The organism is Acidovorax sp. Leaf191 (assembly GCF_001424425.1).
GTDB lineage: Bacteria > Pseudomonadota > Gammaproteobacteria > Burkholderiales > Burkholderiaceae_C > Acidovorax.
Genome location: NZ_LMPT01000001.1, coordinates 1 through 227783 on the forward strand (window position 1 = coordinate 1; position 227783 = coordinate 227783).

The 227783-nt window shown below is 65.5% G+C and carries 208 protein-coding genes and 4 pseudogenes (1 of these 212 running past the window's edge); 96 read left to right on the forward strand and 116 right to left on the reverse strand.

Annotation, left to right across the window (positions count from 1 at the left end; translation table 11 throughout):
* Positions 1 to 4: 4 nt before the first annotated feature.
* The 10 genes and pseudogenes from tuf to ASG27_RS00045 all read right to left on the reverse strand — a co-directional run bounded on the left by tuf (position 5) and on the right by ASG27_RS00045 (position 9309).
* On the reverse strand, positions 5 to 1195 hold the full coding sequence (gene tuf / locus ASG27_RS00005) for an elongation factor Tu (protein ID WP_056410091.1): 1191 nt from the start codon (positions 1193 to 1195) through the stop codon (positions 5 to 7).
* A 4-nt stretch (positions 1196 to 1199) separates the two neighbouring features.
* Positions 1200 to 1295: pseudogene (locus ASG27_RS25595) on the reverse strand (GTP-binding protein); the annotation flags it as partial.
* A gap of 225 nt (positions 1296 to 1520) precedes the next feature.
* Positions 1521 to 3623 carry an elongation factor G gene (gene fusA, locus ASG27_RS00010; RefSeq protein ID WP_056410094.1) on the reverse strand — a complete coding sequence of 701 codons (2103 nt, stop codon included), beginning with the start codon at positions 3621 to 3623 and terminating at the stop codon, positions 1521 to 1523.
* Between the two features lie 154 nt (positions 3624 to 3777).
* A complete protein-coding gene (gene rpsG / locus ASG27_RS00015) occupies positions 3778 to 4251 on the reverse strand; it encodes a 30S ribosomal protein S7 (RefSeq protein WP_005798541.1) in 474 nt (157 codons plus the stop codon).
* 170 nt (positions 4252 to 4421) lie between these two features.
* Positions 4422 to 4799, reverse strand: a complete 378-nt coding sequence (rpsL, locus tag ASG27_RS00020) for a 30S ribosomal protein S12 (RefSeq protein WP_015012185.1) — start codon at positions 4797 to 4799, stop codon at positions 4422 to 4424.
* Positions 4800 to 5165: 366 nt separating this feature from the next.
* On the reverse strand, positions 5166 to 6335 hold the full coding sequence (locus tag ASG27_RS00025; RefSeq protein WP_056410096.1) for a D-alanyl-D-alanine carboxypeptidase family protein: 1170 nt from the start codon (positions 6333 to 6335) through the stop codon (positions 5166 to 5168).
* Between the two features lie 129 nt (positions 6336 to 6464).
* Positions 6465 to 7118 carry an alpha/beta hydrolase gene (locus tag ASG27_RS00030; protein ID WP_056410097.1) on the reverse strand — a complete coding sequence of 218 codons (654 nt, stop codon included), beginning with the start codon at positions 7116 to 7118 and terminating at the stop codon, positions 6465 to 6467.
* 90 nt (positions 7119 to 7208) lie between these two features.
* Complete coding sequence (locus tag ASG27_RS00035; protein WP_056410099.1) at positions 7209 to 7556, reverse strand: (2Fe-2S) ferredoxin domain-containing protein; 348 nt, start codon at positions 7554 to 7556, stop codon at positions 7209 to 7211.
* Positions 7557 to 7752: 196 nt separating this feature from the next.
* Entirely contained in the window at positions 7753 to 8850 is a 1098-nt protein-coding gene (locus ASG27_RS00040; RefSeq protein WP_056410100.1) for a VanZ family protein, read from the reverse strand.
* Between the two features lie 21 nt (positions 8851 to 8871).
* Positions 8872 to 9309 (reverse strand): CopD family protein, encoded by a 438-nt coding sequence (locus ASG27_RS00045; RefSeq protein WP_056410102.1) that lies wholly within the window; start codon positions 9307 to 9309, stop codon positions 8872 to 8874.
* Between the two features lie 435 nt (positions 9310 to 9744).
* Here ASG27_RS00045 and hemB point away from each other — a divergent pair, with 435 nt between their 5' ends.
* Positions 9745 to 10752, forward strand: coding sequence for a porphobilinogen synthase (gene hemB / locus ASG27_RS00050; protein WP_056410104.1), 1008 nt, complete (start codon positions 9745 to 9747; stop codon positions 10750 to 10752).
* A gap of 66 nt (positions 10753 to 10818) precedes the next feature.
* Positions 10819 to 11970, forward strand: a complete 1152-nt coding sequence (locus ASG27_RS00055) for a magnesium transporter CorA family protein (RefSeq protein WP_056410106.1) — start codon at positions 10819 to 10821, stop codon at positions 11968 to 11970.
* A 196-nt stretch (positions 11971 to 12166) separates the two neighbouring features.
* On the opposite strand, the gene ASG27_RS00060 is transcribed toward ASG27_RS00055, so the two are convergent.
* On the reverse strand, positions 12167 to 12454 hold the full coding sequence (locus tag ASG27_RS00060; RefSeq protein WP_056410108.1) for a hypothetical protein: 288 nt from the start codon (positions 12452 to 12454) through the stop codon (positions 12167 to 12169).
* A gap of 456 nt (positions 12455 to 12910) precedes the next feature.
* On the opposite strand from ASG27_RS00060, the gene ASG27_RS00065 reads away from it, so the two are divergent.
* Positions 12911 to 13696: a DUF72 domain-containing protein gene (locus ASG27_RS00065; RefSeq protein ID WP_056410110.1), complete on the forward strand. Its 786-nt coding sequence runs from the start codon at positions 12911 to 12913 to the stop codon at positions 13694 to 13696.
* 90 nt (positions 13697 to 13786) lie between these two features.
* Here ASG27_RS00065 and ASG27_RS00070 read toward each other — a convergent pair whose 3' ends face one another.
* A complete protein-coding gene (locus ASG27_RS00070) occupies positions 13787 to 14650 on the reverse strand; it encodes an amidohydrolase family protein (protein WP_056410112.1) in 864 nt (287 codons plus the stop codon).
* Between the two features lie 237 nt (positions 14651 to 14887).
* Positions 14888 to 15580, reverse strand: a complete 693-nt coding sequence (locus ASG27_RS00075; protein WP_056410113.1) for a dienelactone hydrolase family protein — start codon at positions 15578 to 15580, stop codon at positions 14888 to 14890.
* 197 nt (positions 15581 to 15777) lie between these two features.
* Between ASG27_RS00075 and ASG27_RS00080 the strand changes: the two genes are divergently transcribed.
* The 4 genes from ASG27_RS00080 to creC all read left to right on the forward strand — a co-directional run bounded on the left by ASG27_RS00080 (position 15778) and on the right by creC (position 19706).
* Positions 15778 to 16533: an SDR family oxidoreductase gene (locus tag ASG27_RS00080; protein ID WP_056410115.1), complete on the forward strand. Its 756-nt coding sequence runs from the start codon at positions 15778 to 15780 to the stop codon at positions 16531 to 16533.
* A 173-nt stretch (positions 16534 to 16706) separates the two neighbouring features.
* On the forward strand, positions 16707 to 17342 hold the full coding sequence (locus ASG27_RS00085) for a MarC family protein (RefSeq protein WP_056164801.1): 636 nt from the start codon (positions 16707 to 16709) through the stop codon (positions 17340 to 17342).
* A 3-nt stretch (positions 17343 to 17345) separates the two neighbouring features.
* Positions 17346 to 18068 (forward strand): winged helix-turn-helix domain-containing protein, encoded by a 723-nt coding sequence (locus ASG27_RS00090; protein ID WP_056410117.1) that lies wholly within the window; start codon positions 17346 to 17348, stop codon positions 18066 to 18068.
* 159 nt (positions 18069 to 18227) lie between these two features.
* On the forward strand, positions 18228 to 19706 hold the full coding sequence (creC, locus tag ASG27_RS00095; RefSeq protein WP_056410119.1) for a two-component system sensor histidine kinase CreC: 1479 nt from the start codon (positions 18228 to 18230) through the stop codon (positions 19704 to 19706).
* On the opposite strand, the gene ASG27_RS00100 is transcribed toward creC, so the two are convergent.
* On the reverse strand, positions 19703 to 20107 hold the full coding sequence (locus tag ASG27_RS00100) for a hypothetical protein (protein WP_082516787.1): 405 nt from the start codon (positions 20105 to 20107) through the stop codon (positions 19703 to 19705). The two genes, creC and ASG27_RS00100, sit on opposite strands and share 4 nt — an antisense overlap.
* Before the next feature lie 225 nt (positions 20108 to 20332).
* On the opposite strand from ASG27_RS00100, the gene creD reads away from it, so the two are divergent.
* Positions 20333 to 21769, forward strand: a complete 1437-nt coding sequence (gene creD / locus ASG27_RS00105) for a cell envelope integrity protein CreD (protein ID WP_056410120.1) — start codon at positions 20333 to 20335, stop codon at positions 21767 to 21769.
* Entirely contained in the window at positions 21766 to 22170 is a 405-nt protein-coding gene (locus tag ASG27_RS27380; RefSeq protein WP_235503846.1) for a hypothetical protein, read from the forward strand. The genes creD and ASG27_RS27380 overlap by 4 nt, the downstream gene beginning before the upstream one ends.
* 89 nt (positions 22171 to 22259) lie before the next feature.
* On the opposite strand, the gene ASG27_RS00115 is transcribed toward ASG27_RS27380, so the two are convergent.
* The 4 genes from ASG27_RS00115 to ASG27_RS00130 all read right to left on the reverse strand — a co-directional run bounded on the left by ASG27_RS00115 (position 22260) and on the right by ASG27_RS00130 (position 25107).
* Positions 22260 to 23306: a GGDEF domain-containing protein gene (locus ASG27_RS00115; RefSeq protein WP_056410122.1), complete on the reverse strand. Its 1047-nt coding sequence runs from the start codon at positions 23304 to 23306 to the stop codon at positions 22260 to 22262.
* A gap of 176 nt (positions 23307 to 23482) precedes the next feature.
* Positions 23483 to 24001, reverse strand: coding sequence for a hemerythrin domain-containing protein (locus ASG27_RS00120; RefSeq protein WP_056410124.1), 519 nt, complete (start codon positions 23999 to 24001; stop codon positions 23483 to 23485).
* Positions 24002 to 24232: 231 nt separating this feature from the next.
* Entirely contained in the window at positions 24233 to 24814 is a 582-nt protein-coding gene (locus ASG27_RS00125) for a hypothetical protein (RefSeq protein ID WP_056410125.1), read from the reverse strand.
* A 74-nt stretch (positions 24815 to 24888) separates the two neighbouring features.
* Entirely contained in the window at positions 24889 to 25107 is a 219-nt protein-coding gene (locus tag ASG27_RS00130; protein ID WP_056410127.1) for a CsbD family protein, read from the reverse strand.
* Positions 25108 to 25527: 420 nt separating this feature from the next.
* Here ASG27_RS00130 and ASG27_RS00135 point away from each other — a divergent pair, with 420 nt between their 5' ends.
* The 5 genes from ASG27_RS00135 (at position 25528) to ASG27_RS00145 (ending at position 32046) form a co-directional block, all read left to right on the forward strand.
* The gene (locus tag ASG27_RS00135; protein ID WP_056411520.1) at positions 25528 to 27522 is read left to right on the forward strand and encodes a DUF1800 domain-containing protein; all 1995 of its coding nucleotides are present in this window, start codon (positions 25528 to 25530) and stop codon (positions 27520 to 27522) included.
* An 11-nt stretch (positions 27523 to 27533) separates the two neighbouring features.
* A complete protein-coding gene (locus tag ASG27_RS00140; protein ID WP_056410129.1) occupies positions 27534 to 28979 on the forward strand; it encodes a DUF1501 domain-containing protein in 1446 nt (481 codons plus the stop codon).
* Between the two features lie 714 nt (positions 28980 to 29693).
* Positions 29694 to 29984, forward strand: a complete 291-nt coding sequence (locus ASG27_RS25600; protein ID WP_235503847.1) for a hypothetical protein — start codon at positions 29694 to 29696, stop codon at positions 29982 to 29984.
* Positions 29923 to 30456: a hypothetical protein gene (locus ASG27_RS26370; RefSeq protein ID WP_156370376.1), complete on the forward strand. Its 534-nt coding sequence runs from the start codon at positions 29923 to 29925 to the stop codon at positions 30454 to 30456. The genes ASG27_RS25600 and ASG27_RS26370 overlap by 62 nt, the downstream gene beginning before the upstream one ends.
* A 180-nt stretch (positions 30457 to 30636) precedes the next feature.
* Positions 30637 to 32046, forward strand: coding sequence for an NAD(P)/FAD-dependent oxidoreductase (locus ASG27_RS00145; protein WP_056410131.1), 1410 nt, complete (start codon positions 30637 to 30639; stop codon positions 32044 to 32046).
* A 76-nt stretch (positions 32047 to 32122) separates the two neighbouring features.
* Here ASG27_RS00145 and ASG27_RS00150 read toward each other — a convergent pair whose 3' ends face one another.
* The 5 genes from ASG27_RS00150 to ASG27_RS00170 form a co-directional block, all read right to left on the reverse strand.
* Positions 32123 to 32905 (reverse strand): hypothetical protein, encoded by a 783-nt coding sequence (locus ASG27_RS00150; RefSeq protein WP_056410132.1) that lies wholly within the window; start codon positions 32903 to 32905, stop codon positions 32123 to 32125.
* A 236-nt stretch (positions 32906 to 33141) separates the two neighbouring features.
* Complete coding sequence (locus ASG27_RS00155; RefSeq protein ID WP_056410133.1) at positions 33142 to 33828, reverse strand: ABC-type transport auxiliary lipoprotein family protein; 687 nt, start codon at positions 33826 to 33828, stop codon at positions 33142 to 33144.
* A gap of 143 nt (positions 33829 to 33971) precedes the next feature.
* Positions 33972 to 34937, reverse strand: a complete 966-nt coding sequence (locus tag ASG27_RS00160; RefSeq protein ID WP_056410134.1) for an MlaD family protein — start codon at positions 34935 to 34937, stop codon at positions 33972 to 33974.
* Complete coding sequence (locus ASG27_RS00165) at positions 34937 to 35863, reverse strand: ABC transporter ATP-binding protein (RefSeq protein ID WP_056164907.1); 927 nt, start codon at positions 35861 to 35863, stop codon at positions 34937 to 34939. Before ASG27_RS00165 ends, ASG27_RS00160 begins: the two co-directional genes overlap by 1 nt.
* A gap of 147 nt (positions 35864 to 36010) precedes the next feature.
* Positions 36011 to 37138, reverse strand: a complete 1128-nt coding sequence (locus ASG27_RS00170) for an MlaE family ABC transporter permease (RefSeq protein ID WP_056410135.1) — start codon at positions 37136 to 37138, stop codon at positions 36011 to 36013.
* A gap of 281 nt (positions 37139 to 37419) precedes the next feature.
* Between ASG27_RS00170 and ASG27_RS00175 the strand changes: the two genes are divergently transcribed.
* Both ASG27_RS00175 and ASG27_RS00180 read left to right on the forward strand, forming a co-directional pair.
* Entirely contained in the window at positions 37420 to 39132 is a 1713-nt protein-coding gene (locus tag ASG27_RS00175) for a GMC family oxidoreductase (protein ID WP_056410137.1), read from the forward strand.
* 314 nt (positions 39133 to 39446) lie between these two features.
* The gene (locus tag ASG27_RS00180; RefSeq protein ID WP_056410139.1) at positions 39447 to 39800 is read left to right on the forward strand and encodes an antibiotic biosynthesis monooxygenase family protein; all 354 of its coding nucleotides are present in this window, start codon (positions 39447 to 39449) and stop codon (positions 39798 to 39800) included.
* Positions 39801 to 39824: 24 nt separating this feature from the next.
* On the opposite strand, the gene ASG27_RS00185 is transcribed toward ASG27_RS00180, so the two are convergent.
* On the reverse strand, positions 39825 to 40157 hold the full coding sequence (locus ASG27_RS00185) for a hypothetical protein (protein ID WP_056410140.1): 333 nt from the start codon (positions 40155 to 40157) through the stop codon (positions 39825 to 39827).
* Between the two features lie 182 nt (positions 40158 to 40339).
* Positions 40340 to 41686, reverse strand: coding sequence for an ammonium transporter (locus ASG27_RS00190; protein ID WP_156371475.1), 1347 nt, complete (start codon positions 41684 to 41686; stop codon positions 40340 to 40342).
* 365 nt (positions 41687 to 42051) lie between these two features.
* Here ASG27_RS00190 and ASG27_RS00195 point away from each other — a divergent pair, with 365 nt between their 5' ends.
* The 6 genes from ASG27_RS00195 (at position 42052) to ASG27_RS00220 (ending at position 47949) form a co-directional block, all read left to right on the forward strand.
* A complete protein-coding gene (locus ASG27_RS00195; protein WP_056410142.1) occupies positions 42052 to 42810 on the forward strand; it encodes a sulfite exporter TauE/SafE family protein in 759 nt (252 codons plus the stop codon).
* Between the two features lie 364 nt (positions 42811 to 43174).
* Positions 43175 to 43939, forward strand: a complete 765-nt coding sequence (locus ASG27_RS00200; RefSeq protein WP_056410145.1) for an ABC transporter substrate-binding protein — start codon at positions 43175 to 43177, stop codon at positions 43937 to 43939.
* Positions 43940 to 43974: 35 nt separating this feature from the next.
* On the forward strand, positions 43975 to 44757 hold the full coding sequence (locus tag ASG27_RS00205) for an amino acid ABC transporter permease (protein WP_056410148.1): 783 nt from the start codon (positions 43975 to 43977) through the stop codon (positions 44755 to 44757).
* Complete coding sequence (locus ASG27_RS00210; RefSeq protein ID WP_056410149.1) at positions 44754 to 45500, forward strand: amino acid ABC transporter ATP-binding protein; 747 nt, start codon at positions 44754 to 44756, stop codon at positions 45498 to 45500. Before ASG27_RS00205 ends, ASG27_RS00210 begins: the two co-directional genes overlap by 4 nt.
* 48 nt (positions 45501 to 45548) lie before the next feature.
* On the forward strand, positions 45549 to 46850 hold the full coding sequence (locus ASG27_RS00215; RefSeq protein ID WP_056410152.1) for a DcaP family trimeric outer membrane transporter: 1302 nt from the start codon (positions 45549 to 45551) through the stop codon (positions 46848 to 46850).
* Between the two features lie 199 nt (positions 46851 to 47049).
* Positions 47050 to 47949: a DMT family transporter gene (locus tag ASG27_RS00220; protein WP_056410153.1), complete on the forward strand. Its 900-nt coding sequence runs from the start codon at positions 47050 to 47052 to the stop codon at positions 47947 to 47949.
* A 296-nt stretch (positions 47950 to 48245) separates the two neighbouring features.
* Here the strand turns inward: ASG27_RS00220 and mrdA are convergent, their stop codons facing one another.
* From mrdA to ASG27_RS00240, 4 genes are all read right to left on the reverse strand, one after another.
* Positions 48246 to 50186: a penicillin-binding protein 2 gene (gene mrdA / locus ASG27_RS00225; protein WP_056410155.1), complete on the reverse strand. Its 1941-nt coding sequence runs from the start codon at positions 50184 to 50186 to the stop codon at positions 48246 to 48248.
* 151 nt (positions 50187 to 50337) lie between these two features.
* Positions 50338 to 50856: a rod shape-determining protein MreD gene (gene mreD, locus ASG27_RS00230; protein WP_056410157.1), complete on the reverse strand. Its 519-nt coding sequence runs from the start codon at positions 50854 to 50856 to the stop codon at positions 50338 to 50340.
* An 85-nt stretch (positions 50857 to 50941) separates the two neighbouring features.
* Positions 50942 to 51865: a rod shape-determining protein MreC gene (gene mreC / locus ASG27_RS00235; RefSeq protein WP_056410159.1), complete on the reverse strand. Its 924-nt coding sequence runs from the start codon at positions 51863 to 51865 to the stop codon at positions 50942 to 50944.
* 172 nt (positions 51866 to 52037) lie between these two features.
* On the reverse strand, positions 52038 to 53081 hold the full coding sequence (locus ASG27_RS00240) for a rod shape-determining protein (protein ID WP_005798130.1): 1044 nt from the start codon (positions 53079 to 53081) through the stop codon (positions 52038 to 52040).
* A gap of 204 nt (positions 53082 to 53285) precedes the next feature.
* Here ASG27_RS00240 and gatC point away from each other — a divergent pair, with 204 nt between their 5' ends.
* From gatC to gatB, 3 genes are read left to right on the forward strand one after another with little or no spacing between them, the layout of a single operon-like run.
* A complete protein-coding gene (gene gatC / locus ASG27_RS00245) occupies positions 53286 to 53585 on the forward strand; it encodes an Asp-tRNA(Asn)/Glu-tRNA(Gln) amidotransferase subunit GatC (protein ID WP_056164851.1) in 300 nt (99 codons plus the stop codon).
* A gap of 11 nt (positions 53586 to 53596) precedes the next feature.
* Entirely contained in the window at positions 53597 to 55099 is a 1503-nt protein-coding gene (gene gatA / locus ASG27_RS00250) for an Asp-tRNA(Asn)/Glu-tRNA(Gln) amidotransferase subunit GatA (protein ID WP_056410161.1), read from the forward strand.
* A gap of 1 nt (position 55100) precedes the next feature.
* Positions 55101 to 56567 (forward strand): Asp-tRNA(Asn)/Glu-tRNA(Gln) amidotransferase subunit GatB, encoded by a 1467-nt coding sequence (gene gatB, locus ASG27_RS00255; RefSeq protein ID WP_056410163.1) that lies wholly within the window; start codon positions 55101 to 55103, stop codon positions 56565 to 56567.
* A 124-nt stretch (positions 56568 to 56691) separates the two neighbouring features.
* On the opposite strand, the gene ASG27_RS00260 is transcribed toward gatB, so the two are convergent.
* The gene (locus ASG27_RS00260) at positions 56692 to 57393 is read right to left on the reverse strand and encodes a DUF4124 domain-containing protein (RefSeq protein WP_156371476.1); all 702 of its coding nucleotides are present in this window, start codon (positions 57391 to 57393) and stop codon (positions 56692 to 56694) included.
* A gap of 5 nt (positions 57394 to 57398) precedes the next feature.
* A complete protein-coding gene (pyrE, locus tag ASG27_RS00265) occupies positions 57399 to 58097 on the reverse strand; it encodes an orotate phosphoribosyltransferase (RefSeq protein ID WP_056411525.1) in 699 nt (232 codons plus the stop codon).
* A 10-nt stretch (positions 58098 to 58107) separates the two neighbouring features.
* Between pyrE and ASG27_RS00270 the strand changes: the two genes are divergently transcribed.
* Positions 58108 to 58911, forward strand: a complete 804-nt coding sequence (locus ASG27_RS00270; RefSeq protein ID WP_056410166.1) for an exodeoxyribonuclease III — start codon at positions 58108 to 58110, stop codon at positions 58909 to 58911.
* A 15-nt stretch (positions 58912 to 58926) separates the two neighbouring features.
* On the opposite strand, the gene ASG27_RS00275 is transcribed toward ASG27_RS00270, so the two are convergent.
* The 4 genes from ASG27_RS00275 to ASG27_RS26375 all read right to left on the reverse strand — a co-directional run bounded on the left by ASG27_RS00275 (position 58927) and on the right by ASG27_RS26375 (position 60982).
* Entirely contained in the window at positions 58927 to 59787 is an 861-nt protein-coding gene (locus ASG27_RS00275; RefSeq protein ID WP_056410167.1) for a YihY/virulence factor BrkB family protein, read from the reverse strand.
* Entirely contained in the window at positions 59784 to 60320 is a 537-nt protein-coding gene (locus ASG27_RS00280; RefSeq protein WP_056410169.1) for a pyridoxamine 5'-phosphate oxidase family protein, read from the reverse strand. The genes ASG27_RS00275 and ASG27_RS00280 overlap by 4 nt, the downstream gene beginning before the upstream one ends.
* Positions 60321 to 60429: 109 nt before the next feature.
* Positions 60430 to 60705, reverse strand: a complete 276-nt coding sequence (locus ASG27_RS00285) for an H-NS histone family protein (RefSeq protein WP_056410171.1) — start codon at positions 60703 to 60705, stop codon at positions 60430 to 60432.
* A gap of 70 nt (positions 60706 to 60775) precedes the next feature.
* Positions 60776 to 60982, reverse strand: a complete 207-nt coding sequence (locus ASG27_RS26375; protein ID WP_156370379.1) for a hypothetical protein — start codon at positions 60980 to 60982, stop codon at positions 60776 to 60778.
* A 324-nt stretch (positions 60983 to 61306) separates the two neighbouring features.
* On the opposite strand from ASG27_RS26375, the gene ASG27_RS00290 reads away from it, so the two are divergent.
* The 3 genes from ASG27_RS00290 (at position 61307) to ASG27_RS27385 (ending at position 62224) form a co-directional block, all read left to right on the forward strand.
* The gene (locus ASG27_RS00290) at positions 61307 to 61594 is read left to right on the forward strand and encodes a hypothetical protein (protein ID WP_056410173.1); all 288 of its coding nucleotides are present in this window, start codon (positions 61307 to 61309) and stop codon (positions 61592 to 61594) included.
* A gap of 77 nt (positions 61595 to 61671) precedes the next feature.
* A complete protein-coding gene (locus ASG27_RS00295; RefSeq protein ID WP_056434566.1) occupies positions 61672 to 61863 on the forward strand; it encodes a hypothetical protein in 192 nt (63 codons plus the stop codon).
* Between the two features lie 43 nt (positions 61864 to 61906).
* Positions 61907 to 62224, forward strand: coding sequence for a hypothetical protein (locus tag ASG27_RS27385; RefSeq protein WP_056434568.1), 318 nt, complete (start codon positions 61907 to 61909; stop codon positions 62222 to 62224).
* Between the two features lie 996 nt (positions 62225 to 63220).
* Here ASG27_RS27385 and ASG27_RS25615 read toward each other — a convergent pair.
* The 6 genes from ASG27_RS25615 to ASG27_RS25630 form a co-directional block, all read right to left on the reverse strand.
* Positions 63221 to 64657 carry a TniQ family protein gene (locus ASG27_RS25615; RefSeq protein WP_082493036.1) on the reverse strand — a complete coding sequence of 479 codons (1437 nt, stop codon included), beginning with the start codon at positions 64655 to 64657 and terminating at the stop codon, positions 63221 to 63223.
* Positions 64654 to 65772: a TniQ family protein gene (locus tag ASG27_RS25620; protein ID WP_082493039.1), complete on the reverse strand. Its 1119-nt coding sequence runs from the start codon at positions 65770 to 65772 to the stop codon at positions 64654 to 64656. Before ASG27_RS25620 ends, ASG27_RS25615 begins: the two co-directional genes overlap by 4 nt.
* Positions 65756 to 67018 carry an ATP-binding protein gene (locus ASG27_RS25625; protein ID WP_162240408.1) on the reverse strand — a complete coding sequence of 421 codons (1263 nt, stop codon included), beginning with the start codon at positions 67016 to 67018 and terminating at the stop codon, positions 65756 to 65758. Before ASG27_RS25625 ends, ASG27_RS25620 begins: the two co-directional genes overlap by 17 nt.
* Positions 67019 to 67020: 2 nt before the next feature.
* Positions 67021 to 69405, reverse strand: a complete 2385-nt coding sequence (locus ASG27_RS26380; RefSeq protein ID WP_156371477.1) for a hypothetical protein — start codon at positions 69403 to 69405, stop codon at positions 67021 to 67023.
* Positions 69390 to 70295 (reverse strand): hypothetical protein, encoded by a 906-nt coding sequence (locus ASG27_RS26385; protein WP_156370381.1) that lies wholly within the window; start codon positions 70293 to 70295, stop codon positions 69390 to 69392. Before ASG27_RS26385 ends, ASG27_RS26380 begins: the two co-directional genes overlap by 16 nt.
* 341 nt (positions 70296 to 70636) lie before the next feature.
* The gene (locus tag ASG27_RS25630; protein WP_082485679.1) at positions 70637 to 71074 is read right to left on the reverse strand and encodes a helix-turn-helix domain-containing protein; all 438 of its coding nucleotides are present in this window, start codon (positions 71072 to 71074) and stop codon (positions 70637 to 70639) included.
* Between the two features lie 389 nt (positions 71075 to 71463).
* Here ASG27_RS25630 and ASG27_RS26390 point away from each other — a divergent pair, with 389 nt between their 5' ends.
* From ASG27_RS26390 to ASG27_RS27205, 6 genes and pseudogenes are all read left to right on the forward strand, one after another.
* Positions 71464 to 72321, forward strand: a complete 858-nt coding sequence (locus ASG27_RS26390; RefSeq protein ID WP_156371478.1) for a hypothetical protein — start codon at positions 71464 to 71466, stop codon at positions 72319 to 72321.
* A gap of 261 nt (positions 72322 to 72582) precedes the next feature.
* Positions 72583 to 73164 (forward strand): HAD domain-containing protein, encoded by a 582-nt coding sequence (locus ASG27_RS27105; RefSeq protein WP_056410177.1) that lies wholly within the window; start codon positions 72583 to 72585, stop codon positions 73162 to 73164.
* Between the two features lie 397 nt (positions 73165 to 73561).
* Positions 73562 to 73679 (forward strand): annotated as a pseudogene (locus ASG27_RS27950) (DNA polymerase III subunit beta); the annotation flags it as partial.
* A gap of 203 nt (positions 73680 to 73882) precedes the next feature.
* Entirely contained in the window at positions 73883 to 74359 is a 477-nt protein-coding gene (locus ASG27_RS25640; protein WP_082493041.1) for a hypothetical protein, read from the forward strand.
* A 14-nt stretch (positions 74360 to 74373) separates the two neighbouring features.
* A complete protein-coding gene (locus ASG27_RS25645; protein WP_082493044.1) occupies positions 74374 to 74961 on the forward strand; it encodes an RES family NAD+ phosphorylase in 588 nt (195 codons plus the stop codon).
* Positions 74962 to 75090: 129 nt separating this feature from the next.
* Positions 75091 to 75531 (forward strand): AbrB/MazE/SpoVT family DNA-binding domain-containing protein, encoded by a 441-nt coding sequence (locus ASG27_RS27205; RefSeq protein WP_200912356.1) that lies wholly within the window; start codon positions 75091 to 75093, stop codon positions 75529 to 75531.
* Between the two features lie 858 nt (positions 75532 to 76389).
* Here the strand turns inward: ASG27_RS27205 and ASG27_RS00320 are convergent.
* Together ASG27_RS00320 and ASG27_RS00325 are read right to left on the reverse strand one after the other, a co-directional pair.
* Complete coding sequence (locus ASG27_RS00320) at positions 76390 to 76917, reverse strand: diguanylate cyclase (RefSeq protein WP_156371479.1); 528 nt, start codon at positions 76915 to 76917, stop codon at positions 76390 to 76392.
* 234 nt (positions 76918 to 77151) lie between these two features.
* Positions 77152 to 79179, reverse strand: a complete 2028-nt coding sequence (locus tag ASG27_RS00325; protein WP_162242307.1) for a S9 family peptidase — start codon at positions 79177 to 79179, stop codon at positions 77152 to 77154.
* Positions 79180 to 79435: 256 nt separating this feature from the next.
* Here ASG27_RS00325 and ASG27_RS00330 point away from each other — a divergent pair, with 256 nt between their 5' ends.
* The 5 genes from ASG27_RS00330 to ASG27_RS00350 all read left to right on the forward strand — a co-directional run bounded on the left by ASG27_RS00330 (position 79436) and on the right by ASG27_RS00350 (position 83265).
* Positions 79436 to 79672, forward strand: a complete 237-nt coding sequence (locus ASG27_RS00330; RefSeq protein ID WP_056410185.1) for a hypothetical protein — start codon at positions 79436 to 79438, stop codon at positions 79670 to 79672.
* Positions 79673 to 79783: 111 nt separating this feature from the next.
* Positions 79784 to 80557 (forward strand): ferritin-like domain-containing protein, encoded by a 774-nt coding sequence (locus ASG27_RS00335; protein ID WP_056410187.1) that lies wholly within the window; start codon positions 79784 to 79786, stop codon positions 80555 to 80557.
* Between the two features lie 17 nt (positions 80558 to 80574).
* Positions 80575 to 81756: a hypothetical protein gene (locus ASG27_RS00340; protein ID WP_056410189.1), complete on the forward strand. Its 1182-nt coding sequence runs from the start codon at positions 80575 to 80577 to the stop codon at positions 81754 to 81756.
* Positions 81757 to 82029: 273 nt separating this feature from the next.
* Positions 82030 to 82614: a cysteine hydrolase family protein gene (locus ASG27_RS00345; protein WP_056410190.1), complete on the forward strand. Its 585-nt coding sequence runs from the start codon at positions 82030 to 82032 to the stop codon at positions 82612 to 82614.
* A gap of 147 nt (positions 82615 to 82761) precedes the next feature.
* Entirely contained in the window at positions 82762 to 83265 is a 504-nt protein-coding gene (locus ASG27_RS00350; protein WP_056410192.1) for a YciE/YciF ferroxidase family protein, read from the forward strand.
* A 78-nt stretch (positions 83266 to 83343) separates the two neighbouring features.
* Here the strand turns inward: ASG27_RS00350 and ASG27_RS00355 are convergent, their stop codons facing one another.
* On the reverse strand, positions 83344 to 83823 hold the full coding sequence (locus ASG27_RS00355; protein ID WP_056434571.1) for a DUF421 domain-containing protein: 480 nt from the start codon (positions 83821 to 83823) through the stop codon (positions 83344 to 83346).
* 37 nt (positions 83824 to 83860) lie between these two features.
* Positions 83861 to 85024 carry a zinc-dependent alcohol dehydrogenase gene (locus ASG27_RS00360; RefSeq protein ID WP_056410194.1) on the reverse strand — a complete coding sequence of 388 codons (1164 nt, stop codon included), beginning with the start codon at positions 85022 to 85024 and terminating at the stop codon, positions 83861 to 83863.
* Between the two features lie 162 nt (positions 85025 to 85186).
* Here ASG27_RS00360 and ASG27_RS00365 point away from each other — a divergent pair, with 162 nt between their 5' ends.
* Positions 85187 to 85978 (forward strand): SDR family NAD(P)-dependent oxidoreductase, encoded by a 792-nt coding sequence (locus ASG27_RS00365; RefSeq protein WP_056410197.1) that lies wholly within the window; start codon positions 85187 to 85189, stop codon positions 85976 to 85978.
* A gap of 12 nt (positions 85979 to 85990) precedes the next feature.
* The gene (locus ASG27_RS00370; RefSeq protein ID WP_056410198.1) at positions 85991 to 86545 is read left to right on the forward strand and encodes a low affinity iron permease family protein; all 555 of its coding nucleotides are present in this window, start codon (positions 85991 to 85993) and stop codon (positions 86543 to 86545) included.
* A gap of 110 nt (positions 86546 to 86655) precedes the next feature.
* On the opposite strand, the gene ASG27_RS00375 is transcribed toward ASG27_RS00370, so the two are convergent.
* On the reverse strand, positions 86656 to 88854 hold the full coding sequence (locus ASG27_RS00375) for an ATP-binding protein (protein ID WP_082493049.1): 2199 nt from the start codon (positions 88852 to 88854) through the stop codon (positions 86656 to 86658).
* A gap of 318 nt (positions 88855 to 89172) precedes the next feature.
* Here ASG27_RS00375 and ASG27_RS26400 point away from each other — a divergent pair, with 318 nt between their 5' ends.
* Positions 89173 to 89337 carry a hypothetical protein gene (locus ASG27_RS26400; protein WP_156371480.1) on the forward strand — a complete coding sequence of 55 codons (165 nt, stop codon included), beginning with the start codon at positions 89173 to 89175 and terminating at the stop codon, positions 89335 to 89337.
* Between the two features lie 199 nt (positions 89338 to 89536).
* Here ASG27_RS26400 and ASG27_RS25655 read toward each other — a convergent pair whose 3' ends face one another.
* Positions 89537 to 89908, reverse strand: coding sequence for a MerR family DNA-binding protein (locus ASG27_RS25655; protein ID WP_268753242.1), 372 nt, complete (start codon positions 89906 to 89908; stop codon positions 89537 to 89539).
* Between the two features lie 582 nt (positions 89909 to 90490).
* Positions 90491 to 91114: a tyrosine-type recombinase/integrase gene (locus ASG27_RS00380; protein ID WP_056410202.1), complete on the reverse strand. Its 624-nt coding sequence runs from the start codon at positions 91112 to 91114 to the stop codon at positions 90491 to 90493.
* A 291-nt stretch (positions 91115 to 91405) separates the two neighbouring features.
* Here ASG27_RS00380 and ASG27_RS00385 point away from each other — a divergent pair, with 291 nt between their 5' ends.
* Entirely contained in the window at positions 91406 to 92599 is a 1194-nt protein-coding gene (locus ASG27_RS00385) for a hypothetical protein (RefSeq protein WP_235503849.1), read from the forward strand.
* A 34-nt stretch (positions 92600 to 92633) separates the two neighbouring features.
* Here the strand turns inward: ASG27_RS00385 and ASG27_RS00390 are convergent, their stop codons facing one another.
* From ASG27_RS00390 to ASG27_RS00405, 6 genes are all read right to left on the reverse strand, one after another.
* Complete coding sequence (locus ASG27_RS00390; protein ID WP_056410204.1) at positions 92634 to 93086, reverse strand: helix-turn-helix domain-containing protein; 453 nt, start codon at positions 93084 to 93086, stop codon at positions 92634 to 92636.
* A 148-nt stretch (positions 93087 to 93234) separates the two neighbouring features.
* Positions 93235 to 93546, reverse strand: a complete 312-nt coding sequence (locus ASG27_RS00395; RefSeq protein ID WP_056410206.1) for an HU family DNA-binding protein — start codon at positions 93544 to 93546, stop codon at positions 93235 to 93237.
* A 70-nt stretch (positions 93547 to 93616) separates the two neighbouring features.
* Positions 93617 to 94420: a DNA/RNA non-specific endonuclease gene (locus tag ASG27_RS00400; RefSeq protein WP_235503850.1), complete on the reverse strand. Its 804-nt coding sequence runs from the start codon at positions 94418 to 94420 to the stop codon at positions 93617 to 93619.
* Positions 94421 to 94582: 162 nt separating this feature from the next.
* Positions 94583 to 95785: an HNH endonuclease signature motif containing protein gene (locus tag ASG27_RS25660; RefSeq protein WP_082485685.1), complete on the reverse strand. Its 1203-nt coding sequence runs from the start codon at positions 95783 to 95785 to the stop codon at positions 94583 to 94585.
* 10 nt (positions 95786 to 95795) lie between these two features.
* Positions 95796 to 96323: a hypothetical protein gene (locus ASG27_RS26405; protein WP_156370385.1), complete on the reverse strand. Its 528-nt coding sequence runs from the start codon at positions 96321 to 96323 to the stop codon at positions 95796 to 95798.
* 127 nt (positions 96324 to 96450) lie between these two features.
* A complete protein-coding gene (locus tag ASG27_RS00405; RefSeq protein WP_056410210.1) occupies positions 96451 to 97374 on the reverse strand; it encodes a DUF72 domain-containing protein in 924 nt (307 codons plus the stop codon).
* Between the two features lie 89 nt (positions 97375 to 97463).
* Here ASG27_RS00405 and ASG27_RS00410 point away from each other — a divergent pair, with 89 nt between their 5' ends.
* The 4 genes from ASG27_RS00410 to ASG27_RS00420 all read left to right on the forward strand — a co-directional run bounded on the left by ASG27_RS00410 (position 97464) and on the right by ASG27_RS00420 (position 98900).
* Positions 97464 to 97772 (forward strand): hypothetical protein, encoded by a 309-nt coding sequence (locus ASG27_RS00410; RefSeq protein ID WP_056058069.1) that lies wholly within the window; start codon positions 97464 to 97466, stop codon positions 97770 to 97772.
* A 26-nt stretch (positions 97773 to 97798) separates the two neighbouring features.
* Positions 97799 to 98020: a hypothetical protein gene (locus ASG27_RS26410; RefSeq protein ID WP_156371481.1), complete on the forward strand. Its 222-nt coding sequence runs from the start codon at positions 97799 to 97801 to the stop codon at positions 98018 to 98020.
* 228 nt (positions 98021 to 98248) lie between these two features.
* Complete coding sequence (locus ASG27_RS00415; RefSeq protein ID WP_235503851.1) at positions 98249 to 98449, forward strand: hypothetical protein; 201 nt, start codon at positions 98249 to 98251, stop codon at positions 98447 to 98449.
* 121 nt (positions 98450 to 98570) lie between these two features.
* Complete coding sequence (locus ASG27_RS00420) at positions 98571 to 98900, forward strand: helix-turn-helix domain-containing protein (protein WP_056410211.1); 330 nt, start codon at positions 98571 to 98573, stop codon at positions 98898 to 98900.
* A gap of 75 nt (positions 98901 to 98975) precedes the next feature.
* Here ASG27_RS00420 and ASG27_RS00425 read toward each other — a convergent pair whose 3' ends face one another.
* The 5 genes from ASG27_RS00425 to ASG27_RS00445 all read right to left on the reverse strand — a co-directional run bounded on the left by ASG27_RS00425 (position 98976) and on the right by ASG27_RS00445 (position 106463).
* Positions 98976 to 99725: a M48 family metallopeptidase gene (locus ASG27_RS00425; RefSeq protein WP_056410213.1), complete on the reverse strand. Its 750-nt coding sequence runs from the start codon at positions 99723 to 99725 to the stop codon at positions 98976 to 98978.
* A 2-nt stretch (positions 99726 to 99727) separates the two neighbouring features.
* Complete coding sequence (locus tag ASG27_RS00430) at positions 99728 to 103039, reverse strand: type I restriction endonuclease subunit R (protein WP_056410215.1); 3312 nt, start codon at positions 103037 to 103039, stop codon at positions 99728 to 99730.
* Positions 103036 to 104265 carry a restriction endonuclease subunit S gene (locus tag ASG27_RS00435; RefSeq protein WP_056410217.1) on the reverse strand — a complete coding sequence of 410 codons (1230 nt, stop codon included), beginning with the start codon at positions 104263 to 104265 and terminating at the stop codon, positions 103036 to 103038. Before ASG27_RS00435 ends, ASG27_RS00430 begins: the two co-directional genes overlap by 4 nt.
* A 66-nt stretch (positions 104266 to 104331) precedes the next feature.
* Entirely contained in the window at positions 104332 to 105846 is a 1515-nt protein-coding gene (locus ASG27_RS00440) for a type I restriction-modification system subunit M (protein WP_056410218.1), read from the reverse strand.
* An 8-nt stretch (positions 105847 to 105854) separates the two neighbouring features.
* Positions 105855 to 106463, reverse strand: a complete 609-nt coding sequence (locus ASG27_RS00445; protein WP_056411530.1) for a restriction endonuclease subunit S — start codon at positions 106461 to 106463, stop codon at positions 105855 to 105857.
* 187 nt (positions 106464 to 106650) lie between these two features.
* Between ASG27_RS00445 and ASG27_RS00450 the strand changes: the two genes are divergently transcribed.
* The 7 genes from ASG27_RS00450 to ASG27_RS00480 all read left to right on the forward strand — a co-directional run bounded on the left by ASG27_RS00450 (position 106651) and on the right by ASG27_RS00480 (position 113790).
* The gene (locus ASG27_RS00450; protein WP_056410220.1) at positions 106651 to 106941 is read left to right on the forward strand and encodes a type II toxin-antitoxin system HigB family toxin; all 291 of its coding nucleotides are present in this window, start codon (positions 106651 to 106653) and stop codon (positions 106939 to 106941) included.
* A 32-nt stretch (positions 106942 to 106973) separates the two neighbouring features.
* Positions 106974 to 108200, forward strand: a complete 1227-nt coding sequence (locus tag ASG27_RS00455) for an ImmA/IrrE family metallo-endopeptidase (RefSeq protein ID WP_056411533.1) — start codon at positions 106974 to 106976, stop codon at positions 108198 to 108200.
* A gap of 218 nt (positions 108201 to 108418) precedes the next feature.
* Positions 108419 to 109525 (forward strand): multiubiquitin domain-containing protein, encoded by a 1107-nt coding sequence (locus ASG27_RS00460; protein ID WP_056410221.1) that lies wholly within the window; start codon positions 108419 to 108421, stop codon positions 109523 to 109525.
* The gene (locus tag ASG27_RS00465; protein WP_056410223.1) at positions 109522 to 110913 is read left to right on the forward strand and encodes a ThiF family adenylyltransferase; all 1392 of its coding nucleotides are present in this window, start codon (positions 109522 to 109524) and stop codon (positions 110911 to 110913) included. Before ASG27_RS00460 ends, ASG27_RS00465 begins: the two co-directional genes overlap by 4 nt.
* A gap of 146 nt (positions 110914 to 111059) precedes the next feature.
* Positions 111060 to 111242, forward strand: coding sequence for a DUF6527 family protein (locus ASG27_RS27825; protein WP_235503888.1), 183 nt, complete (start codon positions 111060 to 111062; stop codon positions 111240 to 111242).
* Positions 111243 to 111725: 483 nt separating this feature from the next.
* Positions 111726 to 112364: an MBL fold metallo-hydrolase gene (locus ASG27_RS00475; RefSeq protein ID WP_056410228.1), complete on the forward strand. Its 639-nt coding sequence runs from the start codon at positions 111726 to 111728 to the stop codon at positions 112362 to 112364.
* 319 nt (positions 112365 to 112683) lie between these two features.
* Positions 112684 to 113790 (forward strand): GGDEF domain-containing protein, encoded by a 1107-nt coding sequence (locus ASG27_RS00480; RefSeq protein ID WP_056410230.1) that lies wholly within the window; start codon positions 112684 to 112686, stop codon positions 113788 to 113790.
* Here ASG27_RS00480 and ASG27_RS00485 read toward each other — a convergent pair.
* Positions 113766 to 114614, reverse strand: a complete 849-nt coding sequence (locus ASG27_RS00485; RefSeq protein WP_056410232.1) for a M48 family metallopeptidase — start codon at positions 114612 to 114614, stop codon at positions 113766 to 113768. The two genes, ASG27_RS00480 and ASG27_RS00485, sit on opposite strands and share 25 nt — an antisense overlap.
* 171 nt (positions 114615 to 114785) lie before the next feature.
* Between ASG27_RS00485 and ASG27_RS00490 the strand changes: the two genes are divergently transcribed.
* Complete coding sequence (locus tag ASG27_RS00490; RefSeq protein ID WP_056410234.1) at positions 114786 to 116225, forward strand: AmpG family muropeptide MFS transporter; 1440 nt, start codon at positions 114786 to 114788, stop codon at positions 116223 to 116225.
* 10 nt (positions 116226 to 116235) lie between these two features.
* On the opposite strand, the pseudogene ASG27_RS27830 reads toward ASG27_RS00490, so the two are convergent.
* The 3 genes and pseudogenes from ASG27_RS27830 to ASG27_RS00505 form a co-directional block, all read right to left on the reverse strand.
* Positions 116236 to 118155, reverse strand: a pseudogene (locus tag ASG27_RS27830) (sensor histidine kinase); the annotation flags it as partial.
* A complete protein-coding gene (locus ASG27_RS00500; RefSeq protein ID WP_056411535.1) occupies positions 118073 to 118741 on the reverse strand; it encodes a response regulator in 669 nt (222 codons plus the stop codon). The pseudogene ASG27_RS27830 and the gene ASG27_RS00500, both read right to left, overlap by 83 nt.
* A 60-nt stretch (positions 118742 to 118801) precedes the next feature.
* Positions 118802 to 120949, reverse strand: a complete 2148-nt coding sequence (locus ASG27_RS00505; protein WP_156370389.1) for an alkaline phosphatase D family protein — start codon at positions 120947 to 120949, stop codon at positions 118802 to 118804.
* A 171-nt stretch (positions 120950 to 121120) separates the two neighbouring features.
* Between ASG27_RS00505 and ASG27_RS00510 the strand changes: the two genes are divergently transcribed.
* The 3 genes from ASG27_RS00510 to ASG27_RS00520 all read left to right on the forward strand — a co-directional run bounded on the left by ASG27_RS00510 (position 121121) and on the right by ASG27_RS00520 (position 124944).
* Entirely contained in the window at positions 121121 to 122776 is a 1656-nt protein-coding gene (locus tag ASG27_RS00510) for a hypothetical protein (RefSeq protein WP_056410239.1), read from the forward strand.
* A gap of 205 nt (positions 122777 to 122981) precedes the next feature.
* Positions 122982 to 123701 carry a response regulator transcription factor gene (locus ASG27_RS00515; RefSeq protein WP_056410241.1) on the forward strand — a complete coding sequence of 240 codons (720 nt, stop codon included), beginning with the start codon at positions 122982 to 122984 and terminating at the stop codon, positions 123699 to 123701.
* A 4-nt stretch (positions 123702 to 123705) separates the two neighbouring features.
* Positions 123706 to 124944 (forward strand): HAMP domain-containing sensor histidine kinase, encoded by a 1239-nt coding sequence (locus ASG27_RS00520; RefSeq protein WP_056410242.1) that lies wholly within the window; start codon positions 123706 to 123708, stop codon positions 124942 to 124944.
* A 66-nt stretch (positions 124945 to 125010) separates the two neighbouring features.
* On the opposite strand, the gene ASG27_RS00525 is transcribed toward ASG27_RS00520, so the two are convergent.
* Entirely contained in the window at positions 125011 to 126333 is a 1323-nt protein-coding gene (locus tag ASG27_RS00525; protein ID WP_082485686.1) for a YbfB/YjiJ family MFS transporter, read from the reverse strand.
* Positions 126334 to 126375: 42 nt separating this feature from the next.
* Here ASG27_RS00525 and ASG27_RS00530 point away from each other — a divergent pair, with 42 nt between their 5' ends.
* Complete coding sequence (locus ASG27_RS00530; RefSeq protein ID WP_200912357.1) at positions 126376 to 127245, forward strand: LysR family transcriptional regulator; 870 nt, start codon at positions 126376 to 126378, stop codon at positions 127243 to 127245.
* Positions 127246 to 127323: 78 nt separating this feature from the next.
* Positions 127324 to 128502 carry an NAD(P)H-dependent flavin oxidoreductase gene (locus tag ASG27_RS00535; protein WP_056410245.1) on the forward strand — a complete coding sequence of 393 codons (1179 nt, stop codon included), beginning with the start codon at positions 127324 to 127326 and terminating at the stop codon, positions 128500 to 128502.
* A 357-nt stretch (positions 128503 to 128859) separates the two neighbouring features.
* Here ASG27_RS00535 and ASG27_RS00540 read toward each other — a convergent pair whose 3' ends face one another.
* The 6 genes from ASG27_RS00540 to ASG27_RS00565 form a co-directional block, all read right to left on the reverse strand.
* Complete coding sequence (locus ASG27_RS00540; RefSeq protein ID WP_056410247.1) at positions 128860 to 129834, reverse strand: glycosyltransferase; 975 nt, start codon at positions 129832 to 129834, stop codon at positions 128860 to 128862.
* A 187-nt stretch (positions 129835 to 130021) separates the two neighbouring features.
* Positions 130022 to 131275 carry an O-antigen ligase family protein gene (locus ASG27_RS00545; protein ID WP_056410249.1) on the reverse strand — a complete coding sequence of 418 codons (1254 nt, stop codon included), beginning with the start codon at positions 131273 to 131275 and terminating at the stop codon, positions 130022 to 130024.
* The gene (locus ASG27_RS00550) at positions 131275 to 132090 is read right to left on the reverse strand and encodes a glycosyltransferase family 2 protein (RefSeq protein WP_056410251.1); all 816 of its coding nucleotides are present in this window, start codon (positions 132088 to 132090) and stop codon (positions 131275 to 131277) included. The genes ASG27_RS00545 and ASG27_RS00550 overlap by 1 nt, the downstream gene beginning before the upstream one ends.
* 3 nt (positions 132091 to 132093) lie before the next feature.
* On the reverse strand, positions 132094 to 132300 hold the full coding sequence (locus ASG27_RS00555; protein ID WP_056163376.1) for a zinc-finger domain-containing protein: 207 nt from the start codon (positions 132298 to 132300) through the stop codon (positions 132094 to 132096).
* Positions 132301 to 132438: 138 nt separating this feature from the next.
* Positions 132439 to 133389: a branched-chain amino acid transaminase gene (locus ASG27_RS00560; protein ID WP_056410253.1), complete on the reverse strand. Its 951-nt coding sequence runs from the start codon at positions 133387 to 133389 to the stop codon at positions 132439 to 132441.
* Between the two features lie 146 nt (positions 133390 to 133535).
* Positions 133536 to 133958 carry a hypothetical protein gene (locus ASG27_RS00565; protein ID WP_056410254.1) on the reverse strand — a complete coding sequence of 141 codons (423 nt, stop codon included), beginning with the start codon at positions 133956 to 133958 and terminating at the stop codon, positions 133536 to 133538.
* 227 nt (positions 133959 to 134185) lie between these two features.
* On the opposite strand from ASG27_RS00565, the gene ASG27_RS00570 reads away from it, so the two are divergent.
* Positions 134186 to 135970 (forward strand): methyl-accepting chemotaxis protein, encoded by a 1785-nt coding sequence (locus ASG27_RS00570; RefSeq protein ID WP_056410256.1) that lies wholly within the window; start codon positions 134186 to 134188, stop codon positions 135968 to 135970.
* A gap of 101 nt (positions 135971 to 136071) precedes the next feature.
* Complete coding sequence (locus tag ASG27_RS00575) at positions 136072 to 136767, forward strand: hypothetical protein (protein ID WP_056410258.1); 696 nt, start codon at positions 136072 to 136074, stop codon at positions 136765 to 136767.
* Positions 136768 to 136785: 18 nt separating this feature from the next.
* On the opposite strand, the gene radA is transcribed toward ASG27_RS00575, so the two are convergent.
* Complete coding sequence (gene radA, locus ASG27_RS00580; protein WP_056410260.1) at positions 136786 to 138165, reverse strand: DNA repair protein RadA; 1380 nt, start codon at positions 138163 to 138165, stop codon at positions 136786 to 136788.
* Positions 138166 to 138272: 107 nt separating this feature from the next.
* Between radA and ASG27_RS00585 the strand changes: the two genes are divergently transcribed.
* The 3 genes from ASG27_RS00585 (at position 138273) to ASG27_RS00595 (ending at position 140795) form a co-directional block, all read left to right on the forward strand.
* Entirely contained in the window at positions 138273 to 139100 is an 828-nt protein-coding gene (locus ASG27_RS00585) for an aldolase/citrate lyase family protein (protein WP_056410262.1), read from the forward strand.
* A 64-nt stretch (positions 139101 to 139164) separates the two neighbouring features.
* Positions 139165 to 140142: a 2-dehydropantoate 2-reductase gene (locus tag ASG27_RS00590; RefSeq protein ID WP_056410264.1), complete on the forward strand. Its 978-nt coding sequence runs from the start codon at positions 139165 to 139167 to the stop codon at positions 140140 to 140142.
* Positions 140143 to 140186: 44 nt separating this feature from the next.
* On the forward strand, positions 140187 to 140795 hold the full coding sequence (locus ASG27_RS00595; RefSeq protein ID WP_056410266.1) for a glutathione S-transferase family protein: 609 nt from the start codon (positions 140187 to 140189) through the stop codon (positions 140793 to 140795).
* Positions 140796 to 140949: 154 nt separating this feature from the next.
* On the opposite strand, the gene ASG27_RS00600 is transcribed toward ASG27_RS00595, so the two are convergent.
* Complete coding sequence (locus ASG27_RS00600; protein WP_056410267.1) at positions 140950 to 142530, reverse strand: ABC transporter substrate-binding protein; 1581 nt, start codon at positions 142528 to 142530, stop codon at positions 140950 to 140952.
* 102 nt (positions 142531 to 142632) lie between these two features.
* Positions 142633 to 143241, reverse strand: coding sequence for a LysE/ArgO family amino acid transporter (locus ASG27_RS00605; RefSeq protein WP_056410269.1), 609 nt, complete (start codon positions 143239 to 143241; stop codon positions 142633 to 142635).
* A 91-nt stretch (positions 143242 to 143332) separates the two neighbouring features.
* Here ASG27_RS00605 and ASG27_RS00610 point away from each other — a divergent pair, with 91 nt between their 5' ends.
* Positions 143333 to 144226: a LysR family transcriptional regulator ArgP gene (locus ASG27_RS00610; protein ID WP_056410271.1), complete on the forward strand. Its 894-nt coding sequence runs from the start codon at positions 143333 to 143335 to the stop codon at positions 144224 to 144226.
* 92 nt (positions 144227 to 144318) lie between these two features.
* Here the strand turns inward: ASG27_RS00610 and ASG27_RS00615 are convergent, their stop codons facing one another.
* On the reverse strand, positions 144319 to 145122 hold the full coding sequence (locus tag ASG27_RS00615) for a siderophore-interacting protein (protein WP_056410274.1): 804 nt from the start codon (positions 145120 to 145122) through the stop codon (positions 144319 to 144321).
* A 69-nt stretch (positions 145123 to 145191) separates the two neighbouring features.
* Here ASG27_RS00615 and ASG27_RS00620 point away from each other — a divergent pair, with 69 nt between their 5' ends.
* Positions 145192 to 145683 (forward strand): MarR family winged helix-turn-helix transcriptional regulator, encoded by a 492-nt coding sequence (locus tag ASG27_RS00620; RefSeq protein WP_056410275.1) that lies wholly within the window; start codon positions 145192 to 145194, stop codon positions 145681 to 145683.
* Positions 145684 to 145806: 123 nt separating this feature from the next.
* On the opposite strand, the gene ASG27_RS00625 is transcribed toward ASG27_RS00620, so the two are convergent.
* Positions 145807 to 146688 carry a hypothetical protein gene (locus tag ASG27_RS00625; RefSeq protein ID WP_442854063.1) on the reverse strand — a complete coding sequence of 294 codons (882 nt, stop codon included), beginning with the start codon at positions 146686 to 146688 and terminating at the stop codon, positions 145807 to 145809.
* 260 nt (positions 146689 to 146948) lie between these two features.
* On the reverse strand, positions 146949 to 148064 hold the full coding sequence (gene alr, locus ASG27_RS00630; RefSeq protein WP_056410277.1) for an alanine racemase: 1116 nt from the start codon (positions 148062 to 148064) through the stop codon (positions 146949 to 146951).
* A gap of 156 nt (positions 148065 to 148220) precedes the next feature.
* Here alr and lplT point away from each other — a divergent pair, with 156 nt between their 5' ends.
* The 6 genes from lplT (at position 148221) to ASG27_RS00660 (ending at position 153143) form a co-directional block, all read left to right on the forward strand.
* Positions 148221 to 149525 (forward strand): lysophospholipid transporter LplT, encoded by a 1305-nt coding sequence (lplT, locus tag ASG27_RS00635; protein WP_056410278.1) that lies wholly within the window; start codon positions 148221 to 148223, stop codon positions 149523 to 149525.
* 182 nt (positions 149526 to 149707) lie between these two features.
* Positions 149708 to 150604 (forward strand): DMT family transporter, encoded by an 897-nt coding sequence (locus tag ASG27_RS00640; RefSeq protein ID WP_056410280.1) that lies wholly within the window; start codon positions 149708 to 149710, stop codon positions 150602 to 150604.
* A 46-nt stretch (positions 150605 to 150650) separates the two neighbouring features.
* Positions 150651 to 151139: a glutathione peroxidase gene (locus tag ASG27_RS00645; RefSeq protein ID WP_056410282.1), complete on the forward strand. Its 489-nt coding sequence runs from the start codon at positions 150651 to 150653 to the stop codon at positions 151137 to 151139.
* A gap of 255 nt (positions 151140 to 151394) precedes the next feature.
* A complete protein-coding gene (locus ASG27_RS00650; protein WP_156370390.1) occupies positions 151395 to 151946 on the forward strand; it encodes a hypothetical protein in 552 nt (183 codons plus the stop codon).
* On the forward strand, positions 151931 to 152431 hold the full coding sequence (locus ASG27_RS00655; RefSeq protein ID WP_056410286.1) for a hypothetical protein: 501 nt from the start codon (positions 151931 to 151933) through the stop codon (positions 152429 to 152431). The genes ASG27_RS00650 and ASG27_RS00655 overlap by 16 nt, the downstream gene beginning before the upstream one ends.
* Positions 152432 to 152666: 235 nt before the next feature.
* Positions 152667 to 153143: an OmpA family protein gene (locus tag ASG27_RS00660; RefSeq protein WP_056410288.1), complete on the forward strand. Its 477-nt coding sequence runs from the start codon at positions 152667 to 152669 to the stop codon at positions 153141 to 153143.
* 182 nt (positions 153144 to 153325) lie between these two features.
* Here the strand turns inward: ASG27_RS00660 and ASG27_RS00665 are convergent, their stop codons facing one another.
* The 17 genes and pseudogenes from ASG27_RS00665 to ASG27_RS00740 all read right to left on the reverse strand — a co-directional run.
* Entirely contained in the window at positions 153326 to 153874 is a 549-nt protein-coding gene (locus ASG27_RS00665; protein WP_056410291.1) for a hypothetical protein, read from the reverse strand.
* 213 nt (positions 153875 to 154087) lie between these two features.
* Entirely contained in the window at positions 154088 to 155104 is a 1017-nt protein-coding gene (locus ASG27_RS26420) for a hypothetical protein (RefSeq protein ID WP_156370391.1), read from the reverse strand.
* A complete protein-coding gene (locus ASG27_RS00670) occupies positions 155101 to 160011 on the reverse strand; it encodes an RHS repeat-associated core domain-containing protein (RefSeq protein WP_162240413.1) in 4911 nt (1636 codons plus the stop codon). Before ASG27_RS00670 ends, ASG27_RS26420 begins: the two co-directional genes overlap by 4 nt.
* A gap of 97 nt (positions 160012 to 160108) precedes the next feature.
* A complete protein-coding gene (locus ASG27_RS00675) occupies positions 160109 to 160543 on the reverse strand; it encodes a DcrB-related protein (protein WP_056410295.1) in 435 nt (144 codons plus the stop codon).
* Between the two features lie 63 nt (positions 160544 to 160606).
* Positions 160607 to 163156: a type VI secretion system tip protein TssI/VgrG gene (gene tssI, locus ASG27_RS00680; protein ID WP_056410297.1), complete on the reverse strand. Its 2550-nt coding sequence runs from the start codon at positions 163154 to 163156 to the stop codon at positions 160607 to 160609.
* A gap of 205 nt (positions 163157 to 163361) precedes the next feature.
* The gene (locus ASG27_RS00685; protein ID WP_056410298.1) at positions 163362 to 163850 is read right to left on the reverse strand and encodes a GNAT family N-acetyltransferase; all 489 of its coding nucleotides are present in this window, start codon (positions 163848 to 163850) and stop codon (positions 163362 to 163364) included.
* 60 nt (positions 163851 to 163910) lie between these two features.
* Positions 163911 to 164645 (reverse strand): helix-turn-helix transcriptional regulator, encoded by a 735-nt coding sequence (locus ASG27_RS00690; RefSeq protein ID WP_056410300.1) that lies wholly within the window; start codon positions 164643 to 164645, stop codon positions 163911 to 163913.
* Between the two features lie 155 nt (positions 164646 to 164800).
* On the reverse strand, positions 164801 to 165286 hold the full coding sequence (locus tag ASG27_RS00695; protein WP_056410302.1) for a GyrI-like domain-containing protein: 486 nt from the start codon (positions 165284 to 165286) through the stop codon (positions 164801 to 164803).
* A gap of 197 nt (positions 165287 to 165483) precedes the next feature.
* Complete coding sequence (locus tag ASG27_RS25665; RefSeq protein ID WP_082485687.1) at positions 165484 to 165873, reverse strand: DUF2798 domain-containing protein; 390 nt, start codon at positions 165871 to 165873, stop codon at positions 165484 to 165486.
* 155 nt (positions 165874 to 166028) lie between these two features.
* The gene (locus ASG27_RS00705; RefSeq protein WP_056410306.1) at positions 166029 to 166721 is read right to left on the reverse strand and encodes an alpha/beta fold hydrolase; all 693 of its coding nucleotides are present in this window, start codon (positions 166719 to 166721) and stop codon (positions 166029 to 166031) included.
* Positions 166722 to 166742: 21 nt separating this feature from the next.
* On the reverse strand, positions 166743 to 167798 hold the full coding sequence (locus ASG27_RS00710) for a ProQ/FINO family protein (protein WP_082485688.1): 1056 nt from the start codon (positions 167796 to 167798) through the stop codon (positions 166743 to 166745).
* A 91-nt stretch (positions 167799 to 167889) separates the two neighbouring features.
* Positions 167890 to 169140, reverse strand: coding sequence for a glycolate oxidase subunit GlcF (gene glcF, locus ASG27_RS00715; RefSeq protein WP_056410308.1), 1251 nt, complete (start codon positions 169138 to 169140; stop codon positions 167890 to 167892).
* A 57-nt stretch (positions 169141 to 169197) separates the two neighbouring features.
* Positions 169198 to 169986 carry a YoaK family protein gene (locus tag ASG27_RS00720; protein WP_056410310.1) on the reverse strand — a complete coding sequence of 263 codons (789 nt, stop codon included), beginning with the start codon at positions 169984 to 169986 and terminating at the stop codon, positions 169198 to 169200.
* A 27-nt stretch (positions 169987 to 170013) separates the two neighbouring features.
* Entirely contained in the window at positions 170014 to 171138 is a 1125-nt protein-coding gene (gene glcE / locus ASG27_RS00725) for a glycolate oxidase subunit GlcE (RefSeq protein ID WP_056410311.1), read from the reverse strand.
* 333 nt (positions 171139 to 171471) lie between these two features.
* A complete protein-coding gene (locus ASG27_RS00730; protein ID WP_056410313.1) occupies positions 171472 to 172908 on the reverse strand; it encodes an ammonium transporter in 1437 nt (478 codons plus the stop codon).
* 34 nt (positions 172909 to 172942) lie between these two features.
* Positions 172943 to 173281, reverse strand: a complete 339-nt coding sequence (gene glnK, locus ASG27_RS00735) for a P-II family nitrogen regulator (protein WP_015012094.1) — start codon at positions 173279 to 173281, stop codon at positions 172943 to 172945.
* 189 nt (positions 173282 to 173470) lie between these two features.
* Positions 173471 to 174105, reverse strand: a pseudogene (locus ASG27_RS00740) (TorF family putative porin); the annotation flags it as partial.
* Positions 174106 to 174499: 394 nt separating this feature from the next.
* On the opposite strand from ASG27_RS00740, the gene ASG27_RS00745 reads away from it, so the two are divergent.
* Positions 174500 to 176044: a YifB family Mg chelatase-like AAA ATPase gene (locus ASG27_RS00745; protein ID WP_056410317.1), complete on the forward strand. Its 1545-nt coding sequence runs from the start codon at positions 174500 to 174502 to the stop codon at positions 176042 to 176044.
* A 163-nt stretch (positions 176045 to 176207) separates the two neighbouring features.
* Positions 176208 to 176720 carry a MarR family winged helix-turn-helix transcriptional regulator gene (locus tag ASG27_RS00750; protein ID WP_056410319.1) on the forward strand — a complete coding sequence of 171 codons (513 nt, stop codon included), beginning with the start codon at positions 176208 to 176210 and terminating at the stop codon, positions 176718 to 176720.
* Positions 176721 to 176895: 175 nt separating this feature from the next.
* On the opposite strand, the gene ASG27_RS00755 is transcribed toward ASG27_RS00750, so the two are convergent.
* Genes ASG27_RS00755 through ASG27_RS00765 form a run of 3 tightly spaced genes read right to left on the reverse strand, consistent with a single transcriptional unit; the run spans position 176896 to position 180975 of the window.
* Positions 176896 to 178467: an acyl CoA:acetate/3-ketoacid CoA transferase gene (locus ASG27_RS00755; protein WP_056410321.1), complete on the reverse strand. Its 1572-nt coding sequence runs from the start codon at positions 178465 to 178467 to the stop codon at positions 176896 to 176898.
* Between the two features lie 37 nt (positions 178468 to 178504).
* Positions 178505 to 179758, reverse strand: a complete 1254-nt coding sequence (locus tag ASG27_RS00760) for a thiolase family protein (RefSeq protein WP_056410323.1) — start codon at positions 179756 to 179758, stop codon at positions 178505 to 178507.
* Between the two features lie 2 nt (positions 179759 to 179760).
* The gene (locus ASG27_RS00765; RefSeq protein ID WP_056410325.1) at positions 179761 to 180975 is read right to left on the reverse strand and encodes a thiolase family protein; all 1215 of its coding nucleotides are present in this window, start codon (positions 180973 to 180975) and stop codon (positions 179761 to 179763) included.
* A 157-nt stretch (positions 180976 to 181132) separates the two neighbouring features.
* Here ASG27_RS00765 and ASG27_RS00770 point away from each other — a divergent pair, with 157 nt between their 5' ends.
* The 7 genes from ASG27_RS00770 (at position 181133) to ASG27_RS00800 (ending at position 190453) form a co-directional block, all read left to right on the forward strand.
* Positions 181133 to 181918, forward strand: coding sequence for a crotonase/enoyl-CoA hydratase family protein (locus tag ASG27_RS00770; protein ID WP_056410327.1), 786 nt, complete (start codon positions 181133 to 181135; stop codon positions 181916 to 181918).
* Positions 181919 to 181971: 53 nt separating this feature from the next.
* Positions 181972 to 183840, forward strand: a complete 1869-nt coding sequence (locus ASG27_RS00775; protein WP_056410329.1) for a feruloyl-CoA synthase — start codon at positions 181972 to 181974, stop codon at positions 183838 to 183840.
* Positions 183841 to 183882: 42 nt separating this feature from the next.
* Complete coding sequence (locus tag ASG27_RS00780) at positions 183883 to 184668, forward strand: SDR family NAD(P)-dependent oxidoreductase (protein ID WP_056410331.1); 786 nt, start codon at positions 183883 to 183885, stop codon at positions 184666 to 184668.
* 203 nt (positions 184669 to 184871) lie between these two features.
* Positions 184872 to 185861 carry a Bug family tripartite tricarboxylate transporter substrate binding protein gene (locus ASG27_RS00785; protein WP_056410335.1) on the forward strand — a complete coding sequence of 330 codons (990 nt, stop codon included), beginning with the start codon at positions 184872 to 184874 and terminating at the stop codon, positions 185859 to 185861.
* Between the two features lie 310 nt (positions 185862 to 186171).
* Positions 186172 to 187926: an acyl-CoA dehydrogenase family protein gene (locus tag ASG27_RS00790; protein ID WP_082493052.1), complete on the forward strand. Its 1755-nt coding sequence runs from the start codon at positions 186172 to 186174 to the stop codon at positions 187924 to 187926.
* Positions 187927 to 188029: 103 nt separating this feature from the next.
* Positions 188030 to 189772, forward strand: coding sequence for a tannase/feruloyl esterase family alpha/beta hydrolase (locus tag ASG27_RS00795; RefSeq protein ID WP_056410336.1), 1743 nt, complete (start codon positions 188030 to 188032; stop codon positions 189770 to 189772).
* A 252-nt stretch (positions 189773 to 190024) separates the two neighbouring features.
* Positions 190025 to 190453: a VOC family protein gene (locus tag ASG27_RS00800; protein ID WP_056410337.1), complete on the forward strand. Its 429-nt coding sequence runs from the start codon at positions 190025 to 190027 to the stop codon at positions 190451 to 190453.
* On the opposite strand, the gene ASG27_RS00805 is transcribed toward ASG27_RS00800, so the two are convergent.
* Positions 190454 to 191773, reverse strand: a complete 1320-nt coding sequence (locus ASG27_RS00805) for a flavin-dependent oxidoreductase (RefSeq protein WP_056410339.1) — start codon at positions 191771 to 191773, stop codon at positions 190454 to 190456.
* A 156-nt stretch (positions 191774 to 191929) separates the two neighbouring features.
* Here ASG27_RS00805 and ASG27_RS00810 point away from each other — a divergent pair, with 156 nt between their 5' ends.
* Together ASG27_RS00810 and ASG27_RS00815 are read left to right on the forward strand one after the other, a co-directional pair.
* Positions 191930 to 192307: a VOC family protein gene (locus ASG27_RS00810; protein ID WP_056410341.1), complete on the forward strand. Its 378-nt coding sequence runs from the start codon at positions 191930 to 191932 to the stop codon at positions 192305 to 192307.
* A 186-nt stretch (positions 192308 to 192493) separates the two neighbouring features.
* Positions 192494 to 193033, forward strand: coding sequence for an EVE domain-containing protein (locus tag ASG27_RS00815; RefSeq protein ID WP_082485690.1), 540 nt, complete (start codon positions 192494 to 192496; stop codon positions 193031 to 193033).
* A gap of 138 nt (positions 193034 to 193171) precedes the next feature.
* Here ASG27_RS00815 and ASG27_RS00820 read toward each other — a convergent pair whose 3' ends face one another.
* The 13 genes from ASG27_RS00820 to ASG27_RS00880 form a co-directional block, all read right to left on the reverse strand.
* A complete protein-coding gene (locus ASG27_RS00820) occupies positions 193172 to 193900 on the reverse strand; it encodes a hypothetical protein (protein WP_235504147.1) in 729 nt (242 codons plus the stop codon).
* Between the two features lie 119 nt (positions 193901 to 194019).
* On the reverse strand, positions 194020 to 197787 hold the full coding sequence (locus ASG27_RS00825) for a molybdopterin cofactor-binding domain-containing protein (protein WP_056410343.1): 3768 nt from the start codon (positions 197785 to 197787) through the stop codon (positions 194020 to 194022).
* Entirely contained in the window at positions 197784 to 198275 is a 492-nt protein-coding gene (locus tag ASG27_RS00830; RefSeq protein ID WP_056410345.1) for a (2Fe-2S)-binding protein, read from the reverse strand. Before ASG27_RS00830 ends, ASG27_RS00825 begins: the two co-directional genes overlap by 4 nt.
* A gap of 195 nt (positions 198276 to 198470) precedes the next feature.
* Positions 198471 to 199643, reverse strand: coding sequence for an ABC transporter substrate-binding protein (locus ASG27_RS00835; RefSeq protein ID WP_200912358.1), 1173 nt, complete (start codon positions 199641 to 199643; stop codon positions 198471 to 198473).
* A 121-nt stretch (positions 199644 to 199764) separates the two neighbouring features.
* Positions 199765 to 200490, reverse strand: a complete 726-nt coding sequence (gene pncA, locus ASG27_RS00840; RefSeq protein WP_056411548.1) for a bifunctional nicotinamidase/pyrazinamidase — start codon at positions 200488 to 200490, stop codon at positions 199765 to 199767.
* Between the two features lie 72 nt (positions 200491 to 200562).
* Positions 200563 to 201312, reverse strand: a complete 750-nt coding sequence (locus tag ASG27_RS00845) for an ABC transporter ATP-binding protein (protein WP_056410346.1) — start codon at positions 201310 to 201312, stop codon at positions 200563 to 200565.
* Positions 201309 to 202109, reverse strand: coding sequence for an ABC transporter ATP-binding protein (locus ASG27_RS00850; RefSeq protein ID WP_056410348.1), 801 nt, complete (start codon positions 202107 to 202109; stop codon positions 201309 to 201311). The genes ASG27_RS00845 and ASG27_RS00850 overlap by 4 nt, the downstream gene beginning before the upstream one ends.
* Complete coding sequence (locus tag ASG27_RS00855) at positions 202106 to 204013, reverse strand: ABC transporter permease (protein ID WP_056163228.1); 1908 nt, start codon at positions 204011 to 204013, stop codon at positions 202106 to 202108. Before ASG27_RS00855 ends, ASG27_RS00850 begins: the two co-directional genes overlap by 4 nt.
* A gap of 229 nt (positions 204014 to 204242) precedes the next feature.
* Positions 204243 to 205448 (reverse strand): ABC transporter substrate-binding protein, encoded by a 1206-nt coding sequence (locus ASG27_RS00860; RefSeq protein WP_056410350.1) that lies wholly within the window; start codon positions 205446 to 205448, stop codon positions 204243 to 204245.
* A 78-nt stretch (positions 205449 to 205526) separates the two neighbouring features.
* Entirely contained in the window at positions 205527 to 206111 is a 585-nt protein-coding gene (locus ASG27_RS00865; RefSeq protein WP_056410352.1) for an amino acid synthesis family protein, read from the reverse strand.
* Positions 206112 to 206164: 53 nt separating this feature from the next.
* Entirely contained in the window at positions 206165 to 206806 is a 642-nt protein-coding gene (locus tag ASG27_RS00870; protein WP_056163220.1) for an amino acid synthesis family protein, read from the reverse strand.
* A 27-nt stretch (positions 206807 to 206833) separates the two neighbouring features.
* Positions 206834 to 207784 (reverse strand): UPF0280 family protein, encoded by a 951-nt coding sequence (locus tag ASG27_RS00875; protein WP_056410354.1) that lies wholly within the window; start codon positions 207782 to 207784, stop codon positions 206834 to 206836.
* Positions 207785 to 207797: 13 nt separating this feature from the next.
* Positions 207798 to 209444 (reverse strand): hypothetical protein, encoded by a 1647-nt coding sequence (locus ASG27_RS00880; protein WP_056410356.1) that lies wholly within the window; start codon positions 209442 to 209444, stop codon positions 207798 to 207800.
* 174 nt (positions 209445 to 209618) lie between these two features.
* Here ASG27_RS00880 and fdxA point away from each other — a divergent pair, with 174 nt between their 5' ends.
* The 4 genes from fdxA to ASG27_RS00900 all read left to right on the forward strand — a co-directional run bounded on the left by fdxA (position 209619) and on the right by ASG27_RS00900 (position 212894).
* Positions 209619 to 209948, forward strand: coding sequence for a ferredoxin FdxA (fdxA, locus tag ASG27_RS00885; RefSeq protein ID WP_056163211.1), 330 nt, complete (start codon positions 209619 to 209621; stop codon positions 209946 to 209948).
* Positions 209949 to 210024: 76 nt separating this feature from the next.
* Complete coding sequence (locus ASG27_RS00890) at positions 210025 to 210801, forward strand: ferredoxin--NADP reductase (RefSeq protein WP_056410358.1); 777 nt, start codon at positions 210025 to 210027, stop codon at positions 210799 to 210801.
* Between the two features lie 67 nt (positions 210802 to 210868).
* Positions 210869 to 211576: a TetR/AcrR family transcriptional regulator gene (locus ASG27_RS00895; protein WP_056410360.1), complete on the forward strand. Its 708-nt coding sequence runs from the start codon at positions 210869 to 210871 to the stop codon at positions 211574 to 211576.
* Between the two features lie 130 nt (positions 211577 to 211706).
* Positions 211707 to 212894, forward strand: a complete 1188-nt coding sequence (locus ASG27_RS00900; RefSeq protein WP_056410362.1) for an amidohydrolase family protein — start codon at positions 211707 to 211709, stop codon at positions 212892 to 212894.
* A 77-nt stretch (positions 212895 to 212971) separates the two neighbouring features.
* Here ASG27_RS00900 and ASG27_RS00905 read toward each other — a convergent pair whose 3' ends face one another.
* A complete protein-coding gene (locus tag ASG27_RS00905) occupies positions 212972 to 213805 on the reverse strand; it encodes a glycine zipper 2TM domain-containing protein (RefSeq protein WP_056410364.1) in 834 nt (277 codons plus the stop codon).
* 176 nt (positions 213806 to 213981) lie between these two features.
* Positions 213982 to 214920, reverse strand: coding sequence for a YihY/virulence factor BrkB family protein (locus ASG27_RS00910; protein ID WP_056410366.1), 939 nt, complete (start codon positions 214918 to 214920; stop codon positions 213982 to 213984).
* 186 nt (positions 214921 to 215106) lie between these two features.
* On the opposite strand from ASG27_RS00910, the gene ASG27_RS00915 reads away from it, so the two are divergent.
* Positions 215107 to 216252: a serine hydrolase domain-containing protein gene (locus tag ASG27_RS00915; protein ID WP_056410367.1), complete on the forward strand. Its 1146-nt coding sequence runs from the start codon at positions 215107 to 215109 to the stop codon at positions 216250 to 216252.
* A 92-nt stretch (positions 216253 to 216344) separates the two neighbouring features.
* Positions 216345 to 216911, forward strand: a complete 567-nt coding sequence (locus ASG27_RS00920; RefSeq protein ID WP_056410369.1) for a shikimate kinase — start codon at positions 216345 to 216347, stop codon at positions 216909 to 216911.
* Between the two features lie 101 nt (positions 216912 to 217012).
* On the opposite strand, the gene ASG27_RS00925 is transcribed toward ASG27_RS00920, so the two are convergent.
* A complete protein-coding gene (locus tag ASG27_RS00925) occupies positions 217013 to 217393 on the reverse strand; it encodes a hypothetical protein (RefSeq protein WP_156370393.1) in 381 nt (126 codons plus the stop codon).
* Between the two features lie 22 nt (positions 217394 to 217415).
* Entirely contained in the window at positions 217416 to 220154 is a 2739-nt protein-coding gene (gene metH, locus ASG27_RS00930) for a methionine synthase (RefSeq protein ID WP_082493054.1), read from the reverse strand.
* Between the two features lie 229 nt (positions 220155 to 220383).
* Between metH and ASG27_RS00935 the strand changes: the two genes are divergently transcribed.
* Positions 220384 to 220770, forward strand: a complete 387-nt coding sequence (locus ASG27_RS00935) for a hypothetical protein (RefSeq protein WP_056410373.1) — start codon at positions 220384 to 220386, stop codon at positions 220768 to 220770.
* A gap of 45 nt (positions 220771 to 220815) precedes the next feature.
* On the opposite strand, the gene ASG27_RS00940 is transcribed toward ASG27_RS00935, so the two are convergent.
* A complete protein-coding gene (locus tag ASG27_RS00940; protein ID WP_056410375.1) occupies positions 220816 to 221298 on the reverse strand; it encodes a PACE efflux transporter in 483 nt (160 codons plus the stop codon).
* A gap of 72 nt (positions 221299 to 221370) precedes the next feature.
* Between ASG27_RS00940 and ASG27_RS00945 the strand changes: the two genes are divergently transcribed.
* A complete protein-coding gene (locus ASG27_RS00945; RefSeq protein WP_056410377.1) occupies positions 221371 to 222306 on the forward strand; it encodes a LysR family transcriptional regulator in 936 nt (311 codons plus the stop codon).
* A 277-nt stretch (positions 222307 to 222583) separates the two neighbouring features.
* Entirely contained in the window at positions 222584 to 224740 is a 2157-nt protein-coding gene (locus tag ASG27_RS00950) for a TonB-dependent siderophore receptor (protein ID WP_056411550.1), read from the forward strand.
* 49 nt (positions 224741 to 224789) lie between these two features.
* Here ASG27_RS00950 and ASG27_RS00955 read toward each other — a convergent pair whose 3' ends face one another.
* Complete coding sequence (locus tag ASG27_RS00955; protein WP_056410379.1) at positions 224790 to 225602, reverse strand: MBL fold metallo-hydrolase; 813 nt, start codon at positions 225600 to 225602, stop codon at positions 224790 to 224792.
* Positions 225603 to 225728: 126 nt separating this feature from the next.
* Between ASG27_RS00955 and ASG27_RS00960 the strand changes: the two genes are divergently transcribed.
* Both ASG27_RS00960 and ASG27_RS00965 read left to right on the forward strand, forming a co-directional pair.
* Positions 225729 to 226739, forward strand: a complete 1011-nt coding sequence (locus ASG27_RS00960; RefSeq protein WP_082485693.1) for a GlxA family transcriptional regulator — start codon at positions 225729 to 225731, stop codon at positions 226737 to 226739.
* Positions 226740 to 226933: 194 nt separating this feature from the next.
* Positions 226934 to 227783 carry the 5' portion of a PPK2 family polyphosphate kinase gene (locus tag ASG27_RS00965; protein ID WP_056410380.1) on the forward strand. 44 nt of this gene lie beyond the right edge of the window, so 850 of the gene's 894 nt are visible here — the first part of the coding sequence; the start codon lies at positions 226934 to 226936; its stop codon lies beyond the right edge, outside the window.

Below are 227783 nucleotides of genomic sequence, written 5' to 3' on the forward strand. Positions count from 1 at the left end.
TGAATTAAGCAATGATCTTGGCCACGACGCCAGCGCCCACGGTGCGGCCGCCTTCGCGGATAGCGAAGCGCAGACCTTCTTCCATGGCGATGGGGTTGATCAGCTTGACGGTGATCGACACGTTATCGCCAGGCATGACCATTTCCTTGTCGGCTGGCAGCTCGATGGCGCCRGTCACGTCGGTCGTGCGGAAGTAGAACTGAGGACGGTAGTTGTTGAAGAACGGGGTGTGGCGGCCGCCTTCGTCCTTGCTCARCACATACACTTCGGCGGTGAAGTGGGTGTGTGGCTTGATGGAGTTGGGCTTGCACAGCACTTGGCCGCGTTCCACGTCTTCACGCTTGGTGCCGCGCAGCAGCAGGCCGACGTTGTCGCCAGCCTGGCCTTGGTCCAGCAGCTTGCGGAACATTTCCACGCCSGTGCAGGTGGTCTTTTGCGTGTCGCGGATACCGACGATTTCGATTTCTTCGCCGACCTTGATGATGCCGCGCTCGATACGGCCGGTCACCACGGTGCCGCGGCCGGAGATGGAGAACACGTCTTCCACGGGCATCAGGAAGGCACCGTCCACAGCGCGCTCAGGCGTGGGGATGTAGGTGTCCAGGGCTTCGGCCAGCTTGTCGATGGCTTGCTCGCCCAGAGGACCCTTGTCGCCTTCCAGGGCGAGCTTGGCGGAACCGCGGATGATCGGGGTGTCGTCGCCTGGGAAGTTGTACTTGTCCAGGAGTTCGCGCACTTCCATTTCGACCAGCTCGAGCAGCTCTTCGTCGTCGACCATGTCGCACTTGTTCAGGAACACGATGATGTAAGGCACGCCCACTTGGCGGGCCAGCAGGATGTGCTCGCGGGTCTGGGGCATCGGGCCGTCAGCGGCCGAGCACACCAGGATGGCGCCGTCCATCTGGGCAGCGCCGGTGATCATGTTCTTCACATAGTCGGCGTGGCCAGGGCAGTCCACGTGGGCGTAGTGGCGGTTGGCCGTTTCGTATTCCACGTGGGCGGTGTTGATCGTGATGCCGCGGGCCTTTTCTTCAGGTGCCGCGTCGATTTCGTCGTACTTCTTGGCTTCGCCGCCGAACTTGGCGGACAGCACCGTGGCGATCGCTGCCGTCAGCGTCGTCTTGCCATGGTCCACGTGGCCGATCGTGCCCACGTTGACGTGGGGCTTGGTACGTTCGAACTTACCTTTTGCCATTTTNGATCGCTGCCGTCAGCGTCGTCTTGCCATGGTCCACGTGGCCGATCGTGCCCACGTTGACGTGGGGCTTGGTACGTTCGAACTTACCTTTTGCCATTTTGAATCTCCAAAGAGCATTGCCTGTGTTGGGGTTTAACGTCTGCACCCGATTGCTGATTCGTCCCGCACAGGGCAACAGGACGGCACCGGGTCGCAGATTGCAAGAATCTTGCTACTTTTTGTATAGCTGCCTGCGCCCGCCAGGCGGGCGATAGCAGCTGTATGGATCAGAAAACCAATGGGGAAAGGCCTGCGCAGGCAGACCTTTCACCCAGCGCACCAATTACTTGGCGCGTGCAGCCATGATGGCTTCGGACACGTTGCGAGGCGCTTCGCTGTAGTGCTTGAATTCCATCGTGTAGGTGGCGCGGCCCTGCGTTGCGGAGCGCAGCGAGGTCGAGTAGCCGAACATTTCCGACAGGGGCACTTCAGCGCGGATGGCCTTGCCACCGCCCGGGATGTCGTCCATGCCCTGGACCATGCCACGGCGGGAAGACAGGTCACCCATCACGGTACCGGCGTAGTCTTCAGGCGTTTCCACTTCCACGGCCATCATGGGCTCCAGGATCACGGGGTTGGCCTTGCGGCAACCTTCCTTGAAACCGAAGATCGCGGCCATCTTGAACGCCAGTTCGTTCGAGTCCACATCGTGGTACGAACCGAAGTGCAGCGTGACCTTGACGTCCACCACGGGGTAGCCGGCCAGCACGCCTTGCGTGACGGCTTCGTGGAAGCCCTTTTCCACTGCGGGGATGAATTCGCGAGGAACCACACCGCCCTTGATGGCGTCGACGAATTCGTTGCCCTTGCCGGCTTCGTTCGGCTCGATCTTGAGCACGACGTGGCCGTACTGGCCCTTACCGCCGGACTGGCGCACGAACTTGCCTTCGGCTTCTTCCACCGTCTTGCGGATGGTTTCGCGGTATGCCACCTGGGGCTTGCCCACGTTGGCTTCCACGCCGAATTCGCGCTTCATGCGGTCCACGATGATTTCCAGGTGGAGCTCACCCATGCCGGCGATCAGCGTCTGCCCGGACTCTTCGTCGGTCTTCACGCGGAACGAAGGATCTTCGGCAGCCAGGCGTTGCAGGGCGATGCCCATCTTTTCCTGGTCGGTCTTCGTCTTGGGTTCCACGGCCTGTGTGATCACGGGCTCTGGGAACACCATGCGCTCCAGAATGATCTGGGAGTCCATGTCGCTCAGCGTTTCGCCGGTGGTGACGTCCTTCAGGCCCACGCAGGCAGCGATGTCGCCGGCGCGGATTTCTTCGACTTCCAGGCGCTCGTTGGCGTGCATCTGCACGATACGGCCGATACGTTCCTTCTTGCCCTTGATCGGGTTGTAGACGGTGTCGCCCTTGGTCAGCACGCCGGAGTAGACGCGCACGAAGGTCAGCTGGCCCACGAACGGGTCGGTCATCAGCTTGAATGCCAGGGCCGAGAACTTCTCGCTGTCATCCGCCTTGCGGGTGACCGGGTTTTCGTCTTCGTCGGTACCCGTCACATCATCGATGTCGGTAGGTGCCGGCAGATAGTCGATCACGGCGTCCAGCATGCGCTGCACACCCTTGTTCTTGAACGCCGTACCGCACAGCATGGGCTGGATTTCGGTGGCGATCGTGCGCGTGCGCAGGCCGAGCTTGATCTCTTCCTCGGAGAGGTCGCCCTCTTCCAGGTACTTGTTCATCAGCTCTTCGGAGGCTTCGGCAGCAGCCTCGACCATCTTTTCGCGCCATTCCTTGGCGGATTCCACCAGGTCGGCAGGGATCTCTTCGAAGGTGAACTTCATGCCTTGCGACGCTTCGTCCCAGATGATGGCCTTCATCTTGAGCAGGTCGACCACGCCGGTGAAGTTGTCTTCAGCGCCGATCGGGATCACGACGGGCACGGGGTTGGCCTTCAGGCGCAGGCGCATCTGGTCGTAGACCTTGAAGAAGTTGGCGCCGGTACGGTCCATCTTGTTGACGAACGCGAGGCGGGGCACCTTGTACTTGTTGGCCTGGCGCCAGACGGTTTCCGACTGGGGCTGCACGCCACCCACGGCGCAGTACACCATGCAGGCGCCGTCCAGCACGCGCATGGAACGCTCCACTTCGATCGTGAAGTCCACGTGGCCGGGGGTGTCGATGATGTTGAAGCGGTGCTCTGGGTAGGACATGTCCATGCCCTTCCAGAAGCAGGTCGTGGCAGCCGAGGTGATCGTGATGCCGCGCTCTTGTTCCTGCTCCATCCAGTCCATGGTGGCAGCGCCATCGTGCACTTCACCGATCTTGTGGTTCACACCGGTGTAGAACAGGATACGTTCGGTCGTCGTGGTCTTGCCAGCGTCGATGTGGGCCGAGATACCGATATTGCGGTAGCGCTCGATGGGGGTCTTGCGAGCCATGGTGAGTCCTTGGATGGGTCGTGTTATTCAGGGGACGGGGCAGCCATTGTGGGGCGGCGATCCGTCAATTTTGTGACCGCCTCAACCGCCACAAGGCTGCAGGCAGAAATGCCGGCAGCCTTGCGCTTGGCGACGAGAACGGTCGTCGATTCGCTTAGAAGCGGAAGTGGCTGAATGCCTTGTTGGCTTCGGCCATGCGGTGAACTTCGTCACGCTTCTTCATGGCACCGCCACGGCCTTCGGTGGCTTCCAGCAGTTCGTTGGCCAGACGCTGGGCCATCGACTTTTCGCCACGCTTGCGGGCGGCTTCCTTGATCCAGCGCATCGACAGGGCCAGGCGGCGCACAGGGCGCACTTCCACTGGCACTTGGTAGTTGGCACCGCCCACGCGGCGGGACTTCACTTCCACCATGGGCTTCACGTTGTTGATGGCAACGGTGAAGGCCTCCAGGGGGTCCTTGTCGGGGTGCTTCTTCTCGATCAGTTCCAGGGCGCCATAAATGATGCGCTCTGCAACTGCCTTCTTGCCGCCTTCCATGATCACGTTCATGAATTTGGACAGCTCTACATTGCCGAACTTGGGATCCGGCAGGATTTCACGTTTGGGGACTTCGCGACGACGTGGCATTTTTTACCTCTATCTTTGCTTCAGTTGGCATCTTTTCAGACACCGCGAGAGCCAATGAAGGACTCCCACTTACTCGACCCGCGCAGAACACCTGCGTTTGGGGCCACTACGCTGCACCACCGCGCCACGCGGGAGACAGCACCGAAAATTCTTGGCAGCAAGCGCAGGGCTTACTTGGCCTTGGGCTTCTTCGCGCCGTACTTGGAGCGAGCTTGCTTACGGTCCTTGACACCTTGCAGGTCGAGCGAGCCGCGCACGATGTGGTAACGCACACCAGGCAAGTCCTTGACACGACCGCCGCGAACCAGCACCACGCTGTGTTCCTGCAGGTTGTGGCCTTCACCGCCGATGTAGGAGATCACCTCGAAACCGTTGGTCAGGCGCACCTTGGCGACCTTACGCAGAGCGGAGTTAGGCTTCTTGGGCGTCGTGGTGTACACACGGGTGCACACGCCACGGCGCTGTGGAGAGTTTTCCATCGCGGGGCTTTTCGACTTGGTCTTTTCGACCTCGCGCCCCTGACGGACCAGTTGATTGATGGTTGGCATGAATACGTCCCTAAACGTGAATTTGCTTCGTGAAAGCGAAAACGTGAATCCCTTCGGAAATTCCGAAAAGCCTTCTAATGTAGCAGCAAGACCCAAAACGGGCAAGCGCTCGGCTTCTCTTCTCTGTTGAAGGCCCATGCACCACACGCGGCACGCCCTGTGAAAGCGCGCTGCCCATGCCAGGACCGCCGCGCAAGGGCCGCCCCGCCGCGCTGGCGGTGTCCACCTTCCCGAATGGCGCAGCCATTCGAGAGCAGGGGCTGAGGGCCGCGGCTCCAAGCCTGCCTGCGCAGGCTTGGACGTGCCCGAAGAGCCGCCGCCTCCGGCGGTGGCACCGAGGCCAAGCGCCTCAGGCAGATGTACCTGCTACTTAATCCAGAGGCGGATCGCATCCCACGCGCGACCCAGGAAGCCGGCCTGCGGGACTTCTTCCAGCGCCACGAGCGGCACCTCGGTGAGCGTCTGCTCACTCAGGGCGACCTTGAGCGTGCCGATGGACTGGCCCTTGGTGAAGGGCGCCACCAGCGGGTCGGGCCGCACGATCTGGGTGGTGATCTTGCCTGCGCTGCCCGAAGGCACCGCCACGACGATGGCCTCCTCGCGGCCGATCTTGAGCATGCTTTCGGTGCCCTTCCAGACGGCAGGCGTCGCCACGGGCTTGCCGGCGTCGAACAGCTTGACGGCCTCGAATGCGGTGTAGCCCCAGTTCAGCAGCTTCTGGCTTTCATTGGCGCGTGCATTTTCGCTGGCGGCTCCCAGCACGATGGACAGCAGGCGGCGCTGGCCCACACCGGGGAATTCACGCTTGGACGTGGCCACCAGGCAGTAGCCGGCCGCGGCGGTGTGGCCGGTCTTGAGGCCGTCCACGGTGGGGTCGCGAAACAGCAGCGAGTTGCGGTTGGTGCCGTTCGACGCCGGGGTGCCCGGGTAGCTGTACTGCTTGGTGGAGTAGTAGTGCATGTACTCCGGGAAGTCCTTCATCAGGCGCATGGCCAGCACGGACAGGTCGCGTGCCGTGGTGGTGTGGCCGGGCTCGGTCAGGCCTTCGGGGTTCTTGTAGCTCGTGCCCTTCATGCCCAGTGCCTGCGCCTGGTCGTTCATGAGCTTGACGAAATTTTCGGCCGTGCCGCCCACGCCTTCCGCCAGGGCCATCGTGGCGTCGTTGCCGGACTGCACGATCATGCCCTTGATCAGGTCTTCGACCGGCACCTGCATCTTGGGGTCGATGAACATGCGCGAGCCGGGCATCTTCCAGGCGCGCACGCTCACGGGGAGCTTCTGCTCCAGCGAGATCTTCTTGGCGCGCAGCGCGTCGAACACCAGGTAGCCCGTCATGAGCTTGGTGAGCGAGGCCTGCTCGACCGGCGCGTCGATGTCCTTGGCGGCCAGCACCTGGTTGGCGGTCACATCCACCAGCAGGTAGGTGCGCGCGGCGATTTCAGGGGGCTGGGGCGCCTGGGCCAAAGCGCCGAAGGCGGCCGGGGCCACCGCAGCAAAGACGGCGAGGGATCGCAGCGCGGACAGGATTCGTTTCATGGGCGGGAGGCTGGGGCTGGGATGGGTGGGATGAAGGGAGAAAGGAAACGGAGTGCACGCACGGGGCGTGCAGGGTACAGGTGCCGGGCTCGCCAGGGCGGGCGGCAATGCCCGCCGTGGGCGCAACCCTCAGGCCGTGGCCTGCAGGTGGCGCACCACCAGATTTTTCAGAAGCGGCAATTGTCCGTGAAAGAAATGCCCCCCCGCGGGAATGACTGTGACAGGCAGTATCTGGGGACGGGCCCAGTCCATCACGGCGGACAGCGGCACGGTGTCGTCCGCCTCTCCGTGCATGACCAGGGTGCGCTCGTGGGCGTCGGGCGGCACGGGGGCCACGGTGAAGCGGCTGGCGGCCGTGCCCACGAGCACGGCGGTATCGACCCGGCCCGCGGGCCACAGCGCGGCCAGCGCATGGCTGGTGACGAAGGCACCGAACGAGAAGCCCGCCAGTGCAATGCGCTGGCCCTCGGCCGCGGGCGCCACCTGCTCGACCACGGCCAGCAGGTCCTGCAGCTCGCCCTGGCCGTCGTCATGCACGCCGGCCGTGGCCCCCACGCCGCGGAAGTTGAAGCGCACCGCGGTCCAGCCGCAGTGCACAAAGGCGCGCGCAAGCGTCTGCACCACCTTGTTGTCCATGGTGCCGCCAAACAGCGGATGCGGGTGGGCGATGATGGCCACGCCGCGCGGGGCGGCCACGCCGTCGGCCAGCACGGCGCTGTCGCGCACGGCCTCGATGGCGCCGGCAGGGCCGGACAGGGTCAGGCGTTCGGTGTGTGCGTTCACGGTGATTTGCTACTCAATTCATAGCTGCCGGCGCTTGACCATCAAGCGGTGGCAGCCCAAAACATTCAAGACCCAGGGACAGACGCGGTTTCAGCGCCCAAGTTCCGCCGGCGTGACCAGGCGCTCCACCACCTGGCCGTTCTTGAGGTGCGACTCGACGATCTCGTCGATGTCGGCCGTGTCCACGTAGGTGTACCAGGTGCCTTCGGGGTAGACCACGGCGATGGGCCCGCCCGCGCAGCGGTCCAGGCAGCCGGCCTTGTTCACGCGGACCTGGCCAGCGCCTGCCAGCCCGGCAGCCTTGACCTGCGCCTTGCAGCGGTCAAAACCCGCCTGGGCGTTGTGGTGGGCACAGCTGTCTTCGCCGTTGGCGCGGTCGTTCAGACAGAAGAAGATGTGGCGCTGGTAGTAGCCAGGCGCAGTGGATGTGTCGCTCATCGCCCCATTTTACGAACCCTGCACGCCGAACCTGGCGCGCACAACGCCAGTGCACGCGTGGAACCGGCTTTGCCAAGGCCACCGGGTGCATCCCGCGCCCGCGCGGTGAGAAGGGGGCTGAGTGCCGCGGCTCCAGGCCTGGACGGCAACGAAGAGCGGCCGCCCCTGGCGAACGCACCGAGACGCCGCAGGCGGCTCAGGAGGCGCTTTCTCTCCTCGACACCCGCACCAGCACGTACAAAAGCGCCGCATACGGCCACAGCCAGCCCAGCCACTGGCCCAGGCCATAAAAGCGGATGAACCGCCCCTGCTCCCAGATCTGCAGGGTCTGCGCAAAGTAGGCGCTGGTGGGCGCCTGGTTGAGCAGCGCCAGGTGCCAGGCCAGCGCCAGCAGCAGCACTGCGGCGCAGGCGCGGCGGGGCAAGCCCAGCGTCACCACAGCCAGCCCCAGCGCGCCCCACACGCCCACGCGCGTGGGCATGCCCATCCATTCCCAGGCATGAACCGGGCCCCAGCTCAGCGCCGCCGACAGGGCGGTCAGCGTGACACCGATGGCCACCACGCCCAGCGCGAACAGCGCCCGGCGCCCCATCTGGCGGATCACGCAATAGCCCAGCAGGCACGGTATGAGCAGACCCAGCGTGACGCACAGCAGCTCGCCGCCCGGCGACAGCGGCTCGAACGGCGCATCGCGCAGCGGCACCCACTCCAGGAAGGGTGTGTCGGCCAGGATTTCGATCAGCGATCCTTCGAGCCGCTCCAGCACCTGGCCCAGCCCGAAGGGCACGGCCGCGGGGAACAGCAGCGCCAGCGGCCACAGCGCCAGCAGCACGATGGCGCCACTGGCGTCGCTCACGAACCAGCGCCCCCGAAAATCGCTCCAGCGGTCGATGGCGCCCAGGCGCTCGAGCAGCGCGGCGATCAGGCCCCCCGCCAAGGTGCCGCCGATGTTGAGCAGCAGGTCCAGGTTGGACGGCACGCGCCGCGGCAGGTAGATCTGCAGAAACTCCATGGAGAGCGACAGCAGGCCGCCCGCCAGCGTGGCCAGCCACACCGCGCCGCGCGGCCAGCCCGAGCGCAGCATGCCCAGCACCAGCAAGAAGCCCAGCGGCGCGTAGCCCACCACGTTGGTGGCCACGTCAAAGCCCGTCCAGTACGGCGGCGGCAGGCGGGCCAGCAGGAAGACCAGCGGGTCGATGCCCTGGGCGCGCCAGCCGTCGAACGGGAACAGGCTGGCAAAAACGATCAGCGCCGCATAGGTCAGCGCCAGGGGCCAGGCGGAGGTCTTGTGCACCGTCGTCGCCCCTTCCCGGCGTTAGAAAGGCTTGACGACGACCAGCACCACCGCGCACAGCAGCAGGGCCACCGGTACCTCGTTGAACCAGCGGAACCACGCGTGGCTGCGGCGGCTGCTGCCGTCCGCCAGCTTGCGCAGCAGCACGCTGCAGGCATGGTGGTAGCCGATCACCAGCACCACCAACGCCAGCTTGGCGTGCATCCAGCCATTACCCTGTGACGCGGGGCCGCGCCCTATGCCGTAGCCCAGCCACAGCCACGCGCCCAGCGCCAGGGCCGGCACCGCCAGCAGCGTCGTGAAGCGCAAGAGCTTGCGGGCCATCAGCAGCAGGCGGTCGCGCTCAGCCACCGACCCCGGGGCCACCATGGCCAGGTTCACGAAGATGCGCGGCAGGTAGAAAAGACCAGCAAACCAGCTGGCCACGAAGACGATGTGGAAGGCTTTGACCCAGAGCATGCGGGCAGTTTAAGGGCCACCCGATGCCCTTCGCCTCCAAAAGCCCGCTGCAGGCTTCAGAAAGGCGTTTTGTGCCGAACGGCCGCATCCGCACACCACCACAAAAAAAGCCCGGCGATCCGCCGGGCCGGGAAGCCCCTCTCGCATCGCTGCAAGACAAGGCCCCGCTCAGGGAGGAAAAGCGGGGGGCAGCAGGCTGCCCGGCGCCAATTTAGCACCGGACACACCGTGTTACAAGCGGCATTTCCAGGCATACAGCAACCGCATCTGCACGGCATCAAAACCTGGACGGGGCGAGCGGTTCACGTGGGTGCAGCCCTGCCCAAACCGGCAATCCCCCAGCCAGCGCACCCGTGGATCTGGCATCACCGGTCCACCGGGCGCGTCCCCGGGTGGGAAAGGCACGCAGCGCCACAGGGGATAGATAATCTTCGGATGCACCTCCACAGCCCCGCCCCCTTCCCCCAGAACCGCCCCCGCCGCCTGCGCCGCGACGCATTCACCCGCCGCCTGGTGCGCGAGAACGCCGTGAGCGTGGACGACCTGATCTACCCTGTGTTCGTGCACGAGGGCACGAACCAGCGCGAGGCCGTGGCCTCGATGCCCGGCGTGGACCGCCTGAGCCTGGACCTGCTGCTGCCCGTGGCCGAAGACTGCGTGAAGCTGGGCATCCCGGTGATGGCGCTCTTTCCCGCCATCGACCCGGCCCTGAAGACGCCGGACGGCAAGGAGGCCCTGAACCCCGACGGCCTGATCCCGCGCGTGGTGCGGGCACTGAAGAAGGAATTCCCCGGCCTGGGCGTGATGACCGATGTGGCGCTCGACCCCTACACCAGCCACGGGCAGGATGGCATGCTGGACGAGACTGGCTACATCCTCAACGACGAGACGGTGGAGATCCTCACCGGCCAGGCACTGACCCATGCCGAGGCGGGCGTGGACATCGTCGCGCCCAGCGACATGATGGACGGGCGCATCGGCGCCATCCGCGACGCGCTGGAGGTGCAGGGCCACATCCACACCCGCATCATGGCCTACAGCGCCAAGTACGCCAGCGCCTTCTACGGCCCCTTCCGCGACGCGGTGGGCACGCGCGGCGCCTTGGGCAAGGCCGACAAGAACGTCTACCAGATGGACCCCGGCAACAGCGACGAGGCCCTGCGCGAGGTGGCCCTCGATATCGCCGAAGGCGCGGACATGGTGATGGTCAAGCCCGGCATGCCGTACCTCGACATCGTGCGCCGCGTGAAGGACGAGTTCAAGGTGCCGACCTTCGCCTACCAGGTGAGCGGCGAGTACGCCATGATCAAGGCGGCAGCGGCCAACGGCTGGCTGGACCACGACGCGGTGATGATGGAAAGCCTGCTGGCCTTCAAGCGCGCGGGTGCCGACGGCGTCCTGACCTATTTCGCACGCGACGCAGCCCGGCTGCTGACCCGGTAGCCGCCGACGGTGACCGGCACTCCCGCGCCAGCGGCGCCTTTCTCCTCCACACCCCAACCGGCCTCGATGCGCATCTTTCACATCCACGGCGGCGGCGTCCAGGAGCTGGACAGCCTGCCCGCGCACATGCCCGCACAGGGTTTCGTCTGGATCGCCTGCTCGCGCTCCGCGTTCCAGGCCCGGCTGACCGAGATCCAGGGCCGTCTGCAGGCGCTGGTGGGTCTGCAGTTGGTGGACCTGCACGTGTCCGACCTGCTCAACGCGCAACTGCCGTCGCACTACGACTACACCTCGCAGTACGACCTGCTGGTGTTCCGCCGCCTGGCTACGGCGCACGGCGATGCAGCGCAGCCCCCGGTGCCGCCGGACGATGCCCACGCTGCCGCCGCCAGCCCGCTGCGGCGCGGCGGCCCACCCGTGCTGCGGCGCATCGACACCAGCCCGGTGGGATTTGCGGTGTTCGACCAGTTGCTGCTCACGGTGCACCCCACCGACTGCTCGGTGCGCGACGCCTACGCCACGCGCCTGCTGGCAGCGCTGCCCGCCCTGCCCACCGGCCCCGCCGAAGGCCGCAGCAGCCCGGTGCCCGGGGCCCGAGTACCCACCAGCCCGGCCGACCTGATGCTGCGCGTGGTGAACCTCATGGTGGACGGCTACCTGGACCTGCGCCGCGAGCTCACCCGCCAGCTCGACCACTGGCAAAACGAGCTGCTCAAGCCCCGCGCGCGCTACGTGAACTGGAGCTCGCTGCTGGAGGCACGGCTGTCGCTGCACCAGCTTGACGAAATCTGCGAAGACCAGCGCACCGCCGTGCAGGACTGGATCGACGCGCTGGAGACCTGGGCCCTGCCCGACACGCCCACCGGCCTGCGCGAGCTGGACTTGCTCAAGGTGCGCAGCCGCGACGTGCTGGAGCACATCGAACGCGTGGTGCACCACGTGCGCCGGCTGGAGCAGAGCACCGAAACCGCCGTGCAGATGCATTTTTCGGTGCAGAGCAACCGCACCAACGACATCATGCGCACGCTGACCGCGCTGACCGCCGTGTTCCTGCCGCTGAACCTGATCGCCGGCATCTTCGGCATGAATTTCGAATTCATCCCGCTCATCCACAAAGCCGACGGCTTCTGGTGGGCCATGGGCTCGATGATCACGATCGCGGTGGCGCTGGTGGCGCTGTTCTGGCGCAAGCGGTATCTCGCGCGCACGGGTGCCTGAGCGCCATCGGGCACATTCCAGACACTGCTTGCGTCGTCAAAGCAGTGGATATGCACTGGCGATTGATGCGATATCGGGCAGGTGCGTCCGCTCGCGCGAGCGCTGAGGGGCATGAATCGGAGCGGTGGCGTGCGGGGCCAGCTTGTTCGCGCAACTGGCGACTGGTCACACTGGTGACCATTTACGCAAACCTTCCTTAAAGACCGATCAATTTCACTACGGCCACAGAAAATATACACACCGCCGCAATACCCATCAAAAGCATCAGCAATAAGTACCGAATAAAATCTTTCAATGTCAACTGAAAGAATTTCTTGAAGATCCAGCTCGCATACATGAACGCCAGCAAAATCAATCCAAGAAGCTTTACCCACAAATAATCAGATTCCTGATTTTGCTCGCCAACAATAATTACCAGACCCATTGCTATTGAAATAGCAAACAAGATGCCTGTATTCAGCCAAAAATTCAAGACCCTCGGCATTTTGCTTATCCTGTGAATTTTCCTGGAAGTGTAGGCAACTCCCAAACCAAATTTTAGACATTTTTGCTCGACCCTATGGGCCCGCATAACGCCATCCTAGCCGCAGGCGCTCCGGAGCGAGCGCCGTTGTGCAGCGCCCAAACTATGCGAATCGGTTGAACAACGTCAACCGCACGACATTTCAATCACGCCTGACACCGTTTCAGCTCATGGTCAGTCAGTTCGCATCCAATGCCGTATCGCCAACAGTGCGCCAAAGTGCGGTTAGGTGAGGCGATCAGAGGATTAACTGCGCGTGGCTTTCGGGCCGGTTGCCGCCCGTGGCCCGCAGCCCTCATTCCATCGGTCGTTGTTCTGGCGCAAGCAATAACTGTCATGCACGCGGCGGTTATTTCCTACCCGGGCGTGGCCGCGTCGGGGCCAGCATGGGGCCTGCACAACCCCAGGAGTTCGCAGATGAATGCACCAGCCGCCGGCCCCGTTGCTGCGCCAGTGCCAGCACCCGTGCGCATCGGCACCGCCAGCTGGGGCCTGCCGCGCGAGGGCCAGCACCGCTTTCCCGCCGCGGACCCGGCGGAGTCGCACCTCATGCGCTACGCCCGGCAATTGACGGCCGTGGAAATCAACTCTTCGTTCTACCGGCGCCACCAGCGCAGCACCTACGAGCGCTGGGCTGCGGCCACACCACCCACGTTCCGGTTCAGCGTGAAGCTGCCGCGCAGCATCACGCACGACGCGCGGCTGAAGGACACCGAAGAACTGCAGCGGGTTTTTATGGACCAGGCCCGCGGCCTGGGCGAGCGCCTGGCCTGCCTGCTGGTGCAACTGCCGCCCAGCCTCACATTCGACGCGCCGGTGGCCGAGGCGTTCTTTCGCAGCCTGCGGCGGCTGGACAGCGAGATCGGCATCGCCGTGGAGCCGCGCCACGCCAGCTGGTTCACCGCCGAAGGCGACGCAATGCTGGCCCACTGGCAGGCCGCACGCGTGCTGGCCGACCCGGTGCTGCACGGTGCGGGCAGGATGCCGGGCGGCTGGCACGGGCTGGTGTACTGCCGGCTGCATGGCTCGCCGCGCACTTATTACTCCGCCTACGCGCCCGCGCTGATCGGAGCGCTGGCCCGGCGCATCCAGGCCGCCACGCACGAAGCGCGCAGTGTGTGGTGCATCTTCGACAACACGGCCAGCGGCGCTGCGACCGGGAACGCGCTGGACCTGCAGCAGCACCCTGCGCTGCGGGGCTGAGGGCGCCCGGGCCTCCCTACAGCCCCAGGCCCAGGCCCAGGCCCAGGCCCAGGCCCAGGCCCAGGCCCATCGCCCATCGCCCATCGCGGGTCAGCGCGCCGCCCCCGGCGCCGGTGCCGGCGTGCCGAACAGCCCCGCCGCGTTGTCCCACGCCACCTTGCGCGCCACGTCGGCGGGCAGGCCGCCCAGCCAGGTGCGGTAGCCCGCCATCAGGCTCTCGTAGTGCTGCCAGCGCTGGTTGACCCAGGTGTCCGAGCCGATCACGAAGCGCGTGGGGTACTTGAGCAGCAGCGCGCGCCAGGCAGGGCACAGCTGGTTGTCGTCGCACACCAGGCCCGGGCGGTACGACAGCTCGCCCACCAGGCCGGGGTAGCGCGCGAACAGCGCGTCCACGCGGTCCACCGGCGCGCCGCCGATGCCGGTGTGCGCCCAGATGAGGCGCAGCTTGCGGCCCTTGGACGGCGTGTTGGCCATCAGCAAATCGATGGCCGCGTCGTCCACGTGGGCCAGCACCACCAGGTCGCGCTCTTCGGACAGCGCCATGAGCTTCTTGGCCACCGGTCCGTCCGCGTTGGCGCTGTCGTACAGGTGGAACTCGCCGATGCCGCGGTAGGGCCCGGCGGGCGTGCCGCGCGCCAACTCGGTCTGCACCATGGTGTAGATGCTTTCGTCGGCAAACCAGCCGGAGTAGTCCGCCCGGTTGCGGTACAGCCGCACGAACGGCACCACGGCCACGCCCGCCTCGCGCGTTTGCGGCAGGCCCGCCAGCGTGAGCGAGCCGGTGTTGGGCCGCGAGTTGGCGACGATGGCGCGCACGCCGCTTTTGTGCATGCGCCCCAGCACATCGGCGGGCGGGTGCGGGCCGGTCTTGCCGTCCCACGCCTCCTCGTTGTAGTGCAGGTGGGCGTCGAACAGCGGGCCGCTGTAGTCGGCGGCATGGGCCTGCAGCCCCATTGCTATTAAAGCTATAGCTGATAGCGCTTTACAGGCAAGCGGTAGCGGCCAAAAATGCCTCAAAACCTGGATACGCGTCGTATTCGCCATGCCAACCTCCAAACATTGAGCAGTCATCGCGACACCCGGCGCCCGCGGAGGGCGCGGTCGGGCGAGTGACGCCAAGCAAGGCCGCCCCGCAGCGAGGGCGTCGTCCCCCGGGGGGAGAAGGCGCCGCAGGCGACTCAGGGGGGGGGGTCAAGCCATCAGATGCTTGTCGAAGAACGCCAGCGTGCGGTCGCGCGCCAGCATGGCCGAGGCCTCGTCGTAGCTGCCGCGCTGGTCGCAGTTGAAGCCGTGGTCGGCCTCGTACAAATGCACCTCGACCTCGGGGTGGGCACGGGCGAAGGCCTGCACGCTGTCCACCGGGATGTAGTGGTCGCGCTGGCCAAAATGCGCCAGCACCGGCACCTTCGGCACGCGGGCCGCTTCGTCGGCCGATGTCATGCCGCCGCCGTAGTACGGCACGGCGGCCGACAGGCCGGTCAGCGTGCAGGCGGCGCGCCAGGTCAGCAGGCCGCCCCAGCAAAAGCCGACGATGCCGACCTTGCGACCGCTCTGCGCGGCGGCGTAGTCGATGGCGGCCTGGATGTCGGGCATCACGCCCGGGGCGGGCAACGCCTCGACCGCCGCCTTGAGGCCCATGCCGGCCTGCATGTCGTCGCCGGTGTAGCCCAGTTCGACATCTGGCTGCACACGGTGGAAGGTGGCCGGGGCCACCGCCAGGTAGCCGCGCGCGGCAAAGCGGTCGGCCACGGTGCGGATGTGCGAATTCACGCCGAAGATTTCCTGCAGCACCACCACGGCACCGCGCGGCGCGGCATCGGGCTGCGCGACCCAGGCGGGCACCACGACCCCATCGCTGGACGTGAGATTGACGAATTGACCCATGGTATGGACTCCTTGTAGCGTTGATTGGCGGGATAAGGCGCACGGACGGAGGCTGACAACGGCGCCAGGGCTGCGGCACGGCGACCACAGCCTGCCAGCCCTTGTGCAAGCACCCCGTGTGCCTGGCGAAAGCGACATTCTGGACGGAGCGCGGTCCTCTGTTCAAATGCGGGCCATTTTCTTCAGGAGGCCCCGCCGTGAACGACACCCACCAAGTAGCACTCATCACCGGAGGTTCGCGGGGCATCGGCGCGGCCACCGCACGCCTGGCCGCCCGCCAGGGCTGGGCCGTGGCCGTCAACTACACCCGCGATGCGCAGGCTGCCCAGTCGGTGGTCGCCTCCATCACGGCAGCGGGCGGCGCCGCCATCGCCGTGCAGGCCGACGTGGCCGACGAAGCGCAGGTGCTGGCGATGTTCCGCACCGTGGACGCGCAGCTCGGGCGCCTGTCAGCGCTGGTGAACAACGCCGGCGTGGTGGACGTGCCGTCGCGCGTGGAGGCGATGAGCGTGGCGCGCTGGAGGCGCATGTTCGACATCAACGTGATCGGCAGCTTCATCTGCGCGCGCGAGGCCGTGCTGCGCATGGGCACGAAGCACGGCGGCGCCGGCGGCAGCATCGTCAACGTGTCGAGCGCCGCATCGCGCCTGGGCGCGGCCGGCCAGTACGTGGACTACGCCGCGGCAAAGGGCGCCATCGACAGCATGACCCTGGGCCTGGCGCGTGAGGTGGCCGCCGACGGCATCCGCGTGAATGCCGTGCGCCCCGGCCTGATCGAGACCGACATCCACGCCAGCGGCGGCCTGCCCGACCGGGTGCGCGACCTGTCGCACCAGGTGCCCATGCAGCGCGGCGGCACCGCCGACGAGGTGGCCGAGGCCATCGTGTGGCTGATGTCGCCGGGGGCCAGCTACACCACGGCCACGCTGATGGATGTGTCGGGCGGGCGCTGACCGCTGCCTGGGCCCGGCGCGGGTCCGCCGCAGCGCAGCATGCGCGCGGGGCAAATCCGCCCGAAAACACCGCATACTCGCGCACAGCCGGGGGCCCGCAACGCCGTTGTGCCGCCCGCGCCGGCCCCCGACGAACCGCCCAGCCCTTTTCCTTTGCCCTTCGGAGCGCCCTGATGGACCTCAAGCCCCTCATCACCCTGCTGGCCATCGTGAACCCGCTGGCCATCGTCCCCTTCTTCATCCACTACACGCAGGGGTTTTCGTACCCGCAGCGGCGGCGCACCATCCAGGTGGCCAGCTTCAGCGTGTTCTGCGTGATCGCCGCCTGCGCGCTGCTGGGCCTGCAGATCCTCGATTTTTTCAACATCTCGCTGCAGAGCTTTCAGGTGGGCGGGGGCATGCTGCTGCTCATCAGCGCGATGAACATGCTCAACGCCCAGCCGGCCGAGGCCAAGCCCACCACCAACGAATATGAAGAAGGCGCCGAGAAGGCCGCGGCGGGCAGCTCCATTGCCGTGGTGCCGCTCACCATCCCGCTGCTGACCGGCCCGGCCAGCATGTCCACGGTGGTGATCTACGCCGACCGCGCCCAGGGTGTCTGGCAAACCCTGGCGCTGGTGGGCTACGGCGTCGTCATCGCCCTGGCCACCGCCGTGTGCTTTGCCCTGGCGGACCCCATCGCCCGGGTGCTGGGCAAGACGGGCATCAACGTGATGACCCGGCTCATGGGCTTGATCCTGGCGGCGCTGGCCGTGGAAGTGATGGCCGACGGTCTGGGCAAGATCTTTCCGGTGTTGATCGCCCGCTGAGCCATGTCCGCCCGCCTGCTGCTGCTCGAAGACGACCCCGCCATCGCCCGCACCGTGGCCTATGCGCTGGAGCGTGACGGCCTGGCCGTGACGCACAGCCTGCTGGTGGACGATGCCCGCCGCCAGATCCGCGCGACGCACTTCGACCTGCTGGTGCTGGACGTGGGCCTGCCTGACGGCAGCGGGCTCGACCTGCTGCGCGAGCTGCGCAACGCCAGCCCCACGGCCACGTTGCCCGTGCTGATGCTCAGTGCCCACGGCGAAGAGATCGACCGCGTGCTCGGCCTGGAGCTGGGCGCGGACGACTACCTGGCCAAGCCCTTCAGCCCCCGCGAGCTCGCGGCCCGCGTGAAGGCGCTGCTGCGCCGCGCGGGCGCCCGCAGCAGCGCTGGTGGTGCAACCGGTGCAGTCCATTCGCCGCCGGCCCCTGGCAGCGCCCGCAGCCTCTTCCAGGACGATGAGGCCGGCCAGCGCATCAGCCTGCGCGGCCAGCCGCTGCCGCTGACCCGGCGCGAGTACCGCCTGCTGTCCCACCTGCTGCGCGGCGCAGGCCGCATCCATTCGCGCGAAGCCCTGCTGGCCGCCGCCTGGGGCGACGACAGCGACAGCACCGATCGCACGGTGGACACGCACATCAAGACCCTGCGCGCCAAGCTGCGCGAGGTGGATGCAGCGACCGAGTACATCAGCACGCACCGGGGCATGGGGTACTGCCTGGATGTGTGAAGCCGATGTTTGAAGCCGATGTCTGAAGCCCCCCTGAGTCGCTGCGCGCCTTCCCCCGGAGGGCGACGCCACCCGTGGCCCGGCGGAGCCGGTTCCACGGTGGCGCTGGCTTGCGCCGCGCCTGTTTCGGCGCGTGTGCGCGTGGCGGGGGGCTAGCCGATGCGCCTGGGCATCCGCCTTCTCTTCGCCTTCTTCCTCATCAACGGCATCGCGGCGTTTTTCGTGCTGCGCGTGTTCATGGCCGAGATCAAGCCCAGCGTGCGCGAGGTGATGGAGGACATGATGGTGGACACGGCCAACATCCTCGCCGAGCTGGCCAGTGAAGACCTGGCCGCAGGGCGGCTGGCCGGCGGCAGCGGGCAGGCCAGCCCGTTTGCGCAGAACGTGCGCCGTTACGCGAGCCGGCCGGTGGATGCGGCGATCTGGGGGTTTGCCAAGCAGTCGCTCGACTACCGCATCTACGTGACCGACCGGGACGGCCGCGTGCTGTTCGACTCGGAGAACCGGGCGGTGGGCGCGGACTACTCGCAGTGGCGCGATGTGGCGCGCACGCTGCGGGGCGAGTACGGCGCGCGCTCCACGCGCGAGGTGGACAGCGATGACACGACGGGCGTGATGCATGTGGCGGCACCGATCTACGTGAAGGGCGAGATCGCCGGGGTGCTCACGGTGGCCAAGCCCACGCGCACCGTGCAACGCTTCATCGACCGCGCGGAGCGCAAGGTGTTCATGGGCGGTCTGCTGCTGCTCGCGCTGTCGGCCGCCGTGGGCGTGGCGGTGACGCTGTGGATGGTGTGGAACGTGCGCCGCCTGCGCGACTATGCATTGAGCGTGCAGGGCCCCGCCGATGGCGAGCACCACGACGCCGATGCGCCGCCCACCGCGGCCCTGGCCGTGCCGCAGGTGCCCGGAGAGCTGGGCGACCTGGCCCGTGCGATGGACCGCATGCGCGCCCGGCTGGAGGGGCGCGACTACATCGAGGGCTACGTGCGCGCCCTGACGCACGAGCTCAAGAGCCCCGTGGCCGCCATCCGTGGCGCGGGCGAGCTGCTGCAGGACGAGCTGCCCGCCGCCGACCGGGCCGAATTTGCCACCCAGGTGGTGCAGCAAAGCGAGCGCCTGCAGCGCATCATCGACCGGCTGCTGGAGCTGTCCAAGCTGGAGCAGCGCCACCATGCCGAAGGCCGCGCCCCCGTGGCGCTGCAGGCCTGCGCCGAAGCCGCCATCGGCCAGACTCGCGGCCGCGCGGCGCAGCGCGGCATCACCCTGGCCCTCGCAGGCACAGGCGGCAGCGGCCCGTGGGAGGCCGAGCTGGTCACCCTGGCGCTGACCAACCTGCTGGACAACGCCATCGATTTCGCGCCCGAGGGCAGCACGGTGCAGGTGGCGCTGCAGGGCAGCACCGTGGCCGTGCAGGACACGGGCCCCGGCGTGCCCGACTACGCGCTGCCGCGCCTGGGCGAGCGCTTCTTCACCACGGCACGGCCCGGCGGCGAGCGCAGCGGCTCGGGCCTGGGCCTGGCCATCGTGCGGCGCGTGATGGCGCTGCATGGCGGGCAGATGGTGGTGGGCAACACGGCGCCGGGCTTGCGGGTGGCGCTGGAGTTTGCGCCCCGCGCACCGCACGGCCTGGGCTAGGGCGCGGCTGCAGCGCCTGCCCTGAGGTGTGCCACCGCGCCCACCACCAGCAGCGCCAGCGCCACCCCATCGACCAGCGCCACCCTGGCCAGCGCCGCGTTGGTGGTGCCCGTCGACCACCACAGCCACAGAAACGACACCACGCTCACCAGGCCCGCGACCAGCGCGGCGCGGTGCAGCGGCGGGTGCAAGGCCGCATAGCCCAGCAGCGCGGCCAGCAGGCCGAAGAGCACCGCACGGTGCCGCAGCAGCAGTTCCAGGCCCGGGTCCTGCACCGGCACGCCGTACAGCTGCAACAGCTTGCCGGCCCCCAGCACCCCGGCCAGCGGCAGGGCATGGACCACGGCCACCAGCATGAGAACCCCCGAGACGATCCAGCGCATGCGCTTGCCTTTCTTCATGGATGGAAGGCCTGTTTGTAGCCCTGCGCGCGCCGGCCGTCGATGACCTCGCAGGTAACGGGCGCCGCGCCGCCGCCCAGGTCAGCCTGCGACCCGCGACCCGCGACCCGCGACCTGCGACCTGCGGAGTGCGTGGCGCTCGTCACTTCACACCGGCTTCACAAACTTCATCGACACCTCACGCCCGCGGCCAACACTGCCTGCACATCACTTGCGGAGGACTCCTTGAAACACCCACTCTTTACCAAACTGGCAGCGCTGGCGGCCATCACCGTGCTGCTGCTGTTTGGCCTTTCCATGATCGAAGACGTGGTGCGCGACCGCCAGCGCTACCGCAGCCTGACCGCGCAGAGCGTGGCCGAAAGCCTGGCCGGGCCGCAGACGCTGATGGGTCCCATGATCCACAGCGCCTGCGTGGAGAGCTGGGACGTGGAGACCGGCAAGGGCGACGAGCGCCGCGTGGTCGAGCAGCGCCGCGAGTTCCTGCTGACCGCCATGCCCGAGCAGCTCAAGCTGCGTTCGGGCGCCGCCATGGAAGAGCGGGCGCGCGGCCTGCACAAGGTGAACACCTTCAACCTGAAGGCGCACCTCACTGCGCAATGGGGCTCGCTGGCCGGCCTGCAGCCGCAGACCACCCAGAAGAACTCGCGCATGCACTGCGGCGCGCCGATCATCATGATGGCCGTCGGCGATGCCCGCGGCATCCGCACGGCGCAGCTCACGCTGGGCGAACAGACGCTGGCGCTCAAGCCCGGCACCTTCCACCCCACCTACAGCCGCGGCCTGCATGCGGTGCTGCCCGAGACGGTGCGCGGCCAGGCCCCGGGCCTGTCGGTCAGCATGGACCTGGAACTGGTGGGCACCGAGCGCATCGCCATCGTGCCGCTGGGGGGCAACACCGAGGTGCAGATGACCAGCAGCTGGCCGCACCCCTCCTTCGGCGGGCGATTTTTGCCGTCGGAGCGCGAGGTCCGAAAGGATGGCTTCTCGGCCCAGTGGCGTCTGTCGTCGCTGGCCACCACGGCGCAGGCGGACATCGAAAAAGGCAGTCGCATCTGCATCGGCGGCTACGACGACAGCCCGGGCGACTATGCCCCCGGCGGCGCCACGCCGCGCGACTGCGCCGACAGCTTCAACGTGGCGTTCGTCGACCCGGTGAACCCCTACTCGCTGAGCGACCGCGCCACCAAATACGGCGTGCTGTTCATTGCGCTGACCTTCGTGGCCGTGGGCCTGTTCGAGCTGATGAAGAAGCTGCGCGTGCACCCGGTGCAATACCTGCTGGTGGGCAGCGCGCTGTGCAGCTTCTTCCTGCTGCTGGTGAGCCTGTCGGAGCATCTGCCGTTTGGCGTGTCGTATGCGGCGGCCGCCAGCGCCTGCGTGCTGCTGCTCGCCTACTACGCCAGCCACATGCTGGGCGGCCTGGCGCGCGGGATTCCGCTGGGCGCGGGCATTGCGCTGCTGTACGGGCTGCTCTACGCGCTGCTGCAGCTGGAGCAGACCGCTCTGGCCGTGGGCGCGATCGCGCTGTTCCTGGTGCTGGCGGCGGTGATGGTGCTCACGCGCAAGGTCAACTGGTACGGCCTGTCGCAAGGCACGCCGCCCCAGCGCCCGGCGCCAGCGGCGGCTCGCCCCGCGCCTGTGCGCCCGGAGGCTTCATGAACGCCGCACCTGCAACCCCCACGCCGGCCGCCAACGCCTGGGCGCAGCATCTGGCCGGCACGGCCTGCCACGAGCCCGGCGCGCACGGCGAGCACGGCGAGCACGGCGCACGGGGCGTGCGCGAAGGCTTGCCGCAGGACACGGCGGCGCAGCCGGGCACCGCGTTGTCGATGGCAGAGGCGCAGCGCGTGCAGCGCTACCGCGACCGGCTCATGGCCGCCGTGCGGTCGCAGGACCGCAGCGCGCTGCGCAGCGCCAAGCAGGAGGTTCTGCAAGCCGCGTTTCGCGGGGCCGCCGACACCGACCGGGCCAGTGCCGGGTCCCCCGCGATGCGCCGGGCGCTGCGCGACCTGTGCTGGCGGATGGCGATCCTGATGCTGCCGCGCCAGCGCGAGGGATGAGGCGTGCCATACCGTCCCCAAGGCCTTCTACCGCTCTCTGCAACAGCGCTATCAGCTATGAAAAACATAGCAAATTGCAACGCGCGGCGTCAGGCCACGACCGTGCGGTTGCGCCCCTCGCGCTTGGCGGTGTACATCGCTGCGTCCACGTGGCGCAGCGTGATGTCCAGCGGGCGCTGCGGATCGAACGGCGACAGCCCCATGCTGGCCGTCAGCACCAGGGTGGGCTCGATGCCCGGCACAGGCCGGGCCGCCAGCGCAGCGTGCAGGCGCTGGGCCACGGCCTGGGCCTGCTCCACCTGCGTGGCCGGCAGCAGCGCCAGAAACTCCTCGCCGCCCCAGCGGCTCACCACGTCGGCAGCGCGGAAGACTTCGCGGCACAGCGTGGCCACGTGCTGCAGTGCCATGTCGCCGGCATGGTGGCCATGCACATCGTTCACGCGCTTGAAGTGGTCCACATCCAGCATCAGCAGGCAGGCGGGCTCGCCACCCCGCTGCAGCAGGGCCAGCTCCTGGCGCAGCCGGTCGGTGAACGAGCGGCGGTTGGCCAGCCCGGTGAGCACGTCGGTGTGGGCGAGCACAGCCATCTGGCGGCGGGCTTCTTCCAGCTCCACCAGCATGTGGCCCTGGCGCTCGTTGGCGCGCTTGAGCTCCAGCAGCCGGATCACCTGGCGCGCGATGGCCAGCAGCAGCTCCTGCAGGCGCGGCGCCAGCAGGCGGGGCACGTAGTCCAGCACACACACCGTGCCCAGCACATAGCCGTCGGCGGTGACCAGGGGCGCGCCCGCATAGAACCGCATGGGGGGCTCCTGCGTCACGATGTCGAAGTGCGCGAAGCGCGCATCCTGCGCCAGGTCGGGCACGACGAACACGCCGGTCTGGCGTGCGGCGTAGCGGCAGATGGACTGGTCCAGCGGTGTCTCGCGCACTTCCAGGCCCACCGCGGCCTTGAACCACTGGCGCTCGCGGTCCAGGAAGCTCACCAGCGCGACCGGAGCGGCGCAGACATGGCCCGCCATGTCGGCCAGCTCATCGTAGGCCGGCTCCATGGGCGTATCCAGGATGGCGTAGCGCTGCAGGGCCAGCAGACGCTGCACGTCGTCGATGAGGGGGTCCGGGAAGGCGAGGGTGTCCATGGCAGGGGGCGGTGGCACAACACCCCGCCAGCATGCCATACGCCGCCGGCGCGACCCAGCGCAAGAACCCGCGGGGCGGCCTGGGTGCGCACCTTCACGGATGACGCCATCGCTACCGTGGCCGCCACGCAGCAAAGCACCACACAGCGCTGCCAAGCCCCACGTCGCCGCAGGTGTCAGGCCAACGCGGCCTGCACCGACTGCACTGCGCCCAGGCTGGAGGCGTCCGAACAGGTGGCGCCGCCGCAGCCGTGGACGAGTTCACCTGGCAAGGCCTGCGGTGCATGGACCACGCCCGTGGCAGGGTCGAACCCCACCCGGCGCAGGTGCAGGGCCAGCGCCGCGTCCATGCTCTGGGCATGCTGCGGGAACCACAACGCCAGCTCGCTCGCCATCACGCGCAACACCTTCTCGTCGCCCTGCCGCGCGAGCGCGGCGCCTTCGCGCATCACCTGCAGCACCACGCGGTGCTGCATGCTGTGGCAGTTGCCCGAGGCAAACCGTGTCGATGCCATCCAGGCGTCTTCCTGGCCAAAGTGCTGCTCGGTGTGCTCCACGAGCCGCTCCCAGGCAGGGAGCAACTGCGCATCGTCGGCGTGGTCGACCACGGCCAGCAGGTCGACGAATTCCCGGTGCGTGTCGTCCATCAGGTCGAGGTCCAGGGCGAGAGCGTCCGACCATTCGAGTTGAGCCATGGAGTGTTCCCTTGCTGCGCCGCGCGCACTGTGTGAAAGACAAGGAAACGAGCTTAGTTTCAAGGGGCCCGCCGCATGTTGATGCAGGTCAGATGCAACGCAGCGACCCTATGCGCTGCGCCCAAGACAAATGCCCCGCGGAGGCGGGGCATTTGTCTTGGGCAACCATCAGGCCATGGGCGCAATGGCCACCCGATCAGCAGCGCAGGGCTGCGTGATCAGGCTGCATGATCAGCTCTTGCCGTACATGCGCTTCATGTCGTCCACGCACTTGGACTTGGCGTCGCCCGACAGCGCATCGCAGCGCTCCTTGGCAGCCTTGTAGTTGGCTTCGTTCTTCTCGGCGTTGGCGTCCTTCTTGGCTTCGGCCACGGCTGCGCCCTTTTCAGCTGCGCTGTCGGCAGGCTTGGCCTGGGTTTCGGCAACCTTGGCGTCTTCCTTGGCCTTCACGTGGGCTGCCTTGGCATCCTTCACGCACACATCCTTCTCGTTGCCCTTCAGGTCATCGCACTTTTCCTTGGCGACGTTGTAGGCAGCGTCACCGCGTGCTTCAGCCACTTTGCGGGTGGCCTTGGGGCTGGGCTTGTGCTGCGCGTCGAGCTCAGCCTTGGCAACGTCTTCCGCGCCCTTGGCTTCCTTCACGCAGATGTCCTTGGCGTTGGCCTTCAGCGTGTCGCATTGGGCCTTGGCGGCCTTGTAGTCGGCAGAGATGCGTTCCTTGCCGGTCTTGTATTCGGCATCTGTCAGCGCGAAGGCGGAAGTGGCCAGCAGGCCAGCGGCGACAGAGGCAATCAGGGTACGTGCGAATTTCATGGGTTTTTCTCCTCGATCAGCGTTGCTGTGATTTGGTATGGGTCAGGGGAATCAGGGTCGGCAGAGCCGGTGCTTCAGTCGTTGAAGCGGAAATCGGGGTGGCGCGACTGCCAGTCCTTGAGCTGCTTTTCAGCCTCGTCGCGGGCGATGCCCTGGCGCTCTTGGACCTTGCCCAGGAACTGTTCGCGCTTGCCATCGATGACATCGAAATCGTCGTTGGTGAGCTTGCCCCACTGCTCAACCATCTTTCCCTTGAATTGCTTCCAGTTGCCCTTGATGGTGTCTTCGTTCATGGTCTTCCTCCTAGAGGGTTGATTCGCCGTGGCCTTCCGCCGATATGGCGGTTCACGGTGCCTTGCAGCGATGGAGTCACTGTAAAAACATGGCGCACCGCGGCGCGTAGGCATTGGGGGGAAGCCGGCGTCGGCTGGTGGACTACAGCCATGCCGGACAAGGGGCCACGCAGCACGATGGGCGTGTGGGACTCGACGCTGGGAGCTAGTCGAAACCGGAGCCCCTGTGGAAACAGTTTCATTTGGTGACTGTTTGTAGTCACTGATAACGATTTAGCGCTGGAGGCTCCCAGTTGCAAATCCATACACTTGGCTACAGGGCCGTGGCATCCTCAGCAGACGTGCAGCATTTCACCGATTCAGGCGTGCTGCGTGTGCTCCATGGGAAGGTGCTTCGCGAAAAACAACCAGCACAACACCATGACACAGATGAAAGAAGCGCCTCACGCCGCAGCGGACGCCGAGGTTGCACGGGAATCCCACAGCGCTGCCATAGCCGCACCCGCCCCACGCCCGGCCGCGCCCCTGCCCCGGGACGCCACACTCGCTGCACTGATGGCCAGCGTCGCACTGGCGGCCTGCGGCGGCGGTGGCGATGCCGCCAACGAGAACGCGGCCCCCCCGGCCACGCCCGCGCCCGGCGCCCCCCCGGCACCTGCGCCCACCGGTCCCGCGCCGGCACCCGCTCCCACACCCGCGCCCGGATCTGCGCCTGCGCCCTCACCGGCGCCCACGCCATCGTCGCCCCCACCGCCCGCGCCGGCCACCTCGGCCTACCCCACGGCACGCACCGACCAGGAGGCCGCGCGTTTTCTGCTGCAGGCGCAGTTCTCCGCCTCCACCACCGACATCGCCAGCCTGCGGGCCAGCAGCTACGACGCGTGGATCAACGACCAGTTCGGCCAGCCCGTGGGCACCAAGGGCTGGGATTGGCTGAACCAGCGCGGCTACAACGCCGTGGACAACGCCACCGCGTACTACGACAACACCTACCCCGGCGACGCGATGATCTGGCAGCAGCTCATGACATCGACCGACGGCCTGCGCAAGCGGGTGGCGCTCGCGCTGTCGGAGATCTGCGTGGTGTCGCTCTCGGGCCTGGACTTCAACTGGCGCAGCCACGCCATGGCCCACTACTGGGACCAGCTCGTGGCCAATGCGTTCGGCAACTTCCGCCAGTTGCTCGAAGACGTGACGCTGAACCCCGCCATGGGCTACTACCTCAACACCCGTGGCAACCAGAAGGAAAACGCGGCCTCGGGACGCCAGCCCGACGAGAACTACGCCCGCGAAATCCTGCAGTTGATGTCCATCGGCCTCGTGGAGCTGAACCAAGACGGCACCGCCAAGCGCAACGGCTCGGGCCAGGTGGTCGAGAGCTACACGCAAAGCGACGTCACCAACCTGGCGCGCGTGTTCACCGGCTACGACTACAACCAGTCGCAAAACAGTCCGGTCACCGTGCCCGGCACCACGCGCACCGTGCCCAGCACGGACTTCACGCGGCTGCCCATGTCGCTCAATGCGTCGCTGCATTCCACGCTGGCGGCCACCTTCCTGGGCACCACGGTGGCCGCCGGTACGCCCGGCGCCGCGGCGCTCAAGACGGCGCTCGACACCATCTTCAACCACCCCAACGTCGGGCCGTTCATCGGCAAGCAGCTGATCCAGCGGCTGGTCACCAGCAACCCCTCGCCCGGCTATGTGAGCCGCGTGTCGGCCGCCTTCAACAACAATGGTGCCGGCGTGCGGGGCGACATGCGCGCGGTCATCAAGGCCGTGCTGCTGGACGACGATGCGCGCAGCCCCGCGGGCCTTGCCGACCCCATGTTCGGACGACTGCGCGAACCCATGCTGCGCTTCGTGCAATGGGGCCGTACCTTCGGCATCTCGTCGCAGTACGGCAGCTGGAAGATCGGCGACCTGAGCTCGGCCGGCACGCGCCTGGCGCAAAGCCCGCTGCGCTCGCCCTCGGTGTTCAACTTCTTTCGGCCCGGCTACGTGCCCCCCTCCACCGCGCTGGCCACGGCCGGTGCCGTCGCGCCCGAGTTCCAGCTGGTCAACGAGAGCAGCGTGGGCGGCTACCTCAACTACATGCAGGGCGTGATCCGCAACGGCATCTTCGTCAATGCGCCAGACCTGCCCAACGGCGGCAGCAACGCCACCAACGGCTACGACATCAAGGCGGCCTACACCACCGAGCTGGCCATGGTGGCCGATGCCGATGCGCTGGTCGCGCGGGTCAACCTGCTGATGACGGGCGGCCAGCTGTCCGCCGGCACCGTGAAGCTGATTGCGGACGCCCTCAAGGCCACGGCGGTGACCGCGGCCAGCACGGACAACGCCAAGCGCGACCGCGTGGCCGCCGCGATTTTCCTCGTCATGGCCTCGGCCGAATACCTGATCCAGAAGTAAGGCGCGCCGCCATGCAATTCATCCAGCCCGAACTCCATTCCCGCCGCGCCTTCCTGCGCCGCTCGGCCCAGCTGGGCATCGCAGGCACCGCGCTGCCGTTTGCGCTCAACCTCGCCGCGGTCGGCGAGGCCGCGGCCTTCACCGCCACCGACTACAAGGCGCTGGTCTGCGTCTTCCTGTACGGCGGCAACGACTACGCCAACACCGTCATCACCTACGACGACGACAGCTACAACAAATACAGCACCATCCGCGGCGGCGCAGGCGGGCAGGCGGCGGGCGGCATCGCCCTGGCCAAGTCCGCGCTCACCCCCACGCTGCTCGCGCCCACAACGCCGCTGGCCGGTGGGCGCCAGTACGCACTGCACCCGGCGATGACGGGCCTGACCAACCTGTTCAACACCGGCAAGGCCGCCGTGCAGCTGAACGTGGGGCCGCTGGTGGTGCCGCTCACACGCGCGCAGTACAACAACAGCAATCGCGCGCTGTACCCGCTGCCGCCCAAGCTGTTCTCGCACAACGACCAGCAATCGGTGTGGCAGTCGTCCTCGCCCGAAGGCTCCACCGTGGGCTGGGGCGGCAACCTGGGCGACCTGGCGCTGTCGTCCAACGGCACCTCGTTGTTCACCTGCATCTCCGTCACCGGCAATGCGGTGTTCCTGTCGGGCGACTCGGCGCTGCAATACCAGGTCAGCACGGGCGGCGCCATTCCGATCAATGGCGTGAAGAACAACGTGTATGGCTCCACCGCCGTGCGCTCGGCGCTGACCTCGCTGATCCAGCAGAACAGCGGCCAGGCGCTGGAGAACGAATACAACCGCATCACCGCCCGGGCCGTGGGGGCCGAAGCCACCATCACCTCCGGACTGGCCGGGGTCAACCTGACCACCGCGTTCCCCACCAACAACCCGCTCGCAGACCAGCTCAAGATGGTGGCCCGCCTGATCGGCGCGCGCACCGCGCTGGGCAGCAAACGGCAGGTGTTCATGGTGTCGCTGGGAGGCTTCGACCTGCACGACAACCTGATATCGCAGCAGCCCGTGCTGATGCAGCGCGTGAGCGAAGCCATGACCGCGTTCTACAACGCCACGGCAGAGCTGGGCCTGGCCGACAAGGTGACCGCGTTCACCGCGTCGGACTTCGGCCGCACGCTCAGCTCCAACGGCGACGGCTCGGACCACGGCTGGGGCAGCCACCACCTGATGGTCGGCGGTGCGGTCAAGGGCAAGGCCTTCTACGGCAAGGCGCCGCCGGTCAGCATCACCAACACGACAGACGCCAACGACCAATGGCACGTGGGCCAGGGCCGCCTGCTGCCCAGCACCTCGGTCGACCAGTACGCGGCCACGCTGGCCAGTTGGTTCGGCGTGAGCAACACGGAGCTGCCGGGCGTGCTGCCCAACCTCAGCCACTTTGGCGGGGCGGACTACCCGACGAATCTGGGATTCATGGTGTGAAGATTGGTGGGCCTGACTGCCCTGTGTCAGGTTCAAGCCATTTCACGAACTGCCGATCCATCTAATTGATAGATATATTCGGCAAAGCCCGGTATTCGAATTTCAATCGCATATTGGGCCATTCGCGCTCAAGGGGCGTTCAATGGGTGACCCCCACAGCAATGCCCAATAGCATTTGCACCCCGCCCTAGCACTACAACGCCGAGCAGCATATTTAGTCGAATAGTTAATATTTTATTAAATTGCAGTCGATCGGCAACTGAGCATTCGAGACATGCTACGAACAAAAATAAACCATGCAGATATATTTGCATGGTTTATTTTTTGCAACTAGCCGCTTCACTCCGATCGTCTTTCAATCGATTCCTCAGCCCACTGCTAAATCAGCGGTGTGCCTGAGCGACGACAGTCATATCCAGAATTTTGCTACAGCCAATTGTGCGACCCAATTTATCAACTGCGCGTCAAACGCCTTCAGCATGGACTATCAAAGTTGGACAAAAATAGACCAACTAATATCATGACTGCGAAGGTATTATTTCATACGAAATCATGGCCCTAATGATTCGCGTCGCGCAAGCACACCTAACAACACGATTACATATATTCTTAATTCGCATGACTCATGACCACCTGCATACGCACCGGCCTCTAAAGACGGCACGACACAAGTGGAAAGCGAAATCCCCTAGCATTGTGTCGCTACATGTGCAAATGGCACTGAAAGAAGCCATGGAGAAAGAAAATATAGCAGTAACGGATTTCGATGATTTGCTATGGATCATGGCGCAAGAATCGGGAGGTGTTGTTGGAGTGCGCAATGGATCATCGACAGCGAGAGGACTTTTTCAACTCCTGATGGCACAATATCCGTTAAACCCCAACGGAGAAAAATCTTTTGGCAACGCAGTGGAAGAATGCCAAGGGGGCATCCACTATATATATGGACGCTATCATTCATCACAGAAGGCAAAAGCGTTTTGGGAAAAGCACCATTGGTACTAAAATGAAAACAAATCCGCAATCTCTTTGCATTGCATTAATCATTTTTTCAACCTCTGCTTCTGCTGCCGACCACTCTCACCCCATCAGCTTCGACACATACAAGGTAGGCGTTGCAACTAAAAAAAGCACAGTACTGCCGAAATTAACTTCCGCTGACGCTACTCAGTACATCTCTCAACTTAAATCCGCAGCAAGACAACCCATCAATTTTGCAGGGCACTATATCTTGGCTACGTGGGGCTGCGGTTCTGGTTGTGTGATGGGCGGTGCAATCGACACCGTGACGGGGCGTGTGGTGATGCTGCCGTTCACTGTATCCAATTGGCCGCTCCAAGTCGTGGAACCCCTCGCTTTTCGGAAAGGCAGTGCTCTTCTCATTGTTCAAGGGAGCAGGAATGAGCAAGGGTCTGGCACCCACTATTATCAGTTTGATGGTTCTAAATTCAATTTATTGAAGACCGTTAACCATTAACGCTATCTAGCCTCGCGCAGCGCTTCCGCTACATCAGCGGGCTGCGGCCATCAACGCGCCAACGATGGGTTGCAGCTCCGAACTTGAACAATTCGGCCCAGAAGCTGCGCCATGGTCGTGCTGCCATGCTTGTCAGGGCCAAGAAGCGCCACCGCCATGCTGAGCGCTAATAATGGCCGGATGACCTCATCATCCTCTTCGCCTCAGCCACCCCGCCCCCGCATCGTCATCATCGGCTGCGGCTTCGGCGGCCTGGAAGCCGCCCGCGCGCTGCGCGGTGCCGCGGTGGATGTGACCCTGATCGACAAGACCAACCACCACCTTTTCCAGCCCCTGCTGTACCAGGTGGCCACGGCCGGGCTGTCGGCACCGGCCATTGCGGCGCCCATCCGACATCTGTTTCGGCAGCAGCCCAATGTCACCACCTTGCTCGGCGAGGTCACGCGCATCGATGTGGCGGCGCGCGCGGTGCACCTGAAGGAAGGCGGGCACCCGTCGGAGCCTTTGCACTACGACCACCTCATCGTGGCTGCTGGCGCCACGCACAGCTACTTTGGCCAGGACGCGTGGGCCACGCATGCGCCGGGGCTCAAGACGCTGGACGATGCCTTCGAGATTCGCCGCCGCATCCTGCTGGCGTTCGAAGCCGCCGAGAAGGAGCCCGACCCCGCGCGCCGCGCCGACTGGCTCAACTTCGTGGTGGTGGGCGCCGGGCCCACCGGTGTGGAGATGGCGGGCACGCTGGCCGAGATCGCCAACCACACGCTGCCCGGCGAGTTTCGCCATATCGACCCCGCCAGCGCCAGGATCATCCTGCTCGAAGGCGGCGCCCGGGTGCTGCAGGCCATGCCCGAGGCGCTGAGTCAACGCGCGAAGGAGCAACTGGAGAAGCTGGGCGTGGAGGTGCGGCTGCAGGCCCGTGTCACGGCCATTGATGCTGAAGGTTTGATGGTGGAATCGCCTGCTACCGCTGGTTCAGCAGGCGCCAACAGCTATCAAATCAAGAGCAAATGCATTGTTTGGGCTGCGGGGGTGGCGGCCTCGCCGCTGGGGCGGCACCTGGCCGAAGCCACCGGCTGCACCACCGACCGCGCAGGCCGCGTGGTGGTGGCGCCCGACCTGTCGCTGCCCGGCCACCCGGAGATCAGCGTGATCGGCGACCTGGCCTCGGCCCAAAGCCATGCGCCCGGGCACGAGCCGAAGCCGGTGCCCGGCGTGTCGCCCGGGGCCAAGCAGATGGGCCGCGCCGCGGCGGCCAACATCCTGCGGCGGCTCGGTGGCCACCCCACGCAGCCGTTTTGCTACAGCGACTACGGCAACCTGGCGACCATCGGCCGCAACTCGGCGGTGGTGGACCTCACCTCGCCCGCGGGGCCGGTGCGGTTTTCGGGCTACTTCGCGTGGCTGTTCTGGCTGTTTGCGCACGTGTACTTTTTGATCGGCTTTCGCAACCGGCTGGTCGTGCTGATGGACTGGGCCTGGGCGTACTGGAGCTTCGCGCGCTATGCGCGGGTGGTGACGGGGATCGAGGGGCAACCGTCCGTGGCCGCAGCGCCGGTATCCAAAACCCCCGACAAGGCCCAACCGTAGGGCACGGACGCCGCAGTACCGCAGCGGGGCGGCGTCTTCCCGCCCCGCCTGCACGCCGGCGTTCCCAGAACCGGCTTCAGCCGCGCGCCCCGGCAGCGCCCTGCGGGCCCCGCAGGTGCGCGATCAGGTCCTCCAGCCGGAGCTTGCTGGCCATCTTGTGCCGCAGGGTCTTGAGCTCTGCCATCACGGCTTGCAACTCACCGGGTGTCGGCTGCAGCGGCCTGAGGCATTGGGCCAGCACCGGCACCACCTCGCGCCGCATGAACCGCCCGCCCGCCAGCACCATCTGCACGATCACGAGCAGCACGCCCAGGGCCATGAACACCAGCACGGCCAGGTCGGACGAGTCGGGAGACACCTTGTGCACAAGGGCGGGCCCGGCGATCATCAAGCCCAGCGCGACCAGCGCCGAGATACCGACCTCCTTGTCGAAATGGGTGGAGGCAAAACGCTTTTCGACCTTGGGCGACAGCAGCAAAAACGGGCTGCGGATCAGCGCCTTGCGGTCATCGGCATGCAGGGCGCGGGGGTCTTCGCGCAGCTGCCGCTCCAGGTCCAGCCGTTCTTTCCAGGCCTGCTCCAGGTTCGGGAAGGTCTGCCGCGCCAGCTCGGGCAAAGACGCCGGTTGGGACGCCACCGCCGCGTAGTGGGTGGGCTCGGCGTTGAACGCGGTGCCGCACCGCGCACAGGTGCGCTCGTAGCCCACCAGTTCGCCCTGGCTCACGGTGATGTAGTAGACGTGCCCCGCCGAGCCCAGGCGCCGCAGCACGAAGGGCCGCGGCTTGCGGCAGATAGGGCAGAAATCGGCCACATGGCCGAGTTTTCGGTAGACGAGCTTCTTCCCCCAGACGATGAACATGGGAACCCCTCTCGGTGTGTTGTGTGATTTTTGGGAAACGGGAAGCCGCATGGTACGCACTGCGGCTGCCAAGGCACCGGGGGATGCGCCTGGGAATGCGTCCCTGTTTCCATCACGCAACGCAGTGCCGTGCTCGCCCGCCTGGAATCCTCTCGAACGAAAGGCGGTGTACACACAGACCACCATGGCCCGCACAGCAGGGTGGCCCCACGGGGCCGCGCCTCACGGCGGCGGCATCAGGGCCGGACGTCGGCCACCTGCTCCAGCCATTGGGACAGCTCTTGCGCCACTTGCGTCGATGCATCCGACAGCGCGGCCACGCCGCCTGCGGCGTCGGCGCTGCGGGCGGGGGTGCGCACGATGAACACGCGCTGGCCACGCAGCACCTCGCCCGCCAAGGCGAGGTCCACCACCGTGGCGCGCAGGCGCACCACGCCGGCACTGTCGGTGGCGCTGGTGAACACGTGGCTGAACTCCTCCAGCTCCACACGCAGCACCGACGGCAGGCGGCTGCCCTGGGCCGGGTCGCGCGCCTGGGCGGCGGCGTCGTCGGCCTTGAGGATGGCGCGGCGCTGGCCCAGCTGCTCGCGCAGGCGCTGCTGCACCAACTGCGCGGGCGGCTGACTCCAGCGGGCCTGGCTGTAGGGGCGCAGCTGCTGTGTGTCGGCGTACATCAGGCGGTAGAGCACGGCGTTGCTGCCTTCGGGCAGGCCGGGCGCGTCCACGTCGGCCAGGGCCAGTGGCGGCAGTGGCGCGCGCCGGTCGGTGGGCACCGGGGCCAGCGCGCCGGGGCCGAAGTCGTACAGCACGGGCCGTGCGGGCGGCGTGGGCAGGGCCGAGCAGCCAGCCAGCAGGATCAGGCCCAGAACGGCGCTCGCACCGGACAGATAAGCGCGGCCAGCTATGCTTTTGATAGTCTTCATTTGCATTCCTCAGAGATCCATTTCGGCGGCATCGCCACACGCTTCACGACCGGCGCTGCCGGGATACCAGCGCACCCGTGGCACCGGCTTCCCCAGGCCACCGGCTGCGCCCCCCTTCGGGGGGAAAGCGCCGCAGGCGAGGCTCAGGGGGGGCTGAACCCCGCTTCACCCGGGCCGGGCGGTACGCGCCCCGAGCCGTAGATGAAGAGTTGCGGGTTGTCCGACACGCCGCCGGCAGTGCGGCTCAGCTGCCGTGCAGCGCGCGAGGTGTCGTCGGCCGCGCGGTTCAGGCGTGGCAGCGTGGTGGTGCTGAACTGGTCGGCCGCGCGCGCCAGCGATTGCGTGCCGATCGTGATCTGGTCGATGGGCCCGCCGTCCGCGCCCAGGCGCTGGGTGGTCTTGCTCACGTCGGCCGCCAGCGACGACACGCTGGCACCGGCCTGCTGCAGCGACTGCAGGGCCTTGCGCGCGTCGTTGGCCAGGGGCGGTATGGACGCCAGGGCGGGGTCCAGGCGCTGGGCCACGGTGGCATCGAGCCGCTGGGTCAGCGTGTTGACGCTGCCGGCGGCCAGCGCGATGTTGCCGATGGCCTCGGAGAGCTTTTGCTGGTTGCTGTCCGACAGGATCTGGTTCACGCGGCGCGTGGCTTCTTCGACCTGGCTCAGGATGGCGGGGGCTTGTTCGGCCAGCTTGCCGAACGGTGACGCCTTGATGGGCAGGCGCGGCAGGCCGCTCGGGCCCGGGGGCAACTCGGGGTAGGGCTTTTCAGCGTCGTCCAGCAGGATGTGGGCCAGGCCCGTGACGCCCTGGTAGCCCAGCACGGCAAAGGTGGTGGGGCTGATGGGCGCCTGCTCGTTGACGGCGATGCGGATGAGCACGTTGCCGCTCACCTGCGGGTCGAACCCGATGCGGGTGACCTTGCCGACGGCCACGCCCTTGTAGCGCACTGCGGCCTGGGGCTGCAGGCCGCCCACGCCGTCCTTGGTGGACAGCTCGAATTGCTCGTAGTTGGCGCTGTCGCGCGTGAGCCAGATGGCCAGGCCCGCCAGCATGGCGGCCACCACCAGCACGAAGATGCCTGCGGCAAGCGCGTGGGATTTGTTTTCCATCAGGTGTGTTCCTTGTCTGGCTGGGGTGCGGCCGGCTGCGCGGGGCCCTGCGCCAATGCAGGTGGAGGTGCGGGTTCAGTGAGGGGGGCGGATGCGGATTCGGGTGCGGGGGCCTGCACCGGCGCCATGGCGCGCTGGCCGCGTTCGCCCATGAAGAACTGCTCGATGAACGGGTGCTTGAAATGCGCCACCTCGTGCGGTGGCCCGGTGACGATGACCTTCTTGTCGGCCAGCACGGCCACGCGGGTGCTGAGGGCGAACAGGGTGTCCAGGTCGTGCGTGACCATCACCACCGTGAGCCCCAGCGCCGCGCGCAGCTCGCGCAGCAGCGCGCAGAATTCGTCGGAGCTGTTCGGGTCGAGCCCCGCAGTGGGCTCGTCGAGCAGCAGCAGCGGCGGGTCCATGATGAGCGCACGCGCCAGCGCCACGCGCTTGACCATGCCGCCGGACAGATCGGACGGCATGCGGCTCGCGTGCTCTGGCTTGAGGCCCACCATCTGCAGCTTGACCAGCGCCGCGTCGCGCACCAGATCGTGGGGCAGCGTGCCCTGCTCGCGCAGCGCGAAGGCCACGTTGTCGAGCACGTTGAAGGCCGAGAACAGCGCGCCGTGCTGGAACAGCATGCCCACGCGGCTGGCCGCGCCCTCGCGCCCCATCTCCGACGCGGGCCGCCCCAGCACCGTCACCGTGCCGCGCGCCGGCTTGGCCAGGCCCAGTATCTGGCGCAGCAACACCGTCTTGCCCGTGCCCGAGCCGCCTACCAGCGACAGCATCTCGCCGCGCTGCACGCTGAAGTTCAGGTCCTGGTGCACGGTGAACGCTTCGGTGCCCTTGCCGAAAATGCTCCACAGCCCGCGCACGTCCACCACCGGCGGCTCGTCCGGCGCCACGGCGATGTGCTCGGGCTTGGCGATGCGTTCAGTCATGGCGCCACTCCCCAGATGCGTATGTACCGCCACCCAACGCAGCAACTGGCGCGCCCCCATGCCAGTGCCACCGTGGAACTGGCTTCGCCAGGCCACGGGTGGCGTCCCCTTTGAGGGGGGATGGAGCGAAACGACACAGGGGGGACTTCATATACCGATGTTCTTGAAACCGATGGCGAACAGGGCATCCACGATGATCACCATGGTGATCGACGTCACCACGGATGCCGTCGTGCCTTCGCCCAGGCTCTGGGTGTTGGGCTTGACGCGCAGGCCCCAGTGGCAGCCGATGAGCGCGATGAAGGCGCCGAAGACCACCGACTTGGCCATGGCCAGCCCCAGGTTGCCCACCTTGACGGCCGCCGGCAGCGCCTGCACGAAGTACGCGGGCGAAATGTCCATGGCCAGGTCGGCCGCCAGCATGCCCCCGGCCAGCGCGGCCAGCGTGGTCCACAGGCTGATCAGCGGCATGGCGATGGCCAGCGCGATGGTGCGCGGCATCACCAGCCGAAAGCCGTGCGGGATGCCCATCACGCGCATGGCGTCGAGTTCTTCGGTCACGCGCATCACGCCGATCTGCGCGGTGATGGCCGAGCCCGAGCGGCCCGCCACCAGGATTGCGGCCAGCATGGGCCCCAGCTCGCGGATCAGCGAGATGCCCAGGATGTTCACGATGAACGACTCGGCCCCGAACTGGCGCAGTTGCAGGCTCATGAGGTAGGCCAGCACCACGCCGATCAGAAAGCCCACCAGCGCCGTGATGGGCAGCGCGGTGGCCCCCATGCGGTACAGGTGGCCCGACACATCGCGCCAGGGCCCGCGGCGCGGGTTGCGCGCCAGGCGGCCCATGTCCAGCACCAGCTGGCCCACCATTTCCAGCATGTGGCGCGCGTGGTTCACGCCATGCAGCACCAGCACGCCCAGCCGGTCCACCTCTTCGGCCAGCCGCCACGGCTCGCGCGGCGGCTCGGTGCCGGTGGTGAGCTCCGCCACGCGCTCGAGCATGTCGCGCTGGGCGTCGGTGCAGTCCAGCCGCTCGGGCCAGGCCCGCTGCCAGTGGTTCCACACCAGCTGCGCGCCCACGTGGTCCAGCCATTGCAGCGGCGTCAGGTCCCAGCCCAGGTCAGGCGCGGCGGGGTTGGATTGCAGTTGCCCCGAGACGGCCGCCCACTGCCTGCGGGTGCCCAGCTCGGCAGCACCCCAGCGCCCGTGCAGTTGCGCACACGCGCCCTGGGGCGTGTCTGCGCGAACGATGCGGGGTGCTGGGTCGGTCATGGACTGGGCGGCGCGGCCGCCATGGGATGAGAGAGGCTGCATGGTAGCGGAGGCGCGCCACCGCAGCGCGTAGGATTTACGCCCGCCGAAGGCAGGGCTGCAGGCCTTCCGCGCGTGAAATTAATATCAAACAGCCCCCTACCGCTGGACCTTAAAGCGCCACCAGCTATTAAAACAATAGCAATAGGCAGGACCCCTATCGACAGGGCATGTGCGATCCGCACAATGGCGCACCGACCCACCCTGCCAGCACCGCTGCCCCGATCCGATCTGCCCTGCCCATGAGCGACACCACGTTTGACACCATCATCATCGGCGGCGGCACCGCCGGCGCCCTGCTCGCCAACCGCCTGAGCGCCGACGGCCGCTACCGCGTGCTGCTGATCGAAGCCGGCCGCAAGGACGACTACCACTGGATCCACATCCCCGTGGGCTACCTGTACTGCATCGGCAACCCGCGCACCGACTGGCTCTACCACACCGAACCCGACGCGGGCCTGAACGGCCGCACCCTGCGCTACCCGCGCGGCAAGACGCTGGGCGGGTGCAGCAGCATCAACGGCATGATCTACATGCGCGGCCAGGCCCGCGACTACGACCAGTGGGCCGAGCTGACCGGCGACGCCAGCTGGCGCTGGGAGAACACCCTGCCCCACTTTCGCCGCCACGAGGACCACTGGCGGCTGGACCAGCCCGGCGGCGTGAATGAAAACTTCAAGCGCCTGCACGGCAACAAGTCCACCGGCAGCACCGGCGAGTGGCGGGTCGAAAAGCAGCGCCTGCGCTGGGACGTGCTGGACGCCTTCGCCCAGGCCGCGCAGCAGGCGGGCATTCCGGCCACCGACGACTTCAACGGCGGCGACAACGAAGGCGTGGGCTACTTCGAGGTCAACCAGAAGAGCGGCTGGCGCTGGAACACGGCCAAGGCCTTCCTGCGCCCCACCTGCTACGGCCGCCCCAACTTCGAGATGTGGACCAGCGCGCAGGCCGCCAAGCTCGTCATCGAGACCCAGCCCGACGGCAGCCGGCGCTGCACCGGCGTGCAGGTGTGGGACGGCCACGAGATGGTCACCGCCCTGGCGACGGATGAAGTGATCCTCAGCGCCGGCGCCGTCAACTCGCCGCAGCTGCTGCAGCTGTCGGGCATCGGCCCCGCCGCGCTGCTGCGCCAGCACGGCATCGACGTGGCCGTCGACCTGCCGGGCGTGGGGGCCAACCTGCAGGACCACCTGCAGATCCGCGCGGTGTTCAAGGTCAATGGCGTGCCCACGCTCAATGCGATGGCCGGCTCGCTCTGGGGCAAGGCCAAGATCGGCCTGGAATACGCGATGAAGCGCAGCGGCCCCATGAGCATGGCGCCGTCCCAGCTGGGCGCGTTCACGCGCAGCAGCGCGAGCCAGCCCTACCCCAACATCGAATACCACGTGCAGCCGCTGTCGCTCGATGCCTTCGGCGAGCCGCTGCACAGCTTTCCGGCGTTCACGGCCAGTGTGTGCAACCTGAACCCCACGAGCCGCGGCACGGTGAACATCAAGGCGCCCGACTTCAAGGCCGCACCGGCCATCGCGCCCAACTACCTCTCCACGCCCGAAGACCGCCAGGTGGCCGCCGACAGCCTGCGTGTCACGCGCCGCATCGTGGCCCAGCCCGCGCTGGCCGCGTACCAGCCCGAGGAATGGAAGCCCGGCGTGCAGTTCGAGAGCGACGAAGACCTGGCCCGCCTGGCCGGCGACATCGCCACCACCATCTTCCACCCCGTGGGCACCACCAAGATGGGCCGCGACGGCGACCCGATGGCCGTGCTGGACTCGCAGATGCGCGTGCGCGACCCGCGCGGAGGCCCCGGGGCCGTGGTGGCCGGCCTGCGCGTGGTGGACGCGGGCGCCATGCCCACCATCACCAGCGGCAACACCAACTCGCCCACGCTGATGCTGGCCGAGAAGGCGGCGGAGTGGATCGTGAAGGCGCGTCAGGCAGCGCGCCAAGCGGCCTGACGGGGGCGTGATGGAGTTTGATAGGGAGCGGATAGGGAGCGATGAGGGCTTGATGGCGGCATCGCAGGCGGCGGGCTCCAGCACTCCCACCCACCGTTCGGGCTGAGCTTGTCGAAGCCTGCGCCGCGCTTCGACGGGCTCGGCGCGGACGGTGGTGGGTTGCTGGAAGCCACCGGGCACGACCCCGGAACAACCGCAACGATCCTCGGCACCACCACCCATGCCCGCAGGCGGGCAGGCAGACAGGCAGGCCAGCGGGAACTGGCGTGGATGAAGCGAGGCGACCGCCTGCGATGTGACTACCATCGCGCCCCATGTACTCCTCCACCTTCATCTTTGCCACCCGGCAATTCGACGACACCTTCCACCGCCTGGACCAGGCGATTGCCACCGCCGCCCGCTCCATCGACGGCTACCTGGGTGAAGAGGCGTGGGAGGACACGGCGCGGGGCCTCGTCTCCAACGTGTACTACTGGCAGTCGCTCGAGGCACTGCAGGCGCTCATGAGCCACCCCGCCCACCTCGAGGCCAAGGCCGCGCAGGCGCAGTGGCTGAACGGCTACCAGGTGGTGGTGTCGCAGGTGCTGCGCACCTATGGCGACGACAAGCTCACAGGCCTGCTGCCCACTGCCGCCCTGTTTGCCGGCGGCAGCGCTCCCGCGCACTGAGCCATACCGGCGGCGGGACATCCGCTAGCGGATACCGCCCACATAGCGCGGCACCTCGGGGGCGGGCTCGGGCGCGGCAGGTGCACCGCGCTGGCGCATGGCCTGGGTCGCCACGTCCAGCAGCGGGCGCCGCGCGGCAGGCGGTGGCGCAGCGTGCATGGCGTGGTCCAGCCGATCGGCCCAGTCGGCGAGTTCGGGCACGCCGTCCTCCTGGGCGCGCTGGCGCGCAAAACGCACCACCTCGGCCGCATAGTCCACGTTCACGGCCATCCACTCGGTATCCGTCACGCGCCCCGTCTTGCGGCGCAGCAGCACGTGCAGGTGGGCGGCAATGGCCAGCTTGTCGGAATCAGGCATGGTCGCTCCTTGAGACATAGGGGTCACAGTTCAGTGGAGGTAACGTCTGAAGGGTGGCCCTGCCCACGGCCTTCGAGCCTGCGCCCCCCAGGCGAGGGCCGCCGTGGAACTGGCTTCGCCAGGCCACCGGTGGCGTCCCCCCCCAGGGGGAAGGCGCCGAAGGCGACTCAGGGGGAACACCGCTACCCCCCCAACCGCTCACGGTGCTGGGCGATGTCCAGCCCCGTCTGCTCGCTCTGCTCGTCCACCCGCAGGCCCACCACGAAGTTGGTGATCCACAGCAGCACCCCGGTCACCACCAGGCTGTAGGCCATCACGGCGCCCACGCCGATGGCCTGGGTGAGCAGGCTGCCCGAGGCGCCGCCCACCGTGGGGCTGGCCAGCACGCCGGTGAGCAGCGAGCCCACGATCCCGCCGATGCCATGCACGCCGAACACATCCAGCGAATCATCGGCACGCAGCAGGCGCTTGAGCCCCGTGGCGCCCCAGTAGCACGCCAGGCCCTCCACCAGCCCGATGATCACCGCCGAGCGCAGCGTGACAAAACCCGCGGCCGGCGTGATGGCCACCAGGCCCGCGATGAGGCCCGAGCACAGCCCCAGCAGCGACGGGCGGCCGCGCACGATCCACTCGCCCACCATCCACGACAGGGCGCCCGCGGCCGCCGCCAGGTGCGTGACCGCCATCGCCAGGCCCGCACGGCCATCGGCCGCCACGGCCGAACCGGCGTTGAAGCCGAACCAGCCCACCCACAGCATGCCGGCGCCCGCCATGGTGAGCCCCAGGTTGTAGGGCTCGAAGGGCTCGCGCCCGTACCCCGTGCGCCGCCCCAGGAACCACGCGCAGACGAGCCCCGCGACGCCCGCGTTGACGTGCACCACCGAGCCACCCGCAAAGTCGAGCGCGCCCATCTTCGCGAGCCAGCCGCCGGGCTCCCACACCCAGTGCGCCACCGGCGCATAGACCACCAGGGTCCACAGGCTGGTGAAGATGAGCAGCGCAGAAAACCGCATGCGCTCGACCAGCGCCCCCACCAGCAGCGCGGCGGTGATGATGGCGAAGGTGAGCTGGAACATCGCGTACACCGACTCGGGGATGTGCGGCGCCACATGGCTCACCGCGAGCTTGCCGCCCGCGAGATCGAAGTCCAGCCCGGTAAAGCCCGCCCGGTCCCACCCGCCCAGCCACGGGCTGCCGGGCGTGAAGGCCAGCGAGTAGCCTGCCGCGAACCACCACAGGCTGACCAGCGCCGCCACCGCCACCACGCTGGCCATGGTGTTGAGCACGTTCTTCTTGCGCACCATGCCCGCATAGAACAGCGCCACGCCCGGCAGCGTCATCAGCAGGACCAGCGCGGTCGAGGTCATCATCCAGCCGGTGTGCGCAGCGCTGATCGTGTCCTGGGCCACCAGCATGGGCCGCACGGGCGCAGGCACTGCGTCCGGCGGCGTGCCCTGCGCGAGCGCAGCCGCACACAGCCCCAAGGTCAAGACCACCCACGCCACAACCCGGTGCACAGTTCCCCGCATGAAGGCTCCTTATCGCAAATTGTTACAAGCAGGTTGCACGAGCCATGCCAGCAGAAAATGCCAGGGAGATGCAGGGGGTGCCCCAGCCCCATGCCCCGGAAAGGGGTCGGGAAACCCCCAATGCACCACAGGGGTGCGGCCGTTACAGTTGCGGCACTCGAGAGCGCGCTTCGGTGTGCCAAGCGAGGGGCCCGAGGAGACACTTTCTACCAATAAACATATTCAAAGCACCCAACGAGGTGCAGACCCTTTCCAGGCGCTGGCGATCCCAGCGCCTTTTTCTTGCCTGCTCGCAGCGTGTGCGGCCTCTCCGGGCGCACCGATGGCTCCTGAATTGATAGCGCACCGGGTGCGACAATCCAGCGATGGAATGGATTTTTATCACCCTGGCCTCGCTGCTGGCAGGGTTTGTGGACGCGATCGTGGGCGGAGGGGGGCTGGTGATGGTGCCGGCGCTGTTCGCGGCTTTTCCGGCGGCGCCGCCGGCCACGCTGCTGGGCACCAACAAGGCCGCGTCGGTGTGGGGCACGGCCATGGCCACCTGGCAGTACAGCCGGCGCGTGCAGGTGCGGTGGCACGCCATGCTGCCCGCGGCCGCCGCGGGGTTCGCGGGCTCTTTTGCCGGCGCGTGGGCCGTGACGGTGATGTCGGCGGACTTTCTGCGCAAGCTGCTGCCGCTGGTGCTGCTGGGTGTGCTGGCCTACACCCTGGCCAAGAAGGAGCTGGGGCGGCACCACACGCCGCGCTACAGCGGCCGCACGGAGGTGGTGGCCGCCAGCCTGATCGGCGTGCTGATCGGTTTCTACGACGGGTTCTTCGGCCCCGGCACCGGCAGCTTCTTCGTCTTTTTGTTCGTGCGGCTGCTGGGGTATGACTTCCTCAACGCATCGGCGTCGGCCAAACTGCTCAACTGCGCGACCAACTTTGCCGCCATCGCACTGTTCGCGGCCAAGGGCCACGTGTGGTGGCACTTCGCGGTGACGCTGGCGGTGGCCAACGTGGTGGGCAGCCTGCTGGGCACGCACCTGGCACTCAAGCACGGCACGGGCTTTGTGCGCGGCATCTTCATCATGGTGGTGAGCACGCTGATCCTCAAGACCGGCTACGACGCATTTCTTCGGTAACCCCCTGAGTCGCCTTCGGCGCCGCCCCCTGGAGGGGGACGCCCCCAGCGCGGCGGGGCGGCCCTTGCGCGGGGGCACTGGGCTGGGGCGCGCCGGTAGTGCAGACCGCGCCCTGCAACCGCGGGCCCAGCCCCTGCGTCCGGTTGGGGACACCGCTCTAAACCTGTTGTGAATTGGCACACAACGGGGCTTTGAGGGTTGTCCGCAGGCCCAAGGAAAAAATTCGCATATTTATAATCATTACCACTTGATGACGGCAGGCTTCGCGTTTTGCGATGCCTGCGCGTTCGAACCACCAGCCTCCGGCCTGCTACCCGCATGCCGGATTTTTTGTACCTGAAATACCCCTGACAGGACCCCTCCCATGAAATTGTTCAAGGCTGTAGCCACCGCCCTCGCGCTTTGTGCCGCTTTCACTTCTGCCCAGGCCCGCACGCTGGACGAGGTTAAGAAGGACGGCAAGATCCTGATTGCGACCGAGGGGCAGTTCGCTCCGTTCAATTTCTTCAACGGCACCACGCTGACGGGCTTCGAAGTGGAGACGGCCGAACTGGTGGCCAAGAAGATGGGTGTGACCATCCAGTGGAAGACCCTGGGCTTCGACGCCCTGCTGACCGGACTGCGCCAGGACCGCTGGGACCTGGTGATCGCCTCGCACGGCATCACCGACGAGCGCGCCAAGGCCGTCACCTTCACCGACCCGCACTACTGCTCGGGCGGCATGATCATCGCCATGGACCCCGCTATCAAGAGCGCCAAGGACCTGGCCGGCAAGGTGGTGGCCGTGCAGACCGGCACCAGCTACCTCGAGAACGTGCAGAAGGTCTCCTCCATCAAGGAAATGAAGAACTTCCCCACCGACGTGGACGCCCGCAGCGCCCTGAACTCGCGCCGCGTGGACGCCTGGGTGACCGACCGCTTCGTGGCCAAGGCCGTGGCCGAGAAGAACCCCGGCGCCGGCTTCAAGCTGGGCGACATGCTGTTCATCGAGCGCATCGCTGCGGCCGTGGCCAAGGGCAACACCTCGCTGGCCGGCGGCTGGAACAAGGCCCTGGCCGAAGTCATGGCCGACGGCAGCTATGCCGCGCTGTCCAAGAAGTATTTCAACGAAGACGTCCGCTGCCAGTAAGCACGACCCGCTCGTAGTCACCCGGGTCTTTTTTCATGCTCACTGCCTTTTGGCCGCAGCGCTGGAGCCGCCAGCAGCGCAGCAACGCCACGCTCGTCTCGGCCGTCATCCTGATGGTGCTGGCGCTGTCACTGCTGGGCAGCTTGCTGTCCTTTTTGCCCGATCCCATCGGCCCCAACGCCCAGGCGTTCTCTGACGGCGCGCGCACCACCCTGTGGCTCACGCTGATCAGCGGCAGCGTGGGGCTGGTGCTGGGCACCGCCGCGGCGCTGGCCCGCACCGCGCGCTTCGCGGCCGTGCGCTGGGTCGCGAGCTTCTACATCTGGGTCATCCGCGGCACGCCGCTCTTGGTGCAGATCCTGTTCGTGTACTTCGCGCTGCCCGTGCTGGTGCCGGGCCTGAACCTGCCCGACTTCGCGGCCGCCGTGCTGGCACTGGGCCTGAACGTGGGCGCCTACAACGCCGAGGCGATCCGCGCCGGCCTGCTGGCCGTGCCGCGCGGCCAGACCGAGGCCGCCAAGGCCCTGGGCCTGGGGCGGATGCACGTCTTCCTGGACGTGGTGTTTCCGCAGGCGTTCAAGATCTCGCTGCCGCCGCTGGTGAGCAACTTCGTGGCGCTGCTCAAGGACTCGTCGCTGGCCTACGCCATCGGCGTGGTGGAGCTGACCAATGTGGGCAACCGCATCCAGTCGGCCACGTTCCAGCCCATTGCCACGCTGTCCACCGTGGCCATCACCTACCTGCTGCTGACCACCCTGGTCACGCAGATCTCGAACGCGGTGGAGTACCGCTTCGATGTGGAAGGCCGCAACCAATGACAGGCGCGTCCACACCCTTCATCGTCGTGGACCGGGTCTGCAAGTCGTTCGGCGCCCACCAGGTGCTGCGCGATGTGTCGACCGTGTTCAACACCGGCGAGGTCACCGTGATCATCGGTGCATCGGGCTCGGGCAAGAGCACCTTGCTGCGCGCCATCAACCGGCTCGAACCCCACGACTCCGGCCGCATCACCATCGGGGGCGAAGACGTCACCGACGACCTGGCCACGCTGCAAAAGCAGCGCAGCGAGGTCGGCATGGTGTTCCAGCAGTTCAACCTGTTCGGCCACATGAGCGTGCTGGACAACGTGACCTTGGCCCCCCGCCGCATCCGCCGCACGCCACGCGCACAGGCCAACGAGCAGGCCATGGCCCTGCTGCGCCGCGTGGGCATGCAGGACCATGCGCAGAAGTACCCCTGGCAACTGTCGGGCGGGCAGCAGCAGCGCGTGGCCATTGCCCGCGCGCTGGCCATGCAGCCCCAGGTGATGCTGTTCGACGAGCCCACCTCGGCCCTGGACCCGGAGATGGTGCAGGAGGTGCTCGACGTGATGCGCGAGCTCGCCCGTGGCGGCATGACCATGATCGTGGTGACCCACGAGATGGGCTTTGCCCGCGAGGTGGCCGACCGCGTGATGTTCTTCGACCAGGGGCGCATCGCGCACGACGCACCTCCCAGCGAATTTTTTACCAACCCCGCCAACGACCGTATCCGAGCCTTCATCGGACGCATGGGCGCCTGAGATCCAGGTGCTCTGCGACAACCACCACAAGCCCCTACCGGAGTGACCATGAAACTGAACCACACGTTCCTCGCCCTGCTGGCCGCCGGCCTGTGCAGCCTGCCACCCGCAGCGTTGGCCCAGACCGCCAAGGATTTCGAAGAGATGCGCAACGAGCTCAAGGCGCTGCGTGCCGAGCTCAACCAGCTCAAGGCCCAGCAGGCCCAGGCACCGGCTGCAGCGCCCGCGGGCGCGTCGGCATCGGCCTGGAACGACCGCATCGATGCGGTCGAGCTCAAGCAGAAGGACGCCGTGGTGCTGGGCGACATTCCGGGCAGCTTCCGCCTGCCGGGCAGCGAGACATCGATCCGCATCTACGGTTTTGCAGAAGCCAACATGGTCAAGGACTTCAAGGGCACCGCACCCGGCGACACCTTCACCAACCTGATGGAGCAGCCCCTGGGTGACAACCACTCGGGCAAGGCCAGCCTGACCGCGCAGACCTCGCGCTTCGGCTTCGAGACCTCTACGCCCACGTCCATCGGCACGTTCAACACCAAGATCGAAGCCGACTTCTATGCCTACTGCGGCAGCGAGTGCAACCGGGGCCGCCTGCGCCTGCGCCACGCCTACGGCGAGTACGCCGGCTGGCTCATCGGCCAGACTTGGTCGACCTTCATGGACACCGACAACCTGCCCGAGACGGTGGACTTCAACGGCCCGCCCGGCGCGACCTTCCGCCGCCCCACGCAGGTGCGCTACACGTACAACGACCCCAACCTGGCCAAGTTCCAGTTCGCCATTGAAGAACCCACCGACGGCGCCAGGAGCCCCAACCTGGTGGCCCGCGTGGACAAGGCCTTCGACTGGGGCAACGTCAACGCCCGTCTGATGTCGCACGAGCAGCGTGTGGACGGCGTGAGCAAGCGCGGCATGGGCTTCGGCCTGGGCGCGGGCTACAAGATCACCGGCACCACCACGCTGATGGCGCAGTACACGCGCCTGGACGGCGACGGCGACGGAGCCTACCTGGTGGGCACCAACTACCCCGTGCTGGATGGCGGCACGGTGCGCCTCGACAAATCGCACGGCGTGGTGCTGGGCCTGTCCAACGTGTTCAGCGAGAAGCTGCGCGGCACCGTGTCGCTGGGCATGGTGCGCTCGCGCAACAAGCTGGGCGACGCCTACGTGAACGCGTACGGCGCCGAAGGCAACCACAAGCTGTACCAATGGCACGCCGGCATGTACTACCTGCCGATCAAGAACGTGGAGCTGGGCGGCGAGCTGATCGGCGGCCGCCGCACGACGTTCGACGGCCAGCAGGGCGACATGCTGCGCCTGAACCTGCAGGCACGCTATCTTTTCAATTGACACCCCCTGAGGCGCTGCGCGCCTTCACCGCGCTACGGGAGGGGGACGCCACCGGTGGCCTGGCAGAGCCAGTTCCACGGTGGCACTGGCCTGGGGCGGCGCCTGAGCGACGGCCGTGCGCCGTGCGCAATGCGCGGCAAGGAATCTTTTGCAAGTGGCTGGCCGGGAAACCGGCCAGCCCTTTCTTGTTTTGGAGCCTATGAAATCCGAACGTCTGGGCCTGATCGCCCTGCTGGCAGTGACCGTGGTGTGGGGCACCACCTTCCCCGCCATGAAACTGTTGTCCGCGCACCTGGATGCGCTGCAGATCATCTGGCTGCGTTTTGTCATCGCGCTGGTGGTGCTGGCCCCGCTGTGGTGGGGCATGCGGCGCGCCGAGCGACGGTGGGGCTGTGCGCTGGGGGTGTTGCTGTTCCTGGCGTTCTGGCTGCAGATCGAGGGGCTGGCGCGCACCAGCAGCAACCGCAATGCGTTCGTGACCGGGCTCAATGTGCTGGTGGTGCCGCTGATCGCCATGGCCGCGCTGGGGCGCCGTTACGGCTGGGCACTGTGGGCCGCGTGCGCCATGGCGTGTGCCGGCATGGCCCTGATGTTCCACGAGAACGAGCCCTGGAACCTGGGCGATACGCTGACGCTGGCGAGCACGGTGTTCTACGCGCTGTACATCCTGGCGCTGGAGGCCTGCGCCAGCCGCACGGCCGCGCACCCGCTGCGCGCCACGCGCATGGCGGCTGCGCAGGCCACGGTGATGGCGCTGGCGTCCACCGCCCTGCTGCTGGGCCAGGGCGGCGGCATGGGCTGGCTGCGGCAGTCCGCCGCCCCACTGCCCGCCGATGCCTGGGTGGCCCTGCTGTACCTGGGCCTGCTGGCGAGCGTGGTGGTGGTGACCTTGCAGGCCTGGGGCCAGCAGCGGGTGGACGCGATGCGCAGCGCCATCGTCTTCGGGCTGGAGCCGGTGTTTGCCGCGCTCACCGCCTGGGCGCTGCTGGGAGAGCGGCTGGGGTGGGCCGGCCTTGCCGGCGCGGCACTCATCGTCGCGGCGCTGGTGTTCAGCCAGCTGGCGCCATCCGCCCACACCAAGGTGCGGCTACCGGACTGAATCCAACACTGCCGGATGCGCTGCAGGCCTCAGACCCCCATCCGTTCGGGCTGGGCCTGTCGAGGCCAGGGCGTGCCCGAGCGCGCAAGGCTTTGACGAGCGCAGCCCGAACGGATGGAGGATGTAGAGTCTGAGAGAAAGTCGTTCATGCGGCCACACCGCTATGCCCCCAACAGCCGCCTACCGCTTGCTGGGCAAGCGCCGCAAGCTACCAAAACGATAGCAATTGCAATCGCATTCAACGCGGGCGGTACCCGGAGGACCGGGCCGCGCCGCGCAGACGCTGGTGCGCTGCGTCAAGGCAGCGGCAGGGCCACGTCGGCCGCCCGGCGTGGCTTGCCGATGGGGGCGGAGGCCAGGCCCTTTTGCACGGCGGCGATGTCTTCTTCGCTGGGGTAGTCGCCCTGCAGCCAGTAGTCGAACACGCGGCGCGCGATGGGCGCGGCGTGCGCTGCGCCAAAGCCCGAGTTCTCCACGATCACCGCGAGGGCGATGCTGGGCGCCTCGGCAGGGGCGTAGGCGGCAAACAGCGAGTGGTCGCGCTGGTGCTCTTCCAGCGCCTTGGCGTTGTACTTCACGTTCTGGCCCAGGCTGACCGCCTGCGCCGTGCCGGTCTTGCCCGCCGAGGTGTAGGGCGCGCCCGCAAACACGCGCGTGCCGGTGCCGCCCTTGTTCACGGCCACCAGGGCGTTGCGCACGATCTCCACGTTCTTCGGGGAATAGCCCAGGTTCTCGCCCGGGGGTTGCACGATCTCCGTGACCACGCCGGTGACCGAGTTCTTGATGGCCTTGGCCATGTGGGGCCGGTAGCGCGTGCCGCCGTTGGCCAGCGTGGCCTCGGCCAGCGCGAGCTGCAGCATGGTGAAGTTGTTGTAGCCCTGGCCGATGCCCAGCGACACCGTCTCGCCCGGAAACCAGCGCTTCATGTCGGCGCGCTTGTAGGTGTTGCGCTTCCACTCGGTGCTGGGCAGCGTGCCGCGCACTTCGCCGTTCAGATCGATCCCCGTGCTCTGGCCGAAGCCCAGCGGCTTCATGAAGTCGTGGATCGCATCCACGCCCATCTCGACGGCCAGCGAATAGAAATAGGTGTTGCTCGAGAACTGGATGGCGCGGTGCATGTCCACACCGCCCAGGCCGCCTTCGTGGCTGCGGAAGGTGTGGCCGCCGAACGTGTACGAGCCCGGGTCGTTCACCACCAGGCTGGGCGAGCGCTTGCCCAACTGCAGGGCCGCCAGCGCCATGAAGGGCTTGTAGGTGGAGCCCGGCGGGTAGGTGCCGCGCAGCGCGCGGTTGAGCAGGGGCTTGTCGATGGACTCGTTGAGCGCCGCCCAGTTCTCCACGTCGATGCCTTCGACGAAGAGGTTGGGGTCGAACGTGGGCTTGCTCACCAGGGCCAGGATCTCGCCGTTGCGCGGGTCGATGGCCACCAGCGCGCCGCGGCGGCTGCCGTAGAGCTCTTCGATGAGTTTTTGCAGCTTGATGTCGATGGACAGCATCACGCTGTCGCCGGGCGTGGCCGCGTGGCTGGAGAGCTTGCGCACAGCGCGGCCGCCGGCCGATGTCTCCATCTGCTCGACGCCGGTGGTGCCGTGCAGCGACGACTCGAAACTCTGCTCGACGCCGAGCTTGCCGATGTATTCGGTGCCGCGGTAGTTGGCCTCGTCCTCCGAGTCCTGGATGCGCGCCTTTTCGGTCTGGTTGATGCGGCCGATGTAGCCGATGGCGTGGCTCGCCACGTCGCCCATGGGGTAGTTGCGAAACAGCCGGGCCTTGATGTCCACGCCCGGGAACCGGTAGCGCTGCGCCGTGAAGCGCGCGACTTCCTGGTCGGTGAGGCGTGTGCGGATGGGCAGGGATTCGAAGTTGCGCGACTCTTCCATCAGCCGCTTGAAGCGGCGGCGGTCGCGGGTCTGGATGTCCACGATCTTGGCCAGCTCGTCGATGGTTTCATCGAGCACGCCCGCGCGCGAGGGCGTGATCTCCAGCGTGTAGGCCGAGTAGTTGGTGGCCAGCACCACGCCGTTGCGGTCCAGGATCAGCCCCCGGTTCGGCACGATGGGCACGACCGCCGTGCGGTTGCTCTCGGCCTGCGCGGCCAAGTCGTCATGGCGCACCACCTGCAGATACACCAGCCGCGACACCACCAGGCCGAATGCGAACATCACCACCAGGCCGATGACGAACGCCCGCACCCGAAACCGCGATGCGTCGGCTTCGCTGTTGCGCAGCTCGGTCATCGTTGCGCTCCATGGCAAAACCCAAGCGCGCTCCGCGAGACGGCTATGCCCCCGGCGATTGCCACCGTGGAACTGGCTCTGCCAGGCCACGGGTGGCGTCCCCCTCCCGAAGGAGAGGGGGAAGGCGCGAAGCGACTCAGGGGGAGCTTCATCACAACGGCCGGTTCTGATCACGGTCCGGCGGCCGGCGCTGCGGCGCCAGCAGCACCCAGCTGGCCAGCGGCCACAGCAGCGCCTCGATCAGCGGCGCCAGAAAGCTCCACAGCCCCGGAAAGAGGCCGCCCGCCGCCATGCGCAGCAAAAGCTCGATGGCGTGCGCCAGCGCAAACAGCGGCAGCACCTGCAGCGCCTGCGACGGCACGCTGAACCACAGCAGGCGGCGGTGGATGGCGATGGCGCCGAACGACAGCACGGTGTACGACAGCGCATGCTGACCCAGCAGCGCGGACTGGCTCACGTCCATGCACAGGCCCAGCACGAATGCCACGCCCATGCCGATGCGCAGCGGCTGGTGCACGCCCCAGAAGACCAGCAACACCATCAGCAGATCGGGTGTCCAGACGATGCGGCCGAGCGGCAGCATGTTGACCGCCAGGCCCACGGCCAGGCTCACGCCGATGAACACCGGGTTGACCGGCAGCAGCAAGGGCTCGCCGCGCGGCATGATCATGGCGTGGGCCCTTTCAGAAAATGCAGTGTGCCCGCTGCGGGCACGCGGGCCAACGGCCGGGTGGCTGCACGTGGCGGCATGGTTGTCATCCTTTGCGCGCCCCGCGCTTGGCCGGCGCCGGGTGCGCAGGCTCGGGCCGGGGCAGCGCGTTGTCGGCCAGCGGCTTGAGCACCACCACGTGCCGCGCGCCCTGCACCTGCGCCAGCGGCACGCAGTAGATGCGGGCAAAGGCCGAGTCGGCGCGGCGCTCCACGCGCACGACCTTGGCCACGGGCAAGCCCGAGGGGTAGAGCCCGTCCACACCGCTGGTGGTGAGCAGGTCGTCCTCGCGCACATCGGCGTTGGCGGGCATGAAGCGCAGCTCCATGCCGCCGCCGTGGCCCGCCACCGGGTCGCCGTAGGCCACGCCGCGCGCGCCGGTGCGGATGTTCAGCACGGGGATGGCCTGGTCGCGGTCGATCAGCAATGTGACTTCACTCACCAGCGGGAACACCCGCGTGACCTGGCCCAGCACGCCGGCCTCGTCCATCACGGGCGAGCCCAGCTCCACGCCGCCCATCTGGCCGCGGTCGAGCACCACGCGGCGCGTGTACGGGTCGGCGGTGTCGTAGATCACCTCGGCCGCCTGGGCCGGCGTTTCGAGCCGCTCGCGCAGCGCCAGCAGTTGCCGCAGGCGCGTGTTTTCCAGCGCCAGCTGCTCGGCCTGGGTGGCGCGCTGGCCCATGGCGGTCATCTTCTTGCGCGCATCGTCCAGCTCTTGCTGGGCCGTGGTCAGCGACTGGAAATAGTCCGAGCTGTGGCCAGCCATCTCCACGGGCTTGAGCATGAGCCACTGCACGGGGTACAGCACCGTGCCCACCGCCTGACGGAACGGGCCGGTGAGCTCAAAGCGTGCGTCGGCCACCATGAGAAACAGCGCCAAAGCGCTGTAGACGGCCAAACGCGACAGGGCCGAAGGGCCTTGCTTGAAGAAGGGGGGAGCGCTGCGCTCGAGGGTACCCAGCGGCATGTCAGTGATTCATAGCGCTGTGCGCTACCCCTACCTTAAAAAACTGGCGAGGCCCAGGCCAGCGCACCCGTGGAACTGGCTCTGCCAGGCCACGGGGTGCGTCCACCCTCCCGGAGCGCGGAGCGCGCAGAGAGAGGGGGGAAGGCGCGAAGCGACTCAGGGGGGAGTGCCATTATTCACTGGTAAAAATGCTGCCCAGGCGGTCCATGCGCTCCAGCGCAATCCCGCAGCCGCGCACCACGCAGGTCAGCGGGTCTTCGGCCACCAGCACCGGCAGGCCGGTTTCTTCGGCCAGCAGGCGATCGAGGTCGCGCAGCAGCGCGCCGCCGCCGGTCAGCATCATGCCGCGGTCGGCAATGTCGGCGCCGAGTTCGGGAGGGGTCTGCTCCAGCGCGTTCTTGACGGCGGAGACGATCTGGTTGAGCGGGTCTGTCAGGGCTTCCAGCACTTCGTTGGAAGAAATGGTGAAGCTGCGCGGCACGCCTTCGGAGAGGTTGCGGCCCTTGACTTCCATCTCGCGCACTTCGGAGCCGGGGAAGGCCGAGCCGATGTTCTTCTTGATGGCTTCTGCGGTGGGCTCGCCGATCAGCATGCCGTAGTTGCGGCGGATGTAGCTGATGATGGCTTCGTCGAACTTGTCGCCGCCCACGCGGACGCTGCCCTTGTAGACCATGCCGCCCAGCGAGATCACGCCCACCTCGGTGGTGCCGCCGCCGATGTCGACGACCATGGAGCCCGAGGCTTCAGAGACTGGCAGGCCTGCACCGATGCCGGCAGCCATGGGCTCTTCGATCAGGTAGACAGCAGTGGCGCCAGCAGCTTCTGCGGCATCCTTGATGGCGCGGCGCTCGACCTGGGTGGAGCCGCAGGGCACGCAGATGATGATGCGCGGGCTGGGGGTGAACAGCGTGCGCGGGTGCACCATCTTGATGAACTGCTTGATCATCTGCTCGGTGATCACGAAGTCGGCGATCACGCCGTCCTTCATGGGCCGGATGGCTTCGATGTTGCCCGGGACCTTGCCCAGCATGGCCTTGGCTTCGCGGCCTACGGCCTGGATGACTTTCTTGCCGTGGGGCCCGCCTTCGTGGCGGATGGCCACCACGGAAGGTTCGTCGAGGACGATGCCTTTGTCGCGGGCGAAGATGAGGGTGTTGGCTGTGCCAAGGTCAATGGCAAGGTCGGTGGAGAAGTACCGACGGAAAGCTCCGAACATTCAAAAATCCTCTCAGGCACGGCATGCACGTCGGCCTGCCATCGCCGGGTTTACGGGGTCAAATATCGCTTTTTTCGCACAATGACCGGCAGGAAGGAGGCTATTGCGGCAAAGCCGGGATAATACCCGATCCCCTGTGAATAACTCCCCCCGGCGCGGCGTGGATCACAGCTTTACTTCTGGTTTCTCTAGATTCTCCTCCCTATGGCACTGACCCCCCAGGACATCGGCCGCATTGCCAATTTGGCGCGGCTTGAGCTGACACCCTCCGAAAGTGAGCGCATGCTGACACAGCTCAATGGCTTCTTCGACATCGTGGAAAAGATGCGGGCTGTGGATACTTCGGGCGTTGCACCGCTGGCGCACCCCGTGGCGGCCATCCAGGACGTGGCCCTGCGCCTGCGCGACGACGTCGCCAGCGAGCCCAACCAGCGCGAAGCCAACCAGAAGAGCGCCCCTGCCGTGGAGCGTGGCCTGTTCCTCGTCCCCAAAGTGATCGAGTGAGGAAGGCCCGCATGACCATGACCACGAACAAAGCCCTGCACGACCTGGGCGTGACCGAACTGGCCGCCGGCCTGCGCGACAAGCAATTTTCTGCGGTGGAAGCCGCGCAGCATTTTCTGTCGCGCACCCAGGCCCACCCCCAACTGGGCGCCTTTGTGGCGCTGAACGAAGCAGCCACCCTGGCGCAGGCGCGCGCCGCCGATGCCCGCCTGGCCGCGGGCACGGCAGGCGCGCTGGAAGGCGTGCCGCTGGCGCACAAGGACATCTTCGTCACGCGCGACTTCCCCAGCACCGCAGGCTCGAAGATGCTGGCGGGCTACCAGTCGCCGTTCGACGCCACCGTGGTGGCCAAGCTGGCCGACGCCGGCGCGGTGACGCTGGGCAAGCTCAACTGCGACGAGTTCGCGATGGGCTCGGCCAACGAGAATTCTGCCGTGGCCCCCGTGGGTTTCGATGCGCCCGCACCGGTGCGCAACCCATGGGACACCAGCCGCGTCCCCGGCGGCTCCTCGGGCGGCAGCGCCGTGGCCGTGGCCGCGCGCCTGGCCCCGGCCGTGACCGGCACCGACACGGGCGGCTCCATCCGCCAGCCGGCGTCGTTCTGCGGCATCACCGGCATCAAGCCCACCTATGGCCGGGCCAGCCGCTACGGCATGATCGCGTTCGCCTCCAGCCTGGACCAGGCCGGCCCGATGGCCCGCAGCGCCGAGGACTGCGCGCTGCTGCTGTCCGCCATGTGCGGCCCCGACCCGGACCGTGATTCGACGAGCCTGGACGTGCCCGCGGAAGACTTCAGCCGCTCGCTCAACGACTCCATCGACGGCCTGCGCATCGGCATTCCTGCCGAGTTCTTTGGCGAAGGCCTGGCACCCGACGTGCGCGCTGCCGTGGACGGCGCGCTCAAGGAATACGAGAAGCTCGGCGCCAAGCTCGTGCCCATCAGCCTGCCCCGCACGGAGCTGTCGATCCCGGTGTACTACATCATCGCCCCGGCCGAGGCGTCGTCCAACCTGTCGCGCTTCGACGGCGTGAAGTTCGGCCACCGCGCCAAGGACTACACCGACCTGGTGGACATGTACAAGAAGACGCGTGCCGAAGGTTTTGGCGACGAGGTCAAGCGCCGCATCATGATCGGCGCCTACGTGCTGTCCCACGGCTACTACGACGCGTACTACCTGCAGGCGCAGAAGATCCGCCGCATGATCGCGGACGACTTCCAGAACGCGTTCAAGGATTGCGACGTGATCGCCGGCCCCGTGGCACCCACCGTGGCCCGGAAGCTGGGCGAGCACGGCGCCGACCCGCTGGCCGACTACCTGGCCGACATCTTTACCCTGCCCGGCTCGCTCGCCGGCCTGCCCGGCATGAGCGTGCCCGCGGGCTTTGGCGACGCCGGCATGCCCGTGGGCCTGCAGCTCATCGGCAACTACTTCCAGGAAGCCCGCCTTCTGAACGCTGCGCACCGCCTGCAGCAAGCCACCGACTACCACCTCCGCCAACCCGGAGGCCTGTGACATGACGACGACCCCCAAATTGATCCACGGCTACGAGGTCGTCATCGGCTTCGAGACCCACACCCAGCTCGCCACGCAGAGCAAGATCTTCAGCCGCTCGCCCACCGCCTTCGGCGCCGAGCCCAACACCCAGGCATCGCCGGTGGACCTGGCGCTGCCCGGCACGCTGCCGGTGATGAACCGCGAAGCGGTGGTCTGCGCTATCAAACTAGGACTGGCTCTGGGCTCCCACATTGCGCAGAAGAGCATCTTTGCCCGCAAGAACTACTTCTACCCCGACCTGCCCAAGGGCTACCAGATCAGCCAGTTCGAGATCCCGGTCGTGCAGGGCGGCGAAGTGCAGTTCTTTCTGGGCGATGAGAAAAAGACCGTGCGCCTGGTGCGGGCCCACCTGGAAGAAGATGCGGGCAAGTCCCTGCACGAGGACTCAGCACTCGGAGGTGGTGGCCAGTCCGGCATCGACCTGAACCGCGCCGGCACGCCGCTGCTGGAGATCGTGACTGAGCCCGACATGCGCTCGAGCGAAGAGGCCGTGGCCTACGCCAAGGAGCTGCACAAGATCGTGACCTGGATCGGCATCTGCGACGGCAACATGCAGGAGGGCTCGTTCCGCTGCGATGCGAACGTTTCGGTGCGTAAGCCGGGCGAGCCGCTGGGCACGCGCCGCGAGATCAAGAACCTGAACAGCTTCAAGTTCATGCAGCAGGCGATCGACTACGAGATCCGCTGGCAGATCGAGGAGATCGAAGACGGCCGCGCGATCCAGCAGGCGACCGTGCTGTTCGACCCCGACACGGGCGAGACGCGCGCGATGCGCACCAAGGAAGATGCGGCCGACTACCGGTACTTCCCGGACCCGGACCTGCCGCCGTTGCACATCTCGCAGCAGTGGGTCGACGAACAACGCGCGCTGATGGCCGAACTGCCGCGCGCCATGGCGGCGCGCTTCGTGGCGGACTATGGCCTGCCCGAGTACGATGCCACGACCCTGACGCAGAGCAAGGCCATGGCCGCGTATTTCGAGGCCGCGGCCAAGGCGTGTGGCCAAGCCAAGCTCGCCAGCAACTGGATCATGGGCGAGGTGTCGCGCCGCCTGAACATGGTGGAGACCGGCATCGAGCAGGCGCCGGTATCGTCGGCACAGCTGGCCGCGCTGATCGCGCGCATTGCCGACGGCACCATCTCCAACAACGCGGCCAAGCAGGTGTTCGACGCGCTGTGGACGGGTGACGGCCACGAGGTGGATGCAGTCATCGAGGCCAAGGGCCTCAAGCAGATGAACGACACCGGCGCGCTGGAGGCGATCATCGACGAGGTCATCGCTGCCAACGCGGACAACGTGGCGCAGTTCCGCGCGGGCAAGGACAAGGCCTTCAACGCGCTGGTCGGCCAGATCATGAAGGCCAGCAAGGGCAAGGCGAATCCCCAGCAGGTCAACGACGTGCTGCGCGCCAAGCTGGCAGGCTGAGTGATCAACTCCGGGGGTGGAGAACTCCCCGGCATGCAGCAACGGAAAAGGGGCATCACGCCCCTTTTTTCGTGCCGTCGCCCCGCTGCGCGCAGGCCGGATACAAGCTCTTTGAATCTACCGCCTAGCGTGACGCCGCGGGCGCAGCAAGCTCTCCTGCGCCGGTGGCCGCAGGTGCCAGTGCCGGTGCCCGCTGCGACTCCCACAGCTTGCGCAGCAACGCCAGTTCGGTATCGAAGCGCTGGTGCACACGGCGCTTTTCCTGATCCTGCCCGGCCAAAAAGCGTTGCTGTTCGGCGATGCTGTCTTCGTTTTCCGCGATCTTGCGGCGCAGCGTCATGGGCGCCTTGTTGGGGTCCTTCTTGTAGAACTCCATTTCGGTATCGAAGCCTTTGCGCTGCTGCTTGAGTTCGGCAATGCGCTTTTCTGCCGTGGCCGTGACGTCGTCCACCAGTTGGATGGCGGCGGCGCGTTCGACATCGTGCGTGGCCTTGTCGGGGTAGCGGGCCGTGAGTACCCGCTCGCGGCGGCGCTCCTCGACGACACGGGCGCGCTCTTCGGCCTCCTTGCGGCGTTGCACTTCCTGGGCCGCACGCTCGTTCTCCGTGAGCGACGGGCCGATCTGGCGGCGGACCGTGCCCATCGGGCTCAGTTCACGCTGTTCGCGGTCCAGGCATTCCGGAATGGGGCGGTCGGCCGTGAGCTTGCGCCCGTTGCGATCCACACAGGTATAGATGCCACCGCTTGGCGGCTGCTGCGCGCGCGAGAGATCCGCGACCAGGGTGGCGCACAACACCGTACCGACGATCCACGCCGACCTGCTCAAATCATTCACCCTTCATTGACGCCATACCGCTGGCGGTATGCCAGCACATTTTCGTGATGGGAACGCATCCCCTCCCCCCCGTTTTGCGAGAGATACAGCAATAAGTCTGCCAGCCGCGCGATCGTGCACACCTGCATGCCCAGTTGCTGGCGCACATACTGGACCGCGCTGTGGTCCACGTCCTGGCCATTCTCGGTGGCTTTCTCCTGACGGTCCAGCGCAATGGCTACCGCGTGCGGGGTGGCACCGGCCGCGCGGATGATGGCGATCGACTCGCGGGCTGCCGTGCCGGCGGACATCACGTCGTCCACGATGAGCACGCGGCCCTTCAGGGGCGCTCCCACCAGGCTCCCGCCCTCGCCGTGGTTTTTGGCCTCCTTGCGGTTGTACGCAAAAGGCACGTTGCGCCCCAGCCGCGCCAGCTCCACGGCGACGGTGGCGGCCAGGGGAATGCCCTTGTAGGCCGGACCGAAGACCATGTCGAATTCGATGCCGCTGGCGATCAGGGCTTTTGCATAGAATTCCGCCAGCCGGCCCATCTTGCTGCCATCGTCGAACAGTCCCGCATTGAAGAAGTACGGGCTCAAGCGACCGGCCTTGGTCTTGAATTCGCCGAAGCGCAGCACCCCCGATTCGACCGCAAAACGTACAAAATCCTGCGCCAGCTGGCCCTGACCATCTTTTTGTGCGCCAACATCCACCATGGGAAAATCCTTGTTCAAATTAACCAGCCTCAATCTCAATGGCATTCGCTCGGCCACCAGCAAAGGCGTGGAAAGCTGGATGGCAGCCACGCGGCCGGATTGTATTTGCGTGCAGGAAGTCAAAGCCCAGGCGGCCGACATCGCCAACCGCTTCGAACGCGTGGCAGACCTGCAGGGGCATTTTCACTTTGCCCAGAAAAAAGGCTACTCCGGCGTGGGCATCTACACGCGCCACGAGCCGTCCGACGTGGTCGTGGGCTACGGCTCGGCCGAGTTTGACGCCGAGGGCCGCTATGTCGAACTGCGCTTTGACACGCTCGCGCGCAAGCTGTCGATCATCAGTGCGTACTTCCCCAGCGGCTCGTCGGGCGAGGAGCGCCAGCTGGCCAAGTTCCGCTTTCTGGCGGAGTTCCATCCCCATCTCATGCGCACCAAGGGCGAACGCGAGTTCATCCTGTGCGGCGACATCAACATCGCCCACCAGCAGATCGACCTCAAGAACTGGCGCAGCAACCAGAAAAACAGCGGCTTCCTGCCCGAAGAGCGTGCGTGGATGACAAAGTTGTTACACACAACTGATGAAGGCGGCGGGCTCATCGACGTTTACCGTCAGTTACAACCCACGGCCACCGACACGGCCTACACCTGGTGGAGCAATCGCGGCCAGGCGTATGCGAACAACGTGGGATGGCGGCTGGACTACCACCTGGCCACGCCGGCATTGGCAGCGCTGGCGCGCAGCGAGTCCATCTACAAGGGCGAGAAGTTTTCGGACCATGCGCCCATCACGGTGGACTACGACTTCAGCCTGTAGGGAGCCCGCGCGCTGTCAATGGCGCTCGCGGATTACCGCATTGACCTCCGCGCCGTAGATCAGCGTCGTCGCGCTCGCGTACAAAAACACGAGGGTGGCGACCACGCCCGCAAAGCTGCCGTAGATCAACACCAACTTGCCCGCGGTGCGCAGGGTGTACGACAGCGTGGCCGCAGCGACCACCCACAGCGCTGCGCCGACCAGGGCGCCCGGCAGCACCGTGGCCACGCGCTGTGGAATGTCCGGCAACCAGCCATACAGCAGCGCATACAGCACGACCAGCGTGAGGTAGGCGGCCCCATAGCGCACGCTGTCGTACAGCCAGATCGCCTCGTCGCCGTCGGCCGCGACATTGGTGACCACGAACTGCCAGATGCGCGGCATGACGATCACGGAACTGAACACCAGCAGCAGACCCGACCCCACCACCACGGTGAACAGCGTGGACTTGATGCGCGCCTTCCAGAACGGCAGACCCCGGTCGATGCCGTACGAGCGGTTGAGCGCCGAGCGCACCGCCTGCATGCCGGAGGAACCGGTCCACAGCGTGATGGCCAGCCCCACGGTGAGCAGCGCCTCGTTGCGCTGGGCCAGCACCTGCTGCACCACGGGTTGCATCACATCGCGCACCAGCTGCGGCGCGTAGCCCAGCACCCGTTCGGCCAGCGCGGCCGCGTCGCCGGGCTGGCCGACAAAGCCCGCCGCTGCCGATAGCAGCAGCAACAGCGGGAACATCGCCAGCACGGCAGAAAATGCCAGGCTGCCCGCCTGGTTGGCGCTCTGGTGCAAGACGTAATTGCGCACGGCCACCAAAAGCACACCCACCACCGGGAGCTCGGTAATGGCACGGCCCAGGCGCCGCAGGCCCTGCATCATGGGCGAAGGCGCCCTTCCACCGAGTCGTCCAGCGTCTTGCCGATGGCCGCGCCAATCACCATCTTGGTGGCAGCGACCAGGCTGCCGTGTTTGGTGTCCCAGTAGTAGCCCGACACGGGCGCGACTTCGATCACGGTGATGCGCGGATCGTGCTTTCCTTCGGTGAACCAGGTTTTCATGATGGGATCCCAGAGCTCATCGATCAAGGCCTGGTCACGGTGGATGCTGGCGGTGCAGTCCAGCACCAGAAAGCCCGAGTGCTTGGAACCCTGCATGAAGATCCGCACTTTGGGGTCTGCTTCGATCTCGCGGTTCTTGTGGCTGTCGGACGCGCTCAGAAACCACAGGTGGCCGGCTTCGTCCACCTTCTCCACGCCCATGGGCCGCGTCCCGCCCGTTTCACTGTGGGGAGCGTTGGTGCAAAAGAAGCACGACTGGGCATCCTCGGCCATGTCCCGGATGCGCTGCGTGGCATCGTCTCCGGTCAAGTGCTTGTGGGTGTCCTCGGGCTGGTTCTGGTTGATCGAGTCCATGGCAATCTCCGAATGGGAATGAAAGGCGAGATTGAGCCTGACCCGCCTGACCGGCACTGTAGGAGCCGGTCCCTTGCCATTGCCCTCTGGCTGCGCTGGACAGTGCGCCTTATGGGATCAGGAACTGCTCGCGGTCTTTGCCGGCAATCCATTTCGGCGGCTTGCCACGGCCGGTCCAGGTGGAGCCGGATTGCGGATCGTGGTACTTGGCGGGGACCTTCTTGGGGTCGGGTGTCCAGGGAAACACCTGCTGTGCCGTGAAGTCGAATTCCTTGATCAACTGTTTGACGGTTTCCAGCGCAGCGGAGGCTTCCGCCTTGCGGGCTTTGTGGATCTGCTCGTCGAGGTTGCGCTTTTGCGCAAGGAGTTCTGCGTAGGTGGTCATCGGGAAATCAGGGTTCAAGAGGATGTCGTGGTGGTGAAGCGCGGCGGCACGCCTGCATGACGCGTCGAATTCATGCGGACTGTGCGTTGGCACGTGGTTCTGCGCAGGCGCCTTCGCGCCACGCTTTCACGTCGGCGAACTCGTGCGAGCACCCGGTGCATTGCAGGCGCTCGGTGTAGCGCATGACGCCACCGCCATCGCGGGCCACCACGCGGTGGTAGCTGGTGGCGCCGCAAATGCCACACCGGCTGGGAAGGGAGGAGGAAGTGCTGTGCATCTGCGGCGATTTTCCCATTAACCACGAAGGGCTGAGATCTCGCCCGGATTGTTCTCAATACTGGAACAGTCAGTTCGCGACTGGGTGGTTTTTCTCTGGACACCACCGGCGTACAGTTCAATCCATCGATGAGCCGAACCCGCAAGGCGACTCACCGAACCCGGTTCAGGAATGGTTTTTGTACCGGCTTTATTGAGACGCTTTTAACTTCAAGGACTTTCATCATGAACAACACCGCACGTTTCCTCTCCATCGCCGCTGTCGCTGCCTTCGCTTCCTTTGGCGCCCAAGCCGACGAAGCCGACGCNTTCAAGGACTTTCATCATGAACAACACCGCACGTTTCCTCTCCATCGCCGCTGTCGCTGCCTTCGCTTCCTTTGGCGCCCAAGCCGACGAAGCCGACGCTTCGCAATATGTGTCCAAGTTCGAAACCAACCGCACCCGCGCCGAAGTGGCTGCAGAAGCTTCCACCGTCGCCCAGACCCGCAGCATCGAGCCCGCTGGTTCGCGCGTCGTGACCTACAAGTCCACGGCCGACCGCGCTGCTGTGCGTGCCCAGGCTGCTGACGCTGTGCGCACCGGCCAGATCCCTTCGGGTGAGCAAGGCTGATCCGGATCCGACGGATTCAGCGTCCTGACTCTCTCCATAAAAAACCTGACTTCTAAAAAATACACAGGACTTTCATCATGAACAAGACTGCACGTTTCCTCTCCATCGCCGCTGTGTCCGCTTTCGCTGCCTTCGGTGCCCACGCTGACGAAGCCGATGCTTCGCAATTCGCTCTTGTGCCCAGCAGTTGGCTGGTGGTGCGCAGCGCGCGGTTGGGTGAAGCCGTGCGCGCCGGCACGATCCCTTCGGGCGAAATCAGCGCGATGTAATTGACGCAGTTGCGGGCCTTCCCATGGTGGTGGCATTGGCGGCATGTCGCTGGTGCTGCTGCTGGTGGGCGGGTTCGTCACCGTCTACGCCGCGCTGCGCGCCCTGGCTGCGCTGCTGGAGCTGCCGCACCAGGCCCGCGGCCAGGGCCAGATTGAGCTTGGTGGCCAGGTTCCACCAGCCGAAGTACGCGCCCTCGTGGCGGCCGAAGCCTCCACCGTTGCCCAGACCCGCAGCATCGAGCCCGCTGGTTCGCGCGTCGTGACCTACAAGTCCACGGCTGACCGCGCTGCCGTGCGTGCCCAGGCTGCTGAAGCCGTGCGCGCCGGCACGATCCCTTCGGGCGAAATCAGCGCGATGTAATTGACGCAGTTGCGGGCCTTCCCATGGTGGTGGCATTGGCGGCATGTCGCTGGTGCTGCTGCCATGGGGAGTGTTTTGGACCCGCCGCGACGCGACAACAAACTGGGCTCCCGTGTGGGAGCCCTTTTTGTTGGTGGCAGGGTGGCCAAAGACATGGCGCCTCTCGGATGCGCCTACCACCCACCGCTGCAGGAACATTCCCACCGACAGGGCGAACTTTGTTTGCACAATCCCCCATTGCTCACAACAACCACACCTGGGACTTGCTAACAAAGTGTCGACCTGCGATAACCTGTCACGGGCCACTAGCCGAGGATGAATGAGCCGTAAATTTAAGCAATGAATGGATTCATGTGTTGTCTGAAGCTCCGTGTCAACAGAGAACGGACTACCGGCAAACCGGCGCAGAAAGCGGTCGACGATCCCTTGTGAATGCATTGGTGCATGACCCGTCAATGCAACTAGATATTTACATGAGTCCCGTAAGCGTAACTTGGGACTGGGATGACGACTTCTGAGTCGCGCGCGTGATGGATTCGCTTGCACTGACATCGGTGTCTGCCAAGATCGCCATTACCTTACTGATTCCAGCAGGGATTGTGGCAACGGCTTCTCGATAAGCTCCGTCAAGTTGATGGTTGGCGCGGCATTCAAACCTCATCCTACAAATAGAACGCAGCGAGGGCGATCCGGTCGAGCGCCATCAATAGCTCTTGGTCGGGTCTGCAAACTCGTGGCGGACAAGAGCACCATGGAGCCCAGAGGTGTCCTCATCTGAAACACGCTTTCATCGATCTGAAGCGATGTTTCCGCGCACTTTTTCAGCTCACATTCGCATCCTTGTGGTCACCCCTCATTTGCGGCTATATAGCTACGAAAACATCCTCGGAGCATCATCCATGCACTCTGCTCAGACGCATCTGCAGAATTAAAGTCCTTGCCATCGCAATTGAAGCAAAAACTACTTCAAACTAATAAACTCAATTGTTGGATTGATCACCCCTCGGTGTAGCTGTGGAGGCGCGGCACGTGGGGAGTCATGAAAAAACTCCGACTCTTAAGTTGCGGCCAAAATTGTGTCCGCTGAATCACAAAGTCGAACGTTTGAGTTGAGCCCCATAGGCTCATTTCAGCTCCATCGAAAAACACGACAGGGCTTTCTCTCGAAACCTCTACTCGCAGCTCCACTTCGCATGAAAACTCCAGCAACTCGCAAATACGCCGAACGCGCTCTGCCACCAAGCAGTTTGGCGCGCTTTTAACTAGTATTTCAGGTCGTCTTGCCACCTTACCGCTATTGATGTTTAACCTCGACAGCCGACTCCCAAGAAATATCGCTCTTCGTGCATGGATAGCCAGCTGCTGCCAGCTCTCCAGAGACGCGACAAATTGGCGAATACCCTTGATGGCATAGCCAAACTTACGAACCGCAACCCAGTCACCTACAAGCACCAAGTACATAACGCGCATGGGGACTCCAAATTCGTGAGCTCGACATCGAATGCTGAAATGCTCGGGGAAACCGCAGTTAAATTTCCAGGCTGGTACACGCTGCGCAAGCCCCCTAGGCAAATTATTATTACTAGCTATCCGAATGTTAAAGAAACTTATCAAAGCATAAATCGAAATCACGCAGGTTGGGGCCGCACCGAAAAGTAAAGCACTTCGCACCTCCTTAGGGTTAGCGCCAGCATCCTTGCACGCATCGCGCCAGTCCTTGCGATCCCAAATTCCCGCGAAGATCGTGAGCAAGTCGACACCGTGCTCAAGACTAAGCTCGGCAAAACGGTTCAAAGCGATTTTCAATTGCCGAACCCCAACCTCAGTTGACTGCCCTTCCAAGCTGCACCACAGCAACTTAGCAAATGCTGCGTAACCATCAGAATACGAATGGGACAATGTTCGTATTCTCGTGGACTTGCACCGCCGGCACACTTGCAACTCACCTTTATATGGGGCAGTTCGTGGCAAAATTTCAATCACTGCCCCACAAGTTGGACACTCCTCTTCCAGCAAAACGTCATGCTTGGGACAAATATTTATAGCCGCGAGCTGATGCACGCTTCGACCGAAAGCTATTCCGTAGCTACGAAGATCCTCAGATACGCAGCAGGGACAGCGCCTATTCTTGGAACCATTCCTCGGCATTGCGAGCTTCACGCGCTTAGCTATAGCGAGGCCATCAGAGGAAATCAGCTCCATGATTTTTCTCTTCAATGATTCATCAAGCGTTTCAATTACCAAAGGCAGAGCGGTAAACTTCATGAGCACCTCGCTTGGACTCAACGCACCGCCCAACATTTCTTTCGAAACTTTTTTTGCCCGCCAAACGATGCAGCGCCTTCCAAGCGGATAGGTCTTTTTACCACCCAAATGTTGAAGCAAGTTTACATAGGACTCGAGACATATACCATTGGGCGCAAAGGGAATCATCGCTTAAATTTCCAGTGCATAGTAATTGAAGACAGCTCTGGATGCGTCCGTATCCATCTACGCACCGTTGGGGCAGTAACACCCAACATCGCCGCCGCCTGAGTAAGATTCGTCGCAATCACGAAAGTACGGATAATTTCATGCGGGATATACCCGATATCTGCCCACAATGAGAGCTGCGCCGACTGCGGGACTGAGGTGTCCGCAAAAAATCCGTCAACCGACGCCCACGATTGCTCCACGAAATATGCAATTGCAAAGGCCCATCTCAGAGGATTTCTTTCCGAGCGCCGTCCTCTTATAACGTCAGTAAGCCATAACCGAGGGAAAGCCTTAGCTCCATTGAAAGAACGAGTACACCATCGATACAAAGTCGAGCACCTCCAATGGCGCTCTATAAGCTCTGGATCCAGCCTTTTGGCGTCGATCGCACCATAAACTTCGCAGAGTACCTTCCGAGCACTACCCTGCAGCACATTGGAGTCTAATGCCGCATTTTGGAAAATTTTTCTTGCAGCAATGGCTACCGCAACCACGATTTCCAGCTCCCTTGACGAAAACATTCGAATTTCTCTTGCATTTATTAAATGAGGTAACGCCCAGATTTGGCGCCCCTCTGAATATTCCACCAATGGGCGCCCATGCTCTATGCAGACACTGACACCAGGAAGCTGATGATTGATGCGCCAGATAGCAACACCGTGCTCAGAGACCTGCGCCGCAGCGCATTTCTCACAGTAACGAAGAGGTGTGGTCACGCCCGATTTCGCGCTGAATAGATAAGCAGGTGGTAATTGGCCAAGCTCCACTCGTTGACGATCCACTTGCTGGGCCAAAGATAGATATGAGCCAGCGATCGTTCTTTTCTTTAAAATAGAACTCGGAGTGCCCAACAGACCCATCGTCACGCGATCAAACCATCCAAAGGGACTTGGTGCGTGAAAGACTTTAGCAGCACTTGGAACTCCAAATAATGCCACTCCTGTAGTCCGCGTTCGATTTAAAGTCTGTCGATGCCAACGACAGCACCATGAATAGAACGATTCATCGTCTATCCAAGTCGGAACGATTTGAAGGCAGCGTTCCTGCCCATTGTGCTTATTTTTTTCGTTCATCGCTTTCCCCTCTCCGCCTCCGCTCTCTCGACCATACGTCCCGCAGAAACGTTATTGGCTGATCAGTGAATGATTGAGCGAGAGCTTGAAGGTCCTTCTTCACATAGGCATCAATAAGTCTATGCAGACCAACCATCGCGGGAGACCAAAAAGCAGCATCCGCATGGTTACGCGTCACTCGCTGAGCTCCAGCGCGAAACGCCTCTACCAAGCACTCTCTCCGATACAGGCTTAGGACCGCGGGAATTCCTCCTGTCCGCTCGAACAAGAACCGAGGCAAATTTTGGATGGGCTCATCGTCTTCGGGGAAAACAGACCATCCCCAAACACCCGGGACAAGGTCAAGACCCCATTCCTCGTCGGTGTGATCAAACGCTGGGACGAAATCAAACTGCCCACCTGAAGTTAGTCTTCGCTGATCCTGCGAGAAACTCATGATCCGATCAAATGACTTTGGATTTCCGACCAGCGCCAGGGGCACGCCCGAGTTCATAATTTTCAGAAATACCGTAGAAAACTCGCTGCCCAAACCGATGGAAGAAACGTTGCGCTCCTGCACCTCTTCAAGAATCAGGAGACCACACCGATGAACGGCTAATATTTTTAGTACCTCCACGAGGAGCTGCTCTTGCGTTATGCGGTTATTGATCTCGTCGCCATAACTGGTACTTAGCGCTTCATCGATTTTCCAAACGATGTTCAGCAATAGCCCCTTGCGACTGAAATCTGCAGGCATCGGCACCCGCAAATAGATCAATTGTCGGAGTTTGAGCCAGCCGCACTCGTGATGTGCATCGTGATCAACATACTGGGGGAGCAATCGGAGATATGCGTCGCAGGAGTGGCTTTTAGAACTGCCGGTAGGCCCTTGCAAAATCACACCTGGCGCTCCTTCCCCGAGCCACGGTATTTGATTGAGGCTCCTCTTGCTGACTTTTTCCGAATATGTTGCCAGCTGATATGGGTAATGTCGATTTGCCGGGATTCGCGGGTCACGGCGTCGCAAACTTGATATCATCATCGCGGCGAGACTCATGGCTAAGACAATGGAGCGCTGGCTCGGGATGAAAACCTGCTCCACGAGGTGCAGATGGCTCTCAGAGACCTGCAACCCTGCCGTTTGCCGATTCGGAACAGGATCAAAGTGCAGATCTTCCGCCCATTGACTGAAACTCCGCTCAGGTAGAAGCGGGGCGAGAAGCGGATTTCCTTGGTCTATTAGGTGAAGTTGATCTGAGGTTTGCATCCTCATGCCCTCCGTGTTTTTCTTAGTTGCGCCATCAGATCTGCCGTTACGCTTCGTGCTGCACCGAGTGCAGGCGACAACGGCTCTCCATCGATCGCATCGCCTGACTGGGTAATCGGGGTGTGTTGCCCAAGTACTGAGGCCGGAATTGCGGTAACGACGGGTGGCTCATATGGCGAAGTGGGTTGACTCGCCGCACCCGAGTCGCCCAGCCCCAGCTTTATGAGGTGTTGCCGGTTCAGTTCTTCGTCTAAATTTTTTCGTTTTTCGTATCCAGCGCGTCGTGCTAGCTTGGATTCGCCAGCAGCTTCCAAGGCCTTGGCTTTCACCGCCTTTGCAGCCTTGTTCTCCGCTTGATTACTCGAATGAAAGTACGCGTCCCGCGACTCTTGATCAGACTGCATGGCGCCAACCGTATGTTTGTCTTCATCAGTCATTTGCAGGTACTCGAACAGCGTCAACTCCTTCACTAAGGGATCTGTAGTCTTGAGTCCGAGCTCACGGAGTCCCTCGCGCATCACGAAGGCTTCCGAAATATTCTGAGGATCCAGCTGCAACTCACACGGAATACGACCGCGAGTCGCCCGTTCGCACAGTCCTGATTCCGCCAACCAGGAGCCGACATACACCAAGCCAGGAATCAGTCTGCGTTCATCCCGGGGGTCAAAGACGTGGATGCCATCCCGATGAATCACGGCTTTGAGCTTTGGAAGGCAATGCGCACGGAGGGTATCCATGTCTATGGGCTCGCTCGCGACGTAACCCTTATCCACAAGCCACTCATAGATCGCACGGCGCGTAGGTTGTACGCCATCCTTCCGCATCTCGACAGTGAGCAGTTGGGGAACGGGCTGTTCATTGTTGATGTAGAGCACCGCTTCTATTACGTACTTCATGTTCTGTTCAAAAGTACGGCAGGCTTCTTCTTCACGGGCCGGCTCACCTCTCTCTTTCGCACGACCTTGGGTGGATCCCGCGACGTTATGGTCAACACGGCGATGCATAGTGAGGTGAGTTGCCTCAACCAAGCTTTTCATGTCGCCTGCATACGAGCGCACAAATTCAAGACCGACCTCGGAGGCGGTCATCGTCTTGATTCCTTTTTCGCTCTTGAGCTCTCCGTTGTCTGCGCGGATTCGCTTGGGAACACGAGAGTGCCAGTCGCCAACGCTGATGTAGACCCTATGCTGCGCACAAAAGGACACCTTGTCAGCGGCACAGTTGAGAATCGCGAGGAGTGACGTCAGCGTGCTGGGGAACTCAAATCCGCAGTAGATCCCCAAGATGTATTCACTCTTTACATCTACGACGAGAGTGCGATGTGACGAAGGCAGGACCTTAAGGCTATTGACTGCAGAAACTAGCGTTTGGTCCTCACTAGTGCAGTCGATTACCCCAAGTTGTCCCACTGCGACGACGCCATCCGCACGTGAACCCATAAGAGCGCGTCTGACCGCTCGATGCACAAGCTCACCCATGTTGATTCGCGATGCGGATCGCAGTGATCGTGCGGCCCATCGGAACGCAGCCTCTGTAGGGCGCTGACTTGCGGGGAGCAGAAAATACTTGCGCTGAGAACGATGAAGGATCGCCTCGTTTCCTGGCCAGTACTCCTCCATAGTTCGGAGATATGCAAGATGAATCGAGACTCGCTTACGCTTGTGCTTTCGATATCCATCCCTCAGCTTCCGCCGGTCCTCCTCGTCGGAAACATGCTCGGGCACGGCATGCGGAAGAGAACTTCTTCTGCTAGGAGCCCCCGTTTTCTTCTTGGTGAATTTTTCCGTTCCTCTTCCCCCGATCTCGCCCCAATTTGGCAGTAACGCGTTGGGGTGCCCGCATCCGAGTAAGAACCGCAGCATTGTTTGCCGCACCTTCTTGGTGGTTGGATAGCCCAATGCCTTAGACCTCGCTTGAACAAGCTCTTGCAACAGCCCAAGTTCGAGAAGTTCAAACTCGCCGAACTCACCAATGATGGGCTCGATAAGCTCTTTCTGCTGTTCTCTATGCTTGAGCCATTGGGGGAGATTTCGGCGATTTCTCTCTAGCGACGTGGCTTCTTTATTAAGTTGGTCGTCAGTGAGAAGCCACTCGGCCGGCGGAGTGAAATCGACGAGCGAAACACTCTTTCCTCCTCCCAAAAGGGGAATAGTCGCCCGACGAAGACGCCGGGGCATACCGAGGTAAGCAGATCTACGTTTCTCGTTCTTGGGTGCCTTTACGTCAGTGATTGAATTCACTTCCCCAAACGTTTTCTCGGGTGAAGACGGGAATGCGATGTAGAGAACGTCATCGTTCTCTACAAAGTCGTAAATGATCCGGCCGAAATCGGCGTGTCCGTCGTCACTATGGATTCGGATCACCTTTCCCTTTAGCGACTCACGCATACCTGCTCCCCAAGTAGTTCTTTGCGTAGCCGCTCCTTGAACTGAGTGGAATCGCGTCGCAATGGCCGACTTAGGATGATGGGCACGCTCAGGTCAATGTTTATCAAACCTAGCCATGCTGCGGTTCTGAACAAAGCCTCCGAATCCAACTTTGGAATCATCATTTTTTCCGCCGCGAAGCGTATAGCTCGCTCGACTGAGTCTTGCGCGCAGGACATGAAGAGACCGCAGAACTCTGGAAGCCGATCACGGTGATCAGGGCACCGCATCTCAGATCGAAGCGGTCGGCACCAATCGAGGTTGGCAATCAAATCGCGAGTGAAATGGGTGCCGTCAATCACTACATGAAGCGCGTACACCGCATGGCTGTACATTCGCTCAAGCTCAATGCGTTCCCACATGCGCTCACGATTCGGGGCACTGTCCAGCAAACTTCTCGGTTTACAACTCCAATGGGTCAGCCGCGACGCATGCCACGCTCCTGTGGCAACAGTGAAATCAATGGTGGCAACGAAGGGGAGACGAGTTCCTGGATAGACGCCATGCTTGATGCCCGCCTGTTTAGCAAGGTCGAGTAAACCAGGCGCCGGACCGAACTCACGATCCAAGTCAGGATGACGACCTGTACTTGGATGAACATGTTCTTCCGGCCAAAATGGATGCTGCTCTCGCACCTCGTTAGCTCCTAGCCAAAGAGCTACGTTCGCAGCAGAGAACTCCAAACCGGAGAGCAGGTTGAGCGACCTCCGATACAACGGATTAGTCATCGAATGCAGGTTGGAGACCGGCGAGCTAAGCTTGCGACGAATGCGGATCCAGGCTTGGTAGCCCTCGTCGCGCCCCATCCCACACCCGTCTCGGCGTAGCTGCGTCAGCCGGGCTTCTGTCATGACTGTCGCCATCTCAATGCAAGCTCAAACGGCTACGGATGCATGATCTCTTAGTTTCTGCAAACCTACTCCTGCCTGCGAGAGCAAACCCTAGGCGATGGGAAAGGCAATTAACCTTGGGTGAAGAACAACACCTCCGATGAGGCAATTGTTGAGCGGCAAGAAAGGGGGATGAATGCGCGGATTTCTGTGCGTACATGATCTGAATAGGGAATTCGCATGGTGGAGACGAATAGCTTCCCCCGGGCCTTCAGATCTGATAGTCTTGCAACGCGACTCGCGAAGACTGAACGGTCTGAGCAACCTGGGCGGCGGGGCTTCGAAAGGGGCTTCGCCGTTTCTTATTTCATGGCAAGGTCCTTTGCATAAAGTTGCAGGCTCCGCGTCTCCGTTGGGGACAGTCGGTGGCTAAGGCTTGCTAGTTCGCGCAGCAACTGAGCCACGTGGGCTGGCATAGTTCGGCTTACCCGTACGCCAATTCCTGCCCTGGCCTCGTCAGCAAGTTGGATGAGAATTCGCTGCTCCTCTGCGCTCGCTTTGAGCGCCTGACTCAGCGCCAACACTGTCGACTCCGGCGGTGGAAGGCGGCGACGATTTTCGAGCTCGGATAAGGTTGAAGCGGCCACCCGTGCCTGAAAAGCAAGCGTCTTCTGGCTCATTCCTCGCGCCTGCCGAAGCTCCGCCAGAAGCCTTCCAAAGCTCAGCGGAGCGATGCGCGCACCATTCATACGCGATGGCAAATTTGCGGAGATGAACACCGAATTGTTTCTGACGGGCATGGGATAGACCTTAAGAGATTCGCCTGGTGCAGTCGATGCAATTCAGTTTGATATGCGTCGTGTTCAATTGTCTTGACAGGATTGGATTCCAAATCAAATTCTTGGCATCTCGACAATCAATCCAATGCCCTCCTATGAGTAGCAATTCAAGTCTTCATAAAAGACTACCCCTCGTGCGAGCGCGCTTTGGTGCGAGTCATTTCAAATCATTCCTGCTGGGCAACGACCACGTTCCAGGCGCGCATCAAGCGCGACAGGTGTTGGATTTGATGGAATCATTTTTGGGTCCCGAGTGCCTGGACGCTAGAACGTGGCGAAGTTGGTTTTCATCCAAGCCGCCGCGTCCAAGAACTGACGCCGTAGAAGCTCTTGACCGATGCGTATTCGCTATGAAGAGCGCCGCACAGCAGGGTGCATGGGACCTGAACTTTTACAAAGAGATGATGACAGGAGGGCTTGTGCGGAAGCTGCTCGAGCCTACAAAAAGCCAGACACCAGAAAGCGTCATGAGTCTTCGAGCTGCAGCGTACTCACCGCTGAGCCACTGGCACCTGCACCTCGATGCGCTTGACGTTGCAACTCTCGCTGAGGGAAAGGAAGCACGAGAATGTATGGCCGTACTCCAGATAGCCCTAGCTCATCTGGCTGAGGTGCTGCACGAACAATGGAATGTGACGAACGGCAGGGTGTACACGACTCTTTCTTCTGATTTCGCGCTCTGTTGGGCAGAAAAGAGCGAGCAGGAAAAGACTGAAAGTCGACGCGCTCTGAGTGGTTTTAGGCCCCCGGTTTTTGACTGGTTCATGAATCGCCCTCCTCGCCCAATGTTCGACTCTGATCTGCATACGCCGGAATTCACGTCACGGCACGTCCATAAGACATTGCTATGTCTAATCGAGGACGTCGGATTTCTGCGTGCGGATCGACTGGAGGCTTGGACACTTGCCCTAGCGAGTTCCACACTGCTGCTGCGTGCGCAGATCCGAGTCGATCAACAAACGCTAGTTCCTTCAAACCCATCTGACTACCTGTATGTGAGCTTACTTGAGCGAGTTCTGTTTCAGATAGAGGACGATGATGAAGAGACACTGGAGCTGCTGGAAGAGGTTCAAAGAAGGCAAAGCTATTCCTGGTCACCCTTTTCTATCGAAAAACTTTTTGAAGCCAGATCAGTCTATGAACACCAACTGCTGCTCCACGGGATACCAGTGAGGTCGGTAGAAACAATAATCAGCAGTCGGAATTGATCGCCACGCACAACACAAGGGCACCTCCAGTGCTGGCGTCTGTAACATGAATCCAGAAGCAAGCCCCCCGGGAGCGACGCTTTTTCGGTTACCCAGCGACGATTCTCGATGACGCATGCCGCTTAGTGGCTTCGGCAGGTTGCGCGAGTTTAGTCATCTGTGGCACGTCATCAATCCGTCGGTCCCGATGCCTATCTGAATCCGGTTTGCAGATGCCTCTATCGTGGCTGACACATCGCCCCATGCAGGACTCCTACGGCTATGCCACGCGGTCAAAGCTTCCCTTATCTCCCTGCGTCTACTCCCCGCAGCGCGGACGTCGTTCTGTACTTGGACCTCGATGGTGTTGTTCACCATGAGAAGGTGCTCTGGCATCCACGCAAAGGTATATACATGAGTCCGTATGAGGCTGCGGGACATTCTCTTTTCGAATGGGTGCCTATCTTGGAGTCGGTGCTCGAACCCTACCCGGCAGTTGCCTTGGTGCTGAGTAGCACCTGGTGCATTCGTCCCGGATACAGCGCTACCCTCAAGCGCCTTCCCGCCTCCCTGCGTAATCGGTTTATTGGTGGTACTTACCACAGGCGCGTGCATGGGGTAGACCCCTGGAACCTGTCCATGTTCCGCACTACACCCCGGGGTGTGCAAGTTCAAGAAGACGCGCTACGCCGGAAGCCTCGACTGTGGATAGCACTTGATGACGATCTGGAGGGGTGGCCCGAATCCTGTCGGCAAAACCTGGTCGCATGCGAAGGTACTACAGGCTTGTCCAACCCCGAGGTCCAACAGGAATTCAGGGAGAAGTTGCGCTGCAGCTTGGCGGCTTTGTCGGCCAAGTCATAGTCTCTTGAAGCGACCAACTGGATGGGGCGAAGCGCTTCGACAGCAGGTTTCCAATCAGCACACTGCAACCAAGGCAGCCTTGCGCGCGATGCGTTTGTCGTCGGGGGCGAGTGTACTGATGGGAGGCGTGATCAAGGCGGCGTTCGGTTCGGACCCCTCGCGTATGCCAAAGTGGCGGCTCTTCGATGCATTGCTCCAAATGAGCAGCATCGCTCCTCAACGACTGGCTCTCGACTGAGCGAACTGCGTGGCTCCTTGCCAAAGGAGCGCGTATCGGAGAGCTCTGGGGTCGTCTTAGCGCGGCCGAGATGACTGCGATCGCTTGTCGCGGTTGCACCGGTTCAAGTACGATGAGACAATCGAACTTTACGAAATACACCAACTAATCAAAGCTACCATGATTGTGTTGAAGGCAACCCAAGACAAGGTCCTCGCGGTCTTGCAATCTGTCGCTGGCATCGTGGAACGCCGCCACACGCTCCCGATCTTGGCCAATGTGCTGATTCGTCGGACACCCCATTTCGACGTTATGGAACTGGAGATGTGCCCGGCGGCTGTCGAATTGCCGGCTCGCCATAGCGCAGAGGTATTCACCCTGTTCTCCCGCCCCATTGCCAAGCTCAAGCAGGCCCTTGTATTGAACTTGCCCCGCACTTCCTATTTCAGCAGCAAGGTCAACGGCCGCAACGCGCCATAAGGCGCCATTGATGAAGTCCCCATGAAAACAGCCTCGACAACATCAACCTCAACGACTCGCCACCACACAAACATCACCCCAAGCGCAGTTGCAAATCCGTCTCCCTACGCGTCTGCTGCTCAGACCAAGGACTTACTGGCGGGCAGCTTGGCTTTCCGGAAGGCCCGCTTGGAAGCCGATGACATGCTCAGCACAGACATGGCTGCCGATCTGGTTGGTACCACCCGAGTGACGATCAATGCGTGGATCGCCAAAGGACGGGCTATCGGATTGACCCAAACCCGGCGTGGATTCAAGCTCCCTAGTTGGCAGTTTGAACCCGTTCTCTGGGATGCCGTACCCAAGCTTTCAAAAGCCTTGGGAACCACCGAGGGTTGGGCGCTGCTCGCCTTCTTGGAGACGCCATCGGGCGCATTGGGCGGTCGAACACCGCGTCAGGCCATAGAGCAAGGTCATTTGACCCGTGTTGTTGAAGTGGCGGGTGCTGAGGGCTATTGACCCCTCTATGCCCCATGAAACTCGCAGATCTTCAGTACATCCCTCACCGCGATCTTCTAGCCCCTCAGCTTCTTTTCCGTGTTCAGCACTCCAGTGCCAGCCCTGGCACGGTGAAAATTGGGACACGGCTACTCCTGTTGCCTCCATCGAATCTGCCTTCGGGGCGTTTTGATATTGCTGGCCAGCCAGTGGCCTACTTTGCAGAACGGCCTGAAACCGCACTCTATGAGGCCATCTGCCGTCGTGAAGCAGTCGGCATTTCGTATGCACTGATGGCCAAGCGCTCGCTGCTGAGCGTACAAACTACCGACAACCTTCCCCTTCTTGACCTGCGTCCGCATACTTCAAGTTGGCCGGTGCTTCATTCTCTGCGCTTTGACCAAACACAAGCCCTGGCGGCCGAAGCTCATGCGGCAGGCTTTCTCGGGATTGTCTACAAGTCGGCCCAGCAGTACCACAAAGACTGCTTCGCGCTGTGGGGGCAGGCTCTCACGGCACTGCGCCGGATGTCCATTGAAAGCCTGATTGAGTCAGGGTCAGGCAATTTGCATGTCGCTTTGGCAACCGCTTTGAATGGATCGCGGTTGCCGCTACTTCCGTAGCGTAGATGCGGCGGGCTTCCAGCTGGCGACGCTTCGTGCCTTGTCTGCAGCGGCTGCGGTCATCTGCTCCTCGTCGAAAGCATACTGTCGGCCGAACACCTACGGTGCAACTGCCTGCAAGGAGTCGATATGTCGATGGACCGTGCCAACTATCTCAGGGTGCCGGAAGACTTTCCAGTGGACGCAATGGTGTCTGCCGGTGCGGGCGCCCAGCCCAATATTGGTGGTGCCACTGCTTTGGCGATCCCACCATCACTCATCAAAGCGTTTGACATCCCTGCGGACCAGTGCTTGAAGCTGGAAGCAACCGTTGATGGTGAGATCGTGCTGACAAAAAGCAAGTATGTCCTTGGCGACATGGTTGCGCAGTGCGACCTGAAGGTATCACCTCCCATTGACTTGGCTCTTTGGGGGGACGCCCTGGGGGTGAAGAGATTCTTTGACTTCGGCGCTGGCCAAGCGAATGTCCAATATTCTGGACAATTTCAACCTAGGTGTCCAAGATTGCAGACATCTGATGTTCTGGCACCGCGAGCACACATGGAAAGAAGCCGCCAGCCCTTCTCCTAGACAGGCTCTTTCGCTCCCATCGACTGAGCCCGACGATATCAGCCGCGTGGATGCTTTCGTCTGCGAGAACAGCGGCAACTGGTCTGTGGGGGGCAAACGTAGATTTTTCTGAGGCGTGAAATGGAGGTCGCCGTTTCCATTCACTTTCTAGTGCGTCGCAGCCATAACAAACGCCCAAAAGTCGTCACTTACGTCTGACGCTAGTTGAAGCCCTGCTTGTTTTAGCGCGGCAGCAATCCTACGGCGCTGAAAAGAGTCCTCGGTGGGCCCGCACCGCAATTCGTACACACGCCCAGAAAAGGTCCTGGCCTGCCGTGTTACTGGGTCAAAATGATCCAACGCAGACGTTGTGCGTACCGCCCCCGATGACAGCGCGACAACCAGAATTAGCTCACCCTCGCCAACGCGAACAAGCCTCCACACCGCAACCTGTATTAGCGGCTCTTCCCCTACCGATGGCGCAAGCCGCTTGCTGCTGACGAGAAATGGAATTTCGATCACTCGGTCCATTCTTTTTATGGAGGAGTCTGTTTGAACAGGGCAAATTCGCGTGCGAATAACGCAAAGACGCTCTGGGAGCGCCCGCGTTTCTATCTTCTGTATGGGACGTATTGCGCAGTTTTGAACCTTTCGATGATTTTGCGACAAATGAACAAAGGTATCTTCTAGCCCACAGTCGGCTCTGCAGCGGGTGCTGCCGCTGGCAGCCGCAGGCGCTGCGGCAGCAATGGGGCCGACAGCGGTCGTCGCGGGACTGGAGCACATAGCTCAAGTCAATATGCCGTGCCTGCACGCTTACGTATTGGACAACGGGCTGGGAGTTGTTTGCAATTTCCAAGTCGTATCTCAGCTACTCGCTCAATTTTGAGTACCGCCGCGAGGTGGATGATGGCGGCAGCGCCAAGCCTCCTCCAAAAGCGGCACCAAGTTAAGAAATGTGACGGCCAGCAAGATAACTGCCAAGTGCATTGCAAGTAAGGGCTCGGTTTTCAGTTGTAAATTCCATGCTCCCGACCCGTCATACAATCCAGCCAGCAGCAAAATCGCGACCAGCGGCAGTAACTCCATGAAGCTGTGGATCATCTGTTCGAAAGGATTTATCTGTCGACGTTCGATGACAAAACGTAGCTCAAGCCAAGTTGTGAGCTCGTGCAAAAAAAACAGGAATGCCAGTAGCGCAAGCAGCCCTAAATTGATCTGCAGCAACATTGCGGCCAGTGCCCCAAGGCCGGTCTGTATGAACATAACCAAGTGGAAAGCCGATTCACGATAGCCGCTGGTCAGCTCGATCCGCGTGTGCCTATGGCACCACCAATCGATGAGTCCTGCAACTATCCAGAGGGGCAGAACTACGTACATCAGCAATCCAAGTAAAAGGTCGTTCATGCTTTTGAGACTGTTTTAACCTGAACCGAACGAACTGGTCGCGCAAGATTTCTCGCTGCCGTAAACGCCACGTGAAGACAAGACGCGAGTATGTTGTGTGATCACAGCCAACACTGAAGTAGCGATACCGCGAGGCACAGGTGCAACTGCGTTGTGGATGCTCACCGCATAGCATCCAGCTTTAGAGAAAGAATATGCAGCATGCGACGCTAGAGGGTCATCAGTAGTTATAGATCAGGCGGCTTGCTCGACGTCGCAGTATGTTTCATTGACCGTGTGCTGCGTCAACCAGTCGATGATGCGCGCTGCCGCGTCGGCTCTGCATGCGGGGGCGCCCTCCGCGAGAAAGGCGTGTCCTTCGTTGGGGTAGAGCACCAGTTCGCCTGCGTTGTCCCCACTGCACATGAAGGTGACGAACAGTTCTTCGGACTGGCACTTCGGGCACCGCTCGTCTTCTTTTCCTTGCATGAACAGGGTGGGTGTCCTGGCGTTGCTGATGTGCTGCAGGGGCGACAGGCGGCGCGCCTTCTCGCGGTCAAAGCGGGGGGCGGTGGCCATGAAGAAGGGATCAGCGTAGTAACCCCCATCGGATGTCCCATAGTGTGTTTCGATGTTCCCCACGGGGGCCATGACGATGGCGGCCTTGAAGAGTTCGGTGTGGCCGATGGTCCAGGCGGTGAGGTAGCCGCCGTACGATTTGCCGCAGATGGCCAGGCGGTCGTCGCAGATGCCTTGGGCTTTCAGTAGTTCGACGGCTGCGAGATGCTGGGGCATGTCGTACGTGCCCCAGTGCCCTTCCAGCTCGTGGCTGAAATCGTGGCCGAAGCTTGCGGAGCCGACGGCGTTGAGCGCAAGCACCGACCACCCTTGTGAGCACAGCACCTGCCAGTAAATGGACGTATCGAAATCGAGCAGCGCATAACTCGCGGGACCGCCGTGGATGTCGTTCAGCAGCGGAGCGCCGTCAAGTGCACCCTCTGCCCTGATGAGCCAACCCTGGATCCGCTGGGTGCCGCCGTCGCTTCCTGGTACTTCGAACCATTTCGATTCCGCCTGGATCGCGGTGCGCTCCTTCCACCATGGATTGAGTTCGCTAACCTGGCGTAGGCTGTCAGCGCAGGTGTCTTTGCTGCAGACGTGAAGCTCTGAAGGCGCAGAGGGATGCTGCAGGGCCAGGGCATAGTGCTTATCGGTCCAGCCAAAGGCGCCCAGCTGGTGGTCCTTGGCGAGCAAGACGTCCATATGGCCATCCAGCGTGATGCGCGCGATCTCGTGGCGACCCTCGTGTGCACGCGCGAACACGATGCCATCCTCGCCGTCGGTCCAGTGGACGGAGTTGGGATCCGCCACTTCTACCTCGCCAAGCTGCCGGGTCTTGCCGGTAGTGGTGTCGAGCTGCCAAAGGCGCACTTCTGCGTCTCCCGCCAGGACAGAACCGGTGAACGCGATGTAGCGGCCAGACGGTGACCACACCGGCTGCATGACATGGGTATGGGTTTCTGTCACGCGGGTGTGGTTGGCACCGTCCGGTCCACACACCCAGAGATCGGTGCCGTGCGCGAAGCGCCCTTCGCGGGTGCGGACATAGGCCAGTTGCTGCCCGTCGTGCGAAACGCCATGGGCCAGAACGTCAAAGGCGCCATCGGTCAGCTGCGTGATGTCGCCCGTGGAAACGTCCACCTTGAACAGGTGGATTTCTCTGGCCAACAGGTAACCCACCCCGTCCGATTTGTACGGCAGCTTCCAGGCCAGCTCAGCCGGGCTGACAGCATGTGCGGCAGGTGCTGCATCTGGCGGTGGACGCCGCCCACGCAAGTTGGGGTCTACGCTGACTGTGGCGGTCACCAGCAGCGTTCGGCCGTCGGGGGTCCAGCGCAGGCTGGACACTTCGCCCTCAAAGTGGCCAAGGGTTTGTGCTTCTCCTCCGCTCATGGGCAACAGATAGATTTGCGCGCTGCCATAGCGGTCAGAAATGAACGCGAGCGTGTTTCCGTCCGGAGCCCAGCAGGGCGAGTGGTCTTTACCAGTGCCATGGGTGATCTGAAGGACTTCGGAGTCTTCCAGTCCATACATCCACAACTTGGACTGGTAGTCATTTTTCTCGCGGTCCACCGACTGAACCGCGCAGACCGCGCGTTGAAAGCGCGCCGTGCAGTGAAGTTCCGTAATCTTCATGTGAAGGTAGAGATCATCCACCTTGAAGGGCGTGCGTGCAGGAGCGGACGCCGGGGAGGTGGTGGCCTGAGTGGTTTGTGTTGTCATGGCATTGCAGTGGAAGTTGGCCCAAAAAGGTAAGCCTGCAAGCTGAGCCGGTCTGTAGGACTCTGTCCGAAGGAACGCAGATGGATGCAGCAACCTCTGCTTGCCACCAAGGCTGTTGGTTACCCCGTCCCGGCGCGCTCCTACAGCACCCGCACAGAGCGCCTCACAAGACAGTCCGGTGTAGGTTTCGACACTGACTTGACAACGTTCGGCACGACGTTGCGGGTTCAACCTTCGCATCCGCCAGGAGAAACACATGACTGAGAAAAAGCAACCGCCCAACTACAACCAATACGGCATGAAAGATGCCGACGCCACGGTGGTAGACGTCTACGCCAACCGCCCAGGCGGCGAACAGCCCGTCATCGGCCCTATGGACCAGGTCACGGCATCCGGGCACCGGGTGGGCGCAATCGAGCAGCGGCCCGATCCGAAGCCGTCCTCACGCACCGGGCAAAAAGTGCTGGGCGAGGTGGACGACAAAAAACGGTAGCGCAGCTGCGGTGGCTGTAAAGCACTGTTACTTTCTTGAAGCGTGAAGTCCTACAGAAGTGGTCATTGCAGAACCTGAGAGTGGAAGACACCCCCACGAAAGGACTCTGCAATGCAACCCACAACCCCTGGCGAAAACCGCACCGGCGCTGCGGTCGCTGAAGACGGCGTTCGGGCCATGCTCGAAGCCAATGAACGCTGGGCCCCCGCCCAGCCTCTGGACATGACCCTGAGCGACGCGGACCGAGGCAGCTACATCCTCGCGTCCGACTCGCTGGGCTCGATTCCGCCGCCCGTCACCATCCACGGGATGCTCAAGACGGGCTTCGACAAGCTGATCGGTGAGCGCCCTGATGTACTGATGGACAAGATCGGCGAGCGCATCGCTTTTGAGCGCACCGGCACGCGGCTGTACGACGCCCTCATTCTGAAGTACCAGGTACTGACGCAAGAGGAAGCCGACATGCCCGTACTGACCACGCCGCTAGATCAGGATGGGCAAGACACGGCATCTACTTTGCAGCTCATCCGTACGCAGGAGCATGAGCATTTTCTGATGCTCAGCGAAGCGATGCGATCGCTGGGGGGAGACCCCACAGCGCAGACTCCGTGCGCCGACGTGGCCGCGACTGCATCGATGGGCCTCATGCAGGTCGTCACGGACCCGAGAACCACGTTCGCGCAGTCGCTCAATGCCATCCTCATTGCGGAGCTGACCGACAACGCCGGTTGGGAGCTGTTGATCTCTTTGGCGCAAGACGCGGGCGAGAGCGATCTCGTCCAGCAGTTCGAGCGCGCCTTGGAAGAGGAAGAAGAGCACCTCGTCATCGTTAAGAGCTGGGTCGCGGCCTTGACCGCCGCCAGCACGCCCACCGTCGCCGCATAGTTCACAAGGAGATACCGATGACCATCAACCTGCTGCAAGACAAGGGCGTTCCGCTGGACCGCCAGGGAATGTCGTGGAAAGACATGGTGGGCAAACCCATCAGCAAGCTGGATGACGACGCCTTCACCCGTGTGCGTGCCATTCTCATGAATGGGCTGGAGCTGGATTCGCTGCGCACCAAACAGGTGGCTTTGCGAATGAATGCCGACGCTCGCGTGCAGCTCGCCCAGCTGATGCGGGTGGAGCAGCACCAGGCCACCACCATCAACTGGCTGATTGGTGCCGATCACTCTCCCCTGGAGACCACCATCGGCTACGAACAAACCGCGATCGAGGTGACGGCCTCCATTGCCCAGTTGGAGTCTGATCCCTACCTGGCGCAGGGCTACCGCTACGCGCTGTTGGAAGATTTTGACCACCTGTACCGGTACAGCGCGCTGTTGGACCGCCTGGAAGGCAAGGACGCCAACAACATCACCCAGGGCTATACCGACATCGTGCCAGCCCGGCCCACTTGGGAGCACCACCGAGCCCCGGAACATGATTTGCTTGAGCCCTACGGCCCCGACGCCGAACTGAGCACCAAGCTGCACGCGCTGACACTCACAGGGGGCGAGTACCAGACGCACGACTACTACATGAACATCGGCCCGCTGTTCGCCGACCCCCTGGCGCGCCAGCTCTATGCAGAAATCGCGTCTGTGGAGTCGCAACACATCACCCACTATGGCTCGATGCTCAACCCGTACGAGACCCCGCTGGAAAAGCTGCTGATCTCCGAAGCCTGCGAGGTATGGAACTACGCCGGGTGTGCGGCGCAAGAGACCAACCCGCGCATCCGTGCGCTGTGGGAGCGCTTTCTGGAGTACGAGCTGGGCCATCTGCAAGTGGCCCTGAAACTGTTCAAGGACGTGGAGCGGCGAGACCCCGCCGAGATCCTGGGCGACGGATTGCTGCCGCGGTTCATCGAGTTCAAGAGTCAGCGCGGGTTTGTCCGCCGTGTGGTCGAGAACGAGACATCGATGCGCAAGCTCGGCACCCAGTTCGTGGATGAGGCCGACGAAGGTGCTTCGTCGCTGCGGTATCGGCTGCAGGTCAATGCCACGGGGTCGCCATCACGCAATGCGTCCGCCACCTGGACGTGGACTCCGGGGACTGAACTCGCGCGCGGGCTGGAGCCTGTCAAGCGGGCTGCTTGAAGGACGGACCCACCCCAACTGAATGCTAGACCGAAGCAGTGGCAAGAGCGGAACAGTACGCCGTTGCTGCATTTATTGGGCTGCACTGTCATGCAGAGTGGGTGGGCTTGCATTCAATTTTACTGATGCGCGCACGTGGGAGTCAGGATTCGGTGGGCTTGCCCGCTACCATCGATGTTTGCCCCTTGGGCTGATCTTGCCTGAGTTGATGCTCAGGTAGTAACCGGCCATCGCAGAAGCGCTGACGATACCGATGCGAAAGGACGACCAAATATGGCAACGCAGCACAGCTTCTTTCACCAAGCCAAACAGCCCCATCTTCGGCCCAGCCCGAAGGTTATCTTGCTAGTGGACTTCATTAATCCTATGCAGTTTCCGGGGGCCGAAAAGTTGGTGCCCGCAGCACTGCAGGCCGCGCAAGCCACGGCGCGGTTGAAGAAGCGCTTGGATGCCAAGGGCGTAACCGCAATCTACACCAACGACAACTACGGCATATGGCGCTCGGAATTCAAGGACCTTCTTAGCGCCTGCAAGGCTCTGCCAGGGGCTCGCGGTGAGATAGCTACGTTGCTTGAGCCCGGGGACAACGATCTCACCATCCTCAAGCCACTGCATTCTGCGTTCCACGCGACCCCGTTGGACCACTTGCTCAAACAGCTCAAGGTGCGTGAATTGATCGTCACAGGGCTAGCTGCCGATATGTGCGTGCACCTAACAGCGATGGATGCGTACATGCGTGGGTACAAGGTTTGGGTGCCGCGCGACTGTACAGCTGCGGAGAATGAGGAGTACAAAGAAGCAGCGCTGCGGCAAATGTCCCAGGTGCTCAAATGTTCTGTGAGGAAATCGCAGGCATAAACGCTGGTGGGAAGCTTCGACCATTTGTGCTTGCCGAAACATCCATTTTTTTGCCGCTTGATCTCAGTTCGCAATGTCGATGTTGTCTGACTTACGAAGGGTCAAACCGATGTGACCATTCCTTTTTTTTACCGAAAGGAACTCGTCATGGCCGTAAAAACAGTAGCTGAACTTTTTGTCCACGAACTTTCCGATACCTACAGCGCTGAAAAGCAGATGACTAAATCGCTGCCCAGGATGGCCCGCGCGGCCGCCGATCAGCAGCTTGCCCAAGCCTTCCTCGATCACTTGGAAGAAACACGCGGGCAGGTCGAGCGGATTGACGAAGTGGTGGAACTACTCAACCTGAAGCTTAAGCGCATCAAGTGCGCTGCTATGGAAGGTCTCGTAGAAGAGGGTAAGGACCTGATCGACGAAATCGACAAAGGTCCTGTGCTCGATGTAGCCTTGATTGGAGCTGCTCAGAAAGTCGAACACTACGAGATTGCAAGCTACAACACGCTCATTACATTGGCAAAGAAGCTGGGATATGCCGCAGCAATACCTCTGCTGGAGGCTTCTCTCGCTGAAGAGAAAGCTACTGATGAGAAACTGAGCCAGCTTGGCCAAGCTGCAGCAATTGAAGATGCTGCCGCGGTGGGCAAAGCATAAGCGCGTCATCTTTCGCAGCTAGGGAGGGGGCAGCACAGCGGCCCCCCCCCGTTTGCACAGATACCGTGCCAGAAGACACTACTTCTCAACTGACGAACCGGATTCCTGAAGGATGCTGATTTGTCCGTCGGCTTCAAGAAATGCGAACCTCATATCAGTTAGGTCACAGTCTGCCTCGCGTAGGGCTCTTTCGACGTCACATATGGGCACGTGGTAACGTTTGAGCACATCTTCAAATACCTTACCGTCACGCCCTATCAAAACCGCCCGTCCTTCGACCAGTACCTGCACCCGATGGCTACGCGCTGTGATGTACGCTACAAAAAGATTTAGGCCAATCAAAGTTGCAGCAGATACTAACCCGCCAGTAAGACTCTTCTCTTCGCCGCTCAAGCCGTTGGACACGGCCTCACTGAGCAGCACGACGACGAGTAAGTCGAACGGCGTGAACTGACCGACCGTCCGGTGCCCAGATAATCGCATCAGAACTAAAAGCACGATATACACAAGTGTCGCACGCACAGGTAATTCCCACCATGTGCCATTCAGTTCGAACATGGATAGCTCCTGAAATACGAGGCGTCGTCGAGGCCAATCAAGGTGTCAGAACAACCTTACGGCAATGGTCTTCGCGCTTTTCGAAGATTTCGTAGCCACGCACCGCGTCTTCGAGTTTCATGCGGTGGGAGATGATTACCTCGGGCTTCATCCGACCATTGGCGATGTGTTCTAGCAACTCGGGCATGTGCTTTTGAGCGTGCGTCTGTCCCATTTTGAAGGTCAGACCCTTCTCGAAGGCGTCGCCGAACAAAAAGCCGTGGATGAAGCCTGCGTACACGCCTGGCACGCTGACAACCCCACCACGGCGTGTTGCTGCAATGCACTGGCGCAGTGCCTTGCCGCTGGAGCCTTCGAGTTTGATGGCCGTGAGTGCGGTTTCAAGGGCGCTGCCCTTGGCCTCAAAGCCGACGGCCTCGATGGTTGCGTCCACGCCATGACCTCCAGTGGCGGTGAGAATGATCTCGGCCGGGTCTTCGTCTTTGTCGAAGTTGATGGGAATCACCCCATAGGTCTCGCGCGCAAATTCCAGTCGGTAACTGTTATGGTCAACCATGAAGATCTGCTCGGCCCCGAGGAAGCGTGCGGACAGGGCGCTCATCAGTCCTACGGGGCCTGCGCCGAAGATGGCTACCGTCGAGCCAGGCCCGATCTGCGCATTCACGGCGGCCTGGTAGCCCGTGGGCAGAATGTCCGAGAGGAAGAGCACCTGCTCGTCGCTTAAAACATTCGGGATCTTGAGCGGCCCAACATTTGCGCGTGGCACGCGCACATACTCGGCTTGTCCGCCCGAATAGCCGCCATAAAGGTGGCTATAGCCGAACATGCCTGCGCCCGACGTGGCATTTTTCTTATTCAGGATAGCGCCACGCCCAGGATTTGTGGTTTCACAGGCAGCGAACAATGTCTTGTCGCAGTAGAAACATGAACCGCAGGCGATCACGAAGGGAACCACCACCCGGTCGCCCGGACGCAGGTCGGTCACGCTGTTGCCCACCTCCTCGACGATGCCCATGAATTCGTGACCCAGTATGTCGCCGTCCTTCATGCCCGGAATCTTGCCCCGGTAAATATGCAAATCTGAACCGCAGATCGCGGTTGCAGTCACGCGCAGTAGAAGATCGTCGCTGGCGGTCATGACTGGATCAGGGACGCTCTCGACGCGCACGTCCTTGGCGCCTTGGTAGGTGAGGGCTCGCATGGGACTCCTTAGTGGGTTAGCGATGTTCCATGGCAAGCCATGGAGCAAAACCACTCTGCACCCAAGCGTTAACGTTGTTCGTAGGACTTTGCACCATCCGCATTGGGCTTATAGCTGACGGGAAGGTGCAGAACCGAGATTCAACAATATCGCTTTCAGGAGATGTCTATGTCTACTCGCCCTCTTGCAGTGATCACTGGTGCCTCGTCCGGCATTGGCTATCACTTGGCGCGCCAATGCGCTGAAAATGGCTTTGATTTAGTGATTGCAGCCGACCAACCGCTCGACGAAGCAGCCAGCGACCTGCGTATGCTGGGCGCTCAGGTAGCTGTGGTGCAGGCAGAGCTTGCCAGCCGACAGGGGGTTGACGCGCTGGTGGAGGCTATCGCCGGCCGCAACGTCGATGCACTGCTGGCCAATGCCGGCCATGGACTGGGCAAGGGGTTCTTGGAACAAGATTTCGCCGATGTGCAGCATGTGATCGATACAAACATCACCGGCACCCTCTATCTGCTTCACAGGATCGTGCCCCCCATGCGGCAACGGGGTAGAGGACGCATCCTGATCACCGGATCCATTGCAGGCTTCATGCCAGGCAGCTTCCAGGCCGTTTACAACGCTACCAAAGCTTTCATCGACTCATTTGCCGCGGCACTGCGCAACGAGCTCAAGGACTCCGGCGTCAGTGTGACCTGCCTGATGCCCGGTGCGACAGACACAGAGTTTTTCGCACGTGCCGACATGCTGGACACCCAGGTAGGCGCCGACGATGGCAAAGCCGACCCGGCGGACGTAGCTAAGGTTGGCTTTACGGCCATGATGGACGGTGAAGCAGACGTCGTGCACGGCTTCAAAAACAAGCTGCAGTCCATTATGGCCAAGGTCACGCCCCCTCAAGTGCTGGCCGAGCAACATCGCAAGATGGCCGAGCCGGGCTCTGCGCAAAAGAACTGAAGGCAGACAGTCATGAAGCAGCAAGTCCTGTCCGATGGCGATGGCACCGACGCACTCGGCTCAATGCCATCGACCAGCAGCCCTTCGTATGCTGACCGGTCCGCACTGCAGACGGCATTCGACCATTTCGCCTCGCGCGTCACTCGTTGGGCGGGGTCGCCTGGCATCTTCTGCGTCGCGCTTATCACCGTGGTGCTGTGGGCAGCTGCCGGTCCCATCTTTCACTTCTCGGAGAATTGGCAGCTCGTGATCAACACCGGAACAACCATCGTCACGTTCTTGATGGTGTTCCTGATCCAGCAGAGCCAGAACAAGGATAGCGTGGCCATCCACCTGAAACTCAACGAGCTCCTAGCCGCCAACCGCGAGGCGAGCAACCGCATGATTGGGATCGAAGAGTTGGATGAGCAGGACCTCCGCGACGTGGCCAGCTTCTATGTACGCCTGGCTGAGCGGGCCAAGGTCGCAGGGTCCAACAAGGAGGTGCACTCCATCGACGAAGAGGGCATGCCTGCCTCGAAGTCCGACAAGGCGCAGGGAGGATCTCACAAGCTGCTAAAGCACTGACTAGGACATGGCGCGCCATGGCAGAGTCGCGTAGATGCACGTGGCGGTGCGTGCGCTTCGACTATGTCCATCATCCAATAGTAACTGCCAGGCGATGCCGTTTCAGCAAATCAAATCTGCCGGGGCGCTAGCAATTCTTCAATCGCTGCCAGCACCTTTAGGGGTTCAAGTGGCTTCGACAGGTGGGAATGGAAACCTGAAGACAGCGAACGCTCTCGGTCTTCCGCGCGCGCGAATGCCGTCATCGCTATGGCGGGAACCAGTCCGCAGCGCTCTGGTGGCTGATTTCGCAACCAGCGCAAAAGCTCGTACCCGTCCATGCCTGGCATGCCGATGTCTGAGCACACGACGTCTGGGTGGTGCGCTTCGATTAAATCCATCGCATCGTAGGCGTCATGCGCGGTGTAGACCTGCGCGCCGCATTCTTCGATCACGCGCCTGAGCAGATCTCGGGTGTCAGGATCGTCATCTACCACCAGCACAGATCGCCCGGCCAACCGAGGCGCGGCGTGCTCCGCAGGGCCCCCGCCGGCGGATAGCGAGGCATCCTCGGATGTGCTGGCATACAGGGGTAAGCTTACTCGGAACGAGGCGCCAGTCCCCGTTCCCAGGCTTTGCGCTGCTACGGTGCCTCCATGAAGTTCGACGATGTGCTGCACGATGGACAAACCTAAGCCGAGCCCGCTGTGCGTGCGGGTGATCGATCCATCGGCTTGGCGAAAACGCTTGAAGACATGCGGAAGAAACTCCGCGTTGATCCCGATGCCGTTGTCCGACACGGCAATGACCGCTTCGTTGCCTTCGTGGGACAACCGCAAATGGATTGAACCGCCACGGGGCGTAAATTTGATGGCATTGGACAAAAGGTTCGTGACGACTTGCTGGAGCCGATCAACGTCGCCGAGTACCGTGCCCACCGGGGCCACATCGGCACCAACCGTTAGCCCGGCGGTGTGCGCATTGGGAAGTATCAGCTCGTATGCCGTCCGAACACAAGTTGCCAAGTCCATGGGTTTCATGTCCATGTGAAGCTTTCCAGAACTGATCCGGCTCATGTCCAGCAGGTCTCCGATCAGGCGCGCTTGCGAGCGTGTGCTGCGCTCGATAACATCAATACCTTTTGCGAGGTCAGAATGGGTTGATCCGTACTTGCGACGCAGAATGTGGACCCAGCCGGTGATGGCTGTTAGGGGTGTTCGCAGCTCATGCGAAAGCGTAGCCAGGAAGTTGTCTTTGAACGAATTGGCACGCTCTGCGTCCTGGCGAGCTGCGCGCTCGCTGTCCAGCAGCAGGGCCTTGTCCCGTTCGGCCCGAATGCGCTCAAGTGATTCCCAGCACCGATCCACCACCGTGCGCACCAGCGAAATTTCGTCCGCATTCCAGTTTCTTGGGGTAGTCTGGTGGACCGCCATGGCGGCAACGAATTTGCCGCTTTTGTGTAGCGGCACGCAGATGACGGCACGAATCTGCGTTAAGCGGTAGGCGACGAGGTCAAGATCTCTTGTGATCGAATGGGTCTCCACATCCTCGTTGACGTACGGCTCGTTCGCGATCATCAAGTCGCCGACCTGCTGGCCGAAGTCCGTGAATTTGTAGCGCCCAACAATGCTGGCCACACCTTCGTTGTAGTCGCCGATGAGATCGAAGGTGTTTTGATCTTCCAGCACGTGGGCGTATGCACATCGGTTCACTCCAAGGTACTTGCCCAGCATGGACGCGGTGACCTGCATTACCTCCGCGGGGTCACTGAGAACTCGCGTGAGCTGAGCGAGCTCGTCGAGGAAGCGAAACCGCCGCTCGCTCAGCACCTTGGCCGTTGTTTCCGCAAAGGTGACGAGCACGCCTCTGGGAGTACCGCCGTCGTCCCGCACTGGGCTGTACGAAAAATTGAAATAGCAGTCTTCAGGAAAGCCATACCGCTCGATCGTGAGCTTGTAATCGTCGAATCCAATGGCTTTACCCTGCAGCACAGCATCCCACATGGGACCGATGGTCGGCCAGATTTCACACCAAGTATCGCGCGCCGAGCCTCCCAGGGCGCCCTCATGCTTGTCGCCCAGGATAGGACGATAGGCATCGTTGTAGAACTGAATAAGCCCAGGGCCCCAAGCCAAGTACATCGGGAGCTTGCACTCGAGCAGCAGTGCCACCGCGTGCCGGAGGCTCTGCGGCCACTGGTCTGGCGGACCAAGCGCATGATCCTGCCACGCATGGTCTGCTATGCGGCGTGCCATGTCACCCTGGAGCCGGGCTGGTGGAAATGAAGAAGAGGGCGGCATGACGACGGATTTGGCGGATGCAACGAGCATAGCGCGGCCCTACGTGCACGGTGGGGACAGGCATTTAGCTCGGCATTCACGCCTTATAAGGCGGGATGCCATTCTGATACAGCGGGATGCCCACCCGCAAGTAACGGAAATGTGATCTGGGAAGTCCCGCCAGTGGCGTCCATCTATGCAGCAGTAGCTCTTCGATCCGGCTGGCCTGATGCGTCGGCAACTAGATGTTCTCCGACTAGGAGAGTACGGCGCCGGCGCGTACAGCCTGAGCCCCAGTCCCCAGGAGCTGCTCACAGTGTTCAAAGCTAACGCATCCTTAGCGGCATCTCTGGCTACGACGCGGCGGAGATGCCCGACGATAGCCCGGCGCGCGTGGAAGCACTGGCCCGGCTGACGTTGACCTTTTTACGCACCGCGCTCAATCCGGCAGACCCGGCGTGGACGGCTGCGAGCGAGGCGCTGCGCGTTGCGCCGAGCCCGCTCGCTCGCTCGCGTAAAGTGATGCGCGCCTGAATCCGCAAGGCCGACAAGGCTAAGTCTGCGGCGTTGGGAGCGGTACCTGTGGAAAGTGGCAAACAGCAACGCCGCCAAGGTGGGCCACGAAGGTGTCCAGGGTCGGGGCCGAGACCAAGCCACGCCGTGACCACCGCGAGACCTAATTCAATGGCGATCAGATACGGCCGAACCTTTTAACGCTCCAGCGCAAATCGGCTCACGAGCAGCACCCCGAGGAATCGGCCGCTGCAGGCACGCTGTGCCGAAGGTCGGTGAGGATGTTGCAGCTGGGCGCAGGTCCACCGGCACAGCCCTCGCTGCAAGCCCGCACATAACTCGACAGGCTTCGGTCCAAACGACGCAACTCCGCCATCTTGGCCCGCACAGCAGCCAGGTGCGTCTGGGCAATGGCGCGAGCCTCAACACAGTCTCGCTCGCCGTTGGTGGAGAGTGCGACCAACTCACGGGTCTCATCAATTGAAAAGCCTAGGTCACGGCAGTGCCGGATGAGGATCAGCACGCCCAGCGCCGATTCCGGATAGATACGGTGCCCGCTCTCCCGGCGCATGGGTGGGGGTATCAAGCCCACTTCCTCCTAGTACCGAAGGGCAGATACGGCAAACCCGACGCGCTTGGCCAACGCACCTATGGTGAGCAACTCGGTCGATGGCCCTGTTGCGGTTGAGAATTTCTTCACGGGAGCCCTTGCATCTCAAGTAACTTGAGATCGTACAGTGGGTTCGCGGGAATAGGCCCGCATGATTCAACTGGAAAAGACAAATGAAGAAATCTGTGCTGGCGAGCCTGGGTTTGGCGGGTGCTTGCGTAGCCTGCTGCACCATTCCATTGGCAATCCCGTTGTTCGGGGGCGCGGCGGCGCTTGGGCTGACCTCATGGCTGGGCGTGAACTCAAAAGTCGGAACGGAGTTACTGGCCCTGATGGCGATCGTGTCCATCGCTGGGCTGGCATGGGGCGCGGTGGCCTGGTCACGCCGAAGACGTGCGACAGACTGCGGCACAGCACCTTCGAGCGGACGTGCATGTGCCGTGGGGCCAGATGCTAAAGGGTGCGGCTGCGCTCCTCGATAGGAGGCTGTGATAGCAAGGTGACAGCCGACGGTGGCGTAGCAAGAAGCAGCCGCACTGATGGACAATTTGTGCTCTCGCAAACTCAAATCTCAGTCTGTTCTGATAGTTCGAGAGCATCGTCAACTTCAATGCCAAGGTAGCGGACAGTTGACTCGATTTTCGAGTGGCCTAGAAGTAGCTGGACTGCACGTAGGTTCTTGGTTCGTCGGTAAATGAGCGTGGCCTTGGTGCGGCGAATGGAGTGCGTTCCATACTCTGCTGGATCTAACCCTAGCTGCAACACCCAGCGCTCAAGAATTCGGGCGTACTGACGCGTCCCCAGATGCGGCGACTTATGAAGTCGGCTCGAAAAGATAAAGTCTTCTGATTTCAGCTTGGCAGTCTTGATCCATTGTTGAAGCGCTTCACGAGTAGTTGCAGTCAGCTCGAACTGGACGGGGTGATGAGTTTTTTGCTGCATAACTGTGGCTCGAGAAGCGACTTGGTCGCCATGGCAAACATCGCGGACCTTGAGGGCGACAAGGTCGCATCCGCGCAGCTTGCTGTCTATTCCCAGATTGAAGAGCGCGAGCTCGCGCACCCGGTTCTCCATCTGGAGGCGCACGCGAAGCGCCCAAATGTCCTTGGGCTTGAAGGGTGCCTTCTGACCAACGATCTTTCCCTTGTTCCAAGGCTCGCGTCGAACGACGGCAGCAACGGATTCCATGATGGTCTCCCATTGAGTGGTGGGAAAAAGACCATGCGCCTTCTAAATGCCGTTGTCCACGAATGCCCACGCTGTCTGTGCCAGTTCGTGAGGCTCGGCAGAGTGCCCGGCGATATTAGTCCATCGTCTGCTCTTGATCGCAGCAGCCGTTCAAGGATTGCGTGCAGAGAGGCAGCAACCAGCCTGAAGCAGTCAGGGCTCCTGATGTACCCTGGGATCACAAAGTCACCGTGCACAATTTTTAGTTGCCTAAAGCTGTCCTCCATCTAGAGTGCTGCCGTAGGAGGGGATATGCACGCCGCAATCGACAAGACATCAGTTCATCTTCACGAGTCATTGCTTTCAGTGCGCTCTGTTGCGCGCCTGGTTGCGATGGTTGCCGGCGCTCTGGCTCTTTCCAGCGGAGCCATGGCCTTCCAGATCGCCCCAATGGGCTCAGCCTTTGAGTCCAAGCTGACCAACGAAACAGAAAACTCTCTGGCGACGGTTGCGGGAAGACTTGGCGTTCTGATCAAGGGCCGCGTCCATGAAGAGATCACCCAGATTGGCATGGGTTGTCCGATAGAGCCAGGCACCCTGGCTCAAGACGTCAGCTGCAGCTCCCGGGATCTGCCCTTTGCCACGCCATATGTCATCTACGGTGTGCGTTGGAACGATCTACCCCCGTTCAAGCTTTCACCTGATGAGGGCAACTGCACCTACCTGGGCAAGTCCTGCAACGTTTCCCAGACCATACGGTTCTCCACGCAGCCGCTGTGTTGGTACTGCCTCTTCAAGGATGCAGAGAAGAAGGCACAGACCCAACCGATCGTTGGGTGCAGCAAGACCAAGGGTAGTCTTCACGGCAATGTGATGACCCGCTCGCACTTCGGCGACTTGCAGTTCCTGCACGCCATGGCCAGTGAAGAAGGAGTACACCCCGGCGCAACCCGCGCCAAAGTGCTGGACTGGCTGGAGTTCGCCTGGAAGGTGTCATCGCGCGAAATCAAGCCCGACACCTTTCTTCGAGACATCGACAACGCCACCTTGAGAGAGCACTTTGGATGCACACAGTGGCGGGTCTCGGACCTCTACATCCTCGGGCGGCAAGACAAGCTGCTTCCTTACTTGCACCACGTGGCATTCGGCTCGGTGCTCCACACGGTCCAGGACTCGTTCGCCGGAGCCCATACCTCGCGGGAGAGCTCACAGCCAAGCGGAATGTGTCAGGGCACTGACCTTACTCAGCCCAGACGGATCGTGGAATTCCACACCTATGGCGCGCAGGACGGAGGCCTGCACGACGAACAGGACAGCCGGGAAGCCATGACGCGTGTAAGCGCTGCAGACAGGTGGCCTGATGCCGTGGAGGCTACGCGCAATCTGTCGAGCTTCTATGAAGATCGCGCCCGTTGGAGCGAAGTCCAGCCCTACATGCAGTGCCTGTTCGAACTGGCGGACGAGCGCAATGACTCATCACCGGGAGAGCAGTACCGCCGCCGCTGAGAGTATGGTGGGGCACGCATCCCACCATCCACTGTTACTCAGGATTGAGTAGTGCTTGCGCCTTGCGCTTGCCCAGTTTCAGCACTTCAGCAATACGCTCCAACTGTGCAGTCCGGGGATGAACATGGCCCGTCTCCCACTTGTAGACAGATATCGAAGAAGCACCCAGCAGCTGAGCCATCTGCTTCTGCGTGATACCGAGTGCTGCGCGTTTGTCGATCAACACCTGAGCATCGAACGGGATCTGCTTTGACTTCTTGGGAGTGGCGTCTTCTGTCGCGGCCTTGGCTTTGGGCACATCTGTTACTTTGACCTGCCGTTGGGCGGCTTTGAGCTGGGAGGTCAGCGCCTTGACCTCACGCTTCAGTGCCGCGATCTCCGAGCGGTGGCCAGTGATCGCCTTGCGCATGCCCTGAAGTTCAGGTTTGAGCTCCTTGCGCGCCATGCGAACAACTTCAGCGCGAAAGGCATTAGAAAACGTATTCATAGGCCCAATGGTAACTTTGCCGCCCTATCGCGCACTTAGGGTGCAGATGCACCAGAGTTGTCGCACTTATTCTTCGCCCCCAAAAACTAAACCGCCGAAGGCTTTAGCCGATGGCGGTTTGTTTCGGTGGTGACCGAGAAAGTTTGACTTACTTCCCAGCCTTGTCCGCCTTGCGCTTGGCAGCCTTGGGATCCACCACAGCCTTGAACTTGGCACCCGCCACAAACTTCGGCACCGTGCTAGCTGCAATCTTCAGCGCAGCACCGGTCGATGGGTTCTTGCCCGTGCGTGCCGCACGCTTGGCCGACTTGAAGGTCCCAAATCCCACCAGCTGCACGGCATCGCCCTTCTTGACGGCGGTCTGGATGGTGTCGATCAGCGTTTCCAGCACCGCATTGGCTGCAGTCTTGGACAGGTCATTCTTGGAAGCCAGGATTTCAACGAGTTCTGCGCGGTTCATGGATGCTCACGAATAGAGGTTGGAAAGGACCGATTTATAACCCCGCCGCTGACGCCACGCTTGCTGGGACTCAATGCTGCAGTGCACTTCTTGGCAAAAATTCCACTCCCGTGCGTTTGACCAGCTCCTGATAGCTGATCGGCCGATCCACTGTCTCCCCCTCTCGGTTCTCTTGCCAATGCGCCCATGCCCTTTGGGTCGTGGCGTCATACACGAGCTTGTACAGGTAGGTCGGCACCTTCACGCCATTGGCCCCAATGTGCGGCCCCGCATCCGTGAACACCGGCCCGGTGATCACAAACACATCTCCCTTGGCCCGCTTCACATAGTGCCGCGTGTCCTGCTCGATCTTGTTCCAGGCACCTCCGTTGTGCTGGGCATTCTGGGGAACCATGTTCGCCAGGCTGAAGCTTTGGACCATGGCCGTTGGTGTCGTCATGTCTCCCGCAGGTGCCATGTGCCCTCGGGAGTAGCCGGAGTTCTTGTAGTCCTCCAGCTCCGCCCGCTCGCCACTGGGCAGGCGCGCATCCGCGAAGAACCGTTTGGCACGCTTCTCGTTGGCACCATCGAGCATCTGCCGATTCAGCCGTTGGGCCACAAACACCGGTGTCTTGGTGGTGCCGGAGTGCAGCACTGCAAAGGCCTCGTAACAAAGCTCGCGCAGCTGCGGTCTGGGTGTGATGGCCGGTGGCGTGCCATTCGCAAAGAACTGCGGGCACTGCGCAAAGGAGGTGGGCTCGGGTGTGAGCAGGGCTGCACTGTCGAACTGCGGAAACCGCGCCCAGGAGAGATTCGGAAGAGCAACGCCGGCAAGAGACAGCGCCAGCACAGCCGCCAGGCGCACACGGCCTGGCCAAGAGAACAAACGATTCACAGAAGAGGCATTCGGGTCGAACAAAACGGAGCCCGATTGGAGCACCGTTCTCCTTCACCCCTCGGCCCGAATGCTCGGATCCCGCAGGGTTTTACAGTTGCTTGCAGAGATGTAGTCGGCAAACAGAAATCGCTTCCGCAAGGAGATTCTTAAAGCCAAGACTCAATGTCCAAGCGGCAACTTCACCGTGGCTAGTTGAACTCCATCAAGGTAACCATAGTGACTCGATATTCGCGCATCAATCTCGACAACGCCCTCGTCAGTGATGCGCAGCAGGCCTCGGTCGTAGAGCGTATGAAGGTCTCTGCGCAACAACAGCCCGTCACTTGCTCTGTTGTGTCCCAGCCGCCAATCACGCCCCAACAGATGAGCTGCCTCAAGCGCTTCAGGAACAGTGCACCCGCTGACGAGGCAACGACCTCTGCATGACTCAAACACAGCGAGGCGAAATTCTGCCTGCTGGGGGCGCACCTCTACCTGAGCAAATCGAGCCGCATGCTGCTTTAGGTCATTGGGAAGTAGGCTGTCCTTCTCGCTCTCCGCTGGTGACTTCGATAGCTTTGCAGATTCCTGTTGCTCCTGGCGCGCGCCCCAGTACGCATAACAACGTTTCCGCTCAAGGGCATCGTCATCGATGTGGAACTCATCGAAGAGACCCTGTGAGCATCTTCCAGTGTGTTTATCGACGATTAGCGCCGTAATGATGGGTTCACCTGCAACCTTGCAGTCATTGCCGAGACGACTCATGGCATTGCGTAGCGGGTAGAACGTCAACCCGAAACGATTCATGACGTCCGCGTAGGTGACCGTCTCTTTTGCTTGGCACACTTCAGTAAGCCAAGCGCGAATAGCGGGCAGCTTCTGCTTATAACTATCAGTCGAGAGTCCAGTGCGTTGCGCATCGTCGACGGGAAAAATACCTTCAGCTGCCGCCACCCGATGAGTCGCAATGTTGCGCGCCAGAGATCCCACCTCAACCAATCCACTTACCTGCGCAACGATGGCCCCATCGTCTCGCAAAGAGAGCCGCTCAACAGAGAATACCGCGTCCTCGCGGTAGTCTTTGATTTCTCTTGGGTGTTCGTCCGCATCTTTCACAGTCGCTATTACCACGTAGGCGGCTATGCCGCCCGCCCATAGATCCTTGAGTTGCACAATCCTTTCATCAAGACCATAAGAATCAGATACAAGGTACCGCTCTGGCTCTCGAAGAACGGTCACTGTTTTGTGTTTGAAGGAGTACTCGTCATCCCACGCCCGAAGGAGTAACGCGGTCTCGTCCACATTTTTAGCGCCCCAAGACCAACGAATATTCTTGAGCGGAAAGCCCAAGTCCGCAAAGAACTGACTGATTGGTTTTGACATTCTTCTCTCGTCAGCGTCCGAGAAGCTTCCGAGCCTCCACCAGTACCAAGCCGCGCCAGCCAGAAATGTTTGGGTCAACCCCAAACTTTTGGCGCACTATTGCCTTAGCCTCTCGCTCGACGCTGGCAATCTCCGCAGGTGTTGGTGGTCGATTGCTCTCTGCCTCCACCCGACGCCGATGAGCCGCCTCGCGCTCCGCGCGTTCTCTATGCTGCTGTTCTGAGTGCGATTGGCTCTGTTCAACCAGCGACCGATGTTCAGCTTCGAATTGCGCGATAAGCCGCCAAGTGTTTTCTACCAGCATGAGACGCTCTTCGGCCGTAAGTTCTCGGCCACCTCCGCCACCGTACTGAGGCGCTTTGCCCACGATTTCACCGAACAGCTTATCGAAGCAGTCTGATCCGTACACGCTAAGGTCGCCCGTGGCACTGCGCACGATATGGATGCGTCTAAACACGCTATGGCCACAGCCGTCTGCTTGGCAGATGACACGATCTGCTTTGTCCACCTCAACTATTGCAAGCAATTGAACACTCATCGGGATCTGCGGACCTTTGTTAATTTCATGCCGGTGGAATTATTCCGATCAACTGCAGAGTGTCTACAAAAATCGAGGCAACCCAGGTGGGAGTGACGCAATCCACATGAAATCTTTCAACGCCCGCTCACCCTCCCCTTAGCGCCGTCAAAAACTCCCGCGCATTGAGCTGGCTCTTGTCCTCCATGCAGTTGTTGAACACCGCATGCGGATACCGCACCGACCGCGCAATCGGGCTGTAGCGCTGAGCCAGCGTCTGCAACTCAGCAGAGGTGTACGCATAATCAAACCGCTCCGCTGCTGACTTGGCAGGCATCCCGTACGCCACTGCATTGCGCCCATGGAGCCTGAGCAGTGCATGGTCGGGATGGGAGGTCTCCCAGATCGCAGGAACACTGTGCGGTGAGCCCTGCGGGCCGTCCACGATGGTGTGTACCAGCCCGAGGCTCCTGAGCATGGCGAGGGTATCTGCCGTTACCGCATCGTTCTCCCACCAACTGGGATGCCGGAACTCGATGCTCAAGATGTGGCCCGGCAGATGCTCCACGCAGTGCTCGATGTGGGCCATGGCCACTGGGTGGCGCACCACCTTCGGCGAGAACTGGAAGTGCACCAGTCCCAACTTGTTGTTGACCTGCAATGGCACCAGGCAGGCCACAAAGCGTTTCCACAGTTCCTCCCGAAACTCCGCCGCCATGTCCTTGTAGACCATGCGCCGCCCAGGTACCAACGCCTCCTTGATGTCTCTGGGCAAGACATCCGTGCTGGTCCATTGTCCAGTGAAGAGACTGAAGGCCTTCACGTTGAACACGAACCCAGGCGAGGTGCGTTCTGCCCAGTGCTGGGCCATGGTGACCGCAGGGATGGCGTAGTAGCTGGTATCCACCTCCACCAGGTTGAACTGCGAGGCATAGAAGCGCAGCCGGGCTTCGGGTGTCTTGGCGGTGGGCGGATAGAACTTGCAGCAGTCGAGCAGGGTCTTGTCCGACCAGGAGGCGGTCCCGACCAAGGGATTGAAGCCGGAAACATGGGGGGAGAAAGAGTGCTCCATGGGGAGGCCTCCTTGGGTTCATCCTACATGCACATTTGCGGCAAAAGCTGTATATTTATCCAGTATTCAACCACAGGAGAAGCAGCGCCATGCAAGTCATCGAATCCACCTATGTTGTCACCCTGCGCGACTACCCCGAAGAGATCCCTGCCAAGGAGCGCATTGCCGCAGAAACCCGGTATGCCCAAGCCCTGGAAAAGCAGCTCGGTGGCCCCGAGCAAGTTGCGGCCGCCCTCGACACCATGCACAGCCTGGAAGAGTCGCCACCCGAGGTGGTGTCGCCTGGCGATCTCACCTTGCTCAAGGCCTGGGGAAAGGCCAGTGCGGCAGCCAAGCAGGCGGGGTTCCGGGATCTGGGCGAAGGGGATGGGGCGTACTTTGAAGTGCGACTGGTGTGAGGGTGGAGGTCCACTGAGGACATGCCATGCCGATCAACGCGCCCTGGAACTACCCAACGCTGATGTGCACCCCACCGGGCAGAGCCGGTGGAGTGTTCCCGACGGAGACCGTGCTGCCGCTGGAGGCGGAGGCGTATGCGGTCACGCAGGAGGGTGAGATCTGGCGGGTGACGGTGAAGCACTCGGGAGAGGTGCTGTATGAGGGGCCCGGGCCTGTGGAGATGGTGGAGTCGCCTGCACCGTTTTAAAGCAAACCAATTGCACCGCACCAGCTACCGGTTGTATGGTGCTTCAGCCAGCAAGGAGTCGATATGTCGATAGACCGTGCCAACTATCCCGGGGTGCCGGAAGACTTTCCGGTGACTGCAGTACCTTCTGCTTTTGCGGGTGCCCAGCCCAAGATGAACCTGGTTGAGGAAGGTGGGAAGTTTTATGCCTCGGGCACGTAGCCTGGCGAGGTCATTGCGGCCTTCCAGATGTGTGACGATCTGGTCTCGCAGATGGTGCCGTACTGCCAGAGAAAACTCGCCACATACGAAGGCAACCAGGAGACGACAGTGAAGGCTGCGCTGAAGGGTCTGCTGGCCAAGCGATGGTGCACCGATGCCCAATGCGTGTGGATCATGCGCAGGGTGGTGGATGAGCTGCAGTGGGCCGTGGGTGAAGCCATTCCATAATGAAAGCTCCAGTGGAGTCCGACACATCGCCCATACAGGCCTTGTTGGGAGCGCATGGCGGAAACAACCACCATGTCGTCGGAGCCTGCGCTTTGGATCTGTAGACACCAAGGACTCAGAAATGACAGACGCAGTTGAAGTTGGAAGCGCCAATATATATGCCGACCTTGGATACCCAGACGCTGAGGCGTTGCAGCGAAAGGCTTCGTTGGCGTCACATATCGCTTGCACGATCAAGGCACGACATCTGACCCATGAGGCAGCTGCAGAATTACTTGGGATAGATCAAGCGGACATGGTGAAGATTTTTCGTGGGCAGTTCCGCGGCACAAGTGAAGCAAAGATGCTTGAATGGATTGCGATGCTCGGCCACGATGTGACGATCCTGGTGACCAAAACAACACGGCAACGGCCGGGGAAGATTGAGCTGGAGTTCCGCTGCTCATGCTGAGTGCACTGAGCGACACCTCGAACGTCTACGGACCACAACCATCTGCGCTCCGCCTTAAACTTGAAGCTCGTACTGTTACCGTCGGAGGAAGATGTCCGCTTGGTCATCTAACCGCGCTTTGACGCGCCCCCACTCCGGCAGATGCCGCGTCAAGGTTCTGTAGAAAGCGCTGCTATGGTTGTGATGTTTCAGGTGGCACATCTCGTGAAGCAGCACATAGTCAATGGCTTCACGCGGCGCAGCCACCAGCCAAGGATTGAGCGTCAGTCGGCCCGATGGGGAACAGCTGCCCCATTGGCGGGTCATAAACTGCAAGCGAAACGACGGCAACTGACGAACCCACCTCAAGGGTTCTGCAACGACCTTGAGGCGATTCGCGAAGACCTCTCGGGCCCGTTCGCGGTACCAAGCATCGATACATGCCTTGATCTGATCGACGTCGTGGCGAGGCACATTCACCACCACAAACGCCCCACGCAACTTTGCCTCGGTAGCGGTCGCCGGTTCAACCACGACTTTGAGCCGATACCGCTTGCCAAGGTAGTGGATGGACTCTCCGCTCACGTACTCGCGCGGCAGCACATGCGCCATCCGCCCCTTCGCAGCGGAGACATGCTGACTGATCCAGCGCGAGCGCTTGCGGACCGCCGCCAGCACGTCGGCCAGCGGGGTTGACGGTGGCGCGTCGACCTGCACGCGTCCATCTGGCTCAACGTGTATGGCAACCCGCGAAACGACGCGCGTGGTTTGCCGGCGCAAAGTGAACGCAATCTGCTCATCACCGTACGCCACTCGGTGCTGACCATCAAAACCTGACGTCTCCATGATCACGCCTTGCTGAGGCCGATGCGAGTGATCTGGATGACTTGTTCCACCACCTGCTTGGCGTTGTCCAAACCCAGGCTCCCAAACAGCAGTGGCAACAGCCCCTTGCGGATCGCTGCTTCGATGTTCTGGGGGTTGAGCGAGTTCTCGGCAACCGCATCCTTGACCACGCTGTCGATGGCCAGGGACTGTTGGACCAGGCGCTCAAGGCCTTGAGGCTCCAAGGCGGCGAAGCCGTCTTCGCCAAGGACCAAGCGGATGGCACCAAAGTAGGCCTTGGCATGTGGGTTGTCTGCCAGTTCGACCGGTGTGCCAGGCGTCGCCCGCGACGCCACTTGCTCCTCGAACGACTTGAACAAGGCGTATTGCTTCAGCGGGTGGTCGAACATTGCCTCGGCTTCGGCAATCGCCCGGCGCAGCAACTCACCGAACACCTTCTGTGCGTACGGATCCTCAGCCAGTTCTTGCTCGATGGTCTTCCGCAGCCGGGTCCGGATCATGTCCGTCTCGTTGCGGGTCTTCTCTTCTGACCAGTCCTCAGGCTTCTCGGCCTGGCCCAACTGGTGCACCAGATAGACGCCCTCTGCTTCGCGCACCTCGGTACCGATGACCTGCTTGTCCACCAGCTTGCGGATCTGCTCCTCGTAGACGCTGTAGTCCACCGTCTCCATGGCGTCCCGGCGGGCCGTTTGTCGCAGTTCGGTGAAGAAGCGCAGATCACTCTTGTAGCGAGCGATCAGTTCCTCTGAGAAGCTCTTGTCCTCGAAGAAGCTTCGCGACGACAGGGCCGTCTGAAGGCACAAGCCGAAAGCCGTGAGTGCGTCGTAGAAGTCATCGCGCAGCTTCTGCCGCTCGTCGTACTCGGCGCCATCGGCGTCCTTGACGAAGCGAGGGGCGAGCACCTGTCGGTACTGCTCACGGTCTAGCTTGTTGGTAACTGACTTGAAGAAGGACCACAGCTGCTCATGGAGCGCAGGCAGACGCTTGTACTCGGTGCTGAACTGGTGGTACAGGCCTTCAAGATCTTGAACATCGAAGCCGCCTTGCGTGCGTGATTCAAGGTCTTGATAGGCGCGAATGGCGGTGTCCAGCTCCTTCAGGATGCCGCGGTAGTCCACCAGCACGCCGTAGCGCTTCGCGTCGTGCAGCCGATTCACCCGTGCAATCGCCTGGATCAGGTTGTGGCCCTTCAGCGGCTTATCGATGTACAGCACCGTATTGCGAGGCTCATCGAAGCCGGTGAGCAGCTTGTCCACGACGATGAGCAGGTCCGGTGCCCCATCAGTGCCAAAGTCACCGATCACCTGCTTCTCGTAGGCTTCAGGGTCGTTGCCACTGGTGGCCATGGCCTGCTTCCACCACTTCTGCACCTCGGGTAGCGTGTCCTCGTCGACTTCCGAGTTGCCTTCACGGGTGTCAGGGGCCGAGATCACGATGGCACTGGTCACTAGACCGGTCTCGTCCAGCGCTTTCTTGTAGCGGATCGCATCCAGCTTGCTGTCGGTCGCGACCTGCCCCTTCAAACCGAGATCCAGCTTCTTGATGTTTTCGTTGAAGTGGGTCGCGATGTCCCAGGCGATCAGTTCGATGCGGTTGGCGGCACCATAGATGGCGCCCTTCTTGGCGGACTTGCGCTTCAGGTCACTGCGCTGGGCATCGCTGAGGTTGCTGGTGATCTTGTCGAACCAGCGGTTGACGGCCTCTTCGTTGATATCCAGTTCCGGCACGCGCTCTTCGTAGAGCAGCGGCGCCACGGTTTCGTCCTCCACCGCACGTTGCATCGTGTAGGCGTGGACGATCGGGCCGAACTTGTTGGAGGTCTTTTCGTCCTTGAGCAGTGGGGTGCCGGTGAAGGCGATGTAAGCCGCCTTGGGCAGCGCCTTCTTCATTCGCTCATGAGTCTCGCCGCCGTGGCTGCGGTGGCCTTCGTCGACCAGCACGATCATGTCCGCCGAGTCATTGCGGCACTCGGGCAGCTTGGACGCCGTGTTGAACTTGTGGACGAGCGTGAAGGTGATCCGCTCGGTCCCCTTGCCGATGCGCTGGGCCAGGTCACGACCGGACAGAGTGCGGCTGCGCTCGCCGTCCTTCTGCGTGGCGATGCTGGAGCCGAAAGCACCGCCCGTCATGAAGTTGCGCGAGAGCTGGGTTTCGAGATTGACGCGGTCGGTGACTACCACGATGCGGCATTCCTTGAGGCTCTCGACCAGCAGCAGGGCCTTGGTCAAGAACACCATCGTGAAGCTCTTGCCAGAGCCCGTGGTGTGCCAGACAACGCCCCCTTCACGGCCGCCACCCTGCGAATCAGACTTCTTCTGGCTGATGCGCGACAGCAGTGCACGGATGCCAAAGAACTGCTGGTAACGGGCGACGATCTTGCCGACCTTCCGGTCGAACAGCACATAGCCCCTCAGTAACTCCAACACGCGGGACGGCGTCAGGAGGCTGACCAGCAACCGATCCTGCTCAGTCGCCTGCATGGGCGCGCTCCAGAGCGTGTCGAAGTAGGTGGCGAGTGATCCAGGCTTTCCCTCAAACAACGCGGCACGAACTTTCGGCGGCAACGGCGCGTTCTTGACGGCTTGCAAGTGAGCGTCGTCGAACTCTTCCTCACGCCACTTCGCCCAAAACTTGGCGGCGGTGTGGGTGGTGCCGTAGCGCCCCTCGGTCTGGCTGATGGACAGCAGCAGTTGGGCGTACGCGAACAGGTTGGGGATCTCGTCTGGCCGCTGGTTGCGCAGATGCTGGCTGATGCCTTCCTGCACCATGGCCTTCGAGGGGTGACTGCCGCCACCCGACTCCGGACGCTTGGCCTCGATCACCACCAGTGGGATACCGTTCACGTAGGCCACGACATCAGGCGTCCGGTGGTGCGTACCTTGCGCGGACAGCACCTCCAGTTCCTCGGTCACGTCCCAACGGTTCGCCGAAGCATCGGTCCAGTCGATCACCGCGATAGTGGGCTGGTGCTTCTTGCCATCCGGCATGAACTCAGTGACCGTGATACCCAGGGCCAGCTTGCCGTAGAGCCGCTCATTGGCCGGCATGAGGCCTTCGGCCAAGCTGAGCGCCGACAACTCCCGCACGATCTGCTCGATGCCGCTGGGCGAAAGCGGGTACCACTCGCCCTTGTATTCGTAGCGGCGGGTCTGCAGCACCTCGACTAGCCGACCCTTGAGCAACACTTCGCGCGTGCTGCCGCGCAGGCTCAGCGCCTGTGCCGTCGTCTGGAAGCTCCAGCCCAGATTGCACAGCAGGTGCAGCGCTGGCAGGTGGGCGCTGTACCGCTCGCGGGAGTTGGGTGTAGCGCTCATACCTGGGCTTCCGACTCAACTTCGGAAAACTTGACGCGGCGCTTCCCAGTCAGAAGTTGCGACATTAGGGCTGCCTTTTCCTGCCGCAAGGATCGGACTTGGGCCCCAAGCAAGGCTTCCTCAGCGCGTGCGACATTGATCACCTCGGCAATGCGACGTTGCTCTGGCGCACTGGGAACATGCAGCTGCAGCTTGAAGAAGTCAGTCACGCTTACGTTCAGCAGACCGTGGTTTCGTGCTCCTTCCTGCGCTATGCCTTCAATCTCCTGGTTCAGTAGTCCTGCTTCAAAGTAGTGGCGGAAGAAATCGAAGTCAGCGTCGACGTCCTCGCGCAGGCGGAAACAAAGGTAGAGGCTTGAAACGACGCCCGCCTCGTACGCCAGCAGCGGCTTGATCGCTCCCATCGGGTAGCCGGCCGAGTAGCTCTTGTTGTAGGCGAAGTCATGCCGATGCAGCAGCGTGTACCCGCTGAGGTTGGCGCTGGCCACCGACTTGTTGAAGTAGTCGCGCTGGCTGATGAGACCGTGCTCTGCCGAGATCGTCAGCACATTCGTGTTGTGGACGGTATTCTTTGTCGCGATTCGCTGAAAGATGGCGTCAAAGTCCTCATAGCGCCATTTGGTCGAGAGCCCAGGGAAGCGGCGGTGACCAGACAGCACAGACACCATCAAGTCCCGACTGCGTCGTTGGCTATTGCTCAGCATGCGTTCCGTCGTCTTGATCGCTTCGTCCCAGCTGGAAAGGATGTCAGCGATGCGACGCTGTTCGTCATATGGTGGAACAGGCACAGGAAGACTCTTGATTATTCCGCCATTCAGATTCTTTTGCGTGCCCGCATTGCCCAACTCTCGAAGTGCTTCGTACTGAAAGGACAGGTACTGAAAAAAGAAGTCACAGTCCTGTCCGTCCCGAAGTTGGATCGCTGCGCAAGCTTGATTTGTCGTTGCCTCGATACCAAGCTTCGCCACTTGCCCTCGAGTCTTCCCCTGTCCGTACATAGCCATCAGCAAGGTGCCAGGCGGGAAGCGCTTGGCCGCGGAATTGCGCAAGCCAGCAGCAGTGATCTTTTCAACCGTATCCGTGATCGTGTTGAACTGGACCTCACCCGTGGTAACCCAGGGAATGTCTCCGCCCCAGTACTCAGGCTTGCCTCGGTCAGGCGTACCACCTGATGTCACATGGGCGATCTCGCCCAATGTAGCTCGGCGCCAATCTTTAGGCAGCATCACGACCTCTCTTCACCTGGCCCCGCCTCGCGGCCACTAGGCGTGGTGAAGTTGGCCTGAGTTGACTTATTCATAGCCGAGCTCCTTCAGGTACGCGGTCATCTGCACCTCCAAGACGGCGAGCTCCGCCTTGAGCCGCTCACGCTCATTACGCACGGCCATTAGGTCGATTTCAGCCTCTTCCTCAAAGGTGTCCACATAGCGAGGAATGTTGAGGTTGAAGTCGTTCTCCTCGATCTCCGCCTTTGTGGCGAGATAGGCGTACTTGGTGACGCTGTGCCGCGCCCGCACTGTGTCCACGATGCGCTGCAAGTCAGTATCGCGAAGCAGGTTCTGATTCTTGCCTGGTTCGAAGTCGCGGCTGGCATCGATGAACAGCACCTTCTCGTCGGCTTTGTTCTTGCGGAACACCAGCACGGCAGCGGGGATGCCTGTGCCGTAGAAAAGCTTCTCCGGCAGCCCGATCACCACATCCAGCAGGTTCTCCTCGATCAGCTTCTGGCGGATGCGCCCCTCTGCTGCGCCACGAAACAGCACGCCGTGCGGCACGACGACTGCCATGCGGCCGGTGCCGGGCTTCATGGTTTCGATCATGTGCAGGATGAAGGCGTAGTCGCCCTTGGTGCGGGGCGGTACGCCACGGCGGAAGCGGCTGAACTTGTCGGAGTCGGCCCCTTCGAAGCCCCACTTCTCCAGGCTGAAGGGCGGGTTCGCGACGACGATGTCGAAGTGCTTCAGGCTGGCCGTGCCGTCCAGCAGCTTGGGGTTGCGGATGGTGTCGCCCCATTCGATGCGATGGTTGTCCTCACCATGCAGGAACATGTTCATCTTGGCGAGGGCCCAGGTGCTGCCGATCGCTTCCTGGCCATAGAGGGCGTACTTGCGTGAGCCAGTGCTTTCGCGGACCAGGCGGCCGCACTTCATCAGCAGTGAGCCGGAGCCGCAGGTCGGATCGCAGATCTCGTCGCCCTCTTGCGGCGCCATCAATCGGGCCATCAGCGTCGAGACCTCGGGCGGGGTGTAGAACTCACCTGCCTTCTTGCCACTGGTAGAGGCGAAGTTCTTGATCAGGAACTCGTAGGCATTGCCGATCACGTCGAGCTGACCGACGCGGCTGGGGCGCAGGTCCAGTTCGGGCTTGGCAAAGTCCTCCAGCAGGTGGCGCAGGATGTCGTTCTTCTGCTGCTCGTCGCCCAGCTTGTTGGAGTTGAAGCTGATGTCCTGAAAGACATCGCGCAGTTTGGCGATGTTGGCTTCTTCGATGGCGTGCAGGGCCTTGTCGATGCGCTCGCCGTTGCCAGGGCTGTGCCGCTGGTTGTACAGGGCATAGAAGCTTGCGTCAGAGGGCAGGACGAAGCGCTCGCTTTTGAGCATCTCAGCAATCAACTCCGGGTGATCGCCGTATTGCTGCTTGTAGCTGTCGTAGTGGTCTTGCCAGACGTCCGAGACGTACTTCAAGAACAGCATCGTCAACACAAAGTCTTTGTAGATGCTGGGGTCGACGGTGCCCCGGAAGGTGTCGCAGGCGTTCCAGACGGCGGCGTTGATGTCGTCTTGGCTGACATTCGTAATTTCAGTCATCGGTACTCTCAGGTGAGATTCATGGGTTGCCCGCTGGCCAAGGCGGAAGCGAGTGCTTCAAGCTGAAGCTCGCGGTTTTGGATCAGGGCAGTCAGAACGGCCCGCTCACGAGCGGCTGCGGCAGCCAGATCTGTGACGGCCCTTTGCGTCGCAATCGGTGGCAGCGGAATCTCGAGCGCCTCAAGCGCTTGCCGGGTCACGCTGAGTTGCAGCGATCCAGAGGCCGCCTGCTGGAGCTGGCGTTGCACTGGGCCCTGCCCAACGACCCAGGCAAGGAATTCCGGCATCAACAGTTCACGAGCCTTGACCGTCAGGTGAAACAGGTGGGGCCCGCAGACGGCGGGCGCCGGCGGCTGATCAACGCACACGGCAAAGTAACGACTGCCCCTCGACACAAAGAGGAGGTCACCCCCGCTCAGCCAGTCCGGCTCCTTCCGCCCCAATAGTTCCGTACGGACCGCCGACGACCAGTCGACACCCCCGCCAGGCAGTATGTCCTTCATCTGCACAACGGCGACCGCCCCCTCAGGAAACGCCTCAACCGCGCCCCGAAAGGGGTGTCCGGCGCGGATGTGCACCAGATCGCCCAGCTTCATTTTTATTGCGGCATCGTTCATGTTGCACATCTTAGCGTGATCATGCTAGGATGCCAACACTGATTCCGTACGCAGCATAAACAATGACGCACTAAATGCGATTCTTACAACCACACAGGGAGGCAATTGCAGTGAAAAAGGGAACACTTGACACTTCCCCGTTTGGGAAGTCACAATACAATCATACCGGGGGGCCAAAGCGAGGCCTATGCAACTAGTCAACATACTCATCTTGGAGGAGCTGAAGGCGGCCCATGCAGATGCTCGGGGAGCGCTGGATGCCTGGCGCAAGGAAGTGGAAGGCGCGGCTTGGTCATCCCCACAAGACATCAAGGACCGCTACACCTCAGCAAGCTTTTTGGGTGACAACCGGGTCATATTCAACATCAAGGGCAACAGCTACCGGCTGGTTGTCAAAGTCCGTTTTCAGAACGGCATCGTCATGATCGAGTGGGGCGGCACACACGCCGAGTACGACAAGAAGAACTTCGGCCAGTGAGCCCCCATGACCCTCGATACCAGGAGAAGAACATGAGCACGCAGATTCGAGTACTGAAGACGGACGGCGACCACGCCGCTGCCGTTGCTCGGCTGTCTGAGCTGATGGACATGGACCCCGCAGTGGGATCCACGGAAGAGGCCGAACTGGAGCTGCTGGCCCTGCTCATCCAGTCGTACGAACAGAGCAAGTTCCCACCAACGCCGCCGGACCCAATCGACGCCATCCTGTTCCGGATGGATCAGCAGCGGCTGGCACACAAGGACCTCGTGCCCTACATCGGCTCGATGTCCAAGGTCTCCGAGGTGCTCAGCCGCAAGCGTCCGTTGAGCCTGGCGATGATTCGGCGGCTGCACGTAGGCCTGGGCATCCCGGCAGACGTGCTTATCGGCGAAGGGCAAGAGCTGTCGGTTGATTCGACGGTGGACTACACGAGGTTCCCATTGGCGGAGATGCAGGAACGCGGCCTGTTCGGGCCGAACAAGCGGCCGCTGCAGTCCCTGAAGGAATACGCGGAAGAACTAGTGACAGGCTTCTTTCGGTGCGCGTCGGGCCTCGGCGGACAGCCAGTCATGATGCGTGCGACGCTCCATCAAACGGGGGCACGGACCATGGACGAGTACGCATTCAAGGTCTGGCAAGCCTGCGTGCTGCGAAAGGCACGCGCCATGGCTCTCAAAGGTGCGTATCAGCACGGCGTCATTACGTCAGAGTGGATCCGCAACTTGACCCGGCTGTCGACCTTCGAGTCCGGTCCGCTGCTGGCACAGGAGTACCTCTCCAACCATGGCATTGCGTTGGTCTTTGAGCGGCACTTCGACAAGACCTATCTTGACGGGGCAGCCATGCTGGACGGCGAAGCACCGATCGTTGCGCTGACGCTTCGGCACGACCGCATCGACAACTTCTGGTTCGCCCTGCTGCACGAACTCATCCACGTTCAGCGGCATTTGACTGCTTCGGATCCGTGCATTGCCGACAACTTGGACGACAAGACGCGAACCAGCGATCAAGAGCTGGAGGCAGATCGAGAGGCGGGAGAAGCTTTGATCCCGGAGGCCGTTTGGGCCAATGCTCCCGTCAGGATCAGCCACTCCACCGAGGATGCTGTCGACTTAGCGCGGCAACTACAGATTCATCCGGCCATCATCGCCGGCAGAGTTCGTAAGGAGACAGAGAACTGGCGCTTGCTGTCAAACCTGATTAGCTCGGCTGGCAAGATCTCCGACTTGTTCAACAACCAACTGGCCTGCCAGTAAGGAAGGAGGAGCAACAAATGCTGCCGTACAAATAGGAAAGGGCAAGCTTGAGAGCTTGCCCTTAGGGGTGAATCTGACGCTAACGCCCGACTCGGTTTGGCGATTGAGAGTGTGTTTGCGTCGGAGCCCCTAGTCAAGGCTTCCAAGCGATGTCTGTGGTCTTTCGTGGCTTTCCGGTCACTGAAAAAAGTTCATTTCGCTTCAAGAAAGGGGCAACCATGCCCAACGCAAACGCATTCTCTCCTGCCCCAGATGGGCACTTCATCGAGGTCGCTGGCCTCGACCTCGTGTTCAAGCCTGTTCCTCTGGCTGACCACACCCCCACCGGAGCGCAAATTGCCAGCGCAGCTGGTTACAGCGATGCCCAGGTGGTCACCGTTCTCCACCTGTTGCCGAACGGCGAACTGGAAGACATTCGCCCTACTGAGGCGGTCAGCGTCATGGAGCCCGGTGGGCGGTTCATCGTCGCCGTCACCGACCGCTCGTATCGGCTGACCATCGATGGCAAACGCATTGATTGGCCGGTGCAGCGGATCTCCGGGAGCATCCTGCGTCATCTCGGCGTAGTTCAGGCAAATAAACTCCTCTACCTGGAACGCCAAGACAAGGCTGACGTTGTCGTCGAAGACCACGACTTGGTCGATCTTGGCCATGCAGGGGTTGAAGCCTTCTACAGCCGAGCACCGGTCTGGATCGTCAACATTCAGGGCGTCCGGCTCGAGGTGGCGACTCCCACGATCGTTGTCAGCGAAGCGATGCGCCAAGCGGGCTTTGACACCAATCAAGGCTGGCACATCTTCCTCAAGGTGGCAGGGCAACCAAAGCAGGCACTGGAACTCACCTCAGTCGTTGACTTGCGGGCCCCCGGTATTGAGAAGATCCGGTTGACCCCGAAAGACGTGAGCAACGGTGAAGCGGCACAAGCTCTTCGCCGTGACTTCCCGCTGCTGGATGTCGACGAACGCTTTCTCGACGAGCACTTCGTCCAGTGGGAGACGGTGCTCGACAACCAGCGGCGCTGGCTTCTGATCTTTGGATATCCGGTGCCCACGGGCTACAACGAACAGCAGGTCACCCTGGCCGTCGAAGTGCCGCCGACCTACCCCGGCGCGCAAATCGATATGTTCTATGTCTTCCCGAATCTCGCGCTCAACAGTGGCCAACTGATTGAGTGCACGCAGGTTCAGGAGGCCATCTGTGGACTGTCTTACCAGCGGTGGTCACGCCACCGGTCCTATGCCTGTCAGTGGCGACCGGACTCCGACAACGTCGTGACGCACCTTGCCTTGGTCGAGTCGGCGCTGGCCAAGGAGGTTCAGCAATGAACCCGTCGACCAACCTGACGATCACCACCGCCCTTCATCAGAAACTGCACGCTCACCTCTTTCCGGGTGATGGCCTTGAAGCAGCCGCCATCTTGCTCTGTGCTCGGACTCCGGGGCCGCGGGTGCGGCTGCTCGTGAAAGAGGTCTTGCTGGTGCCGCATTCAGCCTGCAAGGAGCGACGCTCGGACTATCTGGTTTGGCCTGGGGCGGCGATCGAAGAGGCAATCGACTTGGCGGAAGCTGATGGCCTCTCTTTGATGTTGACCCACTCGCATCCGGGCGGTCTGTTCGGCTTCTCGCGGCATGACGACCAGAGCGATCTGGTGACGGTGCCCGGCCTCATTCAAGCGCTTGGCGGCCTGCACGGCACAGCAATCATGACCCCTGACGGCGCCATGCTGGCACGTCTCTACCAACAGGACTTGTCACCTATCGCGATTAAGTCTGTGATGGTTGCTGGTGATGATCTCACCTGGCACTGGACCGACAGGCAGTTCAGCCCTCGACCAACTGCATTCACCAGCGAGGCGACCCAAGAGCTCGGTCGGCTCAGTGCCTGTGTAATCGGTGTGTCGGGCACAGGTTCGCTTGTTGCTGAGCAACTCGCGAGGCTTGGATTCGGCCAGGTGATCCTCATCGACTTCGACAAGCTTGAACTGCGCAACCTGAATCGAATCGTCAACTCAACGCTGGAAGACGCCAAGGTTCAACGACCTAAGGTCTTCGCCTTCGCCGATGCTGTGACCCGCTACAGAGGGGAGGGGGTTGCAGTGCCGGTGAACGCTTCAATCTCGACCCGCGAAGGAGTACTCCAGGCCAGCCAGGCCGACGTGATGTTCTCGTGCGTCGACACCCTTGACGCTCGACAGATCGCAGATCTTCTGGGTGCCAGTTTCTTGATCCCGCTGTTCGACGTAGGGGTCTCGATCCCCACCAGAAAAGCGAAGCGAGGAGCTGCCATCGCTGACGTCTGCGGGCGCATTGACTACGTCAGCCCAGGTGGCCCGACGCTTCAAGAGCGTGGGGTCTACGACCCCGCTTCGCTGCGCGCAGAGTACCTGCGGCGTTCAGCGCCAGATGCGCACACGGAAGAGATGCAGGCCGGCTATTTGCGCGGCGTTGCCGAAGAGGCGCCAGCAGTCATCGCGTTGAACATGAGGGCGGCATCCGCGTGTGTGATGGAGTTCATCGCGCGGGCCTACCCATTTCGCCACGAGTCCAACGCTGCGTACGCCAGAACGCAATTCAGCCTCGCTGCAAATGAAGAGGAAGCCTTCCCGGTCGAGTCTTTCCAGCTGGCGACCAACCCGCAGTTCGCACGCGGCGACTTGGAGCCGCTCCTAGGGCTACCCGCCCTTCGCATTCCGAAGTCGAAGGCATTTGCATGAATGCAAAGCGGCTGTTGCTGAGGCTGTTTGAATTCGTGGCGCCGGGTCGCCGTCTTCAGGTACTTAGCGGAGACAGCCTGCCTCTGAGGCTGCCGTTCAGGGCCCTCGTACTGGCGCGGGACGACGACGAAGACTGGTGTGTAGGCATGCGCTGCCCTTGCGGGTGCGGTAGGAAGATCGAACTGTTGTTGATCAAGGAGGCGGCACCGCGCTGGGATCTGGAGCTGGACCGGAACGGCCTCCCATCCTTAACCCCTTCGGTGTGGCTTCGTGACGGCTGCCGGTCGCACTTCTGGGTTCGCAAAGGCAAGGTTATATGGTGCTCCTAGCCCGCAGCTTTCCCAAGTCGTGAGGCCGACACAACAGCAAAGTCAAGGAGTCGCGAGGCGACGAAACCGGGCCGGATCAGTCAGCCTAACCGAAGCCGCCACGGGGAACGAGGGCCTTGCTGAGTAAGTCCCTCAGCATTGCGACCCGCTTTCGTAACAGCGCCGCCCTCTGCCCAAAAGACGGACAGGCCTCAGTCCGTCGGTTTCCGGTGTCTCAGACATTAATGCCACGTCTCGGACATTGATGGCAAAGAACAGCGGACGCAAAGCCGAGGCAGCCCCGCAGTGATTCACGGACTTAGCAAAATCGCAAAACTTTCCAGCTAGGCCAGCACGCTGCTCCGTGCGCTTATCGGCAGAGAGTGCCAACCGTAAGTCAGCCAGATCCCGTCTATGTTCGCAAAGTTCACTCTTTGTTATCAACAGATCTACATTCTGTTTGCAAAATCCACTCTCTGTTAGCAACAACCAACACCCTGAACCATGCTCCGCTATCTGACCGTCCCCGTCACGGCGTTCCAACAGAACTGCTCCATCGTCTGGTGCGATGCCACCCACAAGGCCGCGGTCATCGACCCGGGCGGCGATCTCGACACGCTGCTGGCCGAGACCGAGCGGCGGGGCCTGGCCCTGGAGCAGATCTGGCTCACGCACGCGCACATCGACCATGCGGGTGGCACGGGCGAACTGGCGCAGCGCCTGACCCTGCCCATCGTGGGCCCCCACCCCGGTGACCAGTTCTGGATCGACGGGCTGCCGCAGCAAAGCGCGATGTTCGGCTTTCCGCCAGCACAACCGTTCACGCCCACGCGCTGGCTGGCCGATGGCGACACGGTGCAGATCGGCCACGAGACGCTGCAGGTGCGGCACTGCCCCGGGCACACACCCGGCCACGTGGTGTTCCACGCCCCGCAGATCGACCGCGCCTTCGTCGGTGACGTGCTCTTTGCCGGCAGCATCGGGCGCACGGACTTTCCGATGGGCAACCACCAGGACCTCATCGACAGCATCACCCAGCGGCTGTGGCCCATGGGCGACCAGACGGTGTTCATCCCCGGGCATGGCCCGGAGAGCACCTTCGGGCGGGAGCGCCAGAGCAATCCCTACGTGGGCGGGACCTGATCAGCCTGCGGTGCACGAAGGCCTCCAGGGTTCTTTTTGGTCCCTACCGCTCACTGCGCAAGCGGTAGCAGCTATCAAAATGGGAGCATTCGCATTCCAGCGGATGACGCCGATGCATGCGCTGCAGCCCAGGCCAGCGCTGCCGTCCGGGCCTGCACCCGTACCCGTACCTGCACCCAAGGGTCCACCGAAGCAGGCTTTCCGGCAACTGACCGGTATTCGCTGCCCTGATCGTCGGATGCCTCGCGCAGGCGCGGCCTAGGATGTGACATTTTGTTAACAACCTCGGGCGTCATGCGCCCTCCGGCTGCTGCACGCCATGGATTCCTCTGCAAGCTCCTCCCCGCCCGCACCCCGTGCACCACGCCCCTACGAGCCTGCGCAGCGCGGCTCCAGCGTGGCGGGCAAGGCCTATTGGGCGATGGCGCAGCGGGTGGCGCTCACCGCAGCCTGCATCGATGGGCTGTACATCGCACTGTTTCTCTGGCTGGGCTCGGTGCCGCTCGCGCTGGTCAATGTGGTCAGCATCGCGATGTACCTGTGCGCCCATGCGCTCATCCGGCGGCGGCGCAACACGGCCGGCATCCTGCTCATCTGGCTGGAGGTGATCGCGCACTCGGCGCTGGGATCGCTGCTCGTGGGCTGGGACAGCGGCTTTCACTACTACCTGTTGCTGTTCATTCCTGCGGTGGTGATCGCCAACTCCGGCCGCTACGCCGTCCCCGTGGTGCTGGCGCTGCTGGCCTACTACCTGGGGCTGCGCCTGGTGTGCGACCACCTGGGCCCGCTGGCACCGCTGGCCGGGCAGGGGCAGAAGATCGTCAACATGTTGCACGTGTGCGTGGTCTTCGGCATGTTCGCGGCGCTGGCGGCGTTCTACCGGCGCACCATCCTGATCGCCGAGAACCGCCTGCTCAGGCAGGCCACGCTCGATGCGCTGACGGGGCTGAACAACCGGGCGCACTTCCAGACGCTGGCCGGGCACACGCTCACCCGCATCCAGCGCACGGGCGAGCCGGTGGCGCTCATGCTGTGCGACATCGACCATTTCAAGCAGGTGAACGACCGCCACGGCCACGCGGCGGGGGACCGCGTTCTGGTGGCCGTGGCGCAGGTGCTCGCCGGCCAACTGCGCGAGAGCGACGTGCTCGCGCGCTGGGGCGGCGAGGAGTTTCTGGCGCTCATGCCGGCCAGTTCGCTGGCATCCGCCGTGGAGGTGGCTGAGCGCATCCGCGCGGCCATCGAGCGGATTACCCTGGACCACCAGGGTGTGCCCGTGCCGCTGACGATGTCGTTCGGCGTGGCGCAGGTGGCCAGCAGCGACGACCTGCCCGCGGCCATCGCGAGCGCCGACAAGGCGCTGTACCGCAGCAAGCACGACGGCCGCAACCGCGTGACCGCTCAGCCCTTGCGTGCCGCTTCGTAGAGCTTTTGCACCTTGGGCACGTTCATCTCCAGCTCCTTGATGCGCGCGGGGCCCGAGGGGTGGGTGGACAGAAAGGCCAGCCCGCCCTGCTTGCCGCCCGTGGCATTGCCCATCTTCTTCCACAGGCTGACCGACGCCGCGGGGTCGAACCCGCCGCGGGCCGCCAGCTCCAGCCCCACCAGGTCGGCCTCGCTCTCGTCCGACCGGCTGAACTGCAGCGTGAGCAGCTGCCCGCCCAGGCCGGCCGCGGCCTGGCCCAGATCGCCCAGCCCCAGCAGCTGCGAGCCCAGGCGCAGCGCCAGGTTGGTACCCTGGGTCTTGGCCAGGCGTTCGCGCGCATGCTCGCGCAGGGCATGGGCCATTTCGTGGCCCATGATCATCGCGGTCTCATCGTCGGTGAGCTTGAGCTGATCGAGGATGCCGGTGTAGAAGGCGATCTTGCCGCCGGGCATGCAAAAGGCGTTGATCTGCTGGCTGCCGATCAGGTTGACCTCCCAGCGCCACTGCTTGGCGCGGTCGTTCCACGGCGCGGTGTACGGGATCAGGCGCTTGGCGATGGCATGCAGGCGCTGCAGCTGCGGGTGGCCCTCCGGCGCGAGCGCACGCTTGGCCTTGGCCTGCTCGAGCATCTGGCGGTACTGCTGGGCGGCGGAGTTCTCCAGCGTTTCCGCCGGGATCAGCTTGCGCACACTGGAGGCCGTGCCCACATCCACCTGCGCCATCACGGGCGCGGCAGCGGTGGCGCCAGCGGCCAGCAGGAAGGCGCGGCGCGCGGACCAGGGCGACGAGGGAGCGACGGAAGGCGTGGGGCACAGAAGGCACATACCGGATCACCTGAAGGGAAGGGAAGAGGGCAAGGGAATAATAGGCGGCTGCACTGACGCGGGACCGCACGGCACAGGCCGTGTCCCCCGCAGCGGCGTTGCCAGCCCGATGGAGGCCGGCGCGCCAGGCTGCAAGGTGTCAGCGATGATAGACAAAACCCCCGGGCGCCCATGTCAGACACCTCCGCCAACCAATCCCCCTCCACCCACCCCGCCCTGCCCCCCGAAACGCCCCGCCGCACCCCCTGGCTGCAGACGCTGCGCGTGTACCTGGAGCCCGCCAGCCTGCGCATGCTCACGCTCGGCTTCGCGGCCGGGCTGCCGCTGCTGCTGGTGCTGGGCACGCTGTCGTTTCGCCTGCGCGAGGCGGGCATCGACCGCAGCACCATCGGCTACCTGAGCTGGGTGGGCCTGGCCTACGGATTCAAATGGGTGTGGGCGCCGCTGGTGGACCGCATGCCCATCCCCGGCCTGACCGCGCTGCTGGGCCGGCGCCGCAGCTGGCTGCTGCTGTCGCAGGCCATCGTGGTCGCCGGGCTGATCGGCATGGCGGTCTGCGACCCGCGCCTGACCCTCGGGCCCATCGTGTGGTGCGCGCTGGCGGTGGCGTTCGGCTCGGCCACGCAGGACATCGCGCTCGACGCGTACCGCATCGAATCGGCCGACGCCAACCACCAGGCGGCGCTGGCCGCGTCCTACCAGACGGGCTACCGCCTGGCCATGATCTGGGCGGGCGCGGGCGTGCTGTGGATCGCGGCACGCGCCGAGGTGGCACCGGCCCTCGGCCAGGCCATCGCCCAAGGTGCGGCGGCCTACCAGAACGGCGCCTGGCGAACGGCCTACCTGGTGATGGCCGCCTCGATGGCCGTGGGCGTGGTCACGGTGCTGTTCTCGCGCGAGCCCGCGCCGGTGCAGCTGCCCCCCGCGAAGAACGCGGCCGAATGGATCCAGGGCGCGATGATCGAGCCGTTTGCCGACTTCCTGCGCCGCTACGGCTGGCACGCGGCGCTGATCCTCGCACTCATCGCCGTCTACCGCATCAGCGACGTGGTGATGGGCATCATGGCCAACCCGTTCTACGTGGACATGGGCTTCACCAAGGACGAGGTGGCCGCCGTCACCAAGGTGTACGGCGTCATCATGACCCTGGCGGGCGCCTTCGTGGGCGGCGTGCTGTCCATGCGCTTCGGCGTGATGCGCATCCTGATGCTGGGCGCCATCCTGAGCGCGGCCAGCAACCTGCTGTTCGCCTGGCTCGCAGGGCATGGGCACGATGTGACGGCGCTGATCGCGGTGGTCTCGGCCGACAACCTGGCCAGCGGCATCGCCTCGGCCGCGTTCATCGCCTACCTGTCGAGCCTGACCAACGTGAGCTACTCGGCCACGCAGTACGCGCTGTTCAGCTCCATGATGCTGCTGCTGCCCAAGTTCGTCGCGGGGTTTTCGGGCGACTACGTGAACGCCTTCGGCTACGCGCACTTCTTCACGTCGACGGCGCTGCTGGGGCTGCCGGTGCTGGTGCTGGTGTGGCTGGCATCGCGGGTGCGGGCGCCTGCGGCACCACAGGCAACGCAATCCGCACACACGTCCCCTGGCCCGGCGCAGCCGTGATCTCCAACAGCGCGCCAACGGCCTGCGCACGCGCCCGCATGTTGGCCAGGCCCTGGCCGCGTGCCTGCGCCGTGCCCTCCATGCCCACGCCGTTGTCGGCAATCTCCAGCACCAGGCGCGGCGGCTGATTCGCCAGCGCGGCCTGGTGGCGAGCACTCACCCGCACGCTCGTGGCCTGGGCATGCCGCAGCACATTGGTGAAGGCCTCCAGCAGGATGCGCTGGATCTGCAGCACCATGTGCGGCGTGAGGGTGTCGAGCGTGGGCAGCTCCTGCACCTGCCAGTCCACCTGGATGCCCGTGGCCGCCAGGCGCGGCTGCAGCCGGTAGCGCAGGGTGGCCAGCACCGTGCCCAGGTCGCCATCCACCGGCTGCATGGCATCCACGGCCATGCGCAGTTCATCCAGCGCGGCATTGGCGTGCTCGCGCAGTTCGGCGCGGCTGGCGCGGCCCTTGCCGATGAGGCTGAGCAAGCCCACCAGCTGCGAGCCCACACCGTCGTGGATGTCGCGCATGATGCGCTGGCGCTCCTGCAGCGCTGCGTGCTGCGCGTGTTCTTGCTGTAGCAGGTCGTAGCTGACCTGCAGCTCGCGCTCGCGCTGGCGCACCTTCTCGTCCAGCGAGTTGCTCAGGCCCTGGTAGGCGCGCGCCTGGCGGCCGTAGCGGCTCAGGATGAGCCAGCCCACCAGCAGCACGAACAGCATGGTGGCCAGGGGCAGCACTGTGGTGCGGCCCTGCCCCGCACTGGGAATGCGCACCGCGATGAAGTCGTAGATGCTCGCGCCGACAGGGATGAAGCTTGCCAGGCACAGCGCGATCGCCTCGGGCTCCCGCGTCACCACCGCGTGCCGGGTCGACAAAGCGTAGGCAAAGAACGCGGGCGGAAACAACAGCGCCAGGCCCAGCGTCCAGAGCCAGGGCACGCCCGCTCCGAACGCGCCCGAGATCACCACGACCTCCACCACCAGCCATGCCCAGAATGCCTGGCGCACGCGCGGGCCATCGCATCCCACCATCGCCAGCGCGAAGCGGGTGAGCAGCAGCAGATGGATGGCCAATGCAAAAGCCATGAGACCGCCCCACAGCGGCCAGCCTATGGGCGGTGTCTCCCACAGCCTGTCGCCATACCGCACGATGCCAAACGGTGCGCACAGCGCAAAGTACCCATACACCGGCTCGCGGTTCAAGCGCCACAAGCCACCGGCAATCACCCCGGTGAGCGCCAGTGAAAACACCACGCCGACCGCAGCCCACTGCCGCCAGACATAGCGCTCGTGATACTCGGGCAGCAGGCTTGCCTCGGGCCCGAATTGCGGCGTGGCAAGCCCACCCCAGCGCCCGGGTTGCGCGGTCACGCGCACCTCGAGCGGGGTGGGCTCCACGTCGGACAGAAAACTCGCGGGTACCGGCATCCACAGCGGCGACTTGGCAGCGTCGGTGCGGGTGTCTCCCAGTGCCCCACGGTGCATGAGCAACTCGCCACCCACATACACCTCCACCTGGTTTCCGATCCGCGGGAAGTACACGCCCGACAGCGGGTTGCCCTTGGGCACGGGGGGGATCTCCAGCACATAGCGCGCCTTCCCGGACAGGCCCGCGAACGCCTTGTCCCACCGGTGGGGCAGCGTCAACTTGCCGGACCACGGCGCCGCGCCCTCGGGCTCCAGGTACGCGAAGGCCTTGTGCAACACGTGAACACCGGGCTGTGCGGCAGAGGCCGGTGCGGCGTCGTGATCCGCATCTTGTGCACCCGCCAGCCCTGCCCACGATGCAAGCACGATCCAGAGCACCGGCCACAGCACCCACCGGCACAGCGCCACACCGCCGCGCGCGCGGGCCGAAGTGCGGCTACAAAAGCCCCATCTGCCGCGCCTCGAAGATGGCCTCGGCTTTGGAATGGACGGCCAGCTTGCTGTAGATGTTCTTGACATGGGACTGGACGGTGGAGGGCGCGATGCCCAGGAGTTCTGCGACCTCGGCATAGGTGTAGCCACGTGCGAGCTTCGCCAGAATATCCTGCTCGCGCGCCGTGAGCGTATCGGCCGGCGCCAGGCTGTGGGGCACGGCCGGGCGCGGCGACAGCCTGGCGAGCAATTGCCGCGCGATGATGGGCGTCATGGGCGAGCCGCCCGCACGCAGGCTCAGCACGTGCTGCGCCAGGTCGTCCTCCGTCCCGTCCTTGAGCAGGTAGCCGCGCGCACCGGCTTCAAAGGCATTCATCATGTTGGCCTCGTCGCCGAACATGGTGATGACCATGACTTCAGTGACCGGAGACAGCGCGCGGCACTGGCGGATGACTTCCAGGCCGGAGCCGTCCGGCAGGCCCAGGTCCACCAGCAGCACATCCACGCTGTTGTCGCGCAGCCAGCCCACCATGTCGCCGACGGTGGCGGCGGTGAAAGCCAGGCTCAGGCGCGGCGCGCGGGAGAGCGCCTGCACCAGGCGCTCCCGTGTGCGGGGGTCGTCTTCCACCAGGGCGACCGAGATCTCCGGGCTGGGCAAGGGGGTGCGGTGCATGGCGTTCAAGCAGCGTCGTGGCGGCAGGCCCGCGGTACCCGGCGTGGCACGGGTGTGCGGTCACGGCACATCAAAGACCCCTGCGCCGGCTGCCGACACCAGGCCCTCAGCCACCGCATCAGACCACGCGAAGTCGCGCTGGCACAGCAGCGCCTCGTGCAGCCGGTGCTGCTGCGGGTTGATGCGCAGCAGCAGATAGTCGTGCTGCGGGCCTACGCCAGCGCTGTCCGAGAAATCCAGGCAGCTGTGGCCCTGGCGCGCAGGCACGAAGTCTTCGTCCACGCCCAGCAACGCACCCGCGCCATCGAACCAGTCGGCAAACCGCAGCGTCTGGTCATGGCGATTGCGTGTCATCACCACCGGGAGCTCCAGCCCTCCCAGGCCTGCCTGGCGGCGGTATTCGGACGCCTTGAGCATGGGCGCCGACAGCACGATACGGTTCAGGTTCGCCAGACGGTGCCCGCCCACGCCCATGCGCTCCAGAGCGTGGTGCAAGGCGAGACATCCCGCGCTGCGCGCGAGCACCACCTTGGCCAGCCCCGCATAGGCCGGCTGCGCCGCCACCGTGTTGAACGCATGCAGCACGGTCGCCAGCGCAAAGCTGCCGCCCTGGGCACCCTGCCGGGCGCGCGGCACACCACTGAGCGCGGCAAGCACACCGCCACCGCGCCCCGCCTCCCAGCCATACAACACCGGCTCGCATGCGGGATACACCGCACGCAGCCCATAGGCCTGCTCCAGCCCCATGGCGGGAGACTTGCCAAAGCCATGGATGAACAGCACCACCGCGGTTTTTTCCGGCTGCGCCAGCGCACGGTCGAACGCGGATTGCACCAGGCGGTAGGTGGCTGCGGGCCAGTCGCCGGGGCGGCCCATGTCCGCCTCACCCTCCAGGCGTGCCGAACCATCTGCCGCCACGCACCAGTGCACGGGTTCGGCATAGTGCCCATCCTGCAAAGGCTCGTCCAGATACACCGCGTCCAGGCCGTCGAGGCCCTGGGGCAGCGACACCTGCGTCCGGTCCCGGAACGCACCGGACCGCGTCCGGGCCGCCAGCACCGCCACAGGATGGTCATCCGCTGCGGCGTCCACGCGGCTGTGCGCCTGGGCCTGCAGGGGCTCGGTCCAATCGCCGGCATCGAAGGGCAGCGGCGGCATCGGAGGGTCGGGCTCCCACGCGCCGCCACGCGACTGCGCCCACAACTGCACCTCGACCACGCCGCCCGTGCGCCAGGTCTCCGGCACGGTCGCCACGCCATACGAGGGGGCAAAGCGCTGGGGTCCGTACCGGCCGATCGCAGCGCCGGACGAGAGCACCTGCACCACCCGGCTGCTGGCGCCATCGGAGGCGGGCAAGCGGCCGCTCCAGACGTTGGCATGCACATCGCCCCCCAGAAACAACACCGGCCGCCGCGCCGCGCGCAGGGTGCCGTCGTACTCCGCATAGCTGTGCCCGCCCTCGGCATGCCAGCCTTGCTGGGACAACAGGTAGTGGTGGGCCATGGGCGTTCCCGCCGCCACCAGCAGCAGGCCGGCGCCGGGCTCGCCCGCTGCATCCCGCAGCGCCCGGGCCTGTTCCACGCCCAGCAGGCTGGCACCCGGCGCCCGCGCCTGGCGGTGCCAGCGCGTGTCGAGCAGCAAGCAGGTGGGGCCATCCTCTGCACCCAGAGCACCCGACCAGAACAGGTCGCCGACGCCAGCGGGCAGAGGGCTGTCCCAGTCGGGGGGCAGCCCGGCCGGGTAGGCAGCATCGACAGCCGCTTCGCGCAACTGGTGTTCGAACTGCGCCCACAAGCGGCGCGATACCGCCTTCACGCGCTCGGGCACGCCGTGCCGGTAGGCATCGCCAGTGCCGTCCACGCCCAGGCTGTTGTTCCACGCGTAGTCGTGGTCATCCCAGGTCAGCAGCAGCCGGGCCGGGTCCGACCGCCCGGCAAAGCCGCAGCCCATGTCGCGAAAGGCCTGCACACCCCACTGCAACGCGTAGCGCCGGTGCATATCGATGGCATAGGCCCGCAGGCCCTGGACGGGCTCGCGGGCGATCAGCGAGCGCCAGTCCCTGGCGCCGGGCCCGAGGCCCCAATCCATGTAGATGTGGTCTCCCAGCAGCATCAGCACGTCCGGCTGCTCGTGTTCTGCGATGCGCCTCCATATCTCTTGGTCTGCCACACGCTCGGCGTCCATGCAGGAAGTGAAGACGATTTTCATGCGCCCCAGCGTAGGGGCAAACCTGCCGGCACACAAGACGGACGGCCCCCATGTTCATGGGATGCGCAGCGTGCCGCATTTGCAGACAGTCAGGCAACCGCTGAGCATCGCCATCGAGCGCCTGCGGTGACGGCATCTTCACCTTCCACAACCATGATCAGGAGCGACTCCATGCACACATCTTCTTCCCCTCTGGCGCTGGCACTGGGCGGCGCCCTGGCCCTGACCCTCACGGCCTGCGGCGGCGGGTCGTCCTCCGACGACACCGCTCCTCCTGCACCAGCGCCGGACACCAAGGTCACACTGACCGGTACCGTCGTCGTCGACCAGGCCATCCGCAATGCCATCGTGTGCCTGGACCTGAACAACAACGGCACCTGCGACGCCACCGAACCCGTCTCCGCCCGCACCGGCGCAGACGGCGCCTACACCCTGACCTACGACACCGCGCAGACCAGCGCAACGCAGGCCGCCGCCGCATCGCTGATAGCGCCCATGGTGCCCGGAGCCCTGGCCGACGCCAACACCACCATCGATGCTGCCGACACGACCGAGGGCAACACCGCTGCGCGCTATGTGCTGCGGCAGGTTCCCGGCAAGGCCGGGCAGATCAACCCCCTGACCACCCTGGTCACCGCCGGCATCACGGCAGGCATGACCGAGGCTGCGGCGCGCAGCAATGCCGCGCTGCAGCTGGCCATTGCTCCCGCCAAGATCGACAACTACCAGGACGACGCCCCGACCGCGGGGGTGATGCTGGACAGCGCACGCAGCATGGCCAAGGTCGTCGCGGCGAGCCTGGAAGAAGGGACCACGCTGGTGGTGGGCGACCAGCAGTCGGCCGTGACGGCAGCCACGGGTGATTTGTCGAGCTTCATCTACACCGACTCGGCGAACTACTCGTACCGGACCATCGACTCCGTCGCCAAGCCCAGCGGAACCGCGGGCTCCACCCTGCGGGACGTGCGCGGCGGCATGACTGCCGGGTCGCCCACGCCCGCCAGCACGCTCTACAACCAGGCCTACCTCACGTCGGCCGGATGGCAGCGTTGCGACGACACCATCCTGCTGCAGAGCACCATCGGCTCGCCCAGCCGCAACACCTTCTGCGGTGCCCTGTCGCAGGTAGGCTTCACCAAGCGCGAGGACGTCGACACGCGCACCATGGCCAGCGTGGTGAGCTCCCTGCAGACCGACGCCGACACCAACACCATCAACAACAACGGCACATCGACCGCCGCGCTGCTCACCAGCCTGGGCACGGCCACGTTCCCGGCCGGCTCCCGGATTCACACCCGCTACAACCTCTCGCTCGACCAGCCGGTGCTCATCAACAGCATTGCGGCCGATTCCCGGCCGGCCAGCGAGACCACGCTGGAGCAGATGATCACCGCCCGGCCCGCCTCCGCCGTGGTGCTGAGCACCGGTGCAGGCACGCTCTCCCTCGGAATCTCCAGCGGCCCGGCGCGGGCCCTGCGCGTCGCCTTCACCGGCACGACGAGCCCCACCGCAGGCACGGTGCAGTTCTACGAATGCGATCTGAACAGCACGCAAACGGTACTCTCCAACTGCGCAACCACACAGACCGGCACATACGCCATTGCCACGGTGCACGGCGTCAAGGTGATGCGTTTTGCAGGCCACGCCGCGACGACGATGGGCCACACGCGCTCATACGCCGAAGTGGCCAATGCGCCGACCATCGTGAGCGGAAGCCGGGTGTTCCAGGTGCGCGAGAACAAGACCGACATCGACTCGAACTTCACCACCTCCCGCCGCCTGAACGCCGCAGCGTGGACGGCCCTGCGCGCACAGGCCGGCATTTGACCCAAGCGATCTCCTCGCGTGCTGCCAAGAGCACGTTGTTCAGGCTCCCTGCGGGGAGCCTTTTTTTTCGCCACGCACACGCCAGCGCCGAAGCCGGCATGCGCTAGCCACCCGCGCCTTGGCTTTACGGAAGCTTTACCTGACCGACAAAACCGCGTGACCCCGCCTCGCGACCATGAGTGGCACCCGCTACTACACTGCCCCCATGAGCTCCCAACTGCTGATGATCGAAGACGATGCCCGCCTCGCGCAGATGGTGGGTGAGTACCTGGGCCAGTCGGGCCTGCAGGTCACGCACCGTGCCGATGGCAAAAGCGGCCTGGCCCAATTGCAAGGGCCCGACGCCGGCGCGCTGCCCGACCTCGTGATCCTGGACCTGATGCTGCCCGACATGGACGGGCTGGAGGTCTGCCGCCGCATCCGCTCGCTGCAGGGCAGTGCGGCGCAGGTGCCGGTGCTGATGCTGACCGCTAAGGGCGACCCCATGGACCGCATCATCGGCCTGGAGCTGGGTGCCGACGACTACCTGCCCAAACCCTTCGAGCCGCGCGAGCTGCTCGCCCGCATCCGCGCCATCCTGCGCCGGCGCACCGATGGCGGCAGCACGCCAGCCACGCAGGCGCTGCGCTTCGGCACGCTCGAGATCGACCGCGACGCGCGCACCGTCACCGTGGCCGGCCAGCTGGCCGACCTCACCTCCTACCAGTTCGACCTGCTCGTGGCGCTGGCCGAGCGCGCAGGCCGGGTGCTGACCCGCGACCAGATCATGGAGGCCGTGCGCGGCCGCGAGCTGGAGGCGTTTGACCGCAGCATCGACGTGCACATGGGCCGCATCCGCGCGGCCATCGAGGCCGACGCCAAGAACCCGCGCCGCATCCTCACCGTGCGCGGCGTGGGCTACGTGTTCGCCAAGCAACAGGACTAGCTGGGTGTCCCTGTCCACGCCCTTCTCCCGCCGCCTGTACCTGCGCATCTGGCTGGCCGTGGTCGGCGGCATCGCGGTGCTGACGCTGTCCGTGGGCTGGGCCTGGCGCATGGCCGAGGAGCAGAAGGCCCAGAATGCCCAGCCCTTCGTGCCCCCGTCGCGCGAGATGGTGCTGCGCGACAACACCGGCAACGTGGTGCTGCGCGGCTTGGCCACCCGCCAGCCCAGCGAGCCCGGCGAAGGGGCGGAATTCCACATCGAATCCGAAGACGGCCAGCCCTTCGTGCTGCAGATGGCACCGCGCCAGCCCCGGGGCGAGCGCGGTGAACGTGGCGGCGGCGGCGGCCGGCCGGGCGACGCTTTCTGGACCCGCCCGCCCTTCGGCTTTTTGTGGCTGCTGGGCATCGTGGGCCTGGCGGTGGCGATCGGCGTGTACCCCATCATCCGCCGCCTCACACTGCGGCTGGAGGCGCTGCAGCGCAGCGTGCAGCGCTTTGGAGAGGGCGATTTGTCGGTGCGCGTGCCCGAGCAGGGGCAGGACGAGGTGGCCGACCTGGCGCGCCAGTTCAACGCTGCGGCCGAGCGGGTGGAGAAACTCGTCAAGTCGCACAAGTCGCTCTTGGCAAATGCCTCGCACGAGCTGCGCTCGCCGCTCACCCGCATCCGCATGGGCATGGAGCTCATGGTCGGGCAGCAGCCCTCGCCCGCGTTCCGCGAAGAGATCCTGCGCAACATCGCCGAGCTCGACCAGCTGGTGGACGAGATCCTGCTGGCCAGCCGCCTGGATGCGCGCGAGGCCGACGTGGGCACCGTGGAGCTGGTGGACCTGATCGGCCTGGCCGCCGAAGAATGCGCCCGCGTGGACGCCGACCTGGATGTGAGCGCCAGCCCCGATTCGGTGGACGTGATGGGTGTCTCCAAGCTGCTGCGCCGCGCCATCCGCAACCTGCTGGAGAACGCACGCCGCTACAGCACGGGCGAGATCACGGTGGTGGTCGACCGCGGACAGGGCCACGCCGAAGTGCGGGTGTGCGACCGCGGCCCCGGCGTGCCGCTGACGCACCGCGAACGCATTTTCGAGCCCTTCTACCGGCTGCCCGGTGCCAGCGAACGCGCCGGTGGCGTGGGCCTGGGGCTGTCGCTGGTGCGCTCCATCGCCGGGCGCCACAACGGCACCGTGCACTGCGAGGACCGCGAGGGTGGCGGCGCGTGCTTCGTGCTGAGGCTTCCGCTATCACATTGATAGCTTATAGCGCTTGATGGACAAGCGGTAGAAGCCTTTTTTACCCTAAAAAGCCGCTCAAGCCGCTCAACCCGTCGAGACCTTGTGCTGCGGACTCCAGCGCCATGCCATGACGCCGTACAGCACCGCACCCAACAGCAGCACCGACCCCGCCACGCCCAGCGCCCAATCGAACCCCTGCGCCCTTGAGCCTGCCCGCGCCAGCAGCGCGGCGGCCATGGGCGGGCCGGCGATCTGCCCGATGCCGTACAGCGCCGTCATCAGGCCGGTGAAGCCCGCACCCGCCTGCGGCCACTGGTAACGCGCCTCCTGCAGCGCAAAGAACGTGATGGCCGTGAACGGCAGGCCCAGCAGCAGGCTGCCCAGCGCAAAGCCCGCAGGCCCGGGCCACAGCACGCCCAGCGCCACCCCGCCGGCCTGCAGCACATAGGCCGCGGCCAGCAGCCAGCGCCGGTCGCGCGTGGGGGCGATGCGCGTGGACAGCAGCGCGCCCAGCGCGACACCCGCGCCGAAGATGGGCCAGAACAGGTCGGGCCACACCGAGCCCGCGGGCAGTGCGGCGCGCGCAATGACCGGCAGGAAGGTGGCGGTGACGATGTACCCCAGGCCCGCCAGGCCGTAGGCGATGGCGAGCAAGGCCCGCTCCGCAGCCGGGCGTGGTGCAGGCGTCGCTGATGCCGCACCGGTGCTGCCGGGCGCGGCAGCCAGGGGCGCCTCACCCCCCTGGAACACCGCCCACGCGCCCGCGCACAGCACGGCTGCGAGCAGGCTGAAGGCCGCCCAGCCGGCCGCGGCGCTCCAGCCCGCGGCCACCATGGCACTGGTGGGCAGGCCGGTGATGACGATGCCCAGCCCCGGCCCGCAAAAAATCAGCCCGCCCCACGCCGGGCGTCCCAGGTGCGCCAGCCGCCCCATGCACCAGTTGGCCGTGCCCAGGAACACCAGCGCGCTGGCCACGCCCGCCAGCATGCGCAGCAGCGGCCACGCCGCAGGCCAGGGCAGTGCCAGCATGCCGGTGAGGAGCACGGTGGCCACCAGCCCGCAGCGCACCAGCGTGGCATTGCCGGGCACGCCACCCAGCCGACGGCCCAGCCAGGGCAACGCCATGTACAAGAGCGCCCCCGCCAGGTAGCCGGCGTAGTTGGCCGTGGCCAGCCAGCTGCCGGTGGCGATGTCGACCACGCCGTCGTGCAGCATCATGGGCAGGAGCGGGGTGAAGGCGAAGCGGCCGATGCCCATGGCCGCGGCCAGTGCGGCCATGCCGGCCAGGGCCACGCGCAGCGCTGCGGCGCCGTCGGTGTGCGGATGATCGGCGGAGGGAGAAAGAGACGCCTGGGTCACGGTGCAGGGTGGCGAAGGGTTGCCACGGGGGTGGAGGGTGCTTATCATCTTAGCAAGAGATTGAATTTTTGTAATTCATACTTTTTAAAGATGGAAAAAGCCCCACCCCTTCTGGACCTGGCCGCCCTCGACATTTTCCGCACCGTGGCGGTAGAGGGCAGCGTCACGCGCGCTGCCGAGCGGCTGTCGCGTGTGCAGTCCAACGTGACCACGCGGGTGCGCCAGTTGGAGGCCGACCTGGGCACGCCGCTATTCCTGCGCGAGGGCAAGCGCATGGCGCTCACGCCCGAGGGCCAGGTACTGCTGGGCTATGCCGACCGGCTGCTCGCGCTGGCCGAGGAGGCGCGGCAGGCGCTGCAACCCGGCCCGCCCGCCGGCCGCCTGCGACTGGGATCGATGGAAAGCACCGCGGCCAGCCGCCTGCCCGCGCCGCTGGCGCGGCTGCACAGCCAGTGGCCCGGCGTGGCGCTGGAGCTGACGACCGCCGCGACCCGCGTGCTGGTGGAACGCCTGCGCGCGCACGCGCTCGACGCGGTGCTGGTGGCCTGGCCACCGGGCCAGCCCGCCGACCCGGCCCTGGAAACCCGGCCGGTGTTCACGGAAGAGCTGCTGCTGGTCCTGCCCGCCGGCCACCCGCATGCCGCCGGCCCCGACCAGGTGCAGCCCGGCACGCTGGCGGTGTTCGAGCCCGGCTGCACCTACCGCCGCATCGCGCAAGAGTGGTTCGCGCCCCGGCGGCAGCCGATGCAGTTGCTGGAGCTGGGCTCGTACCACGCCATCCTGGCGAGTGTGGCGGGCGGCGGCTGCGCGGGCATCGTGCCGCGCTCGGTGCTCAGCATCTCGCCGCACGCGGCCTTGCTGAGCCAGCAGCCGATCACCACCATCACCACCTTGCTGACCTGGCGCCAGGGCTACCGCTCGGCCGCGCTCGATGCGCTGCAGCAGGTGCTGGTCGACTGACCGCCTTCAGCTCGTTTCCCCTTTCTTTGTTTCCCACTTCATTTCCTTCTTTCTTTCTTTCTTTCACGGAACGTCACCATGCCCGACCGCAGCCTGCGCACCGCCCTCTCCCTTCGCCTGCCCATCGTGCAGGGGCCCATGACCGGCGCCGACACGCCGGCCCTGGCGGCCGCCGTGTCGGCGGCCGGCGGGCTGGGCACGCTGGGCTGCGGCATGCGCTCGCCGGCGGCCATGGCCGAGGCTGCCGCCGAGGTGCGTCGCCGCACCGACCGGCCCTTCGGCCTCAACCTCTTCGTGCAGGACACGCCCACGCCCGATGCCGCCACCGTCGATTTGGCGCTGGCGCGCGTGGCGCCGCTGTACGCCGAGTTCGGCCTGCAGGCCGCCGTGCCCGCACGCTGGTGCGAGGACTTCCGTGCGCAGTTCGATGCCCTGGTCGAGGCGCGGCCCGCGGTGGCCAGCTTCACCTTTGGCATCCTCACGGCCGCACAGGTCGAGCGACTGCACAGCGCGGGCTGCTACGTGATCGGCACGGCCACGACGGTGGCCGAAGCCCTGGCCTGGGCCGACGTGGGGGCCGATGCCGTGTGCGCATCGGGCATGGAGGCCGGGGGCCACCGCGGCACCTTTTTGCCCACGGGCCGGCCGCAGGCCGAGGGACTTGCGCCTGCTGGCTCCACCATGCGTGCGGGGATGCCATCACAGGCCGACTTCGCCGCATCGATGGTGGGCGTGATGGCCCTGGTGCCGCAGTGCGTCGATGCGCTGCGCCCCCGCGGCGTGGCCGTGATCGCGGCCGGCGGCATCATGGACGGCCGCGGCATCGCTGCGGCGCAGGCGCTGGGGGCCGAGGCCGTGCAGATGGGCACCGCCTTCCTCGCCTGCGACGAATCGGGCATCGGCCGCGCCTACCGCGACGCCATGGCCCAGGCCATCGCCACCGACACGCGCACGACCCGCGTGTTCTCGGGCCGCCCGGCGCGCGGCATCGTCAACCCCATGCTGCAGAAGCTGCACGCCCACGAGACCGATGTGCCGGCCTACCCCGTGCAGAACGCCCTCACCGGCGCCCTGCGCCGGGCCAGCGCCGAAGCCGGCCGCGCAGACCACCTCTCGCTGTGGGCCGGCCAGGGCGTGGCCGGGGTGCGGCCCATGCCGGCCGCACAGCTGGTGGCCGCGCTGGAAGCGGAATGGCGGGCTGCGCTGGCTGCGCTGGCTGCGCAAGCGGCGCTGCTGCAAGCGCAGCAACGCTATTGATTTAATAGCTGCCTGCGCCTTCTGGAAAAGCGATAGCGGCCCATTTGAATCAAAAATCCCGACGCCAAGGCCAAGGTTTGCGTCGTCTGCGCCTTGGCTTCGACAGGCTCAGCCCGAACGGATGAGGGGCGGGGTTAGAGCCGCGCAGGGTAAGGGCCCCGGCCCTCGCAACTGGCGCGCCCCCAACGCCAGCGCACCCGTGGAACCGGCTTTGCCGGGCCAGGGGGTGCGTCCCCCTGTGGGGGAAGCGGCGCGCAGCCGCTCAGGGGGGCCACCTGTCCTTCCCGTGGAACCGGCTTTGCCGGGCCACTGGGTGCGTCCCCCTCGGGGGATGGCGCGCAGCGCCTCAGGGGGGCTTCACTGCCTCCAGGGCAGTTCGCGCGCAGGCCCCAGGATGACAGGCGGCTGCGCATTGATCTTTTCACCCGCCAACACGCGTTCGTACATCCGCAGGTAATTGCGCGCCATGCGCTCGGCGCCAAAGTGGTCGACCACGTGCTGGTGGCAGGCCCGGGCGTCGAAGCGGTTGTTGCGCACCGCCTCGGCCAGCACGTTCGCCTCGGCCGACAGCACGCCGCAGTGCAGCGGCACCAGCTCGGGCAGCGCGCCATACGGCGTGGAGAACACCGGGCACCCGAAGTACAGGCTCTCGATCACCGCCAGGCCGAAGGGCTCGTGCCAGCGCACCGGAAAGATGAGCCCGCGCGACGCGTTGAGCAGCCCGGTCTTCTGCGTGCCGCCCACCATGCCGTGGAAATGGATCTTGCGCGACAGCGTCCAGCGAAAGCCCCGCTTGAAGTTGATGCGCGTGCCGCCCAGCACATCGAGCTCCACCCCCGCGCGCAGTGCCACCTTGATCGCCCCGCGCACATTCTTCACCCCCCAGGCCGCCTTGCCCAGAAAGTGGTAGCGCGGGCGCGGCACGTTGAAGTCCACCGGGCCGTAGCCGCTCCAGTCCAGACCGTTGTAGACGAATTCGGTGGAGCCGTACCGCGCCGCATGGTCGCGCGACAGGAACACGGTGTTCAGCGGCAGCGGCTTGGGCTTGCGCGCGTTGCCGTGCTCGGTCACCAGGTAGGGCTTGGCCAGCTCGGTGCGCGGGTTGAACTGGAAGTGCGTGATGTCCACGCCCTTCGGGATCTGCCCTTCCCACGGCTCGTCCGGGCGGATGGGCAGCACGTCGCCGAAGTCGCAGGTCGAGCCCTCGGGCACCAGGTAGCTCACCCGGTGGCCTTGCTGGACCAGGGTCTTGCCCAGGTCCCAGATCACGCGCTCGGTACCGCCATAGCCGTAGACGGGGATGGGGGAGTTGTTGACCAGCAGGATGTGCATGAAGAGGGCTCTCGTCTCAGTTGTCCATGGTGCCAAGCGCCGCCCGCAACCGTTGAAACTGGCGCGGACCAGTCCAGGGCAGCCTAGCAAGGGCCGCCCCGCAGCGAGGGCTGCGTCCCCCTGCCCGCATTGCGCAGCAATGCGAGAGCGGGGGGAAGCGGCAAAGCCGCTCAGGGGGGTGTCGCATCTAAAACGGCCGTCCGCACCCAATGCGCGCGCGCCGCTCATGCAGGGCGGCCAGCAGCAGCGGGCACATGAAGAGGTAGAACATGTTGCCGCTGTTGTGCGCCAGAAAGACCTGCGTGAGGCCGAAGCCGATGTACGACAGCGGCAACAGCACGCCCATGAGGCACAGCGACAGCGATTCGCGGTCCATCTTGCCCGAACCGTCGCGGATGCGCCGGGCCGTCGGCCAGAACATCACGAGCGGGATGCCATAGAAGGCCAGCAGCAACAGCACGCCCGGAATGCCGCGCTTGGCGAACAGGTCCAGCACTTCGTTGTGCGCATGGCCGAACTCCAGCACCACGGGGTGCGCCTGCCCGGCCGCCACACGGCGCGCCTTCTCCTCGATGTACCCGGCGCGGCCCCAGCCCGTCAACGGCCGGTCCCAGCCCATCTGCCAGGCCAGGTGCCAGTGGGCCAGGCGCTGGCCCACCGAGCTGCGTCCGTCCCCGCGCTGCTGGTAGGTCTGCACCTCCGCCCGCGCTTCGTCCACGCGCTGCTCCACCGCCGGCACCTGCGACAGGGCCGCGGCCACCAGCGCCAGCGCGCACAGCCCCCAGTACACGCGCCGCTGGCCCGTGGTGCGCACCAGCAGCCAAGCGCACACGGGCAGCAGCAGCACCAGCGCCAGCCAGCCGCCGCGCGACTGCGACAGCACCGACCCCGCAGCGCCGAGGACCACGGCGGCGGCCAGCAGCAAGCGCTGCCACAGCACCCAGCGCCGCCACTGCACCACCAGCAGCAGGCCGCTCATCACAGCCAGCAGCATGCTCAGATTGCCGTACTGGATGGCATTGGTGAACCCGTTGGCGCGCGGCAGCGCCATCACGAAGGTCTGGTACAGCCCGACGATGCCGCTGCCCACCGCGCCCACGGCCACCCCCATCCACAGCCACGAGGCGCGGGGCTCGAACGTCATGAGGTAGAAGATGCACGGGAGCGCCAGCAGGTACTTGACGGGGCGGTCCATGCTGCCCCAGCCCCAGGTCGCCCCCACATCCAGCAGCCACAAGGCCGCCATGCACGTAAAGGCCGCCGTCAGCCACCACGCGGCACGCGGCGCAGGGCGCTTCCACCAGACAGGTGCACTCGCAAGCGCCGCCAGCAGCAGCAGCGCTGCACCGTAGGAATAGCCCGAAGGCAGCCACAGCGCGAAGCCAGGCACCATGAACGCACCGACGCTCGCACAGCGCCCTAACCAACGGTAGGTCTTCATCACCGGATCACACGGCCTGTCAGGCTGTCTCGGTCGTAGTGCAGCGCTGCATAACGAAAGAACCCCTCCAGCGCCACAAAAAGACAATACAGAAAACCCGCGCCGCCGCACAGGAACCCCAGGCGAAACACATACAGGCGCAGGAACATCGACAGGCCCGAGGCCAGGCCGCGCACCACCCCGCCGCGCTGGCCCTTCTCGGCGCGCTTGGCGGCGCCGAGCATCACGTACTGCGTGAGCTTCTCCAGGCTGCCGCGCACCGTGGTGCGCGAGTAGTGCAGCAGGCGCGCCTTGATCAGGCGGCGCGGCACGTCGCCGCCGCCGGGCTGGGGATGCAATTGGGCTTGCTCGTGCACCACGCCGGTGTATTCCTTGACCATGCGGCGCACGAAGAGCCGCTCGATCTGCGACTGCGAGCGAAAGTGCGTGAGCTCGTGCCCGAACGCCACCATGCGCCAGCGGATCTTCCACACGGCCTGCTCGCCCGAGCGCACGATGGCCTGCAGCTCCTGCGCGAACGCAGGCGTCATCACCTCGTCACTGTCGAGAAAGAAGATGTAGTCGCCGCGGGCGTGGGCCAGCAGGCGGTTGCGCTGCACGGCAAAGCCCTGCCAGTCGGGGTGGCTGTGCACTTCGGCACCCAGGCCCTGCGCGATGGCCACGGTGCCATCGGTGCTGCCGCTGTCCACCACCAGCAGTTGGTCCGCGAACGCGGCACTGCGCAAGCAGGCTTCGATGCGGTGCGCCTCGTTGTGGGACAGCACCGCCACCGTCAACATGGGCGACGGCGTGCCGCCCCCGGCTGCCACTGACATCAATCAATGACCAGCGTGTACGTGCTCGCCCGCCTTGAGGCGGTAGACGGTTCCGCAGTAGGGGCACTTGGCCTCGCCGGAGCGGGCCACGTCCAGGTACACCTTGGGGTGGGTGTTCCAGATCTTCATATCGGCCTTGGGGCTGGGGCAGAAGACGCCACCCTGGGGGTTGAGGTCCTTGGCCAGCAATTCGATGACAGCTTGCGACATATGTATTCGTTTTCCTTGATGCACCGCCGCGGCGGCGGTGCTTGAAACTGGCCTGCCCGGTGCACCCGGGCACCCGGTCGCCCTGGGGCGGGCTGTGCCGGGGGGTGGAGTCCGCGCAGCGGCTCCGTCAGGGCTGGGTCACACCTTCGTGAGCCAATGGGCGTATTGGGGGTTGCGGCCGTTGACGATGTCGAAGAACGCGGCCTGGATCTTTTCGGTGATCGGGCCGCGGCTGCCCACATAGCCGTCCTTGCCAAGCTCGATGCGGTCCAGCTCGCGGATCGGCGTCACTTCGGCCGCGGTGCCGGTGAAGAAGGCTTCGTCGGCGATGTAGACCTCGTCGCGCGTGATGCGCTTTTGCACGATCTCCAGGCCCAGGTCCTTGGCGATGTGGAACACCGTGTTGCGGGTGATGCCGTTCAAGGCCCCCGCCGACAGGTCGGGCGTGTAGATCACGCCGTTCTTCACCACGAAGATGTTCTCGCCCGCGCCTTCGGACACAAAGCCGGAGCTGTCGAGCAGTAGCGCTTCGTCGTAGCCGTCGTCGAGCGCTTCCATGTTGGCGAGGATCGAGTTGGTGTAGTTGCTCACCGCCTTGGCCTGCGTCATGGTGATGTTGACGTGGTGGCGCGTGTAGCTGCTGGTCTTGACGCGGATGCCGCGCTTCATGCCCTCTTCGCCCAGGTAGGCGCCCCAGGCCCAGGCCGCCACCATCAGGTGGATCTGGTTGCCCTTGGGCGACACCCCCAGCTTTTGCGAGCCGATCCAGGTCAGCGGGCGCAGGTAGCCCGATTCGAGCTTGTTCTCGCGCACCACGGCCCTCTGGGCTTCGTTCACCTCTTCCTGGGTGAACGGGATCTTCATGCGCAGGATCTTGGCGCTGTTGAACAGGCGCTCGGTGTGCTCCTGCAGGCGGAAGATGGCCGTGCCGTCCGCCGTCTTGTAGGCACGCACGCCTTCGAACGCGCCACAGCCGTAGTGCAGGGTGTGGGTCAGTACGTGGATCTTGGCGTCGCGCCAGTCCACCATCTGGCCGTCCATCCAGATCTTGCCGTCACGATCGGCCATCGAGGGAACTACGGGGCTCATGGGTATCCTTTGTTGCTGTGGGTCGCAAAGGCGAGATTTTAGGCGACAGCGACCGCCAGGCCGCCATGGGGCGCACCCTGTACCGGCACGGCCGCCCACCGCGCTGCACGCCGGCGGGGGCTGCGCGGCAGCGGTGCCGATGCTGTCTAGGACGCGGCAGGGGGCGCCACCGGCTCCTCGCTGGGCGGGCGCACCAGCTCCCACTTCACGAGCTTGCCGTGGCGGAACTCGCAGGTCACGTGCGACTGCGTGCCGTCCGTCCAGCGGTAGATCTCGGGCTCGGTGTCGGCGGCGGACAGTTGCTCGCCCAGCGACTGGGTCATGGCCACCACGTGCATGAGGTTGACCCCTGCGCGCAAGCGGGCGTTGAGCATCACCGCGCTGCCCACGTAGCCCATCGGGCGATTGGCCGCCTTCTTCATCACCGTCATGAGCCGGGTGAAGTGCAGCAGCCCCCACATCACCAGCCCCCCGACCACGGCCGCCACACCGGCCCAGCCATAGGCCACAAAACCAAAAACGATCAGGCCGACAACGCCCAGCGGTACGAAGATAGTGCGCAAATTCATGGGCGCTATTGTCTTATGACTGCCCCGGGCGTCCGTCCAAACCCCTGTCCTGCGGCCGGCATCGCACCCGAAACGAAGCTTGCCCGCGCCCCGGACCAAATGTTTCGTTGTGTAAGCACTACATTAATGAAAGAAGCTCGTGGCCGCAGGCACGCCAGCCCCCGCCGGGTGTTTACGGCAGACGCCCCAGCGCCAAAAATGCAGTCTCGTCCTTCTGGAGATCGTGAATGAAACTGGATAACGTGCGCCTGGCGCCCAAGCTGTGGGGTTCTATCGTGGGTCTGCTGGGTGCCATGCTGCTGGTGTCGGTCTGGGCGCAGCACCAGGCCGGCCGGGTGATGGACCGCACCCTGGAATCGATGGCCTCGTTCGAGAACCGCATCACCCTGGCCGTGCAGTGGAAGGGCGCCACCGAGACCACCGGCGAGCGCGTGCTGGCCAGCAACGCCACCCCCGACCCGGACCTGACCACCCTCTTCGACGGCCGCGTGAAGGCCGGCATCGCCGGCATCTCGGCCATCCAGGCCAAGGTGCTGGAGCTGGCCACCACCCCCGCCGACAAGAAAGCGCTGGAGCGCGTGGCGAGCGAGCGCAGCAATGTGCTGGCCCTGAACAAGCAGGCCCGCGAGATCAAGCAAGGGGGCGACGGCGCCGCCTTCAAGACCTTCATCGAGAGCAAGTACCTGGCCGCCATCGGCAGCTACGTGGACAGCCTGGAAGCCTTCGTGCAGCTGCAGCAAAGCCAGCGCGACGCCGCGCGGCAGGAGGCCCAGGCCGCCCGCACCCAGGCCAATGTGCTGGCCTGGCTGACGCAGGGCATCGTGTTCGTGCTGGGCCTGGTGCTGTCCTTCCTGCTGGTGCGCTCCATCGCGCGCCCGCTGCACCGCGCGGTGGAGCTGTCGGACGCGATTGCGGGCGGCAACCTCACCGTGTCGGCCCATGACGATCGCCAGGACGAGTTCGGCCACCTGCTGCGCACCGTCTCGCAGATGGCCGCGCGCCTGCGCAGCCTGGTGGCCGAAGTGCGCAGCGGCGTGGATTCGATGTCCAACGCCTCGGTGGAGATCGCCACCGGCAACCACGACCTGTCGGCCCGCACGGAGCAGACCGCTGCCAACCTGCAGCAGACCGCCGCCAGCATGGAGGAACTCACCGCCACCGTCACCCAGTCCGCCGACACGGCGCGCCAGGCCAACCAGCTGGCCTCCACCGCCGCGCAGGCCGCCACGCGCGGCGGCGAGGTCGTGGCACAGGTGGTGGAGAGCATGCAGCACATCACGAACAGCTCGCGCAAGATCGCCGACATCATCGGCGTGATCGACGGCATCGCCTTCCAGACCAACATCCTGGCGCTGAACGCGGCGGTGGAAGCCGCCCGCGCGGGCGAGCAGGGCCGGGGTTTCGCCGTGGTGGCCAGCGAAGTGCGCGGCCTGGCACAGCGCAGCGCCGAAGCGGCCAAGGAGATCAAGAACCTCATCGGCGCCTCGGTGAACACGGTGGAAACCGGCTCCGGCCAGGTGGCGCAGGCCGGGCAGACCATGGACGAGATCGTCGCCAGCGTGCGCCGCGTGTCCGACCTGATCGGCGAGATCACCGCGTCGTCGAACGAGCAGCGCGACGGCATCGGCCAGGTCAACCAGGCAGTGAGCAACCTGGACCAGATGACGCAGCAGAATGCCGCGCTGGTGGAAGAGTCGGCCGCCGCGGCCGCGTCGCTGCGCGACCAGGCCCAGCGCCTGTCCGAGGTGGTGTCGGTGTTCAACGTGGGGCACACGCCGGCCAGCCCTGCACCCGCGCCCCGGCCTGCAGCGGCGCGTGTGGCGGCGGCAGCCCCGGCGCGTGTCCCCGCTGCCGCTGCTCCCCGCGCGCCCCAATCGCCGGCCGCGAAGGTGGCAAGGCCCGCGCCCGCCGCACCCAAGCTGCACGCTCCCAAACCGGCCGCAGCCCCCGCGCCCGCCACGTCGGCGCCCAAGGCGGCCAAGGGCTCGGACGACGACTGGGAATCCTTCTGACGCACCGGCTTGGCAGCACCCGCCCCTTGCAGCGGGTGCTGCGGGCTGTCGTCGCGGGCTGATCTAATAGCGCAGTCTCTCCTTTCGCCCACGGCCCCTTCATGCGCAACGCACCCCTTTTGCTCGCAGCCCTGGTGGCTGCCCTGTCTGCCACCACAGCCTGTGCGCAGCACCTGTTCAAGTGCACGAACGACAAGGGGCAGACCACCTATTCGGACCGCGCCTGCGAGCAGGCTCCGCGCCCCGCGCCACCCGCCCCGCCGGCGGCCAAGCCCGCCGCGGCCCCTGCCGCCAAGGCCAGCGCGCCCTCTGCAGCCGCCACGGCAGCGGGCAAGGCACAGCCGGCCACCCCGCCCGCTGCGCCGCCCGTCACCCAACTGACGCCCGCCGTGGTCGAAGCCGTGCTGCAGCGCGCCCTGGAGCTGGCCGACCGGTCGGACTACCGCGCGCAGTGCGCACTGGCCGCGCCCGACCTGAGCTTCAAGCTCACGGACCACAGCAGCAGCCCGGCGGGCAACCATTCCGGCGGGCGCGCCGAGATCTGCGCCCTGCAGCGCCAATCCGCCCAGGCCATGCAGGAGGGCGGGCTGCGCTCCGCCAGCCGCATGAACAAACCCGACATCCGCGTCGCCGCCGACGGCACGCAGGCCACCGCCAAGTACGAATCCAGGGCCGCCATCTCCGTGGAAGGCCAGCACGCACTGACCATGCAATGCACGCGCGAGGAAGTGCTGGGCCTGTACAGCGGCGCCGTGCTGTACAAGCGCGTCACCGCCGTCTGCAGGCCCGTGGGCTGAGCCCGGCCACCTGGTCGCCTAGCCGATCTCCCGCACCACGTTCATCGCCTCTTCCACCCGCTCCACGGCGTGGATGGTGAGGCCTTCGATGGGCTTCTTGGGCGCATTGGCCTTGGGCACCACGGCCACGCGAAACCCGAGCTTGGCGGCCTCCTTCAAGCGCTCCTGCCCGCGCGGCGCAGGCCGCACCTCGCCCGCCAGCCCCACTTCGCCAAACGCCAGAAAGCCCTGCGGCAGCGCCTTGCCGCGCAGGCTGGAGGTGATGGCCAGCATCACGGCCAGGTCGGCCGCGGGCTCGCTGATGCGCACGCCCCCCACCGCATTCACGAACACGTCCTGGTCCATGCAGGCCACGCCGGCGTGGCGGTGCAGCACGGCCAGCAGCATGGCCAGGCGGTCCTTGTCCAGGCCCACGGACAGGCGCCGGGGGCTGGGGCCCGCGCTGTCGACCAGCGCCTGGATCTCCACCAGCATGGGTCGCGTGCCTTCCAGCGTGACCATCACGCAGCTGCCGGGCACCGGCTCGCTGTGCTGCGACAGGAAGATGGCGCTCGGGTTGCTCACGCCCTTGAGCCCCTTTTCCGTCATGGCGAACACGCCGATCTCGTTGACCGCGCCAAAGCGGTTCTTGATGGCCCGCACCAGCCGGAACTGGCTGTGCGTGTCGCCTTCGAAGTACAGCACCGTGTCCACCATGTGCTCCAGCACGCGCGGGCCGGCCAGGGCCCCTTCCTTGGTCACGTGGCCCACCAGCACGATGGCCACGCCCGAGGCCTTGGCCGCGCGCGTCAGGTGGGCCGCGCATTCGCGCACCTGCGCCACCGAGCCCGGGGCCGAGGTGAGCTGGTCGGAGTACACGGTCTGGATGGAGTCGATCACCGCCACGGCGGGCTGCATGGAATCGATGGTGGCCAGGATTTTTTCGAGCTGGATCTCGGCCAGCACGTTGACCTGGCTGTGGTCCAGCCCCAGCCGGCGCGAACGCAGCGCCACCTGCGCACCGCTTTCCTCGCCCGTCACGTACAGCGTGGGCAGGCCCGCGCGCTGCAGCGCGTCGAGCGCCTGCAGAAGCAGCGTGGACTTGCCGATACCCGGGTCGCCGCCGATGAGCACCACGCCGCCCTCGACGATGCCGCCGCCCAGCACACGGTCGAGCTCGTCGATGCCGCTCGGGGTGCGCTCCACGTCGCTCGCCTCGATGGCCGACAAGGGCATCACCGCTTGGGCCTGGTTCAGGCCCGCGAACTGAGGCGTGCTGTAGCGGTTCTTGCCGGGCCCTGCGTCCGCCACGGCTTCGATCAGCGTGTTCCAGGCACCGCAGGCAGGGCACTTGCCCAGCCAGCGCGGGCTGGTGCCGCCGCACTCGGAGCAGGTGAAGACAGTTTTTTCTTTGGCCATGGCAAGGGTTGAAAAGGGAGCGTTCGGCAGGGCGGGCTGCAGACTATAGCGGCGCCGGTGCGGCCCGGCATTGCGCACAGGCTTGCCATCATCGGCAAAATGCACGCATGCACACACCCACCAACCGCTTCAAGGCGGCCATGGCCCAGGGCCAGGCGCAGATCGGCCTGTGGCTGGCGCTGGCCGACGCCTACACGGCGGAGATCATTGCAGGCACCGGCTACGACTGGCTGCTGGTCGACGGCGAGCATGCGCCCAACGACCTGCGCTCCATCCTGCACCAGCTGCAGGCCATCGCCAGCGCCACCACCGCCCTGCCCGCGGGCGCCACGCCGCCCCACGCCATCGCCCGCGTGCCGGTGGGCGACACCGCGCTGATCAAGCAGTACCTGGACATCGGCGCGCAGACACTGCTGGTGCCCATGGTGGACACGGCCGAGCAAGCCCAGGCCCTGGTCGGCGCCACGCGCTACGCCCCCGAAGGCGTGCGCGGCATGGGCAGTGCCCTCGCCCGCTCCTCGCGCTGGCAGGCCTATCCGCAGTACGTGCACGAGGCCAACGCGCAGGTCTGCCTGCTGGTGCAGGCCGAGACGGTGGAGGCGATGCGCAACCTCGATGCGATTGCCGCCACGCCAGGGGTGGACGGCGTGTTCATCGGCCCGGCCGACCTGTCGGCGTCCATGGGGCACCGGGGCGACCCCGGCCACCCGGATGTGCAGGCCGCCATCCACGAAGGCATCGCCCGCATCCTGCGCGCGGGCAAGGCCCCGGGCATCCTGGCGACCAGCGAGGCGCAGGCGCGCCAGTGGCTGGCCGCGGGGGCCTTGTTTGTCGCGGTGGGCGTGGACACCATGCTGCTGGCCAGCGCGGCGGCCGATCTGGCGGCCCGCTTTCGGGCCACGGACGGCGCAGCGGCGCGGCCCCTGGGCTACTGACGCGGCGCCTCTTCGTCCCTTCTTCTATCCCCTGTCTGAAATCACCTGACTGAAAGCCTTGACGATGAAAGCATGTATCTACGGCGCTGGCGCCATTGGCGGCTGGCTGGGCGTGGCCCTGGCGCAGGCCGGCTGCGACGTCAGCCTGGTGGCGCGCGGTGCCACGCTGCACGCGCTGCAGGCCGATGGCCTGCGCCTGCGCCGGCCGGATGGCACGGTGGTGCACACCGCAGTGAACGCGCAGGACCACCCCGCGGCGCTGGGCGTGCAGGACCTGGTGGTCGTGGCCGTCAAGGCGCCGGGCCTGCCGGACGTGGCGCAGGCCATGGGCCCGCTGATCGGGCCAGAGACCATCGTGCTCACGGCCATGAACGGCGTGCCGTGGTGGTTTCTGGACGGCTTCGGCGGCGCGGCGCAGGGGCAGGCCCTGCAGTCGGTGGACGCCGGCGGCGTGATCGCCCGCGCCATCCCCAGCCGCCACGTGGTGGGCAGCGTGGTGCACACCAGCTGCTCGCTGGAGGCGCCGGGCTTTGTGCGCCAGCACTTCGGCAACCGGCTCATCATGGGCGAACCCGATGGGCGGAGAAGCGCACGCCTGCAGGCCCTGGCCGACACGCTGCAGCGCGGCGGCATCGACGCGGAGGTGTCCGACCGCATCCAGCGCGACATCTGGTTCAAGCTCTGGGGCAACCTCACGATGAACCCGATCAGCGCGCTCACCGGCGCCACCACCGACCGCATCCTCGACGACGACCTGGTGCGCGGCTTCATCTCGCACGTCATGCTCGAAGCCAAGACCATCGGCGAAAAGCTCGGCCTGCCCATCGACCAGCAACCCGAGGACCGCCACGCCGTCACCCGCAAGCTGGGCGCTTTCAAGACCTCGATGCTGCAGGACGTGGACGCCGGCAAGCCCATGGAGATCGACGCGCTGGTGGGCGCGGTGCGCGAACTGGGCCAGATCACCTACACGCCCACGCCGTACACCGATGCGCTGCTGGGCCTGGTGCGGCTGATGGCACAGACCCGCGGCCTCTATTAGTCCCGTTCCGTTTTCTTCCACCCGACCCGAATCTCACCCTCACCATGCTCAAGCTTTTCTACGCCCCCGGCACCTGCGCCCTCGCCGTCCACATCGCCCTGCACGAGGCCAACGCGGGCCACGAGGTCGCGCGGCTGGACTTTGCCAACAGCCAGCAGCGCAGCGCCGAGTACCTGGCCATCAACCCCAAGGGCCGCGTGCCCGCGCTGGTCACCGACCGCGGCGTGTTGACCGAGACCCCGGCACTGCTGGTGTATGTGGCGCAGCAATTTCCCGAGGCGCGGCTCGCACCGCTGGACGACCCGTTCGCGCTGGCGCGCCTGCAGGAGTTCAACAGCTACCTCGCATCCACCGTGCACGTGGCGCATGCCCACGGCCGGCGCGCGGGCCGCTGGGCCGATGAGCCCGAAGCCATTGCGGCCATGCAGCGCAAGGTGCCGCAGACCATGACCGAGTGTTTCGAGGTGATCGAGCAGCACTACCTGCAGGGCCCGTGGGTGCTGGGCGAGCACTATTCGGTGGCCGATGCGTACCTCTTCACCATCGCCGGCTGGTTGAAGAGCGATGGTGTGGACATCGCGACATTCCCCAAGGTGGCCGCGCACTTCGAGCGCGTGGCGGCGCGGCCTGCGGTGCAGCGCGCGTTGGCGTGAGGGTTGTGGCGCCGGGTTGAGGCGCTGCTGTGCAAGGCTTCGACAGGCTCAGCCCGCCACCGCGAATCCTGCCACTCGCCCTCGCCCCCAAAAAAGAAAGGCCCCGGCGCTTTCGCAGCGCCGGGGCCTTTGCGTAGTCACCGCTGCCAGCGGATCAATTCACCTTCAGATACCGCCAGTCGATGCGGTTGTCCGCGCGGTGCGGCACGTCCACCTTCTGCGTGGCCGCCCATGGGATCACCTGGTTGTACAGCGGGATGTGCGAGATCGCCTCATGGTCCTGCACCAGCACCTTCTCGATGAGCGTGTTGCGTGTGGGCGCGTCGGTTTCCTTCTTGATGCGCTCGATCAGCGCGTCCTGCTGCGGGTCGGAGTAACGGCCCAGGTTGAAGTTGCCGTCACCGCCGGCGCCCGGCGAACGGATCAGCGACTGCAGCGAGTAGAACGCGTCGAACGTCGGCACGCCCCAGCCCAGCAGGTAGATGCTGGCCTCGTTGCGCTGGATCATCGGGAAGTACGTGGCAAACGGCAGCGAGCGCAGCTTGGCCTTCACGCCGATCTTGGCCCAGTGCGAGGTGATGGCCTGGCACAGCTGCTCGTCGTTGATGTAGCGGCCGGCGCTGCAGGCAAAGTCCACCTCGAAGCCGTTGGGATAGCCCGCATCGGCCAGCAGCTTCTGCGCGGCCTTGGCGTCGTAGGGCCAGCGCACGTCGGCCTTGGGCGTCCAGCCGTTCACCTGTCGGGCGATCAGCGTGCCCGTGGGCTGCGCCAGGCCGCGCAGCACCACGCGCTGGATGGCGTTGATGTCGATGGCCTGGTAGAGCGCCTTGCGCACCCGCACGTCCTTGAGCGGGTTCTTGCCCTTCACGTCGGAGCCCGGGAGTTCTTCGCGGTACTGGTCCAGGCCCAGGAAGATGGTGCGGTACTCGGCGCCTTCCAGCACCTTGAGCGTGGGGGTCTGGCGGATGCGCGCCAGGTCCTGCAGGCTGGGGTCGATCACGAAGTCGATCTCGCCCGACAGCAGCGCGGCGGTGCGCGTGGCGTCGGCCTTGATGGGGGTGTAGACCACCTCCGTCACGTTGGTGGGGAACTGCGACTTGCCCCACCAGTGCGGGTTGGGCTCGAGCACCACGCGCTGGTCAGGCGCCCAGGATTTGAGCTGGAAGGGGCCGGTGCCCAGCGCATTGCGGTGGGCAAAGTTTTCGTCCTTGGTCTTGATGTCCTTGGGCTCCACCGACTTGTTCTTCTCGGCCCAGGCCTTGCTCAGGATGCGCAGCTCGGTGAGCTGGTTCACGAGCACGGGGTTGGGCAGGTCGGAGAAGATGTCGATGGTGTGCGCGTCCACCTTCTCGATGCGGTCGATGCCCAGCGCATACACGGCGTAGTTGGAGCTCTTGGCCTTGGCGCGCTCCAGCGAGAACTTGGCGTCGTCGGCCGTGAAGTCGCTGCCGTCGCTGAACTTCACGCCCTTGCGCAGGGAGATCCGCAGCTGCGTGGGGCTCACGCGCTTCCATTCGGTGGCCAGCGCGGGCTCGGTCTTGAAAGTCTTGCTGTTGTACTCGACCAGGGTGTCGTACACGGCGGCGTGCAGGGTGTTGTTCACGCCCACGTTCTGGGCGTGGATGTCCCAGGACGAAACGTCCACCGCACGGGACCAGCGGAAGGTCTTGGCCTGGCCGGCCAGGGGCAACGCAGTGGCAATGGCCGCGGCCAGGAGAAGGGTCTTGAAACGCATGGGGGAAATCACTCCAGATCAGTCGATGCCCGCACTATGGATCAAAGCGCAGGTTTCGCTAACGAACTTATCCTTCTTAGCTTAGGCGTGCCTATCGCAGCATCAACCCCACGCCATCACGCCGGCCAGTACGAGCATGGTGGCCGCGGTGGCGCCGTCCAGCACAAGCCACGCGCCGGGCGAGGCGAACAGCGGCGCCAGCCAGCGCGAGCCGAACCCGAGGCCGAGGAACCACAGCGCGCTGGCCAGCGACCCGCCCGCCGCAAAGGTGGCCCGGCCCCAGGTGGGATAGGGACTGGCCATGGTGCCCAGCAGCACGACGGTGTCCAGGTAGACATGCGGGTTGAGCCAGGTCAGCGCGCCCAGCGTGAGCAGCGTGGTGCGCAGGCTCGCGCCCGCGCCGTGGGCCGACACCAGCAGGTGGCTGGGCTTGAACACCCGCGACGCGGCCTGCAGCGCGTAGGCCACGAGGAAAATGGCGCCGGCCCAGCGCATCAGCTGCGCCCATTCCGGCCGGGCGGCCAGCACGCCGCCCATGCCCCAGATGCCGGCCTGCAACAGCACCGCGTCGGACACGGCGCAGAACAGCACCACCGGCAGCACGTGCTCGCGCCGCAGCCCCTGGCGCAGCACGAACGCGTTCTGCGCGCCGATGGCCATGATCAAAAGGGCGGTGGACGTGAATCCATGGACGAAGGCGGTGCTGCTCATGCGCCGGATTGTGGCGATGGCAGCGTGTTCACGGTAGCTATACTTTCTAACGATCCGTCAGAATGGCTAACCACCCACCGTACCGCCCGCCATGGCCCTTGATTCCGCCCAGCTCAGCGCCTTTGCCGCCGTGATCGACGAGGGCAGCTTCGAGCGCGCCGCTGCCGTGCTGCATGTCACCCGGTCGGCGGTGTCGCAGCGCGTGAAGCTGCTGGAAGAGCGCGTGGGCCAGGTGCTGGTGCGCCGGGCCACGCCCTGCACGCCCACGGACGCAGGGCAGGCGCTGTACCGGCATGCCCGCGAGGTCGCATTGAGCGAGGCCGACGCGCTCGACGCCATCGGTGGCGGGCAGCACGCGTCCATCCGCCTGGCGATCGGCGTGAATGCCGATTCACTCGGCACGTGGTTTCCTGCGGCCATGGCACACGCCCATGCGGAGGAGGGCCCGGGCCTGACCTTCGACATCCATGTGGAGGACCAGGACCATTCGGCCAACCTGCTGCGCGAAGGCCGCGTGATGGCCGCCGTGACGGCCGACCCGCAGCCGGTGCAGGGCTGCCAGGTGCTGCCGCTGGGCACCCTGCGCTACCGGGCGCTGGCGAGCCCCGCGTTCATGCTGCGCCACTTTGCGCAGGGCGTGAACGCCGCGTCGCTGGTGCAGGCGCCCATGCTGGTGTTCAACCGCAAGGACGCGCTGCAGGGGCGCTTCGTGCGGCGCATCACCCGGCGCGCCTTCACGCCGCCGGTGCACTGGCTGCCGGACGCGCACGCCTTTGTCGCCGCCACGCGCGCCGGGCTGGGCTGGGGCATGACGCCCGACCCGATGGTGGAGCGCGACCTGAAGACGGGCGCGCTGGTGGAGCTCGTCCCCGGCAGGCCGGTGGATGTGCCGCTGTACTGGCAGTACTGGCGCCTGAACGTACGGGCGCTGCACCGCATGACGGAGGCGGTGCAGCAGGCGGCTGCGCAGACGCTGCTCAGCTGATGCCTTGATCGCCTCTGCCTGGCCACCATCCAGGCATCCAGGCAGCGGCAGCACCCTGCGCTGCGCTGTGCAGTGCAGGCGCACCGCGCCCCTCACACGCTGGCCAGGTCCTCGTGGTGATCCGCCACGCCGCGCTTCCAGTACGCCGCGATGCGCATGCGCTTGGCGTCCACCCCGGGCTTGGCGAGTACCGCCTTGCGCACTGCGGCCATGTCGCTGTGCTCGCCGGCGGCCCAGATGTAGCCTGCGCCGGGCGGTATCGCGAGCGCATCGACCGCTGCGGGCAAGGAGTCCACCCACGCCAGGTCCAGCCGCGCGGCGCTGGCCAGGGTGCGCTGGTCCGCCGGGTTGCGCACGTGGATGCGGACCGTGGCGGTGGTGGTGGCAGGCAGCTCGGCCAGGCGGCGCGCAATGGCCGGCAGGGCCGACGCGTCACCGATGAGCCAGTGCCAGTCGAAACCCGTGGGGATGACCAGGCTGCCGCGCGGCCCGGCAATGCCCACCCACTGCCCCACGAAGGCGCTGGCCGCCCAGTCGGTGGCGGGGCCGGCGTCGTGCAGGGCCACTTCGATGTCGAGCTCGCCCGCGGCGGCATCAAAGCGCGCAGGGGTGTAGTCCCGCAGCACGGGGCGCGGGTCGGGGAACACCGGGCGGCCGTCCTGCACCGACGGCAGCGAGGGGCGCTCTTGCCCCGGCTGCGGCAGGATGAGCTTGAGGTGGTCGTCGAAACCCGCACTCACGAAACCGGCCAGTTCAGGCCCGGCCAGGGTCAGCCTCACGAAGCCGGGGCTGAGGTCGGTGCGCCGCACCACCTGGAGGTGGCGTGCTTGCAGGGTGTGGCGGACGCGCTCGACGGCGAGGTGCGCGGGTGTGGTGATGGGCAGAGGTGTGTTCATGATCTAGAATGTTGACAAAGTCCACCAAATGATCTTCTCATTGGTTGATTTTGTCAACTACACAACACGATGAATTCCCGAACCGCCGCTCCAAAGGGGCCTTCCGACGTCTTTGACGCCATGCACGACCTGCTGCATGTGTACAAGGCGCACATGGTGCGCACCATGGCGTCGGTGCACCCGGAGCTCACGCTCAACGAAGTGCGGGCGCTGATGTTCGTGGGCCGCCACCCGGGCGCCACGCAAAAGGAGCTGGTGTCCCACAGCGGTGCCGACAAGGCGCAGGTGGCGCGCATGGTGGGCATGCTGCAGGACAAGGGCTGGCTGGAGAGCGCGCCCAATGCCGAGGACAAGCGCAGCCGCTGCCTGAGCCTGAGCGCCCAGGGGTTGGCTCTGCACCAGGCGCTGCGCGAGGCTCGCCGCGGCGTGGCGGCCACGCTGCTGCAAGGGTGCGACAGCACCACGCAGGCCCAGTTGCTGGCCTTGCTGGCGCAGGTGCGCAGCAGTGTCGATGCGCTGGGCGGCCCGGGGTGCGGGGAAGGCCGGCACGGCCGCCGCTAGGGCGCCAGGGTGCGGCCCTCGCCCCACCGCCTCCCACCTCGGCGATTCAAGAAAAAATGTGCTCTACCGCTGGATGAATAACACTTTTCAGCTATACAAAATATAGCGAATTGATTCCCGGGCTCAACGCCCCTGAATCGCCCGCACCGCCTGTGGCAGGGACTGCACATCGGGCAGGAAATGGTCGATGGTCGCGCCCAGCGCCACGGCGCAGATAAGCGCGCCGAGCAGCGGCTTCCAGGTCAGCCGCACGGCGGCGCCCAGCCAGCCCTCGCGCTCCACACCCACGGCGGCGCGCGCCGTGGCCACCGAAAACGCGATCTCCACCGCCACGGTCAGCAGCACGTCCCAGCCGAAGAACAGCATGGCCAGCGAGCCCGCGCCCAGGATGAGCGCCGCGCCGATGAGAAAGATGGCCACCACCGGCACGACCACCACGGCCCCTTCGTCGGCACTGCCCAGCGCATCGGCCGCGCCGCTGGCCAGGTCGCCCAGGGCACTGCCGTCGCTGCCACTGCTGCTGCCGTAGTCCCCCGACGCACCGCCGCCGCCGAAGTTGCCGCCCCCTGTGCGCGGCATCGGCACATGGCCGCCAACGGACGGCGAGCCGCCGCCGGGCCAGGACAGGTCGGGCAGGTCCACGTTGGCATCGACGCTGTCCTCTTCCTCCTCGCGCCTGCGCACCAGCCGCGCTGCCCAGGCGCGCAGCACCAGCAGATACCCCAGGTAGCCGACCGACAGCGTCACGGCATACCGCAGCGCCAGCGACTCCACCCCCGCCAGCATCTGCATGTGCGAGGTGCACCACATGAGCAGCAGCGTGAAGCTGCCGATCAGCAGCCCGTGCAGCCGCAGGCTGTAGCGCTGCTGCAGGGTGCGCGCGACGCTGGCGTGCTGCGGCATGCGCACGGAGCGCCAGCTGGAGCCCTTTTTCGTCTGGTTGGGGTTGCCGTGATGGCTGCTGTTTTTGCTGCCATTGCTGCGGTCGCTGCGGGGAGTGGCCATACAAGGAAACGCGTCGTGAAGGTGGAGGCAGGGCCTGCCGCCGTCCCGATGCAGGACCGCCGCAGGCGCTGGACTGGTGCTGCGGTGTTTTCTTCTTTGCTTTTGCTTTTGCTTTTGCTTCTTGCTGCGCAGCGGCGCCCATTTCACACCACTTTCATGCCGTGCCGGCGCTCCGCCCTGCCCGGCCAGCGGCAGGGCCCGTGAACTTGTCGACGAATCCGCGTGCCACAGCCCGCGGGCGGTGCCGGCAGGACCGGGCGTCAGCGTTCGCCGTCCACCGCCACCGGCACACGCTGGGCCAGCGCGCACATCAGCTCGTAGCCCACCGTCCCGGCAGCGCGCGCCACCTCGTCGATCGGCAGGATTGCGCCGTTGCTGGCCTGGCCCCACAGCGTGACCTCGGTGCCGAAGCCCACCGGCATGCCGCGCTCGACCAGCGGCGTGAGGTCCACCGTGACCATGTCCATGCTCACGCGGCCCACGAGCTGCGTGCGCACGCCGCCCACCAGCACGGGCGTGCCGGTGTCGCAGTGGCGCGGGTAGCCGTCGGCATAGCCGCAGGCCGCCACGCCGATGGTGAGCGGCCCTTCGGCCGTGAAGCGCGATCCGTAACCCACGGTGTCGCCCTTTTGCAGCTGCTGCACAGCCAGCAGGCGGGTGGACAGCGTCATGGTGGGCGCGAGCTGCCAGTGCGCGGCATCGTTTTCGGGGAAGTCCGGCGCGCTGCCGTACAGCACGATGCCGGCCCGCGCCCAGTCCGAGCGCAGGCGCGCGTCGCCGTGGTGGCGCAGCGTGGCCGCGCTGTTGGCCAGGCTGCGCTCGCCGGGCAGGTCCTGCGTGGTCTGGTTGAACACGTCGATCTGGTGGCCGATGCCGCGGGGGCCGTCGGCATCGCTGAAGTGGGTCATGACCGAGATCTCGTCCACCTGCGTGAGCGCATCGAGCCGCGCCCAGGCCGCTCGGTAGCGCTGGGGCGTGAAGCCCAGGCGGTTCATGCCGGAGTTCATCTTGAGGAACACGCGGTGCGGCACCTGCGTCTTGTGCGCGGCCAGCATGTCGATCTGCTCGTCGCAATGCACGGCGTGCCACAGCGACAGGCGCGAACACAGCTCCAGGTCGCGCGGCTCGAACACGCCTTCGAGCAGCAGGATGGGCCCGCGCCAGCCCAGCTGGCGCACCCGCTCGGCCTCGCCCAGGTCCAGCAGCGCAAAGCCGTCGGCGCTGCGCAGGCCCTCGAACACCCGCTCGATGCCGTGCCCATAGGCATTGGCCTTGACCACCGCCCAGACCTTGGCGTCGGGGACCGACTGGCGCACGCGCTCCAGGTTCTGGTGCAGGGCGGCGGTGTGGATGGTGGCTGTGATGGGACGTGGCATGGAAAAGGACCTGATGGAGCGAGGGATTTACCGGGGAATACGCGAAGGATTCTGGCATCGTGGCCGTTTATCCGCGTGATATAACCGTCTGTCACTTGCCAGGGTTCCCCACTTTTAACAGGGCATCAGCCGAACTGATGCACCAACAGCCATTCGATGAAGCGCGGTTTCTACACCATCATGTCGGCGCAGTTTTTCAGCTCGCTGGCCGACAACGCACTTTTCGTCGCCGCCGTGGAACTCCTGCGCTCAGAGGGCGCCCCGGAATGGCAGCGCGCTGCGCTGGTCCCCATGTTCGCGCTGTTCTATGTGGTGCTGGCGCCCTTCGTGGGCGCTTTTGCCGACGCCCTGCCCAAGGGCAAGGTGATGTTCGTCAGCAATGCCATCAAGGTGGTGGGCTGCCTGATGATGCTGTTCGGCTCGCACCCGCTCATCGCCTACGCGGTGGTGGGCCTCGGTGCCGCGGCCTACTCCCCGGCCAAGTACGGCATCCTGACCGAGCTGCTGCCCGCGTCGCAGCTGGTCAAGGCCAACGGCTGGATCGAGGGGCTCACCATCGCATCGATCATCCTGGGCGTGCTGTTCGGCGGCCAGCTGGTGGGCCACCACCTGTCTTCCATGCTGCTGGGTCTTGACATTCCGTTCATCGACACGGGTGTGGACACGCCTGCCGAATCGGCCATCGCCGCGCTGATCGCGGTGTATGCGCTGGCCGCCTGGTTCAACACCCGCATCCCGCACACCGGCGTGGAGATGCGCCCCATGCGTGCCGACCCGTCGCGCGGCGTGCTGTCCAACGCGCTCAGCCTGCTGCCGGACTTCTGGGCCTGCAACAGCCGCCTGTGGCGCGACAAGCTCGGCCAGATCTCGCTGTCCACCACCACGCTGTTCTGGGGCGCGGGCGGCAATCTCAAGTTCATCGTTCTGGCGTGGGCCGCCGTGGCACTGGGCTACAACACCACGCAGGCCTCGGCCCTCACGGGCGTGGTCGCCATCGGCACCGCCGTGGGAGCAGTGGTCGCGTCGATGCGCATGCGCCTGGATGTCGCCACCAAGGTGATCCCGCTGGGCATTGCGATGGGGCTGCTGCTGATCCTGATGGTGTTCATCAACAACATCTGGGTGGCGATACCGTTCCTCATCGTGCTGGGCGGGCTGGGCGGCTACCTCGTGGTGCCCATGAACGCGCTGCTGCAGCACCGGGGCCACAACCTGATGGGCGCGGGCCGCTCCATCGCCGTGCAGAACTTCAACGAGCAGGCCTGCATCCTGGCGCTGGGCGCTTTCTACAGCCTGTCGCTCAAGCTGGGCCTGTCGGTGTTTGGCGCCATCACCGCGTTCGGTCTGGTGGTGGCGGGCGTGATGTGGCTGATCCGGCGCTGGCACCAGAACAACTGCATTCACCACCGCGAAGAGGTGGAGCACCTGCTGCACATTGCGCGGCACGACGCGCACCACTGAGAAGCCCCCCTGAGCGGCTGCGCCGCTTCCCCCGGAGGGGGACGCACCCGGTGGACTGGCGGAGCCAGATCCACGGGTGCACTGGTTTTTAGGGCGCGCCAGTTTTTGCGGGCGACGTCGATTACTATCGTTTTTATAGCTGCTCGCGCTTGACCAGTGGGCGGTAGCGACCCTTTTTTCCTATGCCATCGCGCCTGCCCTTTGCTGCCCTGCTGTTCAACGCCTTTGTCTGGGGGCTGGCGTGGTGGCCGTTTCAGCACATGCACCGGGCGGGGCTGCACCCGCTGTGGGCCACGGCGTTCATGTATGCGGTGGTGCTGATGGGGCTGCTGGCCTGGCGGCCGGGCATCCTGGCGCAGGTGCGGGCGCATCCTGCGTTGTGGCTGCTGGCGCTGAGCTCGGGATTGAACAATGTGGCGTTCAACTGGGCCGTGACCATTGGCGACGTGGTGCGCGTGATCCTGCTGTTCTATCTGATGCCCGCCTGGGCCGTGCTGCTGGCGTGGAGGATTCTGGGCGAGCGCCCCACGGCCTCGGCGCTGCTGCGCCTGGCGCTGGCGTTTGCCGGCGTGGTGCTGGTGCTGCTGCCCGAGGGGGCGCCCGCCGCACGGCTGCTGCAGAACCTGTCGCTGGCCGACGGCCTGGCGCTGCTGGGCGGCTTCATGTTCGCGCTGACCAACGTGACGCTGCGCCGCCTGCATGCCGTACCAGGGCCTGCGCGCATGTTCTCGATGTTCGGCGGCTGCATGCTGATGGCGCTGGCCGTGGCCTGCGTGGGGCTGCAATTGGGTGTGGTCGAGCCGTTCCCGGCGGTGAACAGCACCTGGCTTGTCACCGCGCTGCTGCTGGCCGGTGTGCTCATGCTGGGCAACTGGGCCCTGCAGTTCGGCGCCGCGCGCCTGGCGGCCGGCACCACGGCGCTGGTGATGTTGTCGGAGGTGATGTTCGCCAGCGTGTCATCGGCCCTGCTGGGCGCCGCCACCCTCACGCCCCGCACGGTGGTGGGCGGCGCGTTGATCCTGCTGGCATCGCTGCTGGCGGCACTGCAGTTCCGCCGGCCCGGCGCGGCGCCGCACTGAAAGACTACCATGGTGCGTCTTCCGTCCACCCTCAGGAGCCTGCGCCATGCCCGACCACAGCATCTACGACTTTGAAGCCCAGCAGATGAACGGGCAGACCGTGCCGCTATCGCAGTACCAGGGCAAGGTGCTGCTGATCGTGAACACGGCCAGCGCCTGCGGCTTCACGCCCCAGTTCGGCGGGCTGGAAGAGCTGCACAAGCAGTACGCGGACCAAGGCCTGGTGGTGCTCGGCTTTCCGTGCAACCAGTTCGGCAGCCAGGACCCGGGCAGCAACGACGAGATCGCCAGCTTCTGCCAACTGAACTACGGCGTGAGCTTTCCGATGATGGCCAAGATCGATGTGAACGGCGCCAACGCATCGCCCCTGTACCAGTGGCTCACCGCCGAGGCCCCTGGCCTGCTGGGCAGCAAGGCCATCAAGTGGAACTTCACCAAGTTCCTCGTCGGCAAGGACGGCCGGGTGATACGGCGCTACGCGCCGCAGGATGCACCCAAGAAGCTGGCAGGGGATATCGAGGCCGCGCTGGCCTGAACCGGTCCGCCGCCTTCGCTCCCGGTGTGTGGCGTGGTCCTCCAGGCCAAGCACGATCTGCTGCCCGCCGCGAACCAAGCGCCCATTTCAGTTACCGGATGATGCTATGTGTTCGTTTGTGTGAAAGCTGAATCAAGGGGTTGCCAAACGGTCGGTTGACTTCAAAACATCCGGTAACTGCAGCGACACTCGGCGTCGTTTCAGAGTGACACAGATCGCTCACCGCATGTTCTGCTGTTTGGGAAACCCTCTTTCATGTCTGCACCCGCTTGGTGGCGCGCGTGTCTCTGCACGGCGTCGTTCGCATGGGCCTGCGCCGCACAGGCCCACGACTTCGTAACCATTGCCCCGGCCGCCTGCACGCCCGTCGAGCAAGGCATGGGCCTGCCCGCCGACATGGCGGCCTACCGCGCAGCGGTCAAAGTCTGCCCCCTGGCGCAGCCGACCGCCCCGTACACCGCCCAGGCCCAGGTGCGCCTGCTCAGCGTCTTCACCGACGACTACTACAAGGCCCTGCCGGCCGACGCGCCATGGCAGAACTTTCCGCTGCCCATGCTCATCGACGCCACCGGACGCTGCCTGGGCCGCATCGGCCACCTTTTTCCGGTCGACCCGCCGCAGGAGCTCACCATCAGCGCCGGGCGGTGGCAACGCGGCATTCCGCACGAGTTGCGCCTGAAAGTGCGCTCCCCCGCGGTCGGTGGCGACGCCACCCTGCCCAGCCTCCACTGGAATGCCCGCAGCGGCGGCTATGCCGCCAAGAACACCCACCCCTCTCAGGACAAGACCTCGTGCCCACCGACGTAGCAGACACCGCCCCATCCGTCAGCAAGCTCAAGCAGGCGTGCGACGCGGCCTATGCGCTGTACCCCAACTCCTGCAGCCATGCCGTCTGGCATGTCATCAAGCAGTACCTGCCCAACCAGGCCTGGCTGAGCGCCAATGCGCTCGTCGAGCACATGCGCGGACAGGCCCACTGGAAGATCGTGCCAGCGGGCCAGGTCGGACGACTCGCACGCGAAGGCGCACTCATCGTCGGCGGAAAGTCAGAGACGTCCAACGGGCACGTGATCGTCGTGTACCCCGGTCCCGACACGACCGCGGGCGGCTACAGCTACACCCGCGACGGCAAGTCCGAAACCCTGCGCACGCGCGGCAGTTACGCACCGGCGATGTCCACCTCGCTGGGCTCGTGGCCGGGCGCCAAGAGCCGGGGCGACAAGACCATCTGGGACCCTTGGGCCAACGACGCCAAGTTTGCGCAGGTGACCTTCTGGCAACTGGTGCAATGAGCCGGGCCGGGGCCCAGGCCCTGCAGCGTCTCGGCGCCACCCGTGCGCCCCGCGCGCCGGGCTGGCGGCCCTGCTGACAGAGCCTGAGGCGCAGGGTGGCCACCTTCCTTGTCCCATGACCGATCAGCAGGCAGAGCGGGTCACCTGCGGGCTTTCATGGCACCACGCCGGGCCGCAGTGCATACCGCCCGTGGCCGGGGTTTTCTCTTTTGTTCTCTTTCTTTGATAGATAGGTATGTCCATGCTTCACACACGCTTTGTTCCCTGGGGTCTGCTCACCGCAGCAGCGCTGCTCCTGGCCGGTTGCGCAGACACACCGGCGCCCGCGCCGGAGCCCGAAGTCACCGCCGCAACGCCCATGGCGGAGCCACCACCACCGCCGCCCGAAGCAGCGCCCGCACCGGCCCCAGAAGAGCCGCGCCTGCCCGCCGACGGCATCGTCGCGGAGTTCAAGCCGACGCAGGTGAAACTGTCGCCCGAAACCCAGGCCATCCTGACCCGGCTGGCGTCCACGCGGGAGCCCAATGAACGCCTGGAGATCACTGGCTACTGCCACCGCAAGGACGCCCCCGTGGACGCCCGCGAGATCGCATTGATGCGCGCCATGGCAGTGCGCAACGAACTGGTCAAGCAAGGCGTACCCGCCAAGTCGATCCGCGTGAAGTTCAACACGACACAGGCGCTGCACGCTGTGAAGATCACTGCGAAGTAAGAGGCAGGCGCGCTGCGGGCCACAGCGCTGCCGCCCCAAGGGCCTCGTGGCCGATCGTGCAAGGAGCCCAGGGGATCGGCCGCAGCGTGCGTTCATCGGCGCGCAGCGCCTTGATTTGATGTGCTGGGGAAGGATGCTGCCCCGTGCTGGGGGCCTCCAGCAACCGTAGTTGGCTTGGCCCCCTAGCTGAAAACGACACCCAACACGACCGCCACCAGGATCAAGACGCCCGCGGCGATCCATCCGGACTTCTGGTCCAACCCACCCACTGCGCGCAGCGCTGCATCACGCTCCGGCCCAGCCAGCCCCTGCGCATCGATGCGGCGGATGCAATGGGCCATCCAGCGCAGGTAGGTGTTCTTGTGGGTGAACGACACAAGGATCGCAATCCCCAACGCCCTGGCCGCACCGCTCTCGCCCGGAAACGCGAGATTCAAGACCAGCAACGCCAACAACAGCATGGCCGCCAGCGGGTACATGCGCCTGGACACAGCCCAGCTCACGCCCAGAAAGGGAATGCCCGTCCAGCACGGGCTGAAATGGGCAAACACACCTTTCTTTTCGGTGCTGGTGACCCGGTCCCACAACGCCCGATATTTGTCAGCATTTGGGCCAATGGCTGTTTCCATGTCCTGCCAGCTGATTCCAGTCCAGTCCGTCTTCGCATTGAGTGTCGCTTTGAACTGTTCTGCGAGGGATTCAGAAAAATTCAGATGGGATTTACTGGTCAAAAATTACTCCTGGGTGGCTTATGAAATTCAAGATCGAAGCACTGGCAAAAAATTTCGACACGGTCCATTGATCGTGACTATTTTCGAAATGACTTTGATTCGGAAATTATATCAGCCATATGTTTGTGATCTTCGAATACTAAATTCACACGCCATCTGCACTGATTGCATCGGGATGCCTCACCCATGAGAACGTTGCCACCCCATTCAGATTTATGACATGCAGGACTCAATGTCAGCCGAAAGAATGGGCACAGATTCTGCCAAGGCGACGTCAATCCGATTCAAATTGAAGAATGGCATCGGCAAGCAATCTGGCACGGAAGTATCGTAGGGGTTAATGGCTTTTGCGACACAGAGATCAACCTTGACGACTCTTCCGACGCCATTCAGCCTAATTCTCGGCCAAGCACGTTGAACATTGGTATCCCAATCTCTCAAGGCAACGCCGGGTATCACAGATATCTCTTCTATTTCTTCCAGAAAAACATACGACCCACTTTGGCAGACAGGCAAACCTACCGGAAAAGAAGAGCCTTCTTCACCTTGCCTAATTGAATTCACCATATAAACCCACGGCGTTATTCCCCAGCAAAGAATCATCAATCCAGCTTGAAACAACTCGTTGGCAATCTCAGTGGTTGTAAAACTGTTCAAAAGATCGTGTTTGCCATGCCCCAGCTTCTTGACAATGAATGAATTAAAAAGATTTTCATCAACGCCAAGAAATCCTAGTTGATCATAGCTTTCGTATACAAACGAATTTGCACGAAGTTGCGGCGTAGTTTTTTCTTCTTTGCAGAAGATCAGATGAATAAAAAGAATTTCGGAATAAACAACCCCTCTCGTCTCATATTCCTCTGCAGTACAGCTCCTACCGATCAAAGGCACATATCGGCGCGCGGAAACATGCATTTCAAAACGCCCCCCGCGTCTCACCGCATCCGGCAGATCAATATCTATTGCCAGATTGGACAATGCGACGCCAGATCGCAAATCAACTTCATATTTCCTCTCATAAATCAGATCGCCGTCAATGTATTTCCTACTGCTTTGAACCAACGCGTCAACATACTCAACAGTCAACACCGACCTATAATCAAAACCAAGACCATCCACAAAGTGGAAAACATCGATATTATCTAATTTTCCGTCGTGCGACGCAGACAAACACGCAGCAGACAAATGCTTGGAAGCTTGATAAAAATAATTATTAACTTCCATTTTCAACACGCCCCTCCTTTGGATCGAGCCCAAGCCTTAGTTTTTTCCCACGCTTCAGCTGGCGAGACATTTGCAGCAAGCAGCGCTCCCTTCGTACCATCTGCCTTCAACAAATGCAGATCGCCTCGCACATCTGCGATATCTGGGTTGTTGTAGTGCTTTCCAAGGCTTTCCAACCAAGAACTCGCACTCGCATTAGCCGGAAGCTGTCCCGGTTTAACTACCGGTTTGGTCGCTGTTCCATAACCGTTATAACCGTGCATCTTGCTGTGTTCAAGACCCGTCCATTGAGAGTTATTCCAAAACATAGCAGGAACACCGGTTTGAGAGTTTAAAGGATGCACTCCCAAATGTGTGGCAACCTGCCATGGTGCCATATGATGTCCTTGCCCCACAGGGTTGGACAACGGCATCAATCCTAAAGGATCAGACCACGACACCGGGTTAGGTGAATAACTACCCAGATTGATGCCCCCCAACATTCCGATGGGATCCAAGCTTATGAATCGACCGATATCTGCATCGTAATACCGAAAGGTGTTGTAGTGCAGCCCCGTTTCATGGTCCAGGTACTGCCCCTGAAAGCGCAAGTTCTGCTGTTTGCCGCCTTCTTCAGGAATGTCCCCCTGCGTCTGGTTAGGCAAAGTGGCACCACTCAGGTGGCGCGCCTGCCAAGTTTCCTCCACAGTGCTGCCCCAGGTCCTGTAGTGGGCATGCCACACCAATTGGCCCTGGGCATTGCTCAGCTCTTCAGGCAGCCCGATTTGGTCGGTGTGGAAGTAATACACTGCACACAACTTGACCTGCGCCTGGACGCCGTCTGTTCCTGTGGCCAATGCTTGGCGCTGCGACTGCGTGTCAAGCGCAGCCCAGTAACGAGACTCTTCGTCGTTGGCGGCGGCGGGCGATGGAGATAGTGGACAGATATTGCGGCCGACATCGCTTGCATGGCGTATGTCAGCCGCTACCGTTTTTGACACAGATGCTAACGGCCCATCCGCGATGGCACCCAACCCTCCGCGCGCCGTCCTGCCCCCGTCAGCGTCCAATCGCGCCAGCGGTACACCGCTACCTGGTTCGTATATGTAGCTGATAGCTCTGGCGGCCCGTCGCTCTTCGATCAGGCGCATGCTTTCCCAGATGAACACTGTCGTGCCGAACGCGTCGTGCTTGGCCACCCTGCGTCCTATGGCGTCGTAGTCAAACCGGGTGCTCTGCGTGGTCTGGTGTTCCGTGCCAGGGCGCCGCGTGGTGGCAACTTCGACCAAACGGTTCTCTTCGTCCCAGAAGAAGGTCTGGTCCGTGTGCCTGCCACTGAGTTTGCGTACCAGCCGACCGTGGCCATCGTAGAAGTAGCGTTTGTCTTCATACACCCGCACCAGGTTGTCGCGCACGTAGCCCGCTTGCAAGTGCTGAGTGCGATTGGCCAAGGCGGCCTGACTCTGGTTGTCCAGTATGTTGCCGGCCGGGTCGTACTGGAAGGCTTCGCTGTGGGCTGCGGGTTGGCCTGGGCTGGCAGGCGTGCCTGCAAATGGCTGCCGAATGGTGTGCTCCACACGGCCTGTAGCATCGTAGCGATGGCCCGTGTCGCCACGCAGGCTGTGGCGGCTTTGGCGAAGCTCGCCCACCTTGTCGTAGGCGTAGGCCTTCATCAAGCCGTCCAGAGGGTTCTGCTCGTGGGTCCCAGCACTCAGTACCGCACGTTGCCAAGGCGTGTCGCTGGCCCGGAATGGCGGAGCATGCTGGTCTGCGGATTGGCTCCAGGCCCCCAGCCTGCGGCCCAGCGGGTCCAGGGCATAGCGGGTCTGCACCTGGCCCTGGGTGCGGTGGACCTCGCGGTGCAAGGCGTCACGTTCGATATCGCTGATGAGCTGGTGCACCGCCAGCGCATCCGGGCTTTGGGTATCACGCTGGCTGTAGTTGATCTGGTGCAGGTGCCCCGACCCATAGTGCAGGTAGTTCAGCGCTCGTTCGATGTGCGGGCGCCCTGCCAGGGCGGGCAGCAGCGTCTGGGTGCGGTTGCCCAGCGCATCGTGGCTGTGTTGCAGGGCATGGCTTTGGCCGGTCACTTCATCGGTGCTGATTTCCTCCACCAGGTTGCCGACCATGTCGTACGCGAACTTGCTGGTGTGCAAGGGCTTGAGGCTGCCGTCTTCCTGCAAGGCCAGTTTCCTGGCCTGCGTCAGTTGGTCCAGGGGGTCGTAGCTGTAGTGATAGTGATGCCGCGCCGTGCGCTTTTCCACTAGGCGGCCCGCCGCGTCGCGCAGAAGCTCGGTGCGCAAGACGCCTGTGGGTTGAAGGCCTGGCAACGCGCCAGCGGGCAAGTCGTCGGCGCCCGGGTGATGGTTGACGGCCACAGGCCATCCATTGGCGTCGTACTCCACCGTCACGCGCTGGCCGCCGACGCGGGTCTCCTCCACCATGCGGTCAGCGGCGTCGTAGGTAAAGCCGTAGTGCTGGCCGTTTTCGTTGACCAGCGTGCTCAGCCGATGGGCGGCGTCGTAGGTCAGCGTGACGCCGCGCTGTTCTTCATCGATCTGTGTATGCAGTTGACCACGCTGGGTGTAGCTCCAGTGGCGGGTGCGTGGCTGGGCGTCGGTGTGCGCCACCGGGCGTCCGGCAGCATCGTAACGCCAGCTTTGCGTGGTGCCATCGGCCAGCGTGAGCGTGAGCAGTTCGCCCGTGGGGCCATGCCCCAGCGATGTGGTGTGCCCCAGCGCATCGACAACACGCTGGAGATGGCCCGCGCCGTCATAGTGGTACTGGGTGCGCTGGCCCGAGCAATCCACATATTCCACCAGCAGGCCGCGTACGTCATGGCGCAGCTTCTTGACTCCGCCTTTGCCGTCCCGGACCTGCAGCAGCAGCCCGTTGCCGTCGTACGCATACTCTGTCGTGGTTCCATCGGGCGCATGTGCCAGGGTGCACAGGCCCAGTGGGTTGTACTCGTAGCGCCATATGGTTCCATCGGGCAGCGTGACTGCCAATGGCTCGAACCAATTGGTGTCCCACAGGGTGCGAGTGCGCCGACCCAGGGCATCGATCTCGGCAGTTCGCATGCCGTTGTAGTCGTACTCGAACCTGAGGCTCTGCCCGCCGGGGGGAATGCATTCCAGCAGCTCTCGCGCAGGGCTCCACCGCAGGTTCCAGCTTTGACCCAGCGGGTTGGTGTAGCGCGTCAGGTTGTAGAGCTCGTCCCACTGCCATTCTTGCCGACGGCCCAGTTGGTCGACGGATACCGTGATACCGCGGGGTGGCAGTGTGTTGGCCTGAGCAGCCTTCTGCGCATCTGCGCTGTCCAACTGGCCGTACCGGATGTCGTAGCTCTCTCCATCGCTGGTCCAGTGGCGCACCACGCGGCGGTCGCGGCCTGTCAGCGTCATCCAGGGGCTTGCGGGCGCCAAGCCCTCGAGAATTGGCCCCCCTGCTTGTTCAACGGTTTCCCACACGTAGCTCGACTCGAGCCCCGCAGCGTCCACCTGCCAGGTCATCAGACCATCCGTATAAGCGAACTGGCGTATCACGCGGCCGGTCCTGTCCAGCACCTTGACCAGCTGGCCGCTGGCGTCGTACTCGTAACTCGCGAGCAGGCCTGTCCGCTCGCCCGACACCCCCTGCAGTAGGCCGATGTGCGTGACACGGCCTGACGCCTCATGGAGCTTGAATTCGATGATGCGGCCAAGATGGTCCGTCATGCGCACCAGCCGCTGGAGTGCATCGCGCCGCAGCCGTACCCAGTGGTTAAAGCGGTCCTGGATGCGCTGCAGCCGCAACATCTGCGTGCCCGCACCGCCTGCGCCATCGACTGGAAGCACGGGCCCATGCACTGGCCCGAACTGGTAGCGAATGTGGTCGAGGTCCACCACTTCGTATGCCCCACCGGGAGTGCAGTTAACGATGTACCCTTCTGCCGTATTGAAGAATGCGTTTCCTGGCTCCACCCAAGGCAGGTTGACGCGCCGTCCCTGCCTGCTTACAAAAATGAGAGAGCCGGATGCAGCCGCCGAGGGCGGGGTGACATGAAGCTCCATGTCGAACGGAAGTGACCACCCTTTCCCATGAATGGTATCTGTGCGGTGATCATGGCTGCTGTAGAAGCGGGCCCATTCAATGCCCATGGGGCCTGGCAGCACAAAATCCGTATCGCCTGATCCGTCGAGGATCTTCCCGCCCGTCATGGGAATCACCGGGCGCCCCATCACCCATTGAATGCCCCTGGCGGCCGCGTCGCCGATGTAGTTGCCGACGACTGCCATGCCCATACAGCCCAGTTTGGCCGGCAAGCTGCCGCGCCCCAGCAATGCAGGGGCAAACTCCAGCGCCGTCTCCCACATGTCTTTGTCATCGGCGATGTTCAGATACTGGGTCTTGTTTCCTCCTACGAGCACGTTGTCCGAACCAGTGACGATCTGGGCTGCGCACATGAGCTTGTCGCCCTTGCGGGCTGCAGGGCCGGTTTCGATGAACACCGAGTCGCTGCCCTCCGCAATCTTGTTGGGCTCTGGCATGGGGTGCTTCGAGCACACGGCGGAGTCCAAAATGGCGCGCATGGCCTCGCGCTGGTTGATGAGGACCGTGGCAGCACCTTTGATGCCAAGCGCGCCGGTGATGTCCATCTCACCAATGCCCTCGGTCATTTCCTGTATTTTTTTCTCTTTGTAGTCGTTCCACCCTGTCATCCGGCCTATGAAGCCAGCTACCGCCCCACTGATGACCATGCCGGCGCACGTCGTGCCCAGAAATGCAAAAGCCGCACCAAAGGTCACGGCGGCACCCGCCAGAGGCGCAGCCACCACCGCGACCGCGGCGATGGCCCCCGCCACCAGCAGCCCCTCGGCCACCATGGAACCCACACGCAGCGCCGTGCGAGCCAGCCGCGCCCACACCCCCACGTGACCGATTTCGTCCTTCATGCGAGCCGCAGCCATGCCTCCCATCTGTGGGTCCTGTCTTTGGTGGTGTTGGTGAAAGGAGGTAGCTTTTGCTCAGTGAACAGGCGGTCAGGTCGCGTTACTTGGCATGAAGCTCAAAGCTGCCGAGCACGGCGTCCACGATCTGCAGGTGCTCGGGTGTCAGCGGGGCCGGAGATGTGAAGGTAAAGCTCAACATCTTCCGGGTGTCCGGCAGCTGAAAAATCGCCTGCACGTGATGGAGCGTCTGACCTTGCTGCTTGTAGCTGACCGGAAACCGCACCCCATCGATCTTTGCGCGCACGCCCAGCTTTTGCGGTTCCGGCACACCTTTGCTGAACTTGCTCACTTGCTTGGCTGCCAAGGCCATCTGCCGGTCCACAAACTGCGCGGGGGTCTCGTCGACCTCCAGGTCTTCGCGCGTGATGACGATCGTCAGGCCTCCTGACGCGGGGCTGGGCATCAGGACATGCACCGTTCGGTCGAGCGAGTAGTCCGGGGTATTGATGAACCCCTCGTTGAAGTGGTAACGCATAGGAAATAGGAGGTGGTTGTAGAGCCTGCAGCGGCGTGCCTTTGGCACACCGCCCGCACACCGTCAGCTGCAGTTGAGGTTGATCTTTTTGCCAAACTCATCGAGGTCGTCGTCGAACTTCAGCAGTCCCTTTTTCACACCAACGATCTCGATGTCCCCTTCATCGGTGAGCTTGATGTAGGCCTTGCCGCCACCCACGACCAGCGTGATGCTCTCGGCCGCCTCCAGCCGTATGTGTTTGCCAGCCTTGATGAGGACCGAGTCATCGTCAGCGCGCACATTGACGTTCTGCTTGCCGATGACTGTGGCATCTGCTGTGGTGGAGGCCACAGTGATGTTCTGCTTGGCCGTGAGGTTCATGTTGCCGGACTGCGCCTCATGGGCCACGTCACCCGTGGACACGGTGGTGCGCTGCCCCCCCTCGGAGACGTGCGTGAGCATGCCGCCTTTGGCCAACAGCGTGAGTTGCTGCTGGGTCGAGGTGGTGATCGGTCCCTTGCCATGCACCGACACGCTCTGGCCCGAGCTGATGACGATGGGTTTGGGGCTGATCATCGACTGCCCCTCGGGACTGACGATGGACACGATGGGCTTGCTGATGTCCTGGGATTTGGCCTGTATTTCCAAAGCCTGCGGCATCGCCGGATCGGTGTCCATCGGCATGACCAGCTCGGGCCCCGCGCCCGCAGTGCTCCCGCCCGACACGAACGAGGACACAGCCGCAGCCATCTGCCCCAGCGATGTCGCAGCAGCCGCCTTGCCCACCATGGACTGAATGCCTGACGCCAGCTCGCTCATGTGCGCCATCTTCAGATTGTTGATGCTGCCGATGACGGATTCCATGGATGCCACAGCGCTTTTGGCTTGGGCCATCAAGCCCTGAGAGGACTCCAGCCCGGCACCCAGATTGGCAAAGCCGTCCGGACTTTCATGCGCAACCTTCTGCATGAAGTCCTGCGTATACGTCGTGATCAGCAGCCCCTTGTCCGCCCGAATCGCACCCCACTCATTGGTGCGCAGCTCGAAGCCATAGCTTCGCTTGGCCTCGGTGCTCTGGTTCATCAGGTAACCCATGTGCAGATGGGTGTTGCCGTGGTCCGTGGACAGCTCGATGTGCTCGATGCCCTTCTGGTCCTCGAACCGCAGCATGTGCTTGCCGCCGCCGCCCTTGCTCCAGTTGGTCTGAAAGCCCGACTGCGTCTTGTGCTTGGGCAGCTCCCACGGGGGCATCTGGTCGTTGTTGTAGACGCGGCCGGTGATGATGGGGTAGTCAGGGTCGCCGTTCAAGAAGTCGACGATGACTTCCTGGCCGATGCGGGGTGTGAAGATGCCGCCGTATTTCGCGCCGGCCCAAGGGTGCGACACGCGGATCCAGCAGCTGGAGTTTTCGTCCATGGCACCGATGCGGTCCCAGTGGAACTGCACCTTGACCCGGCCGTACTTGTCGGTCCAGATTTCCTCGCCGGGCGGGCCGACGACCACGGCCGTCTGCGGGCCCTGGCTGCGGGGCTTGGGCGTGACGCGCGGCGGCGTGAAGGCCAGGCTGGTGGGCTGCGCCTTCAGCACGAAGCGCTGGATGGACCCCACCTCGTCCTTGGTGGTCTTGGGCGTGGGTTTGGCGATGCTGCTGACTTCGGGGTTTTCCTGAAAGTGGTACTGAACCGCGGTAATCAGGTACTGCTGGTTCTGGTCCTCGCGCGGATAGTTCTCCAGGCTGAAGGTGTAACCCGGCGTCAGAGCGCGGCAGCTCGATTTACCCTGCACCACGCTTTCGCGGGTGAGATTTTCCTGCAGGCGCACCCGCACGTACGTTTCGCCATCGCCGTACTCGGTATAGCCGCCCGGCCATTCATAAACTTCATGGCTGTCGTGCGCGTGGCCCATGGGCATCTTGCGCATATTCGACAGATCGGCCTTGGGCTTCTTGAAGTCGTAGTCGTCGTTGTAGTGGCGGCCCGACTTGATCTCTTCGGCCCGCTCCCACGCAAAGACACATTCCCGGTCGGAGATGGCGGCCTTCTCGGGCGGGTAGAACGGCAGCGTGGCGGCTCCCGGCAACGGACTGTGCGATGCCACGATGTCGTCCGCCAGCGTCAGCACGTGTTGGCCGGGCGAATGCTGGTGGTAGTAATAAATGCCCTCGTGCTCCATGAGCCGGGACACGAACTGGCAGTCGGACTCGTTGTATTGAACGCAATAATCCCAGGTACGATAAGTGCGGGTCAGCTTTTTCTCCAGCGGGTAACCATATTTACCGAGCACTTCTTCAATAATCTCTGGAACCGTCTTGTTCTGGAATATCTTGAAATCGCTTTTGCGTGTGGCCAGCCACAGCCAGGGGCTCAGGCGGGCCTTGTACGAGAACATGCGATGGTCCTGGCCCTGCATGCCGAAGCGGGTGACGATGGCGTCGATGTAGCGCTTGCCACCGCCTTCGGTCTCGACCACGACGGTGGCGTTCTTGCCCAGCAAGGCCTTGGGGTCGATGCTTTTGCTGTCGCTGAGCAAATCCACGTCCAGAGCGAATATCTGGCTGATTTCCTCAGTGCCCTGCAGCTGCCTGAACTTGAGTTGGTCGCCCAATGGCGTTTGAATGGTGACGCGGCGTGTCATGTGCTGCAGACTTTGGAGCCCGTTGGTTCTAAGTGCTGCGGATGATAGCCATGAGAGCAGCAAATTCTCTTGACAACTGCGCTCAATAACTCCAAAAAATTACCGCAAAAGGTAACCAAGGTAACCAAGTTGGAATAATGGCGACGGTTTGCAACCATTCTGGGGCGCCGTCGTGGTGTGGTACCGCAGGTTCGCGCAGGGCGGGCTATGGCGCGGCGCCGGGCCAACTGCACAGCACCCTCTCGCGGCCGGTCGCCGGATGAACGTTGGTCGCGCCCTCCACCAGCCCGCAGCGGGCATAGAACCGCCGAGCGCGTTCGTTGGCCGTTGCCACGTGCAAGGTCCAGCCGTCAGGGCACAGGCGCTGGCAGATCTCCTGCACCATCGCGCCACCCATGCCCTGGCTTTGCGCGCCGGGCGCCACGAAAAGCTGGTGCAGATGGCGGCTCGGGATGTCCACCACCATGAAGGCCAGCAGGGCTCCGTCTGCGCGCTCGGCCAGCAGCGCGGTGCAGGGTGGGCCGAATTCGGCCCGCACCCGGTCTTCCCAGTGCGCTTGCGGTGCCACGGTGGCCACCGCCGGGTTGGCAGAACGCCAGGCCTCGCGCCAGAGGCGGGCCAGCCGGGGCGCATCCTGGCGCTGGGCGGGGCGCAGCACCACCGGCGGCACCAGGTCGGACAGGCGAAGGATCATCGCCGCATTGTGCCGGCGGCCGCGCCGCAGCGGGGTTGATGCGGGCAGGCTCCAGCCTGATCAGGCGTTCAGGCCCGGGGTCTCCGCGGGCGGCCATTCGCTCGGCCGCGAGCCCATCTCGGCCTCCACCTTGCGCAGCATGTCGGCCAGGGTCTTGCCGGGCTCCTGGCGGAACTGCTCGTCCATCACCACCAGGTCCACGATGCGGTCGATGCGAAAGCCCCGGAAGTCGCCGCGCAGTTCGCACCAGGCCGACAGCGTCCAGACCTTGCCCCAGTAGAAGCAGCCCAGCGGGCGCAGGCGGCGCAGGCTCGCGCGGCCCCGCACGTCGGCGTAGTTGACCTGCACCACGTGGCGGCTTTGCACCGCCTCGCGCAGCGACTGCAGGGTGGCCTGGGCCTGGGGGCCCAGCCCCACCGACGGCGCGTACAGCGCCTGCGACTCGGCCGCCACGCGCGCGGCCGGGGGCAGCACCGACAGGATCTTGCCCAGGGCGCCCTCCACCTCGCGCGCCAGCCCGGCATCGAGCCAGGCCTGCGCCAGCCGCGCGGCGGCCACCAGCGCGTTCGCCTCGCCCTGGCTGAACATCAGCGGCGGCAGCTCGAAGCCCGCGCCCAGGCGGTAGCCCACACCGGCTTCCCCCTCGATGGGCACGCCTTGGTGCTGCAGGTCCGCCACGTCGCGGTAGATGGTGCGCGCCGAGACTTCGAGCCGTTCGGCCAGGAAGGCTGCCGTGGACAGGCGCCGGCCGCGGATGAGCTGGACGATCTGGAAAAGGCGGTCAGCGCGGCGCATGGAGAGGGTTCATTATCAAAGCATTTCGGGCTGTGGCGCTCGCCTGGAAAGCGCCAGCAGCTATCAACAATATAGCGCCAGTTGCACCACCGAACCCCACCGCCACGGCCGCGGCCGCGCGCGGCGCTGGGGCGGGGGCGGCATCCGGCACCATGCTAGGGCTTGACGCCGATGTGGATGGCCACCTGGTCCGGGCCCTCGTAGGCCTCGAAGTCGGTGCCGAAGCGGCGCTGCACCTGGGGGTTTTCGGCAAAGTATTGCCAGATGCGCACCCAGGTGTCGATCACCATCTGGGGCATCTCGCCGGCCCCCGTGAAGACGAGGTAGTCGCCCGCCTGGATGTCGACGTGGGCGGCGCCCGGCACTGCCTGCGCCTGCGCCATGTCCGGCTCGGCGACGGCCACGCCGGCGGTCACGTCAAAGGCACCATGCTCGTTGGATTCGTAGCCGCTGTACACGCCGAAGATGCGGCCGTCGTCGCCCCGGCTGGGCAGCTTGCGCTCCCAGCTCTGGCTGAAGAAGCGGTTCCACAGGCCCCCAAGGCGTGCGATGGCGGGATTCATCTCTTCGCTGTTGCGCGTGCGCACGGCGATGCCGGCCACGCTGAAGGCGGGAATGCGGGTGGTAGCGGGATGGGTCATGACGGGTCCTCTCTCTTGTCGGGTTGGATGTGGTCAGCCGGCGGGCCCGATTTGCGGACCGGCCGGGGGTGTGCAGCTGCAAGACCCGCATGGTGCCGACCCGCTGCTGACACCCTGATGTCAGTAGCCTGCAGCCGCGCCGGCGGCGGGCGTACGGGGCTGCTGACACCCGGCGTCAGCAGCGAGTGGGCGTGTGGCTACCTGGGGTCCACGATGGCCGCCGTGGCCCGGCGCACCAGCGGCAGCACCAGCAGCAGTGTCGGAAAGGCCGCCATCCAGGACAGCGCCCACGAACTCATCCACAGGCGCAGGACGTCCACCGAGAGGCCCGCCACACGCAGGGTGCTGATGAGCGAGACGATGAAGGTCATGAGCAGCGACAGCAGCAGCGGCATGACCCAGGCTGCCGAGCGCGCAGGCAGCTTGCGCAGGCCGAGGAATGTCTTGGAGGAAGGCGTGGCAGCCGAAGGCCCCCCTGGAGAGGAGGGAGATGCGGGAGAAGATGCGGGAGATGGAGGAGGCGCGGACCCCGTGGATGGCGCGTAGGGCGTGGAGGGCCCGGTGCGGGGGGACGAAGGTTGGTTCATTGAAGTTCCATGAAGCAGGCCGGTCAGTCAAGGTGCCGTCCCCGCTGGCCTGCACGGCTGGCGGGAAACCACCACCCCGGCAGGGCCGGCGTTGGTTGGCACGTTGATTGACGTAAACGCTTACGGCAACCCATGAACCGGGCCGCAGCAGGATTCTATGCGGCTGGCGCGTCGCCGCGCAGTGGGGGTGTTGGTGATGGTGATGGTGGTGGCGCACCGCCCGCCAGCAGATGGCGTGTGATGTGCGCGGCCACTGCCGCGGCGTGCGTCTGGGCCAGGTCGTGGGCGCCGCCCGGCAGCACGTGCAGCTGTGCACGCGGCAGCAGGCTCTGCAGGCGCTCGCCCACTGCCACGGGGCTGATGGGGTCGGCATCGCCCCACAGCAGCAGCGCAGGCGTGCGCAGCGATGCCAGTTGGGGGGTCAGGTCCCAGCGCTCGCGGGCCATCCACGCGGGGAAGGCGGGGTTCGTGCGCATGAAATCCGGGCGCCAGTCGTGGGGGTGCAGGTCGTCGATGGGCACGCCGCCGGACGTGGCCACCAGCACCAGGTGCGTGAGGTGTTCGGGGCGCTGCAGGGTGGCCAGCACCGCCACCACGCCGCCCATGGACTGGGCGATCAGGGCACAGGGCTGGTCCATGTGCGGCGTGACCGCATCGACCAGGTCCTGCATGCAGCCGGCGGTGTGGGCGGGCATGTCCGCCGCCGCTGCCACGCCAAACCAGGGCCAGCCCGGCAGCACCCGCTCGGCCGGGAGCGCGACCGCGTCCGAGGCGGCGCGCCAGAACGCCGGGTTGCCGCCCACGCCGGGCAGAAAGATCAGCCGTGTGGGCGCGGTGGCGGTGGACACGATGACGCTCGTGCCCGCCGTTCAGTGGTCCTGGGCCGGGGCGGCCGCGGCAGCCGCTGCTGCATCGGCGTGCTCGGCCGGTGCTGCGGATTCAGCCGATGCCGCGGGAGCGGCGGTAGCTGCGGTAGCGGCGGGGACCGCAGAGGCCGACGCCGCGGCGGCGGCATCGGCGGCCTGCTGCGCACGCGCGGCATTCAGGCGGCGTGCGCGTTCGAGCTGCTGGCCCACCGTGCGCGCCACCATGCCGTACATGTCGGCGAAGGCTTCCAGCGTCTGGCCGCTGGCCTCGAAGGCGCGCAGCAGCGCTTCGTCCTTGGCGTTGCGGGCGGACCATTCGGCAAAGGCTTCTTCGAGGATGGCGTTGGCGGCATCGTCGCGGCCCCGCACCAGTTCGGTGTAGGTCTCGCGCGACATGCCCGATGCCTCGAACGCAGCCATCATGCGGTTGCGCAGCTTGGGCAACAGGTCTTCGGTGGCGCGGGCCTTGTTGTTCTTGCGGCGGCGGTAGACCTCCAGCAGTGCGTGGTGCACATGCTCGGGCGCCATGGCTTCCACCGGCTGACCGGCCAGGTCGTGGCGCTTGTCGCCGGCTGCCACGCTTTGCAGGTAGCGCGTGGAGCGGGTGTGAAGGCCCAGCGCCACCTTGAGCGCGTCGCGGTCGAAGGCTTCAGGATGCGCCGCCAGCAGGTCCTGGAAGACACCGCGCTTGAGCGGACGGAACACCGCGCCGAACAGATGCGGGTACAGGTCTGCCAGTTGCTCCAGCAGCGGGTGGGTGGTGCGTGGCGGCGTACGGGCAGCGCCGTCGCCGGCCGGCCCTTGCGCGGTTGCAGCATCGCCCTGCGGCGCTGCGCCCTGGCGCGGCGCGCCGCCCCGGCCACCACGGCGGTCACCACCGCCGCGGCGCTGGCCGCCCGAACGGCGGGCCCGCTCTGACGCTGGCGCACCCGCCGGCGCAGCCGACACGGCGCCAGCGGCTGCAGCGGCGGCCTCGGTGGACACGGGCTCAGCGGCAGCAGCAGGCGCCGTCGTCGCTGCGTTCGGTTGTTGTTCTTGTGCGGACACGGAATCGGTCATGGCGGTGCGAAAAAAGGGTGAGGTGTGGGGCGACAAAACCCTCAATCATGCCAGCGTTGGCAAAAATGCCCGCCAGCGGATGTAACCGGCATCACGCCAAGGCCTCGTCCAGCACCTCGATCCAGTGCCGCACCGGCGTGCCCGTGCCGCTTTGCAGATGGGTGATGCAGCCGATGTTGGCCGACAGGATCATGTCCGGCGGCTGCTCGCCGAAGGCCTCGGCCAGCACGCCCAGCTTGCGGTCGCGCAGCTGGTAGGACAGCCCGGGGTTCAGCACCGAATACGTGCCCGCCGAGCCGCAGCACAGGTGCGCTTCGTTGCGCGCAGCGCGCAGCTTGAAGCCCAGGCGCGCCAGGTGCACCTCCACGCCGCCCCGCAACTTTTGCCCGTGCTGCAGCGTGCAGGGCGGGTGGTAGGCGTACAGCACGTCGGCCGCAGGCTGCGCGCGGCCGGCGAGCTTGTCGGCCAGCTCGGGCAGCATGTCGGGCAGCAGTTCGGACAGGTCGCGCGTGAGCGCGCTGATGCGCGCAGCCTTGGCCGCGTACTGCGCGTCGTCCTTGAGGATGTGGCCGTACTCCTTCACGGTGACGCCGCAGCCCGAGGCGTTCATGACGATGGCCTCCACCCCGCCCTGCTCCACCAGCGGCCACCAGGCGTCGATGTTGGCGCGCATCTCGGCCATGCCGCCTGTCTGGTCGTTGAGGTGGAACTTCACCGCGCCGCAGCAACCCGCCTTGGAGGCGACCACGGTCTGGATGCCCGCCGCGTCCAGCACGCGTGCGGTGGCGGTGTTGATGTTGGGCATCATGGCCGGCTGCACGCAGCCCGCCAGCATCATCACCTTGCGCGCATGTTCGCGCGTGGGCCACGCGCCGGCGGGCTGCGGCGCGGGCACCTTGGCCTTGAGCGCCGCAGGCAGCAGGCCGCGCACCATCTGCCCGGCCTTCATCGCGGGGCCGAACAGGGGCGACGGCAAGCCTTCTTTCAACGCCCAGCGCAGCGCCTTCTCGCCCAGGGGGCGCGGCACCTTCTCATCCACGATCTTGCGGCCGATGTCCACCAGGTGGCCGTACTCCACGCCGCTCGGGCAGGTGCTTTCGCAGTTGCGGCAGGTCAGGCACCGGTCCAGGTGCATCTGGGTGCTGCGCGTGGGCTCGGCCCCTTCGAGCACCTGCTTGATGAGGTAGATGCGGCCGCGCGGGCCGTCCAGCTCGTCGCCCAGCAACTGGTAGGTGGGGCAGGTGGCGGTGCAAAAGCCGCAATGCACGCACTTGCGCAGGATGGCTTCGGCCTCCAGGCCATCGGCGCGGGCGCGGTATTCAGGGGAAAGTTGGGTTTGCATCGAGCATGCCTGACGGAAAGGGAGCGAAGGACCGGGTGATCGGGGTGCGGGCCGCAGCTACACGGCCGGGGGCGGCGGCAGCGGCACCACCTTGCGCCGCGGGTGCAGCAGCCGCGCGCGGTCGGCCCACAGCGGCGGCAGCGAGAGCACCAGAAGCACGAGCGCCAGCGGCACCACGAAGACAAAACCCACGCGGCTGAAGCCCGCCGCGCCCGCGATGCCGCCCACCAGGAACATGCCCAGCAGCCCCGCGAAGAGCCGCAGGCGCATCTGGTTGGCCCGCACCTGCGACTCGGGCGCGGTGCCGGTGCGGTTCCAGTAGAGCATCTTGCCCAGCTCGATGCCCAGGTCGGTCACCACGCCGGTCATGTGCGTGGTGCGGATCTGCGACGACGACATCTTGGTCACCGTGGCGTTCTGCAGGCCCATGATGAACGACAGCAGCAGCACCGTGACCGGCACCGCGAACGGCGTGGGCCAGCTCAGCGTGATCGCGCCCACCAGGCCGAACACCAGCATGAGCACGGCCACCAGCAGCAGGGGCAGCGCATAGCTGCTGTGCAGGCGCCGCTGCCGCGCCCAGTTCACCATCACCGACGTGGTCGCCGCGCCGCACAGGAAGGCCAGCAGCGCACCCACGGCGCCCAGCACCAAGGCCATGTTGCCCAGCACCAGGCTGTCGGCCAGCATGGAGACGAAGCCCGTCATGTGCGATGTGTACAGGTGCACCACCAGGAAGCCCCCGGCATTGACCGCGCCCGCGTTGAAGGCCAGCAGCAGGCCCAGCACGCGGTTGCTCGCCACCGTGCGGTGGTGCCCCGTCAGGTGGCGCAGATGTCGTCGCATGGCGTTGGCAGCAAGCACGTCCCGGGCCTACCAGGCCTGCGCCATGCGGCCGGGGTTGAAGATGCCCGCCGGGTCGAAGCTGTGCTTGAGGCGGGCGTGGATCTGCTCCAGCGCGCGGGATGGCGAGCCAGAATGGCCGCTACCGCTTTCTGGATCAGCGCCAGAAGCTATGAAAACAGTAGCACTCCCGCCCACGGCACGCGCAGCGTCGCGCAAGGCGTCGCCCGCCGAATCCGGTGCCTGCACCCAGCGCAGCGCGCCATGCCACTCGATGAGCGGCTGGGCCGCGGCGGGCAGGCTGAGCACCGGCGCGGTCTGCGGCAGCGACAGGCGCCACAGCGCGTGGCCGGGGCGCTGCGCGCGGTCGGTGAACCACGGCAGGGTCTGATCGCGGCAGGCGGTCCAGTCGGGCGCCGTGGTGGTGTTGTCAAGGCGCGTGCCGCCCATGCTGCGGCAGGCGGCCTCCACGGCCGCCACGGCGCCGCGCAGGCGCACGTAGAGCGTGCCCACAGCCCCGTCCTGCACCCAGCAGCTGGCGTTCAAAGGCAGCGGCTGGCCGCCCCAGGCGTGCAGCTTGCGCAGCGCGTCGGCCTGGTTGCATTCAAAGCGCAGCGTAGCCTCGGCCGGGGCGACCGGCAGCACCTTGAGGCTGACCTCGGTGAGCAGCCCGAGCGTGCCCCAGGCGCCCGCCATGAGGCGTGACACGTCGTAGCCCGCGACGTTCTTCATCACCTGGCCGCCAAAGCTGAGCAGCTCCGCGCGGCCGTTGAGCAGCGTGACGCCCAGCATGTAGTCGCGCACCGCACCCACGCTGGCACGCGCCGGGCCCGACAAACCCGCGGCGACCATGCCGCCCACGGTGGCGGCGTCCGAGGGCGCCTGGGCGAAATGCGGGGGCTCGAACGGCAGGCACTGGCCCTGTGCGGCCAGCGCGGCCTCCAGCTCGGCCAGCGGGGTGCCGGCGCGCACGGTGACGACCAGTTCGCTGGGCTCGTAGCTCACGATGCCGCGCAAGGTGCGGGTGTCGAGCACCTCGCCATGCAGCGCCAGGCCATGGAAGTCCTTGGTGCCTCCACCGCGGATGCGCAAGGGCGTCTGGTCGGCGGCGGCTGCGCGCACACGGTCGGCGATCTGGGCAAGGGCGTGGTCCATGCCTGGGATCGTAGCGGCAGGCACCTGCCGTGCGACGGCCTGGGCGCGTGAATTTTTTGAACAGCGCGCTGCAATTCGGCGGAGGTTGCCTTGGCCGCTGAAGATGCGGCGCTCGCCTTGGCGGCGTTCAAGCGGGCGTTCAGGGAGCGCTCAAGGGGCGTTCAAGGGGCGATCAGGTGGTCAGCGTGCGGGGCTGCACGGGTCTGCAGGCCCCGCCGCACGCGAAAAAAGCCCGCCAGGGCGGCGGGCTGAAGAACCAAGAGGAGTCACTCGCTTGTTCTTGTTGCAACGCTGCGGTGCCACCAGACACCGCAGCGCATCGGGCTGACGGGATCAGCGGTTGTACGCCGTCTCTCCGTGCGACGTGATGTCCAGACCTTCGCGCTCGGCTTCTTCCGAGACACGCAGGCCCACCAGCAGGTCGGCGATCTTGTAGGCGATGAACGCCACGACGCCGGACCACACGATGGTGAACAGCACGCTCTTGACCTGGATCCACACCTGGGCACCCATCGAGAACGTGTCGGGCGTCAGGCCGCCGGTACCACCCAGGCTTTGCGATGCGAACACACCGGTCAGGATGGCACCCAGGATGCCGCCCACACCGTGCACGCCGAACACGTCGAATGCATCGTCCACGTTGAGCAGGCGCTTGAGGCCACCCACACCCCACAGGCAGACCACACCGGCCAGCAGGCCCAGCACGATGGAACCCATGGGGCCCACGAAGCCAGCGGCAGGCGTCACGGCCACGAGGCCGGCCACGGCACCGGAGGCGGCGCCCAGCATGGAAGCCTTGCCCTTGTGCAGCGCTTCACCAGCGATCCAGCTCAGCGTGGCAGCGGCAGTGGCCAGCACGGTGTTCACGAAGGCCAGGCCGGCGCCAGCGTTGGCGGCACCTGCGGAGCCGGCGTTGAAGCCGAACCAGCCCACCCACAGCAGCGAGGCACCGACCATGGTCAGCGTCAGGCTGTGGGGCGTGAGGGCTTCCTTGCCGAAGCCGATGCGCTTGCCCACCATGTACGCGCCCACCAGGCCGGCGATACCGGCGTTGATGTGCACCACGGTGCCGCCTGCGAAGTCCAGTGCGCCGTCAGCCGCCAGCAGGCCGCCGCCCCACACGATGTGGGCCATGGGCACGTAGCTGAAGGTGAACCACAGCACCGAGAAGATCAGCACGGCGGAGAACTTGATGCGCTCTGCGAACGAACCGACGACCAGTGCCACGGTGATGGCCGCGAACGTGCCCTGGAACGCGATGAACACGTACTCGGGGATGGTGATCAGCGCGCCGAAGGTCTCCTGGGTCACGCCCTTGAGGAAGATCTTCTGGAAGCCGCCGAAGAACTTGCCCTCGCCGGAGAACGCCAGGCTGTAGCCGTAGATGGCCCACAGCAGGGAGATCAGCGAGAACACCACGAAGACCTGCATCAGCACCGACAGCATGTTCTTGCTGCGGCCCAGGCCGCCGTAGAACAGCGCCAGGCCGGGGATGGTCATCAGGATCACAAGCAGCGTGGAGGTCAGCATCCAGGCGGTGTCGCCGGAGTCGATCTTGGGCACGGGTGCGGCAGGGGCGGCCTCGGAGGCCGCAGCGGCGGGTGCCGGTGCAGCGACAGGTGCGGCGGCGGGGGCTGGCGCAGCGGCAGCAGGCGCGGCTTCTGCGGGGGCCGATGCCGCGGCATCAGCAGCAGGGGCCTGGGCCAGCACGGCGGACCCGCCGGACAGCAGACTCAACCCCAGTACGAAGGAAGCAAGCAGTTTTTTCATGGCATTTCTCTGGTGTCTGTGGCAACCGGGCCCTTTACAGGGCTTCCTTGCCGGTTTCGCCGGTACGGATGCGCACCACCTGCTCCAGGTGGGTCACGAAAATCTTGCCGTCGCCGATCTTGCCGGTGCGGGCGGCGGTTTCGATGGACTCGATCACGCGGTCCACCAGGTCGTCGGCCACCGCGGCTTCGATCTTGACCTTGGGAAGAAAGTCGACCACGTACTCTGCACCGCGGTACAGCTCGGTGTGGCCCTTCTGGCGGCCAAAGCCCTTGACCTCGGTTACCGTGATGCCTTGCACGCCGATGTCCGAGAGCGCTTCGCGCACCTCGTCGAGCTTGAAGGGCTTGATGATGGCTGTCACCATTTTCATTTTGGGATCCTCCGACAACGGGCGCAGCCTGCGCCCATCGAGACTGCTTACAGGGTTTTGGTGAGCGTGACGATCACGCGCGACTTGTTYACGTGGCCGAAGAAGGCCTTCTTGTTGGCGCCCACCACGGCAGCGCCGAGCGACAGGCCGCTGCCGAAGTCATACGCGCCGCCCACGCTGTAGTCCATNACGTGGCCGAAGAAGGCCTTCTTGTTGGCGCCCACCACGGCAGCGCCGAGCGACAGGCCGCTGCCGAAGTCATACGCGCCGCCCACGCTGTAGTCCATGTAGTTGGGCACGCCCGTGTCCTTGATGTCGCTGGCAAAGCGGGTGAAGCCCACCGATGCCTTCAGCGTGATGCTGGGGGCCACTTCCTGSGCGAACGCCAGGTTCAGGTAGCCGGTGTTGGTGCCCTTCAGGCCCGAGCCYGCCTTGGCGCCTGCGAAMCCGAAGTAGTCCTTGGAGATGGTGTGCGAGTACTTGGCGGTGAAGGGGCCCATGGTGGCCGCRCCGTACAGCTCGGTGGTGTTGCCGTTGCTGTTGCCGGGGTAGATGTAGGTCAGCGCGCCCACGTCGAAGTCGGCGCCGGCGGCCTTGAACTTGTAGCCGCCGTACAGGTCGGACTCGAGCGAGTTGTTGGCCAGCCAGTCCACGCTGGAGTTCCAGTTGCCCACGTACCAGCCGGTTTCGCCGAAGGTGTAGTCGAAGCCGCCTTGCAGGGCGGGCTTGACGGCCTTGGCCTTGGAGGCGTCCTGGTCCTGGCCACGGAACTTGTAGTTGGTGGTCAGGCTGACGTTGCCGGTGAGCTGGGCGCTGGCCAGCATGGGAAGAACCCAGAACGACCGCGCTCTGGCNACGGCCTTGGCCTTGGAGGCGTCCTGGTCCTGGCCACGGAACTTGTAGTTGGTGGTCAGGCTGACGTTGCCGGTGAGCTGGGCGCTGGCCAGCATGGGAAGGGTTGCAACAAGGGCAACGCCCAGGGTCTTGATGATGGCGCGGGTCATGTTTCCTCCGGTTGGACAAAGTAGGGACAGGGGCTCTAAGCACGGACCGTGCCACTGGCACGCCATGCCGCGCCGGGCCGTTGCTTCGCGTTACATGGATCCCCCGGTACAGTGAGGGGTTGTTCGCTCCGCGCTATGCACTTACTTGGTGCAAGGCGCGCACTACGCGCAACTAAAAACCACAAAACGCACCCATCTGGGGAGAATCTGCTTCATGAGTCTTGCTTTGGTGCAAAGCCGCGCCCTTCTGGGGCTGCAAGCGCCTTCGGTGACGGTCGAGGTGCATCTGGCCAACGGCCTGCCCAGCTTCACGCTGGTCGGCCTGGCCGAGGTGGAAGTGAAGGAAGCCCGCGAACGGGTGCGGTCGGCGCTGCAGAACGCGGGGCTCGAATTTCCGCACAACAAACGCATCACGGTGAACTTGGCGCCCGCGGATCTGCCCAAGGATTCCGGCCGGTTCGACCTGCCCATCGCTCTGGGCATCCTCGCGGCCAGCGGGCAGGTCGATGCCAGCAAGCTCAAGGGCTATGAATTCGCCGGCGAACTGTCGCTCTCGGGCGAGCTGCGCGCCGTGCGCGGCGCACTGGCCACCAGCCTGGCGCTGCAGGCCCAGCAGATCGACGTGCAACTGGTGCTGCCGCCCGGCAGTGCCGAAGAAGCCGCCCTGGTGCCAGACGCCCGCGTAGTGCGGGCCCGCCACCTGCTCGACGTGGTGCGTGCCTTCTTGCCGCCCGGCAGCGCGGCAGGGGGCGATGCCGACGTCGACAACGACGGCTGGAGCCGGCTGGAGCCCCAGCCGCTGACCGCCCACACCACGGGCCCCGACATGGCCGACGTGAAGGGCCAGGCCACGGCCAAGCGTGCGATGGAGATCGCCGCGGCCGGCGCGCACAGCCTGCTGATGGCCGGGCCGCCGGGCTCCGGCAAGTCGATGCTCGCACTGCGGTTTGCGGGCCTGCTGCCCGCGATGACGGTGCAGGAGGCGCTGGAGAGCGCGGCCATCGCCAGCCTGGCGGGGCGCTTTCACCCCGAGCGCTGGGGGCAAAGGCCGACCGGCAGCCCGCACCACACGGCCAGTGCGGTGGCGCTGGTGGGAGGGGGGTCACCCCCGAAGCCGGGCGAAATCTCGCTGGCACACCACGGCGTGTTGTTCCTCGATGAACTCCCCGAATTCCCGCGCGCCGCTCTGGAAGCCCTGCGCGAGCCGCTGGAGACCGGCCACATCACGATATCGCGGGCCGCGCAGCGCGCGGACTTTCCGGCGCGCTTTCAGATGATCGCTGCGATGAACCCCTGCCCCTGCGGCTTTTTGGGCTCCACGCAGCGCGCCTGCCGCTGCACGCCGGACCAGATCAGCCGTTACCAGGGCAAGCTCAGCGGGCCGCTGCTGGACCGCATCGACCTGCATGTGGAAGTGCCCGCCCTGCCCGCCGACCAACTGGTGCAGGCGCCCGCCGGGGAGTCGACCACCGCCATCCGCGAGCGGGTGGAGCGCGCCCGCGCTGTGGCCCTGGCACGCCAGGGCAAGACCAACCAGGCGCTGCAGGGCCAGGAGATCGACACGCACGTGCAGCTGGACGACACGGCCGTGAAATTCCTCAACACCGCCGCCGCCCGCCTGGGCTGGTCGGCGCGCAGCACGCACCGCGCCCTCAAGGTGGCGCGCACCATCGCCGACCTGGCGGGCGCGCCCACCACCGCAGTCAGCCACGTGGCCGAGGCGGTGCAGTACCGGCGCGTGCTGCGCAGCCCGGCGTAGCGCTGTGCGCAGGGGCCCCACACGGCAGCGACGGCATCACCCTGCCAAAACTATAAAATCCATAGCAAACAAGGCTTTCAGAACCTGCGGCAGGGCCTGATCTACATCAACCACTGCGTTTGCTTCGGACTCTGGCCCGCCTCCCACTCTGCACAATCGCCCCATGCCCAGCGCTCGCCCCTCCAAGAAAACCGCCGCCGCAGCAGCACCCGCCACCCCCTCGGCCGAGCCCTTCACCGAGTCGGTGGACACCGGCTTTCTGCGCACGCTGGTGGGCTACAACGCGCGCCGTGCGTCGCTGGCCGTGATCGAGGTCTTCATGGAGCGCATGGCGGTGTACCGCCTGAAGGTGGTGGATTTCTCGGTGCTGTCGCTGGTGGCGCACAACCCGGGCATCACGTCGCGCCAGCTGTGCGCCACGCTCAACGTGCTGCCGCCCAACCTGGTGGGTCTGATTGCGGCGCTGGAGCGGCGCGGGCTGATCGAGCGCCGCCCGCACCCGAGCGACGGCCGTGCGATGGGGGTGCACCTCACGCCCGCAGGGGCCGAGCTGACCGCCCAGGCCGAGCAGACCGCCGCGCAGCTGGAGGTGGACGCCACCGCCAGACTGACCGCCGCCGAGCGCACCACGCTGATCCGGCTGCTGCAAAAGGTCTATACGCAAAGCGCTTCGTAGCGCGCGGGCTGGGGGCACGGCCACAGGGCCACAGGGCCCCACAGCCACACCGCAGCGGCAGCCCAGCACGGCAAAAAGCCAGCGCGCCCTCCCTGGGCCGCTGGCTTTTTGCTTTGTGGGTGTTGGCGCCGGGCCCGGCCCATGCCGCCGACCAGCGCCTGGGCGTGAACGCCCCTCAGCCCTGCGCAGCCTTCGCCGCCATGGCCTGCGCCAGGCCGCCCCACTGCGCGCGGAACAGGCCCGCGTCCATGGTCTTCACGTTGCGCATGATGGGCTTGAAGCCCATGTGCGCCAGCACGTCACGTTCCAGGTCGATGCCGGGCGCGATCTCGGTCAGCTCCAGGCCTTCGGTGGTCAGGTGGAACACGGCGCGCTCGGTGACGAACAACACGTTCTGCTCGCGCTGCGCGGCGTCCAGCCCGTTGAAGGTGATCTGCTCGACCTTCTCGATGAACTTGCGCGAACGGCCTTCCTTGACGATGGTGAGCGTCCCATCAGCCACCTTTACCTCCAACCCGCCCGCGGTGAAGGTGCCGCAGAACACCAGGTGCTTGGTGGACCGCGTGATGTTCACAAAACCGCCGCAGCCCACCGGCCGGCCGTTGAACTTGCTCACGTTCACGTTGCCGTGGTTGTCGGCCTGCGCCAGGCCCAGGAAGCTCGCGTCCAGACCGCCGCCGTCATAGAAGTCGAACTGCAGCGACTGCTCGATGATCGCGTCGGCGTTGTAGGCAGTGCCGAAGTCCCCCAGCTGCGCCGGGATGCCGCCGGTGATGCCGCTTTCCACGCTCAGCGTGAACTGGTCGGACACGCCCTCTTCCGCCGCCACCGACGGCACGCCCGCCGGGATGCCGATGCCCAGGTTGGTGATGGCACCTGGCGTGAGCTCCAGTGCCGTGCGGCGCGCGATGACCTTGCGCTCGTCCAGCGGCATGGGCGCCAGCGAGTTGAGCGGCACGCGCACATCGCCGCACAGCGCGGGGTTGAACTGCGTGGTGATGGTCTGCATGTGGTTTTCGGGCTGGCTGACCACCACGTAGTCCACCGACACGCCCGGCACCTTGACCGACTTGGGGTGCAGGCTGCCGGCCTTCACGATGCGCTCCACCTGCGCGATCACGATGCCGCCGCTGGCCTTGGCCGCGTGGGCGATGTTGATCTGCTCCAGCAGAACGCCTTCCTTGTCCAGCGTGATGTTGCCGTTCTCATCGGCCAGCGTGCCGCGGATGATGGCCACATCGACCTTGGGCGCGGGATAGAACAGCCATTCCTCGCCGTTGAACTCCACCAGTTTGACCAGGTCTTCGGTGGACTTGCTGTTGAGCTTGCCGCCTTCGATGCGCGGGTCCACAAACGTGCCCAGGCCCACCTTGGTCAGCAGCCCGGGGCTGCGGCTGGCGATGTGGCGCGTGAGGTGCGACAGGCTGCCCTGCGGGAAGTTGTAGGCCTCGACCTCGCCGTCGAAGACCATCTTCATCATCTCGGCGCCGGTCTGGCCGAAGTGGCCTGCCACGGTGCGCTTGATCATGCCCGGGTGGGCAAAGTGCACCATGCCTGCGTCTTTGCTGTTGCCGATGGCGCCGCAGGCCCAGGTGGTCACATTGCGCGGGTGGCCGGTGTCGAGGAAATTCTTTTCCACGCCCTTGAGCACCTCCTCGGGCAGGCTGGAGACGGCCAGGCCGCCCAGGAAGATGGTGGCGTTGTCGGGGATCAGGGCCCCGGCTTCAGCGGCGGTGATGATTTTCATGGTCTGTGTGCTCTTGCGAAAAAAGGGGATGACTGGTTCAGGCGTCAGGGTTCTCGATCAGCAGCGCCATGCCCTGCCCGCCGCCCACGCAGGCACTCGAGATGCCGTAGCGCAAGCCGCGCCGGCGCAGCTCGCGCGCCAGCGTCACCGTCAGGCGCACGCCGGTGGCAGCGAGCGGATGGCCCAGCGCAATCGCGCCGCCGTTCACGTTGAGCTTGTTGCGGTCGAGACCCAGCTCGCGCTCCACGGCGATGGTCTGCGCGCCCTGCGCTTCGTTGATTTCAAACAGGCCGATGTCATCCAGCGTGAGCCCGGTGCGCGCCAGCAGCGCGCGGATGGCGGGCGCGGGGCCGACACCCATGAATTCGGGCGCCACACCCACTGCAGCCGCACCGCGCAGGCGCGCCAAGGGTTTGAGGCCGCGCCGCTGCACATAGGCATCGCTGGCCACCACGGCGCCCACGGCCGCATCCACCAGGGCCGAGCTGTTGCCTGCCGTCTGCACGCCGCCGGGGTACACCGTGCGCAGCCCCGCCAGCGCCTCGACGGGCGAGGGGCGCGGGTGCGTGTCGCGGTCGAGCTGCGCCACCTTGCGCGGCAGCGTGATGCCGCGCGTGGCGTAGCCTGCCAGCTCGAACTTCTCGCTCGTCACCGGCACGATCTCGCCGGCCAGGAAGCCGTCGGCCTGGGCTTGCAGCGCCCGCTCGAACGAGCGCGCCGCGTAGGCGTCCACGTCTTCGCGGGTGATGCCGTACTTCTTGGCCAGGTTCTCGGCGGTCTCGATCATCGTGACGGGGCCGGCGGTGTCGATCAGCGCCTCCATCAAAAAGTCCTTGAACTCCACCGGCGCGCCGAGCTTGAACCCCGTGCGGTGCGTGTACGCGGCGATCGGGTTGCGCGTCATGGACTCGGTGCCCACCACCAGCGCCACGTCGGCGTAGCCCAGCGCGATCTGGTCCGCAGCCTGGCGGAACAGCTCGAAGCCTGTGCCGCAGATGCGCTGCACCAGGATGGCCGGCACCGCTTGCGGCACGCCTGCATACAGGCCGATGTGGCGCGGCAGCACGAAGGCGTCGAAGTCGGCCTGCGCCATCGACCCGGTGATGACCGAGTTCACGTCGGCCGCAGGCACGCCGGCGCGCTCCAGCACGGCGCGGGCCACCTTGATGCCCATGTCGGTGGGCGACACATGCCCGAGCGGGCCGCAGTAGTCGACCATGGGCGTGCGCACGCCGTCCACCAGCCAGGCGTTCAAGAGGGCGGAGAAAGAGCTTGTCGAAGCGGTCGTCATGGTCAGGCCTTGGAAGTGGTTTTGCTGTCCGTCACGCGCAGCACGGTGGCGTAGCCGGTGTCGCCCGCGGCGCAGCCGGTGAACAGGCCCACGCCGCCGCCGCGCAGCACCAGCTCTTCGATGAGTTCGATGATGGCGCGCAGGCCGGTGGGCGCCTGTGGGTGGCCCCAGATGATGGAGCTGCCGTAGTTGTTCATGCGCTCCCACGCAAAGCCGGTGTCGCGCGCCAGCGCGATGTCGTTCACCGCGAACGGGTTGTGCGTCTTGATGGCGTGCACGTCGGCAATCGACAGGCCCGCGTGCTGGAGCGCATTGAACGCCGCTGGCGACGGTGCCATGGGCATGAAGCCGGCCTCCACCCGCGACATGCCGAAGCCCAGGATCTCGACCTCGATGCCGGGGTCGGTGGCCACGGCACGCGCGCGGTCACGCGTGGTGACGATGGCGCCCGCATTGCCATCGGCTGGGTGCGTCTGGCCGCCGAAGGTCACGGTGCCGCCTTCTTTCACCGGCTTGAGTTTGGCCAGGCCTTCGGCGGTGGTGGGGAAGATGCCTTCGTCGGCGCTGAGCGTGCCGGTCTGCTTGCGGAATTTCGAGTCCGTGACCGGCACATCGGCCATGTAGCGCTTTTGAAAGGCACGGTCATCGGCCAGCGCGGCCTGGTACTGCGTGTAGCGGTGCAGCTTGAGCGCGTGCTGCTCTTCGGTGCTGATGCCATAGCCCGCCGCCACGTTCTCGCCGGTCTGCAGCATGGGGTTCTTGGCATACGGGTCGTGGCCCATGTTGTCGGGCACCCAGTGCTCGGTGATGCCATAGCCGCCGGTGCCGCTCGAATCGGGGTAGTACACCACCGGGCCGTTGGACTGGCGGTCGGCCATCACCAGCAGCGCGCTGGTGGCGGTGCCGCAGGCCACCTCTTGCGCGGCCATCTGCAGCGCGCGCACACTGGTGGCGCAGGCCTGCTGCACCGTGGGCCCGGCCACGCGGTCGATGCCCATCATGCCGGTGACCCAGGGCAGCCCGTAGAAGCTGCCCTTTTGCGGGTTGGTGATGCCAAGAATCGCCAGGTCCACCGCCGCCAGGTCGTACCCGCGCGCGGCCAGCGCCTGCTTGCCCACCGTGGCCGCCAGCGGCAGCGCGTTGAGGTTGGCCAGCGAGCCCTGCCACTTGGCGAACGGGGACGACCAGTAGATGCCGTAGGGGATGAAGGCGTTCATGACGGTTCCTTGCTGTGAATCGGTGCCATTTTAGTTATTTATCATAATCATATGAGTGCCTGGAAAAGCTAGGGAAAGCACCTAGCAAAGACCGCCTCCACGGCCTTGTTTTAGTTATTTTTGATAACCATAATTTCTCCAACTCACCTCGACGACCATGACCAAGCACTCCGACATATCCCTCGAAATCCGCGGCGAACGCGAGGACATCGCGGTCATCCGCCTGTCCCGCCCCGCCAAGCGCAATGCCCTGAACGACGGCCTGATCCTGGCGCTGCGGGACGTGATGGACAACCTGCCCGCCACCGTGGGCGCGGCCGTGATCGATGGCGAGGGCGAGCACTTCTGCTCGGGCCTGGACCTGTCCGAACTGAAAGAGCGCGATGCCGGCCAGGGCCTGCACCACTCGCGCATGTGGCATGCGGCGCTGGACCGCGTGCAGTTCGGCCCCGTGCCCGTGGTGGCCGCGCTGCACGGCGCGGTGGTGGGCGGCGGCCTGGAGCTGGCCAGCGCCTGCCACATCCGCGTGGCTGATGAATCGACCTTCTACGCGCTGCCCGAAGGCTCGCGCGGCATCTTCGTGGGCGGCGGCGGTGCGGTGCGCATTCCGCGCCTGATCGGCACGGCGCGCATGACCGACATGATGATGACCGGCCGCGTCTACAACGCGGCGGACGGCGAGCGCGTGGGCTTTGCGCAGTACCTCGTGCCCACCGGCACGGCGTTCGACAAGGCCTTCGAGCTGGCCCAGCGCATTGCGCAGAACGCGCCGCTGACCAACTACGCGCTGATGCACGCGCTGCCGCGCATTGCCGAGCAGCCGTCGGACCAGGGCCTGATGACCGAAGCCATGATGGCCGCCATCGCGCAGAGCGCCCCCGAGGCCAAGGCGCGCGTGCGCGCCTTCCTGGACGGCAAGGCCGCCAAGGTCAAGAAGGACTGACCGACCGACACGCTCCCCACGGCGCCACCCCAGCCCCACCGAGACGCTTTTCCATGACGGCAACCAACCCCTCTCCCCGCTACCGGCCGCTGCGCTTCGGCGTGACCGAAGTCAGCACCCGCCGGGCCGACGACGGCGTGGTCTATGTGCGGGCCACGCAGGACCTGGAGGCCTACCCGCTGCGCCTGACCGACCGGCTCGCGCACTGGGCCGAGACCGTGCCCGACCGCACCTGGATGGCCCAGCGCGTGAAGAACGCCGACGGCAGCCTGGGCGAGTGGCGCCACATCACCTACGGCCAGGCCTGGCAGGCCGCGCGCAGCATTGCCCAGGCCCTGCTCGACATGCACCTGAGCGCCGAGCGCCCCGTGGCCATCCTGAGCGAGAACGACCTGGACCACGCGCTGCTGTCGCTGGGCTGCCTGGTGGCCGGCGTGCCGCAGTGCACCGTGTCCACCGCGTACTCCACCATCAGCCAGGACTTCGACAAGCTGCGCCACGTGCTGGACACCCTGACCCCCGGCCTGGTGTTCGCGAGCGACGCCACGCGCTTCGCGCGCGCCATCGAGGCCACCGTGGCGGCCGACGTGAAGGTGGTGCTGGGCACCGGCAGCATCCCGGGCCGCAGCACCGTGGCCTTCAGCGACCTGCTGGCCACCTCTGCCACGCCGGCCGTGGATGCGGCGCATGGCGCCATCACGGCCGACAGCATCGCCAAGTTCATGTTCACCTCGGGCTCTACCAAGCTGCCCAAGGCCGTGATCGTGACGCACGGCATGTGGGCCGCCAACCTGCAGCAGATGAACCAGTCGATGCCGGTGCTGGCCGAAGAGCCCCTGGTGCTGGTGGACTGGCTGCCGTGGAACCACACCTTCGGCGGCAACCACAACTTCGGCATCGTCATCTACAACGGCGGCACGCTCTACCTGGACGAGGGCAAGCCCACGCCCAAGGGCATGGCCGAGACCATCCGCAACCTGCGCGAGATCGCGCCCACGGTGTACTTCAACGTGCCCACGGGTTTCGAGGTGATCGCGCAGACCATGAAGACCGACGCGCAGCTGCGCAAGAACCTGCTCAGCCGCGTGAAGATGTTCTTCTTTGCCGCTGCTGCGCTCTCGCAGCCCATCTGGGACTCGCTGTTCGAGAGCGCCGAGCGCGAGGTGGGCGAGCGCATCGTGATGAACACGGGCCTGGGCATGACCGAGGGCTGTCCGTTCTGCGTGGCGGTCAACAGCCCCGACGTGCAGGCCGGCGACATCGGCGTGCCCACGCCGGGGCTCGAGCTCAAGCTCGTGCCCGTGGACGGCAAGGTCGAGGTGCGCTACCGCGGCCCCAACATCACGCCCGGCTACTGGCGCAATGCCGAAGCCACACGCGACGCCTTCGATGAAGAGGGCTTCTACTGCTCGGGCGACGCCGTGAAGTGGATCGACGAGACCGACCTGAACAAGGGCCTGAAGTTCGACGGCCGCATTGCCGAGGACTTCAAGCTCAGCACCGGCACCTTCGTGAGCGTGGGCCCCATGCGCGCCAAGATCATCGCCGCCTGCGCGCCCTACGTGCAGGACGCGGTCATCACCGGCATCAACCTCAAAGAGATCGGCGCGCTGCTGGTGCCCACCCCCACCATCCGCACGCTCAGCGACCTGCCCGAGAGCGCCAGCCTGCACGAGGTGCTGGCCAGCGCCCCGGTGCAGCAGCACTTCCAGCAGGTGCTGGACAAGCTTTCGGCAGAGTCCACCGGCAGCGCCACCCGCGTGGCCCGTGCGCACCTGATGGCCGAGCCGCCCTCGCTCGACAAGGGCGAGGTCACCGACAAGGGCTCCATCAACCAGCGCGCCGTGCTGCAACACCGCGCGGACGTGGTGGACGCACTGCACGGCGGCACGCTGCCCGGCACGCTGGTGCCGCGCCACTGAACGCCCAAGACACACCCACCATTTTTCTCAAGGACACACAGCATGGACATCCAAGGACAAGCCGCCATCGTGACCGGCGGCGCATCGGGCCTCGGTGAAGCCACCGCCCGCGAACTCGCCCGCCTGGGCGCCAAGGTCGCCGTGCTCGACCGCAATGCCGAGCTGGCCGAGAAGGTCGTGGCCGATATTGGCAAGGAATTTGGAGACGGCTGCGCCGTGGCCTGCGCCTGCGACATCACCGACCCCGCCAGCGTCACCGCTGCGCTGGAGAAGGCCGCTGCGGCCCACGGCCCCGCGCGCATCCTGATGAACGTGGCCGGCATCGGCAGCGCCAAGCGCATCGTGCAGCGCGACGGCAGCGCCGCGCCGCTGGAGGACTTCACGCGCGTCGTCACCATCAACCTGATCGGCAGCTACAACGTGAGCCGCCTGTTCGCCGCCGCCTGCGCGAAGCTCGACGCCCTGCCCAATGGCGAGCGCGGCGTGATGATGTTCACCGCCTCGGCCGCCGCGTTCGACGGTCAGGTGGGGCAGCAGGCCTACAGCGCCTCCAAGGGTGGCCTGGTGGGCATGACGCTGCCCATGGCGCGCGACCTGGCGCAGCACGGCATCCGCGTGTGCACCGTGGCGCCGGGCCTGTTCGCCACGCCGCTGATGAAGGAGCTGCCCGAGGCCGTGCAGCAGTCGCTGGCCGCGAGCATCCCCTTTCCCCCGCGCCTGGGCAAGCCCGAGGAGTTTGCCGAGTTGGCCTGCCACATCGTGACCAACGGGCACCTGAACGGCGAAGTCATCCGCCTGGATGGCGCCCTCCGTATGGCACCACGATGAGAAGCCCCCCTGAGCCGCTTCGCGTCATCCCCCCAGGGGGACGCCACCGGTGGCCTGGCAAAGCCAGTTCCACGGTGGCGCTGGCTTGCGCAGCGCCAGTTTCAAGCGCCGTGGGAGGCGCAGCCCAGTCGATAACGAGAGGGTGTGCAAACACCCCAGTTGATTTTTGAAATTTCCGTCAGATTCACATCAGGAGACAAACCATGACCACCACACGCCGTCAATTCGTTCAGGCCCTTGGCGCCAGCGCCGCATTGGGCGCCCTGCATCCCTTCGCCGCCCATGCGCAGGTGGACCAGGTCAAGGTGTATTTCGGCTTTCCGGCCGGCAGCTCGGGCGACACCGTGGCGCGCCGCGTGGCCGAGAAGTGGGGTGGTTCTGCCTTCAGCAAGAACGCCGGTGTGGTGGAGAACAAGCCCGGTGCGGGCGGGCGCATTGCGCTGGAGACCCTGAAGTCGGCCCCGGCCGACGGCTCGGTACTGGCGGTGGCGCAGGTGTCGGCCCTGGCCAACTACCCGCACATCTACAGCAAGATGAACTACACCGACAAGGATTTCGCGCCCGTGTCGATCGCCGCGGTGATGCACCACGGCCTGGCCGTGGGCCCCATGGTGCCCGCCAGCGTGAAGTCGGTGAAGGACTTCCTGGCCTGGGCCAAGGCCAACCCCAAGGACGCAAGCTACGGCTCGCCCGGTGCGGGCTCGACGCCCCACTTCCTGGGTGCGCTCTTGGGTATCAACAGCGGCGTGGAACTGCGCCACGTGCCCTACCGCGGCTCCATCCCCGGTGTGACGGACGTGGTGGGCGGGCAGATCGCCGCCATGGTCACGCCGCACGGTGACTTCATCGCCAACTACAAGGCCGGCAAGATCCGCATCCTGGCCACCTCGGGCCCCAAGCGTTCGATCTACGTGCCGGACGTGCCCACGTTCGCCGAGCAGGGCTTTCCGGAGCTGACGACCGAAGAATGGTTCGGCTTCTACGCCCCGGCCGCCACGCCCAAGCCCGTGATCGCCGCCGCCAATGCCGCGATCAACGCCGCGCTGAAGGAAAAGTCGGTCATCGACAGCCTGGCCATCGTGGGCCTGATGCCGCACGGCTCCACGCCCGAGGAACAGGCGCGCTGGCAGAAGGCCGAGTACGACACCTGGGGCCCGCTGATCAAGAAGATCGGGTTCACGGCAGAGTCCTAGGCTCCCCCCTGAGGCGCTTACGCGCCTTCCCCCCTGAGGGGGGACGCCACCCCTGGACTGGCGGAGCCAGATCCACGGTGGCGCTGGCCTGGGGGCGCGCCGGTCTTGGAGGGTGGGGGTGGTGGTTACTGTGCGAGCTTCACACCCAAACCGCTCGGGCTGAGCCTGTCGAAGCCAGGGCGCACCGCTTGCGCAGCCCCTTCGCCAGGTGCAGGGTGAACGGTACGGCAACGAAGTTTCCGAATTCAAAAAAAACAGCCCCTGTCGCTTATCCAGCAAGCGCTAACAGCTATCAAACCAAGAGCAATCCATGCCAGCACGCCAGTCCCTCGCCGACATCGAGTTCATGCTGACCGAGGTGCTGCAGGCGCCCGCCCGGTGGCAGGCGCTGGCGCCGTTTGCGGACACCGATGGCGATCTGGCCACGCAGGTGCTCGATGAGGCCGCGAAGTTCGTCGACAACGCCATCGCCCCGCTGCAGCGCAGTGGCGACGAAGAGGGTTGCCGCTTCGACGCGGGCCAGGTGCACACGCCTGCGGGCTTTCGCGGGGCGTACCAGGCGTTCTGGCAGGCGGGCTGGCCGTCGTTGTCGTGCGACCCGGCTGATGGCGGGCAGGGCCTGCCGGCGGTGCTCGAATGCGTGCTGTTCGAATGGCTGGCCGGTGCCAACCACGGCTGGACCATGGCGCCGGGGTTGCTGCACGGCGCGTACGAATGCATCCGGCACCACGCCAGCGACGCCCTGAAGGCGCGGTACCTGCCCAAGATCGCCAGCGGCGAGTGGCTGGCCACCATGTGCCTGACCGAAGCGCATGCGGGCAGCGACCTGGGCCTGGTGCGCACGCGCGGTGTGCCGCAGGCGGACGGCAGCGTGCGGGTGAACGGCAGCAAGATCTTCATCTCCGGCGGCGAGCACGACCTGACCGACAACATCGTGCACCTGGTGCTGGCGCGCCTGCCCGATGCACCGGCAGGGCCCAAGGGGCTGTCGCTGTTTCTCGTGCCCAAAGTTTTGGAGGGCGGCGCCCGCAATGCAGTAGTGTGCGAGCGCATCGAAGAGAAGATGGGCCTGCACGGCAGCCCCACCTGCGTGATGCGTTTTGACGATGCCACGGGCTGGCTGGTGGGCGAGCCGAACAAGGGCCTAGCCGCCATGTTCGTGATGATGAATGCGGCCCGGCTGCACGTGGGCCTGCAGGGCATCGGCCTGCTGGACGCCGCATGGCAAAAGGCCAGCGGCTACGCCGCCGAGCGGCGCCAGATGCGCGCGCCCGGCGCCAGGGACACGAGCCTCATCCAGGACCACCCCGCCATCCGCCGCATCCTCGCCACGCAGCGCGCGTGGATCGACGGCGGGCGGGTGCTGGCGTACCACACGGCGCTGCAACTGGACGCCGCCAAGCACAGCACCGACGCGGCCGAGCGCGCCGCTGCGCAGCGCTGGTGCGCGCTGGTCACGCCGGTGCTCAAGGCGGCGCTCACCGACCAGGCGTTCCACGGCGCGAGCGCCTGCCTGCAGGTGTTCGGCGGCCACGGCTATGTGCGCGAATGGGGCATCGAGCAGATCGTGCGCGACGCCCGCGTGGCCATGATCTACGAGGGCACGAACGAGATCCAGGCGATCGACCTGCTGGTGCGCAAGGTGCTGGCCGATGGCGGCGAGGGCCTGGCGGCGCTGCTGGAGGCACTGCCCGCCACGCCGGCGGCCCGCGCCCGGCACACGGTGCTGGTCGACATCACCCACCAGCTCGCCCGCGCCGCGCAGGCCGACCCCGAGCTGCCCTACTGGGTGGCCGACGACTACCTGCGCGCCGTGGCGCTGGTGCTGCTGGAATGGGCCTGGGGGCGCATAGAGGCAGCACCGGGCGGCGGCACGCCGCGCTGGAAGACGCCCGCCCAGGCGTTTGCGCACTGGGTGCTGCCGGAGTTCGACCTGCGGGCTGCCGTGATGCGCACGCGCATCGCTGCTACGGCGGCCGTCGCCACCACCGACACGCGCCCCGTCCCCGGTTCTGCAGAGAAATCGGCCGCTGCCGCTGGACGGACCAGCGCAACATGCTCCTGATTCAGTAGCAACAGCACGCCACCACCGCTCACCCTCCCACAGCGTACCGAGGCCACGCTGCGGGCCGTCCTGCGCCTCAAGAAAATCAACCGGAGACAAGACCATGAGTTTGACGAGAGGAAGATCCACCCCCCTGCGCACCCAGTCCGTGGCGCTATCGGCTGCCGTGGCCGCCTTGCTCATCGGCTGCGGCGGCTCGTCCGACGCGGCCCTGCCGCGGCTGTCGGCCGCCACGCCGGCGCCGCTGCAGTCGTGCGCCACGCTGGCCGGCAGCCTGGCGCTGCCCGACACCCGCATCACCTCCGCCGAGCTGGTGCCCGCAGGCCCGATCACGCTGCAGGGCGTGACGACGCAGGTGCCCGCGCACTGCCTGGTCAAGGGCAAGATGAAGGAGCGCACCGGCCCGGTGGACGGCGCGGCCTACGCCATCGGCTTCGAGATCCGCCTGCCGCAGGACTGGAACGGGCGCTTCCTGCACCAGGCCAATGGCGGGCTGGACGGCAGCGTGGTGCCCGCGCTGGGCGCGGTGAGCGGTGCCGCGCCCGTGGCGCCCGCGCTGGTGCAGGGCTTTGCGGTGCTCAGTTCCGACGCGGGCCACGGCGCACCCACGCCGTTCTTCGGCCTCGACCCACAGGCGCGGCTGGACTACGGCTACCAGGCCGTGGGCACGCTCACGCCCATGGCCAAGAACCTCATCAAGGGCGCCTACGGCAAGGCGCCCGACCGCTCGTACCTGGCCGGCTGCTCCAACGGCGGCCGCCACGCCATGGTGGGCGCGTCGCGCTATGCCGACCAGTACGACGGCATCCTGGCCGGCAACCCCGGCTTTCACCTGCCCAAGGCGGCCACCACGCAACTGTGGAAGGCGCAGCAGTACGCCAAGGTCAGCACCACCACCGATGCGGCCGGCCAGCCCGACCTGACATCCGCCGTGACGCCCGCCGAGTTCAAGCTCATCGGCAGCAAGATCGTCGCCAAATGCGATGCGCTCGACGGCGTGGTGGACGGCCAGGTCAACGACGTGGCCGCGTGCCAGGCAGCGTTCAACCTGCAGACCGATGTGCCCACCTGCACCGGCGCGCGGGACGGCAGCTGCATCTCCAGCGCGCAAAAGGGCGTGCTCGCCAGCATCTTCGCGGGGCCGAAGAACAGCAAGGGCGAGGCGCTGTACACCGGCACCTGGTTCGACCCGGGCATCGCAGGCGCCAACTTCGCGTCGTGGCACTTCGGCTCGCCCGCCACGCGCGATGCGGGTGCGGTGGCGTTCATCTTCACGTCACCGCCGTCCACCGTGGCCGCGTTCACCGCCATCCCCGGCATGCAGTACGCGCTGAACTTCAGCATGGAGACGGACTACCCCAAGATGTTCGCCACCACGGCGCCGTACAACGAGTCGCCCTGGTCTTACATGACGCCCCCCAACGAGGCGGACCTGGGCGCCCTGAAGAACCGCGGCGCCAAGATGATGGTCTACCACGGCGTGGCCGACGGCGTGTTCTCGCCGCTGGACACCGCGCAGTGGATGGACCGGCTGAACGCCAACCACGGCGGCAGTGCCGATGCCTTTGCGCGCCTGTTCCTCGTCCCCGGCATGAACCACTGCTCCGGCGGCCCCGCCACCGACCAGTTCGACATGCTGGCCCCCCTGGTGGCCTGGGTGGAGCAAGGCCAGGCGCCCGACAGCGTGACCGCCCGCGCCCGCGGCGCCGGCAGCAACCTGGTCAACGCCGAGCTGCCCGCCAGCTGGTCGGCCAACCGCACCCGGCCGCTGTGCGTGTACCCCAAGGTGGCACGCTACAACGGCAGCGGCGACGTGGAGAGCGCGAGCAGCTTCAGCTGCAAGTAGCGGTTTGCACTCACCCCGCCCACCCCGCCACCCCGGCTGAAGGCCGGGACGGATGGCTCGGCGGGTGAGGGCTTCCCCTTCGGCTACCGCGCGTTGTGGCGGGCATCAAGCGGTGTGCAGCGCGAGGCGGCCACCGGACCTTCCAGCCACGCTGCTGGAGCGGTTCCAAATCCGAGATGGCGGCGGGGTCTGACACACCGCCCTCCGGGAGCGTGCCTACACTGCGCCGATCCCATGCACCGGAGAACCACCATGGAAACGCAGGAACTGCACCGCGGCCGCCTCATCGACCACATCCAGCTGGTCGTGCGCGACCTGCCGGCCAGCCAGGCCTTCTACACTGCCGTATTCGTAGCACTCGGCGTGCCGATGGGCGGCACGGGCGAAGGCTACTTCTGGGCCGACGAGCTTTTTGTCTCCACCGCCGACAGCGCGGCGGCCCAGGGCCACCTGACGGGCCGGCACCACCTGGCCTTCCAGGCAAAAGACCGGGCGATGGTCGAAGCGTTCTACCGCGCCGCACTCGCGCACGGCGGCCAGGACAACGGCGCGCCGGGCGAGCGCCCCTACCACCCCGGCTACTTCGCCGCCTTTGTGCTGGACCCGGACGGCAACAACATCGAGGCCGTGTTCCACGGCGAGGCGCAGCGCAGCGCCCCGTCGGTCAAAGTGACGTTCTAGCTACACGCCACCCGCACCCGCCACACGCAGGCCCGGCGCGATGGTGGGCGGCGCCGCATTCAGCGTCTCGATCGCAAAGCCCGCCGCCTGCTTGTAGCGCGCCATGAAGGCCTCGCGCTCTTCGCGCGGCAGCACGTCGTCGATGTTGTCGAACACGCCACCGCAGCGCTCGTCCACCAGCCCCAGCAGGCCGAAGGGGCCCGACCCCCGGTTGCGCAGCACCAGTGCCGAGATGTCCTGGCAGAGCTTGTCGTCGTAGGCGCGCAGCGCCTGGGGCCCCGCGCCCTGCGCCAGCAGCTGCGCGCCCAGCACCCGCGCGTCCACGATGGCCTGGCTCGCACCGTTGGAGCCCACGGGGTACATCACGTGCGCCGCATCGCCTAGCAGGGCCACGCGGCCATCCACCCAGGTGGGCACGGGGTCGCGGTCGATCATGGGGTATTCGAAGATGTCCGTCGCGCCGCGCAGCATCGCCGGCACATCCAGCCAGCTGTAGTTCCAGCCCTCGAAGTGGTGGATGAACTCCTCGAGCGCCACGCGCCGGTTCCAGTCGCCCTGCTGCCAGCCGCCCTGGTTGTCCACCGTGATCTCGGCGATCCAGTTGATGGTGGCCAGGCCGGTGACCGGGTCCGGCGGGGAGATCGGGTAGAACACCACGCGGTGGCGCAGCGACCCCACGCCCACGAAGGATGCACCGGTGCGCACCGGCACCCCGGGCGTGGTGCCGCGCCACATGATGGCGCCGCCCCACTGGATGGGCGGCTGCGCAGGGTGCATCTGCGCGCGCACGGCCGAGTGCAGGCCGTCGGCCGCGATCAGCAGCGAACCCGGTACTTCCAGGCGTTCGCCGCTGCGGGTCTCGACCAACGCCGTGACGCCCTCGGCATCCTGCCGGTAGCCCGTCACCCGCTGGCCCAGCCGCACGGCACCGTCGCCCAGGCGGTCTTTGACCGCGTTGAACAGCAGCATCTGCAACTGCCCCCGGTGCACCGAGTACTGCGGCCAGCGGTAGCCGGCCTGCAGGCCGCGGGGTTCGGCGTAGACCTCGCTGCCGTTGCGGCCCACCAGCGCCCATTCGCGTGCCTGCAGACCGATGGTGTCCAGCACGTCGTTGCCGAACCCCAGGTCGTGCAGCTCGCGCACGGCATTGGGCTGCAGGTTGATGCCGACGCCCAGCGGCTGCAGCTCGGGCACCGATTCGAACACGACGCAGGGCACGCCGATCTGGTGCAGCGTGAGGGCAGTGGCCATGCCGCCGATGCCGCCACCGGCAATCAGGACGGGGCGGGAAGAAGATGGGGGTGAAACATTACCGGACATAACGATATTGTCCCCGCAGTGAGTGCCCGGAAGGATTGCTTCTTGGCCAACTGGCTCCGGCGGCACGCTACTGACATGCCGTTGTCAGTACGCCCCAAGCACCATCAGGGCTTCAACAACAACACGTGCCTGTCGGCACATAGATGGAGCCCTGTCATGAAGAACGCTATCGCCTGGTTTGAGATCCCCACCACCCAACTGGACCGCGCCCAAGCCTTTTACGAAGCCGTGCTCGGCCAGGCCATGCGCCGTGAAAACATGGGGCCGAGCGAAGGCGCCGTCTTTCCGTACGACAACGCTGCCGACGGCGTGGGCGGCGCGCTGATGCAAGGCCCCACGGCCCCGCGTGTGTCGGACGGCGGCACGCTGGTGTACCTGGACGCATCGCCATCGCTCGACGCCGCCCTGGAGCGCGCCGTGGCAGAGGGCGGCCGCGTGGCCGTACCGCGCACGGCCCTGCCGCCAGGCATGGGGTTCTTTGCGCAGATCCACGACCTGGACGGCAACCGGGTGGGCCTGCACGCGCTGGACTAGGCTCCCCCCTGAGCCGCCTGGCGGCGTCTTCCCCCCGGAGGGGGGACGCACCCGGTGGACCGGCAAAGCCGGATCCACGGGTGCGCTGGTAGGCGCTGCGCTCACATCGCAGGCCGGAGGCGAGCTCGAAAGCCCATGCGAGCGCCGCAACGACAACAACACCACACACCAAAAAAGGAGAGCGCCATGCAGCACGCACTGTGGGCGGATACGCCCGTGACCACCGCCATCGCCCGGCCATCGCGGCGGGCTGCTGTGTCCGACGCCGTGGCGCAGCCGCGCCGCAATTGGATCGCCGTGGCCAGCGCCGAACATGCGCGGCTGGGGCGTGCCGAACCTGCGGCGGGTTACCTGCAGGTGTGCCACGGCAAGGTGGCCCCGCTGCAGCGCATGCGCGCCGGGGACCGGGTGGCCTACTACGCGCCCGCCACGACGATGCGCGGCGCGGACCGGCTGCAGTCCTTCGTCTGCATCGGCACCGTGCTGCAGGGCGCGCCGTACGCTGTGGACATGGGCAACGGCTTTGTGCCGCACCGCAGGGATGTGGCCTATGTGGCGGACGCGCGCGAGGCGCCGATCCGCCCGCTGCTGGCGCACCTGGAGTTTGTGGACGACCCCCAGCGCTGGGGAGCGAAGTTTCGCTTCGGGCTGTTTGCGATCAGCGACCATGACATGCGGGTGATCGCGCGGGCCATGGCCGCGCCGGAGCATGCGCTACATTTTTGATAGCTACTAGCGCCCGGCCATTGAGCGGTGGCGGCATTTTTTACCCATGGACGAGATGCTGGGGGTCGCTGCGACCCCGCCAGCGCATCTGCGGCTGATCTCGTCTGGGTCTTCAGACGCCAACTGCAAGATGTTGGGCTATGGCGTGGTGGCACCAGGCACATAAGCGTCGACCACCGCAGGCTCTTTGTCGCCAGGACCTGTGCGAGCCAGCTGGGACCAGGACCAGTGTTCGATGTCTGGAGCATCGTAGCTGCCGAACGACTGCCCGCCCCACGAGAAGTACGAGCCCTTGTGCCCCGTGGAAACGGTGCGGATGCCCACCGCCAGCGATCCATCCTTCATCAGCGCCAGGCGAAAGCCCCGCCGCGCGCTGTTGCCGCCGTAGTCGGTGCTGGCCACGGGGATATCGCGCAGCGCCACATCGAGCATGCCGGAGCTGCAGCTAGTCTCGGCGCCGCCGTAGGTGGCCAGGCCCCATTGCCGGGTGAGCGGGGAGCGCACGTTCCTTGCGCGGTTGATGGTGCGCGTCCGCAGCGTGGTCTCCCCACCGGCCTGCTGCACCCAGATCTGCATCTCAGGGCCGTTGATGTGGATCGGCAAGCCACCCTCCCACGGTCGGCGATTGGAGGCGATCCTGCCCTGCGCATAAGCGCCCGCGACCGGCGGCCAGGCATACACGCCCTGCATCGACGGGCAGCCGAACCAGGCGCTTTGCACCGGGCCAAACTCCTTGGGGGGCTGGGGCGAGCCCTGCAGGTCGGGTCCGCAGCCTGCCAGCGCGAGGCAGGCCAGCCACGGCGCAACCCATGCGAAGCAGCCGCCTCGGCGCGATGGGCTGGACAGGTGCGGTGGGGACACGGGCATCGGTTTCAAGACAAACAGCGGTGGCCTGATTGTCGGGGCATACACACCCGCGCGGACTCTATGATTTTGATAGCAACAAAGTGCCTAACAACCAGCGGTAGGGCCCCAAACACATCACATCAAGGATGCGCAGGCCCCGCCCGTACGCGCGCCAGGGCCTCCGGCACATTGCTCCACGCGGGCCGGCCCGGCGCATAGCGCTGGCGCATGTAGTGCGCCAGCTCGGTGACCTGCGCATCGCTGAGCGCATGGCCAAACGCGGGCATGAAGCCGATGTCGCGCGCGGCGGGCTCGCGGATGCCGTGCACGATGACCTGCAGCAGGTTGTCGGGCCGGTCGCTGTGCAGGTTGCTGTTGAGCGCCAGCGGGATGTTCACGCCCAGCAGCTTCGGGCCGTCGCCGTCGTGGTGGCAGGCGGCGCAGGCGCCGTTGAACAGGCGCTGCGCCTGGCCGGGCTGGGGCGCGAGTGCGGCGGCCTGGGCCACGGCGGCCAGGGCCGTCGCCTCGCGGGCCTGCACGGCATCGGCGGCGGGCTCGGTGTCCGCGGTGAACGAGGCGAGGTAAGTGGCCATGGCGCGGATGTCGCCATCCGGCAGGTGCGCCAGCTCGCGCACCACCGGTGCCATGGGGCCCGAGGCGCTGCCGTGCTGCGCGCTGTGGCCATGGCGCAGGTAGCTGTAGAGCGACTCCGCGCTCCACGGCACGGGCGCTTTCGACAAGGCGGTGAGCGCGGGCGCCTCCCACCCGTCGACCATCGCGCCCGACAGGAAGGCGGCACCGCCCATTTCAGCACCCATCGCATTGCGCGGCGTGTGGCAGGCGCCGCAGTGGCCCACGCCCTGCACCAGGTAGGCGCCGCGGTTCCACTCGGGCGGGCGCGTGGGATCGGGCTTCCAGGGCGTGGCGTCGTGGAACAGCGCGTTCCAGCCGGCCATGAGCGGGCGCACGCTGAACGGGAAGGCCAAATCGGTTTTGGGCACCTCCGCGCGCACCGCGGGCTGCGCCATCAGGTAGGCGTACAGCGCTGTCAGGTCGTCGTCGCTCATCTTCGCGAACGCGGTGTACGGGAACGCGGGGTACAGGTGCTTGCCGTCGCGCGAGATGCCTTCGCGCATGGCGCGCTGGAAGGCGCTGAACGACCACTGGCCGATGCCGGTCTCGGCGTCGGGCGTGAGGTTGGTGGTGTAGACGGTACCGAACGGCGTCTCCATGCCGCGCCCGCCGGTGTTGGGCGTGCCGCCGGGCGCCGTGTGGCAGACCACGCAGTCGCCTGCAGCGGCCAGCAGGCGGCCGCGTTCGATGGTGGCGGCGTTGTAGACCGCCGCGCCGCCCGCCGTCTGCACCACGGGCGCGATGGACGGGCGCCAGCCCAGCAGTGCGGCGCCCAGGGCCAGCCCGCCAGCCAGCAGTGCACCGCCGCGCGCCCACAGGCTGCGCCGGCGCGGCCAGGTGGCGGTGGCAGGCACGGCGGGTGCCGGCAGCTCCAGGGTGGGCAGCACGTCGGCCGGCGGGGTGGGCGTGCTGCCCTCGTCGCCGGGCCGCCCGCGGCCTGCGGCCTCGGCTGCCGCGGTGAGGGGGTTCAAGCCCGCCCGCACGACCTCGGGCGTGAACGGCGGCGCCCGAAAACGAACGCCCGTGGCGTCGAAGATCGCGTTGGCGATGGCCGCCGTGCCGGGCACCGAGGACGACTCGCCCGAGCCCAGCGGCGCCTCGTCCTGCCGGGGCATGTGCATGACCTCGATGACGGGCACTTCACGAAAGCTCAGGATGGGGTAGCTGCCCCATTCGCGGTTGTCCACGGCCTGCTTCACGGGCTCGAACGTCACCTGCTCCTTGAGCGCGCGGCTGGTGGTCTGCAGCACGTTGCCGTGCACCTGTTGCTCCACGCCCGCCGGGTTGACCATGAGGCCCGCGTCGTGCCCCACGACCACGCGGCGCACATGCACCTCGCCGGTCCGCTTGTTGACCTCGACATCGGCCACCCAGGCGGCCCAGGCCGCGCCGAAGCCGGGCCACTTGCTGTGGATGTAGCGGGCGTACGCAAAGCCCTGGCCCTGCACCCAGTCGCCATCGCTGCCACCGTCCAGCTCACGCTGCTGCGGGCCGGTGCGGCGCACCCAGCCGGCCTTCTCGGCCGTGGCCTGCACCAGCTCGGCCGCACGCGGGTCGTTCAGCAGCTGCAGGCGAAAGGCCACCGGGTCCACACCCGCGGCGGTGGCCAGTTCGTCCACATACGATTCGTGCGCGAAGGAGTTGGGCAGTGCAGAAACGCCCCGCAGCCACGATGCGCGCACGATGGGCGGCATGTCGTTGACCGCCACGCGCAGGTTGTCGTACTGGTAGGGCGGGCGCGCGGTGCGGTCGCCCATCTCGTAGGCCTGGGCCACGGGCTCGATGGTGCGGGTGAGCAGCAGGGCCAGCGTGGGCGCGCCGTTGGACGGGTAAGAGGTCTCGAAGTCGTACGCTGCCACCGAGCCATCGGCGTTGAGCCCGCCACGCACCTGCATGAGCTGCGCCGTGCCCTTGGGCTCCCACAAATGCTCCTGCTCGCGCGTGAGCTGCACCCGCACCGGGGCGCCCACGGCGCGCGACAGCAGCGCGGCGTCGGCCGCCACGTCGTCGGCGCCGTTGCGGCCGTAGCAGCCTGCGGCCTCCATGCGGATAAGGTCGATGTCCACATCGCCCATGCCCATGAGGCGGGCCAGGTCGGCGCGCAGCACGTGCGGATTCTGCGTGCCGGCCCACACGGTCATGCGCGGGCGACCGGTGCCATCCTGCGCCCGCCACTCGGCCACCGCGCACGACGGGCCGATGGACGCGTGCATCTGGTAGGGCCACACGTAGGTGCGCGGCATCGGCTGGTCGGCCGCGGCCAGGGCTGCGTCCACATCGCCTTCGTCCACCAAGCGGCGCTGCGTGGCCGGGTTGGCGCGGATGGCCTGGGCGATGGCCTCGGGGCTGTCCTGACGCGGAAAGCCGGGCCAGTCCTTCCAGTGCACGCGCAGCTCGCGCAGGGCCTGCTCGGCCTGCTCCTCGCGCTCGGCGACGATGCCCACGAAGTCGCGGATCACCACCACCGCGCGGATGCCGGGGATGTGCGCGATGGACGCCTGGTCCACCGATGCCAGCGTGTTGCCGATGAAGTCGCCATGGTCGGCCCCCGCATACGGCGGGCGCACCACGCGGCCGTGCAGCATGCCGGGCACGCGCATGTCGTGCACAAAGACCAGCTCGCCGCTGACCTTGGCGGGGATGTCCACGCGCGGCACCGACTGGCCGACCACGCGGTAGTCGGCCGTGGGTTTGGTGGGTGTGGCGTCGGACAGCTCCAGCACCGTGTGCTGGCCCGCCAGCAGGTCGCCGTAGCGCAACTGCTGCGCGGAGTCGGCCGCCAGCTGCACCACGCCGCCCGACACCTGCAGCGCGTCCGCCGGCACGTTCAGGCGCGCTGCAGCGCGGGCCACCAGCCAGTGGCGCGCCTGCGCTGCGGCAAGGCGCAGCGGCTTCGCGTGGATCTGGATGGAGGCGCTTGCGATGGTGGCGCCCTGGTTGGGCGCGCGCGTGGTGTCGCCCAGCACCATGTTCACCCGGGCCAGGTCCACGTCCAGCTCTTCGGCCACGATCTGCGCCAGCGCGGTGCGGATGCCGGTGCCCAGGTCCACATGGCCGTTGAGCGCGGTCACGCTGCCGTCGTCCCACACGGCGATCAGTATTTCGACGCCCTCGGCCGGGTTGCCGGCCACCAGCGCGGGCTGGCCCTTGACCGGCGGCGGCGCGGGCGGCGGGTTGCGCACCACCAGCAGCACGCCGTCGGCCGCGTGGAAGTCGGCGCGGGTCAGGGGCGTGTGGGCGCGCAGCGGCGCAGTGCTGGCGGGCGGTGTGCTCATGCCCTGGCCTCCTGCATCAACACCGCCGCGCGCTGCACGGCGCGGATGATCTCCACATGCGTGCCGCAGCGGCACAGGTTGGCCGACAGCTCGCGGCGGATGGCGGCTTCGTCCGGGTGGGGATTTCGCTCCAGCAAGGCCACGGCCATCATCACCATGCCGTTCAGGCAGTAGCCGCACTGCGCGGCCTGCTCGTCGATGAAGGCCTGCTGCACCGGGTGCCGTACTGCAGTGGTGCTGCAGCGCGCGGGCAGGCCCTCCAGCGTGGTCACCTCACGCCCTGCCACGCCCTGCGCCGGAATCACGCAGGCCCGCGCGGCCACGCCGTCCACCAGCACCGTGCACGCCCCGCACTGCCCCAGCCCGCAGCCGTACTTGGGGCCGTTGAGCGCCAGGTCGTTGCGCAGTACGTGCAGCAGCGTGGCGCTGCCGGACGTGGCTGCAGGCAGGGGGCAGGGCTGGCCGTTGACAACAGCGACTAACTGCATTTGCTGGATGGTTGTTTACTTCGGACGAAAGACACGGTTGCTGCGTCAGCGACGTACGACACTGACGCAGCCCAAGTCAGGGGCCGCCGCGGAAGGGCCGCCCCGCCCCGCTGGCGGCGTCCCCCTTCCCGCATTGCGCAGCAATGCGAGAGAAGGGGGAAGGCGCGAAACGCCACAGGGGGTTGCACCATATCCTTAGCGCTTGAGCGCTCCGGTGCGCGTGTACATCTCCAGGTCCACGAAGTTCGAACCGTTGTGGTTGGCGGGGCCGTACTGCAGCGGAAAGTCGCCGATCTTGGTCGTGCCCATGTCTTCCAGCGCCTTGATGAAACCGTCGCGCGTGAGATTGCGGCCCGCGCGCTTGAGGCCTTCCACGAACACGCGCGCGGCGATGTAGCCCTCGAGCATGGTGTAGCTGTCGATCTTCTCGCCCGCGTCGGTGCGGTCCTTGCGGTAGTCCACCACGATGGGCATGCGGCTGGCCTGCGGCGACGGCACGATGCTCGCCGTGACCAGGCCTTCGATGCCGCCGTTCAGGCGCTGCGCCGAGCCCGGCGCATCGGTGATGCCCACCGAGATGGTGTACAGCGGCGACGCGGCGCCCGCCGCGCGGTAGTCGCGCAGGAAGACCTCCACCATCTTGCCGGCCATGATCATCACCACCGCGCCGGGCTGGGCCTTGGTGAGCGTGGCGACCTGCGCCTTGGCGTCGGTGGCGGCGATCTCCATGGGCACGGATTCGACCACCTTGACCTTCAGGCCCTGCGCGATCTGCAGGCAGGTGTCGAGGTTGGACTTGCCGAACGCGCTGTTCTGGTAGATGACGGCGATGTTGGTGATGCCCAGCGTGGCCAGGTGGCCCACGATCTTGCGCAGCTCGGTCTCGTAGCTGGCGCGCACATGGAACAGATAGCGGTTGTGCGTGGTGCGGAACGACGTGGTGCCCACCAGCGGCGCGAACATGGGCACGCCCGCCTTCTCGGCCAGCGGCATCGCGGCGATGAGGTTGCCCGTGGCCACGTAGCCGATCAGCGCGAAGACCTTGTCCTCGTCGATCAGCTTGGCGGTGTTCTCGGCCGTCTTCTTGGGGTCGTAGGCGTCGTCGTGCGACACCAGCTCCAGCGTGCGGCCCTGCACGCCGCCACTCTTGTTGACCTTGTCGAAGACCAGCGCGATGCCGGCCTTGTAGTCCACCCCGAAATCCTTGGCAGGCCCGGTGAACACGGCCGACTGCCCCACCTTGATGCGGGAGTCCGTCACTCCGGTCTCGGCGGCGGCCGGCCCCGCCCCCGCCAGAGCAGCGGCGGCCAGGCTTGTGAGCACCACCCGGCGGTCGATGCGCCCTTCCTCCATCCCACGAAACTTCATGAAACGCTCCTTACATCAAAGGCGCAATCTTCCCTTTAACTGGAGGGGCTTTGCAACACTTTCTGCGGTGTGTTGTGAATCCGTCAAACGCCTGGCGCCGCGGCGCCGGCGCTGCGGGCGGTCACGCGATGTCGATGTCGCTGGACTGAATGCGTTTGACGCCTTTGGCGGCCATGTTTTTCCAGGCGGCGGCGAGCGAGCCGTTGAGGTCGATGGCGCGGCAGGCATCCTCGACCACGTACGTCTCAAAGCCCAGGCGCCTGGCATCGAGCGCCGTCCAGGCTACGCAGAAGTCGGTGGCCAGGCCGGTGACGAACACCGCCCGGATGCCGCGCTGCTTCAGGTACCCCGCCAGGCCCGTGGATGTCTTTCGGTCCGCCTCTTCGAACGCCGAATAGCTGTCCACGTGCTGGTGGAAGCCCTTGCGCAAGATCACCTGCGCCTGCGGCACTTTGAGGTCCTTGTGCAGCGCTGCGTCGTCGGTGCCCTGCACGCAGTGGTCGGGCCACAGCACCTGCGGGCCGTAGCTGAGCTTGGCGGTTTCAAACGGCTTCTTGCCCGCATGGCTGCTGGCAAACGAGGCGTGGCCCTGGGTGTGCCAGTCCTGCGTGACCACCACGTTCTCGAAGGCGGTGGCGATGCGGTTGATGACCGGCACCACCTCGTCGCCCTGGGCCACCGGCAGGGTTCCACCCGGCACGAAGCAGTTCTGCACATCCACCACGATGAGCGCTGCGCGCTCGCCAGGTTTGATCTTGCCCGCCGCCCACGCGGTGGGAAGGCAGACGCCGGCCACGGTGAACGCGGCCGATTGGAGAAGAAGGCGACGACGCGGTGCAGTTGGCATGGTGAACACTCCGGTTGGGAACGCACTGACACATCGGCGGCGGCCCGGTGGGGCCACCGCCGGGGATTCGCTTCACACGCTGAGGTAGGCTCGCCGGACTTCCTCGTTCGCCGCCAGTTCGGCCATCGTGGCCTGGTAGCGGATCTGGCCCTTTTCCAGCACATAGGCGCGGTCGGAAACCAGCTCGGCAAAATGCATGTTCTGCTCGGACAGCAGGATGCTCACGCCCTGCCCCTTGAGCTCCAGGATCATCTGCGCCATCTGCTCCACGATGACGGGCGCCACGCCCTCGGAGGGCTCGTCGAGCAGCACCAGGTACGGGTTGCCCATGAGCGTGCGGGCCACGGTCAGCATCTGCTGCTCGCCGCCGCTCATGCGGCCGCCCGGGCGCTGGGGCATCTCGCCCAGGTTGGGGAACAGCTTGAACAAGGCCTCGGGCGTCCACAGCGGGGCGGCCGTGCCGTCGGGCCACTGGCGGGCCGGCTGGCGGCCCACCTCCAGGTTCTCCATCACCGTGAGGTCGGTGAACACGCGGCGGTCCTCGGGCACGAAGCCCAGGCCCAGGCGGGCCGCGTCGTGCGGGTCGCTTTTGGACAGGTCCTTGCCCATGAACTGGATGCTGCCCTTGCGCTTGGCGAGCATGCCCATCAGCGTCTTGAGCGTGGTGGACTTGCCCGCGCCGTTGCGGCCCATCAGCGCCACGACCTCGCCGCGGCGCACTTCCAGGTCGACGTCGTAGAGGATCTGCGCGGCGCCGTACCAGGCCTGCAGGCCCTGGGCTTTCAGGAGAACTTCGTTCGTTGCGCTGCTCGTCATGGTCATGCCGTCTCCGCCGCCGGGGCCGCTGCGGCCGATGCTGCTGTTTTCTTCTCGAAGGTCTTGCCGGTGCCGAAGTAGACCTCCTGCACCTTGGGGTGGTCGCGCAGCTCCAGCGGCTTGCCTTCGGCGATGAGGCGCCCGCGCGCCAGCACGATCATGCGGTCGGCATACGCGAACACCACGTCCATGCTGTGCTCGGTGAACAGCACGGCCATGCCGCGGTCGATCACGAGCTGCTTGGTCAGCGCCATCAGTTCGTTGCGCTCCTTGGGCGCCATGCCGGCGGTGGGCTCGTCCATGAGCAACAGCTTCGGGCTGTTGGCCATGGCGATGGCCAGCTCCACGCGCTTGACGTCGCCATAGGCCAGCACGCTGCAGGGGCGGTCGGCCTGGGACTTCATGCCCACCTGGTCGAGCAGCGCCAGCGCCTCGTCGCGCTTGTGGTCCGCGGCCTTGCGCCACATCGAGAACAGGCGGCTGTCGCTGGAGATCAGCGCCATCTGCACGTTCTCCACCACGGTGAGCGAGGCGAAGGTCTCGGCGATCTGGAAGGTGCGGCCCACGCCCATGCGCCAGATGTCGCGGGGCTTGCGGCCCACCAGCTCCTGCCCGTCGAGCTGTATGGAGCCCACGTCGGCCGGCAGCTGGCCGTTGACCATGTTGAAGGTGGTGGACTTGCCGGCGCCGTTGGGGCCGATGAGCGCCAGCAGCTCGCCCGCGGCCAGCTCGAAGTGGATGCCATCCACCGCCTTGACGCCGCCGAACGACTTGCCCAGGCCCGTGACTTTGAGCAGGCTCATGCCTGGCCCTCCTTCATGTTCTTGGCTTCGCGCCGGTTGTCGAAGACCTGCTTGATGGCGCCTGCGATGCCCTGCGGGAAGAGCAGCACCAGGATGAGGATGATGGCGCCCAGCATGGCGCGCCAGTAGTCGGTGTTGCGCGCCACGGTGTCGTGCAGCCAGGTGAAGGTGACCGCGCCCACCACGGGGCCGGCCAGGGTCTGGATGCCGCCCAGCAGCACCATCACCAGGCCGTCGACCGAGCGGCCCACGTGCAGCGTCTCGGGAGAGATACTGCCCTTGGAGAACGCGAACAGCGCGCCGCCCAGGCCGGCGAACAGGCCGGCGATGACGAAGGCCGTCCACTGCATGCGCTTGACGTCGATGCCGATGGCATCCGCGCGCAGCACGGAGTCACGCCCCGCCCGCAGCGCGTAGCCGAAGGGCGAGTACAGAATGCGGCGCAGCAGCAGCACGCCGCCCACGACCAGCGCGAGCGTGAGGTAGTAGTAATTGCGCTTGTCCGACAGCCAAGCCGCGGGCCACACGCCGGTGAGGCCGTTGCTGCCGCCGGTGAAACCGTCCCACTGGTAGCAGATGGCCCAGGTGATCTGCGCGAAGGCCAGCGTGAGCATGGCCAGGTACACGCCCGACAACCGCACGCAGAACCAGCCGTACAGCAGCGCACCGGCGGCCGCCGCGAGCGGCGCCACCACCAGGGCCAGCTCCATCGGAATGCCGGCCGAGCGCACCAGCAGCGCTGCCGCGTAGGCCCCCAGGCCAAAGTACGCCGCATGGCCGAACGAATGCATGCCCGCCGGCCCCATGATGAAGTGCAGGCTGGCCGCGAACAGCGCGGCGATCAACAGGTCGATGAACAGCACGGTGAGGTAGGGCGAGCCGGCCGTGAGCATCGGCAGCAGCACCAGCACGGCCAGCAGCGCCATGCCGCCGATCTTGAACCAGCGGTCCGGCGCACGCAGCGGTGCCTCGGGCAGGCCGGTATTGCGGCTGGCGGCCTGCGGGCGGCCCATCAGGCCCCAGGGGCGCACCACCAGCACCACGGCCATCACGAGGAATTCGACCACCAGCGTGAGCTTGGAGAACGAGACGCTGTAGCCGAAGATTTCGACCACACCGAGCCAGATGCACACGGCCTTGATCTCGGCGATGAGCAGCGCGGCCACATACGCACCGGGGATGGAGCCCATGCCGCCCACCACCACCACCACGAAGGCGGCGCCGATGGTGTTGAGGTCCATCTCCAGCGTGGCGGGCTCGCGCGGCAGCTGCAGCGCGCCACCGAGGCCCGCCAGCAGCGCGCCCAGCGCGAACACCGCGGTGAACAGCCAGGCCTGGTTCACGCCCAGGGCGCTGACCATCTCGCGGTCCTGCGTGGCGGCGCGCACCAGCGTGCCCCAGCGGGTGCGGGTGAGCAGCAGCCACAACAGGCCCAGCACCACCGGGCCCACGACGATGAGGAACAGGTCGTACGACGGGAACTGGCGGCCCAGGATGTCCACCGATCCCGACAGGCCTGGTGCGCGCGGGCCGAGCAGTTCTTCGGGGCCCCAGATCCACAGCGCCGCATCCTTGATGACCAGCACCAGCGCGAACGTGGCCAGGAGCTGGAAGAGCTCGGGCGCCTTGTAGATGCGGCGCAGCAGCACCACCTCGACCACCGCGCCGAGCGCTCCCACCACCACGGCAGACAGCAGCAGCGCAGGCCAGAACGCGAGGCCCGTGCCCAGCTTGGCCACCATGGAATAGGCCACGTAGATGCCCACCATGAAGAACGAGCCGTGCGCAAAGTTCACGATGCGCGTGACGCCGAAGATCAGCGAGAGCCCGGCGCCCACGAGGAACAGCGAGGACGCGCCCGCCAGTCCGTTGAGCAGCTGAACGATAAAACTCGAAAAACTCATTCCAGATCCTTCGGGGTCACGGCAAAGTTCATCCCTGCAGGTCGGTGCCTGCGGTGTGGGTGAGGCAAACGCGCAGCGCCATCCCAAGCCGTTCGGGCTGAGCTTGTCGAAGCCCTTCGCAGCGCTTCGACAAGCTCAGCGTGAACGGTGGTGCAGCTTTTTACAGATCACACTGGCAGGGAGATGGCGATCGCAGGCGCCCACGCGGGGCCGCCTGTTGAACGCGCACTCAGTCTGCCGCGCGCAGCTTCTTGACTTCTTCGTTGGTCGGCTGCACCTTGGCGCCGTCCACATAGCGGTAGTCCACCATCACGCCCTTGCCGCCTTCGTTCTTGGTGCGGCCCACGTAGCTGCCCATGGTGGACTGGTTGTCTTCCGCGCGGTAGGTGGCGCGGCCGAACGGTGTGGTGACCTGCAGGCCCTTGAACGCGGCGATGAGCTTTTCGGTATCGGTGGAGCCGGCTTTCTTGATGCCTTCACCCAGCGACTTGATGGCGCTGTAGCCCACGACGGAACCCAGGCGCGGGTAGTCGTTGAACTTGCCCTGGTAGGCCGTCATGAAAGCCTTGTGCTCAGGCGTCTGGATGCCGTACCAGGGGTAGCCGGTGACGATCCAGCCGTTGGGGGCTTCGTCCTTGAGCGGGTCCATGTACTCGGGCTCGCCGGTCAGCAGGCTGACCACCTCGCGGTCCTTGAACAGGCCGCGGGTGTTGCCTTCGCGCACGAACTTGGACAGGTCGGCACCGAACAGCACGTTGAAGATGGCATCGGGCTTGGCGTCGGCCAGGGCCTGCACCACGCTGCCCGAATCGACCTTGCCCAGCGGCGGCGCTTGCTCGACGACGAACTCGACATCAGGCTGCGCGGCCTTGAGCAGTTGCTTGAACGTGGCCACGGCCGACTGGCCGTATTCGTAGTTGGGGTACACCAGCGCCCAGCGCTTTTTCTTCAGGGCCACCGCGTCGGGCACCATCATGGCCACCTGCATGTAGGTGGATGCGCGCAGGCGGTAGGTGTAGCGGTTGCCGTTTTGCCAGACGATCTTGTCGGTCAGCGGCTCGCTGGCCAGGAAGAAGAACTTCTTTTGCTTGGCGAAGTCGGTCAGCGCCAGGCCGATGTGCGACAGGAAGGAGCCGGTGAGCACGTCCACCTTCTCGCGCGAGACCAGCTCTTCGGCCACGCGCACGGCATCGCCCGGGTTGGCGTTGTCGTCGCGGATCACCAGCTGCACCTTCTTGCCCAGCAGGCCGCCCGATGCGTTGATCTCGTCCACCGCCAGCTCCATGCCCTTCTTGTAGGGCTCCAGGAAAGCGGGCTGCGCCTTGTAGCTGTTGATCTCACCAATCTTGATGACATCCTGTGCGTGCACAGGGGCCAGCGTGATGGCCAGCGCGGCTGCGGCCGTGGCACGCATGAGGTTTTGTCGCATCGTCATGGGAACACTCCTGGAAAAGGTAGGGTGGGTGTGGGAGATGGTCGGGAACGGGGGAGATGGTAGTGCGGTACGGCGCATTCAGCGCAGGCCGTCCACGCCCTGGATGTCGGCGACCTGCAGGCCACCGATGCGGGGCATCGGGCGGCCACTGTCGGTGACGACGATGGCGACCACGATCTCGTTGGCGCGGGGCGCATCGGCCACGCGGGCCTCCATGGCGTCGAAGTGGCTGCGCACGTAGGCGGCATCCTTGTGGCCCAGGGGCACATCGATGGCGGTGCCCAGGCCGCCGATCTTCTTGCTGGACGGCACGAGGGCGGCGCCCTTTTCGACCGCCACGCGCAGCGGCGCGCCGAGCTTGGGGTGCAGGATGGCGGCGGCGTGTTCCAGCTCGCCGGCCTCGCCCACGATGGCGGCCTTGCCGTAGCTGTGCGCCTGGCCGGGCTCGATGCCCAGGGCCAACACGCAGCGCTGGCCGAGCAGCGCGCCCAGCTCTTCGCCGATGGCCGTGAGCTCGTCGAGGTTCTCGGCGTAGCGGCCGGCGAACGGGTTCTCGATGACGGCCATGGCCAGGGCCTTGCGCACGGGCGGCTGCACGTCGCGGCCCATCTCCACACGCACTTCGTCGGTCTGCACGATGATTTTCCGGATCTTGGCGGGCATGTCTTGTACTCCTGGGTTCTTGTACTGTTGCGTTCGTGTTGTGGTGCGGGACCCTAGCGCAGGCCGTTCCACTGGCTGATGTCCTGCGCCTTGAGGCCGCCCACGCGGGCGTGCACGCGCGGGCCGGTGGTCATGGCCAGGATGAAGACGATCTCGTCGGCCAGCGGCGCACCGGGCACGCGCACCTCCATGGCATCGAAGTGGCTGCGCACGTAGCTGGCGTTGATGTGCGTGAGCGGCACGTCGAGCGCAGCACCCGGGCCGCCCACCTTCTTGGTGGAAGGCACGATGGACAGCGCGTTGGCGGGCTGCCCCGTCTTCTCTTCGGCCTGGCCCTTGGCGTAGGCGTTGCGGTCGCCCTTCCAGCCCAGCAGTTCGCGCATGGCGTAGCCGCCCGGCACATGCCACAGCGCGCCGTGCTCCAGCTCGCCGGCCGCGCCCACGATGGAGCCCTTGCCGTAGGTCTCGATGCGCTCGGCGGGCACGCCCATGGCCTTGAGCAGCCGCTGCGCCATGTCCAGGCCCACGTCCTGCAGCGCCTCCATCATGGGCAGGATGTCGGCCTCGTAGCGGCCGGCGTAGGGGTTGGTCAGCACCGCGCCGATGGCACCCCGCAGCAGCGGCACATCGGCCACGGGACCGAACTCGTGCCGGATGTCCTCGAGGTGGGTGAAAACGCGTCGTATCTGGATCATGGGATGGCCTGTGGGCTTGTGAATTCGTTAAGCAAATACTGAACCAACTTCTTCGTGCACCGCGCTCACCGCGCCTGCCGCGCCTGCCGGGCCTTCGGTGCGTGCGGGCAGCCCCGCCAGCGCTGCCTCGGGCATGCGGGTGGCCGCGAACTCGCCCTGGCACGCGAGCAGCGCGCACCAGATCAGCCCGCGGGACTGCAATTCTTGCGCCTTTTCCAGCCCTTGGTGCAGCGCGCGCAGCACCTGTGCGCGCGGCAGCGGCGGGACATCCACCGTGACGGGAATGGCGCCGAGGTCGCTGTCGTCGCGCACCAGCCAGGCGGGCATGCGGGTGATGCGTTCGTCCAGCACGTTCACGGCGTTGGCCACCACGGTGGCGGCGGCGTCGGCCTCGGCCGCGGTGCGCGCGAGCACCGTGACGCTGTCGGCAATGCCCAGCGACTGGCTGCGCCCGCGCCAACCGCTGGTGGCCACGCCGCGCACCGGCATGGTGCTGTCGATGCGCAACTGGCCGTCCAGCAGCAGCCCGTGGCGCAGTTGGGCGGCATCGAGCCTGGCGATGTCCGCATACACCCCCACCGAGGCCGACTGGCCCGGGGCGAGGTGCAGCGCGATGTCGCCACCGTTGTTGACCCAGGCGCGGGCAATCCCGTCCTGCGCGAAACACGCGAGGATCTCTTGCGCCACCGCCCCGGCCACGGCGGCCATGGGGGTGATGAAGCCCTTGCGGTACGGGTGGCAGGCCTGCCACATGCGCTGCGCGACCACACCCTGCAAGGAGGTGGCTTCACCCACCGGGGCGCGCAGGCCGGGCAGCTCGTTCACCAGCTCTTGAAGCAGCCCCTCGAAGCGCTGCCAGGCGCGCTCGTGCGCGGCAGCCACGGCGCTGCGTTCACCCTCGGCCTGGATGACCAGGTCGATGGGTCCGTGCTGGAAGTGCCAGCGGCCGTCGGGCAGAAAGTTGCGGCAGGCGTGCATGACAAGAGGCCGTTCAGCCCAGCAGGGGCGGGCGGCCCAGCGGCCAGGGGTTGCCAGCGGGCAGCGCCTGCCAGGACAGCGACTGCGGCGCACCGTCGTTGTGCCACGCGCCGTGCTCCAGCACTTCGCGCAGGCTGCGGATCTGGTCGGCATGGCCGCCCAGGGCCTCGTAGTCGGTGCGGCGCATGCTGAACTCGATGGGCGCCACGATGGCGGGGGTGGGCACGGTGCCAAAGCTGTTGTCGGGCATACGCAGCACATCGGCCATCACAGTGATGCCGCCGCCGGGCCACACATAGGCGGGTGCGCCGCCGCAGGTCACGTTGACCAACGCGTTCTTGATGGAGCGCGTAAGCAGCACGGGGTTTTCCGTCACGCCCGCGCGCAGGCTGCCGCCCGCGCCGCCCAGGAAGAGCACCGAGGTGAGCGAGGGCTCGCAGTTCTCGCCGATACGCTCCACGATGCGGCGCACCGCATCGGGCATCTCGGCCTCCACCGGCACCAGCGATTCGTTCAACACGTACCAGCTGGCGTGCTCGCCCGTGGTGGAGGTCATGAGCAGGCGCAGGCCCGGCCACGCGACCGATGCGTCCCAGCCTTCGATGATGGACAACGGGTCGGCGATGTCGGTGCCGCCCCAACCCGTGCCGGGATTGGCCACCTGGAAGTAGCGGCCCGGGGTGGACTTGCGCCCGCGCATCTGGATGCCCGAGGACTCCATGTCCAGGCAGCGGCCGGCCTGGTGCTCGGTGAGCACGCCGGTGATGTGGTCGTCCACCACCACCACCTCATCGGCCTGGCCGAAGAACTGGCGCGCGAAGATGCCGATGGCCGCGGAGCCGCAGCCCACGCGCATGCGCTGCTCGGCCACGCCGTTGACGATGGGCGCCTGGCCGGCCTGGATCACGAGCTGCGAGCCGCCGTCGATGGTGAGCTCCACCGCCTGCTTGTTGCCCAGCAGCTGCATCATCTCGTTGGCGATGCGCCCTTCCTTCTTGCTGCCGCCCGTGAGGTGGTGCACGCCGCCGAGCGACAGCATCTGCGAGCCGTATTCGGCCGTGGTGACGTGCCCCACCACCTCGCCCTTGCAGCGCACGTTGGCCTGCTCGGGGCCGAGGAAGCGGTCGGTGTCGATCTTCACCTTGAAGCTGCAGTAGCTGAAGATGCCCTCGGTGACCACGGTGACCATGTCCACGCCATCGACCTTGGAGCCCACGATGAACGGCGCAGGCTTGTAGTCGGGGTAGGTGGTGGACGAGCCCACGCCGGTGACGAACACTTCTTCCGATAGCAACAGGTCGCCGCTCCAGGCGTGCTGCGCGGCGGTACCGTCGGCGGTGCCGCCTTCGGCATCCACCGGCGCGCCGGCATCCGCCGCGGACGAGCGGCCTGCGAACGGCACCAGCGCAACTTCGCCCGCCTCCAGCGTCTTGCGCAGCAGCACCACCGGGTCCACGCGCACCAGCACGCCGGCGTGGTTGGCATAGCGGTCGCACGCGCCGGCGCGGCCTTCCGATATCTGGCACAGCACCGGGCACGCGTTGCACTCCACCTTGGCGGCGTTCATGCGCTCGTTGCGCGGCCGGGCGCGCTCCAGCACCTGCGGCAGCTCTGGCGCATCCATGCCTGGAAGCCCGTCGGTCTTGGTGTGTTCAGTCATCGTGGAGCCCATTCATTGCATCTTTTCAAATGCTTGTACGCGCATTGCATTTTGTGTAGCATTCACTTAACTTAAATGTTGTGATTGCTACATTGATCGCGAATGTAGCGCAATCGATGATGGTCCGCAATGGTGTTTTCGCACCCCCTGAAACGGTGCACGAGGAGCCCCAAAATGACGCACGTAGTAACGGATGCATGTATTCGGTGCAAGTACACCGACTGTGTCGATGTCTGCCCGGTCGACTGCTTCAAGGAGGGGCCTGAATACCTCGTCATCGACCCTGACGAGTGCATCGACTGCGCGGTCTGCATCCCCGAGTGCCCCGCCAACGCCATCTATGCCGAAGACGACCTGCCCCCGGGCCTGGAAATCTTCCTCGAATTCAACAAAAAGCTGGCCCCGGGCCTGCCCACAATCACCAAAAGAAAACCGGCTTTGCCAGATGCGGAACAATGGAGGGTTGTGAGCCACAAGCTTTCCGGCCTGGATATCGCGTTCTGAGCCCCGCTCCAGCACGCCGCCAGCGCGGACTTCAGCCAGTTTTCTTCTGTACTTTCAACTTTTCCGACCAAGCACCATGAGCGCATTTCTCGAAGAACGCGTCCTCTCCGTCCACCACTGGACGGACCGCCTTTTCTCCTTCACCACCACGCGGGACACGGCCCTGCGCTTTTCCAACGGCCATTTCACGATGATCGGCCTGCGTGGCGAGAACGGCAAACCCCTGCTGCGCGCCTACAGCATCGCCAGCGCCAACTACGAAGAGCACCTGGAGTTCCTGTCGATCAAGGTGCCCGACGGCCCGCTGACCTCGCGCCTGCAGCACATCCAGGTGGGCGACACCATCGTGGTGGGCAAGAAGCCCACCGGCACGCTGCTCATCGACTACCTGCTGCCCGCCAAGCGCCTGTACATGCTGTCCACCGGCACCGGCGTGGCGCCTTTCCTGAGCCTGATGCGCGACCCCGAGACGTATGAGAAGTTCGAGGAAGTCATCCTGGTGCACGGCGTGCGCGAGGTCAAGGAGCTGGCCTACCACGACTACATCACCCAAGAGCTGCCCCAGCACGAGTTCCTGGGCGAGATCGTGAGCAAGCAGCTCAAGTACTACCCCACCGTGACGCGCGAGGCGTTCAAGCACCAGGGCCGCGTGACGACCGTGATCGAGAACGGCCAGCTCGCCCGCGACCTGGGCCTGCCGGCGCTCAACCCGCTGGAAGACCGCGTGATGATCTGCGGCAGCCCCGAGATGCTGCGCGACCTCAAGCACATGATGGAAGAGCGCGGCTTCAAGGAAGGCAACACCACGAAGCCGGGCGACTTCGTGATCGAACGCGCGTTCGCAGAGCAGTGATCTCCCGGCCGGCACCGGGCGCCTGTCGAACAGGTGCCGCTGCCGGCCCCACCCACCAGGACCCGCCATGTCTGCCACACCCCCCAAGACCCGGACAGCGTCCAGCCGATCTCCCACCGTGCGCAAGACGGGGGTGCGCGAGCAGGCCGCACAGACCACGCGCGACAACATCCTGAAAGCGGCGACCAAGGTGTTCGCGCGCTACGGCTACGAAGGCGGCAGCGTGGAGAAGATCTCCAAGGCGGCCAAGTCCTTCGACCGGATGATCTACTACTACTTCGGCAGCAAGGAAGGCCTGTTCATCGAGGTGCTGGAGGAAACCTACCGGCGCATGAACGATGCGGAGTCCAAGCTCGACCTGGACACCGCCAAGCCGGTCGAGGCGCTGCAGGCGGTGATCCGCTTCGTGGTGGGCTACTACCGCAAGAACCCCGAGTTCATCACGCTGCTCAACACGGAAAACCTGCACAAGGGCAAGCACATCTCCAAGTCCATGCGGGCCCGCGAATACTCGTCGCCCGCCATCGAGGTCATCCGCCGCGTGCTGGAGAGCGGCCAGGCGCAAGGGCTGTTCCGCAAGGACGTGTCGGCGCGCGACGTGTACCTGCTGATCGCCGCCACGGGCTACTTCTACATGTCCAACCGCCACACGCTGTCGGCCTTTCTGGGTGAAGACCTGGAGACGCCCGATGCGCTGGCGCACTGGGAGTCCTTCGTCATCGACAGCGTGCTGCGCACCGTGGCGCCGGGCCCCAGCCTGCCCAAGGGCAAGTGACGGCCGAAGGTCCGAAGATCTTCGGCACGCACCTCCGCAAGCAGCACTGCAAACGCAGGACGCACCGGACACAACGATTTTCTGAGCGAGGGCCGCAACGGGCCCGAACCCCCACCCACGAGGAGAATCCATGGCAGAAGCAGCAGCCGGCGGCAAGTCGGGCAAGGTCGTCATCAAAAACATCGGTCTCTTGTTGTCGGGCGACCTGGACCGCCCCATCCTCGATGCCGACACCATCGTCGTCAACGACGGACTCATCGTGGCCGTGGGCCGCGAAAAGGATTGCGACACCGACCACGCGCAGACCGTGATCGATGCGCGCCAGACCTGCGTGGCGCCCGGCCTGATCGACAGCCACGTGCACCCGGTCTTTGGCGACTGGACGCCGCGGCAAAACCAGATCGGCTGGATCGACTCCACCATGAACGGCGGCGTGACCACGATGGTCTCGGCTGGTGAAGTGCACCTGCCCGGCCGCCCCAAGGACATCGTGGGCCTGAAGGCGCTGGCCATCACCGCGCAGCGTTCGTTCGACAACTTCCGCCCCGGCGGCGTGAAGGTGATCGCGGGCGCCCCGGTCATCGAAAAGGGCATGACCGAGCAGGACTTCAAGGACCTGGCCGACGCGGGCGTGACGCTGCTGGGCGAAGTGGGCCTGGGCTCCGTCAAGGCGGGCTACGAGGCCCAGCAGATGGTGGCGTGGGCGCGCAAGCACGGCATCCAGAGCACCATCCACACGGGCGGGCCGTCCATTCCGGGCTCAGGCCTCATCGACAAGGACGTGGTGCTGGAGGCCGATGCCGATGTGATCGGCCACATCAACGGCGGCCACACCTCGCTGCCCTGGAAGCACGTGTGCGAGCTGTGCGAGAAGTCGTCGCGCGCGATCGAGCTGGTGCACAACGGCAACGAGAAGATCGCCATCCAGGCCGCGCGCGCGGCCATCGAACTGAAGTGCCCGCACCGCGTGATTCTGGGCACCGACGGCCCGGCCGGCTCGGGCGTGCAGCCGCTGGGCATGCTGCGCATGATCGCCTTGATATCGAGCTTTGCCGACATCCCCGCCGAGTTGGTGTTCTGCTTTGCCACGGGCAACACGGCGCGCATCCGCAACCTGAACTGCGGGCTGATCGAGCCGGGCCGCGCGGCGGACTTCGTGTTCATGGACCGCGCGCAGCACACGGCCGGCGCCACGCTGCTGGAGAGCGTGCAGCTGGGCGACATCCCGGGCATCGGCATGGTGATGATCGACGGCCTGGTGCGCTGCGGCCGCAGCCGCAACACGCCGCCTGCGACGGAAATCCCGGTGGTGCTGTAGCCGCAGCCACTCACTGCGCCTTCGCCCAGCAAAAAAGCCCGCAATTGCGGGCTTTTGCATTGGGGTTCAGGGCTGGCTCAATACGTATCGGCCACGCGCACAGCGCCTGGCTGGGCGCGCGGATAGGACTCTGTGGCCCGCGAGGCCGTGCCGTCATCCACGCGGAAGCCCTTGCCCTGCAAAACGACCGGTGTGCCCACGGCCGGAGGCTGCGCGCGGGTGAAGCGTCGCACCGAACCGTCTTCCATGCGCACGGCGATCTGGTAGACCGTCTGCGTGCGCGTGCGCTCTTCGACCTTGTGGCCCACATAGCCGCCGCCCACGGCACCCAGCACCGTGGCCGCAGTACGGCCCGACCCCTTGCCCACCTGGTTGCCCACCACCGCACCCAGCACGCCGCCAGCCACGGCGCCCACACCCGTGGCAGGCGCCGCCTGCTGCACCGCCTGCACCGACTCGACCCGGCCGCAGGATGCGCATACGGGTGCTGGCGCTGCGGTGCGCATGGCAGGCTGGGGCGGCACATAGCCGCCCTGCGAAGATCCACCTTGGTAAGACCCGCCTTGGTAAGACGAACCTTGCGAATAGCCGGGCGCCTGGTTAGCTACATTATTTGTAGCAATACTTCTTTGACCAGCTTGCGGCAGGGGCTTGTTTTGCGCAGGCCCATCGACTGGGGGCGTGCCGGTCGCCGGCTGCGCCAGGGCTGCCACGGCGGCGGGAGGCGCCTCTGCAGACGATTTGCCGGCGTTCTGCACCACCAGGGTGGTGCCCAAGGCCACCACGCTCACCCCCAGCACCCCGATGGCAGCCCACAGCCATTTGAGCGAGTGGCCCGAGGCCGCACCGGCAACGCCTGCGTGCGATGTGGCCGACAAAGGATGGGACGATGACGAAACGATAAGGCTCATGATTTTTCTCCGAAAGATCCAGCGGTACCAACACGACGCTGGAAGAGTGGCTGCAGAGTACCTGCGGGTGCCTGAAAACCGGACATAGCCCCTGTAAAGGACGTAAGAAGCTGTTTACCGGCAGATGGGTGCAAGGCAGGCTCGCGAGCACCGAGCTACGTTGCGCCTGGCGCACCTCACCGCGCGGTGACCGCCCCATCAGGCGCTGCGGCAGGCTCTGCCGGCGTGCCATGCAGCTCCTGGAATGCGCGCGCACAGCTGGCCGAGAACAACAGCACTGCCGACGAAAAGTAGATCCACATGAGCAGCACCACCAGCGACCCCGCCGCCCCATAGGCCGACACCACCGCAGCCGTGGACAGGTACCACGCCAGCAGTTGCTTGCCCACGGTGAACAGCGTCGCGCCCACCACGGCCCCCGCGAGGATGCAGCGCGAAGACGGACGGGCACCGCCGCCAATGCGCATCAGTCCCATGAACAGCAGCACCGCAAAGCCGAAGGCCACCACCTCGTTGAGTATCTGCATGGCCGGCGCCACGGGTGCGGACGACAGGTGCGAGCCCGCCCAGCCCGCAAACAGGTTGATCAGCGTGGACAGGACCAGCGACACCAACAGCAAAAAGCCCAAGGCCAGCACATACGCCAGGCCCCGCAGCCGCAGCGACGCCATGCGCCACCAGGCGGCGCGCTGCTGCGTCGGCGCTTCGCTGCGCCACAAGTGCTCCAGTGCCGACTGCAGCTCCACGAACACCCCCGTAGCGCCCGACACCAGCACCACAAAACCCACCAGGGATGCGAGCCGCCCTTCCGACGGCTCCTTGGCACTGGCCAGGGCCTGCCGAATCACCTCGGCCACCTGCTGGCCCATGACGGCCTGCACCTGGGAGATGAGGTTGGTCTCCAGGTAGCTGCGGTCCATCCACCAGCCCAGCACGCCCACCAGCAGCAGCAGCAGCGGGGCCAGGCTCAGCATGCCGTAGAAGGACATCGCCGCGCTCATGCGCAGCCCGTCGGCGTCCAGCCACAAATTGATGGCGCGCCAGAACGGCTGCACCATTTTCCACAAGGGATCGACAAGGCGCAGGGCGCGGCGCTGCAGGCTGGAGACGGTCATGACGCAAGCCTAGCGCGGCGCGGCACCTGCATCCAGCCGCGATTCGCTGCAATGCAGGTAGGTTCGGTCCGACACCGCGGGCCCTGCAGCTGTTGCGCAGGCGACCGCGCCATCGCCCTGGGTGCGCATACTCGGTGGGCATGGCGTGCCATGCCACGCCATGCCATGCCCACCTGGAGATCGCCCATGAACCCCCTTGCCCTGCCCCGCCTGCGTGAGGCGCTGCAGCGCCACGTCGACCAGGGCCTGCTGCCCGGCGCCGTGGCGCTCGTCCACCACCGCGGCCATACCGTGCTGCACGAGGCCGTGGGCGCGCTGCGCCCGGGCAGCGGCGCGCCCCCGATGGCGGCCGATGCCATGTTCCGCATCTATTCGATGACCAAGCCGATCGCCTCCCTGGTGGCGCTGATGTTGATGGAAGAAGGCCGGCTGCTGCTGTCGCTGCCTGTGTCGCACTACCTGCCCGCATTTGCCGGCCAACGCGTGTACGACGAGTCCACCGGCACCAGCAACCCGCCAGCGCGCGAAGCCACCGTGCACGACCTGCTGCGCCACACGGCGGGCCTGAGCTACGCCTGGGAGCCCGGCACCGTGGCCGATGCCTACCGCGCGGCGCGCATCGGGTCGCGCCGCCTGACCAACGCCGCGCAGGTGGCGGCCCTGGGCCCGTTGCCGCTGGTGCACCCGCCGGGCAGCGCCTGGGAGTACAGCCGCGCCACCGACGTGCTGGGCGCCGTGCTGGAGGCGGTCGAAGGCGCGCCGCTCTCCGCCATCCTGCAGGAGCGCGTGCTGGGCCCGCTGGGCATGCGGGACACGGGCTTTGCGGTGCCGGCCCACCGGCTGGCCGATCTGGCCGAGCCGTTCGCGATCGACCCGCAAACCGGCGCCGCAGCGTTGGCGCTCAACGACGTGTCCGCCCCGCCCGCGTTCGAGTCCGCAGGTGGCGGCCTCGTGTCCACCGCGGCCGACTACGCCCGGTTTCTGGCGCTGATGCTGGGCCGTGGAACCTTGCAGGCCGCAGACGGCCCCGTCCGCCTCGCCAGCCGCGCCACGGTGGACTTCATGACCGCCGACCACCTGGGCGGCATCCCGGTGGTGGGCGACCTCCTGCCGCCGGGCCACGGCTTCGGCCTGGGTGTGGCCGTGCGCAGCGCCACCGGCCTGGGCAGCAGCCCCGGGTCGGCCGGCAGCTACAGCTGGAGCGGCCTGGGCGGAACCTGCTTTTTCGTGGACCCGGCCGAGGATTTGTTCGCCATCCTGCTCACGCAGGCACCCGGACAGCTGCGCTATCTGTGCACGCTGTTCCCTGCGCTGGTCTACGCCGCGCTCTGAGCCGGACAGGCCGGGGACTGCGCCCCGGGGTGCGCTGGCGCCGCCCCCTTACACTCTGCGCCCAGTTGGTACAGCATCACAACAGGACATTTATGCAGATTCGCTGTGCACTGGTCGGCATGCCCGGCTCGGGCAAATCCACCGTCGGCCGTCAGCTGGCCCACCGCGCCGGCGTGCCGTTCATCGACCTGGACCACCGGCTGGAGCAGACCATCGGTACCACCATCCGAAGCTTTTTCGAGGCGGAAGGCGAGTCACGCTTTCGTGACCTCGAGTCCGAGGTGCTGGCCGAGGTGTGCCGCGGCAGCGGCGGCATGGTGCTGTCCACCGGCGGCGGCGCCGTGCTGCGTGCCGGGAACCGCGGGGTACTGCGCGAGTTCGGCTCGGTGATCTACCTGCGCGCCTCGGCCGAAGAGATCTACAAGCGCGTGAAGCACGACCGCACGCGCCCCCTGCTGCAGGGCGGCAACCCCATGGACAAGCTGCGTGAGCTCTACGCCCAGCGCGACGGCCTGTACCGCGAGACCGCACACTTCATCATCGAGACCGGCCGCCCCACGGTGCACACGCTGGTCAACATGATCATGATGCAGCTGGAGATGGCCGCGAGCGTCGAGGGAACAGCGGCGCCGGCCGCTGGGGCCACACCGGTCGCATAAACCTGCGCTACAGGCCTGATGGCGCTCCGCCCGGGGCGCCCATCTGGCACAGGGCGAACAAGCGCGATGCTGGAACCCTCAGCCCAGCCGCATCAGCCACATCAGCAGATGCTGCCGCCGATGCTTTTGCCGTCCTTGAGGTCGAACCCGAAATAGCAGCTGGTGTCCGACCTCGAGTACTGGATGCACTGCAGCCGCTCTTTGACGCGGACGCGGACTTTGGGGTCGGTCATGCACTCATCTTTCACGTCCGGGCCCAGACGGTCGAAAAGGTCCCGGGCCGCCTTGCCCTGCACGTGGAAGGACACCTTGGCATCCTGCGCCGTCGGCGCACCCGGGTCGCCCAGGCCACCCGAGTAGATCGCCATCTGCGCGGTCACCGGTCTGAACGCGAACGCCCAGTCGGCGGCCAGCGCTGCGGCACAGGCTGCGCCCAGCAGGGCCGCGGCCAGGCAGGACTTTTTCACAAGCGACATCTTCATGGGCATCGGCACTGCGCCCGCACTACAAATTGGGCGCCAGCAACCGCGCCAGCACGGCCTCGTCCATGCCCCGGCGATGGGCCATGTCGTGCAGCTGGTCCTCGCCGATCTTGCCGACGTTGAAGTACACGCTCTCGGGGTGGCCCAGGTAGAACCCGCTCACGCTGGCGGCAGGCATCATGGCCAGGCTCTCGGTCAGGGTCATGCCGACCTCGTCGCACTGCAGCACGCGGAACAACTCCGTCTTGGCGCTGTGGTCGGGGCAGGCGGGGTAGCCGGGGGCGGGGCGGATGCCGGTGTACTTCTCGGCGATCATGTCGTCGTTGGTCAGCTGCTCGCCTGCCGCATAGCCCCACAGGTCGGTGCGCACGCGGTGGTGAAGGGCTTCGGCAAAGGCCTCGGCCAGGCGGTCGGCCAGGCTCTTGAACATGATGGCCGAGTAGTCGTCCAGCGCATCGATGAAGGCCTTTTCCTTCTTCTCGATTCCGAGGCCCGCCGTCACCGCGAACAGGCCGGCGTAGTCGGCGATGCCGCTGCTCTTGGGCGCGACGAAGTCGGCCAGGCAGCGGCTGGGGCGCGTCACGCCGTCGATGGTGTGCTTCTCGGCCTGCTGGCGCAGGCCGTACCAGGTCATGGCCACCTCGGTGCGCGTCTCGTCGGTGTAGAACTCGATGTCGTCGTCGTTCACGCTGTTGGCGGGGTACAGGCCCATCACGCCGTTGGCGGTGAGCCAGCGGCCTTCGATGATCTTCTTGAGCATGGCCTGCGCGTCGGCGAACACGCGCGTGGCCTCCACGCCCACGACCTCGTCGGTCAGGATGGCGGGGTACGGCCCGGCCAGGTCCCAGGTCTGGAAGAACGGGCCCCAGTCGATGTAGCGCGCCAGCTCGGCCAGGTCGAAGTTCTTGAACACGCGGCGGCCCAGCGCGCGCGGCACGGTGGGTTGGAAGTCTGCCCAGTCCACCGGCGTCTTGTTGGCGCGGATCTTGGCCAGCGACCACAGCGGGGTCTGCTTCTTGTTGGCGTGCTGGATGCGCACCTTGTCGTAGTCGGCATTGAGTTCGTCGACATAGGTCTGCACGCCGTCACCCAGCAGGCTCTGGGCCACGCTCACGCTGCGGGACGCGTCAGGCACGTAGACCACGGGGCCTTCGTAGTGCGGGGCGATCTTGACGGCGGTGTGCACGCGGCTGGTGGTGGCGCCGCCGATGAGCAGCGGGATCTTCTTGATGCGGAAGTGGTCGTCCTTCTGCATCTCGCCGGCCACGTACTGCATTTCTTCCAGGCTGGGCGTGATCAGGCCCGACAGGCCCACGATGTCGGCTCCCTCGACCTTGGCACGCGCCAAAATCTCGTGGCAGGGCACCATCACGCCCATGTTCACCACCTCGAAGTTGTTGCACTGCAGAACGACGGTGACGATGTTCTTGCCGATGTCGTGCACGTCGCCCTTGACGGTGGCGATGATGATCTTGCCCTTGCTGCGCACGTCGCGGCCGGCCAGCTCGTCCTGGCGCTTTTCTTCCTCGATGTAGGGGATCAGGTGGGCCACGGCGGACTTCATCACGCGCGCGCTCTTGACCACCTGGGGCAGGAACATCTTGCCCGCGCCGAACAGGTCGCCCACGACGTTCATGCCGTCCATGAGCGGGCCTTCGATCACGTGCAGCGGGCGTCCGCCCTTGGCGACGATGGCCTGGTAGGCCTCTTCGGTGTCTTCGACGATGAAGTCGGTGATGCCGTGCACCAGCGCGTGCGACAGGCGCTCGCCCACGGTCTTGGGGGCTTCGGACGTGCCGCGCCATTCGAGCTTCTTGCTCTCGTCCTTGGCGCCGCTCTTGGCGGTCTCGGCCACCTCGACCAGACGCTCGCCCGCATCGGGGCGGCGGTTGAGCACCACGTCCTCCACGCGCTCGCGCAGCGTGGGTTCCAGGTCGTCGTAGACGCCGACCATGCCGGCGTTGACGATGCCCATGTCCATGCCCGCCTGGATCGCGTGGTACAGGAACACGGTGTGGATGGCTTCGCGCACCGGGTCGTTGCCGCGGAAGCTGAAGGACACGTTCGACACGCCGCCCGAGACCTTGGCGCCGGGCAGGTGCTGCTTGATCCAGCGCACGGCCTCGATGAAGTCGACAGCGTAGTTGTTGTGCTCCTCGATGCCGGTGGCCACCGCGAAGATGTTGGGGTCGAAGATGATGTCCTCGGGCGGAAAGTCCACCTCGTCGACCAGCACGCGGTAGGCGCGCTCGCAGATCTCGATCTTGCGCTCGAAGGTGTCGGCCTGGCCTTTCTCGTCGAAGGCCATGACCACGGCGGCCGCGCCGTAGCGCTTGACCAGGCGCGCCTCGTGCTTGAACTTGTCGATGCCCTCCTTCATGCTGATGGAGTTGACGATGCCCTTGCCCTGGATGCAGCGCAAGCCGGCCTCGATCACGTCCCACTTGGAGCTGTCGACCATGATGGGCACCCGCGCGATGTCGGGCTCGGAGGCGATGAGCTGCAGGAAGCGCACCATGGAGGCCTTGCTGTCGAGCATGGCCTCGTCCATGTTCACGTCGATCACCTGGGCGCCGTTTTCCACCTGCTGGCGGGCCACGGCCAGGGCCTCTTCGTACTGGCCGTTCAGGATCATGCGGGCGAAGGCCTTGGAGCCGGTGACGTTGGTGCGCTCGCCGATGTTGACGAACAGCGTGCCCTCGCCGATGGTTACCGGCTCCAGGCCGGACAGCTTCATGGGAGGAACGGGGACAGCGGACATCAGGCTCACTCGTGCAATCGGTTCGTGGGGGCCACCGAGCGTCATCGCATCCAGGGATGACCGACCTTGCGGGCGTGGGGGCCCGCTGCGACGCTCTTTGGGGAAGCCCTGATTTTACGGGCGCCAGCCGCCAGGGCTGAATCCGCGGGGCTGGCACAAAAGCCCGTGATGTGCCGCCTGCCCACCGCTAAGATGCGGTGGCTCCCGCTGCTTCCATTTCCTTGCGCTGATGAAACACCCCGTAGACACCGCCTATTACGCCGCGACCCAACTGCCGGGCCAGCGCTTCGATGCATCGCTCCGTGAGGGCTGGGGCGTGTGGATATCGCTGCTCGGCGACGACATCCTCAAGGCCGTCTTCACGCGCCGTGCCGATGCGGACGGCTACGTCGCCCAGCAGACCTCGGGCGGCCAGCGGGGCCAGGTGCGCAGAATGTGGCTGGTGCTCAACGAGACCACGGGCGAAGCCTATGCGCTGGGGGGTGACGGCAACCTGCCGGTGCACGGTGTGGACCTGGACTTCAGCCACCGCGCCCAGCTGGACAAGCTGCGCAGCGATGTGCTGTCGCGCCTGAGCGAGGCCGAGTTGAACGCGCTCGGGCTCAAGCGCATCTGAGCGCCGCGGGGCCCGTGCGATGGGCCCGAAGAGCGCAAAGCGCGCTCAGGCCGCCTGGGCCGACGCCGGCAGGCCGAAGATGCGGTCGAATCCCCAGTTGAAGACGAACGTGTAGCACAGGAAGAACACGATCAGCCCCAGGTCCATGACGAAGGCGGTCCACAGGCTCACGCCGAACCACCAGGCGAACAGCGGCACCAGCGTGAACACGAGCCCGCCCTCGAAGCCGATGGCATGCGCCACCCGGCGGCCCACGCTGCGCCCGCGCACGGCCTGGCGCGATTCCCAGCGCTCGAAGGCCCAGTTGAAGACGATGTTCCACACGATGGCGATCGCCGACGCCGCCACCGCCACCACGCTGGAATGGCCCGCACCCTGGCCCGTGAGCAGCGCCAGCCCCAGCGTGGCGGCCGCGATGGCGATGAGCTCGTACAGGGTGACGTAGATCACACGGCGCTTGATGCCCTGAAGCCCAGTGCTGGCGGGGGTGGATGGCGTGGTCTGAAGGTGCGGGGTGCTGGAAGTCATGGCGCTACTGTATGTGCGCCGCACTGATACATAAAGTCAGCTTGTTTCAGATTTTCTGATAGATTGAGCCGCATGGCTTTCTCCTCCGACAGCGTGCAGGTGTTTCTGGCCGCCCTGGACCACGGCTCGTTCTCCGCCGCCGCGCGGGCGCTGGCGCGCGTGCCGTCGGCGGTCAGCATGACCATTGCGCACCTGGAGGCCGAACTCGACGTGCAGTTGTTCGACCGCAGCGGCCGGGAGCCCCGGCCTACCGCAGCCGCCCGGGCCCTGGAGCCCCAGGCGCGGTTGTTGGCGGGGCAGTTGCAGCAGCTCAACGCCCAGGCGCTGGCACTCACCCAGGGGCTGGAGGAGCGCCTGACCTTGGCCATCGCCCCCGAACTGCTGGCCGCGCGCTGGACGGGGCCGCTGGCCGCACTGGCGCAGGAATACCCGCTGCTGCAGGTCGAGGTGCTGGCCGCGCCACAGGTGGACGCGCTGGCACTGGTGCATGCCGGCCGGGCGCAGTTGGCGCTGGTGTTCGAGCGGCCCAGCATCGATGGGCGCGAGGGCTTCCAGGAGGTTGGCACCGAGACGCTGGTCGCGGTGATGGCCCCCGACCACCCCGTTCTGGCGGCGGCGCGCGCCGCCGCTCAGGCCCGGGGCGAGCCACCCGGCAGCGCCATGCTGCGCGAGGAGCACCTGACCACCACGCGCCAGATCGTGGTGGCCAGCCGCGACCTGGCACAGACCGACCCGCGCTTCGTCTTCGCGCGCCACCACTGGCGCACCGACAACCACCTGGCGGCCCTCGGGCTCATCGAGGCCGGCCTGGGCTGGGGCTGGCAGCCGCGCGCGCTGGTACAGCCCCGCATCGCGGCGGGCACGCTGGTGGAGATGCCGTTCGAGAACCTGAGCAACGGCACCGCCCTGTGGGTGGACGTGGTGTGGTCCAAGGAGCGGCCCCAGGGCCTGGGCGCCGCGCGCTTCGTGGCCCTGATGAAGACCGCCGCCGCGCCAACGCAGCGCTGAAGGCGTGCGCCCCGGGCATTGCGGCCTTGGGGCAGTGCCGCCAAGCCGGGTGGCGGGCACGTCGCTCAGCGTGCTCTGCGCAGGACACCCGCCGGTCAAACCCAAAGATAAAAGAGAATGCGAATTAGTTGCATTTGAGGCTATGATGGCGCCCCTTTTCCCGCACACCCGCCAAGCCCTCACCCACTGCCCCGCCCACACCGCGCTCGCACGGGAGCTGGCGGGCTGCCCCACCAGCGCAGCCGCGGTCTTCGCCTTTCCATTCTTCGTTGTGACCATGCATTCCTTGACCCACCGGCCCGCACGGACGACTGCCGTCGCGCGCGCCGCCCTGGCGCTGTGCGCCCTGTCTGCGGCCGCCGCCGCGCTGGCCCAGACTGCGCCCACCCCCGCGCCTGACGCCGGTACCGCCACCAGCCCCGCGCTGTCGGAAGTGCAGGTGCGCGACAGCAGTGCCGCCACCGGCTACCAGGGCGCCCAGCGCAACACCGGCGCCACGCGCACCGACACCCCGCTGATCGAAACCCCGCAGTCCGTGCGCGTGGTGCCCCAGCAGCTGATGGAGGACCTGGGCGCGACGCGCCTGGCCGATACGGTGGACTACGTGAGCGGCATCACCCGGCTGAACGACTTCGGCGGCACGTGGGACAACTACGCGATCCGCGGCTTCAGCAACACCGACGGCGGCCAGCTGCTCAACGGCTTTGCGTCCAACCGGGGCTACGGCCCGCAGCGCGACGTGAGCTCGGTCGAACGCATCGAATTCCTGAAGGGCCCGGCAGCCGCGCTGTACGGCAGCAGCGAGCCGGGGGGCACGCTCAACATCGTCACCAAGAAGCCGCAGTTCACCGCCGCCCACAAGGCCGGCCTGCAGGTGGGCGGCCAGGGCTACCGGCGTGCCACGCTCGACACCACCGGCCCGCTGGGCAAGGACGTGGCCTACCGCCTGAACGTGGCGGCCGAAGACGGCGCCAGCCGCACCGCGCTGGTGGACAACCGCAAGCTGGTGGTGGCCCCGTCCATCACCTGGAACCTGGGGCCCAACACGGTGCTGAACTACGAGGCGGAGTTCATCCGCATCCGCACGCCGCTGGACCGCGGCATCGTGCAGGTGCGCGGCAACGTGGGCGCGCTGCCGTCCGACCGCTACCTGGGCGACCCCAGCCGCCCCAACCTGCACGTGAACGGCGACACGCACCAGGTGACGCTGGACCACGACCTGGGCCAGGGCTGGCGCACGCGCGTGGGCGCGTCGTACCGCGAGACGGACCTGTATGGCGCCGCCGTGGACCTGACCGGCGCCCTGGCCGCGGACGGCCGCACCCTGACGCGCCGCGACAGCTGGCGCAGCCTGCCCGCGCGCGACGCGTCGCTGCAGGCCGAGGTCGAGGGCAAGCTGCGCACCGGCGGCCTCGCCCACACCGTGCTGGCCGGCGTGGAGACCTGGCGCCTGACCGCGGCGCAGGACATCCGCTACTCCAGCCTGGCCAGCCAGCCGTTCGCCATCGACATCTACAACCCCGTGTACGACCAGCCCGTGGGCAACCTGACCCCAGGCTTCGACCTGGTGGACCGCACCCGCGCCACGGGCCTGTTCGTGCAGGACCAGATCGACCTGAGCGAGCGCTGGAAGCTGCTGGCCGGCGTGCGCTTCGACCGCTTCCACCAGGACAGCGAAAACCGCCTGGCCGCCACGCGCCAAGTGCAGGACCATTCGTCCGCCACGCCGCGCATCGGCGTCACGTACCTGATCGATCCGAACACGTCCGTCTACGCCTCGGCCGGGCGCTCGTTCCGCCCCAACGCGGGCACCGACGAAGGCGGCCGCGCGTTCGACCCGCAAAAGGGCCAGGCACTGGAGCTGGGCGCCAAGTGGCAGTCGGCCGACCAGCGGATGAACGCGAGCGTGGCGCTGTTCGACATCCGCAAGACCAACGTGCTCACGCGCAGCCCCACCAACGCCAACTTCAGCATCGCCGCGGGGGAGGTGCAAAGCCGCGGCCTGGAGCTGGATGTGGCCGGGCAGATCAACGCCCACTGGCGCATGACCGCCAACCTGGCCTACACCGACACCGAGGTGACCCGCGACAACAACGCCGCCCTGCTGGGCAAGCGCCTGCTGAACGTGCCCCGCGTGAGCGCCGGCCTGTTCGCCATCCGCGAAGACCAGGCCCCCTGGGGCGGCCGCTACGGCGTGGGCGGCGGCCTGGTGCACGTGGGCGAGCGCACCGGCACCGCGACCGACACCTACCGCCTGCCGGCCTACACCACGGCACGCCTCACGGGCTACTGGCAGATCGACAAGCGCACGCGCCTGACGCTGGACGTGCACAACCTGTTCAACAAGACCTACTACACGGCGTCGTGGGGCGCGCTCACCGTCATCCCGGGCCAGCAGCGGCAGGTGGTGGCGGGCGTGCAGGTGTCGTTTTGAACGAAAACTGCCCCTGCCGCTCGATCAGCAAGCGCAAACAGCTATTGTTTTAATAGCACACAGCAGTGTCCGTGGGGAGGAAGCGCCTGCGCTCTCCGTCCTCGGGCACCCACAGGCGGTGGTCCCAGCCACCCTGCTGCGCCAGCGCCCGCACTGCATCGCGGGTGGTGGGGCAGTGGTCCAGCGCCTGCAGGTGGTTCACCACCAGCGTGCCCGGGGTCAGCGCGGCGGCCTCGGCCATGTCGGCGGCGTCCATGAGGATCTCCGCGCCCACATCGAAGCGCGCGCCGCCTGCGGGCAGCACGGCCACGTCCGGCCGCAGGCGCGCCAGGCAGTCGCGCACGGCGGGGGTCAGCAGCGTATCGCCCGCCAGGTACACGCTGGGCTGGCCGGGCAGCTCCAGCAGGTAGCCATGGCCGTGCTCCATGAAGCGGGCGATCCAGCCCCGCCCGTGCACGCAGGCCACCGGCGTGACGTGGCCGCCCAGTGCAAACGGCTGGCGCTCCGGGCCTGACAGCGGCAACACCACCAGGCCCCGCTGCGCCAGGTAGGCCGCATCGCGCGGCATGCAGATCACCGGAATCTGCCGTTCGCGCAGAAAGCGCTTGCCCGCGCTGTCCAGGTGGTCGAAGTGGCCGCGCTGGCAGTGGGTGATGAGGGCGTGCGTCACGCGCTCCAGCGCGGCGTCCGTGCCCGGCGGCAGGTCGACGATGGGATTGCGCTCACGCCCCTTGCCCAGGTAGCGCAGCGCCGGCAGCGTGCCGCGCGGCGCGAGCATCGGGTCCACCAGCAGGCCGACGGGGCGGCCCTGGCTTGAGAACTCCAGCAGTACGGTGGCATTGCGCAGATGGGTGATGTGCATGGCGGGGGTCTCCAACAAGGCCGGTGGGTGGATAGGTCGATGCCCGATTGTTGGATGCAGCGGCCTGCGCGAGAATGGCCTGATCTGACAATTTCTTGCCATTTCTAGCCACCCCATTTTTTGCCCATGACCGCGCCCCTTGTGCCATCGGCCCCCCGTCGGCACGCACCGCCGCCGACCACAGCGTTGCGCCTGGGCCTGCTGCTGTACCCCGGCTGCATGCCGGCCGGCTTGTTCGCCGCCGCCGACATGGCCCGCGCAGCCGGCCTGCGGGCGCAGCGGCCCGTGGCGCAGACGCTGTGGGTGGGCGCCGACCTGCAGCCCGTGCCCACCTGGCAAGGACCCTCGCTCACGCCCAGCGCTGCACTGGCCGCTGCGGACCTGGACGCGGTGCTGGTCCCCGGCCTGTGGCTATCGTCCACCGACGGCCTCGCCGCGCAACTGCAGCCACTGGCCCCGGCGGTGCAGGCCCTCGCCGCGCTGCCCCGCCGCACGCAGGTGTGGAGCTACTGCGCGGGCGTGTTGCTGGCCGCCGCCAGCGGGCGCCTGCGCGGGCGCGGCGCCACGGCCACCTGGTGGCTGCGGGCCGCGCTGGAGCGGCAATACAGCGCCGTGCACTGGCGTTTTGACGAGCCCCTGGTGCAGGACGGCACCGCCACCACGGCAGCCGGCGCCAACGGCTACCTGCCGCTGATGCTGCACGCGCTGGGTGCGCGCCTGGCGCCCGAGGCCCTGGCCGACCTGCAGGCATTGCTGATGCTGCCGCGCCCGCGCACCACCCACCCGGCGTTCGCGGGGCACGACCTCATGGCCACGGCCGACGCTGACCTGCGCCGCGCCATGCTCTGGGTGCAGCGCATCCCCGCCACCGAACTGCGACTGCCCGCGCTGGCGGAGGCACTGGGCCTCTCGCCCCGCACGCTGGCGCGCCGGGTGCAGGCGCACACGGGGCTGTCGGCCGCGCACTGGATGCGCCGCATCAAGCTGCGCCAGGTGAGCGAGGCGCTGTGCGACACGCCACACCCCTTGAAGCGCATCGCCGAAGACCTGGGCTTTGCGAGCGAAGCCGGCCTGCACCGCGCCTTCCGCCAGGCCACCGGGCAGACGCCGCTGGCCTACCGCATGGCGCAGCGGTGACGCGCCTTCCGCTCTTCCGAACCCGGGCCCGCCCACGCACCGCTGTCGCTGTCGCTGTCGCTGTCGCTGCGGGCCAGGGTGCGCCTGGGCGCCCGGCACGGCCTTGGCAACCAGCAGCGGCCCGCGCAGACCATTTGTGAAACGCGCCCTGTTGCCCTAACCTGTGCCCCATCCACCCACCGCCCCTCACATCCATGCCCTCACCCCTGATCCCCAAATCCCGCAGCAAGACCGCCGACCTGTGGTCGCAATGGCAGCCCGGCAAACCCACCGCCGATGACGGCAAGGACGGCAGCCGCGGCAAGCCGCAGCGCGGCGTGTCGCTGGGCGACTACGACCCGGGCGCCAAGCCGTTTTCCCTGGGCGGGAAGGCGCAGGACAAGGCGGCCGTGGACGCGCTGGCCGCGGAGCTGGACACGCTGCAGGACCTGTTCTACGCCGACAAGCGCTACAAGCTGCTGGTGGTGCTGCAGGGCACCGACACCTCCGGCAAGGACGGCACCATCCGCGGCGTGTTCGGCCGCATGAGCGCGCTGGGGGTGCACGCCGTGGGCTGGAAGGCACCGACCGAGGCCGAACGCGCCCGCGACTACCTGTGGCGCATCCACCAGCAGGTGCCGCAGGCGGGCGACATCACGGTGTTCAACCGCAGCCAGTACGAGGACGTGCTGGTGCCGGTGGTCAACGGCTGGATCACGCCCGAGCAGCACCAGCAGCGGCTGGCCCACATCAACGACTTCGAGCGCATGCTCAGCGAGACGGGCACGGTGGTGCTCAAGTTCCTGCTGCACATCAGCGCCGACGAGCAGAAGGAGCGGCTGCAGGAGCGTCTGGACGACCCGGCCAAGCACTGGAAGTTCAGCCAGGGCGACATCGAGGTGCGCAAGCAGTGGGCCGACTACCAGCGCGCCTACGACACGCTGCTGTCCGCCACGCACACCCCCTGGGCGCCGTGGACCATCGTGCCGGCCAACTCCAAGACGCACCGCAACCTGATGATCGCCACCGTGCTGCGCGAGGTGCTGCAGAACCTGGACCTGCGCT

Bases quoted from the DNA above. Each gene is read 5' to 3' on its own strand.
- ASG27_RS00285 (WP_056410171.1), bottom strand. From the start codon at position 60,705: ATGACCACCTACGCAGAACTCCTTGCGCAAAAGCGCAACCTCGACGAG.
- ASG27_RS00195 (WP_056410142.1), top strand. From the start codon at position 42,052: ATGGAATGGATTTTTATCACCCTGGCCTCGCTGCTGGCAGGGTTTGTG.
- ASG27_RS00340 (WP_056410189.1), top strand. From the start codon at position 80,575: ATGACCATCAACCTGCTGCAAGACAAGGGCGTTCCGCTGGACCGCCAG.
- ASG27_RS00825 (WP_056410343.1), bottom strand. From the start codon at position 197,787: ATGAGCACACCGCCCGCCAGCACTGCGCCGCTGCGCGCCCACACGCCC.
- ASG27_RS00355 (WP_056434571.1), bottom strand. From the start codon at position 83,823: ATGTTCGAACTGAATGGCACATGGTGGGAATTACCTGTGCGTGCGACA.
- ASG27_RS25660 (WP_082485685.1), bottom strand. From the start codon at position 95,785: ATGTCAAAACCAATCAGTCAGTTCTTTGCGGACTTGGGCTTTCCGCTC.
- glnK (WP_015012094.1), bottom strand. From the start codon at position 173,281: ATGAAAATGGTGACAGCCATCATCAAGCCCTTCAAGCTCGACGAGGTG.
- ASG27_RS00035 (WP_056410099.1), bottom strand. From the start codon at position 7,556: ATGAGCGACACATCCACTGCGCCTGGCTACTACCAGCGCCACATCTTC.
- ASG27_RS00685 (WP_056410298.1), bottom strand. From the start codon at position 163,850: ATGATCCTTCGCCTGTCCGACCTGGTGCCGCCGGTGGTGCTGCGCCCC.
- ASG27_RS00605 (WP_056410269.1), bottom strand. From the start codon at position 143,241: ATGAGCAGCACCGCCTTCGTCCATGGATTCACGTCCACCGCCCTTTTG.
- ASG27_RS00390 (WP_056410204.1), bottom strand. From the start codon at position 93,086: ATGAATACGTTTTCTAATGCCTTTCGCGCTGAAGTTGTTCGCATGGCG.
- ASG27_RS00690 (WP_056410300.1), bottom strand. From the start codon at position 164,645: ATGCGCCGCGCTGACCGCCTTTTCCAGATCGTCCAGCTCATCCGCGGC.
- ASG27_RS00545 (WP_056410249.1), bottom strand. From the start codon at position 131,275: ATGAAGACCTACCGTTGGTTAGGGCGCTGTGCGAGCGTCGGTGCGTTC.
- gatC (WP_056164851.1), top strand. From the start codon at position 53,286: ATGGCACTGACCCCCCAGGACATCGGCCGCATTGCCAATTTGGCGCGG.
- ASG27_RS00350 (WP_056410192.1), top strand. From the start codon at position 82,762: ATGGCCGTAAAAACAGTAGCTGAACTTTTTGTCCACGAACTTTCCGAT.
- ASG27_RS00465 (WP_056410223.1), top strand. From the start codon at position 109,522: ATGAACCCGTCGACCAACCTGACGATCACCACCGCCCTTCATCAGAAA.
- ASG27_RS00555 (WP_056163376.1), bottom strand. From the start codon at position 132,300: ATGTCGCAAGCTGTCATCGAATTGCTGGCCAAGGACCTCAACCCCCAG.
- ASG27_RS00485 (WP_056410232.1), bottom strand. From the start codon at position 114,614: ATGTGCCTTCTGTGCCCCACGCCTTCCGTCGCTCCCTCGTCGCCCTGG.
- ASG27_RS00385 (WP_235503849.1), top strand. From the start codon at position 91,406: ATGCACGCCGCAATCGACAAGACATCAGTTCATCTTCACGAGTCATTG.
- ASG27_RS00860 (WP_056410350.1), bottom strand. From the start codon at position 205,448: ATGACGATGCGACAAAACCTCATGCGTGCCACGGCCGCAGCCGCGCTG.
- gatB (WP_056410163.1), top strand. From the start codon at position 55,101: ATGACGACGACCCCCAAATTGATCCACGGCTACGAGGTCGTCATCGGC.
- ASG27_RS00240 (WP_005798130.1), bottom strand. From the start codon at position 53,081: ATGTTCGGAGCTTTCCGTCGGTACTTCTCCACCGACCTTGCCATTGAC.
- ASG27_RS00165 (WP_056164907.1), bottom strand. From the start codon at position 35,863: ATGACTGAACGCATCGCCAAGCCCGAGCACATCGCCGTGGCGCCGGAC.
- ASG27_RS00170 (WP_056410135.1), bottom strand. From the start codon at position 37,138: ATGACCGACCCAGCACCCCGCATCGTTCGCGCAGACACGCCCCAGGGC.
- mrdA (WP_056410155.1), bottom strand. From the start codon at position 50,186: ATGACCGAGCTGCGCAACAGCGAAGCCGACGCATCGCGGTTTCGGGTG.
- rpsG (WP_005798541.1), bottom strand. From the start codon at position 4,251: ATGCCACGTCGTCGCGAAGTCCCCAAACGTGAAATCCTGCCGGATCCC.
- ASG27_RS00890 (WP_056410358.1), top strand. From the start codon at position 210,025: ATGAGCGCATTTCTCGAAGAACGCGTCCTCTCCGTCCACCACTGGACG.
- alr (WP_056410277.1), bottom strand. From the start codon at position 148,064: ATGCCACGTCCCATCACAGCCACCATCCACACCGCCGCCCTGCACCAG.
- ASG27_RS00090 (WP_056410117.1), top strand. From the start codon at position 17,346: ATGTCCGCCCGCCTGCTGCTGCTCGAAGACGACCCCGCCATCGCCCGC.
- ASG27_RS00190 (WP_156371475.1), bottom strand. From the start codon at position 41,686: ATGCGGGGAACTGTGCACCGGGTTGTGGCGTGGGTGGTCTTGACCTTG.
- ASG27_RS00220 (WP_056410153.1), top strand. From the start codon at position 47,050: ATGAAATCCGAACGTCTGGGCCTGATCGCCCTGCTGGCAGTGACCGTG.
- ASG27_RS00330 (WP_056410185.1), top strand. From the start codon at position 79,436: ATGACTGAGAAAAAGCAACCGCCCAACTACAACCAATACGGCATGAAA.
- ASG27_RS00775 (WP_056410329.1), top strand. From the start codon at position 181,972: ATGACGGCAACCAACCCCTCTCCCCGCTACCGGCCGCTGCGCTTCGGC.
- ASG27_RS00115 (WP_056410122.1), bottom strand. From the start codon at position 23,306: ATGGACACCCTCGCCTTCCCGGACCCCCTCATCGACGACGTGCAGCGT.
- ASG27_RS27385 (WP_056434568.1), top strand. From the start codon at position 61,907: ATGTCGCTGGTGCTGCTGCTGGTGGGCGGGTTCGTCACCGTCTACGCC.
- ASG27_RS00160 (WP_056410134.1), bottom strand. From the start codon at position 34,937: ATGGAAAACAAATCCCACGCGCTTGCCGCAGGCATCTTCGTGCTGGTG.
- ASG27_RS00730 (WP_056410313.1), bottom strand. From the start codon at position 172,908: ATGAAAAAACTGCTTGCTTCCTTCGTACTGGGGTTGAGTCTGCTGTCC.
- ASG27_RS00595 (WP_056410266.1), top strand. From the start codon at position 140,187: ATGCTCAAGCTTTTCTACGCCCCCGGCACCTGCGCCCTCGCCGTCCAC.
- ASG27_RS26400 (WP_156371480.1), top strand. From the start codon at position 89,173: ATGCCCGACGATAGCCCGGCGCGCGTGGAAGCACTGGCCCGGCTGACG.
- ASG27_RS00855 (WP_056163228.1), bottom strand. From the start codon at position 204,013: ATGAGTTTTTCGAGTTTTATCGTTCAGCTGCTCAACGGACTGGCGGGC.
- ASG27_RS26385 (WP_156370381.1), bottom strand. From the start codon at position 70,295: ATGACAGAAGCCCGGCTGACGCAGCTACGCCGAGACGGGTGTGGGATG.
- ASG27_RS00925 (WP_156370393.1), bottom strand. From the start codon at position 217,393: ATGAAGATGTCGCTTGTGAAAAAGTCCTGCCTGGCCGCGGCCCTGCTG.
- ASG27_RS00070 (WP_056410112.1), bottom strand. From the start codon at position 14,650: ATGGGGCTGCAGGCCCATGCCGCCGACTACAGCGGCCCGCTGTTCGAC.
- ASG27_RS25615 (WP_082493036.1), bottom strand. From the start codon at position 64,657: ATGATTCCCTTTGCGCCCAATGGTATATGTCTCGAGTCCTATGTAAAC.
- ASG27_RS00570 (WP_056410256.1), top strand. From the start codon at position 134,186: ATGAAACTGGATAACGTGCGCCTGGCGCCCAAGCTGTGGGGTTCTATC.
- ASG27_RS00295 (WP_056434566.1), top strand. From the start codon at position 61,672: ATGAACAAGACTGCACGTTTCCTCTCCATCGCCGCTGTGTCCGCTTTC.
- ASG27_RS00345 (WP_056410190.1), top strand. From the start codon at position 82,030: ATGGCAACGCAGCACAGCTTCTTTCACCAAGCCAAACAGCCCCATCTT.
- ASG27_RS25600 (WP_235503847.1), top strand. From the start codon at position 29,694: ATGGCACTGAAAGAAGCCATGGAGAAAGAAAATATAGCAGTAACGGAT.
- ASG27_RS00425 (WP_056410213.1), bottom strand. From the start codon at position 99,725: ATGGAGACGTCAGGTTTTGATGGTCAGCACCGAGTGGCGTACGGTGAT.
- ASG27_RS00525 (WP_082485686.1), bottom strand. From the start codon at position 126,333: ATGATAAGCACCCTCCACCCCCGTGGCAACCCTTCGCCACCCTGCACC.
- ASG27_RS00055 (WP_056410106.1), top strand. From the start codon at position 10,819: ATGCGCATCTTTCACATCCACGGCGGCGGCGTCCAGGAGCTGGACAGC.
- ASG27_RS00600 (WP_056410267.1), bottom strand. From the start codon at position 142,530: ATGCGTTTCAAGACCCTTCTCCTGGCCGCGGCCATTGCCACTGCGTTG.
- ASG27_RS00910 (WP_056410366.1), bottom strand. From the start codon at position 214,920: ATGACCGTCTCCAGCCTGCAGCGCCGCGCCCTGCGCCTTGTCGATCCC.
- ASG27_RS00460 (WP_056410221.1), top strand. From the start codon at position 108,419: ATGCCCAACGCAAACGCATTCTCTCCTGCCCCAGATGGGCACTTCATC.
- ASG27_RS00060 (WP_056410108.1), bottom strand. From the start codon at position 12,454: ATGCCGAGGGTCTTGAATTTTTGGCTGAATACAGGCATCTTGTTTGCT.
- ASG27_RS00410 (WP_056058069.1), top strand. From the start codon at position 97,464: ATGCAAGTCATCGAATCCACCTATGTTGTCACCCTGCGCGACTACCCC.
- ASG27_RS27380 (WP_235503846.1), top strand. From the start codon at position 21,766: ATGAACGCCGCACCTGCAACCCCCACGCCGGCCGCCAACGCCTGGGCG.
- ASG27_RS00200 (WP_056410145.1), top strand. From the start codon at position 43,175: ATGAAATTGTTCAAGGCTGTAGCCACCGCCCTCGCGCTTTGTGCCGCT.
- ASG27_RS00920 (WP_056410369.1), top strand. From the start codon at position 216,345: ATGCAGATTCGCTGTGCACTGGTCGGCATGCCCGGCTCGGGCAAATCC.
- ASG27_RS00475 (WP_056410228.1), top strand. From the start codon at position 111,726: ATGCTCCGCTATCTGACCGTCCCCGTCACGGCGTTCCAACAGAACTGC.
- ASG27_RS00075 (WP_056410113.1), bottom strand. From the start codon at position 15,580: ATGGGTCAATTCGTCAATCTCACGTCCAGCGATGGGGTCGTGGTGCCC.
- ASG27_RS00760 (WP_056410323.1), bottom strand. From the start codon at position 179,758: ATGACGACCGCTTCGACAAGCTCTTTCTCCGCCCTCTTGAACGCCTGG.
- ASG27_RS00045 (WP_056410102.1), bottom strand. From the start codon at position 9,309: ATGCTCTGGGTCAAAGCCTTCCACATCGTCTTCGTGGCCAGCTGGTTT.
- ASG27_RS00155 (WP_056410133.1), bottom strand. From the start codon at position 33,828: ATGAAGACTATCAAAAGCATAGCTGGCCGCGCTTATCTGTCCGGTGCG.
- ASG27_RS25630 (WP_082485679.1), bottom strand. From the start codon at position 71,074: ATGCCCGTCAGAAACAATTCGGTGTTCATCTCCGCAAATTTGCCATCG.
- ASG27_RS00135 (WP_056411520.1), top strand. From the start codon at position 25,528: ATGACACAGATGAAAGAAGCGCCTCACGCCGCAGCGGACGCCGAGGTT.
- ASG27_RS00210 (WP_056410149.1), top strand. From the start codon at position 44,754: ATGACAGGCGCGTCCACACCCTTCATCGTCGTGGACCGGGTCTGCAAG.
- ASG27_RS00875 (WP_056410354.1), bottom strand. From the start codon at position 207,784: ATGCACGCCTGCCGCAACTTTCTGCCCGACGGCCGCTGGCACTTCCAG.
- glcF (WP_056410308.1), bottom strand. From the start codon at position 169,140: ATGCAAACCCAACTTTCCCCTGAATACCGCGCCCGCGCCGATGGCCTG.
- pyrE (WP_056411525.1), bottom strand. From the start codon at position 58,097: ATGGTGGATGTTGGCGCACAAAAAGATGGTCAGGGCCAGCTGGCGCAG.
- ASG27_RS00415 (WP_235503851.1), top strand. From the start codon at position 98,249: ATGTGTGACGATCTGGTCTCGCAGATGGTGCCGTACTGCCAGAGAAAA.
- ASG27_RS26375 (WP_156370379.1), bottom strand. From the start codon at position 60,982: ATGCACAGCACTTCCTCCTCCCTTCCCAGCCGGTGTGGCATTTGCGGC.
- ASG27_RS00440 (WP_056410218.1), bottom strand. From the start codon at position 105,846: ATGACTGAAATTACGAATGTCAGCCAAGACGACATCAACGCCGCCGTC.
- ASG27_RS26410 (WP_156371481.1), top strand. From the start codon at position 97,799: ATGCCGATCAACGCGCCCTGGAACTACCCAACGCTGATGTGCACCCCA.
- ASG27_RS00850 (WP_056410348.1), bottom strand. From the start codon at position 202,109: ATGAGCCTGCTCAAAGTCACGGGCCTGGGCAAGTCGTTCGGCGGCGTC.
- ASG27_RS00615 (WP_056410274.1), bottom strand. From the start codon at position 145,122: ATGAACACACCTCTGCCCATCACCACACCCGCGCACCTCGCCGTCGAG.
- ASG27_RS00795 (WP_056410336.1), top strand. From the start codon at position 188,030: ATGAGTTTGACGAGAGGAAGATCCACCCCCCTGCGCACCCAGTCCGTG.
- ASG27_RS00125 (WP_056410125.1), bottom strand. From the start codon at position 24,814: ATGAAATTCGCACGTACCCTGATTGCCTCTGTCGCCGCTGGCCTGCTG.
- hemB (WP_056410104.1), top strand. From the start codon at position 9,745: ATGCACCTCCACAGCCCCGCCCCCTTCCCCCAGAACCGCCCCCGCCGC.
- ASG27_RS00770 (WP_056410327.1), top strand. From the start codon at position 181,133: ATGACCAAGCACTCCGACATATCCCTCGAAATCCGCGGCGAACGCGAG.
- ASG27_RS00830 (WP_056410345.1), bottom strand. From the start codon at position 198,275: ATGCAGTTAGTCGCTGTTGTCAACGGCCAGCCCTGCCCCCTGCCTGCA.
- ASG27_RS00550 (WP_056410251.1), bottom strand. From the start codon at position 132,090: ATGTCAGTGGCAGCCGGGGGCGGCACGCCGTCGCCCATGTTGACGGTG.
- ASG27_RS26405 (WP_156370385.1), bottom strand. From the start codon at position 96,323: ATGAGTGTTCAATTGCTTGCAATAGTTGAGGTGGACAAAGCAGATCGT.
- ASG27_RS00960 (WP_082485693.1), top strand. From the start codon at position 225,729: ATGACCGCGCCCCTTGTGCCATCGGCCCCCCGTCGGCACGCACCGCCG.
- ASG27_RS00280 (WP_056410169.1), bottom strand. From the start codon at position 60,320: ATGGACTCGATCAACCAGAACCAGCCCGAGGACACCCACAAGCACTTG.
- ASG27_RS00360 (WP_056410194.1), bottom strand. From the start codon at position 85,024: ATGCGAGCCCTCACCTACCAAGGCGCCAAGGACGTGCGCGTCGAGAGC.
- ASG27_RS00820 (WP_235504147.1), bottom strand. From the start codon at position 193,900: ATGCCCGTGTCCCCACCGCACCTGTCCAGCCCATCGCGCCGAGGCGGC.
- ASG27_RS27105 (WP_056410177.1), top strand. From the start codon at position 72,583: ATGCCACGCGGTCAAAGCTTCCCTTATCTCCCTGCGTCTACTCCCCGC.
- gatA (WP_056410161.1), top strand. From the start codon at position 53,597: ATGACCATGACCACGAACAAAGCCCTGCACGACCTGGGCGTGACCGAA.
- ASG27_RS00935 (WP_056410373.1), top strand. From the start codon at position 220,384: ATGAAACACCCCGTAGACACCGCCTATTACGCCGCGACCCAACTGCCG.
- ASG27_RS00100 (WP_082516787.1), bottom strand. From the start codon at position 20,107: ATGAAGAAAGGCAAGCGCATGCGCTGGATCGTCTCGGGGGTTCTCATG.
- ASG27_RS00625 (WP_442854063.1), bottom strand. From the start codon at position 146,688: ATGGCCACTCCCCGCAGCGACCGCAGCAATGGCAGCAAAAACAGCAGC.
- mreC (WP_056410159.1), bottom strand. From the start codon at position 51,865: ATGCCGCTGGGTACCCTCGAGCGCAGCGCTCCCCCCTTCTTCAAGCAA.
- ASG27_RS00780 (WP_056410331.1), top strand. From the start codon at position 183,883: ATGGACATCCAAGGACAAGCCGCCATCGTGACCGGCGGCGCATCGGGC.
- ASG27_RS00765 (WP_056410325.1), bottom strand. From the start codon at position 180,975: ATGAACGCCTTCATCCCCTACGGCATCTACTGGTCGTCCCCGTTCGCC.
- ASG27_RS00835 (WP_200912358.1), bottom strand. From the start codon at position 199,643: ATGAAGTTTCGTGGGATGGAGGAAGGGCGCATCGACCGCCGGGTGGTG.
- ASG27_RS00620 (WP_056410275.1), top strand. From the start codon at position 145,192: ATGAATTCCCGAACCGCCGCTCCAAAGGGGCCTTCCGACGTCTTTGAC.
- ASG27_RS00650 (WP_156370390.1), top strand. From the start codon at position 151,395: ATGTCTGCACCCGCTTGGTGGCGCGCGTGTCTCTGCACGGCGTCGTTC.
- ASG27_RS00380 (WP_056410202.1), bottom strand. From the start codon at position 91,114: ATGGAATCCGTTGCTGCCGTCGTTCGACGCGAGCCTTGGAACAAGGGA.
- ASG27_RS00540 (WP_056410247.1), bottom strand. From the start codon at position 129,834: ATGCACATCCTGCTGGTCAACAACTCCCCCATCCCCGTCTACGGCTAT.
- ASG27_RS00290 (WP_056410173.1), top strand. From the start codon at position 61,307: ATGAACAACACCGCACGTTTCCTCTCCATCGCCGCTGTCGCTGCCTTC.
- ASG27_RS00140 (WP_056410129.1), top strand. From the start codon at position 27,534: ATGCAATTCATCCAGCCCGAACTCCATTCCCGCCGCGCCTTCCTGCGC.
- ASG27_RS00205 (WP_056410148.1), top strand. From the start codon at position 43,975: ATGCTCACTGCCTTTTGGCCGCAGCGCTGGAGCCGCCAGCAGCGCAGC.
- ASG27_RS27205 (WP_200912356.1), top strand. From the start codon at position 75,091: ATGTCGATGGACCGTGCCAACTATCTCAGGGTGCCGGAAGACTTTCCA.
- ASG27_RS25645 (WP_082493044.1), top strand. From the start codon at position 74,374: ATGAAACTCGCAGATCTTCAGTACATCCCTCACCGCGATCTTCTAGCC.
- ASG27_RS26390 (WP_156371478.1), top strand. From the start codon at position 71,464: ATGAAGAGCGCCGCACAGCAGGGTGCATGGGACCTGAACTTTTACAAA.
- ASG27_RS00500 (WP_056411535.1), bottom strand. From the start codon at position 118,741: ATGCACCGCACCCCCTTGCCCAGCCCGGAGATCTCGGTCGCCCTGGTG.
- ASG27_RS00955 (WP_056410379.1), bottom strand. From the start codon at position 225,602: ATGCACATCACCCATCTGCGCAATGCCACCGTACTGCTGGAGTTCTCA.
- ASG27_RS00755 (WP_056410321.1), bottom strand. From the start codon at position 178,467: ATGAAAATCATCACCGCCGCTGAAGCCGGGGCCCTGATCCCCGACAAC.
- ASG27_RS00895 (WP_056410360.1), top strand. From the start codon at position 210,869: ATGTCTGCCACACCCCCCAAGACCCGGACAGCGTCCAGCCGATCTCCC.
- ASG27_RS00150 (WP_056410132.1), bottom strand. From the start codon at position 32,905: ATGTTCATCGTCTGGGGGAAGAAGCTCGTCTACCGAAAACTCGGCCAT.
- glcE (WP_056410311.1), bottom strand. From the start codon at position 171,138: ATGGACCACGCCCTTGCCCAGATCGCCGACCGTGTGCGCGCAGCCGCC.
- ASG27_RS00790 (WP_082493052.1), top strand. From the start codon at position 186,172: ATGCCAGCACGCCAGTCCCTCGCCGACATCGAGTTCATGCTGACCGAG.
- ASG27_RS00535 (WP_056410245.1), top strand. From the start codon at position 127,324: ATGCCCGACCGCAGCCTGCGCACCGCCCTCTCCCTTCGCCTGCCCATC.
- ASG27_RS00750 (WP_056410319.1), top strand. From the start codon at position 176,208: ATGCCCAGCGCTCGCCCCTCCAAGAAAACCGCCGCCGCAGCAGCACCC.
- ASG27_RS00720 (WP_056410310.1), bottom strand. From the start codon at position 169,986: ATGCGACGACATCTGCGCCACCTGACGGGGCACCACCGCACGGTGGCG.
- ASG27_RS25620 (WP_082493039.1), bottom strand. From the start codon at position 65,772: ATGAACGAAAAAAATAAGCACAATGGGCAGGAACGCTGCCTTCAAATC.
- ASG27_RS00805 (WP_056410339.1), bottom strand. From the start codon at position 191,773: ATGTCCGGTAATGTTTCACCCCCATCTTCTTCCCGCCCCGTCCTGATT.
- ASG27_RS00710 (WP_082485688.1), bottom strand. From the start codon at position 167,798: ATGACCGATTCCGTGTCCGCACAAGAACAACAACCGAACGCAGCGACG.
- ASG27_RS00845 (WP_056410346.1), bottom strand. From the start codon at position 201,312: ATGACCATGACGAGCAGCGCAACGAACGAAGTTCTCCTGAAAGCCCAG.
- radA (WP_056410260.1), bottom strand. From the start codon at position 138,165: ATGGCCAAAGAAAAAACTGTCTTCACCTGCTCCGAGTGCGGCGGCACC.
- ASG27_RS00065 (WP_056410110.1), top strand. From the start codon at position 12,911: ATGAATGCACCAGCCGCCGGCCCCGTTGCTGCGCCAGTGCCAGCACCC.
- ASG27_RS00405 (WP_056410210.1), bottom strand. From the start codon at position 97,374: ATGGAGCACTCTTTCTCCCCCCATGTTTCCGGCTTCAATCCCTTGGTC.
- ASG27_RS00610 (WP_056410271.1), top strand. From the start codon at position 143,333: ATGGCCCTTGATTCCGCCCAGCTCAGCGCCTTTGCCGCCGTGATCGAC.
- ASG27_RS00370 (WP_056410198.1), top strand. From the start codon at position 85,991: ATGAAGCAGCAAGTCCTGTCCGATGGCGATGGCACCGACGCACTCGGC.
- ASG27_RS00905 (WP_056410364.1), bottom strand. From the start codon at position 213,805: ATGAGCCTTATCGTTTCGTCATCGTCCCATCCTTTGTCGGCCACATCG.
- ASG27_RS27825 (WP_235503888.1), top strand. From the start codon at position 111,060: ATGCGCTGCCCTTGCGGGTGCGGTAGGAAGATCGAACTGTTGTTGATC.
- ASG27_RS00865 (WP_056410352.1), bottom strand. From the start codon at position 206,111: ATGCCCGCCAAGATCCGGAAAATCATCGTGCAGACCGACGAAGTGCGT.
- ASG27_RS00325 (WP_162242307.1), bottom strand. From the start codon at position 79,179: ATGACAACACAAACCACTCAGGCCACCACCTCCCCGGCGTCCGCTCCT.
- ASG27_RS00745 (WP_056410317.1), top strand. From the start codon at position 174,500: ATGAGTCTTGCTTTGGTGCAAAGCCGCGCCCTTCTGGGGCTGCAAGCG.
- creC (WP_056410119.1), top strand. From the start codon at position 18,228: ATGCGCCTGGGCATCCGCCTTCTCTTCGCCTTCTTCCTCATCAACGGC.
- ASG27_RS00275 (WP_056410167.1), bottom strand. From the start codon at position 59,787: ATGATGCAGGGCCTGCGGCGCCTGGGCCGTGCCATTACCGAGCTCCCG.
- ASG27_RS25665 (WP_082485687.1), bottom strand. From the start codon at position 165,873: ATGAACCAACCTTCGTCCCCCCGCACCGGGCCCTCCACGCCCTACGCG.
- ASG27_RS00670 (WP_162240413.1), bottom strand. From the start codon at position 160,011: ATGAAGGACGAAATCGGTCACGTGGGGGTGTGGGCGCGGCTGGCTCGC.
- ASG27_RS00785 (WP_056410335.1), top strand. From the start codon at position 184,872: ATGACCACCACACGCCGTCAATTCGTTCAGGCCCTTGGCGCCAGCGCC.
- ASG27_RS00585 (WP_056410262.1), top strand. From the start codon at position 138,273: ATGCACACACCCACCAACCGCTTCAAGGCGGCCATGGCCCAGGGCCAG.
- ASG27_RS00915 (WP_056410367.1), top strand. From the start codon at position 215,107: ATGAACCCCCTTGCCCTGCCCCGCCTGCGTGAGGCGCTGCAGCGCCAC.
- metH (WP_082493054.1), bottom strand. From the start codon at position 220,154: ATGTCCGCTGTCCCCGTTCCTCCCATGAAGCTGTCCGGCCTGGAGCCG.
- ASG27_RS00480 (WP_056410230.1), top strand. From the start codon at position 112,684: ATGGATTCCTCTGCAAGCTCCTCCCCGCCCGCACCCCGTGCACCACGC.
- ASG27_RS00810 (WP_056410341.1), top strand. From the start codon at position 191,930: ATGAAGAACGCTATCGCCTGGTTTGAGATCCCCACCACCCAACTGGAC.
- ASG27_RS00120 (WP_056410124.1), bottom strand. From the start codon at position 24,001: ATGGCTCAACTCGAATGGTCGGACGCTCTCGCCCTGGACCTCGACCTG.
- ASG27_RS00575 (WP_056410258.1), top strand. From the start codon at position 136,072: ATGCGCAACGCACCCCTTTTGCTCGCAGCCCTGGTGGCTGCCCTGTCT.
- ASG27_RS00660 (WP_056410288.1), top strand. From the start codon at position 152,667: ATGTCCATGCTTCACACACGCTTTGTTCCCTGGGGTCTGCTCACCGCA.
- ASG27_RS00490 (WP_056410234.1), top strand. From the start codon at position 114,786: ATGTCAGACACCTCCGCCAACCAATCCCCCTCCACCCACCCCGCCCTG.
- ASG27_RS00145 (WP_056410131.1), top strand. From the start codon at position 30,637: ATGACCTCATCATCCTCTTCGCCTCAGCCACCCCGCCCCCGCATCGTC.
- ASG27_RS00695 (WP_056410302.1), bottom strand. From the start codon at position 165,286: ATGACCCATCCCGCTACCACCCGCATTCCCGCCTTCAGCGTGGCCGGC.
- ASG27_RS00530 (WP_200912357.1), top strand. From the start codon at position 126,376: ATGGAAAAAGCCCCACCCCTTCTGGACCTGGCCGCCCTCGACATTTTC.
- rpsL (WP_015012185.1), bottom strand. From the start codon at position 4,799: ATGCCAACCATCAATCAACTGGTCCGTCAGGGGCGCGAGGTCGAAAAG.
- ASG27_RS00950 (WP_056411550.1), top strand. From the start codon at position 222,584: ATGCATTCCTTGACCCACCGGCCCGCACGGACGACTGCCGTCGCGCGC.
- ASG27_RS00335 (WP_056410187.1), top strand. From the start codon at position 79,784: ATGCAACCCACAACCCCTGGCGAAAACCGCACCGGCGCTGCGGTCGCT.
- ASG27_RS00215 (WP_056410152.1), top strand. From the start codon at position 45,549: ATGAAACTGAACCACACGTTCCTCGCCCTGCTGGCCGCCGGCCTGTGC.
- ASG27_RS00510 (WP_056410239.1), top strand. From the start codon at position 121,121: ATGCACACATCTTCTTCCCCTCTGGCGCTGGCACTGGGCGGCGCCCTG.
- mreD (WP_056410157.1), bottom strand. From the start codon at position 50,856: ATGATCATGCCGCGCGGCGAGCCCTTGCTGCTGCCGGTCAACCCGGTG.
- ASG27_RS00640 (WP_056410280.1), top strand. From the start codon at position 149,708: ATGCCATCGCGCCTGCCCTTTGCTGCCCTGCTGTTCAACGCCTTTGTC.
- ASG27_RS00515 (WP_056410241.1), top strand. From the start codon at position 122,982: ATGAGCTCCCAACTGCTGATGATCGAAGACGATGCCCGCCTCGCGCAG.
- ASG27_RS00175 (WP_056410137.1), top strand. From the start codon at position 37,420: ATGAGCGACACCACGTTTGACACCATCATCATCGGCGGCGGCACCGCC.
- fdxA (WP_056163211.1), top strand. From the start codon at position 209,619: ATGACGCACGTAGTAACGGATGCATGTATTCGGTGCAAGTACACCGAC.
- ASG27_RS25640 (WP_082493041.1), top strand. From the start codon at position 73,883: ATGAAAACAGCCTCGACAACATCAACCTCAACGACTCGCCACCACACA.
- ASG27_RS00815 (WP_082485690.1), top strand. From the start codon at position 192,494: ATGCAGCACGCACTGTGGGCGGATACGCCCGTGACCACCGCCATCGCC.
- lplT (WP_056410278.1), top strand. From the start codon at position 148,221: ATGAAGCGCGGTTTCTACACCATCATGTCGGCGCAGTTTTTCAGCTCG.
- ASG27_RS00185 (WP_056410140.1), bottom strand. From the start codon at position 40,157: ATGCCTGATTCCGACAAGCTGGCCATTGCCGCCCACCTGCACGTGCTG.
- ASG27_RS00590 (WP_056410264.1), top strand. From the start codon at position 139,165: ATGAAAGCATGTATCTACGGCGCTGGCGCCATTGGCGGCTGGCTGGGC.
- ASG27_RS00085 (WP_056164801.1), top strand. From the start codon at position 16,707: ATGGACCTCAAGCCCCTCATCACCCTGCTGGCCATCGTGAACCCGCTG.
- fusA (WP_056410094.1), bottom strand. From the start codon at position 3,623: ATGGCTCGCAAGACCCCCATCGAGCGCTACCGCAATATCGGTATCTCG.
- ASG27_RS00450 (WP_056410220.1), top strand. From the start codon at position 106,651: ATGCAACTAGTCAACATACTCATCTTGGAGGAGCTGAAGGCGGCCCAT.
- ASG27_RS00945 (WP_056410377.1), top strand. From the start codon at position 221,371: ATGGCTTTCTCCTCCGACAGCGTGCAGGTGTTTCTGGCCGCCCTGGAC.
- ASG27_RS00675 (WP_056410295.1), bottom strand. From the start codon at position 160,543: ATGCGTTACCACTTCAACGAGGGGTTCATCAATACCCCGGACTACTCG.
- ASG27_RS00940 (WP_056410375.1), bottom strand. From the start codon at position 221,298: ATGACTTCCAGCACCCCGCACCTTCAGACCACGCCATCCACCCCCGCC.
- ASG27_RS00880 (WP_056410356.1), bottom strand. From the start codon at position 209,444: ATGACTGAACACACCAAGACCGACGGGCTTCCAGGCATGGATGCGCCA.
- ASG27_RS00320 (WP_156371479.1), bottom strand. From the start codon at position 76,917: ATGAACGACCTTTTACTTGGATTGCTGATGTACGTAGTTCTGCCCCTC.
- ASG27_RS00560 (WP_056410253.1), bottom strand. From the start codon at position 133,389: ATGAGCCCCGTAGTTCCCTCGATGGCCGATCGTGACGGCAAGATCTGG.
- ASG27_RS00645 (WP_056410282.1), top strand. From the start codon at position 150,651: ATGCCCGACCACAGCATCTACGACTTTGAAGCCCAGCAGATGAACGGG.
- ASG27_RS00130 (WP_056410127.1), bottom strand. From the start codon at position 25,107: ATGAACGAAGACACCATCAAGGGCAACTGGAAGCAATTCAAGGGAAAG.
- ASG27_RS00375 (WP_082493049.1), bottom strand. From the start codon at position 88,854: ATGCTCGTTGCATCCGCCAAATCCGTCGTCATGCCGCCCTCTTCTTCA.
- ASG27_RS00900 (WP_056410362.1), top strand. From the start codon at position 211,707: ATGGCAGAAGCAGCAGCCGGCGGCAAGTCGGGCAAGGTCGTCATCAAA.
- ASG27_RS00565 (WP_056410254.1), bottom strand. From the start codon at position 133,958: ATGAATTTGCGCACTATCTTCGTACCGCTGGGCGTTGTCGGCCTGATC.
- tssI (WP_056410297.1), bottom strand. From the start codon at position 163,156: ATGACACGCCGCGTCACCATTCAAACGCCATTGGGCGACCAACTCAAG.
- ASG27_RS00800 (WP_056410337.1), top strand. From the start codon at position 190,025: ATGGAAACGCAGGAACTGCACCGCGGCCGCCTCATCGACCACATCCAG.
- pncA (WP_056411548.1), bottom strand. From the start codon at position 200,490: ATGCCAACTGCACCGCGTCGTCGCCTTCTTCTCCAATCGGCCGCGTTC.
- ASG27_RS00430 (WP_056410215.1), bottom strand. From the start codon at position 103,039: ATGAGCGCTACACCCAACTCCCGCGAGCGGTACAGCGCCCACCTGCCA.
- ASG27_RS26380 (WP_156371477.1), bottom strand. From the start codon at position 69,405: ATGCGTGAGTCGCTAAAGGGAAAGGTGATCCGAATCCATAGTGACGAC.
- ASG27_RS00870 (WP_056163220.1), bottom strand. From the start codon at position 206,806: ATGATCCAGATACGACGCGTTTTCACCCACCTCGAGGACATCCGGCAC.
- ASG27_RS00395 (WP_056410206.1), bottom strand. From the start codon at position 93,546: ATGAACCGCGCAGAACTCGTTGAAATCCTGGCTTCCAAGAATGACCTG.
- ASG27_RS00455 (WP_056411533.1), top strand. From the start codon at position 106,974: ATGAGCACGCAGATTCGAGTACTGAAGACGGACGGCGACCACGCCGCT.
- ASG27_RS00445 (WP_056411530.1), bottom strand. From the start codon at position 106,463: ATGAACGATGCCGCAATAAAAATGAAGCTGGGCGATCTGGTGCACATC.
- ASG27_RS00365 (WP_056410197.1), top strand. From the start codon at position 85,187: ATGTCTATGTCTACTCGCCCTCTTGCAGTGATCACTGGTGCCTCGTCC.
- ASG27_RS00025 (WP_056410096.1), bottom strand. From the start codon at position 6,335: ATGAAACGAATCCTGTCCGCGCTGCGATCCCTCGCCGTCTTTGCTGCG.
- ASG27_RS00180 (WP_056410139.1), top strand. From the start codon at position 39,447: ATGTACTCCTCCACCTTCATCTTTGCCACCCGGCAATTCGACGACACC.
- ASG27_RS00505 (WP_156370389.1), bottom strand. From the start codon at position 120,949: ATGAAAATCGTCTTCACTTCCTGCATGGACGCCGAGCGTGTGGCAGAC.
- ASG27_RS00420 (WP_056410211.1), top strand. From the start codon at position 98,571: ATGACAGACGCAGTTGAAGTTGGAAGCGCCAATATATATGCCGACCTT.
- ASG27_RS00435 (WP_056410217.1), bottom strand. From the start codon at position 104,265: ATGCTGCCTAAAGATTGGCGCCGAGCTACATTGGGCGAGATCGCCCAT.
- ASG27_RS25625 (WP_162240408.1), bottom strand. From the start codon at position 67,018: ATGCAAACCTCAGATCAACTTCACCTAATAGACCAAGGAAATCCGCTT.
- ASG27_RS26370 (WP_156370376.1), top strand. From the start codon at position 29,923: ATGGACGCTATCATTCATCACAGAAGGCAAAAGCGTTTTGGGAAAAGC.